203 protein-coding genes, 1 tRNA gene and 1 pseudogene (1 of these 205 running past the window's edge) are annotated in these 226,277 nt (G+C 62.0%); 97 read left to right on the top strand and 108 right to left on the bottom strand.

Annotated features, from left to right (window positions below; genetic code table 11):
- Nucleotides 1-58 precede the first annotated feature (58 nt).
- Complete coding sequence (locus AC4BBN_RS17320; protein ID WP_490593241.1) at nt 59-976, top strand: Tim44 domain-containing protein; 918 nt, start codon at nt 59-61, stop codon at nt 974-976.
- A 192-nt stretch (nt 977-1,168) separates the two neighbouring features.
- The gene (locus AC4BBN_RS17325; protein WP_490593242.1) at nt 1,169-1,660 is read left to right on the top strand and encodes an EVE domain-containing protein; all 492 of its coding nucleotides are present in this window, start codon (nt 1,169-1,171) and stop codon (nt 1,658-1,660) included.
- On the opposite strand, the gene AC4BBN_RS17330 is transcribed toward AC4BBN_RS17325, so the two are convergent.
- The 3 genes from AC4BBN_RS17330 to AC4BBN_RS17340 all read right to left on the bottom strand — a co-directional run bounded on the left by AC4BBN_RS17330 (nt 1,657) and on the right by AC4BBN_RS17340 (nt 4,220).
- Nucleotides 1,657-2,595, bottom strand: coding sequence for a class I SAM-dependent methyltransferase (locus tag AC4BBN_RS17330; protein ID WP_490593243.1), 939 nt, complete (start codon nt 2,593-2,595; stop codon nt 1,657-1,659). The two genes, AC4BBN_RS17325 and AC4BBN_RS17330, sit on opposite strands and share 4 nt — an antisense overlap.
- A 108-nt stretch (nt 2,596-2,703) precedes the next feature.
- Nucleotides 2,704-3,351: a DsbA family protein gene (locus tag AC4BBN_RS17335; RefSeq protein ID WP_490593244.1), complete on the bottom strand. Its 648-nt coding sequence runs from the start codon at nt 3,349-3,351 to the stop codon at nt 2,704-2,706.
- On the bottom strand, nt 3,345-4,220 hold the full coding sequence (locus AC4BBN_RS17340; RefSeq protein WP_490593245.1) for an MBL fold metallo-hydrolase: 876 nt from the start codon (nt 4,218-4,220) through the stop codon (nt 3,345-3,347). The genes AC4BBN_RS17335 and AC4BBN_RS17340 overlap by 7 nt, the downstream gene beginning before the upstream one ends.
- Before the next feature lie 104 nt (nt 4,221-4,324).
- On the opposite strand from AC4BBN_RS17340, the gene AC4BBN_RS17345 reads away from it, so the two are divergent.
- On the top strand, nt 4,325-5,236 hold the full coding sequence (locus AC4BBN_RS17345) for a LysR family transcriptional regulator (protein ID WP_490593246.1): 912 nt from the start codon (nt 4,325-4,327) through the stop codon (nt 5,234-5,236).
- Nucleotides 5,237-5,243: 7 nt separating this feature from the next.
- Here the strand turns inward: AC4BBN_RS17345 and AC4BBN_RS17350 are convergent, their stop codons facing one another.
- From AC4BBN_RS17350 to AC4BBN_RS17375, 6 genes are read right to left on the bottom strand one after another with little or no spacing between them, the layout of a single operon-like run.
- Nucleotides 5,244-6,983: an acetyl/propionyl/methylcrotonyl-CoA carboxylase subunit alpha gene (locus AC4BBN_RS17350; RefSeq protein WP_490593247.1), complete on the bottom strand. Its 1,740-nt coding sequence runs from the start codon at nt 6,981-6,983 to the stop codon at nt 5,244-5,246.
- Nucleotides 6,984-6,994: 11 nt separating this feature from the next.
- Nucleotides 6,995-8,614 (bottom strand): 5-oxoprolinase subunit PxpB, encoded by a 1,620-nt coding sequence (pxpB, locus tag AC4BBN_RS17355; RefSeq protein WP_490593248.1) that lies wholly within the window; start codon nt 8,612-8,614, stop codon nt 6,995-6,997.
- Nucleotides 8,614-9,375, bottom strand: coding sequence for a LamB/YcsF family protein (locus tag AC4BBN_RS17360; RefSeq protein ID WP_490593645.1), 762 nt, complete (start codon nt 9,373-9,375; stop codon nt 8,614-8,616). The genes pxpB and AC4BBN_RS17360 overlap by 1 nt, the downstream gene beginning before the upstream one ends.
- A gap of 22 nt (nt 9,376-9,397) precedes the next feature.
- On the bottom strand, nt 9,398-10,069 hold the full coding sequence (gene pcp, locus AC4BBN_RS17365; RefSeq protein WP_490593249.1) for a pyroglutamyl-peptidase I: 672 nt from the start codon (nt 10,067-10,069) through the stop codon (nt 9,398-9,400).
- The gene (locus tag AC4BBN_RS17370; protein ID WP_490593250.1) at nt 10,069-11,025 is read right to left on the bottom strand and encodes a DUF979 domain-containing protein; all 957 of its coding nucleotides are present in this window, start codon (nt 11,023-11,025) and stop codon (nt 10,069-10,071) included. The genes pcp and AC4BBN_RS17370 overlap by 1 nt, the downstream gene beginning before the upstream one ends.
- Nucleotides 11,026-11,027: 2 nt before the next feature.
- Nucleotides 11,028-11,768: a DUF969 domain-containing protein gene (locus AC4BBN_RS17375; protein ID WP_490593251.1), complete on the bottom strand. Its 741-nt coding sequence runs from the start codon at nt 11,766-11,768 to the stop codon at nt 11,028-11,030.
- Nucleotides 11,769-12,019: 251 nt separating this feature from the next.
- Between AC4BBN_RS17375 and AC4BBN_RS17380 the strand changes: the two genes are divergently transcribed.
- Nucleotides 12,020-12,697 carry a GntR family transcriptional regulator gene (locus AC4BBN_RS17380; RefSeq protein ID WP_490593252.1) on the top strand — a complete coding sequence of 226 codons (678 nt, stop codon included), beginning with the start codon at nt 12,020-12,022 and terminating at the stop codon, nt 12,695-12,697.
- A 5-nt stretch (nt 12,698-12,702) separates the two neighbouring features.
- Here AC4BBN_RS17380 and AC4BBN_RS17385 read toward each other — a convergent pair whose 3' ends face one another.
- Nucleotides 12,703-13,395: a class I SAM-dependent methyltransferase gene (locus AC4BBN_RS17385; RefSeq protein ID WP_490593253.1), complete on the bottom strand. Its 693-nt coding sequence runs from the start codon at nt 13,393-13,395 to the stop codon at nt 12,703-12,705.
- A gap of 538 nt (nt 13,396-13,933) precedes the next feature.
- On the opposite strand from AC4BBN_RS17385, the gene AC4BBN_RS17390 reads away from it, so the two are divergent.
- Nucleotides 13,934-15,274 (top strand): MFS transporter, encoded by a 1,341-nt coding sequence (locus AC4BBN_RS17390; protein WP_490593254.1) that lies wholly within the window; start codon nt 13,934-13,936, stop codon nt 15,272-15,274.
- A 292-nt stretch (nt 15,275-15,566) separates the two neighbouring features.
- Here the strand turns inward: AC4BBN_RS17390 and rsmH are convergent, their stop codons facing one another.
- The 3 genes from rsmH to AC4BBN_RS17405 form a co-directional block, all read right to left on the bottom strand.
- Nucleotides 15,567-16,625, bottom strand: coding sequence for a 16S rRNA (cytosine(1402)-N(4))-methyltransferase RsmH (rsmH, locus tag AC4BBN_RS17395; protein WP_490593255.1), 1,059 nt, complete (start codon nt 16,623-16,625; stop codon nt 15,567-15,569).
- A gap of 95 nt (nt 16,626-16,720) precedes the next feature.
- Nucleotides 16,721-18,142, bottom strand: a complete 1,422-nt coding sequence (locus tag AC4BBN_RS17400) for an aspartate kinase (protein WP_490593256.1) — start codon at nt 18,140-18,142, stop codon at nt 16,721-16,723.
- Nucleotides 18,143-18,315: 173 nt separating this feature from the next.
- Nucleotides 18,316-19,308: a substrate-binding domain-containing protein gene (locus AC4BBN_RS17405; RefSeq protein WP_490593257.1), complete on the bottom strand. Its 993-nt coding sequence runs from the start codon at nt 19,306-19,308 to the stop codon at nt 18,316-18,318.
- A 231-nt stretch (nt 19,309-19,539) separates the two neighbouring features.
- Between AC4BBN_RS17405 and AC4BBN_RS17410 the strand changes: the two genes are divergently transcribed.
- Nucleotides 19,540-19,728 (top strand): hypothetical protein, encoded by a 189-nt coding sequence (locus AC4BBN_RS17410; RefSeq protein WP_490593258.1) that lies wholly within the window; start codon nt 19,540-19,542, stop codon nt 19,726-19,728.
- A gap of 718 nt (nt 19,729-20,446) precedes the next feature.
- Entirely contained in the window at nt 20,447-23,866 is a 3,420-nt protein-coding gene (locus tag AC4BBN_RS17415; RefSeq protein ID WP_490593259.1) for a bifunctional diguanylate cyclase/phosphodiesterase, read from the top strand.
- A 613-nt stretch (nt 23,867-24,479) separates the two neighbouring features.
- Here the strand turns inward: AC4BBN_RS17415 and AC4BBN_RS17420 are convergent.
- A pseudogene (locus AC4BBN_RS17420) lies at nt 24,480-24,904 on the bottom strand (oxidoreductase dimerization domain-containing protein); the annotation flags it as partial.
- A gap of 461 nt (nt 24,905-25,365) precedes the next feature.
- Between AC4BBN_RS17420 and AC4BBN_RS17425 the strand changes: the two are divergent.
- Genes AC4BBN_RS17425 through AC4BBN_RS17440 form a run of 4 tightly spaced genes read left to right on the top strand, consistent with a single transcriptional unit; the run spans nt 25,366 to nt 29,931 of the window.
- Nucleotides 25,366-26,343: a sugar ABC transporter substrate-binding protein gene (locus tag AC4BBN_RS17425; RefSeq protein ID WP_490593260.1), complete on the top strand. Its 978-nt coding sequence runs from the start codon at nt 25,366-25,368 to the stop codon at nt 26,341-26,343.
- Nucleotides 26,343-27,908: a sugar ABC transporter ATP-binding protein gene (locus tag AC4BBN_RS17430; protein ID WP_490593261.1), complete on the top strand. Its 1,566-nt coding sequence runs from the start codon at nt 26,343-26,345 to the stop codon at nt 27,906-27,908. The genes AC4BBN_RS17425 and AC4BBN_RS17430 overlap by 1 nt, the downstream gene beginning before the upstream one ends.
- A complete protein-coding gene (locus tag AC4BBN_RS17435; RefSeq protein WP_490593262.1) occupies nt 27,895-28,926 on the top strand; it encodes an ABC transporter permease in 1,032 nt (343 codons plus the stop codon). Before AC4BBN_RS17430 ends, AC4BBN_RS17435 begins: the two co-directional genes overlap by 14 nt.
- Nucleotides 28,927-28,929: 3 nt before the next feature.
- On the top strand, nt 28,930-29,931 hold the full coding sequence (locus tag AC4BBN_RS17440; RefSeq protein WP_490593263.1) for an ABC transporter permease: 1,002 nt from the start codon (nt 28,930-28,932) through the stop codon (nt 29,929-29,931).
- A gap of 98 nt (nt 29,932-30,029) precedes the next feature.
- On the opposite strand, the gene lpdA is transcribed toward AC4BBN_RS17440, so the two are convergent.
- From lpdA to aceE, 4 genes are read right to left on the bottom strand one after another with little or no spacing between them, the layout of a single operon-like run.
- Nucleotides 30,030-31,874, bottom strand: a complete 1,845-nt coding sequence (gene lpdA, locus AC4BBN_RS17445; RefSeq protein ID WP_490593264.1) for a dihydrolipoyl dehydrogenase — start codon at nt 31,872-31,874, stop codon at nt 30,030-30,032.
- Nucleotides 31,875-31,889: 15 nt separating this feature from the next.
- Complete coding sequence (locus tag AC4BBN_RS17450) at nt 31,890-32,474, bottom strand: MFS transporter (RefSeq protein WP_490593265.1); 585 nt, start codon at nt 32,472-32,474, stop codon at nt 31,890-31,892.
- A gap of 1 nt (nt 32,475) precedes the next feature.
- Complete coding sequence (aceF, locus tag AC4BBN_RS17455) at nt 32,476-34,155, bottom strand: dihydrolipoyllysine-residue acetyltransferase (protein ID WP_490593266.1); 1,680 nt, start codon at nt 34,153-34,155, stop codon at nt 32,476-32,478.
- 58 nt (nt 34,156-34,213) lie between these two features.
- A complete protein-coding gene (gene aceE / locus AC4BBN_RS17460) occupies nt 34,214-36,919 on the bottom strand; it encodes a pyruvate dehydrogenase (acetyl-transferring), homodimeric type (RefSeq protein WP_490593267.1) in 2,706 nt (901 codons plus the stop codon).
- A gap of 209 nt (nt 36,920-37,128) precedes the next feature.
- Here aceE and AC4BBN_RS17465 point away from each other — a divergent pair, with 209 nt between their 5' ends.
- The 5 genes from AC4BBN_RS17465 (at nt 37,129) to AC4BBN_RS17485 (ending at nt 44,151) form a co-directional block, all read left to right on the top strand.
- Nucleotides 37,129-39,684, top strand: a complete 2,556-nt coding sequence (locus AC4BBN_RS17465) for a PAS domain S-box protein (protein WP_490593268.1) — start codon at nt 37,129-37,131, stop codon at nt 39,682-39,684.
- Complete coding sequence (locus tag AC4BBN_RS17470; RefSeq protein ID WP_490593269.1) at nt 39,681-40,307, top strand: response regulator transcription factor; 627 nt, start codon at nt 39,681-39,683, stop codon at nt 40,305-40,307. The genes AC4BBN_RS17465 and AC4BBN_RS17470 overlap by 4 nt, the downstream gene beginning before the upstream one ends.
- Nucleotides 40,308-40,380: 73 nt before the next feature.
- Nucleotides 40,381-41,235, top strand: a complete 855-nt coding sequence (gene folD / locus AC4BBN_RS17475) for a bifunctional methylenetetrahydrofolate dehydrogenase/methenyltetrahydrofolate cyclohydrolase FolD (RefSeq protein ID WP_490593270.1) — start codon at nt 40,381-40,383, stop codon at nt 41,233-41,235.
- Nucleotides 41,236-41,265: 30 nt separating this feature from the next.
- Nucleotides 41,266-43,329: a M3 family metallopeptidase gene (locus tag AC4BBN_RS17480; protein WP_490593271.1), complete on the top strand. Its 2,064-nt coding sequence runs from the start codon at nt 41,266-41,268 to the stop codon at nt 43,327-43,329.
- 186 nt (nt 43,330-43,515) lie between these two features.
- Nucleotides 43,516-44,151, top strand: a complete 636-nt coding sequence (locus AC4BBN_RS17485) for a DUF4124 domain-containing protein (RefSeq protein ID WP_490593272.1) — start codon at nt 43,516-43,518, stop codon at nt 44,149-44,151.
- A gap of 3 nt (nt 44,152-44,154) precedes the next feature.
- Here the strand turns inward: AC4BBN_RS17485 and rpiA are convergent, their stop codons facing one another.
- Nucleotides 44,155-44,826 (bottom strand): ribose-5-phosphate isomerase RpiA, encoded by a 672-nt coding sequence (gene rpiA / locus AC4BBN_RS17490; protein ID WP_490593273.1) that lies wholly within the window; start codon nt 44,824-44,826, stop codon nt 44,155-44,157.
- Nucleotides 44,827-44,868: 42 nt separating this feature from the next.
- On the opposite strand from rpiA, the gene AC4BBN_RS17495 reads away from it, so the two are divergent.
- Nucleotides 44,869-45,921 carry a quinone-dependent dihydroorotate dehydrogenase gene (locus AC4BBN_RS17495; protein ID WP_490593274.1) on the top strand — a complete coding sequence of 351 codons (1,053 nt, stop codon included), beginning with the start codon at nt 44,869-44,871 and terminating at the stop codon, nt 45,919-45,921.
- Between the two features lie 80 nt (nt 45,922-46,001).
- Here the strand turns inward: AC4BBN_RS17495 and AC4BBN_RS17500 are convergent, their stop codons facing one another.
- A complete protein-coding gene (locus AC4BBN_RS17500) occupies nt 46,002-48,011 on the bottom strand; it encodes an alkaline phosphatase (RefSeq protein ID WP_490593275.1) in 2,010 nt (669 codons plus the stop codon).
- Nucleotides 48,012-48,047: 36 nt separating this feature from the next.
- Entirely contained in the window at nt 48,048-48,587 is a 540-nt protein-coding gene (locus AC4BBN_RS17505; protein ID WP_490593276.1) for a hypothetical protein, read from the bottom strand.
- 223 nt (nt 48,588-48,810) lie between these two features.
- On the opposite strand from AC4BBN_RS17505, the gene AC4BBN_RS17510 reads away from it, so the two are divergent.
- From AC4BBN_RS17510 to AC4BBN_RS17520, 3 genes are all read left to right on the top strand, one after another.
- A complete protein-coding gene (locus tag AC4BBN_RS17510; RefSeq protein WP_490593277.1) occupies nt 48,811-50,382 on the top strand; it encodes a methyl-accepting chemotaxis protein in 1,572 nt (523 codons plus the stop codon).
- A complete protein-coding gene (locus AC4BBN_RS17515) occupies nt 50,382-52,505 on the top strand; it encodes a putative bifunctional diguanylate cyclase/phosphodiesterase (RefSeq protein ID WP_490593278.1) in 2,124 nt (707 codons plus the stop codon). Before AC4BBN_RS17510 ends, AC4BBN_RS17515 begins: the two co-directional genes overlap by 1 nt.
- A gap of 245 nt (nt 52,506-52,750) precedes the next feature.
- Nucleotides 52,751-54,739 carry a secretin GspD/PilQ domain-containing protein gene (locus AC4BBN_RS17520; protein ID WP_490593279.1) on the top strand — a complete coding sequence of 663 codons (1,989 nt, stop codon included), beginning with the start codon at nt 52,751-52,753 and terminating at the stop codon, nt 54,737-54,739.
- A gap of 15 nt (nt 54,740-54,754) precedes the next feature.
- Here AC4BBN_RS17520 and AC4BBN_RS17525 read toward each other — a convergent pair whose 3' ends face one another.
- A complete protein-coding gene (locus tag AC4BBN_RS17525) occupies nt 54,755-56,008 on the bottom strand; it encodes a putative Na+/H+ antiporter (RefSeq protein WP_490593280.1) in 1,254 nt (417 codons plus the stop codon).
- A 28-nt stretch (nt 56,009-56,036) separates the two neighbouring features.
- On the bottom strand, nt 56,037-56,525 hold the full coding sequence (locus AC4BBN_RS17530; RefSeq protein WP_490593281.1) for a MarR family winged helix-turn-helix transcriptional regulator: 489 nt from the start codon (nt 56,523-56,525) through the stop codon (nt 56,037-56,039).
- A 57-nt stretch (nt 56,526-56,582) separates the two neighbouring features.
- On the opposite strand from AC4BBN_RS17530, the gene AC4BBN_RS17535 reads away from it, so the two are divergent.
- The 5 genes from AC4BBN_RS17535 to AC4BBN_RS17555 all read left to right on the top strand — a co-directional run bounded on the left by AC4BBN_RS17535 (nt 56,583) and on the right by AC4BBN_RS17555 (nt 60,607).
- On the top strand, nt 56,583-57,950 hold the full coding sequence (locus tag AC4BBN_RS17535; RefSeq protein ID WP_490593282.1) for a chloride channel protein: 1,368 nt from the start codon (nt 56,583-56,585) through the stop codon (nt 57,948-57,950).
- A 121-nt stretch (nt 57,951-58,071) separates the two neighbouring features.
- The gene (locus AC4BBN_RS17540; RefSeq protein ID WP_490593283.1) at nt 58,072-58,455 is read left to right on the top strand and encodes a DUF2306 domain-containing protein; all 384 of its coding nucleotides are present in this window, start codon (nt 58,072-58,074) and stop codon (nt 58,453-58,455) included.
- 33 nt (nt 58,456-58,488) lie between these two features.
- Nucleotides 58,489-58,782 carry a 2TM domain-containing protein gene (locus AC4BBN_RS17545; protein ID WP_490593284.1) on the top strand — a complete coding sequence of 98 codons (294 nt, stop codon included), beginning with the start codon at nt 58,489-58,491 and terminating at the stop codon, nt 58,780-58,782.
- A 4-nt stretch (nt 58,783-58,786) separates the two neighbouring features.
- The gene (locus AC4BBN_RS17550; RefSeq protein WP_490593285.1) at nt 58,787-59,812 is read left to right on the top strand and encodes a sensor histidine kinase; all 1,026 of its coding nucleotides are present in this window, start codon (nt 58,787-58,789) and stop codon (nt 59,810-59,812) included.
- Between the two features lie 3 nt (nt 59,813-59,815).
- Nucleotides 59,816-60,607 (top strand): LytR/AlgR family response regulator transcription factor, encoded by a 792-nt coding sequence (locus tag AC4BBN_RS17555; RefSeq protein ID WP_490593286.1) that lies wholly within the window; start codon nt 59,816-59,818, stop codon nt 60,605-60,607.
- Nucleotides 60,608-60,637: 30 nt separating this feature from the next.
- On the opposite strand, the gene AC4BBN_RS17560 is transcribed toward AC4BBN_RS17555, so the two are convergent.
- The 4 genes from AC4BBN_RS17560 to AC4BBN_RS17575 form a co-directional block, all read right to left on the bottom strand.
- Complete coding sequence (locus AC4BBN_RS17560) at nt 60,638-63,886, bottom strand: EAL domain-containing protein (RefSeq protein WP_490593287.1); 3,249 nt, start codon at nt 63,884-63,886, stop codon at nt 60,638-60,640.
- A gap of 18 nt (nt 63,887-63,904) precedes the next feature.
- On the bottom strand, nt 63,905-64,303 hold the full coding sequence (locus tag AC4BBN_RS17565; protein ID WP_490593288.1) for a response regulator: 399 nt from the start codon (nt 64,301-64,303) through the stop codon (nt 63,905-63,907).
- A gap of 3 nt (nt 64,304-64,306) precedes the next feature.
- The gene (locus tag AC4BBN_RS17570) at nt 64,307-65,788 is read right to left on the bottom strand and encodes a PAS domain-containing sensor histidine kinase (protein WP_490593289.1); all 1,482 of its coding nucleotides are present in this window, start codon (nt 65,786-65,788) and stop codon (nt 64,307-64,309) included.
- Between the two features lie 356 nt (nt 65,789-66,144).
- Complete coding sequence (locus tag AC4BBN_RS17575) at nt 66,145-66,735, bottom strand: cupin domain-containing protein (RefSeq protein WP_490593290.1); 591 nt, start codon at nt 66,733-66,735, stop codon at nt 66,145-66,147.
- 79 nt (nt 66,736-66,814) lie between these two features.
- Here AC4BBN_RS17575 and AC4BBN_RS17580 point away from each other — a divergent pair, with 79 nt between their 5' ends.
- Nucleotides 66,815-68,497, top strand: a complete 1,683-nt coding sequence (locus AC4BBN_RS17580) for a flavin monoamine oxidase family protein (protein ID WP_490593291.1) — start codon at nt 66,815-66,817, stop codon at nt 68,495-68,497.
- Nucleotides 68,494-69,279 (top strand): carbon-nitrogen hydrolase family protein, encoded by a 786-nt coding sequence (locus AC4BBN_RS17585; protein WP_490593292.1) that lies wholly within the window; start codon nt 68,494-68,496, stop codon nt 69,277-69,279. The genes AC4BBN_RS17580 and AC4BBN_RS17585 overlap by 4 nt, the downstream gene beginning before the upstream one ends.
- Before the next feature lie 48 nt (nt 69,280-69,327).
- On the opposite strand, the gene AC4BBN_RS17590 is transcribed toward AC4BBN_RS17585, so the two are convergent.
- From AC4BBN_RS17590 to queC, 5 genes are all read right to left on the bottom strand, one after another.
- A complete protein-coding gene (locus AC4BBN_RS17590; RefSeq protein ID WP_490593293.1) occupies nt 69,328-70,887 on the bottom strand; it encodes a DHA2 family efflux MFS transporter permease subunit in 1,560 nt (519 codons plus the stop codon).
- Between the two features lie 102 nt (nt 70,888-70,989).
- Entirely contained in the window at nt 70,990-71,484 is a 495-nt protein-coding gene (locus AC4BBN_RS17595; protein WP_490593294.1) for a MarR family transcriptional regulator, read from the bottom strand.
- 172 nt (nt 71,485-71,656) lie between these two features.
- Nucleotides 71,657-72,511 carry an exosortase-dependent surface protein XDP1 gene (gene xdp1 / locus AC4BBN_RS17600; RefSeq protein ID WP_490593295.1) on the bottom strand — a complete coding sequence of 285 codons (855 nt, stop codon included), beginning with the start codon at nt 72,509-72,511 and terminating at the stop codon, nt 71,657-71,659.
- Nucleotides 72,512-72,703: 192 nt separating this feature from the next.
- Nucleotides 72,704-75,526, bottom strand: a complete 2,823-nt coding sequence (prsT, locus tag AC4BBN_RS17605; RefSeq protein ID WP_490593296.1) for an XrtA/PEP-CTERM system TPR-repeat protein PrsT — start codon at nt 75,524-75,526, stop codon at nt 72,704-72,706.
- Nucleotides 75,527-75,694: 168 nt separating this feature from the next.
- Complete coding sequence (gene queC / locus AC4BBN_RS17610; protein ID WP_490593297.1) at nt 75,695-76,393, bottom strand: 7-cyano-7-deazaguanine synthase QueC; 699 nt, start codon at nt 76,391-76,393, stop codon at nt 75,695-75,697.
- Between the two features lie 117 nt (nt 76,394-76,510).
- Between queC and AC4BBN_RS17615 the strand changes: the two genes are divergently transcribed.
- The gene (locus AC4BBN_RS17615) at nt 76,511-77,035 is read left to right on the top strand and encodes a hypothetical protein (protein WP_490593298.1); all 525 of its coding nucleotides are present in this window, start codon (nt 76,511-76,513) and stop codon (nt 77,033-77,035) included.
- Between the two features lie 90 nt (nt 77,036-77,125).
- On the opposite strand, the gene AC4BBN_RS17620 is transcribed toward AC4BBN_RS17615, so the two are convergent.
- The 9 genes from AC4BBN_RS17620 to AC4BBN_RS17660 form a co-directional block, all read right to left on the bottom strand.
- Entirely contained in the window at nt 77,126-78,862 is a 1,737-nt protein-coding gene (locus AC4BBN_RS17620) for an IlvD/Edd family dehydratase (protein WP_490593299.1), read from the bottom strand.
- A gap of 33 nt (nt 78,863-78,895) precedes the next feature.
- The gene (gene yjfF / locus AC4BBN_RS17625; protein WP_490593300.1) at nt 78,896-79,915 is read right to left on the bottom strand and encodes a galactofuranose ABC transporter, permease protein YjfF; all 1,020 of its coding nucleotides are present in this window, start codon (nt 79,913-79,915) and stop codon (nt 78,896-78,898) included.
- A complete protein-coding gene (locus AC4BBN_RS17630) occupies nt 79,912-80,943 on the bottom strand; it encodes an ABC transporter permease (protein WP_490593301.1) in 1,032 nt (343 codons plus the stop codon). The genes yjfF and AC4BBN_RS17630 overlap by 4 nt, the downstream gene beginning before the upstream one ends.
- A 28-nt stretch (nt 80,944-80,971) precedes the next feature.
- The gene (locus AC4BBN_RS17635; RefSeq protein WP_490593302.1) at nt 80,972-82,498 is read right to left on the bottom strand and encodes a sugar ABC transporter ATP-binding protein; all 1,527 of its coding nucleotides are present in this window, start codon (nt 82,496-82,498) and stop codon (nt 80,972-80,974) included.
- A complete protein-coding gene (gene mmsB, locus AC4BBN_RS17640) occupies nt 82,498-83,700 on the bottom strand; it encodes a multiple monosaccharide ABC transporter permease (RefSeq protein WP_490593303.1) in 1,203 nt (400 codons plus the stop codon). The genes AC4BBN_RS17635 and mmsB overlap by 1 nt, the downstream gene beginning before the upstream one ends.
- Nucleotides 83,701-83,723: 23 nt before the next feature.
- Nucleotides 83,724-85,229, bottom strand: coding sequence for a multiple monosaccharide ABC transporter ATP-binding protein (gene mmsA, locus AC4BBN_RS17645; protein ID WP_490593646.1), 1,506 nt, complete (start codon nt 85,227-85,229; stop codon nt 83,724-83,726).
- A 174-nt stretch (nt 85,230-85,403) separates the two neighbouring features.
- Nucleotides 85,404-86,474 (bottom strand): multiple monosaccharide ABC transporter substrate-binding protein, encoded by a 1,071-nt coding sequence (chvE, locus tag AC4BBN_RS17650; protein WP_490593304.1) that lies wholly within the window; start codon nt 86,472-86,474, stop codon nt 85,404-85,406.
- A 61-nt stretch (nt 86,475-86,535) separates the two neighbouring features.
- Complete coding sequence (locus tag AC4BBN_RS17655) at nt 86,536-87,501, bottom strand: ABC transporter substrate-binding protein (protein ID WP_490593305.1); 966 nt, start codon at nt 87,499-87,501, stop codon at nt 86,536-86,538.
- Nucleotides 87,502-87,543: 42 nt separating this feature from the next.
- Nucleotides 87,544-88,995 carry an aldehyde dehydrogenase family protein gene (locus AC4BBN_RS17660; protein ID WP_490593306.1) on the bottom strand — a complete coding sequence of 484 codons (1,452 nt, stop codon included), beginning with the start codon at nt 88,993-88,995 and terminating at the stop codon, nt 87,544-87,546.
- Nucleotides 88,996-89,100: 105 nt separating this feature from the next.
- Here AC4BBN_RS17660 and AC4BBN_RS17665 point away from each other — a divergent pair, with 105 nt between their 5' ends.
- Nucleotides 89,101-90,060 carry a LysR family transcriptional regulator gene (locus AC4BBN_RS17665; protein ID WP_490593307.1) on the top strand — a complete coding sequence of 320 codons (960 nt, stop codon included), beginning with the start codon at nt 89,101-89,103 and terminating at the stop codon, nt 90,058-90,060.
- A gap of 14 nt (nt 90,061-90,074) precedes the next feature.
- On the opposite strand, the gene AC4BBN_RS17670 is transcribed toward AC4BBN_RS17665, so the two are convergent.
- Complete coding sequence (locus tag AC4BBN_RS17670) at nt 90,075-90,881, bottom strand: SDR family NAD(P)-dependent oxidoreductase (protein WP_490593308.1); 807 nt, start codon at nt 90,879-90,881, stop codon at nt 90,075-90,077.
- Nucleotides 90,882-91,110: 229 nt separating this feature from the next.
- On the bottom strand, nt 91,111-91,896 hold the full coding sequence (locus tag AC4BBN_RS17675; RefSeq protein ID WP_490593309.1) for a ParA family protein: 786 nt from the start codon (nt 91,894-91,896) through the stop codon (nt 91,111-91,113).
- 168 nt (nt 91,897-92,064) lie between these two features.
- Here AC4BBN_RS17675 and AC4BBN_RS17680 point away from each other — a divergent pair, with 168 nt between their 5' ends.
- Entirely contained in the window at nt 92,065-92,592 is a 528-nt protein-coding gene (locus AC4BBN_RS17680; RefSeq protein WP_490593310.1) for an OB-fold protein, read from the top strand.
- Nucleotides 92,593-92,602: 10 nt separating this feature from the next.
- Here AC4BBN_RS17680 and AC4BBN_RS17685 read toward each other — a convergent pair whose 3' ends face one another.
- Nucleotides 92,603-92,857, bottom strand: a complete 255-nt coding sequence (locus tag AC4BBN_RS17685; protein ID WP_490593311.1) for a 4Fe-4S dicluster domain-containing protein — start codon at nt 92,855-92,857, stop codon at nt 92,603-92,605.
- A gap of 68 nt (nt 92,858-92,925) precedes the next feature.
- Between AC4BBN_RS17685 and AC4BBN_RS17690 the strand changes: the two genes are divergently transcribed.
- Complete coding sequence (locus tag AC4BBN_RS17690; RefSeq protein ID WP_490593312.1) at nt 92,926-94,218, top strand: lytic murein transglycosylase; 1,293 nt, start codon at nt 92,926-92,928, stop codon at nt 94,216-94,218.
- A 44-nt stretch (nt 94,219-94,262) separates the two neighbouring features.
- Here the strand turns inward: AC4BBN_RS17690 and AC4BBN_RS17695 are convergent, their stop codons facing one another.
- Entirely contained in the window at nt 94,263-94,742 is a 480-nt protein-coding gene (locus tag AC4BBN_RS17695; protein ID WP_490593313.1) for a low molecular weight protein-tyrosine-phosphatase, read from the bottom strand.
- Nucleotides 94,743-94,889: 147 nt separating this feature from the next.
- Here AC4BBN_RS17695 and AC4BBN_RS17700 point away from each other — a divergent pair, with 147 nt between their 5' ends.
- Nucleotides 94,890-95,201: a hypothetical protein gene (locus AC4BBN_RS17700; RefSeq protein WP_490593314.1), complete on the top strand. Its 312-nt coding sequence runs from the start codon at nt 94,890-94,892 to the stop codon at nt 95,199-95,201.
- Between the two features lie 669 nt (nt 95,202-95,870).
- Here AC4BBN_RS17700 and AC4BBN_RS17705 read toward each other — a convergent pair.
- The 5 genes from AC4BBN_RS17705 to AC4BBN_RS17725 form a co-directional block, all read right to left on the bottom strand.
- The gene (locus tag AC4BBN_RS17705) at nt 95,871-96,806 is read right to left on the bottom strand and encodes a diguanylate cyclase (protein ID WP_490593315.1); all 936 of its coding nucleotides are present in this window, start codon (nt 96,804-96,806) and stop codon (nt 95,871-95,873) included.
- A 9-nt stretch (nt 96,807-96,815) separates the two neighbouring features.
- Nucleotides 96,816-100,622: a response regulator gene (locus tag AC4BBN_RS17710; RefSeq protein WP_490593316.1), complete on the bottom strand. Its 3,807-nt coding sequence runs from the start codon at nt 100,620-100,622 to the stop codon at nt 96,816-96,818.
- A 6-nt stretch (nt 100,623-100,628) separates the two neighbouring features.
- Nucleotides 100,629-101,606, bottom strand: coding sequence for an ABC transporter substrate-binding protein (locus tag AC4BBN_RS17715; RefSeq protein ID WP_490593317.1), 978 nt, complete (start codon nt 101,604-101,606; stop codon nt 100,629-100,631).
- Between the two features lie 288 nt (nt 101,607-101,894).
- Nucleotides 101,895-102,128 (bottom strand): hypothetical protein, encoded by a 234-nt coding sequence (locus tag AC4BBN_RS17720; RefSeq protein WP_490593318.1) that lies wholly within the window; start codon nt 102,126-102,128, stop codon nt 101,895-101,897.
- Between the two features lie 192 nt (nt 102,129-102,320).
- Complete coding sequence (locus AC4BBN_RS17725) at nt 102,321-103,598, bottom strand: YihY family inner membrane protein (RefSeq protein ID WP_490593319.1); 1,278 nt, start codon at nt 103,596-103,598, stop codon at nt 102,321-102,323.
- 21 nt (nt 103,599-103,619) lie between these two features.
- Between AC4BBN_RS17725 and AC4BBN_RS17730 the strand changes: the two genes are divergently transcribed.
- Genes AC4BBN_RS17730 through AC4BBN_RS17755 form a run of 6 tightly spaced genes read left to right on the top strand, consistent with a single transcriptional unit; the run spans nt 103,620 to nt 107,453 of the window.
- Nucleotides 103,620-104,000: a DUF2069 domain-containing protein gene (locus AC4BBN_RS17730; protein WP_490593320.1), complete on the top strand. Its 381-nt coding sequence runs from the start codon at nt 103,620-103,622 to the stop codon at nt 103,998-104,000.
- A 15-nt stretch (nt 104,001-104,015) separates the two neighbouring features.
- Nucleotides 104,016-105,527 carry an FAD-binding oxidoreductase gene (locus tag AC4BBN_RS17735; protein ID WP_490593321.1) on the top strand — a complete coding sequence of 504 codons (1,512 nt, stop codon included), beginning with the start codon at nt 104,016-104,018 and terminating at the stop codon, nt 105,525-105,527.
- A gap of 42 nt (nt 105,528-105,569) precedes the next feature.
- Complete coding sequence (locus AC4BBN_RS17740) at nt 105,570-105,809, top strand: type II toxin-antitoxin system CcdA family antitoxin (protein WP_490593322.1); 240 nt, start codon at nt 105,570-105,572, stop codon at nt 105,807-105,809.
- A 2-nt stretch (nt 105,810-105,811) separates the two neighbouring features.
- Complete coding sequence (locus tag AC4BBN_RS17745) at nt 105,812-106,126, top strand: CcdB family protein (protein WP_490593323.1); 315 nt, start codon at nt 105,812-105,814, stop codon at nt 106,124-106,126.
- Between the two features lie 2 nt (nt 106,127-106,128).
- Entirely contained in the window at nt 106,129-106,959 is an 831-nt protein-coding gene (locus AC4BBN_RS17750) for a thymidylate synthase (protein ID WP_490593324.1), read from the top strand.
- Nucleotides 106,923-107,453: a dihydrofolate reductase gene (locus tag AC4BBN_RS17755; RefSeq protein WP_490593325.1), complete on the top strand. Its 531-nt coding sequence runs from the start codon at nt 106,923-106,925 to the stop codon at nt 107,451-107,453. The genes AC4BBN_RS17750 and AC4BBN_RS17755 overlap by 37 nt, the downstream gene beginning before the upstream one ends.
- 107 nt (nt 107,454-107,560) lie before the next feature.
- Here AC4BBN_RS17755 and AC4BBN_RS17760 read toward each other — a convergent pair whose 3' ends face one another.
- The 5 genes from AC4BBN_RS17760 to AC4BBN_RS17780 all read right to left on the bottom strand — a co-directional run bounded on the left by AC4BBN_RS17760 (nt 107,561) and on the right by AC4BBN_RS17780 (nt 111,258).
- Nucleotides 107,561-107,974, bottom strand: a complete 414-nt coding sequence (locus tag AC4BBN_RS17760) for an antibiotic biosynthesis monooxygenase (protein WP_490593326.1) — start codon at nt 107,972-107,974, stop codon at nt 107,561-107,563.
- Between the two features lie 208 nt (nt 107,975-108,182).
- On the bottom strand, nt 108,183-109,073 hold the full coding sequence (locus AC4BBN_RS17765) for an OmpA family protein (protein ID WP_490593327.1): 891 nt from the start codon (nt 109,071-109,073) through the stop codon (nt 108,183-108,185).
- An 18-nt stretch (nt 109,074-109,091) separates the two neighbouring features.
- Nucleotides 109,092-109,463: a DUF4398 domain-containing protein gene (locus tag AC4BBN_RS17770; RefSeq protein ID WP_490593328.1), complete on the bottom strand. Its 372-nt coding sequence runs from the start codon at nt 109,461-109,463 to the stop codon at nt 109,092-109,094.
- 27 nt (nt 109,464-109,490) lie between these two features.
- Nucleotides 109,491-110,402 (bottom strand): transglutaminase-like domain-containing protein, encoded by a 912-nt coding sequence (locus AC4BBN_RS17775; RefSeq protein ID WP_490593329.1) that lies wholly within the window; start codon nt 110,400-110,402, stop codon nt 109,491-109,493.
- A gap of 280 nt (nt 110,403-110,682) precedes the next feature.
- Nucleotides 110,683-111,258, bottom strand: coding sequence for a BON domain-containing protein (locus AC4BBN_RS17780; protein ID WP_490593330.1), 576 nt, complete (start codon nt 111,256-111,258; stop codon nt 110,683-110,685).
- A gap of 209 nt (nt 111,259-111,467) precedes the next feature.
- Between AC4BBN_RS17780 and AC4BBN_RS17785 the strand changes: the two genes are divergently transcribed.
- Entirely contained in the window at nt 111,468-112,373 is a 906-nt protein-coding gene (locus tag AC4BBN_RS17785; protein WP_490593331.1) for a YihY/virulence factor BrkB family protein, read from the top strand.
- On the opposite strand, the gene AC4BBN_RS17790 is transcribed toward AC4BBN_RS17785, so the two are convergent.
- From AC4BBN_RS17790 to AC4BBN_RS17810, 5 genes are all read right to left on the bottom strand, one after another.
- Nucleotides 112,359-113,312, bottom strand: coding sequence for an alpha/beta hydrolase (locus tag AC4BBN_RS17790; RefSeq protein ID WP_490593332.1), 954 nt, complete (start codon nt 113,310-113,312; stop codon nt 112,359-112,361). The genes AC4BBN_RS17785 and AC4BBN_RS17790 overlap by 15 nt on opposite strands.
- A gap of 3 nt (nt 113,313-113,315) precedes the next feature.
- A complete protein-coding gene (locus AC4BBN_RS17795; protein WP_490593333.1) occupies nt 113,316-113,723 on the bottom strand; it encodes an SH3 domain-containing protein in 408 nt (135 codons plus the stop codon).
- Nucleotides 113,724-113,921: 198 nt separating this feature from the next.
- Entirely contained in the window at nt 113,922-114,851 is a 930-nt protein-coding gene (locus AC4BBN_RS17800) for an EamA family transporter (RefSeq protein WP_490593334.1), read from the bottom strand.
- A complete protein-coding gene (locus tag AC4BBN_RS17805; protein WP_490593335.1) occupies nt 114,838-116,226 on the bottom strand; it encodes an NAD(P)/FAD-dependent oxidoreductase in 1,389 nt (462 codons plus the stop codon). The genes AC4BBN_RS17800 and AC4BBN_RS17805 overlap by 14 nt, the downstream gene beginning before the upstream one ends.
- On the bottom strand, nt 116,223-116,639 hold the full coding sequence (locus AC4BBN_RS17810; RefSeq protein WP_490593336.1) for a nuclear transport factor 2 family protein: 417 nt from the start codon (nt 116,637-116,639) through the stop codon (nt 116,223-116,225). The genes AC4BBN_RS17805 and AC4BBN_RS17810 overlap by 4 nt, the downstream gene beginning before the upstream one ends.
- 181 nt (nt 116,640-116,820) lie before the next feature.
- Between AC4BBN_RS17810 and pdxR the strand changes: the two genes are divergently transcribed.
- A complete protein-coding gene (gene pdxR / locus AC4BBN_RS17815) occupies nt 116,821-118,365 on the top strand; it encodes a MocR-like pyridoxine biosynthesis transcription factor PdxR (RefSeq protein WP_490593337.1) in 1,545 nt (514 codons plus the stop codon).
- A 10-nt stretch (nt 118,366-118,375) separates the two neighbouring features.
- Here pdxR and speB read toward each other — a convergent pair whose 3' ends face one another.
- The 11 genes from speB to AC4BBN_RS17870 all read right to left on the bottom strand — a co-directional run bounded on the left by speB (nt 118,376) and on the right by AC4BBN_RS17870 (nt 126,155).
- Nucleotides 118,376-119,356, bottom strand: coding sequence for an agmatinase (gene speB / locus AC4BBN_RS17820; protein WP_490593338.1), 981 nt, complete (start codon nt 119,354-119,356; stop codon nt 118,376-118,378).
- Nucleotides 119,357-119,381: 25 nt separating this feature from the next.
- A complete protein-coding gene (locus AC4BBN_RS17825) occupies nt 119,382-120,260 on the bottom strand; it encodes an ABC transporter permease subunit (protein WP_490593339.1) in 879 nt (292 codons plus the stop codon).
- On the bottom strand, nt 120,253-121,041 hold the full coding sequence (locus AC4BBN_RS17830; RefSeq protein ID WP_490593340.1) for a taurine ABC transporter ATP-binding protein: 789 nt from the start codon (nt 121,039-121,041) through the stop codon (nt 120,253-120,255). Before AC4BBN_RS17830 ends, AC4BBN_RS17825 begins: the two co-directional genes overlap by 8 nt.
- Nucleotides 121,042-121,119: 78 nt before the next feature.
- Nucleotides 121,120-122,121 carry a taurine ABC transporter substrate-binding protein gene (gene tauA / locus AC4BBN_RS17835; RefSeq protein WP_490593341.1) on the bottom strand — a complete coding sequence of 334 codons (1,002 nt, stop codon included), beginning with the start codon at nt 122,119-122,121 and terminating at the stop codon, nt 121,120-121,122.
- Between the two features lie 299 nt (nt 122,122-122,420).
- Complete coding sequence (locus AC4BBN_RS17840; protein ID WP_490593342.1) at nt 122,421-122,996, bottom strand: Lcl C-terminal domain-containing protein; 576 nt, start codon at nt 122,994-122,996, stop codon at nt 122,421-122,423.
- Nucleotides 122,997-123,163: 167 nt separating this feature from the next.
- Nucleotides 123,164-123,493: a DUF3658 domain-containing protein gene (locus AC4BBN_RS17845; protein WP_490593343.1), complete on the bottom strand. Its 330-nt coding sequence runs from the start codon at nt 123,491-123,493 to the stop codon at nt 123,164-123,166.
- Nucleotides 123,494-123,635: 142 nt separating this feature from the next.
- A complete protein-coding gene (locus AC4BBN_RS17850; RefSeq protein ID WP_490593344.1) occupies nt 123,636-123,938 on the bottom strand; it encodes a hypothetical protein in 303 nt (100 codons plus the stop codon).
- Nucleotides 123,939-124,043: 105 nt separating this feature from the next.
- Nucleotides 124,044-124,562: a DUF6933 domain-containing protein gene (locus AC4BBN_RS17855; RefSeq protein ID WP_490593345.1), complete on the bottom strand. Its 519-nt coding sequence runs from the start codon at nt 124,560-124,562 to the stop codon at nt 124,044-124,046.
- A 124-nt stretch (nt 124,563-124,686) separates the two neighbouring features.
- On the bottom strand, nt 124,687-125,073 hold the full coding sequence (locus tag AC4BBN_RS17860) for a VOC family protein (RefSeq protein WP_490593346.1): 387 nt from the start codon (nt 125,071-125,073) through the stop codon (nt 124,687-124,689).
- Between the two features lie 119 nt (nt 125,074-125,192).
- Entirely contained in the window at nt 125,193-125,573 is a 381-nt protein-coding gene (locus AC4BBN_RS17865; RefSeq protein WP_490593347.1) for a hypothetical protein, read from the bottom strand.
- A gap of 135 nt (nt 125,574-125,708) precedes the next feature.
- Nucleotides 125,709-126,155 carry a hypothetical protein gene (locus AC4BBN_RS17870; RefSeq protein WP_490593348.1) on the bottom strand — a complete coding sequence of 149 codons (447 nt, stop codon included), beginning with the start codon at nt 126,153-126,155 and terminating at the stop codon, nt 125,709-125,711.
- 181 nt (nt 126,156-126,336) lie between these two features.
- Here AC4BBN_RS17870 and AC4BBN_RS17875 point away from each other — a divergent pair, with 181 nt between their 5' ends.
- The 5 genes from AC4BBN_RS17875 to AC4BBN_RS17895 all read left to right on the top strand — a co-directional run bounded on the left by AC4BBN_RS17875 (nt 126,337) and on the right by AC4BBN_RS17895 (nt 129,470).
- Nucleotides 126,337-126,558: a phage integrase N-terminal SAM-like domain-containing protein gene (locus AC4BBN_RS17875; protein WP_490593349.1), complete on the top strand. Its 222-nt coding sequence runs from the start codon at nt 126,337-126,339 to the stop codon at nt 126,556-126,558.
- A gap of 41 nt (nt 126,559-126,599) precedes the next feature.
- Nucleotides 126,600-126,752: a hypothetical protein gene (locus tag AC4BBN_RS17880; protein WP_490593350.1), complete on the top strand. Its 153-nt coding sequence runs from the start codon at nt 126,600-126,602 to the stop codon at nt 126,750-126,752.
- Entirely contained in the window at nt 126,753-128,009 is a 1,257-nt protein-coding gene (gene dinB / locus AC4BBN_RS17885) for a DNA polymerase IV (protein WP_490593351.1), read from the top strand. It abuts the gene before it with no gap.
- An 86-nt stretch (nt 128,010-128,095) separates the two neighbouring features.
- A complete protein-coding gene (locus AC4BBN_RS17890; RefSeq protein ID WP_490593352.1) occupies nt 128,096-129,028 on the top strand; it encodes a DUF3034 family protein in 933 nt (310 codons plus the stop codon).
- A 10-nt stretch (nt 129,029-129,038) separates the two neighbouring features.
- A complete protein-coding gene (locus tag AC4BBN_RS17895) occupies nt 129,039-129,470 on the top strand; it encodes a group I truncated hemoglobin (RefSeq protein WP_490593353.1) in 432 nt (143 codons plus the stop codon).
- 81 nt (nt 129,471-129,551) lie between these two features.
- Here AC4BBN_RS17895 and AC4BBN_RS17900 read toward each other — a convergent pair whose 3' ends face one another.
- Nucleotides 129,552-131,216 carry an AMP-binding protein gene (locus AC4BBN_RS17900; RefSeq protein ID WP_490593354.1) on the bottom strand — a complete coding sequence of 555 codons (1,665 nt, stop codon included), beginning with the start codon at nt 131,214-131,216 and terminating at the stop codon, nt 129,552-129,554.
- Nucleotides 131,217-131,383: 167 nt separating this feature from the next.
- Nucleotides 131,384-132,721: a dicarboxylate/amino acid:cation symporter gene (locus AC4BBN_RS17905; protein WP_490593355.1), complete on the bottom strand. Its 1,338-nt coding sequence runs from the start codon at nt 132,719-132,721 to the stop codon at nt 131,384-131,386.
- 184 nt (nt 132,722-132,905) lie between these two features.
- Between AC4BBN_RS17905 and AC4BBN_RS17910 the strand changes: the two genes are divergently transcribed.
- A complete protein-coding gene (locus AC4BBN_RS17910) occupies nt 132,906-133,769 on the top strand; it encodes an LOG family protein (protein WP_490593356.1) in 864 nt (287 codons plus the stop codon).
- Nucleotides 133,770-133,776: 7 nt separating this feature from the next.
- Here the strand turns inward: AC4BBN_RS17910 and AC4BBN_RS17915 are convergent, their stop codons facing one another.
- The 5 genes from AC4BBN_RS17915 to AC4BBN_RS17935 form a co-directional block, all read right to left on the bottom strand.
- A complete protein-coding gene (locus tag AC4BBN_RS17915) occupies nt 133,777-134,955 on the bottom strand; it encodes an MFS transporter (protein WP_490593357.1) in 1,179 nt (392 codons plus the stop codon).
- Nucleotides 134,952-136,280, bottom strand: a complete 1,329-nt coding sequence (locus AC4BBN_RS17920) for a DNA recombination protein RmuC (RefSeq protein ID WP_490593358.1) — start codon at nt 136,278-136,280, stop codon at nt 134,952-134,954. The genes AC4BBN_RS17915 and AC4BBN_RS17920 overlap by 4 nt, the downstream gene beginning before the upstream one ends.
- Nucleotides 136,281-136,289: 9 nt before the next feature.
- A complete protein-coding gene (locus AC4BBN_RS17925) occupies nt 136,290-137,276 on the bottom strand; it encodes a 2-hydroxyacid dehydrogenase (protein WP_490593359.1) in 987 nt (328 codons plus the stop codon).
- 182 nt (nt 137,277-137,458) lie between these two features.
- Nucleotides 137,459-138,655, bottom strand: coding sequence for a nicotinate phosphoribosyltransferase (gene pncB / locus AC4BBN_RS17930; protein ID WP_490593360.1), 1,197 nt, complete (start codon nt 138,653-138,655; stop codon nt 137,459-137,461).
- A gap of 127 nt (nt 138,656-138,782) precedes the next feature.
- Complete coding sequence (locus tag AC4BBN_RS17935; RefSeq protein WP_490593361.1) at nt 138,783-140,375, bottom strand: methyl-accepting chemotaxis protein; 1,593 nt, start codon at nt 140,373-140,375, stop codon at nt 138,783-138,785.
- Between the two features lie 30 nt (nt 140,376-140,405).
- Between AC4BBN_RS17935 and AC4BBN_RS17940 the strand changes: the two genes are divergently transcribed.
- The 6 genes from AC4BBN_RS17940 (at nt 140,406) to AC4BBN_RS17965 (ending at nt 145,312) form a co-directional block, all read left to right on the top strand.
- Nucleotides 140,406-140,579, top strand: a complete 174-nt coding sequence (locus AC4BBN_RS17940) for a hypothetical protein (protein ID WP_490593362.1) — start codon at nt 140,406-140,408, stop codon at nt 140,577-140,579.
- A 234-nt stretch (nt 140,580-140,813) separates the two neighbouring features.
- Nucleotides 140,814-141,812, top strand: a complete 999-nt coding sequence (locus AC4BBN_RS17945; RefSeq protein WP_490593363.1) for a sugar ABC transporter substrate-binding protein — start codon at nt 140,814-140,816, stop codon at nt 141,810-141,812.
- A 74-nt stretch (nt 141,813-141,886) separates the two neighbouring features.
- Entirely contained in the window at nt 141,887-142,846 is a 960-nt protein-coding gene (locus AC4BBN_RS17950; RefSeq protein ID WP_490593364.1) for an ABC transporter permease, read from the top strand.
- 2 nt (nt 142,847-142,848) lie between these two features.
- The gene (locus AC4BBN_RS17955; RefSeq protein WP_490593365.1) at nt 142,849-143,643 is read left to right on the top strand and encodes an ATP-binding cassette domain-containing protein; all 795 of its coding nucleotides are present in this window, start codon (nt 142,849-142,851) and stop codon (nt 143,641-143,643) included.
- 11 nt (nt 143,644-143,654) lie between these two features.
- A complete protein-coding gene (locus AC4BBN_RS17960; RefSeq protein WP_490593366.1) occupies nt 143,655-144,107 on the top strand; it encodes an RbsD/FucU family protein in 453 nt (150 codons plus the stop codon).
- Nucleotides 144,104-145,312 (top strand): ROK family transcriptional regulator, encoded by a 1,209-nt coding sequence (locus AC4BBN_RS17965; protein ID WP_490593367.1) that lies wholly within the window; start codon nt 144,104-144,106, stop codon nt 145,310-145,312. The genes AC4BBN_RS17960 and AC4BBN_RS17965 overlap by 4 nt, the downstream gene beginning before the upstream one ends.
- A gap of 1 nt (nt 145,313) precedes the next feature.
- Here the strand turns inward: AC4BBN_RS17965 and AC4BBN_RS17970 are convergent, their stop codons facing one another.
- The gene (locus AC4BBN_RS17970; protein ID WP_490593368.1) at nt 145,314-146,240 is read right to left on the bottom strand and encodes a LysR family transcriptional regulator; all 927 of its coding nucleotides are present in this window, start codon (nt 146,238-146,240) and stop codon (nt 145,314-145,316) included.
- 150 nt (nt 146,241-146,390) lie between these two features.
- Between AC4BBN_RS17970 and AC4BBN_RS17975 the strand changes: the two genes are divergently transcribed.
- Nucleotides 146,391-147,005: an FMN-dependent NADH-azoreductase gene (locus AC4BBN_RS17975; protein WP_490593369.1), complete on the top strand. Its 615-nt coding sequence runs from the start codon at nt 146,391-146,393 to the stop codon at nt 147,003-147,005.
- Between the two features lies 1 nt (nt 147,006).
- Here AC4BBN_RS17975 and AC4BBN_RS17980 read toward each other — a convergent pair whose 3' ends face one another.
- The gene (locus tag AC4BBN_RS17980; RefSeq protein ID WP_490593370.1) at nt 147,007-147,948 is read right to left on the bottom strand and encodes a histone deacetylase family protein; all 942 of its coding nucleotides are present in this window, start codon (nt 147,946-147,948) and stop codon (nt 147,007-147,009) included.
- 213 nt (nt 147,949-148,161) lie between these two features.
- Between AC4BBN_RS17980 and AC4BBN_RS17985 the strand changes: the two genes are divergently transcribed.
- The gene (locus tag AC4BBN_RS17985) at nt 148,162-148,716 is read left to right on the top strand and encodes a phasin family protein (protein ID WP_490593371.1); all 555 of its coding nucleotides are present in this window, start codon (nt 148,162-148,164) and stop codon (nt 148,714-148,716) included.
- 178 nt (nt 148,717-148,894) lie between these two features.
- On the opposite strand, the gene AC4BBN_RS17990 is transcribed toward AC4BBN_RS17985, so the two are convergent.
- The 4 genes from AC4BBN_RS17990 to AC4BBN_RS18005 all read right to left on the bottom strand — a co-directional run bounded on the left by AC4BBN_RS17990 (nt 148,895) and on the right by AC4BBN_RS18005 (nt 152,887).
- Nucleotides 148,895-149,833, bottom strand: coding sequence for a patatin-like phospholipase family protein (locus AC4BBN_RS17990; protein WP_490593372.1), 939 nt, complete (start codon nt 149,831-149,833; stop codon nt 148,895-148,897).
- An 81-nt stretch (nt 149,834-149,914) separates the two neighbouring features.
- Entirely contained in the window at nt 149,915-151,417 is a 1,503-nt protein-coding gene (locus AC4BBN_RS17995) for a tripartite tricarboxylate transporter permease (protein ID WP_490593373.1), read from the bottom strand.
- Nucleotides 151,417-151,923: a tripartite tricarboxylate transporter TctB family protein gene (locus AC4BBN_RS18000; protein ID WP_490593374.1), complete on the bottom strand. Its 507-nt coding sequence runs from the start codon at nt 151,921-151,923 to the stop codon at nt 151,417-151,419. The genes AC4BBN_RS17995 and AC4BBN_RS18000 overlap by 1 nt, the downstream gene beginning before the upstream one ends.
- A 4-nt stretch (nt 151,924-151,927) precedes the next feature.
- A complete protein-coding gene (locus AC4BBN_RS18005) occupies nt 151,928-152,887 on the bottom strand; it encodes a tripartite tricarboxylate transporter substrate binding protein (RefSeq protein WP_490593375.1) in 960 nt (319 codons plus the stop codon).
- Nucleotides 152,888-153,003: 116 nt separating this feature from the next.
- Between AC4BBN_RS18005 and AC4BBN_RS18010 the strand changes: the two genes are divergently transcribed.
- The 6 genes from AC4BBN_RS18010 to AC4BBN_RS18035 all read left to right on the top strand — a co-directional run bounded on the left by AC4BBN_RS18010 (nt 153,004) and on the right by AC4BBN_RS18035 (nt 160,106).
- Nucleotides 153,004-153,696: a response regulator gene (locus AC4BBN_RS18010; protein WP_490593376.1), complete on the top strand. Its 693-nt coding sequence runs from the start codon at nt 153,004-153,006 to the stop codon at nt 153,694-153,696.
- A complete protein-coding gene (locus AC4BBN_RS18015) occupies nt 153,693-155,093 on the top strand; it encodes a sensor histidine kinase (RefSeq protein WP_490593377.1) in 1,401 nt (466 codons plus the stop codon). The genes AC4BBN_RS18010 and AC4BBN_RS18015 overlap by 4 nt, the downstream gene beginning before the upstream one ends.
- A 10-nt stretch (nt 155,094-155,103) precedes the next feature.
- Nucleotides 155,104-155,517 carry an RNA-binding S4 domain-containing protein gene (locus tag AC4BBN_RS18020; RefSeq protein WP_490593378.1) on the top strand — a complete coding sequence of 138 codons (414 nt, stop codon included), beginning with the start codon at nt 155,104-155,106 and terminating at the stop codon, nt 155,515-155,517.
- Between the two features lie 158 nt (nt 155,518-155,675).
- Entirely contained in the window at nt 155,676-158,252 is a 2,577-nt protein-coding gene (gene mutS, locus AC4BBN_RS18025) for a DNA mismatch repair protein MutS (protein WP_490593647.1), read from the top strand.
- A 30-nt stretch (nt 158,253-158,282) separates the two neighbouring features.
- Nucleotides 158,283-159,110, top strand: a complete 828-nt coding sequence (locus AC4BBN_RS18030) for a proteasome-type protease (protein ID WP_490593379.1) — start codon at nt 158,283-158,285, stop codon at nt 159,108-159,110.
- A gap of 189 nt (nt 159,111-159,299) precedes the next feature.
- Entirely contained in the window at nt 159,300-160,106 is an 807-nt protein-coding gene (locus tag AC4BBN_RS18035; protein ID WP_490593380.1) for an alpha/beta hydrolase, read from the top strand.
- Nucleotides 160,107-160,139: 33 nt separating this feature from the next.
- Here the strand turns inward: AC4BBN_RS18035 and AC4BBN_RS18040 are convergent, their stop codons facing one another.
- From AC4BBN_RS18040 to AC4BBN_RS18070, 7 genes are all read right to left on the bottom strand, one after another.
- Nucleotides 160,140-160,802, bottom strand: a complete 663-nt coding sequence (locus AC4BBN_RS18040; protein ID WP_490593381.1) for an HAD family hydrolase — start codon at nt 160,800-160,802, stop codon at nt 160,140-160,142.
- Nucleotides 160,803-160,816: 14 nt separating this feature from the next.
- Nucleotides 160,817-161,641 (bottom strand): undecaprenyl-diphosphate phosphatase, encoded by an 825-nt coding sequence (locus AC4BBN_RS18045; RefSeq protein ID WP_490593382.1) that lies wholly within the window; start codon nt 161,639-161,641, stop codon nt 160,817-160,819.
- A gap of 127 nt (nt 161,642-161,768) precedes the next feature.
- Nucleotides 161,769-163,325 (bottom strand): trypsin-like serine peptidase, encoded by a 1,557-nt coding sequence (locus tag AC4BBN_RS18050; RefSeq protein WP_490593383.1) that lies wholly within the window; start codon nt 163,323-163,325, stop codon nt 161,769-161,771.
- Nucleotides 163,326-163,869: 544 nt separating this feature from the next.
- A complete protein-coding gene (gene queF / locus AC4BBN_RS18055; RefSeq protein WP_490593384.1) occupies nt 163,870-164,718 on the bottom strand; it encodes an NADPH-dependent 7-cyano-7-deazaguanine reductase QueF in 849 nt (282 codons plus the stop codon).
- A gap of 219 nt (nt 164,719-164,937) precedes the next feature.
- Entirely contained in the window at nt 164,938-165,804 is an 867-nt protein-coding gene (locus AC4BBN_RS18060) for a 2OG-Fe(II) oxygenase (RefSeq protein ID WP_490593385.1), read from the bottom strand.
- Nucleotides 165,797-166,579 carry a peroxide stress protein YaaA gene (gene yaaA / locus AC4BBN_RS18065; RefSeq protein WP_490593386.1) on the bottom strand — a complete coding sequence of 261 codons (783 nt, stop codon included), beginning with the start codon at nt 166,577-166,579 and terminating at the stop codon, nt 165,797-165,799. Before yaaA ends, AC4BBN_RS18060 begins: the two co-directional genes overlap by 8 nt.
- 93 nt (nt 166,580-166,672) lie before the next feature.
- Nucleotides 166,673-167,653: a sensor domain-containing diguanylate cyclase gene (locus AC4BBN_RS18070; RefSeq protein ID WP_490593387.1), complete on the bottom strand. Its 981-nt coding sequence runs from the start codon at nt 167,651-167,653 to the stop codon at nt 166,673-166,675.
- A gap of 398 nt (nt 167,654-168,051) precedes the next feature.
- On the opposite strand from AC4BBN_RS18070, the gene AC4BBN_RS18075 reads away from it, so the two are divergent.
- Both AC4BBN_RS18075 and AC4BBN_RS18080 read left to right on the top strand, forming a co-directional pair.
- Nucleotides 168,052-170,985: a valine--tRNA ligase gene (locus AC4BBN_RS18075; RefSeq protein WP_490593388.1), complete on the top strand. Its 2,934-nt coding sequence runs from the start codon at nt 168,052-168,054 to the stop codon at nt 170,983-170,985.
- A 114-nt stretch (nt 170,986-171,099) separates the two neighbouring features.
- Nucleotides 171,100-172,293, top strand: coding sequence for a glycerophosphodiester phosphodiesterase (locus AC4BBN_RS18080; RefSeq protein ID WP_490593389.1), 1,194 nt, complete (start codon nt 171,100-171,102; stop codon nt 172,291-172,293).
- Between the two features lie 54 nt (nt 172,294-172,347).
- Here the strand turns inward: AC4BBN_RS18080 and AC4BBN_RS18085 are convergent, their stop codons facing one another.
- The 3 genes from AC4BBN_RS18085 to cysM form a co-directional block, all read right to left on the bottom strand.
- Entirely contained in the window at nt 172,348-172,575 is a 228-nt protein-coding gene (locus AC4BBN_RS18085; RefSeq protein WP_490593390.1) for a sulfurtransferase TusA family protein, read from the bottom strand.
- A gap of 58 nt (nt 172,576-172,633) precedes the next feature.
- Nucleotides 172,634-173,155, bottom strand: coding sequence for an NUDIX domain-containing protein (locus tag AC4BBN_RS18090; RefSeq protein ID WP_490593391.1), 522 nt, complete (start codon nt 173,153-173,155; stop codon nt 172,634-172,636).
- Between the two features lie 96 nt (nt 173,156-173,251).
- Nucleotides 173,252-174,154: a cysteine synthase CysM gene (gene cysM, locus AC4BBN_RS18095; protein WP_490593392.1), complete on the bottom strand. Its 903-nt coding sequence runs from the start codon at nt 174,152-174,154 to the stop codon at nt 173,252-173,254.
- A 41-nt stretch (nt 174,155-174,195) separates the two neighbouring features.
- On the opposite strand from cysM, the gene AC4BBN_RS18100 reads away from it, so the two are divergent.
- Nucleotides 174,196-174,280 (top strand) — tRNA-Leu (locus AC4BBN_RS18100).
- 112 nt (nt 174,281-174,392) lie between these two features.
- Here AC4BBN_RS18100 and AC4BBN_RS18105 read toward each other — a convergent pair.
- The gene (locus AC4BBN_RS18105; RefSeq protein WP_490593393.1) at nt 174,393-174,545 is read right to left on the bottom strand and encodes a hypothetical protein; all 153 of its coding nucleotides are present in this window, start codon (nt 174,543-174,545) and stop codon (nt 174,393-174,395) included.
- Between the two features lie 353 nt (nt 174,546-174,898).
- On the opposite strand from AC4BBN_RS18105, the gene AC4BBN_RS18110 reads away from it, so the two are divergent.
- Nucleotides 174,899-175,051 (top strand): hypothetical protein, encoded by a 153-nt coding sequence (locus AC4BBN_RS18110; protein ID WP_490593394.1) that lies wholly within the window; start codon nt 174,899-174,901, stop codon nt 175,049-175,051.
- Between the two features lie 215 nt (nt 175,052-175,266).
- On the opposite strand, the gene AC4BBN_RS18115 is transcribed toward AC4BBN_RS18110, so the two are convergent.
- A complete protein-coding gene (locus AC4BBN_RS18115; RefSeq protein WP_490593395.1) occupies nt 175,267-175,419 on the bottom strand; it encodes a hypothetical protein in 153 nt (50 codons plus the stop codon).
- A 248-nt stretch (nt 175,420-175,667) separates the two neighbouring features.
- On the opposite strand from AC4BBN_RS18115, the gene AC4BBN_RS18120 reads away from it, so the two are divergent.
- The 3 genes from AC4BBN_RS18120 to AC4BBN_RS18130 are packed head-to-tail and all read left to right on the top strand — an operon-like array spanning nt 175,668 to nt 178,631.
- The gene (locus tag AC4BBN_RS18120; RefSeq protein WP_490593396.1) at nt 175,668-176,249 is read left to right on the top strand and encodes a GbsR/MarR family transcriptional regulator; all 582 of its coding nucleotides are present in this window, start codon (nt 175,668-175,670) and stop codon (nt 176,247-176,249) included.
- Nucleotides 176,246-177,607, top strand: coding sequence for a cytochrome ubiquinol oxidase subunit I (locus AC4BBN_RS18125; RefSeq protein WP_490593397.1), 1,362 nt, complete (start codon nt 176,246-176,248; stop codon nt 177,605-177,607). Before AC4BBN_RS18120 ends, AC4BBN_RS18125 begins: the two co-directional genes overlap by 4 nt.
- Nucleotides 177,600-178,631: a cytochrome d ubiquinol oxidase subunit II gene (locus AC4BBN_RS18130; protein ID WP_490593398.1), complete on the top strand. Its 1,032-nt coding sequence runs from the start codon at nt 177,600-177,602 to the stop codon at nt 178,629-178,631. Before AC4BBN_RS18125 ends, AC4BBN_RS18130 begins: the two co-directional genes overlap by 8 nt.
- Nucleotides 178,632-178,683: 52 nt before the next feature.
- On the opposite strand, the gene AC4BBN_RS18135 is transcribed toward AC4BBN_RS18130, so the two are convergent.
- Nucleotides 178,684-179,607, bottom strand: coding sequence for an SDR family oxidoreductase (locus tag AC4BBN_RS18135; protein WP_490593399.1), 924 nt, complete (start codon nt 179,605-179,607; stop codon nt 178,684-178,686).
- A 42-nt stretch (nt 179,608-179,649) separates the two neighbouring features.
- Between AC4BBN_RS18135 and AC4BBN_RS18140 the strand changes: the two genes are divergently transcribed.
- The 12 genes from AC4BBN_RS18140 (at nt 179,650) to AC4BBN_RS18195 (ending at nt 191,341) form a co-directional block, all read left to right on the top strand.
- The gene (locus AC4BBN_RS18140; protein ID WP_490593400.1) at nt 179,650-180,705 is read left to right on the top strand and encodes a CDP-6-deoxy-delta-3,4-glucoseen reductase; all 1,056 of its coding nucleotides are present in this window, start codon (nt 179,650-179,652) and stop codon (nt 180,703-180,705) included.
- A gap of 10 nt (nt 180,706-180,715) precedes the next feature.
- Nucleotides 180,716-181,630, top strand: a complete 915-nt coding sequence (locus AC4BBN_RS18145) for a LysR family transcriptional regulator (RefSeq protein WP_490593401.1) — start codon at nt 180,716-180,718, stop codon at nt 181,628-181,630.
- Between the two features lie 184 nt (nt 181,631-181,814).
- Nucleotides 181,815-182,228, top strand: a complete 414-nt coding sequence (madL, locus tag AC4BBN_RS18150) for a malonate transporter subunit MadL (RefSeq protein ID WP_490593402.1) — start codon at nt 181,815-181,817, stop codon at nt 182,226-182,228.
- A gap of 5 nt (nt 182,229-182,233) precedes the next feature.
- Entirely contained in the window at nt 182,234-182,998 is a 765-nt protein-coding gene (gene madM / locus AC4BBN_RS18155) for a malonate transporter subunit MadM (RefSeq protein ID WP_490593403.1), read from the top strand.
- A 33-nt stretch (nt 182,999-183,031) separates the two neighbouring features.
- Nucleotides 183,032-184,711 carry a malonate decarboxylase subunit alpha gene (gene mdcA, locus AC4BBN_RS18160; RefSeq protein WP_490593404.1) on the top strand — a complete coding sequence of 560 codons (1,680 nt, stop codon included), beginning with the start codon at nt 183,032-183,034 and terminating at the stop codon, nt 184,709-184,711.
- Between the two features lie 13 nt (nt 184,712-184,724).
- Nucleotides 184,725-185,066, top strand: a complete 342-nt coding sequence (mdcC, locus tag AC4BBN_RS18165; RefSeq protein WP_490593405.1) for a malonate decarboxylase acyl carrier protein — start codon at nt 184,725-184,727, stop codon at nt 185,064-185,066.
- A complete protein-coding gene (locus tag AC4BBN_RS18170; protein WP_490593406.1) occupies nt 185,063-185,935 on the top strand; it encodes a biotin-independent malonate decarboxylase subunit beta in 873 nt (290 codons plus the stop codon). Before mdcC ends, AC4BBN_RS18170 begins: the two co-directional genes overlap by 4 nt.
- The gene (locus AC4BBN_RS18175) at nt 185,932-186,633 is read left to right on the top strand and encodes a biotin-independent malonate decarboxylase subunit gamma (RefSeq protein WP_490593407.1); all 702 of its coding nucleotides are present in this window, start codon (nt 185,932-185,934) and stop codon (nt 186,631-186,633) included. Before AC4BBN_RS18170 ends, AC4BBN_RS18175 begins: the two co-directional genes overlap by 4 nt.
- Nucleotides 186,630-187,307 (top strand): malonate decarboxylase holo-[acyl-carrier-protein] synthase, encoded by a 678-nt coding sequence (gene mdcG / locus AC4BBN_RS18180; RefSeq protein WP_490593408.1) that lies wholly within the window; start codon nt 186,630-186,632, stop codon nt 187,305-187,307. Before AC4BBN_RS18175 ends, mdcG begins: the two co-directional genes overlap by 4 nt.
- The gene (gene mdcB, locus AC4BBN_RS18185) at nt 187,304-188,185 is read left to right on the top strand and encodes a triphosphoribosyl-dephospho-CoA synthase MdcB (protein ID WP_490593409.1); all 882 of its coding nucleotides are present in this window, start codon (nt 187,304-187,306) and stop codon (nt 188,183-188,185) included. The genes mdcG and mdcB overlap by 4 nt, the downstream gene beginning before the upstream one ends.
- Complete coding sequence (locus AC4BBN_RS18190) at nt 188,182-189,090, top strand: acyltransferase domain-containing protein (RefSeq protein WP_490593410.1); 909 nt, start codon at nt 188,182-188,184, stop codon at nt 189,088-189,090. The genes mdcB and AC4BBN_RS18190 overlap by 4 nt, the downstream gene beginning before the upstream one ends.
- A 526-nt stretch (nt 189,091-189,616) precedes the next feature.
- Complete coding sequence (locus AC4BBN_RS18195) at nt 189,617-191,341, top strand: diguanylate cyclase domain-containing protein (protein WP_490593411.1); 1,725 nt, start codon at nt 189,617-189,619, stop codon at nt 191,339-191,341.
- 34 nt (nt 191,342-191,375) lie between these two features.
- On the opposite strand, the gene AC4BBN_RS18200 is transcribed toward AC4BBN_RS18195, so the two are convergent.
- Complete coding sequence (locus AC4BBN_RS18200; protein WP_490593412.1) at nt 191,376-191,657, bottom strand: hypothetical protein; 282 nt, start codon at nt 191,655-191,657, stop codon at nt 191,376-191,378.
- Nucleotides 191,657-194,257: an ATP-dependent chaperone ClpB gene (gene clpB / locus AC4BBN_RS18205; protein WP_490593413.1), complete on the bottom strand. Its 2,601-nt coding sequence runs from the start codon at nt 194,255-194,257 to the stop codon at nt 191,657-191,659. Before clpB ends, AC4BBN_RS18200 begins: the two co-directional genes overlap by 1 nt.
- 196 nt (nt 194,258-194,453) lie before the next feature.
- Between clpB and AC4BBN_RS18210 the strand changes: the two genes are divergently transcribed.
- Both AC4BBN_RS18210 and AC4BBN_RS18215 read left to right on the top strand, forming a co-directional pair.
- Nucleotides 194,454-195,029, top strand: coding sequence for a hypothetical protein (locus AC4BBN_RS18210; RefSeq protein WP_490593414.1), 576 nt, complete (start codon nt 194,454-194,456; stop codon nt 195,027-195,029).
- A 223-nt stretch (nt 195,030-195,252) separates the two neighbouring features.
- On the top strand, nt 195,253-196,152 hold the full coding sequence (locus AC4BBN_RS18215; protein ID WP_490593415.1) for a dihydrodipicolinate synthase family protein: 900 nt from the start codon (nt 195,253-195,255) through the stop codon (nt 196,150-196,152).
- Between the two features lie 4 nt (nt 196,153-196,156).
- Here AC4BBN_RS18215 and AC4BBN_RS18220 read toward each other — a convergent pair whose 3' ends face one another.
- Nucleotides 196,157-196,639 (bottom strand): molybdenum cofactor biosynthesis protein MoaE, encoded by a 483-nt coding sequence (locus AC4BBN_RS18220; RefSeq protein ID WP_490593416.1) that lies wholly within the window; start codon nt 196,637-196,639, stop codon nt 196,157-196,159.
- Nucleotides 196,640-196,696: 57 nt separating this feature from the next.
- Between AC4BBN_RS18220 and AC4BBN_RS18225 the strand changes: the two genes are divergently transcribed.
- Nucleotides 196,697-197,647, top strand: coding sequence for an isoaspartyl peptidase/L-asparaginase family protein (locus AC4BBN_RS18225; RefSeq protein WP_490593648.1), 951 nt, complete (start codon nt 196,697-196,699; stop codon nt 197,645-197,647).
- A gap of 186 nt (nt 197,648-197,833) precedes the next feature.
- Here AC4BBN_RS18225 and AC4BBN_RS18230 read toward each other — a convergent pair whose 3' ends face one another.
- From AC4BBN_RS18230 to AC4BBN_RS18245, 4 genes are all read right to left on the bottom strand, one after another.
- On the bottom strand, nt 197,834-198,610 hold the full coding sequence (locus AC4BBN_RS18230; RefSeq protein WP_490593417.1) for a ferredoxin--NADP reductase: 777 nt from the start codon (nt 198,608-198,610) through the stop codon (nt 197,834-197,836).
- 172 nt (nt 198,611-198,782) lie between these two features.
- Nucleotides 198,783-200,723, bottom strand: coding sequence for a hypothetical protein (locus AC4BBN_RS18235; RefSeq protein WP_490593418.1), 1,941 nt, complete (start codon nt 200,721-200,723; stop codon nt 198,783-198,785).
- 17 nt (nt 200,724-200,740) lie between these two features.
- A complete protein-coding gene (locus AC4BBN_RS18240; RefSeq protein ID WP_490593419.1) occupies nt 200,741-201,985 on the bottom strand; it encodes a pyridoxal-dependent decarboxylase, exosortase A system-associated in 1,245 nt (414 codons plus the stop codon).
- A gap of 5 nt (nt 201,986-201,990) precedes the next feature.
- Nucleotides 201,991-203,586 carry an acyl-CoA ligase (AMP-forming), exosortase A system-associated gene (locus AC4BBN_RS18245; protein WP_490593420.1) on the bottom strand — a complete coding sequence of 532 codons (1,596 nt, stop codon included), beginning with the start codon at nt 203,584-203,586 and terminating at the stop codon, nt 201,991-201,993.
- A gap of 135 nt (nt 203,587-203,721) precedes the next feature.
- Here AC4BBN_RS18245 and AC4BBN_RS18250 point away from each other — a divergent pair, with 135 nt between their 5' ends.
- From AC4BBN_RS18250 to AC4BBN_RS18280, 7 genes are read left to right on the top strand one after another with little or no spacing between them, the layout of a single operon-like run.
- Nucleotides 203,722-203,973 (top strand): acyl carrier protein, encoded by a 252-nt coding sequence (locus tag AC4BBN_RS18250; protein ID WP_490593421.1) that lies wholly within the window; start codon nt 203,722-203,724, stop codon nt 203,971-203,973.
- Between the two features lie 15 nt (nt 203,974-203,988).
- Entirely contained in the window at nt 203,989-204,798 is an 810-nt protein-coding gene (locus AC4BBN_RS18255; protein ID WP_490593422.1) for a hydrolase 2, exosortase A system-associated, read from the top strand.
- Nucleotides 204,795-205,682 carry a hydrolase 1, exosortase A system-associated gene (locus tag AC4BBN_RS18260; RefSeq protein ID WP_490593423.1) on the top strand — a complete coding sequence of 296 codons (888 nt, stop codon included), beginning with the start codon at nt 204,795-204,797 and terminating at the stop codon, nt 205,680-205,682. The genes AC4BBN_RS18255 and AC4BBN_RS18260 overlap by 4 nt, the downstream gene beginning before the upstream one ends.
- A 20-nt stretch (nt 205,683-205,702) precedes the next feature.
- Nucleotides 205,703-206,401 (top strand): ABC transporter permease, encoded by a 699-nt coding sequence (locus tag AC4BBN_RS18265; RefSeq protein WP_490593424.1) that lies wholly within the window; start codon nt 205,703-205,705, stop codon nt 206,399-206,401.
- A 12-nt stretch (nt 206,402-206,413) separates the two neighbouring features.
- Nucleotides 206,414-207,616 carry a DegT/DnrJ/EryC1/StrS family aminotransferase gene (locus AC4BBN_RS18270; protein ID WP_490593425.1) on the top strand — a complete coding sequence of 401 codons (1,203 nt, stop codon included), beginning with the start codon at nt 206,414-206,416 and terminating at the stop codon, nt 207,614-207,616.
- A 31-nt stretch (nt 207,617-207,647) separates the two neighbouring features.
- Nucleotides 207,648-208,748: a GNAT family N-acetyltransferase gene (locus AC4BBN_RS18275; RefSeq protein ID WP_490593426.1), complete on the top strand. Its 1,101-nt coding sequence runs from the start codon at nt 207,648-207,650 to the stop codon at nt 208,746-208,748.
- Between the two features lie 7 nt (nt 208,749-208,755).
- Nucleotides 208,756-209,724, top strand: a complete 969-nt coding sequence (locus AC4BBN_RS18280; protein WP_490593427.1) for a glycosyltransferase family 2 protein — start codon at nt 208,756-208,758, stop codon at nt 209,722-209,724.
- Here AC4BBN_RS18280 and AC4BBN_RS18285 read toward each other — a convergent pair.
- Complete coding sequence (locus AC4BBN_RS18285) at nt 209,689-210,900, bottom strand: MFS transporter (protein ID WP_490593428.1); 1,212 nt, start codon at nt 210,898-210,900, stop codon at nt 209,689-209,691. The genes AC4BBN_RS18280 and AC4BBN_RS18285 overlap by 36 nt on opposite strands.
- Entirely contained in the window at nt 210,900-211,997 is a 1,098-nt protein-coding gene (gene aroC, locus AC4BBN_RS18290) for a chorismate synthase (RefSeq protein ID WP_490593429.1), read from the bottom strand. The genes AC4BBN_RS18285 and aroC overlap by 1 nt, the downstream gene beginning before the upstream one ends.
- A 98-nt stretch (nt 211,998-212,095) precedes the next feature.
- Here aroC and AC4BBN_RS18295 point away from each other — a divergent pair, with 98 nt between their 5' ends.
- Nucleotides 212,096-212,518, top strand: a complete 423-nt coding sequence (locus AC4BBN_RS18295; RefSeq protein WP_490593430.1) for a cupin domain-containing protein — start codon at nt 212,096-212,098, stop codon at nt 212,516-212,518.
- A 9-nt stretch (nt 212,519-212,527) separates the two neighbouring features.
- Here AC4BBN_RS18295 and AC4BBN_RS18300 read toward each other — a convergent pair whose 3' ends face one another.
- Nucleotides 212,528-213,184, bottom strand: a complete 657-nt coding sequence (locus AC4BBN_RS18300) for a glutathione S-transferase (RefSeq protein WP_490593431.1) — start codon at nt 213,182-213,184, stop codon at nt 212,528-212,530.
- A 146-nt stretch (nt 213,185-213,330) separates the two neighbouring features.
- Between AC4BBN_RS18300 and AC4BBN_RS18305 the strand changes: the two genes are divergently transcribed.
- Nucleotides 213,331-214,551, top strand: a complete 1,221-nt coding sequence (locus AC4BBN_RS18305) for a polyhydroxyalkanoate depolymerase (RefSeq protein ID WP_490593432.1) — start codon at nt 213,331-213,333, stop codon at nt 214,549-214,551.
- A 48-nt stretch (nt 214,552-214,599) separates the two neighbouring features.
- On the opposite strand, the gene AC4BBN_RS18310 is transcribed toward AC4BBN_RS18305, so the two are convergent.
- The gene (locus tag AC4BBN_RS18310; protein WP_490593433.1) at nt 214,600-215,061 is read right to left on the bottom strand and encodes a CBS domain-containing protein; all 462 of its coding nucleotides are present in this window, start codon (nt 215,059-215,061) and stop codon (nt 214,600-214,602) included.
- Nucleotides 215,062-215,330: 269 nt separating this feature from the next.
- On the opposite strand from AC4BBN_RS18310, the gene AC4BBN_RS18315 reads away from it, so the two are divergent.
- From AC4BBN_RS18315 to pbpC, 6 genes are all read left to right on the top strand, one after another.
- The gene (locus AC4BBN_RS18315; protein ID WP_490593434.1) at nt 215,331-215,981 is read left to right on the top strand and encodes a phosphatase PAP2 family protein; all 651 of its coding nucleotides are present in this window, start codon (nt 215,331-215,333) and stop codon (nt 215,979-215,981) included.
- 63 nt (nt 215,982-216,044) lie between these two features.
- Nucleotides 216,045-221,126, top strand: a complete 5,082-nt coding sequence (locus AC4BBN_RS18320) for an alpha-2-macroglobulin family protein (RefSeq protein WP_490593435.1) — start codon at nt 216,045-216,047, stop codon at nt 221,124-221,126.
- A gap of 63 nt (nt 221,127-221,189) precedes the next feature.
- Nucleotides 221,190-221,714: a DinB family protein gene (locus tag AC4BBN_RS18325; RefSeq protein WP_490593436.1), complete on the top strand. Its 525-nt coding sequence runs from the start codon at nt 221,190-221,192 to the stop codon at nt 221,712-221,714.
- A gap of 1,178 nt (nt 221,715-222,892) precedes the next feature.
- Nucleotides 222,893-223,255 (top strand): hypothetical protein, encoded by a 363-nt coding sequence (locus AC4BBN_RS18330; RefSeq protein ID WP_490593437.1) that lies wholly within the window; start codon nt 222,893-222,895, stop codon nt 223,253-223,255.
- A gap of 65 nt (nt 223,256-223,320) precedes the next feature.
- On the top strand, nt 223,321-224,010 hold the full coding sequence (locus AC4BBN_RS18335; RefSeq protein ID WP_490593438.1) for a hypothetical protein: 690 nt from the start codon (nt 223,321-223,323) through the stop codon (nt 224,008-224,010).
- Between the two features lie 343 nt (nt 224,011-224,353).
- Nucleotides 224,354-226,277, top strand: the 5' portion of a protein-coding gene (gene pbpC, locus AC4BBN_RS18340; protein WP_490593439.1) for a penicillin-binding protein 1C. The gene runs 446 nt beyond the window's last position; only the first 1,924 of its 2,370 coding nucleotides appear in the window; its start codon is at nt 224,354-224,356; its stop codon lies off the right edge, out of view.

The raw sequence follows: 226,277 nt of genomic DNA on the forward strand, positions 1-226,277 counted from the left end.
AGCATTTGGCACCCTAGTATGCAAAGCACATCAACTTGATACCCCAGGAGCACAACCCATGAAAAAGATACTCTCCCTAATGGCCGTGGTCATGGCCCTAGGCCTGTCCACCATTGCCGTGGACGCGGAAGCCGCCAAGCGCATGGGCGCGGGAAAATCCCTGGGCATGCAGCGCCAGGCCACACCCGCTAAATCACCCACCGCCACGCCGGCACAAACGCCCGCTGCAACCTCGGCAGCAGCGGCTGCCCCCGGCGCGGCTGCGGCTGCAGCACCCAAGCGCTCCTGGATGGGCCCGCTGGCAGGTCTGGCCGCAGGTCTGGGCCTGGCCGCACTGGCATCGCACCTGAGCTTTGGTAGCGAACTCGCATCCATGCTGATGTTCGGCCTGCTGGCCGCCGCCATCATGGTGGCCGTGGGCTTCTTCATGCGCAAACGTGCGGCTGCACGCCAGCAACCGTCGGCAGCCGGCATTGGCGGCATGCAATACGCCACGGCAGGCGCTCCGGCAGACCTGAGCCCCGCAGCTCCGGCCTACAAGATGTCCATGCCCGGCGGCTCCAGCATTGGCTCCGGCATTGGTGCCAACCTGGCCGCCAAGCCCAGCATTCCGGCAGACTTTGACGTGGTCGGCTTTGTGCGCAACGCCAAGGTCAACTTCATCCGCCTGCAGGCCGCCAACGACGTCGGCAATCTGGAAGACATCCGCCAGTTCACCACGCCGGAAATGTTTGCCGAGTTGAAGATGGACCTGTCCGAACGTGGCGCCGCCAAGCAGCAGACCGATGTGCTGAATGTCGATGGTGACGTGCTGGAAGTTGCCGAAGAAAACGGCCAGTACGTAGTCAGCGTGCGCTTCACCGGCCAGATCCGCGAAGACAGCGGCGCGCCCGAAGCCTTTAACGAAATCTGGCACCTGACCAAGCCCCTGCAAGGCTCTGGCGGCTGGATTCTGTCCGGCATCCAGCAAAGCTAAGCGCTCTGCGCTGCATGTAAAAGCCCCGGTGTGCGAGCACCGGGGCTTTTTGCTTTGTGGCGGCCCATGCAAATGCAAAAGAAATCAGCCTCCCGCGCTTGATTTACCTACGCCAACAGCTATCAAAATAGAAGCAAACACCTGGAAGCCACGGCAGCGGGTGCGCAGCCAAATTTTTGCAAAAATGGCGCTATGACCGCCTCCACCCACTCCCCCCGCGCTCCCCACTATTGGCTGATGAAGTCCGAACCCGAAGAATGCTCCATCGACGACGCCCTGGCAGCCCCCAGCGCCACCGTGCCCTGGACCGGCGTGCGCAACTACCAGGCCCGCAACTTCATGCGCGACGGCATGCAGGTCGGTGACGGCGTGCTGTTCTACCACTCCAGTTGTGCCGAGCCCGGCATCGCCGGCATCGCCCGCGTCGCCTCCGGCACGCGCGTGGACCCGACCCAGTTCAACCCGGCCTCGCCCTACTTCGATGCCAAATCGGCAGCCGACAAACCCCGCTGGCTACTGCTAGATGTGCAGGCCCTGCGCAAGACGCGGGTGCTGGGTTTGACCGAATTGCGCGAGCAGCCAGGCTTGGCAGACATGCGGGTGCTACAGCGGGGAAACCGCCTGTCGATCACGCCGGTGGAGCCTGGCGAGTGGGCGCTGATCACACAGCAGCTGCTTGCCTAGCTATTGCCAACTGCTCTGTCGGGCGCCCGGTACACCAGCACCTTCAAAGCCCGGTCCTCAGACACGTCGGCAAACACCACCGGGTTCGCCACACGCTCCACAAAGCCCAGCTCGGGCGCCAGTTCCGCCATCTGGTCCTGCAGAAATGCGACGCCCAGCTCGGGCGCATTCAGGCACAAGAGCGCGTGGCCGCCGGGCATCAGCAGGTCGGGCAGGCGGCGCATCAGGCGGGCGTAGTCCTTGGTGGCAACGAAGCTGCCTTTTTGGTAGCTGGGCGGGTCCACGATGATCAGGTCGTAGGCCCCGCCACGGTTGATCTTGCCCCAGGTGGTGAAGATGTCGTGCGGCAGAAAACTGGCGCCGGTGCTCAGGCCGTTGAGCTGGTGGTTTTGCTGACCGATGGCAATGGCGCCGTGGCCCATGTCCACATTGAGCACGTGTTTGGCGCCTGCCTGCAGCGCCACCACCGAGAAGGCGCAGGTATAGGCAAACAGGTTCAGCACGCGGAAGTTGGCGCGACCGGCAATGTGCTCACGCACCCAGCGCCGGCCTTCGGCCATGTCGAGGAACAGGCCGTGGTTCTGGCCCTTGAGCACATGCACGCGGTAGCGCGCGCCGGCCTCGATCACCACATGCGGGTCAGGCACCTCGCCGGCCATCAGACGGGTTTCTGTGCGCCCGTCAAACCGGCATTGGTAGACCCAGTTCAAGGGCTGGCCCGGTGCCAGCTGCTGCCAACGGGCCTGCAGCGCGGCGCCGATAACGGCCAGCTCGTCGTCACTGGCGGGCTGGAAGCTGGTCAACAGCAAGACCGGCGGAAAGGCGTCCAGCGCCCAGTGTTCGCAGCCAGGGTACAGGCCACCCCGGCCGTGGAAGATGCGCTGGGCGTCGGTGGGCAGGGCCATCGTGGCGATGGTGTCGAGCAAGGCGTGCATGGCGTGGCGTCTGGAAAATCAAACGCCGATGGTAAGAGAAAAAGTGCTCTGGCGCAGATAGAACCTGCGCAAGCAGCTACTTTTTTGGTAGCACACTGATCGGTTGACTCAGGATGCTTGGAGTTGCGCCAGCAAGCTGTCCAGGCTGCCATACAAGGCATTGCCACGCACCAGGTGCCGGCCTTGGGCATTCACCAGCACCAGGTTGGGCACGCCCTGGGCGCCCAGTTGCTGCATATCGCGCTGGGCATCGGCCATGCGGTCCTGGGTGGCGGCGGCCAATGCCGCATCGGCCTGCAACAGCTGCTCGGCGGCCACATCCAGCTGCAAGCCGCGCAATAGCCCGGCCAAGACCGTCTGGTCCGTGGTGTCCAGGCCGTCCACGTAGCGGGCCTCCTGGATCACCCGCAGCGCGTCGAACTCGCGCTCTGGCACGGTGCGCTGCACGGCGGTCAAGGCCAGGGTGGCGGGGCCGGAATCGAAACGCTGGCCGTGCTTGCCCAGCACCTGGCTGCGGTAGCGCGGGGTGAAACGCTGGCCCGTCAGCCTTTCTATGCGTTCGTCATTGCTCCAGGCGTAGGCGGCAAAGTCGGCGTCCATGGCGCGGCTGCCGGCCCCGGCGAACAAGCCCGTGGGGGCGATCTCCAGCTGCACACCCGGCACGTTACGCAGCTTTTGCAGAGCGGGGGCGGCGCCGTAGCACCAGCCGCACAAGGGGTCCATCAGGTAACGGACCACGTAGCTGGCGCTTACCATTTCATTTCGCCCTTGTTCACCTTCGCGCTGATGTCCAGCACCATGGCGCCGCCTGCGGCAGGGAAGGCCTTGTTCATGGCGTCTACCAGCTCAGCGCTGTTCTTGCTGCTGGCCAGGTTCTTCTCGAAGGTTTGCAAATAGGTCTTGGTGAAACCGATGCTGCTGGCATCGATGGTCGTGCCAGCCTGCATATGGCCGGGCACAACGATGGCTGGCTGCAGCGCGGCCATCTCGTCCAGCTGGGCCACCCAGGCGCCGCGCTCGGCCACGGTTTGGGTGTCTGCCGTCCACACATGCATGTTGCCGAACACAGCGATATTGCCCACTACCGCCTTGATGGACGGAATCCACGCATACGGACGGTGCGCCAGCACGCCCGTGGTGCCACGGATTTCCACCTTCTCGCCGTCCACCGTCAAGCTGTTGCCATCGATGGCATGGGGCAGCACAGGGGTGCGTGGGGCGTTGGCGCCCATCTTGGGGCCCCAGAAGGCCACCTTGCCGGCATGCTTGGCGCTGAGCTTGGCCAGCACAGCCGGCGTGGTGGCAACATCAGCCTGGGGGAACACTTCCTTCAGCGCTTCCACGCCAAAGTAGTAGTCGGGGTCGGCCTGGCTGACGTAGATGGTCTTCAGCTGCTTGCCGCTGTCCAGCACATTGGCGGCGATGCGCAGCGCGTCGGCGCGGGTAAAGCCGGCGTCGATCACCATGGCTTCCTTCTCGCCGTAGACCAGGGTGGAGTTGACGTTGAAGCTATTGCCATCGGCGTTGTACACGCGCAGTTGCAATGGCTGGGCAGCGGAAGCGGCGCCGGTAACTACGGCGATGGTGGCGGCGACGGTTGCAGCAATGAGTGAGGTGCGGAGCATGGTGGCTTCCTGGGTAGGTGTTGCGATGGATGGCAGTTTAGTTTCACCATTCAAACCAATAAACCCCATAAACCACGCATTACTGTTGCACAAATCGAACCAATATGGACCGCATTACCGCCATGCGTGTGTTTGCCGAAGTTGCCACCAGCGGCAGCTTCAGCGCCACCGCCGACAAGCTCGACATGTCCCGCGCCATGGTGACGCGCTACGTCACCGAGATGGAGAACTGGCTGCAGGCGCGGCTGCTGCAGCGCACCACACGCCGCGTAACGCTGACCGACGCTGGCGAGCAGGCCCTGCGCCGCAGCCAGCAAATGCTGGAGCTGGCCAGCGCGGTCGAAGAGGAAACCGCCAGCGGCAGCGACACCCTGCGCGGGCAGCTGCGGCTGACCGCCAGCATGTCCTTCGGCCACGCCCACCTGGCGGCTGCCATCGCCGAGTTCCTGGCCGCGCACCCCCTGCTCTCGGTGGACCTGCAGGTGGGCGACAGCACCGTCAACCTGGTGGAGGCGCGCATCGACCTGGCCATACGCATCAGCAGCGAGCCCGACCCCATGCTGATAGCCCGCCCGCTGGTGGCCTGCGAATCGGTGCTGGTGGCGTCGCCACAGTACGTCCAGGCCCATGGCGTGCCGCAGCACCCCGGTGAGCTGGCGCAACATCGCTGCCTGAGCCATGCCACCGTGGGCAAAAGCCTGTGGAAGCTGTCGCGCAACGGCGAGGTGGTGGAGGTGCGCGTACGCAGCCCGTTCAGCGCCAACGAGGCCACCGTGTTGCTACAGGCCGCGCTGGTGGGCGCGGGCATTGCGCTGCAACCCAGCTACCTGGCCAACAGCTACCTGCGTAGCGGTGCGCTGGTGCAGATGCTGCCCGACTGGCAAGTGCCAGCCATGACGGTGTACGCCCTGTACCCCTCGCGCCGCCATCTGTCGCCCGCCGTGCGGGCCCTGGTGGACCACCTGGTGGCGCACTTCCAGGTGGCGCCGTGGGGACTCTCCACCGCAGACAGTTGAACCAGCTTTAGGCGATACGCGCGATCACCGCGCCCAGCGCCTGTACCGTGCCCGCCTGTGCCGCCAGCGTGATGCGGCCGCTGCGGTGGGCCGTGACCTGCATTTCCATCTTCATGGCTTCCATGACGGCGATCACGTCGCCCTCTTGCACCGCATCGCCCTCGCCCACCTTCCAGGCCTGCAGATTGCCGGCAATGGGCGAGCTGACGGCGCCGGCGTCCATCGCCGCCTCGGGCGCGGCAGCCTGCACGGCGCTGCCGGAGGCATTCGCCAAACCCTGCAGCAGCACCGCAGGCAGACCCAGCAGCACGCGGCGGCCATCGATCTCGATAGCGGTGCGCAACAGGCTGCTGTCGGGCTGAGGCTCGGCGCGGGCCTGGGCCTGGATGGCCTCGGCCAGCGGTGCGGCGAAGTCAGACTCAATCCAGCGGGTATGTACCTTGAAGCCATTAGCGCCGACAAAGTCCGGGTGCGTGATCACCGCGCGGTGGAACGGCAGCACCGAGGCCACGCCCTCGATCTTGAACTCGCGCAGCGCACGGCGGGCGCGGGCCAGCGCCTGTTCGCGTGTGGCGCCGGTGACGATGAGTTTGGCCATCAGCGAATCAAAGGTGCCCGGCACCACCGAGCCGGATTGCACCCCGGTGTCCAGCCGCACGCCGGGGCCAGACGGCGGGTCGAATCGCAGCACCGGGCCGGGCGTGGGCAAGAAGCCCCGGCCCACGTCTTCGGCGTTGATTCGGAACTCGATGGAATGGCCCAGCGGCGCAGGCGTCTGCGTGATGGACAACGGCAGGCCATCGGCCACGCGCAGCTGCTCCACCACCAGGTCCACGCCGGTGGTCTGCTCGGTGACCGGGTGCTCCACCTGCAGGCGGGTGTTTACCTCCAGGAAGGAGATGGCGCCGCTTTGGCTCAGCAAAAACTCCACCGTGCCGGCACTGACATAACCCGCTGCAGCACAGATGTCGCGCGCCGAAGTGTGGATGCGCTCGCGCTGCGCATCTGTCAAAAACGGCGCGGGTGCCTCTTCCACCAGCTTCTGGTTGCGCCGCTGCAGCGAGCAGTCGCGCGTGCCTAGCACCACCACATTGCCGTGGGTGTCGGCCAGCACCTGGGCCTCGATGTGGCGCGGCTTGTCCAGAAACTGCTCGACAAAGCATTCGCCCCGGCCAAAGGCGGTCACGGCCTCGCGCACGGCGGAATCGAACAGCTCGGCCACCTCGTCCATGCGCCAGGCGATCTTCATGCCCCGGCCGCCGCCGCCAAAGGCCGCCTTGATGATGATGGGCAGGCCGTGCTGCTCGGCAAAGGCCAGCACTTCGCTGGCGTTCTTCACTGGGTCGGGCGTGCCGACCACCAGGGGCGCGCCTACCTTGAGTGCGATCTTGCGTGCCTGCACCTTGTCGCCCAGCTGGGCAATGGTGCTGGGCGAGGGGCCGATCCAGGCCAGGCCCGCGTCGATCACCGCCTGGGCAAAGGCCTGGTTTTCGGACAGAAAGCCGTAGCCGGGGTGCACCGCGTCGGCGCCGCTTTTGCGCGCCACTTCCAGCAGCTTAGCCATGTTCAGGTAGGTATCGGCCGGGCGGTCGCCGTCCAGGCCGTAGGCCTCGTCGGCCATGCGGGCGTGCAGCGCGTCGATGTCGGCATTGGCGTACACGGCCACCGACTGCACGCCGTAATCGGCACAGGCGCGGGCAATGCGGACGGCGATTTCGCCTCGGTTCGCAATTAGGACTTTTTTCATGTGGAACTCTTTCAAACGCCAGGCGTTAGCTCTGCAAATGTTCGGATAGGGTTGAAGCGCAGCCAGGCCCCCACAGGGACCTGCCCCGCGCGGTCCAGGTGGTACGGCGCCACACAGGCGATCACCGGGTAGCCGCCGGTGAGAGGGTGGTCGGCCAGGAACAGCACAGGCTGGCCGCTGGGTGGCACCTGCAGCGCCCCCAGGGCCGTGCCCTCGCTGGGCAGCTCGCCGGTGGTGGCGCGGTCCAAGGGGACCTCACCGGCCAGGCGTAGGCCGACGCGGTTGGACTGGGCGGTAACCTGCCAGCGCTGGGCCGCCAGGCGCTCTACGGCTGCGGCGCTAAACCAGTCGGTGCGCGGGCCCATGACCACGTCCAGCACCACCTCTTGTTGTAGCGTGGGCAGGTCTTCGGGCGGTAGTTCAAAGGCGCCCACCACCATGCTGGTCAGGGCTGGGCGCACGCCCAGCAGCTCGCCAGCAGCCAGCGGCGCCGGGCCCACGTTCGCCAACGTATCGGTGGCGCAGCTGCCCATGACCAGCGCTTCGTCAAAACCACCACGCACCGCCACATAACAGCGTGCGCCGGCCTGGGGCTGACCCACGGCCAGGGTGTCGCCATCGGCCAGGGCCACGGCCTGGTAGCGCGGCACGGACCAGCGGCGGCCTGCGGCGGTGGTCACGGTCAGCGGCGCGTCAGCACCAGTCACGGCCACCACGTTCTCGCCCTGGCTTTGCAACTGCAGGCCACCGCCCACGGTCTCCAGCGCAGCAATATTGCTGGCATTGCCGACCAGGCGGTTGGCAGCCTTCAGCGCGGTCGGGTTCATCGCGCCGGAGGCGGACACGCCCTGCCCTGCCTGGCCGTGGCGGCCCAGGTCCTGGAACAAGGTTTGCAAGCCGGTTGCTCGTACTAGTAGCGCAGCCTGGCCCGGGGCCAAGCTGTTACGGACACGTTGAGAAATTTTTAAGTCTTTTAGGCCTGCAGCGCAGGTAATACCTTCGCTAGCAGCTCCTATTTGTGTAGCAATATCCACGAAACGCACACGGTAGCCAGGCTGCAGCAGCGCGGGCTGGGCGCGGGCCAGGTCCCACATGGCCACCGGTGTCACGCCGATGATCTGCCAGCCGCCGGGGCTGGCCTGCGGGTAGACGCCGCTGAAAGCTCCCGCCAGGCCCACGGCCCCGGCGGGAATGCGGGTGCGCGGCGTGCTGCGGCGTGGCACGTTCAGGCTGGGGTGGCCGCCGCTGAGGTAGGCAAAGCCGGGCGCAAAGCCGGTGAAGGCCACGGTGTATTCGCTGCCGGTGTGGCGGCGCACCACTTCTGCTGGCGTGATGCCCAGCATCTGCGCGACCTCGGCCAGGTCTTCGCCGTCGTACTGCACCGGTATCTCGACCAGGGTGCTGCTGCGCTCGGCGCGCTGCGAGATGTCGCGGCCGGCGATGTTCTGCACCAGCTTGGCTGCGCTGGTGGCCGAAGGGCGAAAGCGCACAAAAATAGTCCGGGCTGCGGGCACCAGCTCTTCCACACCGGGCAGGGGCTCGCGCTGCAGCGAGGCCAGCAGGGCCAGGGTCTGGTCCAGGTCGTCCAGCTCGACCAGCAACGCATCCAAATTGACGGGCAGGAAGCGCATCACGGGGCCACAAACGGGGTGATGGTGATGCCGTCCTGCTCGAAGCGCGCACGCAGTTGGCGGGCGATGGCCACGGCATCGGGGCTGTCGCCATGCACGCAAATAGAGTCGGCCTCGATGCGCACCAGACTGCCGTCGATGGCCTCGACCACGCCCTCGCGCACCAGGCGCGCCATGCGCTGGGCGATGACTTCGGGGTCGTGCAGCACGGCACCTTTTTCGCGGCGCGACACCAGCGCGCCGGTGGGCGTGTAGGCACGGTCGGCAAAGGCCTCGGCCACCACGCGCAGGCCGGCGTCGCGCGCCCACTGCACCAGGGGTGCGCCGGCCAGCGCCACCAGCACCAGGCTGGGGTCTATGGCCAGAATGGCGTTGATTACGTCCTGGGCCTGGCGCGCGTCCTGGGCAATGGTGTTGTACAGCGCGCCGTGCGGTTTGACGTAGCGCACCGTGGTGCCAGCAGCCCGGGCCAGGCCTTGCAGCGCGCCGATTTGGTAGACCACATCGGCCACCAGGTCGGCGCTGGCCACGTCCATATTGCGGCGGCCAAAGCCTTGCAGGTCCGGGTAGGCCACATGGGCACCCACCACCACACCGCGCGCGGCGGCAGAATGCAGCGTGGCCAAGATGCCGGCCGGGTCACCGGCGTGGAAGCCGCAGGCCACGTTGGCGCTGCTGACGATCTGCAGCATGGCGGCATCGTCGCCCATGCGCCATGCGCCCAGGCTCTCGCCCAGGTCACTGTTCAGGTCTATTTTCATCATCGTGGTCTCGTAAATAGCTTCAATGCAGCTGGCCGCCGGTTTCGCGCACATCCTCATGCACGGCCAGTGCTGTCTGTATGGCCTGCCGCACGCCGCGCACCTGGGTCTCCAGCGCCATGCTGGGCATGCCGGGATGTAAGGCCGCCAGTGCGGGCAAGCTGGGTACATGCATGAAGCCGCCTCTTGCTGTGCCGCCAGCCTGCGCCAGGCGGTGCATCAGCGCATAAAAAATATGGTTGCAGACAAAGGTGCCCGCCGTGTTGGACACCGCCGCCGGAACACCCTGGGCCAGCATGTCGCGCACCATGGCCTTGATGGGCAGGGTGGAGAAATAAGCCGCCGGGCCGCCCGCCACCACCGGCACATCCACCGGCTGGCGGCCCGCGTTGTCGGCGATGCGGGCGTCGTCCACATTGATGGCCACGCGCTCGGGTGTCAGCGCGGCGCGGCCACCGGCCAGGCCCAGGCAGAGCACCAGCGTGGGCTGCCATTGCTGCAGTGCCTGGTCCAGCCGCGTGATGGCATCGCCAAACACACAGGGCAGCTGCACGGCGCGCACCGTGGCACCCACGCACTGCCAGCCGTCCAGCGCGCGCGCCACTTCCCAGGACGGGTTCAGTGGGTCCTGCTCGAACGGCTCAAAGCCGGTGAGCAGCACGTTCAGCGCGGCAGGGGTCGGTTGGATGGACATCAGCGGAACATCAGAAAGTTAAGCAAAAACACATTCACCACCAGCAGGGTCAGGGCCGTGGGCACCTGGGCGCGGATGACGGCATTTTTGTCCGGCAACTCGAGCAGCGCAGCGGGCACGATGTTGAAGTTGGCCGCCATGGGCGTCAGCAAGGTACCGCAGTAGCCCGACAACATGCCGATAGCCGCCATCACTGCCGGGTCACCGTGGTACACGCCCACCAGCACCGGCACGCCCACGCCGCCGGTCATCACCGGGAAGGCGGCAAAGCCGTTGCCCATGATGACGGTGAACAGCGCCATGCCAACCACGTAGACGGCCACCGCCACAAAGCGCAGGTCCATATTGATGTAGGTGGTGGTCACATAGGCCACGGCCTTGCCCACGCCGGCGTCTGAGAACACCAGGCCTAGCATGCCCAGCATTTGCGGCAGCACCAGGGCCCAGCCGAGGGCATCGGTCAGGCGGCGCGACTCGCGCAGGCCCTGGGCGGGTGTCTCGCGGGTCAGCCAGCAGGCCAGGGCCAGCGACAGCACGCAGCCCACGCCCAGGCTCACCAGGGTGGTGTTCTTTGGGTCCAACAGGGGCACGCCACCCACGGACAAATGCTTGGCCGACAGCGTGCCCACCATGGTCACCAGCGGAATTGCCAGGGCCGGCGCAAACAGCTTGTTGCCCAGGCGCTTGGCACTGGCTACATAGTCGGCCGGGCTGCGGGCCGCATGCTTGCCGGCACCCACGCCGCCAAAGCCGGCTATCAGCGCCATCACCACGGCACCCACGCCCACCCACAGCGGTGGCAGCAAGTCGCCCACCAAGAAGACCAGGGCATACAGCCCCCAGAACAAGCCGCTGCTGTAGCGCTTGGGGTTGCTGGCGTCTGCAAGGGTAGACAGCGCGGTGATCGCCAGCACGGCGCCCACCAGGTAGTACAGGTATTGGATGGAAATAATCATCATCAGGCTCCCTTGGATGCAGTGGCGACTTTGGCGTTCAGAGGGCTGATGCCCTCGGCCTTCAGCTCACGGGCCAGCACGCCATCCAGGCGGTACAGCCGCCAGGCATGGATCACAAAGGCGCAGGCTGCGGTGGGTATGCCCCAGAACGCAATGTGCAGCGGTTCCACGTCGATACCAGCTTCATGCAGAAAGGTGCTCATCAAAACGATGGCGCCAAAGGCCACGAAGATGTCCTCGCCAAAGAACAGGCCCACGTTGTCCGTTGCCGCCGAGAAGGCGCGCAGCTTGTGGCGGATACGCTCGGGCAGCGGGCCGTAGCGGGCCTCGGTCGCACCTTCGGCCATGGGGGCCAGCAGCGGGCGCACCATCTGCGGGTGGCCGCCCAGGCTGGTGAGGCCAATGGCGGCGGTCAACTGGCGCGCGGCCAGGTAGACGATCAGCAAGCGGCCGGCCGTGGCCGACTGGATGCTGCTGATCCAGCTCTGCGCATGCTGGCGCAGGCCATGGCGCTCTAGCAGGCCGATCACCGCCAGCGGCAGCAGGATGATCAGCGGCAGGTTGCGCGTCTTGATGAAACCCGTGCCTATGGTGGCCAGGATTTTGTCGATGGGAAATCCGGCGGCGAGCGCCGTGCCCATGGCCGTGACGATCACCACCAGCATGGGGTTAAACCGCAGGACAAAGCCCGCGATGATGATGGCCACCCCGATGAGCGGCCATAGATTCACAACACTTTGCATATGCATCCTTGATTGAGTTCACCTACACACAGCGCGCTGCAGCCACCTCCGCCACACCACGCCCCCGGAACAACGCAACTTGCATGCCATATGAATGAACAAGTAATGCACTATCGTGCAGCACATACATACAAATTGTTGAACAATTAATTTATTATTGCCCAACAGTAGTGCGTAACGTATCCATGTAAACCCTCAAATGGTGGAACCGTAGCGCGGCCACAGAGCGCCATCACCGCTACCATCGGGCCATGAAATCTGAACCCGCCAGCACCCAGACCTTGAATGACCGCATGGCCGAGCTGATCCGCCAGAAGATCGTGCAAGGCGAGTTTTCACCCGGCCAGCGCCTGTCCGAGGCCGCTTTGAGCGAAAGCCTGGAGATATCGCGCAACACCTTGCGCGAGGTGTTCCGCCTGCTGACCAAGGAGGGACTGCTCAAGCACGAGCCCAACCGGGGCGTTTTCGTGGCCATCCCCAGCATTGCGTCCATCATCGACATCTACCGCGTGCGCCGGCTGATTGAATGCCAGGCCCTGGCCCAGGCCTATCCGCGCCACCCCGCCAAGAAGCACTTGCGCGAAGCCGTGGAAACCGCCCAGCGCCACCGTGACGCCAGCAACTGGCAAGGCGTGGGCACGGCGAATATGGAGTTCCACATGGCCGTCGTCGAGCTGGCCGACAGCGAGCGCCTGAACGTGATGTTCTCGCACGTGCTGGCCGAGCTGCGCCTGGCCTTTGGCCTGCTCAACGACCCCGAGTTCCTGCACATGCCCTATGTGGAGATGAACCTGAACATCCTGCAGCTATTCGAAGCCGGCAAGCTGCAGGAGGCGGCATCTGCGCTGAACGACTACCTGGTGCATTCCGAGCGCATCGTGCTGGCCGTGTATGCGCGTCGCATATCGGATGGCAGCACGCTGAAGTAGGTACGTCAGTGGCGGCGGTAGCGCAGCAGCCGCCCACGGTATTCCGGCACCTGCGCCACGGCTTCGTCACGCAGCAATGTTTCTTCCAGCACATAGCCCAGCTGCTGCAGGCGCCGGGTGAAGGCCGCACGGTTGCCACGCTCCGGGTCCACGATCAACACCTCGCTCACCGGCATGGCGTGGCGCTCGATAAACAGCGGCAAGGCGCCGCCATCGTCACGCTCGTACAGCACATCGCTGCCCATGATCAAGCTAAAGCGCCCCTGCACCGTGGGCGCCAGGTCTTGCCCCGGCAGCTGCTGGGGCACGTGGGACCAGTCGCCATGGCAGTAGCGCATGGGCGCCAGCCCGTTCAGGCGCAGGTTCTCCAGCAAAAATACCCCCGCCAACGGATGGCAGTCGCTGGCCGTCACCAGCGCACCGCGCCGGTGGCAGACCATGCTGGCCAGTGCCAGGCCGCAGCCAATCTCCAGAATGCTGTCACCCGCATACAAGGGGCGCAGTGCCACAGCGGCGGCCAGCTGCAGGCCTGAGGGCCAGACCATGCCAAACAGCGGCCAGTTGCCCGAGGAGATACCCACCGCCAAGGCCTGGCCCTGCGGGTCGCTGAACTGCTGGCGGTCCAGCAGGCTGCGGATCTGCAGAGCTGCAACGCCCAGTACAGGGATGGATTCTTGCTTGAGCGCATAGCCCGGCATATCGACTTTCGTGAGCGAGTTGCCAGGGATGCCAAAGTGGCGGCATCAGGAGCGCGTGCGCGGGTGGTTGGAAACAAGGCTGTAGCGCCACAGGGTGGCATGGCCCCACAGCGCCAGCCAGCCCTGAGTATGCAGCAAATCGGGGTAAAGCCCAGATAAAACAAGCGCGGGCAGCTACTAAATCAGTAGCAAGCCGCCTACTGGCAACCGCCGTGAATGCCCATAAAGCAGACCACAGGCCTAGCAGCCGCCCCGTTGCCGCCCGCTGTGCGAGAGCCTCTATGCCCCCATACACCCCGGGGGCCGCCGCACAGCCGCCGTGGGGCCGCCCTACCAGCAGGCATAATCCGCGACTCCCCAGGTTTATGTATGAATTATGAACAGGGCCTTACAGCGGCTCTGTTCAGCCTGGCATGCCGACTGGTTTATCCCCAGCCTGGCGGGCAGAAAACCACCCACCGATTTCCGCCCCCAGTGCACTGCCCTCACACGGAGGTCCGCAGGCACACATCTAGAAGCATGTTCTGAAAGGTTTTCCATGTCTGCATCTACTGCTGTGCAGGGCAACACGCCCGGCAAAGTAGCCATCGCGTCCCTGGTGGGCACCGCGATCGAGTTTTACGATTACTACATCTACGCCGCTGCTGCGGTGCTGGTGTTCAACAGCCAGTTCTTCCCCAAGGGCGACCCGTCGGCCGCCACCCTGCTGTCTTTGTCTACCTTGGCGCTGGCCTTCCTGGCCCGCCCTATTGGCTCGGCCCTGTTTGGCCACTTTGGCGACCGCATAGGCCGCAAGACCACGCTGGTGGCTTCGCTGCTGACCATGGGCCTGTCTACGGTAGCCATCGGCTTGCTGCCCAATTACGAAAGCATCGGCATTTTGGCGCCGATCCTGCTGTGCGTATGCCGCATCGGCCAGGGTATTGGCCTGGGTGGTGAATGGGGTGGCGCGGCATTGGTCGCCACTGAAAACGCGCCTGAGGGCAAGCGCGGCCTGTTTGGCAGCTTTCCCCAGCTGGGCGCACCGATTGGCTTGTTTGTAGCCAACGGCGTGTTCTTCCTGGTGACCCACTACCTGGGCACGGAAGCCATGGTCGCCTGGGCTTGGCGCATCCCCTTCCTGATGTCCTTCGTGCTGGTAGCCGTGGGTTTGTATGTGCGACTGAATCTGCACGAAAGCGCTGCCTTCCAAAAGGTAGAGCGCGAAGGCCGCAAGCTGCAAGCCCCGGTAAGCGCCGTGTTCAAGCACCATGCAGGCGCCTTGGTGCGCGGCATCTTCTGCATGTCCACCACCTATGTGCTGTTCTACCTGATGACGGCTTTTGTGCAGGTTTATTCCAAGAGCCCGGCGGCGCTGTCGCCCGCAGGCCATGCGATGGGCCTGGGCATTCCGCCCAATACCTTCACCGGCCTGCTGCTGGTGGGCGCGGTGGTGTTTGGTATCTTCACGACGCTGGGCGGCGTGTGGGCTGACAAGCTGGGCCGTCGCAGCTGGCTGCTCAAGGTGACCACGGGCATCGTGGTGTTGGGCCTGCTGATGCCGACCTTCCTGAACCAAGGCAGCGTGCAGTCCGTGGCGGCATTCCTGGTCGTCGGCATGGCGCTGATGGGCATGACCTTTGGCCCCATGGCCGCCCTGCTGCCAGAGCTGTTCCCCACCGAAGTGCGCTACTCGGGCGCTTCGCTGGCGTACAACCTGTCGTCCATCGTGGGTGCCTCCATCCCCACCTTGGTGGCCATGGAGCTGAACAAGAACTATGGCCTGATGGGCGTGGGCCTGTACATGGCCGCCAATGGCGCCATCACCATGTTGGCGCTGTACCTGTCGCGTGAAACCCGCGATATGGACATGAACGAAACCGTCGCCACCACGCCATAAGCGGAACGCGCAAACGGAACACATACCCGGGCCTCACACCCCGGGTATTTTTTTATCAAAAGTGGCTGATTAGTTACTTGCCTCAGACACACCACCAAAACCGTTCGCCCTGAGCTTGTCGAAGGGCTCAGTTTGCAAGCCCTTCGACAAGCTCAGGGCGAACGGGGTCTTTCATGTGTGTGTTGCGATCTGAGACATGTACCTAATCAGGCAAAAGTGGCTGTAGCGCACACGGAATATGCGGATCTAGCTACAAAATCAGTAGCACCGCAGGAAAACACCTTGCTTGTCCTTAGTGCAGCGCCCGCACTGCCCAGCGCAGCTTGGCAGACGTAGAACGTGGGTTGCTGCGCTGCTCCTCATATGAGGCCCGAATCGGATCAGCCGCAACGCTGCTGAAAGTGCCGTTGCGCTCACCGGTTTGAAAGCACTTTTTGACGCGCCGGTCTTCCCCGGAGTGGAAGCTCAGAATCGCTACGCGCCCGCCGGGCTTCAAGCAGGCGGGCAGGTTCAGCAGCATGGTGTCCAGCACGCCAAACTCGTCATTCACCTCGATGCGCAGCGCCTGGAAAGTGCGCTGCAGCACCTTCTTGGTCTCAGCCAGGCGCTCTTCAGCGGGCATGCTGCGCTTGTAGGCCAGCTCCATGGTGGTGCGCACCAGGTCGGCCAGCTGCACCGTGGTTTCCAGAAACTGGCCCTGGAGGGCTGCGGCCAACGGCTGGGCAAAGGGCTCGTCGGAGTTGTCGGTCAACAAATCGCGCAGCCGGTGCCGGGTCACGCACAGCAGCAACTCGCTGGCCGACTGGCCGCTGCTCGGGTCCAGGCGCAAATCCAGCGGCCCATCAGCGCGGAAGCTGAAGCCTCGCGCCGGGTTGTCGATTTGCATGGACGACACGCCCAGGTCGGCCAGCGCAAAGTCGAAGCCGCCACCCGCCTGCGGCAGCAAGGTGGCCAGTTCACTGAAGTTGGCGCGGTGCACGATCAGCGCCTCTTCGCCAAAGCCCGCTGCACGCAGCCGCGCGGTCGTACGGGGCAACTCGATCGGGTCCACATCCATGCCAAACATGCGCCCACCGGGCTGCACCAGCGGCAGCATGGCCAGCATGTGGCCGCCAAAGCCCAGGGTCAGATCCACGCCGGTTTCGCCCGGCACGGGCTTCAAGATGGCAAGGATTTCATCGACGCAAATCGAGCGGTGCATGCCCGCAGGCGTCTGCCCGCGCTGCATGACCTTGTCCACCTCGTCCGCATGGCGCGTGGGGTCCAGCTCTTTGTATTTTTCTTCAAACTGGCGGGGGTGGGTGCCGGCGTAACGTACGCGGCGCTTGTGGGGAGGGGTGGCGTCGGTCATCGGCCATTATGCGCCCCAGGGAAGGCAAAAAAAAGCCGCGCCACCCGTAGGATGTGCGCGGCCAGCTACTGAATTTGTAGCGTTTTAAGCAGCCATCAGACGCGTGGCACCGGCGTGCCGGAGTTGACGCACAGTGCCATGTTCAGCGCCTTGATGGCAGTTTTGTAGTCTTCGCGCTCAATCACAAACTGCATGTTCACCTGGCGCAGGGTTTGCGACACGCAGTTCACGTTGACCTGGGCATCTGCCAGCGCCTGCGCAGCCTTAGCCAGCACACCCGGAATGCCGATGTTGGAGCCGATGGTGCACACAATGGCGCTAGGCTTGACCGTCACCACCTGGTACAGGTCTTCCAGCTCAGCCAAGAGTGCAGCCGAAACCTGGTTGTCCCACACCAAGTGGGCAATGGAGTTGGCGTTGGTCGCCTTGAGGATGTAGCTGATGTCGTGCTTGCAGAACACCTGCATCAGGCTGGCATCAAAGCCCACGGTGCCCACCATGCTGGGGTCGTGGATTTCGATCAGAGTGACCTTGTCCGTGCCGGTCACAATTTCCACGCGGGCACGCTCGCCCACAAAGTCCTTGGTGATCAGCGTGCCGGGGTGGTCCGGCTCAAACGTGTTCTTCAGGCGGATGGGGATGCCCGCCAGCTCCATGGGCTTGGCAGCCTTAGGGTGGATGGCTTCCATGCCCACGTCGGCCAGCTGGTCGGCCACATCGTAGTTGGTAGCGCCCACCACAATGGCGTTTTCCAGGCCCACCAGATTGGGGTCGGCGGACGACAGGTGGAATTCCTTGTGGATCACCGCCTCGGCAGGACGCACTTCCACAGCAATCTTGCTGAAAGTGACCTCGGAGTAGCCACGGTCAAACTCGCGCATGATGCCTTCCGTGCCCTTGGTGTAGCCGGTCGCCACAATCACGTTATTGACCAGGTCCAGGTCTTTGAAGCTGTTGGCAATGCGCTCGTCGATGGTCCAGGCTTCGTTGTCGTCAAAGCCGGCCAGGTCCATCAGCACAGCCTTCACGCCATTGGCCTTGAGGATCTCCACCGAGTTGAACGCGCTGTGGGACTCGCCAATGGAGGCCAGCACTTCGCGGGCGGCCAAGAGCACGTCCTTGCGGCTGAGGTAGCCGCTGGCCAGCACATGCTGCATGGCCCCCAGGTATTCACGGGCCTGGGCAATACGCTGGTCGATAAAGGCGTCGGCCACGGCCAGCGGCAGGCCGATATCGGCGTACCCGGCGTTGATCTTCTTCAGGCTGACGGCCAGGCCTGTCAGCGCATCCTGGTAGCCCTTGCCCTCGGCAAACAGGGCGTAGATACCGCGTTCGCCGGTCTTTTTATGTTCCAGCAGCTGGTTGGTCACGCCCGAATAGGCCGACACCACATAAATGCGGCCGTAGATGCGCTTGGGGTCGTGCAACACGATGTGGCGCAGCACATCGCCAAAAGCGGTCATGGAGGTGCCGCCGATCTTCTCGACAGAGATGTTGGAGGAATTTACGTCGTGCATGGAGAAGCTGAATGGAGCAAAAAGGTCGAAAAACTGGGCGGGTGTTCCTGCCGAGGAAGCCAACGGCAGCAAACCCGCTATTTTCCACCACTTTGGCCAGCCGCCGTTGCAGCGGCTGCCAGCCGTGCGCAAACTTCACCGCAAACCAGAGCTTTCAAGCCCTTTGGCCGGCTCTATTCCAGAACAGCGCTTTTGGCAATCGACTTGTCCGGGAGCGGTTTGCCCTCCACGGCTTGCTTCAGGGCGCGGTAGGCCATGCCACCGATCTCGTAGAAGTCCATCACCACATAGCCCGAGATCAGCTTGCTTTTCAGTACGTCAAGCTGCCCCGGGCTCGGGGAGCCAATGCCGACGATGACAATCTTCCTTTTGCTGATCAAGTCGTCCTTGAAGGGTGCGACGGTCTTGATGTAAGCATCGGTGCTTCCGACCGGCCAGTGGCCAACTGCCATAAACACATCGTTGTCTGCTTCCAAACTGATCGCGAGCTGTTGCAAGGAGCGGGGGTTATTGTCTCCGCTGTACCAAGGGCTGCGGTCATTCTCGAACCAGCCGCCTTCACCGGACAAGCGCTTGTCGCGCGGGTAATTGACGTTGCCACTGAGCTCCATACGTATCCCGTGGATGCGGTCATCCAGGTTGACGTCGCGGGCATCGGCACTCATAAGCCAGACTTTGCCACCCCTGGGCTTGAGCTTATTGGCCAACTCGCCAAAACTGCGGCCAAACTCGACGTTGTTGGGCCCCACATAGCCTTTGCGCAACGGGGTGTAACGGCTTCCCAAGTCTGAATCAAAGGTAACCACAGGAATACCCGCAGCCGAAACCTCTTTTAGAGAATGTTCGACCAAATACTCTGAGAACGTGACGGACAAGGCCAGACCTTTGATGCCCTTCTTCACGGCGGCAGAAATGGCAGCATCCTGCCCCCGGAAGTGCGCCGCCCCTGCAGAACCTATGTGAATGGCGGTGTCGCCGTTCTTCTTGGCCTCGTCGGAAAAACCGTTGAAAGCCACCACGAAATTGTTGTCGTCCACGCTCTTGCCGGCCAGACCATACAGCGATCCCGCGACGGACGGCATGCAGGACACGACAGCAAGCGCAGACGCCAAACCGAGCGCCCAAAAATTTCGTCTTGTATGTTTCATTGGCTGTTTCAAGTCCAAGGCGTGATGCGATCCAGTGTAGAAGTCGGGGCGGGCGTGTTGACAAAACTTGATGTGGGATGTGTAGGGGTTTACCCAGTAAGACTGTCATCGGCCAAGCTGTACTTTCCCCAAGATCACGCATAACGGGCCTGTCCAGGCTTTCATCTTTAGCGCGTGTACAGCCATACTTCACCTGCCGACAAACAACCTGGCCTAGAGTGACACCCCCCCCGACTTTTCGGTGCCGCCATGCCTACAACAACCCAGCCCACCTCACGCTACAGCACACCCAGTGTTGTCATGCACTGGCTGATGCTGCTGGCACTCATTGGCGTATATGCGGCCATGAATCTGAAAGGCTGGGTCCCATCGCGGCAAACGTCAACTCCACGCTGTCATGGCGTAGCCGTGGCGCCCATCGTCTTGGCCATCACCTGATAACAGCGCGGATAGCCGCTTCAAGGGCGATACGTTTTGGTGTCAAGTGACCGGGTGCGAATGAAGAGCAAAAATGCAGCGCGAGTCCGGCGTTTGGGCATTTGAAGATTTAAGGCGACGCTACATAAGTCCCCGTGAGGCTGCGCGCCCTGGATCGGGATGGGATGCAAGGCGCAAACCGCAGACATAGCTTCGGCTATGGCGAGGATTTGCAACGCAGCAGACCGCCCGAGGCCAGGGATGCGCAGACCGCGAGGGACTTGTTCAGCGTCGCCCTAAGCCCGCGCCGCCCAGTCAAGGCAGCGTTGACCGCCCGAGAACGCGAAATGGCCGCCCATTTGCTGAACAGCCTAACCAGCCAGGAAACACGCCGCGCGCTGGCAACCAGTCACCGTACCGTGGGGACGCACCGGCCCCACTTCATGCGCGGGTAAAAAGCCGCCACCACCGTGGACCTGGTGTGCGGCCTGATGGCCGGGTAAGCCCCTAGGGGCTATACACTGGCGCATCAGGAATCAGCCCGGTAGCGCAGTCGGAAACTGCGCCGATAACGTTGCACGCCGAGCAAAACAGACTGGGCAGTGTTCATCTCTGGTCTGATTTTCAGAGTTCAACAGGGAGATGTACTTTAATGGCACCGTCTCAGGCAAAACTGGCAGACCTTTTGGACCCCAACTTGTCCGCACCTCGTTCTGGCCCTGGCTCATTCGAGCGGCGTTTGTACAGAACTACCTCCGCACTCATTCTGGTGTCGGGAGGTGTGGTGATTGCCGTGTTGGCGTATCTCCGTGCGGAGGCCATCGAATCTGCCCAGCGGCTGACCAAATCCTTTGCCCAGGTGATTGAGGAGCAAACCACCCGAACGCTTCAGTCCGTTGACCAAACTTTGAAGCTGGCCTCCAACAACTTGGCGCAAATGCAGGCGCGCGGCAATCTGAGTGCAGCCTCTGCCAGCCAAATACTGGGTAATGAACTGGCCGCCCTGCCGTTCGTATGGGGTCTGGGGGTCACAGATGCCCAAGGACGGGTGTTGTACAACTCTGCCAACCAAGGTCTTGGCATTGACCTTTCAGGCACTGAGTCTTTCAAATACTTAAAGAACCAGCCGCAGGTCGATTTCTATGTGGGCACCGCGATAAAGACCCGCAAGGACAGCAGGTGGGTGATTCCCGCAATTCGCTCAATAAAGGCTGCAGACGGCAGCTTTGGCGGCACGATTGGTGCGCCGATAAATCCGTACTACTTCGACAAACTTTGGAAATCAATCGACTTGGGGCAAGGTGGCTCCGTCGCCTTGTTGCGCCGCGACGGTGTGTTGATGACACGCACTCCTTTTGATGAGTCGGTGATGGGCAAAAAATTCGACCATCGCCGGTTGTTCAAAGATTTGTTGGGGAAAAGCGCGAATGGCAGTTACGTCGATACCAGCCCTATTGACGGGAGCACCCGTATTTATTCCTACCGGGTGCTGGCCGACCACCCCGAATTGCTGGTGGTGGTGGGCCAGGCTTTCGATCAAGTACTCGCCCATTGGCGCAACCTGGTGGCCCTAGCGCTGGCGATATGGGCCCTGGGCAGTGCGGGCGTAATGGCGTTAAGTGTGGTGCTGGCCCGCGCCTGGCAATCCCGGCGGGACACCGAGGCGCAGGTACGGCACAGTGAAGAAAACCTGAAGATTACCCTGCAGTCCATCGGTGATGCCGTCATCGCCACCGACGCCACCGGTCGCGTTACCCGCATGAACGCCACGGCGGAGCGCATGACCGGCTGGCCGCTAAAGGAGGCAACGGGTCTTCCATTGACCGAGGTGTTTCACATCATCAACGCGCAGACCCGCGAAGTGTCGGTCAACCCGGTTGAACTGGTGATGGCCCACGGCCAAGTGGTGGGGCTTGCCAATCACACCGCCCTGATTGCCCGCGACGGGCAGGAGTACCAGATTTTTGACAGCGCTGCGCCCATACGCAACCCGGCGGGCCACATCTTAGGAGTGGTTCTGGTTTTCAGTGACGTGACTGAGGACTACCAACTGCGGCAAGCACTGGCCCAGACCACCGAATTGCTGGAGCGCACCAGCAAGCTGGCCAAAGTAGGCGGCTGGGAGATTGACCTGGGCCTGCAAAAGGTCACGTGGTCGGCAGAGAACTACCGGCTGTTCAGGCGCGACCCCGCGCTGGGCGCGCCTACCCGCGAGGAGTTTTTGGAGTTGGTTCACCCGGATGACCGGCACATCATCCTGGAGTCCCGAACCCAGATTGCCAACGCGCGCCAGCCGCTTCTGCAGGAATACCGCTCCAACCCCGCAGTGGGCCCGATCCGCGTGCTAACCAACACGGTGGACGTGCTTCGGGATGCCACCGGCAAGCCGATGAAGCTGGTGGGAACCTCAATGGACATCACCGAGCGGCGAGCCACAGAGCAGCAGGTGATGGACAACGCGGCCCTGGCGCAGGAGGCCGCCCAACACACCAAGGCTATTCTTGACAACATGGTGGATGGTGTTCTGACCGTGAACGCGCAGGGCGTGATGCAGTCGTTCAACCTGGCGGCCTGTAGCATGTTCGGCTACTCCGCAGAACAGGTCATCGGCCAGCCGATCACGATGTTGCTACCCCCGTCACTTCACGGGGAATTGGCTGGCGACTTTCAGCGCCTGCAAGACTCTGTAGATGCGTCCACAGGCAGCATTCGCCACGAATTTGAAGGCCAGCGGCGTGACGGCAGCAGGTTTCCCATGAGCATTGCGATGTCAGCCATGCGCACGGGCGGGCTGGTCACCTTCATTGGCATCCTTCGTGACATTTCCCAGCATCGCCGCGACATTGAAGAGATCCGCCGCCTGGCCTTCTTTGACCCATTGACGGGCTTGCCCAACCGGCGCCTATTGCTAGACCGCCTGCGCCAGGCGATGGTGGCGGCCGCCCGCACCAGCCAGTATGGCGCCCTCATGTTTCTGGATCTGGATCACTTCAAGCAACTCAACGACACGCTGGGGCACGATGTGGGCGATATGCTTTTGCAGCAGGTAGCCAACCGGCTTCAGGCCTGCCTGCGCGAAGGCGACAGCGTGGCGCGACTGGGTGGCGACGAATTTGTGGTGCTGCTTGAAAACCTGAGCAAGCACGCACCCGAAGCGGCCACGCAGGCCGAGACGGTCGCCAACAAAATACGCGATGCGTTCGTGCATGCATTCGACCCCAAGGGACATACCTATGAAAGCACAGCCAGCATTGGCATCGTCATGTTTTTGGGTGACCAGGAAGTCATGGACGACCTGCTCAAAAAGGCGGACGTGGCCATGTACCAGGCCAAAGCAGCCGGCCGCAACACCGTGCGCTTCTATGACCCCGCCATGCAGGCGGCCGTGGCTGCGCATGATGCGATGGAAAAAGACATGCGGCGCGGCTTGGTGCAAGACGAGTTCGAGTTGCATTACCAGATCCAGGTCGATGGCCTCGGTGTGACCACGGGCGTTGAGGCTTTGGTGCGTTGGCAACACCCGCGCGAAGGCATGATTTCACCAGCCCGGTTTATCCCACTGGCAGAAGAAACCGGGCTGATCCTGCCGCTGGGCCAGTGGGTGCTGGAAACCGCCTGTGCGCAGCTCACCGAGTGGGCCGGCCAGCCGGGTCACGAGAACTGGACGATGGCCGTGAATGTCAGTGCATCGCAATTCGCGCAGGCCGCGTTCGTTGCCAGCGTGGCACAGGCGCTGACCGTGACCGGAGCGAACCCCCGCCTCCTCAAGCTGGAGCTAACGGAAAGCACGCTGGTGAAAGATATCGAAGGCGTCATCTCCAAGATGAACGCCCTCAAAGCGCTTGGCGTGGCATTCTCGCTGGACGACTTTGGAACCGGCTACTCGTCGCTGTCTTACCTCAAACGCCTGCCCCTGGACCAGCTGAAGATTGACCAGTCGTTTGTGCGCGATGTGCTGACCGACCCCAGCGATGCCGTGATTGCCCAAACCATTCTGGCACTGGGCCACAGCCTGGGCTTAACGGTCATTGCAGAAGGCGTCGAGACCTTGGAGCAGCGAGACTTTCTGGCCGCACTTGGCTGCGACGCATTTCAGGGCTATTACTTTGGCCGCCCCGTGCCGGCCACCGCGCTAGCTCACCAAATAGCGCGTCCATGATGTACCAGCATGTGACCGCCAAGTTACTCATTTTTCATAGCAATTTTTTTATATTCCAGCCGAATGCGAATCTGCCGCGCACGCAGCGCATCAAAGTCCACGTTCCAACCTGCCACCGATTGACGCGCTGATCGACCTCGAAATCCGGTGCCGGTTCTGCCGCCAAATCCCAGTCTGGCTTGGCTTGGCCCCTGTCATCCTTCTGCGCATCTAGCCACCACAGGTGCTCCCTGGCTAGTGGACGGCCCCTATTGGATGACCGCGACAAGTACGCGTCCATTGGCGCAAGCGACCTTATGACACTGAAGTTTGTTCAACGTTGCCTTAAACCATGACCTATTCTGACCAGGCTCCAGCCACGTCTAACCTGTCCGATAAATAGATATAAAAAAGCCTGATTAGGTACATGCCTCAGAACGCAACCACGCCCATGAAAAACCCCGTTCGCCCTGAGCTTGTCGAAGGGCTTGCAAACTGAGCCCTTCGACAAGCTCAGGGCGAACGGTTGTGGTGGCCTGTCTGAGGCAAGTAGCTAATCAGGTAAAAAGCCGCGCAGCCCAATTGGAATCTGCACGGCCAGCTACTGAATCAGTAGCAATCTCAGGCTAGCAACTTACTTGCGGGCCGGTGGCACGTCCGTGCAGTTGCCGTGCGCAATCTCCGCTGCCATGCCAATGCTTTCGCCCAGCGTCGGGTGCGGGTGGATGGTCTTGCCGATGTCCACTGCGTCTGCGCCCATCTCGATGGCCAGGGCGATCTCGCCAATCATGTCGCCCGCGTGGGTACCGACCATGCCACCGCCGAGGATCTTGCCGTGGCCGTGGGCTTCGGGGGAGTCGTCAAACAGCAGCTTGGTGACGGCATCAAAGCGGCCATTGGCGATGGCGCGGCCGGAGGCATTCCAGGGGAACAGGCCCTTCTTGACCTTGATGCCTTGGGCACAAGGCCAAAGTCTTCGGTGAGGCCGACCCAGGCGACTTCGGGGTTGGTGCGGGCCACGCAGGGGGTGAGGCGGGCATCGCATGCGGCTACGCTAAGGCCCCAGGTGCTGCGCGGCGATGCAGCGCGCTATCCGTCGAAAACGCCTTTGCACGACCTCTATAACGCTGCCGCAGCACTGCAACACAGATGATTTTGCTACAAATTATGTAGCTAATTGTGCAATAACCACCTGCGCTAGATCAGTGTCAGGCCATGTTTCAGCGCCAGCACCTTATGCAAGCGTACACGCACCTGCAGCGCCACCGCCTTGGCCACTAACCGTTCAATCCCACGAACGTACCTCCCGCCTGCTGCGTATGCAACACCCCGCCAGCAAACTGCTTGGGGACCAACATTCAAACAGACGTGCAGCACTCGCAAGTACTTGATTCTGCTAGACATATCGTGTGGCCCAAAGTTTGCACAAGCATGGTTATGAACATGGCTGGCATCGCCCTGCAAAGCGCCCCGCCTGTTCAATATTGCAGCCAACCATTGTTTCAACCAAAGAACCTTCCATGAACGACATCAACCGTAGACACCTTCTTCAAGCCGCTTTAGCCACTTCGCTGCCATTCGGCGTCGGCCTTGCCGCAGCTGCTGATGAAGTTCCATCGCTCAAGGGCAAACGTATCGCCATCAGCGCGACAGGCACCAGCCATTACTTCGACATCAAGGCCTACCAAGCGCAAATCGACGAAGTCAAGCGTCTGGGTGGTACCCCCATTACGTTGGACGCGGGGCGCAACGACAAAAACCTGGTGACACAGTTGCAAAACGTCATCACCCAGAAGCCCGACGCCGTGATCCAAACACTGGGCACACTGTCGGTGATTGACCCTTGGCTCAAGCGCATCAAAGACGCGGGCATTCCGCTGTTCACCATTGACGCACCGTCAAAGAACAGCATCAACAACACCACATCCGACAACGTTGCCACCGGCCGCGCTTTGGCCGAACAGTTGGTAAAGGACACCGAAGGCAAGGGCAATATCCTGGTGTTCAACGGCTTCTACGGCGTGCCTGTTTGCGCCATCCGCTACGACGAGCTTAAGCGCGTGTTGCAAGGGCAGCCTGGGATAAAAATCTTGCAGCCCGAGCTGCGCGACGTCATCCCTAACACCGTGCAAGACGCACGCTCACAAGTGGCAGCATTGCTCAACAAATACCCCAAAGGCGAAATCGCCGCCATCTGGGCTGCGTGGGACATTCCGCAACTGGGTGCGAGCCAGGCACTTATCGACGCCAAGCGCACAGAGATCAAAACCTACGGTGTGGACGGCACACCCGAGGTGCTGAACCTCATCTCACAAGATAGCTCGCCGATTGGCGCCGTGGTCGCACAGCAGCCCGCTCTCATTGGCCGAACGGCCGTACAAAACGTCGCACGCTATCTGGCGGGCCAGCGTGACCTGCCGAAGGAAACACAGGTTGCCACGCTGCTGACCACCCGCTCCAATCTGGGCGAGGTGCAAAAACTGCGAGGCGACGCCTGATGAGCTCCCTCACCCAAGCCAGCGGCTCTGCCGCGCTAGAGCTGCGCGGCATCTCCAAGCACTTCGGTGTGGTGCGTGCACTTGACGCGGCTGACCTGACAGTGCAATACGGCAGCGTCCATGGCTTGGTGGGGGAAAACGGTGCCGGCAAGTCCACGCTGATCAAGGTACTGGCCGGCATTCACCAACCCGACGCTGGAACGATTCGCGTCGACGGAGTAGCGCACGCTTCCTTTACGCCGCGCCAAATTGAACAAGCCGGTGTACATGTGATCCACCAGGAGCGCATGTTGCCAGGCAGCTTTACCGTGGGTGAAGCACTGTTTCTGGGCCACGAACTGCACAAAGGCCCATTCGTAAACCGGCGCGCACAAGATCGCGAAGCAGCACGTTTGTTGCACACCTACTTCGGCTTGCAACTGCCGCCCCAAGCACTGATCCGCGAGCTGAGCAGCGCACAACAGCAGGTGGTGCAAATCACCCGCGCATTGCTTGCCAAGCCTCGGGTACTTATTTTTGACGAACCCAGCGTGGCGCTGGTGCAGCGCGAGGTAACACAGCTTCTGCAGATAGTGCGCCGCCTGCGCGACGAAGGACTGGCCATCGTCTACATCTCGCACTACCTGCAAGAGATAGAGTCCCTGTGCGACACCGTCACCGTGCTGCGCAATGGCCGCCATGTCGCACAGGTCAACCCACGCACCACACCGCCCTACAAAATTGCCCAGCTCATGGTCAATAGGGATGTTGGCGAGATGTACCCCAAAACCGTGGTGCCGCGCGGAGCGCCCTTGTTGCAGGTCCGCAATCTGCACCTGGGCGGCGCCTACCGCAACATCAACCTGGATGTACACCGAGGCGAGATTGTCGGCCTGACAGGGCTGGTTGGCTCCGGGGTCAAAGAGCTTGTGCGCAGCATCTTTGGCCTGCTACCACCTGATGGCGGCGAAGTGCAACTGGAAGAACAGCCATTGCGCCTGCGCTCCCCCGTGCAGGTTGCGCGCCAAGGCGTTGCGCTGCTGCCCGAAGAGCGTCGCCGCCAAGGCGTTGCACTGGACCTATCGGTACTGGAGAACACCACCATCGCCAGCCTGCCCCGCTGGACTCGCTGGGGCTGGCTGTCACGACAAAAAGAAGTGCGCGAAACCGGCCGCCAAATCGCGCAACTGGATATCAAAACACCAGGGCCGGACGCGACGGTACGAGAACTCAGCGGAGGCAACCAGCAAAAGGTGGCTCTCGCAAAATGGCTGTCACGCCGCTCCACGTTGTACTTGCTGGACGAGCCCAGCGTTGGCATCGACATCGGCGCCAAGGTAGAGATCTACCGTCTGATTGGCCAGTTGGTTAAAGACGGCGCAGGCGTCCTGATACTTTCGTCAGACCTGCCTGAGCTATTGGGCCTAAGCGATCGTATCTTGGTCATGCACCGCGGAGAAATCGTGGGCGACTTTCTGCCCAAAGACATCGACAGCGACAGCATCCTGGCCTGTGCCACAGGCGCATCCTCATCTGCGATTGCAACCACACCACACCATGAGGAGTTGGCCGATGCCCTCCATTGAAGCCACCACCCCTATCCCCAGCATCCCCAGTCACCTGCCAGAGAGCACCGCCCCACCGCATTTGCACCGGCGTCTGGCACTGTTGTTGTTACGGCGTGGCGCCCCCGCCGTGTTTCTAACCATATTGGCAGTGTTCGCGGTGACGGCCCCCAACTTCGTATCCGTTGGCAATATAGCCAATGTATTTGGGCAGTCCGCCATCTTGGGCATATTGGCATTCGGGCTGACCGTCGTCATTGTCGGCGGCGGCTCCAACGTCGTCACCGGCGGGCTGGACTTGTCGTTAGCGGCCAACTTGGGCCTTTCGGCAGCGGTATATGCAAACTTGAACAACGCAGGCCACAGTGCATGGTTTAGCGTTGCCGCCACGTTTGCTTGCGGCGCTGCAATCGGAGCGCTAAACGGCGCAGCCGTGGTGTGGCTGCGCCTGCCGCCTTTGCTGGCCACATTGGCGAGCATGAATCTGCTCAACGGCGTGGAATTGGTTCTGACGGAGAACACCGTCGTGCCCACCAGCTCAACGCTGCTAGACCTGCTCAGCACATCGTCCCTGCTAGGCATTCCCGCATTGGCTTGGACGCTGCTGCTCGCCGCGGCCGCGCTTGCGGTGCTCGTCCAGACCACCCGCTATGGCTTGCGGCTCTATGCCGTGGGCGAGTACCCTGAAGCCGCCAGGGCGGCGGGCATCCCCGTATCCGGCTATGTCTTTAGCAGCTATTTATTGAGCGGACTGTGCGGCGCTGCGGCGGCATTTTGCTCAGCAGCCTGGTTCAGTGGCAGCACCACAGGCTCAGGCGAAATGCTGCTATCGGTCGTAGCCATAGCTTTCTTGGGCGTGGTCTTTTCGCCCCGCCTACTGCCCAGCATTCCAGGCACATTGCTGGCTACGCTGCTGGTGGGCTTTCTCATTAACGGCTTCCAGTTGCTGAACATCTCGAGCTTCTGGGTGAACGGCATCCAGGGGGTGCTGATACTGCTGGTGGTTGCGGCCTCCTGCGTCCTGCGGCCTGCGGAGTAACACATGAGCGAATCGATACTTAGCGGCCTGCAACAGCCAAATGCCAAGCCTGATAACACCGAGGCAAACGCCACGCGCTATGACTTGCTGCGCTTGGCCGTGCCCGGGTTGCTACTGGCAATTGCCGCATTCTTTGCCGTTACGGCACCCGGCTTTTTAAGCGGAGGCAACGTACTGAGCCTGTTGCTGAACAACTTTGTACTACTGGGTATCGTTGCCGTTGGCATGACGCTGGCCGTGTCAGCCGGGGGTATCGACCTCTCAGTGGGCACAGCACTTGATTTTTCTTCATTGGCCTTCGTAGCACTGATTAATACCGGGCATGGCCTCCCGCTGGCGATAGCAGGGGCACTGGCCGCAGGTGCCATAGTCGGCGCATTCAATGCCGGCTTGATCGCAGGTTTGGGTATATCGCCCTTTTTGGCGACGCTAGGCACCCTCTTCATTGGTACCAGCGTGCAGCAACTTTTATCAGAGGGTGGGCAACCGATCTACCTCGACCCACAGCTGCGCCCCGCACTGGCATCCACCAACTGGCTGGGCGTTCCGCTGCCACTGTGGGCAGTGGCAGTGCTGGCACTGGTGTATGGCGCGCTGCTGGCGCGCAGCCGGTTTGGCCGGCAGGTGCTAGCACTAGGGCAACAACCGTTGGTGGCGCGCTACAGCGGGTTGCCTGTGGGCCGCCTGCTTGCGCTGGTGTTCGTTGCTACCGCTGCCGCATCTGCGCTGGCGGGCATATTGCTTTCGACCAGCGTCAACGGCTATGTACCCATGTCAGGAAACGCTTTCCTGATCCAAGCCATCGGCGCAGTGTTCATTGGTACCACGCTCAGCAAGCAAGGCCGCGCCAGCGTGGCCGGCACACTTCTGGGGGTGCTGTTCCTCAACGTCATCGCCAATGGCTTGCTGCTGATCGGCTGGAACTTCTACTGGCAGCAAGTAGCCACGGGCGCCTTGATCTTCTTGGTGCTGGCCGTCAGCTTCTTCAGCCGCCAGCGCAGCTGACGTGCCTAGCCCACACGGCAAACACGCGGCAGCGCACTGAAAGAAAAAAGCCCGAACTGTCACCAGTCCGGGCTTTTTAAATGGCTAGCGCCAAAGACTTACTTGCGCGCAGGCGGCACATCCGTGCAGCTGCCGTGCGCAATCTCCGCAGCCATGCCGATGCTTTCGCCCAGCGTCGGGTGCGGGTGGATGGTCTTGCCGATGTCCACTGCGTCTGCGCCCATCTCGATGGCCAGGGCGATTTCGCCAATCATGTCGCCCGCGTGGGTACCGACCATGCCACCGCCGAGGATCTTGCCGTGGCCGTGGGCTTCGGGGGAGTCATCGAACAGCAGCTTGGTGACGCCTTCGTCGCGGCCATTGGCGATGGCGCGACCAGAGGCGTTCCAGGGGAACAGGCCCTTCTTGACCTTGATGCCTTGGGCCTTGGCCTGGTCTTCGGTGAGGCCAACCCAGGCCACTTCGGGGTCGGTGTAGGCCACGCTGGGGATGACGCGGGCGTTGAATGCCGCGGCGGCCAGCTCGGCATTGCCTTGCAGTTCACCCGCAATCACTTCTGCCGCCACGTGCGCTTCGTGCACCGCCTTGTGGGCCAGCATGGGCTGGCCGACGATGTCGCCGATGGCGAAGATGTGCGGTACGTTGGTGCGCATCTGGATGTCGACGTTGATGAAGCCACGGTCGGTGACGGCCACACCGGCCTTGTCAGCGGCGAGCTTTTTGCCGTTGGGCGTACGGCCCACGGCCTGCAGCACCAGGTCGTACACCTGGGGTGCGGGGGCGGTGCCGCCCTCTTCTGCCGAGGCGAACGTGACTTCAATGCCTTCGGGCAAGGCGCGTGCGGACACGGTCTTGGTCTTGAGCATGATGTTGTCGAAGCGCGGCGCGTTCATCTTTTGCCAGATCTTGACCAGGTCGCGGTCAGCGCCTTGCATCAGGCCGTCCATCATTTCCACCACGTCCAGGCGGGCGCCCAGGGTGCTGTAGACGGTGCCCATCTCTAAACCGATGATGCCGCCGCCCAGAATCAGCATGCGCTTGGGCACTTCCTTGAGCGCCAGGGCGCCGGTGCTGTCCACCACGCGTGGGTCGTTCGGCATGAAGGGCAGGCGCACGGCTTGGCTACCGGCGGCGATGATGGCCTTCTTGAAAGCGATGGTCTGGGTCTTGCCGGTTTGTTCCTGGCCTTCGGCACCGGTGGTTTCAGCCACTTGCAGGTGGTTGGCACCCACGAACTGGCCCAGGCCGCGCACGATGGTGACCTTGCGCATCTTGGCCATGGCGGCCAGGCCGCCGGTCAGCTTGCCGATGACCTTTTCCTTGTGGGTGCGCAGCTTGTTGATGTCCACCGTGGGGGCACCAAAGTCCACGCCCAGGGCGGCCATGTGACTGACTTCGTCCATCACGGCTGCGACGTGCAGCAGCGCCTTGGAGGGGATGCAGCCCACGTTCAGGCAGACGCCGCCCAGGGTGGCGTAGCGCTCGACCAGGATGACCTTCAGGCCCAGATCGGCTGCGCGGAAAGCGGCGGAATAACCGCCGGGGCCGCCGCCGATGACCACTACGTCGCATTCCAGATCAGCCGTGCCGCCGAAGCTGGCTGCGGTAGGCGCCGGTGCGGACGCTACAGAAGCTGTAGCTGCTGGCGCAGTTGCTGCCTGCGCTGGAGCCGGTTTTGGTTCAGATGCCGGGGCTGCAGCCGCGCCAGCGACTTCCAGCTCCAGCACGACCGAACCTTGCTTGACCTTGTCGCCCAGCGCCACTTTGAGCGCGGTGACCACGCCGCCGTGGCTGGACGGGATTTCCATGGAGGCCTTGTCGCTCTCCACGGTGATCAGGGACTGGTCGGCCTTGACGGTGTCGCCCACCTTGACCATCAGTTCGATGACGGTGACTTCGTCGAAATCGCCGATGTCAGGGACTTTGATTTCCAGGGATGCCATTGTTGAGATCTCCACTTATTTTTTCAATTTGAGCGTGTACACGTCGACCGGGCCGCCCGAGTTTTTGTCGAATTCACAAGCCGCCTGCACACCCAGCGCCGCCAGGTCGCGCGCGGATTTGGCGCTGCCCCAGCTGGCATGCAAGGCGCCGAGCGCGAAGCTGCGGCCCGAGCCTATGCCCCAGAATTCCTTGAACTCGAAGACTTCGCGGTAGCTGTACAGGCCGTAGATGCCAGAGTTGTTGGCCACCAGCACGCTGAACTGGCTGGACTCGTAGGGGTCGTTGTCTTCTTCCTTGGTTTGCAGGAAGAAGCCCTCTTTGAGCACCGGGTGCAGCTTGGTGAAGGTGGTGAACACCTCGTCCTTGCTGTGCAGCAGCAGCTGGTCTTGCGGCAGTGCGGCCATGGCCATGCGCAGCGCAGGGAAATGCGCCACGGTGCCGGCCATGCCGATAAAACTCACCCCCGCCGGGGTCTCGACTCGGAAGATCTTGCTGTTGTCTTCAAAGCGTTGGCCCAGGCGGGTGTCGCCGAAGGTCACCAGCGTGTCGGCAGCGATGGCTACCTGGCCGGCTTTCTTGACCACGACGACGGTGGTCATATCAGAGCAGAACGCGGCGGAAGTCGGTCAACACCTGGCCGAAGTACGCGTTGAAGCGGGCTGCGGCAGCGCCGTCGATCACGCGGTGGTCCCACGATAAAGACAGCGGCAGCATCAGCTTGGGTACAAAGGCCTTGCCGTCCCACTTGGGTTCGATCTGGCTCTTGCACACGCCCATGATGGCAACTTCAGGCGCGTTGATGATGGGGGTGAAGTACCGCCCACCAATGCCGCCCAGGCTGGAGATGGTGAAGCAGGCGCCGCTCATGTCGGCCGGGCCCAACTTACCGTCGCGCGCCTTCTTGGCCAGGTCACCCATTTCTTGCGAAATCTGGATCACGCCCTTCTTGTCGGCATCCTTGATCACGGGCACTACCAAGCCATTTGGCGTGTCTGCCGCAAAGCCGATGTTGAAGTACTGCTTCATCACCAGTTGGTCACCGTCCAGCGAGCTGTTGAACTCGGGGAACTTCTTCAGGGCCGCCACGCTGGCCTTGATCATGAAAGCGAGCATGGTCAGCTTGATACCGGCCTTCTCGTTTTCCTTGTTCATGCTGACGCGGAAGGCTTCGAGTTCGGTGATGTCGCAGTCGTCGTGGTTGGTAACGTGCGGAATCAGGACCCAATTGCGGTGCAGGTTGGCGCCGCTGATCTTCTTGATGCGCGACATGTCCTTGCGCTCGACCGGGCCGAACTTGCTGAAGTCCACCTTAGGCCAGGGCAGCAGGCCCAGGGCCTCACCACCACCGCCAGCTGCAGCCTTGGGTGCTGCTGCGGCCTGGGCCTTGGTTTGGGCTGTGCCTGCCATGACGGACTTGGTGAAGCTTTGCACGTCGGCATCGGTGATGCGGCCCTTACGGCCCGTACCCTTGACTTCGTCCAGCGGCACGCCGAGTTCGCGGGCGAACTTGCGCACCGAGGGCGATGCGTGCGGCAGGCTGCCGGTGGGCGCCACGGTGGGGTTGTGCGCTGCGGGTGCGGCCGCGGCAGCCACCACAGGAGCCGCAGCTGCAGCAGCCACGGGAGCGGCGGCGGGCGCTGGTGCGGCCACGGCGGCAGCTACCGGTGCGGCTGCAGCGGGCGCAGCAGCGGCCACGCCTTCCAGCACAGCCAGCAGGTCGCCGATGTTGACGGTATCGCCCAGCTTGACCTTCAGCTCTCTGAGCACGCCGGTAGCGCTGGAGGGGATTTCCATCGAGGCCTTGTCGGACTCTACGGTGATCAGCGATTGCTCTTGCTTGATGGTGTCGCCGACCTTGACCATGACTTCGATGACGGTCACGTCCTTGAAGTCGCCAATATCGGGAACGAAGATTTGGACCGGGCCTGCAGCGGCGGGCGCTGCAGCAGGGGCTGCTACAGGAGTTGTAGCTGCTGGCGCAGGTGCTGCCTGCGCTGCAGCCGCTTTTGGCGCTTCAGCTACAGGAGCGGCGGCAGCGCCACCGGCGACTTCCAGCATCACCACCAGCGAGCCTTGCTTGACCTTGTCGCCCAGGGCGACTTTCAATTCTTTCACCACGCCAGCCGCGCTGGACGGGATTTCCATCGAGGCCTTGTCGCTCTCTACCGTGATCAGCGACTGGTCGGCCTTCACGGTGTCGCCGGGCTTGACCATCAGCTCGATCACCGTCACCTCGTCAAAGTCCCCGATATCGGGGACATGAATTTCAATCAATGCCATGTTTGTGTCTCCAAAGATGCGGACAGGACCGGGGTGGCCGGTCCTGCGAGGTGAGTGTTTAAGCGTAGAGCGGGTTGATCTTGTCGGCCTGGATGCCGTACTTGGCGATCGCCTCTGCCACCTTGGCAGCCGGCACCGTGCCGTCTTCGCTCAGGGCCTTCAGCGTAGCCACCACGATGTAGTAGCGGTTCACTTCAAAGTGCTCGCGCAGCTTGCTGCGGAAGTCGCTGCGGCCAAAGCCGTCGGTGCCCAGCACCTTGTAGGTACGGCCCTTGGGGATGAACGGACGGATCTGCTCGGCGTAGGCCTTCATGTAGTCGGTGGAGGCAATGACCGGGCCGGTTTGGCCTGCCAGCTGCTGACCAACGAAGCTGACGCGTGGGGTTTCCAGCGGGTGCAGCAGGTTGAAGCGCTCGGCGTCCTGGCCGTCACGGGTCAGCTCGTTGAAGCTTGGGCAGCTCCAGACGTTGGCGGACACGCCCCACTCTTTTTCCAGCAGTTCTTGCGCTGCAATCGACTCGCGCAGGATGGTGCCCGAACCCAGCAGCTGGACCACGCCCTTGCCGTCGGTGGCCGGCTTGCACATGTACATGCCCTTGATGATCTGCTCTTCGGTGCCGGCGGTAAGGCCAGGCATGGCGTAGTTTTCGTTCAGCAGGGTCAGGTAGTAATAGACGTTGTCCTGTTTCTCGACCATGCGCTTCAGGCCATGGTGCAGGATGACGGCGACTTCATGCGCAAACGTGGGGTCGTAGCTGATGCAGTTCGGAATCGTGCCGGCCATGATGTGGCTGTGGCCGTCTTCGTGCTGCAGGCCTTCGCCGTTCAGCGTGGTACGACCAGACGTGCCGCCCAACAGGAAGCCGCGTGCTTGCATGTCGCCCGCTGCCCAGGCCAGGTCGCCAATGCGCTGGAAGCCGAACATCGAGTAGTACACATAGAACGGCACCATGATGCGGTTGCTGGTGCTGTAGCTGGTGGCCGCAGCGATCCAGCTGGCCATGCCGCCGGCTTCGTTGATGCCTTCTTGCAGAATCTGGCCGGCCTTGTCTTCCTTGTAGTACATGACCTGGTCTTTATCGACCGGGGTGTACTGCTGGCCTGCGGGGTTGTAGATACCGATCTGGCGGAACAGACCTTCCATACCAAAGGTACGGGCTTCGTCCACCAGGATGGGCACCACGCGGGGACCCAGGGCCTGGTCACGCAGCAGCGTAGTCAGGAAGCGCACATAGGCTTGGGTGGTCGAGATTTCACGGCCTTCGGGCGTAGGTTCGATCACCGACTTGAAGGTTTCCAGCGCGGGCACGGTGAAGCTCTCGTCGGCCTTCACGCGGCGGTGTGGCAGGTAGCCGCCCAGGGCCTTGCGGCGCTCGTGCAGGTACTGCATTTCCGGGGTGTCGTCGGCTGGCTTGTAGAACGGAATCTCAGCCAGTTGGCTGTCGGGAATTGGGATGTTGAAACGGTCGCGGAAGATTTTGATGTCTTCGTCGGTCAGCTTCTTGGTCTGGTGAACGTTGTTCTTGCCTTCGCCGCTCTTGCCCATGCCAAAGCCCTTAACGGTCTTAATCAGCAGCACGGTCGGTTGGCCGGTGTGGTTGACGGCCTTGTCGTAGGCTGCATAAACCTTTTTAGGGTCATGGCCGCCGCGCTTCAGGGCGAAGATTTCGTCATCGCTCATGTGGGCGACCATTTCCAGCGTGCGTGGATCGCGTCCGAAGAAATGCTTGCGCACGTAGGCACCGTCGTTGGCCTTGAAGGCCTGGTAGTCGCCGTCCAGCGTGTCCATCATCAGCTTCTTCAGCGCGCCGTCCTTGTCGCGGGCCAGCAAGCTGTCCCACTCGCTGCCCCACAGCAGCTTGATGACGTTCCAGCCAGCACCACGGAACTCGCCTTCAAGCTCCTGGATGATCTTGCCGTTGCCGCGCACAGGACCGTCCAGGCGCTGCAGGTTGCAGTTGACTACGAAGATCAGGTTGTCCAGGTTTTCACGCGCGGCCAGGCCGATGGCGCCCAGGGATTCGACTTCGTCCATTTCGCCGTCGCCGCAGAACACCCAGACCTTGCGGTTGGCGGTGTCGGCAATGCCACGGGCGTGCAGGTATTTCAGGAAACGGGCCTGGTAGATGGCCATCAGCGGGCCCAGGCCCATGGAGACCGTGGGGAACTGCCAGAACTCGGGCATCAGCTTGGGATGCGGGTAGCTGGACAGGCCCTTGCCATCGACTTCCTGGCGGAAGTGCAGCAGTTGGTCTTCGGTCAGGCGGCCTTCGAGGTAGGCGCGAGCGTACACACCGGGCGACACATGGCCCTGGATGTACAGGCAATCGCCACCGTGGTTTTCGCTCTCGGCGTGCCAGAAGTGGTTGAAGCCGGCGCCAAACATGTGGGCCAGCGAGGCGAAGGAGCCGATATGGCCGCCCAGGTCACCACCGTCTACCGGGTGATGGCGGTTGGCCTTGACCACCATGGCCATGGCGTTCCAGCGCATATAGGCGCGCAGGCGTTCTTCGATCTCGATGTTGCCGGGGCAACGGGCTTCGTGCTCAGGGGCAATGGTGTTCACATAGCCGGTGTTGCCCGAGAAGGGCATGTCTATGCTTTTTTGGCGTGCATGTTCCAGCAACTGCTCCAACAAAAAGTGCGCCCGCTCCGGACCTTCACTCTCAATCACAGCGGACAAGGCGTCCATCCATTCGCGGGTCTCCTGGCTGTCCGCATCCGTCGTGGCGGCTCCAAACAGGCTCTCAGGTACAGCTGACATGCTTTGTCTCCTTTGTTGGGAAGAGGTATTTTGAGGGGTTGACGCAATTTTTTTGAGCGACCTGTCTATTTTTGCATAAAAGTTTTGTATTTTCAATATGTGAACACTGATTTCACAATGTGAATTAAAAGCGCTTAAAATTCAGGATAAGCCCCCATGGTCTTTGTCTTGCTAACCGGTGTAGGCCACGCGTCCCCTACACTTCGAACATGCCTTTGCGCCCCCCTTCCTCTTCTTTTTTGCCCTCGCCTATCGCGCCCCATAAATGGTGGCGGCGCTGGTGGAGCCGGCAATCGCCCCACCGCCAAGACCGCTTTGCCATGATGGCGCCGCTGATTGCGGTGCTGCTGTTCTTCGCCGCTATCGGTTCGTCCTTCATGTATTTGCGGCTGGAGGAAATTGACCGCGAACAGGAGGCCGTGAAACGCGATGTGGAATACACCCAACAGCAAATCCGTCTGCGCCTGCTGGAGCGCCAAGAGCAGCTAATGCGCATAGGCCGCGACATCTCCAATGAAGAGGTGGATGTGGACGAGTTCATCAGCCGCGCCGAGTCGCTGGTGGCCCAGCACCCGGACCTGCAGGCAGTCAGCTGGATCGATGAGCGCCGCCGCGTCAAGGCCAGTTACGCCTCGCCCAGCCTGCCCTCCTCGCAAACCCGCGCGGTGGACACCTTTTTGCGCCCGGGCGGCGACACCGAAAGTACCTTCAGTCTGGCGCGCGACCTGCAGCAGCCGGTGTATGCGCAGCCGGCTGGCGCTGTCGATGCCGTCCCGCTGCTGCAGCTGCATATTCCGTTGGCCGACCGGGGCCGCTTTGCCGGCGTGCTGCTGGCCGAATACTCCAACGACAGCCTGCTGCGCTACGGGGTGCCCGCCGAGGTGCTGGCCAAGTACGCCGTCGCCCTGCTGAACGGCAATAACCAGGTACTGGCCGGCAATGCACTGCCGATTCGCTCGGTCAGCCACCGGCTGCTACCCTGGTCCAGCCAGGCGGAGCCTTATGAAATACCGGTTTCACCTGTAGGCAATGGCCTGATCCTGCGCGCCCAGGCCTACCGCACATCGCAAGGGGTGATCGGCAGCGGCCTGTTCTGGCTGGTCGGCGCCCTGAGCGTACTGACCGCCTGGATGTTGATCGGTAACTGGAAGCACACCCGCCGTCGCCTGCAGGCCCAGCAGGCGTTGCTGTCCGAAACCAACTTCCGCCGCGCCATGGAGAACTCCATGCTGACCGGCATGCGCGCGCTGGACATGCAGGGCCGCATCACTTATGTGAACCTGGCGTTTTGCCGCATGACGGGCTGGAGCGAATCCGCCCTGGTAGGCCATACCGCACCCTTTGCGCACTGGCCCGAGGAAGACCGCGAATATCTGGCTGCCAGGCTGGAAGACGAACTCAACGGCCGCACGCCACCTGGTGGCTTCCAGGTGCGGGTGAAACGCAAAGACGGCACGGTTTTCGACGGCCGCATGTACGTGGCACCGCTGATCGACGCGGTGGGCAAGCAAACCGGCTGGATGACCTCCATGACCGACATCACCGAGCCCAACCGCATTCGCGAGCAGCTATCGGCCTCTTACGAACGCTTCACCAAGGTGCTAGAGGCACTGGACGCCTCGGTGTCGGTGGCACCCATCAACAGCAACGAGCTGCTGTTTGCCAACAAGCTGTACCGGCTATGGTTTGGCGTGCAGACCTTGGGGCATGAAAAGCTGGCCGCCCAGGCCGGCGTGCCCGCCGCCCCGACACAAGATGAAAACGAAGACGACGTAGATGCGTTTGTCGGCCTGCCCACCGACAGCCTGACCGACACCCAGTCCGAGAGTGCAGAAATCTTCGTGGCCGACCTGGGTAAATGGCTGGAAGTGCGCTCGCGCTACCTGAGCTGGGTGGACGGTCGCCTGGTGCAGATGGTGATTGCCACCGACATCACGCCGCGCCGCCGTGCTGAAGAGCAGTCTGCCGCCCAGGCCGAACGCGCGCAATCCTCCAGCCGCCTGATCACCATGGGCGAGATGGCCTCCAGCGTGGCGCATGAGCTGAACCAGCCGCTGGCCGCCATCAGCAACTACTGCAACGGCATGGTCTCGCGCATCAAGGGCAACGGCATTGCGCAAGACGACCTACTAGCCGCACTGGACAAGACCGCGCGCCAGGCACAGCGCGCGGGCCAAATCATCCACCGCATCCAGTCCTTTGTGAAACGCAGCGAACCCAACCGCACACAGTCAGATGTAGCGCATATGGTGTCCGAGGCGGTAGAGCTGGCCGGCATTGAGCTGCGCCGGCGCAATGTGCGCCTCAGCCATTACGTGGCGGCGCGCCTGCCCCGGCTGCTGGTGGACCCGATCCTGATTGAACAGGTGCTGGTGAATCTGCTGCGCAACGCGGCCGAGGCCATCGACCTTGCGCAACGCCCGACCGCCCAGCGCAACATCGAGCTACGCGTGGTACCGAAGATGGAAAACGACAAGGCCGGCATAGAGTTCTCGGTCACCGACACCGGCAAAGGCCTGGCTCCCGAGGTCAAGGAACGCCTGTTCGAAGCCTTCTTCTCCACCAAGGCCGAAGGCATGGGCATCGGCCTGAACCTGTGCCGCAGCATCATCGAGTCCCACCTGGGCCGGATGCAAGCCGAGAACCTCTACAATGGAAACGAAGGCACAGGGTGCCGTTTTTCATTCTGGATCCCGCTGGCGCAACTACCTGTTACCCAGAGTGGCCCCACAAATCCCGCCCCAACCCCCGGAGTGACTGCATGAGTTTGATTCCTAAAAAAGGTACTGTGTACGTAGTGGACGACGATGAAGCCGTCCGTGATTCGTTGCAATGGCTGCTGGAAGGTAAGGATTACCGGGTCCGCTGCTTCGATTCCGCAGAGTCCTTTTTGAGCCGATTTGATGCCCGCGAAGTTGCCTGCCTGATCGTCGATATCCGCATGGGCGGCATGACCGGCCTGGAGCTGCAAGACCGCCTGATCGAACGCAAGTCGCCTCTGCCCATCGTCTTCATCACCGGCCACGGCGATGTGCCTATGGCGGTCGATACCATGAAGAAGGGCGCCATGGACTTCATCCAGAAGCCCTTCAAGGAAGACGAATTGGTCGGCCTGGTCGAGCGCATGCTGGAGCACGCCAAAGAAACCTTCACCGACCACCAGCAAGCCGCCAGCCGTGGTGCCTTGCTGTCCAAACTGACCAGCCGCGAATCTCAGGTGTTGGAGCGCATCGTCGCTGGCCGCCTGAATAAGCAGATCGCCGACGACCTGGGTATCAGCATCAAGACGGTCGAGGCGCACCGCGCCAACATCATGGAAAAGCTCAACGCCAACACCGTAGCCGACCTGCTGAAAATCGCTTTGGGACAAATCGCCCCCAAGACCTGACGCTACATATTACATAGCACCTCACGCCCGTCTGACCTGCGCCAGCGGGCGTTTTTACTTGATTTTTTGAATAATGACCGCTGAACTGATTGACGGCAACGCCCTGTCCCAAAAACTGCGCCTGGATGTCGCTACACGCACCCAAGCCCTGAAAACCCGTGGCACCACACCCGGCCTGGCCGTGGTGCTGGTGGGCGACAACCCGGCCAGCCAGGTCTATGTGCGGAACAAGGTCAAGGCCTGCGCCGATGCCGGCCTGCACTCGGTGCTGGAAAAGTACGAAGCCGACATGACCGAAGCCGATCTGCTGGCCCGCGTGGACGCCCTGAACAACGACCCCAGCATCCACGGCATCCTGGTGCAACTACCCTTGCCCGCGCACATTGACGCGCAAAAGGTCATCGAAGCCATCTCGCCCGCCAAGGATGTGGACGGCTTCCACATCGCCAGTGCAGGTGCACTGATGACCGGCGCGCCCGGCTTCTGGCCCTGCACGCCCTATGGCTGCATGAAGATGCTGGAAAGCATTGGCTACGACCTGCGCGGCAAACACGCCGTGGTCATCGGCCGCAGCAATATCGTCGGCAAACCGATGGCACTGATGCTGCTGCAAAAGAACGCCACGGTCACCATCTGCCACAGTGCGACGGCCGACCTGAAAGCCATGACCCTGCAGGCCGACGTGATCGTCGCCGCCGTGGGCAAGCGCAATGTGCTGACGGCCGATATGGTCAAGCCCGGCGCCGTGGTGCTCGACGTGGGCATGAACCGCGACGACAACGGCAAGCTGTGCGGCGACGTGGACTTTGACGGTGTGCGCCAGGTCGCAAGCCATATCACTCCCGTGCCCGGAGGCGTTGGCCCCATGACCATCACCATGTTGCTGGTCAATACATTGGAAGCTGCGGAACGTTCTGCCGCCTCTTGAATCTATCGCGCTCAACGCCACATCTACACCATGACCAATCCACTGCTCGACTTCTCTGACCTGCCCCTGTTTGACCAGATCCAGCCCGAACACGTGGCGCCCGCACTGGACCAGCTGCTGGCCCATGCAAATGCGGCACTGGACACGGTGACCCAGCCTGACTTCCCGGCCGAGTGGACCGAGATCGCCAAGGCGCTGGATGTGAGCACCGAGCAGCTGGGCCGCGCCTGGGGCGCCGTCAGCCACCTCAATAGCGTGGCCGATACCCCGGCCCTGCGCGCCGCCTACAACGAAGCCCTGCCCCGCGTCACCGAGTTCTGGACCCGCCTGGGCGCCGACGAGCGCCTGTATGCCAAATACAAGGCCGTGGACACGGCAAGCCTGAACGCGGAACAGCAGCAAGCCCACCGCAACGCCATGCGCAACTTCGTGCTCAGCGGTGCCGAGCTGGAAGGTGAAGCCAAGGAGCGCTTTGCCCGCATCCAGGAACGCCAGGCCGAAATCAGCCAAAAGTTCAGCGAAAACGCGCTGGACGCGACCGACGCCTACGCCTACTACGCAGCCGCCGACGAGCTGGACGGCGTGCCCGCCGATGTACAGCACACCGCCCGCAGCGCCGCCCAGGCCGAGGGCAAGGACGGCTACAAGCTCACACTGAAGATGCCGTGCTACCTGCCGGTGATGCAGTTCGCCACCAGCAGCGCTTTGCGCGAGCGCTTGTACCGCGCTTACGTGACCCGCGCCTCGGACCAGGCCGAAGGCGAAGCCGTGCAGTTCGACAACACCGCCCTGATCCGCGAAACCCTGGCCCTGCGCCAGGAAGAAGCCCGCCTGCTGGGCTACCAGAACTTCGGCGAAGTCTCGGTAGTGCCCAAGATGGCCGAATCGCCCGCCGAGGTGATCCATTTCCTGCGCGACCTGGCCGTGCGTGCCCGCCCGTTTGCCGAAAAAGACGTGGCCGATCTGCGCAGCTTTGCCGCGGAGCACCTGGGCCTGGCCGATCCCCAGCCGTGGGACTGGTCCTATGTGGGCGAAAAGCTCAAGGAAGCGCGCTACGCCTTCAGCGAACAAGAGGTGAAGCAGTACTTCACCGCACCCAAGGTTCTGGCCGGCCTGTTCAAGATCATCGAGACCCTGTTCGAAGTCTCCATCCGCCGCGACAGCGCCCCCGTGTGGCACCCCTCGGTAGAGTTCTACCGCATAGAGCGCAGCCTGGGCGGTACATCGGCAGATGCACCACGCCAACTGGTAGGCCAGTTCTACCTGGACCCGTCGGCTCGCACCGGCAAACGCGGCGGCGCCTGGATGGACGACGTGCGCGCCCGCTGGCTGCGCCCCGATACGAACACATTGCAAACCCCGGTGGCACACCTGGTGTGCAACTTTGCTGACGGCGTGGACGGTCAGCCGCCGCTGCTGACGCACGACGACGTGACCACCCTGTTCCACGAATTCGGCCACGGACTGCACCACATGCTGACCCAGGTGAACGAGCGTGATGTGTCTGGCATCAGTGGCGTGGAATGGGACGCGGTGGAGTTACCCAGCCAGTTCATGGAAAACTTCTGCTGGGAATGGGATGTGCTCAAGCACATGACAGCCCATGTCGTGACTGGAGAACCTCTGCCCCGCGTGCTGTTCGACAAGATGACCGCCGCCAAGAACTTCCAGAGCGGCCTGCAAACCCTGCGCCAGATCGAGTTCTCGCTGTTCGACATGCTGCTGCATACCGAGCACGACCCGGCCCAGGACTTCATGCCCCTGCTGCGCAAGGTGCGTGACGAGGTCGCCGTGCTGCAGGCACCGGCCTTCAGCCGTACCGCGCACACCTTCAGCCACATCTTTGCAGGCGGATACGCGGCGGGCTACTACAGCTACAAATGGGCCGAGGTGCTCAGCGCCGACGCGTACGCAGCGTTCGAAGAAACGGCCGGCGCTGACGGCGCAGCCAATATCGAAACCGGCCGCCGCTACCGCCAGTCCATACTGGAAGCCGGCGGCAGCCGCCCGGCCATGGAGTCGTTCAAGGCTTTCCGTGGTCGCGCGCCGACATTGGATGCATTGCTGCGCCACCAAGGCATGGCTGAGGTTTGATGGCTCACCCCCAGGCTACGCTACGCTTCGCCAACCCCCCTCGTATCGGTTTAAAAAGCCGATACGACATGCAGGGGGCGATACCACTGGCCCGGCAAAGCCGGATCCACTGTATCTCTGGGAAACGGCGTTATGACCATAGCTTGGGCTTGTGAAATGATGCCACCATTAATAAAGGAAACCGCGATGCGTCCTACCACGTTCACCACCGCATTGGCCTGCGCCGCATTGGCGCTGGCCGCTGGCAGCGTCTGCGCCCAGACGGTTTATCGCATCGTAGGCCCCGATGGCAAGGTCACGTTCTCTGACCAGCCACCAGCGCCCAGCAGCCCGGCCAAGGTCACCACCACCAACAAAAACGGCAGCAGCGCGGTGAATGCCGCGTCACTGCCGTTCGAGTTGCAAGAAGTGGTGAAGCGCTACCCGGTCACGCTGTACACCGGCACCGGCTGCAGCCCCTGCGAAAGTGCGCGCAATCTGCTGGTGCAGCGCGGCGTGCCGTTTACCGAGCGCAGCGTGAACACCGATGCCGACGCCGAAGCACTGCGCCGCATCAGCGGTGAAACCAGCCTGCCGTTTGGCACCATTGGCGGCCAGCAGCTCAAAGGCTTCTCGGATGTGGAATGGACGCAGTACCTGGACGCTGCGGCCTACCCAAAATCATCGGTACTGCCAGCCAGCTACAAACGTGCGCCGGCCCAGCCCCTGGTGGCCAGCAAGGCACCTCCAGCAGCAGCGCCAGTAGCACCTGCTCCGGCCCCTGCGGAGCCTTCTGCCGAGCCGGTAGATACCAGCCGCAACCCGCGCGGCATCCAGTTTTAGGGCTTAAAACTCCAGGGTTTTCACGCCCTGCGCGGTGCCCAGCAGACAGACATGGGCTTTTTGCAAGGCAAACACGCCCACGGTGACCACGCCAGGCCACTGGCTGACCTGGTTCTCAAACGCCACCGGGTCGCTGATCTGCAGGCCTGTCACGTCCAGGATGTACTGGCCGTTATCGGTCACCAGCGGCTGGCCGTCCTTCAGGCGCAGCTTGGCTTGGCCACCCATGGCGGCAAACTGGCGCACCAGGCGGTTCGACGACATGGGGATGACTTCCACCGGCAGCGGGAACTGGCCCAGGGTCTGGACCAGCTTGCTCTCATCGGCAATACAAACGAACTGGCGCGACTGGGCGGCCACGATCTTCTCGCGCGTTAGCGCCGCACCGCCACCCTTGACCATATGGCCCAGGCCGTCGATCTCGTCCGCGCCGTCGATGTACACCGCCAGCTCGCCCACGTCGTTGGCGTCAAACACGGGGATGCCCAGCGCTTTCAATTTGGCGGTGCTGGCCTCGGAACTGGACACCGCGCCTTTGACCTGGTCCTTGATCGTGGCCAGCGCGTCGATGAACTTGTTGACGGTGGAGCCGGTGCCCACACCCACAATTTCGCCTGGCACCACGTAGCGCAACGCAGCCTGGCCGACCAGGGTTTTCAGTTCATCTTGTGTCATCTGGGAAAATCCGAGGTTAAGTAGAAAAACCCCAATTATCCAATGCCCCTTATCCCCTACGCCCTGGCCCGCCCGTTTCTGTTTGGCATGGACCCCGAAGCCGCACACGACGCCACCCTCAATGCCATCGCCCGCACCCAGGGTACGCCGCTGGAGTGCCTGTACCGCCAGCCTCGGGTAAGCGACCCCGTCACCCTGGCCGGGCTGCAGTTCCCCAACCGCGTGGGCTTGGCAGCTGGCCTGGACAAGAACGCCCGCTGCATCGACGGCCTGGGCGCCATGGGCTTCGGCTTTGTGGAGGTGGGCACGGTCACGCCGCTGGCCCAGCCGGGCAACCCGCAGCCGCGCATGTTCCGCCTGCCCCAGGCGAACGCACTGATCAACCGACTGGGCTTCAACAACGGCGGGCTGGAAGCCTTTGTAGCCAATGTGCAGCGCGCGCGCTTCCGCAGCAAGGCTGGCGGCACACCCATGCTGCTGGGCCTGAACATCGGCAAGAACGCCGCGACTCCGATCGAACGCGCTACTGACGACTACCTGCTGGCACTGGACGGTGTCTACCCGCACGCCGACTACGTCACGGTGAACATCTCCAGCCCCAACACCAAAAACCTGCGCGCACTGCAAAGCGACGAGGCGCTGGACGCCCTACTGGGCGCCATAGCCGAGCGGCGCGGCCAGTTGGCCCAGCAACACGGCAAGCGCGTGCCCATCTTCGTGAAAATTGCGCCCGATCTGGATGAAGCCCAGGTCGCCGTCATTGCAGCAACGCTGCAGCGCCACGCCATGGATGGCGTCGTCGCCACCAACACCACCCTCAGCCGCGAGGCAGTGCAAGGCATGCAGCACGGCGAAGAGGCTGGCGGCCTAAGCGGCGCACCGGTGCTGCAGGCCAGCAACCGCGTGATCCGCCAGCTGCGCACTGCGCTGGGCAAAGCGTTTCCCATCGTGGGCGTGGGCGGCGTCATGGGTGCGGCCGACGCCGTGAGCAAGATACAAGCAGGCGCCGACGTGGTGCAGATCTACACCGGCCTGATCTACCAAGGCCCCTCCCTGGTCCACAAGGCAGCGCTGGCTATCAAGAAATACGGCTAACCCTCCGATTTTGTATTTCAAGTAAAAAGAGCTTCCAGCGCAGATAGAACCTGCGCTGGAAGCTCTCATTTAGATAGCAATTAGCGGCTGCCGGCGGCCTTGGCCAGTTTGAAGAACACGTCGGTGTTGTCCATCACGCCGGTGAAGGCCGAGGCACCCCGGCCATAGGCGGACAAAGGCACGTCCGTGGCGGTATGTACCGCCTGGTCGCCGGGGACCTGGCCCGTCACCAGGAAGCCAGTCTTCTGGTTGCGCACATTGGGGTTTTCGGGATAGCCGCTTTGCGGTGCCTGGCCGACGAAGGGCTGCTGCGAATCCTGCGTGGGTGTGGCGTTGGCCAGCCAGGTTTCATAGCGGTCGGCGTTGGCGCCGTAGCCGATCAGCATCTTGTAGTCCACATCCGTGCTGGTGGGGTAGCCATCGGCAGACGTGGTGTATTTGGGGAACTTGGCAGCTTGGTAGGTACCCACCACGGCATCGCGCTGGGCAGCCACGCCCGGGCTGTTGGTCGCATCGCGCAGTGCCGCGATCGGCTTGGTAGAGGCCCCAATAATCGATGCGCCTGAGCACTCGTGGTCTGCCGTGACGATGACGATGGTGTCCGGGTGCTTGGCGGCAAAGTCCTTGGCCACCTGGATCGCGCGGTCGAACTCAATCACCTCCAGCAACCAGCGGTCGGTGTCCATCAGATGGGACTGCTTGTCAATGGAAGCGCCCTCGATCATGGCGACAAAGCCCTTCTTGCTCTTGGACAGCACCTGCAGCGCGGCTGAGGTCATCTCGTCCAGCATGGGTTGGTCAGGAAAACCATAGTCATCCACGATCGTAGACACGCCACGGCGCTTGTTGATTTTGTCAAAAGCGACGTTCATGTTCGAATACGAGAACAGGCCCAGCAGCTTGTCCGGACCACCGTTGCCGCTCATCAGGGCATCCAGTCCAGCGCGGTCGGGCGCATAGGCATAGCCGGCCTTCTGGAAGTCACCAATCAAATCGCGCGTGGCATCCTTGGCGCCAGGCGCAGCCTTCCAGCCGGCCACCACGTCGGCTGGCAGCACGTAGTCGCTGCGGTTGTCACGCTGCGATCCGTTCAGGGCTTGGCCGACGCGCGAGCCATCGGCCTTCAGTGCATCGCCATTCGGCAGGAACCACTTGCGCCCCCCACCCATCAGCACCGACAAACCTGTCAGGCTGCGGTCGTCCAGGAATTGGTCCACGATGCCCGTGCCATTGCCTCGGTTGCTGGTGTGCACCGCCATCGATGCGGGCGTGGCGTCAAACACGTCGGCCGTGGTCACCACGCCCAATGCCTTGCCCTGGGTGCGATGCAAGTATTCCGACAGGTATTCGATACGCGGGTTGTCAAAGGCATCGGCCGTATCGTCAGGCCATACGCCCTCTTGGTTGTTGGCGGACTTGTTGCCGGTCACATAGTTGGACATGCCCGGCGACGAGTCGGTCACGATGGCGTCCAGCGACGAAGTCATCACCATGCCGGTGTAGGGAAAGGTATCCATCGCAAGCCTGCCCTGGGCCTTGCCCTGTGCGTAGCCGCGGCCGATGATGCGAGCGGCGGTACGGTGGGTAGCGCCCATGCCGTCGCCCAGCATGATGATGATGTTCTTGGCCGGGCGGCCCTCGCGCTCCAGAGCGACGATTTCAAAATTGCCCTGGGCCGACACAGTCTGACCGTCACTTTGTGTGGCCTGCACGGTCAAGCGGTGCACACCTGCTTTGAGCAAGGAAAAAGCACGTTGTGACACAACCGCCGCATTCACGTCCTTAGGCAGACTCAAACCGCTGCTCACCACACTGGTGGTACCTGGCGCAGGCTTGGTAGCAATGCCGTCGACCAAGAACTGAAAGTCCTTGAGCGTAGTGCCTGCATCCAGCCGAACCGTGGCTTGCAAGTCAAACCGTTGACCTGGCAGGAAGCGCGCGATATAGGGTGGGTTGGGGTTGTTGGAGGCGAACAACTCGCTGGGTGGCGTCAAGCGCGACACCGTGGGTGCAGCCAGGGCGGAAACTGCCCCCGTACCTAGCAGGGCAGCCGCCAACATGCGGCGGGAAAGACCAGATTTACGCAACATCAGAATGCTCCAGAAAATGAAAGGGGTTCAATGTGTTCAATGGGTGGACGGGCTTGCGGGAGCGGCCGCCACCGGCAGCGCATCCACGCGCACGGGCTCGCCGTCCAGGAGCAAGCGCACAAAGGAGATGCGGCCATCAACTTCAGCCTGCGCGCCCAACTCCAGCCGGCCGCGCACTGCCAGCAGTCCAGCCATATGCTGCACATAGCCCTGGTGTTCGGCAGCATTCAGGTGCACATACAACACACTTGCCGGCAGGTCGTCGGCAAAGCTCTCGTCCTCATCACCCAGGGTCACAGGCACGGGCGCGAGGATGAACAGACCGGGCACGGCAGTCTCCCCGTCTTGCCGGGCCATGTAGCCCAGCATGCGCACGCTACTGCCATCCAGCGCCAGCAACTTGGCGCTAGGCTCCAGGCCGCGCGGGCCTATGGGCAACTTGAAAAACTCGGCAAACCGCAGATCTGCGCCTACCGCGCTGGCGACCACTGGCGCAGCCGTGTCAGCCCAGGCCTGCTGCGCGGGCAGCATACAAGCCCATAGCAGGGCCAAAGCCCCCGTACCTTTGAAATACATACCCACTCCCACGTAGCGAACGTCTAAACGCGTTCGACCAAGGCGATAGGGTATGACGCCAATATGTCAGTCAAGTTACAAAAAGACGTGCCCGCACAACACTGCACCCGCGATTCTTTTGACCTAGATCAGACGGCCTGGGAATACTCCCTCCAAGCCATACACACCTGCGCCAAGCTATTGCCTAATGTCAAGTACGAGCAACAGCCAAGAATGCAGCAGCATGCGACTCAACCTACCCGTCAGCGCCGAGGAGTACGACTTCCCGAGCGGCAATATGCTTGTGTCCACCACCGACACCAAGGGCCAGATCACCCACTGCAACGATGCATTCGCACTGGTCAGCGGCTACAGCTACGATGAGTTGGTGGGGCAGCCCCATAACTTGATCCGCCACCCGGATATGCCCCCCGAAGCGTACAAGGACATGTGGCAGACCATAGGCCATGGCCGGCCCTGGACTGGCATGGTGAAAAACCGCCGCAAGGACGGCAGCTTTTACTGGGTTGAAGCCAACGTCACCCCCATCTTGCACAACGGCAAGCCGCGCGGCTATATGTCGGTGCGCACAAAGCCCAGCCGGCAAAAAATCCAGGATGCCGAACAGCTGTATGCACGCATCCGTGCCGAACGCGAATCCGGCAAGCACAGCTTCGAGTTGCATGCCGGCTCGGTGCGCCAGCTAGGCTGGCGCAGCCTGCCAGGCCGGCTGGAACGCATCTCCTTCACCCAGCGCTATGTGCTGGTACTGGCGGCCATGGTGGGCGTAGGCCTGCTGCCAGTGCTGCTGGGCATGGAAGGCATGGGCGCCAGGCTGCTGCAGGTGGCACTGCAGCTGGCCGGTGCGTCGGTCATGGTGCTGTGGTTCAAGAACCAAGTGTCCGACGTGATCAGCGAAGCCGAGAAGTTTGCCGCCGACATTTCGGGCTGCAACCTCAGCACCCGCATCGGCGCCGACCGTGGCGGCCCGCTGGGCAGCCTGAGCCGCAGCCTGCGGCAGATCCAGATCAACCTGCGTGCAGTGATTGGCGACGTCAAAACCGAGATCAATGGCTTTAGCCAGACAGCGGCCGAGATCGCTGCGGGTAGCCTGGACCTGTCGGCCCGCACAGAATCGCAGGCCAGCAGCCTGGAGGAAACCGCCGCCAGCATGGAGCAGCTGTCCAGCACCGTGCAACAAACTGCGGACACAGCACGGCAGGTTGCCCAACAGGGAGAAAAGAGCAGCAACGTAGCCACCCGTGGCGGCCAGGCCGTGCACCAGGTGGGCGTCGCAATGGAGAACATCAACGCCTCGTCGAAAAAGGTGCAAGAGATCATTGGCGTGATCGAAAGCATTGCATTTCAAACCAATATCCTGGCGCTGAATGCCGCCGTGGAAGCGGCACGCGCCGGCGAGCAAGGCCGAGGCTTCGCCGTCGTAGCCAGCGAGGTACGGGCCCTGGCACAGCGCAGCGCCACGGCAGCCCGCGAAATCCGCGTACTGATAGCGCAATCGGCCGAGCAAATTGCAGCCGGTAGCAACCAGATGAGCGACGCCGGACGCACTATCGACGAAGTAGTAGCCTCGGTGAAGGAAGTCGGCGCACTCATACGCCAGATCACCAATGCCACGCAAGAGCAGTCGCTAGGCATCTCGCAGGTCAATGAGGCCGTGACCCAGCTGGACACCGTGACGCAGCAAAACGCCGCACTGGTCGAGCAATCGGCTGCCTCGGCCGAAGGCCTGAGCGACAGCAGCCTGAACCTGGCGCGCGCAGTGCAAATCTTTCACCTGCCCTCAGACATGCGCTGATGTATGCGGACCTTCATGCTGGCTGGGGCGGCACGCCCCAGACCGGCAGCCTGTCTGCGTCGGTACTCGACTCGCTGTACAGCCAGATCGCCATCATCGACGGGACAGGCCAAATCCATTACGTGAACCGGGCCTGGCGCGACTTCGGCCACCATGGCTTGCCGCCCGACCATCCCTGGCCTGGCAGCAACTACCTGGACATGTGCCACCTCCACGTCGGCCACAACGAGGCGCCTTCCGGCCCGGTGCGCCCCCAAATCCAGGCCGTGCTGGATGGAGAGGCTGAAGCCTTCGACTACGAATATCCCTGCCACACCGCCCAAGAAAAGCGCTGGTTCATGGTCCGTATATCGGCGATGTCCGACCACCCTGGCCACTTCGTGGTGTCGCACCAGAACACCACCCGGCGCAAGCAGCAGTTGCTGGCAGGCCAGGAGGCCTTGCGGGCGTCGGCCCAGCACAGCCAGGCGATTCTGGACAATATGGTGGACGGCGTCATCACCATCAACGCGCAAGGTCTGATGGAATCCTTCAACAAGGCCGCCGGCAAAATGTTTGGCTACAGCGTGGACGAAGTCCTGGGCCGCAATGTATCCATGTTGATGCCCGCGCCGCACCGCCTGCACCACGACAGCTATCTGCAGCATTTCCAGCACACCGGCGAAGCCCGCATCATCGGTACACCACGGGAAGTCGAAGGCCTGCGCAAAAACGGCCAGATATTCCCGATGAGCCTGTCGGTGTCGCAGGTGGACCGTGCGGGCCAGCCCACCTTTATCGGCATAGTCCGCGACACCACCCAACGCCACCGGCAAGATGAAGAAATCCGCCGCCTGGCCTTCTACGACCCGCTAACGGGTCTGCCCAACCGGCGCATGCTGATGGACCGCCTGAAGCAAGCCATCGCCAGTGCCAACCGCAGCCACCACCACGGGGCGGTCATGTTTCTGGACCTGGACCATTTCAAGCAGCTCAATGACACCCGTGGCCACGACGTGGGCGACCTGCTGCTGCAGCAAGTCGCACTGCGGCTGAACGACTGCATGCGCGAAGTGGACTGCGTGGCCCGCCTGGGCGGCGACGAATTCGTGGTGTTGCTGGAAGACTTGAGCAGCCATGCCCATGAGGCCGCCACCCAGACCGAAGCCGTTGCCAACAAAATACTGTACGCACTGAGCCAGCCCTATACCCTGCGCGAACAGATCCACGAAAGCACACCCAGCATAGGCATCGTGGTGTTTGCGCAAGACCCCACCAGCCAGGAGGAGTTACTGAAAAAAGCCGACGTAGCCATGTACCAGGCCAAATCGGCCGGCCGCAACACGGCCTGCTTTTTCGACCCCTCCATGCAGGCCGCTGTGCTGGCCCGTGCCGAGCTGGAAAAAGACCTACGCCAAGGCCTGGCGCAAAACGAATTCATGCTGCACTACCAGGTACAAGTGAATGAGCGAGGTATGCCAGTCGGCGCCGAGGCCCTGGTGCGCTGGTTCAGCCCACAGCGCGGCACAGTGCCCCCCGGGCAATTCATTGCGCTGGCCGAAGAAAGCGGGCTCATTTTGCCCCTGGGCCAATGGGTGCTGGAAACCGCCTGCGCGCAGCTGCGGGCCTGGGCTGCTCAGCCTGCCACTGCGCACTGGACCATGGCAGTCAACGTCAGCGCCAGCCAGTTCGCCCAGGCCGACTTCGTGGCGACTGTCGTGGCTGCATTGCAGCACACCGGCGCCAACCCACACCTGCTGAAACTGGAACTGACCGAAAGCATGCTGGTCAACGATATGCAGGACGTGATCCTCAAGATGAACCAGTTGAAAGCCCGGGGCGTGTGCTTCTCGCTGGACGACTTCGGCACCGGCTACTCGTCGTTAACACACCTAAAGCGCCTGCCGCTGGACCAGCTGAAAATCGACCAGAGCTTTGTGCGCGACATCCTGACCGACACCAGCGACGCGATGATCGCCCGCACCATCGTCGCCCTAGGCCACAACCTGGGCCTGGCGGTAATCGCTGAGGGTGTGGAAACCGCTGCCCAGCGCGACTTCTTGGCCGGCCTGGGCTGCGACGCCTTCCAGGGCTACCACTTTGGCAGGCCCGAGCCAGCGGGCGTGCTGCAGAAATTTATATAAAAAGAGGCTCTGGCGCATATGAATAAATCGTAAGCCGCTATTAAATTAGAAGCAAAACATCGTTGCAAGCAGCGACTCCTCGGCTGCTTCATAAAGCGATACACAAGGCATATATTCCCTCCACATGGTGCGTGCAGAATGCGCCGGCCCCGGGTTGCAAACACCCCGTGGGCGGTTTACCGCCACAGAGCAGGCCCACGCCGCGCTGCTGGCCCCATCCTGCCCCTCAGCCATATGCGATTCCGATGCCCTCCTTCTCCCGCGTTTCCCTTCTAGGGCTGGTCTTGCTGCTGCAGGGCCTGGCGCTCCCTGCTCTGGCAGCAGCGCCCGGATCGAAAGCCATCACGCTGAATTTCTCCAACGCCGAGATCGAGGCCGTGGCCCGCACACTGGCCGTGATCACCGGCCGAAACCTGGTGGTGGACCCGCGCGTCAAAGGCACACTCTCGCTGAGTACCGATACACCCACCACACCGACCAAGGCCTGGGACCAATTTCTGGCAGCCCTGCGCATGCAGGGCTACACCATGGTGGAGACAGCGGGGCTCTACAAAATCGTGCCCGAGACCGAAGGCAAGCTGCAGTCCGAGTCGGTACGGCTGGACGCTGGCGCGCAGCGCGGTGACCAGATCGTCACCGAGATATTCAAGCTGAACTACGAAAACGCCAACAACCTGGTGCCGGTACTGCGCCCGCTGATCAGCGCCAACAACGTGATCAACGTGAACAGCGGCAACAACTCCCTGGTCATCACCGACTACGCCAACAACCTGGTACGGCTGCGCACCATCATTGCCGCAATGGATACACCCAGCGCCACCGATGTGGAAGTCATGCCGCTGCAGCACGCTCTGGCCGCCGACCTGGCCGCAACCGTGCAGCGCCTGACCGACAACTCTGGCGGCAAGACCGGCAACACCGGCGCCAGCAGCGGCGCCACAACAACGCCCAGCCCTGGTGCAGCCGCCGCGCCTGCAGCGGCCAGCACGGCAACGGCTTCTAGCGGTGGCGCATCGGTGCTTGCCGACACGCAGAGCAACAGCCTGCTGGTGCGTGCGCCCAACCTGGCGCAACTGGCCTTCATCCGCTCCCTGGTGGCAAGGCTGGACCGGCCCCGTGCAAATAGCAATGTGCGGGTGATCTACCTGAAGAACGCCGACGCCACCCGCCTGGCCAAGGTGCTGCGTGCCGCCTTCCCGTCGTCCGACTCGGCGAGTGGCGGTAGCAGCGGTTCTAGCAGCAGCACCCCCAGCGTGACACAAGCCGCCAGCAGCAGTTCGAGTGCAAGCAGCAGCAGCGAAAGCTCCCAGGCCAGCACACCCATCACCGCCACGGCCCAGCCTTCGACTGGCGGCGGCATCCAGGCCGACCCGGCCAGCAATTCCCTGATCATTACCGCGCCCGAGCCGCGCTTTCGCGAGATGTACCCCATCATCGAACAGCTGGACTCGCGCCGCGCACAGCTGTATGTGGAGTCGCTGGTGGTGGAGGTAGATGCCACCAAGACCGTGGACCTGGGCGTGCAATGGGCCTCGCTGTTCGACGTCAGCAGCAGCACCACTTTGACCCTGGGCACGGTGGCCAAGGCACTCGAGGAGATGACCGGCACCAACATCCTGTCCACCGCCAACATCGTGACGCTGGACAACGAAGAGGCCAAGATCGTGGTGGGGCAAAACGTACCCTTCATCACCGGCTCGTACACCACCACCTCCAGCTCTAGCTCCAGCCCGTTCCAGACCATAGAGCGCAAGGACGTGGGCATCACCCTGCGCATACGCCCGCAAATCGGCCAGAACGGCAGCATCCGCATGACCATCTACCAGGAGTCGTCATCGGTCGCATCCACCAGTTCCACCACCGGGCCGACCACCAACAAACGCTCCATCGAGTCCACCGTCATGGTCAACAACGGCAAGACCATTGTGCTGGGAGGCCTGATCGAAGACAGCCACACCGACGACGCGGCGCAGGTACCGGGTATTGCGGATGTGCCCCTTCTCGGCGCGCTGTTCCGCAGCATGAGCCGCACCCGCAAAAAGACCAATCTGCTGGTGTTTCTGCGCCCGGTGGTGATGGCCGATGAGAACGCCAGCAACGCGCTATCGATGGACCGCTACGACTACATCCGCGCCAAGCAGAAGGAGATGCCGATGGACATCCACCAACTGCCACCCGACACCAGCCTGCCCACGTTGCCGCCTCTGTCCGCCGCAGCCGTTCCCGCCACCTGAGAAGCTGCTCAGTATCTACAGCAGAAACATGGCTGCTGCGACCACCGTGGGCGCCAGCGCCCCCGCCAGCAAACCTAGCGCACCGATGGACTCTTCGTTAAAACCGCGCCGCAGCAGCGCCGCACCCGCAGGATTCGGCGCGTTCGCAATCACCGTCAAGCCGCCACCAGCCACGGCACCGGCCACCAGCATGTATTGGGACTGTGCGGAGATGCCTTCGATCAACGACCCCAGATAGGTCAGCGCCGCGTTGTCCGTCACGGCAGTCAGGCCTAGCGCGCCGAAGAACAAGGCCGTGGGAGCCAGGCTGGAGACGATGGGCTGCAGCCACCACTGCTGCATGCCGCCCAGCACCACCAGCCCGGCCAGAAAGAAGCCGACCAGCAGCCCCTCTTTCAGGATCAAAGGGCTCTGGTGTTGCGCATAGGCCTGGGTGTAGCCAATGAAAAACAGGAACAGGCCGATAAACACCACCGGGTGGTGGGCAAACACCACCGCAGCGGCCAGAAAGCCCAGGTGGATCAGGCTAACCAGCAGCGGCACCGGGGCATCGGCCTGCGCGTCGGCAGCAGCAGGCGCGTGCAGATGGCGACGCAATAAAAACACCACCACGGTCGCATTCACCAGCACTGCCACGCAGGCACGCCAGCCAAAGGTGCTGGCCATAAAGGCGCTGTCCCACTGCCAGGCGGCCGCCACCATCAGCACCGGCGGCGCGGCATACGAGGTCAGCGTGCCACCGATGGACACGTTGACAAACAGCACGCCCAAGGCGCCGTACTTCAGCCATTCGGGCGGTCCCTGGCGGAACACCAGCGGCGCCAAAATCAGCGCGGCCAGGGTCATGGCAGCTGGCTCGGTAATCAGCGAACCCAGCAGCGGCACCAGGGCCAGGCCCAGCCAGGCCAACACCACCGGCGTGGGCAAAGGCACCAGGCGCGCCACAGCCATCAGACTGCTTTGCACCAGCGTCAACACCGGGCGTGATGCGGCCACCACCATCACCACGAACACAAACAAGGGCTCGGTGTAGTGGCGCGACTCGGCATAGGCCAGCGCCTCGGCGCCCGTGGTCAGCACCGCCATCGCCACCACCAAAACAAAAGCCCACAGGCCAAACACCACCTCCACCTCGCCCAGGATGTGGAACAGGCCGGCATGGCGCGGATGGCGGTGGGCCAGGCCTTCAAACCATTTGGCGGCAAAGGTGTGCAGCAATGCCAGCGCGAACAAGGCGGCGGCGACGATCTGTATCAGTGAGGCTTGCATGGCATGGGTAGTAAGTAGGTTGGATACATCACAGCTCGGCCAGCGGAATGCTGCCGGCCTCTTCATCAGCCTTCAGCAGCCCTATCAGCTCGGCCAAATCCTGGTCCAGCCTTTGCAGGCTGGCTGCAGGCAGTTTACCCAGAGCCTGGGGCAGCACGCCTTCAAACGGACCAGGCACCTGCTGCAGCACAGCCAGGCCGGCGGGAGTCGCCGTCAGCCGCACATTGCGCCGGTCCTCGGGCGCTTTGTCCAGCTGTACCAGTTCTTTGCGCTGCAGGGTTTTGACCAGGTTGCTGGCGGTGGACTGGTGGATGTCCATGCGCTGGGCCAAAGCCCCCATGCCTATGCCCGGGCTGTCGCGCACCACCCCCAGCGCCCACACCTGGGCGCCCCCCAGTCCCACCTGGTTCTCCACCTGCTGGAAGTGGCTGCGCACGGCGTTGAACACCACACGAAAGCGGCGCAGCACCTGGGCGGTGCTGGCGGGGTCCACAACAGTCTGCTTTTTACGGGTCATATCTTATTATATTTGGGGCAATATAAAATCAAACACCGCCTCTTTACACCCTCCCCCATGGACCCACATCCCCGTATTTTTTCCGCGCTGCAGCGCGAGGTCGCCGACTGGCGCTTGTGGGCTGGCCGAGCCGTCGTGCTGGGCTTTGCCATTCTGGCCGGCTTGACCGTCGTGGGCTTCACCTGGCTGACAGAGCATGCGCTGGCGTATTTCTCCCGGCTCAACAGCTATGCCTGGTGGCTGCCCCTGCTGTGGACGCCTGCCTGCACGGCAGCCATTGTCTGGCTGACGCGGCGCTTTGCCCCCGGTGCGGCGGGCTCGGGCATTCCGCAGGTGATGGCGGCCATGACGCCCGGTGTGCCCACGGCTGCACGGGCCTTGTTTGTGTCCCTGCGCCTGTCAGTAGCCAAGATGTTGCTGACGGCCTGTGGCCTGCTGGCCGGCCTGTCGCTGGGGCGCGAAGGCCCGTCGGTTCAAATTGCGGCGGGCGTGATGCACCATGCACGGCGCTGGCTGCCGCGTGGCGCCCGCGTGTCCGACTACGGCCTGCTACTGGCCGGCGGCGCGGCCGGCATTGCCGCCGCCTTCAACACCCCGCTGGGAGGCGTGATGTTTGCCATCGAAGAGCTTTCGCGCAAGCCCGAGCAGCGCAGCAATGGTCTGGTGCTGGCGGCCATCGTGCTGGGCGGGCTGATGGCCGTGTCGGTCTACGGCAACGCCACCTACTTCGGCGTGATACGGGTGGACAACCTGGGTTGGACTCTGCTGCTGCCGGGCCTGCTGGTGGCGGTGCTGAGTGGTGCCGCGGGCGGGCTGTTTGCGCGGCTGCTGGCGGTATCGCTGGCAGGCAGTTCCAAAGACCGGTTCAGCCGCTGGCGCAAGCAGTCGCCGGTAGGCTTCGCCGCAGGCTGCGGCCTGCTGGTGGCGTTATTGGGCTGCGCCAGCCAGGGCACGGCCTACGGCAGCGGCTACGGCCACACGCGGGCCATGCTGGAAGGCGCGGGCGATGCATCGGCCCTGGCGCCGCTGTATGTCCTACTGAAGTTCTGCGCCACCTGGATCACCAGCTGGGCCGGCGTGCCCGGCGGCATCTTTGCCCCCTCGCTGGCGATTGGCGGTGCGCTGGGCAACGACATTGCGCAGCTGACCCACTATGCCAACGCCCCCACGCTGATCGCCCTGGGCATGGTGGGCTTTCTGGCGGCGGTGACCCAGGCGCCCATGACCTCTTTCATCATCGTCATGGAGATGGTGGACGGCCACGGCCTAGTGCTGAGCCTGATGGCCAGCGCGCTGGTGGCCAGCGGGGTGTCTCGCCTGGTCAGCGCTCCGCTGTATGCGTCGCTGGCAAATCTACAACTGGGGCGCCTGCCCCAGCCGCTACCTGTACCGCCCACACCGCATAGCAGCAACCCGCACCACTGAATCTGCAGTTCGTCGCATACCACTGGCCGCAGCCCACGGCCGCCGGCACAGTGCAGGCATTGCCATTCCACTGCTGCCTGCTATGCCGATTGCAACGCTCACACCCCTGATAGCCGTCCACATGACCGCCGCTCTGCTGGCGCTAGCCACCGGCCCTGTCGCCCTGTGGGCACGCAAGGGCCGCAGCCAGCGCCCGCGCCTGCACCGGGCGTTTGGCTATGCCTGGGTAACGCTGATGCTGGTGACCGCCACGTCCGCGCTGTTCATCCGGGACTTTCAGCTGCCCAACCTGGCGGGCTACACGCCCATCCACCTGCTGATTGCGGCCACCGCGTTCTACCTGTTCCGTGCGTTCCAGGCGCTGTCGCGCGGCGACATTGCCACCCACCGCCTGACCATGCAAAGGCTGTACTTCAGCGCCTGCGTGGTGGCCGGGCTATTCACCCTGCTGCCGCAGCGCTACCTCGGCCAGCTGATTTGGGGCCAGTGGCTGGGCTGGCTATGAGCATGCACAATCCAAACCTACCCGGGAGCCCCCATGTCTGCTGCTGACAACTCTGATGATCTCGAAGCCCTGGCCCGGCGGCGCGCAGGCCGCAAGATGGGCTGGTACATCCACGCCCTGGTGTTTCTGGTGGTCAACACCGGGCTGGCCTTTTTGTCGCTCTACAACGGCCGGCACTTTGTGCTGACCTCGGCCTTTGGCTGGGGCCTGGGCCTGCTCATCCACGGTCTGGTCGTGTTTGCGCTGCCGCCAGGCAGCAGTTGGCGCGAACGCCTGGTGCAGCAGGAGCGCGAACGTCTGCTGCGTGAACGCGAGCGGAAAAGCTAGCCGCATGCGCCTGAGCAACTTGCCCCTGCCACGGGTGTTGGCCGTACTGGTCCCCGTGCTGGCACTGAACACCCTGATCGCCCTGGGCCTGACGCTGGCCGGCCCCTACGACCTGGCCAGCAACCTGGTGTTTTCGCACTGCATAGGCCTGGGCATCTGGGCGGCGATAGAACCCGTGTCGCGCCTCTGGGTCTGCGACATGGACCGCCATTGGTGGCGACTGCTGCTGATCGTGCCAGCCGGCGTGCTGCTGGGCTATCTGGGTGGCAGTGTGCTGGCCCGGCTGCTGCTGGATCTGCCGCTGGACTGGTACAGCCTGGCGCGCCTGCCCTACCTCGTGCTCAGTCTGGTTGCCGGCGCTGCGGGCACCTACTATTTCATCAGCCAGATGCTGCTGCGCCAGGCGCGCGAGCGCAACGCCGCCCAGCAGCTGCACATGGCCGAGGCCCGGCTGCAGCTGCTGCAGGCCCAGCTGGAGCCGCACATGCTGTTCAACACCCTGGCCAATCTGCGCGCACTGATCCCGCTGGACCCGCCCCGCGCCACCGCCATGCTGGACCGCCTAGTGGACTTTCTGCGCGCCACGCTGAGCGCATCGCGCCAGACCATGCACCCGCTCAGCGCCGAGTTCGCCCGGCTGCAGGACTATCTGGAGCTGATGGCCGTGCGCATGGGCCCGCGCCTGCAGTACACACTGGACCTGCCCGCCGCGCTGGCCGACCTGCCCGTGCCCAGCCTGCTGCTGCAGCCCCTGGTAGAGAACGCCATACGCCACGGCCTGGAGCCGCAGGTGGCGGGCGGCAGCATCCGGGTCAGCGCCAGCCGCAGCGGTAACCGTGTGCTGCTGGAGGTGGTAGACAGCGGCGTGGGCTTGCCGCCCTCCTTTGCCGCAGCAACAGCAAGTGGCTTCGGCCTGGCCCTGGTGCGCGAACAGCTGGCGACCGCCTACGGCCCGCAGTCCGCTATCGAGTTGATAGCTTCCAGTGCAGGTGGTACCTGCGCCAGAGCCATATTCTTTATAAATCGCTAAAGCATGCACGCCACCGCCCTGATCGCCGAAGACGAACCCCTGCTAGCCCAGGCACTGCAAGCCGCCCTGGCCCAGGCCTGGCCAGAACTGCGCATCGTCGCCAGCGTGGCCGACGGAGCGTCGGCCGTGGCCCAGGCCCTGCAGCTACGGCCCCAATTGCTGTTCTTCGACATCCGCATGCCCGGCCTGGACGGGCTGGAAGCCGCCGCCGAGCTGGCCGACCAATGGCCCACCGGCACGCCCTTCCCCGCCCTGGTGTTTGTGACCGCCTTCGACGACTACGCCGTGCAGGCCTTCGAGGCCCAGGCGGTGGACTATCTGCTGAAACCAGTACAAACCGCCCGCCTGCAAAAGACGGTGGCCAAACTGCAGCTGGCGCTCGCCAAATATGCGCCAGCAGCTACACATTTGGAAGCAACCCTGGACCAGCTCCGCAGCTTGCTAGGCGCAGCTCCAGGTACCCCGCCGGCGCCGCTGAATATGCTACAGGCCAGCAGCGGCAACAGCATCCGCATGGTGCCGCTGGACGAGGTGGTCTACCTGGAAGCCGCCGACAAATACGTGCGCGTGCTCACCGCCCAGCATGAATACCTGCTGCGCACGCCGCTCAAAGAGCTGCTGCCGCAGCTGGATGCACACCGCTTCTGGCAGGTGCACCGCGGTACCGTGGTGCAAGCCCAGGCCATAGACAGCGTGCTGCGCGACGCCACCGGCAAGCTGCAGATCACGCTGCGCGCCCGGCCCGAAAAGCTGGCCGTGAGCCGGCTGTACGCGCACCTGTTCAAAGCCATGTAGGGTGGCTCCGCCCGCACACGCCGCTGCCGCTCAACCGCTGGCCAGTTGGGCCAGGTAGCGGGACTCGAAGACATCGGCCGGCACCGGCTTGCTGATCAAATAGCCCTGCATTTCATCGCAACCCAGCAGGCGCAGCAGACGCTCCTGCTCGCTGGTTTCCACCCCCTCGGCCACCACCTTGAGGCGGAAGGAATGCGCCAAGGTGACGATGGTGGAGACCAAGGCCAGACCTTGCGGCCCAGCCACCATCTCCAGCACAAAGGAGCGGTCGATTTTCAGGGTGTCTACCGGCAGCCGAGACAAATGGCTGAGCGAGGAGTAACCGGTGCCGAAGTCGTCTATGGCAATACGCACGCCCAATGCGCGTATAGCCCGCAAGCTCTCGCTATTGGTCTGCACGTTGTCCATGATCAGGCTCTCGGTAATTTCCAGCTCCAGCCCGGCCGCCGCATTTTTATCCACGCTGATGGACTGCTGGACCGCAGCCACAAAATTGCGGTGCCGCAGCTGCAAAGGCGATACGTTGACGGCAATGCGCACGGGGGTCAGGCCCTCGGCACGCCAGCGCATATTGTCCTGGATGGCCTGGCGCATAGCCCAGAGGCCCACCTCGTAAATCATGCCGGTTTCTTCCAGCAGGGGAATGAAGTTCGCGGGCGGCACCAGGCCGGTTTTCGGGTCGTTCCAGCGTATCAGCGCCTCGGCTCCGGTGAGCAGGCCATTCACCAGGCTGATCTTGGGTTGGTAGTACAGAACGAACTGGCCCAGCTCCAGCGCCGTGCGCAGCCGGCTCTCCAAATCCAGCGCCTTGGCCACGCGGGTATCCATCTCGGGGGCATAAAACAGCACGGACTCGGCCGAGCCCTTGGCCCGCTTGAGCGCCGCTTCGGCATTGCGCAGCAGCATCTCCGCATCATTGCCGTCTACCGGGTAGAGCGCAATGCCTGCCTTGCCGGCGATACGCAGCTCCGTACCGTCCACCAGATACGGCTTGGCAAAGCAGTCGCGCAGCAGCTGCTCCAGTATCAGTGCCACGGCGCCCTCGTCGCGCTGGTCATGCACCACCACGCCAAAGCAGTTCACCCCCACCCGGGCCAAGGTTTCCAGCCCCACGCTGCTGGCGCGTATGCGCTCGGCCACCTGGCGCAGCAAGGCGTCGCCGGCTTGGCGCCCAATGGTGTCGTTGATGACGCGGAAGCGCTCAATGTCCACCAGTCCAATGGCCAGCGCGTTTTTGCCGCTGTCATGCGGGCGGAAATGTTGGCTCACATGTTCCAGGAACAGACTGCGGTTTGGCAGGCCGGTAATGACGTCGTAGTAGGCCAGATAGTTAAGCCGTTCTTCCTTGTCGAGGTGGTCCATGGCAAAGCCGATGTCACCAGCCAGATCCGTCAGCAGCAGCTTTTCCTCGTCGTCAAAAAAGCCGGTCTCGTCAGCGGACAGCACCAGCACCCCCACGGCCTTGTCGGACACCATCAGCGGCAGATAGGCCAGGGAGCGGATGCTCGGGTCCATGCTCTGGCGAAAGTACCAGCTGCCTGCGTACTCCTGCATATCGTTGATCACAACCGGGCGCCTGCCCTGCACTGCGCGCACAGAGATGGGCGTGGCCATCGGCGCGCGCTCTTCCAGGCTGAAGCGATTTTGCATGGATGCCAAAAAATCCGGCGGCGCCCCGGCGCAGGCCACCGGAATCAGCTCCATGGCATCCCAGTCCGCCACGCCCAGCCACGCCATCTGGAAGTGGCCATGCTCGACCGCAATCTGGCACGCGCCGTTGAACAGCTCGTCGCGTGTGCGCACCCGCACGATGAGCGTATTGATGCCGCTGAGCACGGCGTACACACGGTTCAGTCGCTGGATGCGGCGTTCCGCCTCTTTCTGGTAGCTCACGTCCTGGATGGTGTTGAACCAGCGCACCGGCGCGGACTTAGCTTCTGAGTCCGCCAGTTGCTCTATGACCTGGCGAATATGGACTACCGAGCCATCGCTGTGGCGCATGCGGTAGGTGAAGTCCACCCGCGCGCCGGTTAGATCGGCCTCCAGCATCTTCGCCCTGACCAGGGTGCGGTCATCCGGGTGCACCAGCGCCAGCCAGGCACGGGCAGAGTCCACCATGTGCTCGGACTTGAGCCCCAGCAAGGGCGGCAAGGTGTCCGGCCAGCTTTCCACTACACCCTGCGGCCCAGTGATGACGTGGGACAGCTTGGCCAGTATCTGCGCCCGGTACAGCCGCTCTTCGCTGACCTGCAGCGCTTCTGCGGCCTGCTGGCGCTGTGTAATCTCGATCTGCAACTGCTCTGCATGCTGGCGCACGGTGGCGTACAAACTACCGTTCTCGTAAATGCGACCAACCTGGGCCATCATGGTGGACGCCATGGTTTCGTCTTCTTCACTGAAGCGCAGGGCACCCAGTTTGTCCGCCAGGCAGATCCAGCCATAGCATTGTGAAATCGATGCCACTGGAGCCAGCAGACAGCTGTGCAGCGACGGGTAGTTGCTTGGCAGTCCTATGGCCACGGGATCACCACCCGGGCAGTCCATGCGCACGGACTGGCGCCGGGAATACACCCCCCCCAAAGCGCCGGTGTCTACATGCGGGCGCTCCAGGGTCTGTAGCAGGCTGGGGTCTATACCGCTGGTGAAAAACACGGGTGAGCCACCATTCTTGCCGTTCACACACAGCACAGCGTACTTGGCGCCCATCAAATCACGGGCGCCGCGACATACCTTGTCCAACAGCGTGTAGGGGTCCTGCTCGGACGCCAGGTGCAGGTTGAGCGCGCTCAGGGCCTCCAGGCGGCGGTTGGTGGCACGCAGGTCATCCAGCTTTTCAGACAGCTTGTCTGTCATCACCTGCAGATGCTCACGGTCAAAGGCTGCCACATCCGGCGGAGGGATAGGCTCGGGCACCCGCTGCAGGGACTGCTCTATGACGCGCAAGATTTCTTCGGGTTCGCTGGGCTTGACCAGCACGCGCGTCACGCCGCAGCTTTTGGCCAGGTTGCGTGCCTCGCGCTCTCGGTAGTGCGCGCTGTAGAAGATGACCTCGGTGGCCGCCACCAGCGGGTCGGCACGCAGTTGGCGCACAAACTCGTAGCCGTCCATGGTGGGCATGAGAATGTCCGAAATCACCAGTTCGGGCCGCTGCTCACGCACGATCGCCAAGGCCTCGGCGCCGTCTGACGCCTGCAGGGCCTGGTGTCCGGTGTAACCAATCAGGGTCACCAGTAGTTCGCGGTTCGGAGCTTGGTCATCGACAACCAGTATTTTTGCCATGCGTCAGTTCCAGCGTTTTTAAGTATCTAAGCGCCGCACAGCACGCAAAGTGGGGGGCAGCAATAACTCGATCTGCTGGATGAAGTGTTCCGGGGTTATGGGTTTGGTGACATGGTCGTCGAAACCGGCCGCCAGCGCGGTGTCCCGGTCGCCCGCCATGGAGAAGGCCGTCAGGGCGATGATGGGAACCTGGCGCCAGCGCGGGTCGCTTTTCAGGCGGCTGATCAGATCGTAGCCATTCATCACCGGCATTTGCAAGTCGCAAAGGATAAGGTCGGGATTCCGCTCCAACGCATATTGCAAGCCCACGCCTCCATCCACAGCATCCAGCGTGCCATAGCCTGCAGCATGCAACAGGTAGTGCACCAGATCCCGGCTGAAATCGTCGTCTTCAATGATCAAAATGCGGGCAGGCAAGGCTTATCTCTCCGGTAGTGCAAGGGTAAAAGTACTGCCCTGACCATAGACACTCTGGCAGCTAAGCTCGCCTCCAAGGCCCTCGGCCAGCTTGCGACTCAGGTGCAGGCCCAGGCCACTGCCTTCCAACTTGCGCCTATTGGCCGCCTGGGCGCGGGAAAAGGCATCAAACAGCAGCCCCTGGTCCTCCAGCGGAATGCCAGGGCCTGTGTCTTCCACGCTGATGACCAGCGTGGGCCCATTCGGACCCACGCGCGACTGCAGACGCATGCGCACGCTGCCACGTTCGGTGAACTTGATGGCATTGCCCAGCAGATTCATAACGATCTGCTTCAGCGACCGGCTGTCGGTACACCACAGCAGCGCAGCCGGCGGAAGCTGCAGGCTGAAGTCCAAGCCTTTTTTGTCGGCCTCGGGGCGCAGGGCTGCGCCCACCTCGTCCAGCAAGGCACTGCAGTCCAGGGTTTCCAGTGTCAGCTCCATCTTGTTGGCACCTAGCTTGGCCAGGTCCAACAGATCGTTGATCAACGACAGCAGGTGGCGTGCGCTGGTTTGCACAATCTGCAGCTGCTTGTCCTGCTCCGCATTCAGCGGACCGGGCAGCTTCATGCGCAAGGTGCCGCTAAAGCCGATGATGGCGTTCAAGGGAGTGCGCAACTCATGCGACATGCTGGCAAAAAAACGGTCCTTCGCCAGGGCGGCTTCTTCCAGCTCACGGTTCTTGTCGCGTAGGGTCTGTTCAATCAGCTTACGGTCTGTCACATCACGGATGGCACTAGAGACAAACAGCCCCTCGTCGGTCTCCAGCGGGCTCAGGCTGATCTCCACCGGGAACTCCTCGCCACCCTTGCGCAATCCATACAGCTCCAAACCCGCCCCCATGGTGCGGGTACGCGGCTGCTTGAAGAAATCGCCACGGTGACCCAGGTGGGCACTGCGGAAACGGCTTGGCAACAGCAGCTCCACAGGCTGGCCGAGCAACTCGGCGCGCGTATATCCAAACACCTTCTCGGCTTGGGAGTTGACCAACACAATGCGCCCCGTCACATTCAAAATTAATATCGCGTCGGGGGTGGACTCCAACAGATCCTGGAAGCGCGCCTGCACCAGCTTGGCATCACGCAGTGCCTTCAGTTGGGTGACGTCCTTTTGGTTGGATAAAAAATAGGCCGGCGCACCATCTTTGCTGTAGACCACACGGGTGGACACGCTAACGTGTACCGGGGTGCCGTCCTTGCGGCAGCGCACCGACTCGTAAACCACCAGCCCCTGGCGCAAGACATCGTCCTGACGGTCTTGCTCTTCCTGTACGCGATCATGGGGTACCACCAACTCCAGCAAGGGCTGGCCCACAGCCTCCTCCTGGCGGTGGCCATACAGCAGCTCGGCGGCCGGGTTCCAATGCAGCACGCGGCCATCCGGCGAGATGACCACCAGTGCATCCGGGCTCAAAACCCATAGCGGATCGCTGGTGTTCAGCCTCATGCAGCACACGCCAGACGAACGCTGGACAGCATATTGGTGCAGAACAAAATCTGTTGGCCCATCGCAATCCCTTTCTGACCCCGTGTGGTCTAGGTCCCCGTCCATACGCCCCGACAAGCAAGTCCGCTGGCGCCGCGAAGGTGTGCAATATGCCTTCCCTTTTCACTCTTTGTAACACTATCGCGCGCGATACGTCCAGAGCATGGCTGTGTATCACTCCCTCAAATGGGGGATACCTGCGGCACGGTGCTGTGCCGCCACTGGCGCTATCTTTTTGGGGTAAAAAAATAGAATTGAAATCGGGCACTAGCGCAGTCTCTATCTGCGCGACGCGCTACTTATTCAATAGCAAAATCCTACAAATATGGTGGTGTACAAGCGGATACTATTTCTGCCGGCAGGTCCCCGAGGTTGCGGAAGCGGTGCGGCAGGCTGCTGTCAAACAAATAGGCGTCGCCTGGCTTGAGTACGCGCACCTGCTCGCCCACGGTCAGCTCGATCTCGCCCGACAGCACGATGCCGCCCTCGTGCGAGGCGTGCTCCAGCATGTCCACCCCGGTGTCAGCCCCCGGCTCATAGCGCTCCTGCAGTATCTGCAGGTTGTGCGCGCGCGCATTGCCGACCTGGCGCAGCGTCAAGGTGCGGTCGCCGCTGGCGCCGGGCGCATGCTGGGTCAGGCGGGATGTCAGGTCCACCAGATCCGTCGGACTGTGGAACACGCTGTCAGCCGGGGTCTGGTCGGGCTCAAAGAATTCCGCCATGGTCAGTGGAATGCCGGCCAATATCTTGCGCAGCGAGGCCACCGAGGGGCTGCTTTTATTCTGCTCTACCGTGGATATCTGGCTGGACGGCACACCGGCCCGCTCGGCCAGCTGGCGCTGCGACCAGCCCGCCTGGCTGCGCACTTGCCGCAAGCGGCTTCCGACATCAAACTGGGCATCCACCATAAATAATTCCTGAATTGTTACCCGCGCGCTCAATATTATGAGCAAAATATACGCCCATATCGATCACCAGAGCGTTGCCATGCCACTAGACCCTACCCAAGCCCCAGCGGGCAAGCCACCAGTCACCATCTTTGGCCCCGATTTTCCCTTTCCTTTCGACGACTGGATTCGCCACCCCGCCGGCTTGGGCAGCCTACCGGCCGAGCACCTGGGTGCCGAGGTCGCCATCGTCGGCGCCGGCATGGCCGGCATGGTGGCAGCCTACGAGCTGATGAAGCTGGGGCTGAAGCCCGTGATCTATGAGGCATCCAAGATGGGCGGCCGTCTACGCTCGCAGCCCTTCGAAGGCGGCCAAGGCGTGATTGCCGAACTAGGCGGCATGCGCTTCCCGGTGTCCAGCACCGCGTTTTACCACTATGTGAACCAGCTGGGCCTGGAGTCGCAGCCCTTCCCGAATCCGTTGACCCCCGCCTCCGGCAGCACCGTGGTGGATCTGGAAGGCCAGACCTACTACGCCGAAAAACTGGCTGACCTGCCACCCATGTTCAAGCAAGTCGCCGACGCCTGGAGCCAGGCGCTGGAAGACGGCGCCAGTTTCCAGGCCGTGCAGGATGCCATCCGCAGCCGCGATGTACCCGCACTGAAGGCGCTGTGGAACACGCTGGTGCCGCTGTGGGACGACCGCACCTTCTACGACTTCGTGGCCACCTCCAAGGCCTTCGCCGGCCTATCGTTCCAGCACCGCGAGGTGTTTGGGCAGGTGGGTTTTGGCACCGGCGGCTGGGACTCGGATTTCCCCAATTCGATGCTCGAAATCTTGCGCGTCGTCATGACCAACTGCGACGACGAGCAGCGCCTGATCAAGGGCGGTGCCGACCAGGTGCCGCTGGGTCTGTGGCAGCACGCGCCAGACAAAATGGCGCACTGGCCGGCCGGCACCAGCCTGGCCAGCCTGCATGGCGGCGCCCCTCGTGCTGGCGTAGCGGCCATCCACCGCCAGCCCGATGGCAAGCTGGCCGTGACCGACCGCTGGGGCGACACCCGCAGCTACGCCGCCGTACTCACCACCTGCCAGAGCTGGCTGCTGACCACCCAGATCTCCTGCGAGGAATCGCTGTTCTCGCACAAGATGTGGATGGCGCTGGACCGCACCCGCTACATGCAGTCCAGCAAGACATTCGTCATGGTGGACCGCCCTTTCTGGAAGGACAAAGACCCCGTCACCGGCCGCGACACCATGAGCATGACGCTAACCGACCGGCTCACGCGCGGCACCTATCTGTTCGACAACGGCCCCGACAAACCGGGCGTGATTTGCCTGTCCTACGCCTGGATGGGCGACGCGCTGAAGATGCTGCCCCAGCCACCGGAAAAGCGCGTCAAGCTGGCCCTGGATGCACTGAAGAAGATCTATCCGAACGTGGACATTGCCAGCCACATCATCGGCGACCCGATCACCATTTCCTGGGAGGCCGATCCGCATTTCCTGGGCGCATTCAAAGGCGCGCTGCCCGGCCATTACCGCTACAACCAGCGCATGTTTGCCCACTTCATGCAGGACGATATGCCTGCCGAGCAGCGCGGCATCTTCATTGCAGGCGACGATGTGTCGTGGACGCCGGCGTGGGTGGAAGGCGCGGTGCAGACATCGCTGAATGCGGTGTGGGGCATCCTGCACCACTTCGGCGGCCACACGCATGCCGAGAACCCCGGCCCCGGCGATGTGTTCAAGGACATCGGCCCCATGGAACTCCCCGAATGACCGATCTGAAACTGGCCCTGCTGCAGTGCGTATCCCAGCCCGGCGACGTGCTGGGCAACCTGCTGCGCCTGGACCACGCGGCCGCCGATGCCGCCGCGGCCGGCGCGCAACTACTGGTGACGCCCGAGATGTTCCTGACCGGCTACAACATCGGTGCCACCCAAGCCAGTGTGCTGGCCGAAGCAGCCGGCGGCCCGCGCGCCCAGGCCGTTGCCGCCATCGCCCGGCAGCACCAGATCGCCATCGTTTTTGGCCACCCTGAGCACGATGCTGCGGGCCGCATCTACAACGCCGCCCAGTGCGTAGATGCACAAGGCCACACGCTGGGCACCTACCGCAAGACCCATTTGTTCGGTGCGCTGGACCGCAGCATGTTCAGCCCCGGTACGGGTGACGAGCCGCTGCTTGAATTCCATGGCTGGAAGCTCGGCCTGCTGATTTGCTATGACGTGGAATTCCCCGAAAACACCCGCCGGCTAGCCCTGCATGGCGCCGACCTGATCGTGGTGCCCACGGCGAATATGCAGGGCTTCGACTTTGTGGCCCAGCATCTGGTCGCCACACGCGCCTATGAAAACCAGCTGTACGTGGCCTACGCCAACTTCTGCGGCCAGGAAGGCGAGCTGACTTACGGCGGACTCAGCTGCGTAGCGGCCCCCGATGGCGCAGGCCTGGTGCAGGCGGGGCGTGGCACAGAACTGCTGTTGGCGGAGCTGACGCAAACCGGCTTGGCACGCGCACGGGACTTGAACTGCCACGTGAAATTACTATCAAATCCATAGCTGCCAGCGCAGATAAAGCTTGCGCTGGAGGCATATTTTGCCAACACATCATTCCATCGCGTGCGCGTCCACCGGAGGCGCCGCGCGGCGCTGCTTACGCATCAACAGCAGCAAGGGCATGGACAGCAAGGTGACGACCATCATGATCTTGAAGTCGTTGATATAGGCCAGAAAAGTCGCCTGGCGTGTGACTTCGCTGTTCAAGGCAGCCAAGCCCTGCAGAGTGGCCAGGTTGTACACCGCTGGTAGGCCAGCCTGGACGGCGGGGCTGGCCAAGTTGATGTGCTCCACCATCTGAGAATGGAACAGTGCGGTATTGCGCGTCAGCACCGTCTGCATCACCGAGATACCGATGCTGCTACCGATGTTGCGCGACAAGCTGTAGATAGAGGTGCCATCCGGCCGGTAGATCGGGTTCAGCGTGGAAAACGAAATGGTTGTCAGCGGCACCGACACAAAGCCCAAACCCAGGCCCTGGATGAAACCCGACCAGACCACGGCGGACTCGCCGGTATCGAAACTAAAACCCGACATCTGCCATAGAGAAAACGCGGTCAGGCCAAAACCCAGCCCAATCAAAGCCCGAGGGTCGGTCCGTGTCGCAATGCGCCCCGCCACCATCATCGACAGCATGGTGCCAATGCCGCTGGGGCCTATCACCAGGCCGGCCGTCACCACCGGGTAGCCCATCAGCGACTGCAGCAGCGGCGGCAGCAAGGCGCGGGTGGCGTACAGCAACAGACCGACCATGAAGTACAGCGCCAGGCCGGTCACGAAATTGCGGTCTTTCAACAACTGCACATTGAAGAACGAGGTGCCCCGGGCCGTGGCCGTCAACGCGATGAAGAAGGCAAAGCTGACCAGCGCGCCAGCCGCCTCCAGCACGATTTCTGTAGAGCTGAACCAGTCCAGCAGCTCGCCGCGGTCCAGGAACATCTGCAGCAAGCCAATCGCCAGGCTCAGCGCGACGCAGCCGTAGACGTCAAAGCGCAGCTTGCTCTGGATGGTGGTTTCGCGGATGTAGGCCTTGATACCCAGGAAGGACAGGATGCCCACCGGAATATTGACAAAGAATACCCAGCGCCAGCTGAAGTTGTCAGTCAGCCAGCCGCCTAAGGTAGGCCCGAGGATGGGGCCGATCATCACGCCCATGCCCCAGATCGCCATGGCCTGGGCATGCTTCTCCTTCGGATTGGTATCCAGCATGATGGACTGCGACAAGGGCACCAAAGCCGCGCCAAACAAGCCCTGCAGCAAGCGCGCCAACACAATCTCGGTTAATGAGTTGGAAAGGCCGCACAGCGCAGAGGCCAATGTGAAGCCCACGACAGAAGTCAGGAAAATACGCTTGCGCCCGAAGCGCCCGCTCAGCCAGCCGGTCAGCGGCGTGGCGATCGCGGCCGCCACGATGTAAGAGGTCAGCACCCAAGAAATCTGATCTTGCGAGGCAGACAGATTGCCCGCCATATGCGGCAGCGCCACATTCGCAATGGTGCTGTCCAGCGTCTGCATGATGGTGGCCAGCATGATGGCTACGGTGACCAGCCCGCGATGCCTTGCGGCGTCAGGGGCTGCTGGAATGGCGGTCACAGACTCGGCGGATGGCATGGATGTGTTGCAGGCGATTGAAGGATGAGCGCCGCGAATTGCGAAATGGCGACCCGGGTGATAGTGACATAGGTTACTAATTGGACAAAAAAAGAGAGAGTCTCAGCCGTCCAGAACGCCCAGCAATTTGCGCAACAGCGCATCCATCTGGACCATCTCTTCTTCTGAAAACTCGGCCCAGAGCGCCCGGTACTGCTGGCGGCGCAAAGGCTGCAGCGTCTCCACCAAGGTTTGCCCTTCAGTGGTGAGTTGCATGAACACCTCACGCCGGTCCACATCACTGGCAACGCGCTCCACCCAGGCCTTTTTCACCAGGTCATCTGCGATCCGCGAACAGTGCGTGCGCGAAGCGTGGATCACAGTGGCCAAAGCAGACGGCAGCATGCGCCTGTCTGGCTGGCTGTACAACACCACCAGCGCCGTCCAGGTGGTGTAGTTCAAACCCTGCTCTTTTAGCTTGGAATCAAATGCATCGCCCAGGCGAGTGCCGATATGCAGCAGCAAGCGGGTCAGAATAGCCTCACGCGTCGGCGAACCCGGTAGCTGGGTCGCAATCACATGTATGGCGGATTCGTAGGGAGAAAAGCTGTGACGCATGGAATGAGAAGCCTGAGTGCCAAGGATGAATAATAACCTACGTTATCATTTTCTGTATTGAATCAAGCTCAATCAACCATGAGCCCGCCAGCACGCAAAATACGATGGGCATAAAAAAAGCACCGAACCTCGGTGCTTTTTCATTGCGCCGCAAGCGGCTTGCAAACAGTGCTTAGGCAGCAGCTGCAGCCTTGCGGCGGCGCGATGTACCCAAAATACCCAGCAGGCCTGCGCCCATCAGAGCCAAGGAACCTGGCTCAGGCACCTTGCTGGTCGTGGTTTTCACATTGGCAGCCACAGACAACAGCTTCACGAAGTCGTTGATGGAGTCCATTGCACCAGCGCCGTAGCCGGAGTTGTATGCACTGACCAACCACCAGCTGGAGTACGTAGTGGTGTCTGTCGTGTTGTAAGTGATATCTGCGCCCGTTCCGCCTGTGTTGGTTGCAGAAGCCGAAACGTCACCGTAGTTCTTGATCGAAGTCCAACCACTGGCTGCGTTCAAGGTCGTGGAATTGCTTGTCTGGCCGACGCTGGTACCGGTCAAGGTCTGACCCGTAATCGTTGGGGTGCCCGCACCGGTGTACGCCAATACGGTGATGTCCGCATCGCTGGCCCAGTAACCCAAGGTCAGGCTGGTAATGTTCACGGCCGTACCGAAATTCAGCAGGATCAGGTCGGTACCGTTCTGGTTGTCAGCCGTATGGGTAGGGCTGCTCGCATCTTCATTGACCGACACCACACCCAGGCCATTGCCAGTACCCCAATTACGAACATTTGCTGCAGCAAAGGCGGTGCCGGTGGTCGGAGCCGCAATGGTACCTGTACCTGTGGAATAAGCCTGGGCTTTCAGGGTAGTGCCGCCAGCAGAGCCGCAGGTCAAGGTATTGCCAATGCTCGTGGAGTTATCGCAACCAGAATCCAGAGACCAGGTACCTGCTGCGAAGCTAGGAGCGGACAACAGTGCGAATGCACCGCACAACAACCATTGCTTGACGGAACCGTGGTTTGCAGAATGGGTTTTCATCATTTTTCCTCTTGTACCGAATTAAGCGAAGCGACGATTTTAAAAATCTGTCGGCCATATGTAAAAAACAAAGCAACACTCATGCCATACAAATAAACCCTTTATTATCAGCAACTTACGCAATTCACCGGGTCTATGCGTGTTACACATGTAAAGGATGCCGACACAATATTGAGGCCTATGTAAACTGATTCAACGCAAGCTTTTGAGCAAGCTATCTGCCTCGACCATGGTCTCGAAACGGCGTCCAGACTTCAGCGCTGCCTCGACCTCATCACGCGCCTCCGTTTTGCGTCCGGATTGGGCCAAAACCGCTGCCAAGTGGTAGCGAATGTCTGGGTTGCCGGGCTCACGTAGGCGCGCATCACGCAGTAGTTGCAAGGCTCGATCCGCCTGGCCGTTCTGGAACAAGGCCCAGCCCAGGGTGTCGATTGCATTGGCACTGCTGGGTGCCTTGGCCATGGCCTTCTCGGCTACGGCAACCGCCGAGGGATCTTTCAACCGTAAAAGCACGTTGGCCAGGTTATTCAAGGCATCGGCATCATCGGGCGATAGCGCCAGCAAGGCCTCATAACTGGTGCGCGCCGCACCGTAGTTCCCAATACGCGCATAGCCGTCGGCCAAAGCGCGGCGCACCGAAGCATCCTGCGGCCGGGTTTTCAACCACTGCTCCGCCAACTGCAAAGCAGGTTTACCGCCATCCTGGCCCGACAAAGCTCGGAACAGGCGCAGCAGCGTGTCCGAGCTAGGTTCGATCTGGTGGGCGCGGCGGTAGTTGTCGATTGCTGCAGTAGTTTGGCCACGGACTTGCGCAACGTCACCCAACAGGCTGTAGCCAATGGCCCGCTTTGGCGCCAGCGCTAAAACTTGGCGAGCACGCTGTTCAGCCTTGGCAGGATTTGCCTGCCGCAACTCCACATCGGTCATCAAGGCCAACGCCGGCAGAAAATCAGGCTTGCTGGACAAGGCCTTTTCTAGGCTGTAGGCAGCACCAGCAGGATTGTTCGCGGCCATTTGCAGGGTTGCGATCTCGGTTTGCTGAGGGGCGTTGAAATCCGCAAAGCGAGTTGCGCCAGAGAACGTAGAACGTGCACCGTCTGCATCGCCATTGGCCAGTTGGGCACGGCCATACAGCAACATGACCGGCAAGTTGTCACCCGCCTTGGCCGACAGGCGCTTGGCAGCCTCCAACGCCAATGCCGGTGCGCGGTTACGCAGATGCAACTCCACCAGCGAGGTGCCGGGACGAAACTCACCAGGACCGGAGATATCGTTGGCCTTGTCCAGCCAACGCTGCGTTTCGGCAGTTTGGCCGCGACGATCGGACAAATTGGCCATTTCGTACATGGCATCCACATTTTTGTCGTCGGACTGCAAGATGGCTGCTAAACGGGTTGCTGCCGAGTCATAAGCCTTGTTCAACATGTCCAGCCGAGCCAGATTCAGCTTGGGCTGCAGCAGGCTGCCATCCAGAGCCAGCGCGCGCTCGAAGCTTGCCTTGGCGGCCACTCGGTTGCCGCCTTGGGCCTGGGCCATGCCCAATATGTTCAGGAAAGCGGCATTGCCCGGCTGCTGCTTCACCAGTTTGTCGGCCGCTGCCAAGGCTTTGTCAGAGAGTCCGTCCCGCAGGTACAGAATGACCAGGCCGGTACCCGCCTGCGTCTGCTTGGGGTCTTTGAATGCGGTCTCCAGCTGTGCAATGGCGTCGCCGGTCTGGCCGCCGCCCAGCAAACTCATGCCCAATGCGGTGTGGAATTCAGGCGCATTCTTGGTGGCCAAAGCCTGCTGCATCAAGGCTGTCGCCTTGGCGTTGTGGCCTTGTGCCATATGGACGCCCGCCAACATGGTGATGGCCTGGCCATCACCAGGCTGCGCCTTGACGTACTCCTCCAGCAGGTCAGACGCGCGACCGAAATTTCCCTCGACCATGTTGATTTGCGCCAACAGCTTGGACACGGGGCTATTGCCCTGCACCTTTTGGAAAGAATCCAGATAAGGCTTGGCCTTTTCGGTCTCACCCAGCCCAAAGTGGGCCAGCCCGTTGAGCATCAGCAGCTGTGGGCGGTATTGGATGAAGGGCACCGGCACCGGATCCAGAAAAGCCGTGACCTCGGCCAGGGCCGAGCGCACGGCGACAGGTTTGCCCTCGCGCTCCGCCAGCAGGGCCTTGAGGTAAGCCGCTCGCGGCTCGCCGGGCGACAGGCGCTGCACCTCAGCCACATCCTTGGCCGCATCGGCATATTTTCCTAAATCGATAGCAATACCTGCACGGGCTACGCGCGCCTCCACATGTTTTGCGTCCAGCTGCAAGGCTGCGTCATAGGCCGCCATGGCGCCACGCAAGTCCCCTTGGACGTGTGCCAACGAACCCTTTTGATAGCGCGCTTCCGCCGAATTGGGAGCCAGGGCCGAGGCCCGGTCTATGGCGGAATTGGCTTCACTGAACTGGCGCGAACGAATGCGCACCGGCACCTCGGCTAGCCAGACCTCCGCGCTGCGGCCGTCCACGTTACGGGCTTCGTCAATGGCTTTCAGCGCATCCCGTGGCTCGCCAACATCCGCGCTGGCAGATGCCCGCAGCAGCAAAAGCTGAACTTGCGTGGCAGGCGGCAAACCGGCGGGGTTGAACAGTGCCTGGCTCAGCATCAACTTGTGCTTGCCCTGAGCGATAAACGCTTGGGCCAGGGGCACTACGACTTCGGCCCGGTTCACGCCCAGGCGCAGAGCTTCGTTCAGCGCAACTTCGGAGGACACCGCCTCACCATTTGCCAGCAAAGCCTTGCCCAGCAGCACCTGGACGGGCAGCATGTTTTTGTCGATTTGCAGCGCATTCTTCAGCTGGATGATGGCGCCGGGCATGTCGTGGCGCTCATAGCGACCCAGCGCATCTTCGTAATAGCGCGCAGCCTTGCTGTCTGACACCGCATAGGAGGAAACGCTGGCGGCACACAGCAAAGCCAACAGCGTGGCGCGGCCGGCACAAGCCGCGCTACTGGAAAGGGGAAATAGCTTCATGGAGAGACTCTTCGCAGCGGGCGCACGGCGCAGCCCAATCCAAGAATGTTAGCCCATGTAACAAAACCTTTGCAGGCGGAATCCCCCCATTCAGCAAGGAAACAGCTTATCGGTGAACTGCTTCACATACCGCTACAAAACGCAAGATCTGCGGGAGCCAGACCGGTATCACACCGAGGCGGAAAAGCGCTCGAATCCGCGCGCCCTCAGCACGCAGGCCGGACATTCGCCACAGCCGTAGCCCCATGCTTGGCGGTGGCCACGATCCCCCAGGTAGCAGGTATGGGTGTGCTCCACGATCAGGTCTACCAGCGCCTGGCCACCCAGCTGCCGCGCCAGTTCCCAGGTTTGCGCCTTGTCTATCCACATCAACGGAGTTTCGATCATATAGCGCTTATCCATGCCCAAGGACAAAGCCAGTTGCATCGCCTTCATGGTGTCGTCGCGGCAATCCGGGTAGCCCGAAAAGTCGGTCTCGCACACGCCGGTCACGATGACTTCCAGGTTGCGCCGATACGCCAGGGCCGCAGCCAGGGTCAAGAACAACAGATTACGCCCTGGCACAAAGGTGTTGGGCAAGCCGCTCTCTTCCATCTTGAACGCCATATCGCGCGTCAGCGAGGTCTCGCTCACCTGGCCCAGAACGGACAAATCCAGCAAATGGTCTTCGCCCATCTTGCCGGCCCACTGCGGGAACTTCAGCTTGATCTGCTCGAGTACGCGCAAACGGGCCTGCAGCTCCACGTGGTGGCGCTGGCCATAGTCGAAGGCGACGGTCTCCACATGGTCGTACTTGGACAACGCCTGGGCCAGGCAGGTGGTGGAGTCCTGCCCACCAGAAAACAAAACAAGAGCGCGGGAATGCATGGTCGGATTTCAATAACAGTAACGAAGCTTTATAGGCTATTTTCGTAGAAGACGACAGCCGGGCCCGACTGCGCGCTGGCACGCCTCATTCCAGGCCGGGGCAGTTAGGATGTGGCAATGAAATTCCTCTTGCGCCTGGTCCGCACACTGTTCAGGTACACCCTGACTCCCCTTGTCGCCCTGCTACTGGTGTTCGAAGAATGGGGCTGGGAGCCACTGGCCCGGTGGATGGACAGGCTGGCGCGTTTGCCGATCTGGTCACATTTGGAGCGTCTGGTGCGGCGCCTGCCGCCGTATGCAGCCCTGCTGGTATTTTTTGTGCCCATGCTGACACTGCTGCCCATCAAGCTTCTGGCGTTTTACTGGATCAGCAAGGGCCATGCCTTGCTGGGCCTGCTCGTGGTGCTGGCAGCCAAGCTGCTGGGCACAGCGGTGGTAGCCCGCCTGTTCCATTTGACGCAGCCGGCACTGATGCGGCTGCCCTGGTTCAGCCGCCTGTACCTGCGCTGGAAAGCCTGGAAGGACGAATTGATCGCCCAAGTCAGAAACAGTCGGCCCTGGCGTATCGCCCGGGCGACCTCACGTTCCGTGCGCCAAGTCAGCCGTAAGCTACTGGAAACCCTGCGCCAAGCCTTCCGCTAGCCCTCAGATGTCTTATAAGCCTTTTAGGGCTCTAGCGCAGGTAGTACCTGCGCTAGAAGCTATAAAGACAATAGCAAAACGAAATCGAGTTTAATGGGAATGGCGTGGCACGGTCGAACCGCGGCAGCCCACCAAAAAGTCGAAATCGCAGCCATCGTCGGCCTGCAGCACGTGGTCCACGTACAGGCGGGCATAGCCACCCGACAGCGGCTTGGGCGCGTTACCAGCCAGGGCGGCCAGGCGCTCGGCCAGCTCGGCATCGCTGATGTCCAGGTGCAAGCGGCCTTGTTCGCAGTCCAGCTCGATAAAGTCACCATCGCGCACCGCAGCCAGCGGGCCACCGGCAGCGGCCTCGGGAGCCACGTGCAGCACGACGGTGCCGTAGGCAGTTCCGCTCATGCGGGCGTCGGAGATGCGCACCATGTCCTTCACGCCCTGGCGCAGCAGTTTGGGCGGCAAGCCCATATTGCCAACCTCGGCCATGCCGGGGTATCCCTTGGGGCCGCAGTTCTTCATCACCATCACGCAGCTGGCGTCGATGTCCAGGTTCTCATCGACGATGCGTTCCTTGTAATGCTCCAGGTTCTCGAACACCACGGCACGGCCACGGTGCTTGAGCAAGGCGGGCGTGGCGGCAGAGGGTTTGAGCACCGCACCGCGTGGCGAGAGGTTGCCGCGCAGGATGCAGATGCCACCGTCGGCGATAAGCGGGTTGTTGATGGGGCGGATCACCTCATCGTTGTACTGGGGTGCTTCGCGCACGTTGTCCCACATGGACTTGCCGTTGACCGTCAACGCGTTAGGGTGCGGCAGCAGGCCGTTCTCGCCCAGGCGGCGCAGCACGGCGGGCAGGCCACCCGCGTAGTAGAACTCCTCCATCAGGAAGCGACCCGAGGGCTGCAAGTCCACGATGGTCGGGGTGTTGCGGCCGATGCGGGTCCAGTCTTCCAGGTCCAGCTGCACACCGATACGGCCGGCAATGGCTTTCAGATGGATGACGGCATTGGTCGAGCCGCCAATGGCAGCATTGGTGCGGATGGCGTTTTCAAACGCTTCGCGGGTCAGAATCTTGGACAGGGTCAGGCCTTCACGCGCCATTTCCACTGCACGCGAGCCGGACATATGGGCTAGCACGTAACGGCGCGAATCCACGGCGGGAATCGCCGCGTTGTGCGGCAGTGAGGTACCCAGGGCTTCGGCCATGCAAGCCATGGTGGACGCCGTGCCCATGGTGTTGCAGGTACCGGCCGAACGGGACATGCCGGCTTCGGCGGCAAAGAACTGGTGTTCGTTGATTTCGCCAGCCTTCAGCGATTCATGCAGCTGCCACACAGCCGTGCCCGAGCCGATGTTCTTGCCGTCCAGCTTGCCGTTCAACATGGGGCCGCCGGTCACGACGATGGCGGGGATGTCGCAGCTGGCTGCGCCCATCAGCAGCGCGGGCGTGGTCTTATCGCAGCCGGTGAGCAGCACCACCGCGTCGATGGGGTTGCCACGGATGGCCTCTTCCACGTCCATGCTGGCCAGGTTACGCGTCAGCATGGCTGTGGGACGCAGATTCGACTCTCCGTTGGAGAACACCGGGAACTCGACCGGGAAGCCGCCGGCCTCAAAGATGCCGCGCTTCACATGCTCGGCGATCTTGCGGAAGTGGGCGTTGCACGGCGTCAGCTCAGACCAGGTATTGCAGATGCCGATGATGGGACGGCCGTCGAACTCATGGTCAGGAATGCCCTGGTTCTTCATCCAGCTGCGGTACATGAAGCCGTTCTTGTCGGCAGTGCCAAACCACTCAGCAGAGCGCATTTTTTTCGGGGTATCAGTCATAGTTAATTTTTCAGAGAAGAGCGGCTACGGAAATCAGCCGTGGGGAGATTTGCGGGCGGTAAAAAGGCGCTGCAACAAGCAGAACAGGAAAAGCAGCGCGCCCACCACGATGCGCGTCCACCACGAACTCAAAGACCCGTCGAAGGAAATCAGCGTCTGGATGATGCCCAGCATCAACACACCAAACAGCGTGCCCACCATGTAACCAGAGCCACCGGTGAGCAGCGTGCCACCAATCACCACGGCGGCAATCGCGTCCAGTTCCATGCCCACTGCATGCAGGCCATAACCAGACAACATGTAGAAGGTGAACACGACGCCTGCCAAGGCCGAGCAAAAGCCGGACAGTGTGTAAACACCAATCAGCGTGGAGCGCACCGGCAGCCCCATCAGCATGGCCGAGTGCTCGCTGCCACCGACTGCGTACACATTGCGACCAAATGGCGTGCAGTGCGCCAAGAAAACGGCCACCACTAAAACGACCAGGGCGATCACGGCACCGATGGAAATAGACGCATCACCCCACACCGGCAGGCGCATTTGCGACACCTCGGAGTAAAACTCGTTAGTCATGCTGATCGAATCAATACTGATCAAATAGCACAAACCGCGCGCCAGAAACATACCAGCCAAGGTCACGATAAAGGGCTGCAGACGGAAGCGCTCAATCAAGAAGCCCATGAACGCACCGAACGCCGTGCCCATCAGTAGCACCAGCGGAATCACCAGGGCGGGGCTCCAGCCGTGGTTCTCCACCAGCGAAGCCGACACCATGGTCGTGAAGGCAATCACCGAGCCCGCCGACAGGTCGATACCGCCCGACAAGACCACAAAGGTCATGCCCACCGCCACGATCACCAGGAAAGCGTTGTCGATCAGCAGGTTCAAAAACACCTGCAGTGAGAAGAAACCGTCGTAGAACACCGAGCCCAGCGTGGCCATGGCCATGAACAGGGAGATGGTCGCCACCAGGGGCACGTACTTGGGATTGATACGCACAGCAACACGCGGAGGCGATATAGGCTGCGCAGTTTGGGGGAGAACAGTGCTCATGCGCGAACCCCAGAGGAGCCGGGGCGCACCATCCACACGCCCATGGTGGCACGGAACTCGGGCGACTGCAGCAGCATGACGGCGAACACCACCACGGCTTTTACGACCAGGTTGATCTCAGGCGGAACGCCCAGCGAATAAATGGCGTAGGTCAGCGTCTGGATGATCAAAGCACCAATCACGCTGCCCACCAGGCTGAAGCGACCACCGGTCAACGCCGTGCCGCCCAGGGTCACAGCCAGGATGGCATCTAGCTCCAGCAGCTGTCCGGCGTTGTTGCCGTCTGCACTTTTTACGTTGGAGCTGATCAACAGCCCCGCCACACCGGCGCAGAAACCACAGAATGCGTACACCCACACCGTCAGGCTGCGTGCCTGTATGCCCACGCCGCGTGCGGCTACCGGGTTGATACCCACGGTCTGGATGAAAAGGCCTAATGCAGTACGCGTCATGGCCAAGTGCAGCACACCAAACACCAGGGCGACGATGAACAGCGAGAACGGCAGCCCCAACCAGTAGCCGCTACCCAAAAAGAAAAACGGCGAGTAGTAAATGGTGATGATCTGCCCACCGGTGATGAGTTGGGCAATACCCCGGCCGGCCACCATCAAGATCAGCGTGGCGATGATGGGCTGCATGCCGATGCGCGCCACCAGCAAGCCATTCCACGCACCGCAGAACAAGGCCACAGCCAATGCCGCCAAGATGGCCAAAAGCATAGGGAAACGGCTGGCATGGACGGCCACACCATCCTGTACCACCAGCGCCCCACCAATCATCCAGGCGGCCAAGGCCGCCGATATGGCTACCACGGCACCGACGGAAATATCGATACCGCGCGTGGCGATCACCAGCGTCATGCCCAGAGACACCAACACCAACGGCGCGGCGCGGTTCAAGATGTCGATCAAGCTGCCATACAGATGGCCCTCACGCCACTCGATATGCAGAAAACCGGGGTTGAAAACCACGTTCACCACCAGCAAGAGCAGCAGCGTCACCAGGGGCCACGCCAAGCGATGGCGCATCGACCGGCAAAAGCGGCCCAATACAGAGTCAAGCATTTCCAGCCGCAATCATTTGGTACACCTCGTCCTCGGTACTGCCGCCGGGCAGCTCCCCCACTTTGCTGCGTTCGCGCAGCACCGCAATACGGTCAGACACGCGCACCACTTCGCTCATTTCCGAAGAAATGAACAACACCGCCATGCCGTCGCGTGCCAGGCGTAGGATCTCCTCCATGATTTCCTGCTTGGCCGCCACATCGATGCCACGTGTGGGCTCGTCCAGAATCAGCAGCTTTGGGTCGGTCGCCAGCCAGCGTGCGATCACGGCTTTTTGCTGGTTGCCACCAGACAGCAAACCAATCGGGGTTTCGATGCTGGCCGTCTTGATGCCTAGCTTCTTCACGAAATGCTCGGCCAATGCCGTTTGCTCGGCCATGGACAGGAATTTGCGCAAGCCCAAGCGTGCCTGCAAGGCCAACGCGATGTTTTCACGCACCGACAGTTCGGCCACGATGCCATCGGTCTTGCGTTCCTCGGGGCACAGGGCTATGCCGTGCTTTACCGCATCTGCTGGGTTAGACAGCTGCACCGCCTCACCGCGTATGTGCAAGCTGCCACGGTCAGCCGATTCCAGGCCAAACAGCAAGCGTGCCAACTCGGTACGCCCAGCCCCCAGCAAACCCGCCAAGCCCAGCACTTCGCCCGCATGTAGGCTCACGTCCACCGGAAGCAAGCGCCCTGCCTGGCCTAGGCCCTTTGCCTGCAAGAGCGCACGCTCGTTCTGCGCGCTGTCGCGCTGGGCGCCCGCCACCGCCGTCTGCACCGAGAACTCGCGGCCCAACATGGCGGAAATCAAAGCCTGCGGCTCCAGATCCTTGGCCATCCACTCACCCACCCAGGCGCCGTTTCTCAGCACCGTGATACGGTCAGATACGGCGTACACCTGGTTCAGGAAATGGGTGACGAACACGATCGCCAGTCCTTCGCCGCGCAGACGGCGCAGCACTTCAAACAGCTTCTGGACCTCATCTTCGTCCAGGCTGGATGTAGGCTCGTCCAGTATCAGCACCTTGGATTCCACACCCAGGGCCCGTGCAATCGCGACCAATTGCTGCACTGCCACGGGGTAGGATGACAGCAACTGCGTTACATCAATATCCAAGCCTATACGGGCAAGCAACTCACGGGCCCGGCGATGCACCGACCCCCAGTCGATGCGGTAACCCTGGGACAAGCCATAGCGCGGGTAGCGCCCGGCAAAGACGTTCTCAGCTACCGACAGATTCGGGCACAAATTGACCTCTTGGTAAACCGTGCTGATGCCCAACTTCTGGGCCGCCAGCGGCGAATCGGGGCGTATCCGTTGGCCAGACAGGCGCATCTCGCCACCACTGGACTCCAGCACGCCGGTCAGCACCTTGATCAAGGTGGATTTACCGGCACCGTTCTGCCCCATCAGCGCGTGTATTTCACCCGGGTACAGGTTCAGCTGCACGCCACGCAACACGGGGTTGCCAGCGAACTGCTTGTCAATGCCCGCAAGTTGCAATACAGGCTGAACGCTGGCGCTGCACATTATTTGTTCTTGTTGTAGACGTCAACAAACACGGCTGCGAGCAACACCAGGCCCTTGATGATCTGCTGGTAGTCGATACCGATACCCATGATGGACATCCCGTTGTTCATCACGCCCATGATGAAGGCGCCAATCACGGCCCCCATGACTTTGCCGACGCCGCCGGATGCCGATGCTCCGCCGATGAAGCAGGCGGCAATCACGTCCAGCTCAAAACCCAGCCCGCCCTTGGGCGTCGCGGTGTTCAGCCGGGCGGCAAACACCAGCCCAGCCAGCGCGGCCAGCACGCCCATGTTGATGAAGGTGTAGAAAGCCAGGCGCTCGGTTTTGATGCCCGACAGCTTGGCGGCCTTTTCGTTACCACCCAGGGCGTAGACGCGGCGGCCAATGGTGGTGCGGCTGGTCACGAAGTCAAACAGCGCAATCAGCAGCGCCATGACGATCAGTACATTGGGCAGGCCCTTGTAGGATGCCAGCAGGTAGCTAAAGGTAATCAGCAAGGCCGAGAAAATCACCATCTTGCCCCAAAAGAAGGCCGTGGGCTCGCCGGCAACACCGTGCTTTTGCTGGTTGGCACGAGCGCGTATACCGGCCACCACCAAGGCCAGGGCCACCAATACGCCCAGCAACAAAGAGGTCAGGCGCAGCCCTTCGGAGCTGAACAGATCGCCAATAAAGCCCGAACTGAGCATCTGAAAAGTATCTGGGAATGGACCTACCGACTGCCCTTGCAGCAATGCCAGCGCCAAACCGCGAAACACCAGCATGCCTGCCAGCGTGACGATGAACGACGGAATCCGAAAGAAGGCCACGAAGTAGCCCTGCATGGCCCCGATCAACCCGCCTACCGCGAGACAGAGGATGGCCGTGGGCAGGTAATGCCATTCGTAATTGACCATCAGCACCGCAGCCACTGCGCCGACAAAGCCGACGATGGAGCCGACCGACAGGTCGATGTGGCCGGCCACGATCACCAGCAGCATACCTAAGGCCATGATGACGATGTAGCTGTTTTGCAGTACCAGGTTGGTCAAATTCAACGGCTGCATCAGAGTGCCATTGGTCATGAACTGAAAGAAGGCCATGATGGCCACCAGCGACAGCAGCATGCCGTATTCACGCAGGTTGCTCTTGAAAAAGCTCAGGCCTGAAGGCGCAGCGGGGACAGCAGATACTGCAGGGGTTGTAGTTGTTTTTTCCATGATCTGAGTGTTCTAGTAATGCTTTAGTTGGCGCTGACGATGGCGCGCATGATTTTTTCCTGGCTGGCCTCGGCGGTAGGCATTTCAGCCACAAACCGCCCTTCGTTCATCACGTAAATGCGGTCTGAAAGACCCAGCAGCTCGGGCATTTCAGACGAGATCACGATCACACACTTGCCCTCGGCGGCGAGTTGCGCAATCAGGGTGTAAATCTCGAACTTGGCCCCCACGTCGATGCCGCGCGTAGGCTCGTCAAGGATAAGTACCTCGGGGTTGGTGAACAGCCATTTGCTCAGCACCACTTTTTGCTGGTTTCCGCCCGACAGGTTGACCACTTTCTGGTCCACGCCTGAGCAGCGAGTACGCATTTTTTCGCGGTAACCCTGGGCCACGGCGTACTCACGGCCATCATCGATGACGCCGTTTTTGGACACACCAGGCAGATTCGCCAGCGAGGTATTCCACTGAATGTCTTCGTTCAACACCAAGCCGTTACCCTTGCGGTCTTCAGTGACGTAGGCCAAGCCATGTGCCACGGCTTTTTGCACCGTGGACACGTCGATTTCCTTGCCGTGCAGCAGCGCCTTGCCGCTGATGCGCTGGCCCCAGGATTTGCCAAACACACTCATTGCCAATTCGGTGCGGCCAGCGCCCATCAGCCCGGCAATTCCGACGATCTCGCCGCGCTTGACGGTGAGGTTTATGCCTTTGACCATCTCGCGATCGGCATGCTGCGGGTGGTAGGCACGCCAATCGCGCAACTCAAACACGGTCTCGCCAATATTGGGCGTACGTTTGGGGTAGCGGTCGGCCATTTCGCGGCCCACCATGCCACGGATCACGCGGTCCTCGCTAATGGATTCGGCGCGGCAGTCCAGCGTCTCCACCGTAGTGCCGTCACGCAGGATGGTGATGGAGTCGGCTACCTTGGAGATTTCGTTGAGCTTGTGCGAAATCAGAATACAGGCAATACCCTGGGCTTTGAGCTCCAACAGCAACATCAGAAGCGCATCGCTGTCGGTTTCGTTCAGGCTGGCCGTCGGTTCATCCAGAATCAGTAGCTTAACTTCTTTGGACAACGCCTTTGCAATTTCGACCAATTGCTGCTTGCCCACGCCAATATTGGTGATCAGCGTGTTGGGAGATTCCTTGAGGCCAACCTTCTTCAGCAAGGCCTGGGTTTGGCTATGCGCCGCCATCCAGTCAATCACGCCGTTGTGCGCGGTCTCATTGCCCAAGAAAATGTTTTCGGCAATCGACAGCAGCGGTACCAGGGCTAGCTCCTGGTGGATGATGATGATGCCTTGTTGCTCGCTGTCGTGGATGCCGCTGAAACGACGCTCCTCGCCCATGTAGCGGATTTCTCCGCTGTAGGTGCCGTGGGGATAGACACCCGACAAGACCTTCATCAAGGTTGACTTTCCTGCGCCGTTTTCACCCACTACGGCATGTATCTCACCCGCATGCACACGCAGATTGACCTTGTTCAACGCAACCACTCCAGGGAATGTCTTGCGGATGTCGTGCATCTCCAGAATTGTTTTCAACGCCTATTCCTCTTTTAGACTTACGCAGCGCCCGTGAGTCAGGCGGTAGTCACCTGCTCTCGGGCGCTGCGTAAACCGTGCTTCAGTTGAAAGCAAATTGCATCTCAGGCAAAGCGATCCCGCGCCGCAAGGTGCAGGATCGCTGGCCTTCACGGCTTACTTGACTTGCGATTCCTTGTAGTAACCGCTGTCAATCAGGATTGGCTTCCAGTTGGAAGCATCCACAGCCACTGGCTTAAGCAAGTAGGCAGGCACGACCTTGATGCCGTTGTTATAGGTCTTGGTGTCGTTGATTTCAGGCTTCTTGCCGGACAACTCGGCATCCACCATATTGGCAGTCACCTTGGCCAACTCGCGGGTGTCCTTGAAGATGGTGGAATATTGTTCACCGCGCAGAATGGACTTGACCGAAGGCACTTCCGCGTCCTGGCCGCTCACGATAGGGCAAGGCTGGGTCTTGGTGCAGTAGCCCACGCCCTTGAGGGACGACAGGATACCGATCGAGATGCCGTCATAGGGGGACAGCACGGCATCGACCTTGTCCTTGGTGTAGAAGGCGGACAGCAGGTTGTCCATGCGGGCCTGGGCCACAGCACCATCCCAACGCAGGGTACCGACCTTGTCCATACCCATTTGCTTGCTACGCACCACCAGCTTGCCGCTGTCGATGTAGGGCTTGAACACGCTCATCGCGCCGTCGTAGAAGAAGAAAGCGTTGTTGTCGTCTGGCGAGCCACCGAACAACTCGATGTTGAACGGGCCTTTGCCCTGCTTCAAGCCCAGCTTGTCCACAATGGTGCCGGCTTGCAACACGCCGACCTGGAAGTTGTCAAACGTAGCGTAGTAGTCGACGTTCTTGGAGCCCTTGATCAGGCGGTCATAGGCAATAACCTTGACACCCTTGTCGGCAGCGTTTTGCAGTGCCTTGGACAGCGTGGTGCCGTCAATGGAAGCAATCACCAGAACCTTGGCACCCTTGGTAACCATGTTCTCGATCTGAGCCAACTGGTTAGGGATGTCGTCGTCCGCGTACTGCAGATCGGTCTTGTAGCCGCGCTCCTTGAGCACCTTAACCATGTTGTCGCCGTCAGCGATCCAGCGGGCCGAAGATTTCGTGGGCATGGAAATGCCGATGGTTCCCTTGTCTTGTGCATTGGCTTGGGGCGCAAAACCCATAGCAGCCAGGGCCATGCTGGCCAGCAAGGTTTTAATAAACGTACGTTTCATTGGATTGTCTCCGGTGGTTAAAAAAACGCCCCAGTATCAAGGGCGTTACTGTTTGCGCAGATCAGTATTTACGCTTGGGGAACTCTTTGGCGGCCACTTCCATAGGGAAGATGCCTTCTTCGGTCACGATACGCTTTTGCAAGGTCTTACCGGCTTTCAAATCTTTCACGGCGGACATCAACTGAGGGCCAAGCAATGGGCTGCACTCGACGGACACATTCAACTTACCAGCGATCATGGCTTCGAAGGCACCCTTGACCGCATCGATAGAGATGATGGTGATGTCTTTAGCAGGCTTGAGTCCGGCCTCCTCAATCGCCTGGATTGCACCAATCGCCATGTCGTCATTGTGTGCATACAGCACGTTGATCTTCTTGCCCTCGGCCTTCAGGAAAGCTTCCATGACTTCCTTGCCTTTGGCACGGGTGAAGTCACCGGTTTGAGAGCGGATGATCTTGAACTTGGGATCTGCCTTGATGATCTCTTCAAAGCCCTTCTTGCGGTCGATGGCCGGAGCAGAACCCACGGTTCCTTGTAGCTCGACGATATTCACTTCGCCGCTGGTGCCTTTCATTGCGTCCACCAGCCAACGGCCGGCTTTGCGACCTTCTTCTGTGAAATCCGAGCCCATGAAGGAGACATACAGGGAGTCGTCCTTGACGTTAACCGAGCGGTCCGTCAACACCACGGGGATCTTGGCGGCCTTGGCTTCGCGCAGCACGGTTTCCCAGCCCGACTCCACTACAGGAGAAAACGCAATTACGTCAACCTTTTGGGCGATGAAGGAGCGGATGGCCTTAATCTGGTTTTCCTGCTTTTGCTGGGCGTCGGAGAACTTCAATTCAATACCGGCTTCTGCGGCGGAGGCCTTGATGGAGTCGGTATTGGCCGTACGCCATTCGCTTTCAGCGCCCACCTGACTGAAACCCAACACAATTTTTTTCTGCGCAAAGCTGGTCGTGGGCAACAGACCGAGAAAGGGCGCGGTAGCCAGCGCAGCCGCAAGAGTACGACGATTGATTTTCATGATGTCTCCTAGTTGGTTTCGTTGTTTGCCCTGTCCACAGCATCAAGCCAGCATGTAGCCGGTCTTCACGGTGGTGTAGAACTCTGCTGCATAGCGCCCCTGCTCGCGCGGACCATAGCTAGACCCTTTGCGGCCACCGAAGGGCACGTGGTAATCGACACCCGCCGTGGGCAGATTGACCATGGTCATGCCCACGTCGGCATGGCGCTTGAAATGCATAGCGTTTTTCAGCGATGCAGTGCAAATGCCTGCACATAGACCAAATGGCGTCTCGTTCGCCAAGGCCAGCGCATGCTCATAGCTATCGGCGCGCAGCACGCAGGCCACCGGGCCAAAAATCTCTTCCCGGGCCACGCGGTGTTCCGGTTTGGCCAGAAACAACGCAGGGCTCATGTAATGGCCTGGTGTGGCGGACTCCAGCATGGCGCCACCCCATACATGCTCCGCACCTTCGGCACGGGCAATCTCCATCCAGGCCAGGTTTTGCTCCAGCTGATTGCGGTCCACCACGGGACCTATGGCGGTATCACGCTCCAGCGCATGCCCGATCTTCAGGTTCACCATACGTTGGCGCAGACGGGACACAAAAGCATCATGCACCCCGGCTTCCACAATCAAGCGGCTGGATGCCGTGCAGCGCTGGCCAGTGGAGAAGTACGCACCCTGCACCGCACAGTCCACCGCCTGGTCGAGGTCGGCATCGGCCAGCACCACCAAGGGATTTTTGCCGCCCATCTCCAGCTGCACCTTGGCACGCCGTGCTGCCGCAGTTTGCAAAATGCGCTCACCCGTGGCGGAGGATCCGGTAAAGCTGATTGCATTGACGCGCGGGCTGTCTACCAGCGCCTGCCCCACCTCCCGGCCACTACCCATGACCAGATTGAAAACCCCGGCCGGCAGACCTGAGCGGCTGATAATTTCAGCCAATGCCCAGCCGCAAGTGGGCACCAGCTCGGCAGGCTTGAACACCACGCTGTTGCCATAGGCCAGCGCGGGCGCAATCTTCCAGGCCGGGATCGCGAACGGAAAATTCCACGGGGCGATGATGCCCACCACCCCTACCGGCTCACGCGTTACATCCACCTGCACACCGGGTCGGGTCGAAGCCAAGGTCTCCCCCGGAATACGCAAAGCCTCGCCGGCGAAAAACTTGAATATTTGGCCGGCCCGCGTCACCTCGGCCACAGCCTCCGGCAAGGTCTTGCCTTCTTCCCGGGCGAGCAGGTAGCCCAGCTCCGACTTGCGCGCCAGGATTTCGCCACCAATATGGTCTAGCACGTCGAAGCGGCGCTGGGGAGTACTCAGACTCCAGTGCGGAAGTGCTTCCGCTGCGGCGCGAATAGCCAACTCGGTCTGGTTGCGGTCTGCACGGGCATATTCGGCAACAACGTCCCGGGTATCCGACGGGTTCTCGCTGGTGCCGGTGGTAACACCCGTCTCCCAGCGGCCGTTGATGTATTGCCGGGCGGTTTGCAGTTTTGCGCCGAATGTCATGTATCTGTATTGCCCAATGTGCCGGGAGTCTAAAAACAAAATTCATATCAATCCAATCACTTTTTAGACAAAATACATATCAATGTCTGCATTCTGGAAAACCCCATGACGAATTACACCCACTGGTTCATCCGCGCCCGGCTGAAAACCCGGCAGCTGTTGCTACTGGTCGCCCTGGCCGAGGAGGGCAATATCCACCGCGCAGCCCAGGTGCTCAACATGACCCAGCCCGCCGCCTCCAAGCTGCTCAAAGACCTGGAAGACGTGTTGGAAGTGTCCCTGTTCGACCGCCTGCCGCGCGGCATGCAACCCACCTGGTACGGCGAAACCATGATCCGCCATGCGCGCGTGGCCCTGGCCAGCTTGAACCAGGCGCACGAAGAACTCACCGCGCTGAAGGCAGGACGCTTTGGCCAGGTCAGCGTAGGCGCGATCACCTCGCCAGGACTGACCTTGCTGCCCTCCGCGGTGGCGCTGGTAAAGCAAGAGCAGCCCACGCTGCGCATCGCCCTGGAAATTGACACCAGCCCGGTGCTGATTGAGCGGCTGCAGCAGGGCAAGCTGGATATTCTGGTGGCCCGTCTGTTCGCCGAGCACGACAAGGCCAATCTGCGCTACGAACCGCTGGTGGAAGAGCCGGTTTGTGCGATCGCCCGGCCCGGCCACCCGCTGATCGGCATGACGGGCCTGACATTGCGTGACGTGGTCGGAGCCGGCTGGATCGTGCCGCCAGCCGGCAGCGTGTTACGCCACCGCTTTGAGCTGATGTTCCAGGAAGTGGGACTGGCCACGCCTCTGAATGTGATTGAAAGCGCCGCCCTGCTCTTCATCACCCGCATGCTGCAGCAAAGCGATATGGTGGCCGTGATTGCCGCCGATGTGGCCCAGTATTACGCGGCCCATGGCATTGTCTCCATCGTGCCGCTGGAGATACCCTGCCACATGGACGCATTTGGCATCATCACCCGCACAGACCGCCTGCCCTCCCCAGCAGCCAAGGTGATGATGAAAGCCTTGAAGACCGCCAGCCTGTCGCTGTATGGGCGCAAGCTGGAGATGGAATAGCCCCAGGGCCTTCTTCAGGCCCAGCCCGCATCCACCTTGAACTCCTGGGCGGTGCACATGGCGCCGTCGCTGGAAGCCAGAAACAACACCATACGGGCGATGTCTGCAGGCAAGATTTTGTCGGGCAGGCACTGGGTGCGTTGCAAATTGGCCTCACCCTCTGCGTCCAGCCACAACTGGACCTGGCGTTCAGTCATCACCCAACCTGGCGACACGGTGTTGATGCGGATGCGGTCCTGGCCCAGGCTTTTGGCCAAACCGCGCGTCAGGCCATTCACCGACGACTTGGCGATCGCATAGCAGGGGTAGCCCGTGCCCTTGGTCTGCCAGCCGGTAGACCCCAGGTTGATGATGGAGCCGCCGCCCAGCCGACGCATGCCCGGCACCACCGACTGGATCGCAAAAAACGCCGGCCGCTCGTTGATGGCCATGCGCTGGTCGTAGTACTCGGGGGTGACCGACTCCAGCGTGTGGCGGTCGTCGCTGGCCACATTGTTCACCAGCGCCGAAAAGTCACCCAGCACCGCAGCCGCATCCTGTATGGCCGCTTGCAGCGCAGCCACATCCCGCACATCGCAGGTACGCCACCAGGGCGCGGCATGGCCGGCGTCGTGCAACTGCTGCGCCAGCGCGCGGCTGGCATCTTCGGCCACATCCACGAAGGCGACCCGCGCGCCCTGCTCGACAAATGCCGACACGATAGCGGCGCCAATGCCGCCGCCGCCACCGGTCACGAAGACAGGCAGGTTGCGCAAACTGGGGTAGGTGGAGTCCAATGCGGCGCCGGCATATGTCGCCTGTGGGTTAGTTGTATTTGTCATTGCAAAATATATATCTTTAAATGCAAAAAATAATGCATTTTGATATAACTATGCCTTGCACAGCCTATCCACGTCAAGCACCAGGACTACCCATGCACTGGACAACGCTCAACTTTTCAGTCGCCCCCTTGCGCCCTCTGCCACAGCAGAATTTATAAGAAATAGGGCTCTAGCGTAGATATTTACTGCGCCAGCAGCTACTAAATAAATAGCATCTACCCATGCGCCATTAAGCGCCTGCGACCCGGTTGCCGTCCAACACTGCGTGCAAGGCCACCAAAGCCTGGGTCAGCTTGTGCTGCGGGTCCAGATAGACCATCGGCAGAGATTGTTCGTGTGACTCACGGATCTTGACCGAGGAAGACAGATACGGCTGCAACACAGGCAAGCCCTCTGCCACCAACTCGTTCACCATGCGCTGCGGCAAATTGGCGCGCGGCTGGAACTGGTTGACCACAATGCCGTCCACCACCAGGCCGGGGTTGTGGTCCACGCGGATTTCCTGCACGTTCTCCAGCAATGTGTACAGAGCCTTGCGCGCAAACTCGTCGCAATCGAACGGAATCAGGCAAGCACGCGCACCAATCAAGGCCGAACGGGTATAGAAATTCAGCGCTGGCGGAGTATCAAGGTAGATACGGTCGTAGTCGCCTCCCAATTGCTGCAAGGCCTCACGCAGCTTGTATAGCTTGTGGCGTGACTCCAGCTTGCCCTCCAGCTCCCCCAGCATGGGGCTGGAAGGCATCACATGCAGGTTCTCGTGCGGCGTAGGCACGATGAAATCCGTAGGTGGCACAGTGCGCAGGCTGTAGCTCAAGCAATGCTCAAAGAATCCGGCCACGGTGGGCTGGTCTTCGCGCGCCAGCGCTCCCAGCAGGTAGCTGGTGGAATTTCCCTGCGGGTCCAGATCGATCACCAGGGTGCGCAAACCCTGGCTTGCACTGATGGCGGCCAGGTTGCAGGTAATGGTGGACTTGCCCACCCCACCCTTCTGGTTGAAAACGACAAGCGGCATGGCACGGTTCCTTGTACAAAGAGGCAGGGAATGAAACTCGGGCTATTGTCCACGCTCCATGCCCGGTGCAGGCCAGCAGCAAATCGCATGCCCGCCGAGGCCGAAATAAGTCGTTGGCCGGCACAGATAGCAGCCGATCCAGCGGCAGTGATTTGGTAGCATGAAGACATGTTCCACCGCGCCCGCATTCGGCCCGCACTCATTGCCGGCAGCCTCAGTCTTTTTGCATTCAGCAGCGCCTTGGCAGGCAGCACCCCTACATATGAAACGCCAGACGCGGAAAAATTCGTACGGCGCATGTTGGCTGAAGCCGATGCAGGCAAGACCCTACGCGTCAGCAGCAAGACCCTGATGCAAGCCTACAAGTCCAGCGAAGCTGGCGCCAACCAAAAATACAAAGGCAAACCGCTGCTGGTAGAAACCACGGTAGACCTAGTCTCGCGCGACATGGTCGGCGCCCTGGTGGTGTACCTGAAATCGGGCTCCTTCATGCCGGTTGCAGCCCGCTTTGACACCAAGGTCACCCTGGTCGAAGGCCTGGAAAGTGGCGCCGGCACAGTCAAAATCAGACAACTTCCAGCGGAAGAAGCCGTTACCTTTCTAAAACGCGGCCAGACTATCCATATGCTCTGCAAAGGCGACGGCTACAGCCTGGGCTCCCCGGGGCTGGAGCTTTGCAATATCGTCAGCTTATAAAGGGCGGCATTTAAGCCACTGGCTCAGCCCCCTGCGCGGCCTTGTGCATCGTAATCACATCAAACGGGCAGCGTAGCGCGCATTTGCTGCAGCCGGTACAGGCGTCTATATCGCTGAGAACAGAGAACTTCTTCCAGCCCTGCCTTTCCAAGGACAGCAAATGCAGATCGCAAGTAGGCACGCACCAGCCGCAGCCAGTGCAGCGAGTGGTGTCTATGAGCGGTTTCGGCACTTGGCGAGAGGTTCCCATTTCAAGACACATCATAGGACTGCATGGCGATGGCTCGCCTTTGAACACGTTCTCAGTCCCAACACATTAACGAAAATCCGAACATGCAAGAACCTTTGTCCCCCTCCATTCGTCGCACCTGGCTGTACCCCCTGGCCTTGGCCACAGCCATCGCGGGTTGCGCTTCCGCGCCGCCCACGGCGCCTATGGAAGCAGCAAAACCCCAAGCCACCACTAGCGCACCCGAGGAGACGCCAACCGACGCGCAAAACCTGCAGCAGGATTTCGCCCGCTGGATAAATAGCGTCCGCGCGCCGGCGCTAGCGGCTGGCATCAGTGATGCCACCCTGCACACCGCTTTCGACAATGTGCGCTACCTGCCGCGTGTGGTCCAGCTGGACCAGGCACAGCCCGAATTCACCCGCACGGTATGGGACTATCTGGACTCCGCCGTGTCCCCGCAACGCGTACGGCGCGGCCAAGACAAGCTCCTGCAAGTCCGGGCTGAAGCCGATGTAGCAGCAGCGCACTACGGCGTACCGGCCAGCACCCTGGCCGCCATCTGGGGCATGGAAAGCAACTACGGCAGCAACTACGGCGACATCCCCACCATCGATGCGCTGGCCACGCTGGGCTTCGAAGGGCGGCGCGAAGACTGGGCCCGTAGCCAATTGCTGGCAGCGCTGAAGATTCTGCAAAACGGCGACATCGACCGCGCCCACATGATCGGCTCCTGGGCTGGCGCCATGGGCCAGACCCAGTTCCTGCCGTCGAACTTTCTGGCCTATGCCGTAGATGCCGATGGCGACGGCCGCCGCGACATCTGGGGCAGCATGGCCGACGTGCTGGCCTCGACAGCCAACTTCCTGGCCCGCTCAGGCTGGCAAGCCGGTCAGCCCTGGGGCACCGAAGTGCAGTTGCCCCAAGGATTCGACCTCAGCCGCGCCGACGCCCAAATACGACAGACCACCGAGCAGTGGGCGCACGAGGGAGTACGCAGCATGGACGGCGCAGCGCTGCCTACGCTGGACGCGGCAGAAATCCTGCTGCCCGCAGGCGTACGCGGCCCCGCGTTTCTGGTGGGCCCCAACTTTCGCGCCATCCTGCGCTACAACAACTCCACCAGCTATGCGCTCGCGGTCAGTCTGCTAGCCCAGCGCCTGGACAATGGCCCCGGTGTACAGGCCGCGTGGCCGCGTGATCTGCAAGCCCTCACGCGCAGCCAAATACGGGAGCTACAAACAGCACTGAACCAGCGGGGATTTGCCAGCGGCAGCGCCGACGGCCTGATGGGCCCCGCCACACGCGACGGCCTGAGAAAGTACCAACGCAGCCTGGGCCTGCCTGCCGACGGCTATCCAGACCTGGATGTGTTGCAGCGCCTGCAAGCGCCATAGCATTACGGATTCAGGACATCCGCAATGCACCGGTAACCCGAGCGTCAGGCCAGCTGGCGTTGTACATGCTTGAGCAAGCCTTCACAGGCATCTTCGACCAGGTCCAGTACGGCCTCAAACCCTTGCTCCCCACCGTAATAGGGGTCCGGGACCACCGGGCTTTCATGGTGTTCACAGAACTCGGTCAAGCGTCGGATCTTGGGATGGTGGCGGGACGGGCTTTCGCTCTGAGTCAAAGCCAGGTTGTCCCAGTCCATCACCAGAATCAGGTCGTATGCGTCAAAGTCCGCCTCCTGGATCTGCCGCGCCCGTAAACGAGACAGGTCGTAGCCACGCCGGGATGCATGCGCCTGCGATCGGGTGTCAGGCGGACTGTTGGGATGGTAGTTGTGGGTGCCGGCGGAATCCACGTGGACTCGATCGTCCAAGCCCATTGCGGTCACCTTGTGCAGGAATACACCATGGGCAGTCGGACTGCGACAGATATTGCCCATACAGACAAATAAAACAGAGAAGTTTTTCATCATCGTCTTCGTGTGGAATGCGGAATCCTGGTCAAGCTGGAATCAACAGTACCAGAGTCCCCAGTCGGGCCATGCTTTAACACCAAGCTGGCAAATATACTGTATATTAAAACAGTATTTAGCCAAACTATAGATGTGAGAAACCGTATGGAAACCATGATCGAAGCCCTGTACACCGTCACTCTTAGCGACTATCCCGATCTACCCGCAAAGGAACGCATGGCTGCAGAAGCGCGCTACTGCAAAGCGTTGGAGCGGCGTATAGGCCCACCGGAAGACGTAGCGCATGTGCTCAAAGCAATAGAGCGTCTGACAGACGACAGTGAGGTGTCAGAACCCAGCGATGAAACGCGTAAGCTGGTAAGCCATTGGCATCTTGCGTGCAACGTAGCACGCACTGCGGGCTTACAAGGATTGGGGGATCTACCAGAAGCCTGGTTTAATGTTCGTGTCTTGTAGACCTCACCCATCTCAAACCTTGAAAAAGCTTTGGCTGTTGAGATACAGAGTCCCGCTGACTCCGCAATATTTCGCCCCGAAACCCATGCTGAACCTTCTCCTTACAACCGCTGCTGGAACCCTTGCGGCCGCAGTAGCATTCGCTATGGCTCCAAGCTTGTTGGGTAGGAGCCTCAGCGTCTGGGAAGTCGTGCTGTGCGGCGGTTTGGCGTTAGCCTCCGCAGGCTGCGTACTACGGTACCGAAAACGCCTGGAGCGCAAGCGGCTGATTGGCATGCGCGACTCAGCCTTGTGGTGATGCAGCAGTCACAGGGCCAATCCTTGACGCCTCGCGCCGGCCCGGCACAAGAGGCAACAACCCGCCCCAAAGCGAGCATCCGCCACTCTGCAGAGAGCCCCAAATTATTGGGATCCCCGCTGAAAACCAAAGCTCCTTACTCAAGGCAACGCTGAACAAGTCCCTCGCGGTCTGCGCATCCCTGGCCTCGGGGTATCCCGGATCGGACTACCCGCAGGGGCGTTGAGCGCTATGACCGGCTCGGGCGTCATTGGTGGGTGGTCGATTGCACCTAATAGGATCACCGTGTGCTTACAAACGATCACAGATCCGCAATTGAAGTTTGCAGTGGGGCTGGGCGATTCCACCCTAGAAGCTATCCGTAGAATCAGTTAGTTCACTGAGCCGACGACTTGGTTGCGGCCAAGCTTTTTTGCTTGGTACAGATTGTCATCTACCAGCTGCAACAATTGATAGCTTGCAAGCGGGCTGTCAGGGGACATCGTTCCAACACCCAGGCTGAGGGTTAGCCACTCGCTCACGGTCGAGTCAGTATGTGGAATCTGGCAGGCCAATACGGCCATGCGTATGGACTCGGCAAATTCAAGCGCTTTGGGAAAGGGTGTTTCGGGAAGCACACAAACGAACTCTTCTCCACCATAGCGGGCTACAAAATCGGCTGGGCGCTTGATGCTGGTTTGAAACAGGCGGCCCAAGCGCCTCAGGCAATCATCACCGCCTTGGTGCCCGTAACAATCGTTGAATCGCTTAAAGAAATCAACGTCTATCAGGATGAGGCTCAGTGGCAACTTGCTGCGTTGTGCCCGCGCAACCTCAATTCCGAGCTGTTCATCAAAGTAACGCCGATTTCGCACACCAGTCAAGCCATCCATGAATGCAAAATTTCGCAACATGTCCGACTGACATTTGAGGGCAATGTGCGCTCTCACTCTCGCCCGCACAATCTTCAAGTTGATGGGTTTGGAAATGAAATCTACGGCGCCAACTTCCAAACCATGTTCCTCTGAGACCTCATCTCTATGGGCGGTCACAAAAATGACAGGAATATCTGCAGTGACCGGATTAGCTTTTAGCCGCGTGCAGACCTCATAACCGTCCATCTCGGGCATCATGACATCGAGCAACACCAAATCGATCGCGTCCTTCTCGCAGATCGACAACGCCTTGGCGCCGCTGGTTGCCATGAAGACCTGAAACTCAGTAGCGAACGCATGGTAGAGGACCTGGATGTTGATAGTCTGATCGTCCACGATCAACAGCTTTGGTTTTGACTCGGGCTTTAACGATTGCGATTGGAGGGAACTCATACTGGGAAATTAGTGTGTGGCAGTCAGAAAGGCAATCAATTCATTCGCGTGCTTTTGGGCGGCCTCCAGATCCAGGCTTTGAATGGCGTGCTCCAAAGTTTCAACCCTGCCATACATCGAATCAGGGAACTCACTGCGGATTTCTGCAAACATCTCCACCGCCGAAAGATCATCGTTTGACAGTAGCCCATTCAGCGCCTGCAAGCGAGACACAAGGGTGCCGGCAGCCTCATTTGACATCGCGCTATCGTCCGATGGCGCCACATCGACTCCTGCACGTATCTTTTCTGGCGATATAACGCCGGTTTCCAGCTCTGAAATTGCCCTTAATAAAAGCCTTTTTGCTGACTGGCATAGCTCCCCAAGGTCATCCAGGCTAGCGGCGCATTCCTCAAATCCTGATGGACTCTGACATACCTTCTCCAACAAACCGGCCTTCAAGGCAAGTTCATTTGTGCCCAGCGTGACCGCATTGCCCTTGAGGGTATGCAGTCGCATCTTGACCATTTGGGTGTTGCCAGCTTCAATATCCCTGCGTATCTCCGAAACTTCAGTATCTAGCGCCTTTGCAAAAGACTCAGCGGTGCGGATGTACAAAAAACGCATCCCCGACATGCGCCGCACCGCCGCATCCAGTGCAAGCCCCGGTATGACTGGCAACTCTGTAGGTTCCGTCGAAATGAGGGCGCTTGCGGGTGTCTCTAGCATCTGGGGTTGAAGCCCGGTCATGCGAATTAAAAGCGACACCAGCTTGGCCATATCAAATGGCTTGCCAATGTGTTCATTCATCCCCGCTGCCAGACACGCATCACGATCGCTGGCCATGACATTCGCAGTCATGGCAACAATCGGCAGATATTGCAGCTGCAAGTCTTCTCTAATAGCTCGTGTTGCACCATAGCCGTCCAACACTGGCATCTGCACATCCATCAGCACCACGTCAAACTGCGGTGCAGCCGCTGCAACGGCATCCACACCCAATTGGCCGTTAGCGGCCAATGACACAGTGGCTCCCTCTGAGTTGAGCAGTTCTTCGGCCACTTGCTGGTTAATTAGGTTGTCCTCTACCACCAGGATACGCATTCCTTGGAGTTGCCTGGTGCTACTGCGTCCTTTGGAGGGTTTGCGAATGCCAGCTTTGCCAGCCTGGGCATCCATCCACGCGTCGTAGAGCATAGAGGCCGTAGCGGGTTTGACCAAATAGCCATTGATGAGCTCCTGCTCCGCTTCACTGCGGTGGGTCAGTGTTTCCAGTCCATGCGCGGTGAGCATGATGACGGTAGGGTGGGGAAGACCACTGCGCTCGCTCAATTGTCGAATCTGGCGAGTGGTTTCCCAGCCGTCCATGCCGGGCATCTTCCAGTCCATGTAGATCACGGGGTAGGGAAACTCTGCAATTGCTGTCGCACATTGGGCAGACAGGTGTTCAATGGCCTCTTTACCGGATTTGGCAAGGTCTGCCGTCCACCCCCAGGAGCGCACCATGCGCAGGGTCAACTCAGCAGCAATTGGGTTGTCATCGACCACCAATACGCGCTGGGGCGTACCGTTTGGGTCACTGGGGGATGGCGCCTGTATTTCAGCGGCATTGACCGTAGGCATGTCCAGGGTGCACGTGAAAGTGCTGCCCACGCCTAGCTCTGAAGTAACCTTGATCGTCCCGCCCATGAGTTCCACAAATCGTTTGCTGATGGCCAGTCCCAAGCCTGTGCCGCCAAAGCGGCGTGTGGTGGAGCCTTCAGCCTGGGAGAACCCGTCAAATATATGGGCTTGGTGCTCAGGTGCGATGCCAATGCCGGTGTCACGCACTGCAAATTCGACAGTAGCTGTGTGCTCTGTCTGCGCCAGTTTGCGCAACGACAGTACTACTTGCCCCTCGGAGGTGAATTTGACGGCATTCCCGCCCAGATTAATCAGTACTTGCTGCAGGCGCATGGCGTCGCCACGCAGTACCAGGGGCAGCGTTGGGTCTATGTCAAAAAGTACTTCAATGTCTTTGGTGCCGACATTGGCCGACAGCACCACAGAGAGATTGCGCATCAGCTTGTCGATGTGAAACGGCTCATTCTCCATCGCCATCTTGCCCGCTTCAACTTTGGAAAAGTCCAGGATGTCGTTGAGCAGGCCCAGCAAGGACTGCGCTGCGCCTTCTGTCTTACTGGCGTAGTCGCGCTGGCGCGAGGTGAGTTCTGTGCTTTGCAGGAGGTTGAGCAGCCCCAGAATGGCATTCATGGGCGTGCGGATTTCGTGGCTCATGTTGGCCAGAAATTGCCCTTTGCTCAATGCAGCCTGCTGCGCACTGTCACGCGCCACCTTGAGCTCGCGCTCATATTGCTTGCGCTGCGTCATGTCCTGGAATATGCCGCTGAGACGAATAACTTTCCCATCGACAACCCAGGGTGTGCATGTGGTGCGTACATCAATGCGATTGCCCTTGGAGGTGTAAGTTTCCAGCTCCAGGTCATAGGGCTTGCCCTGGTCTATCGCCAGTTTCAGGGCCTGTTCAAGGCGCTCACGGGACTCTGGCAGGAAATTCTGCACACCCGCGTCCACAGTCGGGTCAAACTCGTCTGGGGAGGTCTCGAGGATCCGGTAGGTTTCGGCAGTCCAATACAGAACATTTGTTTCAAGGCTGAGTTCCCAGCCGCCGACTTTGGCCACTTTCTGCGACTCTTCCAGGAGCGAATTGCTGACCTGCAGTGCGGCTTGCGATTCCTTGCGCGCGGTGATGTCGTTGCGGATGGATATGTATTTTTCAATGTTGCCGGCCTCATCCCGCATGGGCATGACCATGCTGTCTACCCAGTACAACGATCCATCTTTAGCCCGATTGCAAATTTCGCCGTGCCAGGCAGTACCACTTTTGATGGTGCTCCAAAAATTCACCCAGAAGTCGGCAGACAGAACGCCTGAATTGATGATTCGGTGGTTTTGGCCTACCAACTCTTCGCGGCTGTATCCGCTAATGCGGCAGAACGCATCATTCACCGTGATGATGCTGCCATTGCGATCCGCCGTCGAAACAATCGAGTGGTCGTCGATCGCTTTATAAAGACTTGCTGTTTCACGCTGCGACTCAACCAATTTTTGCTGGCGCTCTTGCAACGCCAGGGTCATGTCATTAAAGGCACGACCTAGCAGCCCCATCTCATTGCGGCTGGTGAATGCATTGCGGACCGACATGTTTCCGCGCTGCACTTCCAGCGCTGCTGCTGTAAGGCCAGTCAATGGCGCAAGAATGCGGCGAAAGGTAAACCAAACACCAAAACTAATGAACAGCAAGAATATCGCCATGAAGCCGCTTTGCACTTGGAGTCGCTCCGCGCGGACAGCAGCGCGCTGTTCAGCAAACATCTCTGTCAAATCAAATGCACCTTCGCTTATGCGACGTGTCTCTATGGTCAGATGGTCAACAAGCGTTTCACGCCGCTCAAGGTCTAGAGCAGAATCACTATTGGAATTCGTAAAAATTGCATCGAATTGATCGGGCAGTGCCTCGGCCACTGAAATGATCGACTTCGCCAAACCCATCGCTTTGTTTTGAGGGCTCAGGTGGTCAACCAATGTGTGCATAGACTGCAGAAGTTCTGCGTGAATGGCGTGCCACTGACGCGAAGCGCGGGGACTTGCATGAAGCACGGCATCCTGCTCCATCGCCAACAAGCCCGCAACATTGCGAGAGGCAACGCGGGCTTGGCGCGCCACTTTTTCCAGCACTTCAATTTGAGACTGATACCGGACCGTGATTGCAATACTGCTGACGGCCATCAGCATTGCCACTGCGAGCCCAACAATCAAGGCGCTGCGAATTTTCATAAGCAGCTATTTGAAAATAGAAACGGCCTTGGAATCTATCGCCCGCAGCGGGGCCACATCAACATAATCCAGGTAGTCGGGCATTTTCCCGCCGGGCACAAGAGACTCACGCAATGCCCAACGCGTTTGCGCCTCCAGTGCAGAAATCAATTGCTGGGAAAGTGACAAGTTGAAGTCATAGTCACTCCACATAGCGTCGATGTCCCCCTTTGCTAATTTCAAACGGGTGGCAACAATAGATCGCGCCTTGGCTGGCTCATCGTCAATGAGCTTGTCTGCTCGCTTCAAAGCTCGCAGTAATTTGATAGCGTCGGCCTCTTTGCCACCTGCGGCAGCGCTTATACCCACCACGACAGTGGTCACCGAAAAAACATTGGGGTTGGGAATAGTTACCAACTGCCCGCCTATGGCTGCCTGCGCCTTTTGCCAGACCGGGTTGTAAAGGCCCGCAGCATCCACCTCGCCACGAATCAACGGGCCTGCGGCATCGGTGCTATCCAGCGGCACCAGCGTCACTTGGGAGGGCCCCACGCCATTAAACAACAGCAAGGTATCGGCGAAATAGTGGGCGGATGTGCCCCTCAGAATTCCGATGCGCTTACCCTTGAGATCCGCTGCGACGCGGATGCCACGGTCCGAGCGCGCCAGGAAGTGGTTCTCCCGTGATGTAGTGCCAAGCTGCGTAAGGATCTCGAATTTGCCCCCACCCATCGCGGACAGAACGACCGGCGTGTCGGCCACGGTCGCGTAATGGGCCTCTCCGTCGGTCAGGTGTTTGAGACACCGTTTACCGTTCACGCAGTGGATGGTCTTCAGGTCAAGCCCCTCGGCAGCGAAGTACCCCTGGTCTTCGGCAATCAATGCCGTGGAAAACGCAGGCAAATCCGCTATCGCCAGCGTAAGCGGTGCTGACTGCGCGAAACGGCTGAAGCATAGCAATCCAGCCAAGGCGCAGAGGCCCATGAAAGTGGTGGAAATTCTCATTCTTTGGCCCCAGACGTTGTTGGTGACTACAACCACTTGCATCTCTATCGCAGAAGTGTGCAAAGCTACGCGCACATCCCGTTATAAACATTCTAGACACGTACAGTCAGCCTGCACATCAGGCATGCAGCTGCGAATTTTGCGGAAACCACCGTAGGGCGACGCTGAATAAGTCTGCGCGAGACTGCGTGCCCTCGATCGGAATGGAATGCAAGGTGCAGACCGCGAGGGACTTGTTCGGCCTTGCCTTGGGCGCAACTCACCAAATCGGCCGACCACTCTTTGGCGTCATGGGTAGGTCAAGTCCAAACCGAGCATTTTGGCCAGGGCGAAGGTGACGAGCACCAGGCCCACGAGCAACAACACGAAGACTGCGGCCACCTTGACAACTGAACGTAGTACCGCGCGCTTCTCATCCGCCTTCTTCCCTTGATCGTAGTGCCACTTGATGGCGAAGAACATGCCCACGCCGAGCACGAGCGCCTTGAACGTTACCAAGACTATCGGAATCCAATCCATCATTTTGAGTATTTCCTGGCTATGACTTGACTCTATCTAAGCACACCGATGACGTTTGCCTTCTATTCCAATCGTAAAACGAGGCAAGTCCGTGCGCTGTGAATCAGCTGGGTCCTTAAATTTCAATGGTTCCCGGCAACACCCTGGGCGGCTCGAGAGCCGGAGGTGCCATTAAGACCTTCACTGCTATTGAATTCAGAGCACGTCGCGCAGACACATGCTGCGCCGGTCGCTCTTTTTCCATAAATTTTCCAGGGCGGGCGCGGGCGTTAGCAGCAGCTGCTCCACCAAGGGCAGCAGCGCCGTGGTGTCGGGGTTGACCAAGAGCAGCAGGCGCGGCTCGCGCAGTGGTGCGCCCTCTTCAACCACCTCGTCCAGCCGGCCCACCCAGTCCAGGCTGCTCAAGGTGTTCAGCACGGGCTCCAGGTGCAGCGCATCGACCTGCAAGGCCTGGCCCAGCTGGGCCATGGTCAAGCCTTTTTCCCCCCTGCTCTGGGCACGGTACAGCTGCTGCAGCACCTCTATCGCCAGCAAGAAATGCCAGCCGTGGGTGGTGGCCCGGCGGGCCACACCCTGCAGCAGGCTGGGCAGGTAGGCCGTAGTCACCGCGCCCAGCAGCACAATCACCCAGGCCAGGTAGATCCACACCAGCATGATGGGCAAGGTGGCAAACGCGCCGTACACCACCGAGTAGGTGGGTACAAAAGCCAGGTACAGGGTCAACAAGCGCTTGGCCACCTCAATACCCAGCGACACAAAGATGCCGCCCACCCAGGCATGGCTCCATTTGACGCGGGTATTCGGCACAAAGCGGTACAGCGCGGCCATGCCGGCGGCCAGCAGGCCCATCTGCAGCAGGCTGAACAAAAAGCGTACGCCGCCGGGCAGGTTGTCGGCCAGGTCACGCGAGGCCGACAGCACATACGAGGTCAGCGCCAGGCTCGCGCCCAGCAACAGCGGCCCCAGGGTGATGGCGGCCCAGTAAATCAGCACCCGCTGGCCCAGCGGCCGGGCACGGCGCACGCGCCAGATGGCGTTCAGCGTGCGGTCTATGGTCAAAATCAAAGCCAGGGCGGTGAACAGCACCGCCGCCAGGCCCACACTACCCAGCTTGCTTGCCTTGCTGGCGAACTGGGTCATATAGCCCAGCACCTGGCGCGCAATGCTGTCCGGGATCAGGCTTTGCACCAGCCAGCGCTGCAGCACGCTCTGCACCGTGCCGAACATCGGAAAAGCGGTAAAGATAGCCAGCGCCACGGTAAAAAATGGCACCAGGGCCAGCGACGTAGTGAAGGTAAGGCTGCTGGCGGTCAGGCCCAGGCGGTCCTCACGGAAGCGCTCGCGCAAGGTGTGGGCAGTGATTCTCCAGGGGAATTGCGACAGGTCTTTAAGAAACTGGTCAAAACGCTGAGATAGGCGAACAAGGCGGGGTATCAAACGGGAAGTTAAGCGAGAAATATGGCGGGTAGGCATGGCCGCTATGATGCCATCGCTATGTTTACAAACACCCAATCTGTGCAATGGAGCCGCGCCGTCGCGGTAGGCAGCCTGCTGGGGCTGATTGTGCTCAGCCTGGCCTGGGAATTGGTGCTGGCGCCGCTGCGCCCGGGCAGCGTGGTGCTGGCCCTGAAAGCCCTGCCCCTGTGCGTGCCGCTGATAGGCCTGCTGAAGAACCGTATGTACACCTACCGCTGGGTCAGCCTGATGGTATGGCTGTACTTCACCGAGGGCGTGGTGCGCGCCTATAGCGACGCAGCACCCAGCCGCTGGTACGCCCTGGCCGAAGCACTGCTGTGCGTCAGCCTGTTCGCGGCCTGCGCGTTGCATGTGCGCCTGCGCTTCAAACATGCCAAGGCCGCGGTCCCGGCAACTTAATCTCTCCCCCTTCTTATGCAAAACCTGATTGATAGCCTGCGCCTGGCCGTAGGCCCACACAACGTGCTGACCGAGGGCGACCTCAGCGCCTACGAGAACGACTGGCGCAAACGCAGCCGTGGCAAGTCCCTGGCCGTGGTGCGCCCCGGCAGCACCTCCGAAGTGGCGGCGGTGGTCAAGGCCTGCGCGGCCGCCGGCGTCAGCATCGTGCCCCAGGGCGGCAATACCGGCCTGGTGGTGGGCAGCACGCCGGACACCTCGGGCACGCAAGTGGTACTGAGCCTGCAGCGCATGCATGCCGTGCGCGCCATCGACGGCGCCAACCTGACCATGACGGTAGAGGCCGGCTGCATTCTGCAAAGCCTGCAAGAGGCGGCGGACAAAGCCGGCTTCCTGTTCCCTCTGAGCCTGGCCGCCGAGGGCAGCTGCACCATCGGCGGCAACCTTTCCACTAACGCAGGCGGCACCCAGGTGCTGCGCTACGGCAATGCGCGCGAGCTATGCCTGGGCCTGGAAGTGGTCACCGCCCAGGGCGACGTATGGGACGGCCTAAGCGGCCTGCGCAAGGACAACACCGGCTACGACCTGCGCAACCTGTTTGTGGGCAGCGAAGGCACGCTGGGCATCATCACCGCTGCCACCATGAAGCTGTATCCGCAGCCGGCCGCCCAGCTCACCGCCTGGGCCGCAGTGCCCAGCCTGGACGCAGCCGTCACGCTGCTGGGCCTGGCGCACCAACACCTGGGCGCGGGCCTGACCGGCTTCGAGGTGATGGGCCAGTTCGCCCTCAGCCTGGTAGCCAAGCACTTCCCGCAGCAGCGCGTACCGTTGTACCTGGATACGCCCGCCGCCGCGCCGGGCCGCCCCAAGCCAGGCGCAGCCCCCTCGGGGGGCAGCGAACCACACGAAGTGGGGAGCGTGGGGGTACCCTACTGCGTGCTGCTGGAAAATTCGGACAACGAGTCCGAAGCCCATGCGCGCACCCAGTTCGAAAACCTGCTGGAACTGGCCTTAGAGCAAGGGTGCGTGACCGATGCCGTGGTGGCCGAGAACCTGGCCCAGGCCCACGCCCTGTGGCATGTGCGCGAAAGCATCTCCATGGCCCAGGCCGAAGAGGGGCTGAACATCAAGCACGACATCTCCATCCCGGTGTCCCGTATCCCAGAATTCGTGCGCAGCACCGACCTGCTGCTGCAAGAGCGCATACCGGGCGTGCGCCTGGTCAACTTCGGCCACCTGGGCGACGGCAATCTGCATTACAACGTGCAGGCCCCGGCCGAAGGTGACCCGGCCCAGTTCCTGCGGGACAAGGAAGCCGAGGTCAACTCCATCGTGTTCGACGCGGTAGTGGCGCACAGCGGCTCGATCTCTGCCGAGCACGGCGTGGGCAGCCTGAAGGTCGGCCACCTGGAGCACTACAAATCGCCGGTGGCACTACAGCTGATGCGCGGCATCAAACAGGCGCTGGACCCGCAGAACCTGATGAACCCGGGCCGGGTGGTACAGGCGGCGGCAACAAACACCTAGAATCATGCGCATATACTATGCGCATTATTTTTGGAGTTCTCCATGCTGGATTTCGCCACAGCCCCCAAAAAAGCCACCAACCTCACGCTGAACACCAAGACGCTGGAATTGGCCCGCACGCTGGGGATCAATGTGTCGCAAACCGTGGATGCGCTGCTGGCCGCCGAGGTCAAGCGCATCTACTGGGAGCGCTGGAACGCAGAGAACAAAGACGCCATTGACCACTACAACGCCCGCATCGCCGCCGAAGGCCTGCCGCTGGCCCAGTACCGCACTTTTTGATCATGGCCCGATTTGATGTGTACCCGCACCCCGAAGAGGCGATGCGGGCTACCACCCCGTTTCTGCTCGATGTACAAAACAACTTTATCGACAGGGTCAACACCCGCATCGTGGTGCCATTGCGCGCTGCCGCTGTTTTCGGCCCGCCCATGCGCGACCTGAACCCCCAGTTCGAAATCGCCGGTGTGGCGGTGGTGCTGGACAGTACTGCACTTGCGGCCTTTCCCGTCTCTGGACTGAAGAAGTCCGTGGGCAGCCTGATTGACCACCAGACCGACATCCTTGCGGCGCTGGATTTGCTATTTGGATCGTTTTGACCATGACACTAGATTCCCGCCCCATCCGCTCCCAATACGAAGATTTCATGCGCCTGGTGCACACCACCGGCGTGGCCAAGACCGACCGCACCGGCACCGGCACACGCAGCCTGTTCGGCCACCAGATGCGCTTTGACCTGAACGAAGGCTTCCCCCTGGTCACCACCAAGAAGGTGCACCTGCGCTCCATCATCCAGGAGCTGCTGTGGTTTCTGCAGGGCAGCAGCGACAACAACTGGCTGAAAGAGCGCGGCGTGAGCATCTGGGACGAGTGGGCCCGGCCTGACGGTAGCCTGGGCCCGGTGTATGGCGTGCAATGGCGCAGCTGGCCCAAGCCTACCCCTGAAAATCCGGGTGGCCACATCGACCAGATCGCCGAGGTCATCAAGACCCTGAAGACCAACCCCGACAGCCGCCGCATCATCGTCAGCGCCTGGAACGTTGCCGACCTGGACCAGATGGCGCTGATGCCCTGCCACGCGTTCTTCCAGTTCTACGTAGCGGACGGGAAACTGAGCTGCCAGCTGTACCAACGCAGTGCCGACATCTTCCTGGGCGTGCCCTTCAACATCGCCAGCTACGCGCTGCTCACGCACATGGTGGCGCAGCAGTGCGACTTGGCGGTGGGCGACTTCATCTGGACCGGGGGCGACTGCCACATCTACAGCAACCATGTGGACCAGGTGAACGAGCAACTCAGCCGCGCACCCTACGCCTACCCCACGCTGCACATCAAACGCAAGCCGGCCGACATCTTCAGCTACGAATTCGAAGACTTCGAAGTGCTGGACTACCAATGCCACCCGGCGATCAAAGCGCCGGTGGCGGTGTAAGCATGGCCCAGCTGCATGTGATTTTTGCCCGCGCGGCCAATGGCGTGATTGGCGTAAACGGCGCCCTGCCATGGCACCTGCCCGAAGACCTGGCGCACTTCAAGCGCACCACGCTGGGCTGCCCGGTCATCATGGGCCGCAAGACCTGGGATTCATTGCCGCCGCGCTTCCGCCCTTTACCTGGCCGCCTGAACATCGTGGTGACGCGGCAAACTGACTGGCATGCCGAAGGCTCCGTGCGCGCTGGGTCGATTGCCGAAGCAGCAGCGCTGTGCCCGGCCGATGCCGATGCCTGGGTCATCGGTGGCGCCGAGATCTATGCGCAGGCCCTGCCTCTGGCGCACACCGCTGTGGTCACCGAGATCGGCCAAGACTTTGAGGGCGATGCCTACGCACCCCGCTTCGGCCCCGAATGGACCGAAACCAACCGCGAAGCACACACCAGCAGCACAGGCCTGCCGTTCAGCTTTGTGCGCCTGCAGCGCGTGGCCTAAATACTACATTTTTGATAGCTGCTTCCGCACAGAATACTTGCGTTAGCGGCCTATTTGATCCAAAGAATCTAGATGGTTAGCCAAGAGGGTTACTTGGCGGCCACGTACTAAGCCGAACCGCCTACCACCGGCCTGTCGATTTCAAACCGCAGATGCGCATCCGAGGGGTATTTGACCTTGGATTTACGGCCCTGCTGGACCATGCGGTCGTAGGCCTGGGGCCACGAAGGCGGCTCGGCTGTGTCTTGCGTCCAGTGCACCACAGAGGCTTCGTCACACCAAAGTAGCAGCTTGCGCATGGCCTTGCCGTGGGCGCCCGAGGACATGTACTGGCGCATGGAGGCTTCGTCGGCCCAGACGGTACGCGTCCAGTAAGTGTGTTTGGCGTCTGGCAACACGGCCATAGACAGGTTGCCGCTGGCTTGTCTGGCCTGCTTGCCGGTTCGCAGGGCGTCCCAAAAGAACAACGGCAAATAGCGCCAAGCGCGGATGCGCAGGCGGGTAATAGAGACGAAATACATGTTTTGCAGCCTCGGGGATCGGGTGAAAGCACCTTTCCCGGGCGATCGTAACCGTGGGTGTCGATCTGGCAAAAACGAGGGCTTTTCCGCGCGCAACGGTTCAAGCCCGATTGACCTGTAGCACAGGAAGAATCTGCGCAACCAGCTATCAATTTAAGAGCGATCGCCGTTCAACCCTGTGTGCAAGGCCGAACGGACTTGCCGTGGGTTAACGCTGCTGCGTTCTACCGGTATCGTCCGACAGCACGATTTCCACGCGGCGGTTCATCTGGCGGTTCAGCGCCGTGTCATTCGCCGCCACCGGATAGGCTTCGCCGTAGCCACGGATGCTCACGCGATCAACCGCCACGCCCATGCCTTGCAAGGCACCGCGTACTGCGTTGGCCCGGCGTTCTGACAGCTCCTGGTTGTGCGCTGTGCTGCCAGTGCTGTCGGCAAAGCCTTCGACCAGAACCTTGCGCTGCGGGTTTTGCTGTAGCACGTCGGCCAGCTTCTGTGCGGTGCGCATGCCGTCTGGCGTCAGGCGCGCCTGGTCGGTGCCGAACAGCACGTCGCCCAGGGTGATGACCATGCCACGCTCGGTCTTCTTGGCGGACAGGTCGGCCAGTTGGGCTTCGAGCTGGGCGTTTCGAGCACGGGCTTCTTCGGTCTTGCGCTGGGCGTCGGCTGCGTCACCCTGGGCGACCATGGCATTTTGCTGGGCTGCCAGCGCATTGGCCTTGGCCTGGTCGACTTCGTTCGAGCGTTGCTGCAGGCGCAGCGCATCGCTTTCCTTGCCGGCCTTCACGATGTCGGTTTCGGCCGCCTTCTGGGCTGCGGCTTCACGCGCCAGCGCTATCTTCTGCTTGGCCAGGTAGGCCAGCTGGTCCACCTTTTCCGGCTTGTCCTTGTGGTCGGCCGAGGCATTGGCCTGCGCCAGCGCATCGCCGGCCTGCTTGAGTTCAACCGGGGCAAACCGGTTGACATCCGGATTCGCCTGGACCACTTGGTAATCACTACGGGTTTGCTCCAGCAAGCTGGTGCTGGTGGGCATGGAGCTGCAGGCGCCGAGCAGTACAGCCAGGGCCAGTGCGACGGGGGTGGCGTAGAGTTTCTTCATGGTGTTCTTTCTTTGGATTTACTTGCTGGCGCGGTCGAGTTCTTCGCGCAGGACGCGCACGCTGTCTTGCATCGCATCGGCAGCGGCCTGCGACTTGGCGGAGTTGGCCTTGCCCTGGGCCAGCTTGGCGTCGGCCTGGGCCTGGTTCGCCAGCGCTGCGGCCAGCTTGTAGTCCTTGCTGGCCATGGCCCTCTGGGCGGCGGTCAATTTCTCGCGGGCCGAGGCCATCTCCAGTGGCGCGAACTCTGCCCCGCCGGCTCCGGCCGCGTTGTCTACTGCGGCTTTGGATACAGCGACATCGGCGGTAGCCGGGGTTTTCATGCTGCTGCAACCAACCAGCAGTGCCAGGGCGGCAGCGCTCATGGCCAAGGGCCAAGTCATTTTTGTCATAGATATCTCCGGTGGAAAAAAAGGAATTCAGAAAGCCTGCGCCTGGCCGTCGGTAGACAGGCCATGCGTTACGTGCCTTGGCAAGACCAGCTTGCCTAGCGCATTGGGGATGGCCTCGATATGCACCACCGGGGCACTGCCGGTGACGGCGCCAAACAGGGTGGCAAAGGCCGAGTCAGCGGCGTCGCGGCCTATGCCCAGGCGCACAAAGCCCATGGGTACGGCTACGCCGGACGCGTCAAAGATGTACCAGCGGTCGCCTAGAAAGACCTCCACATAGGCGTGGAAATCGGTCGGGCCCAGGGTGGGGTCGGCACCGTAGTCGATACCGGTGGTAAAGCGCGCCGGTATGCTGACGGCGCGGCACAGGGCGATCATCAGATGCGCGAAGTCGCGGCACACTCCCACGCGGTCCACCAGGGTGTCGATAGCCGTGGTGTTGCCATAGGACGAATTGGAGGCAAAGTTCACTCGGCTGATCACCCAGTTATGGATAGCCAGTACCCGGCTATAGCCAGGCGGCAGCCCACCAAACTCATTGATGGCCAACCGATGCAGCCGGTCGGATGGACAGTAGCGGCTAGGGTGCAGGTACGGCAGCACTTCGCCCGGGATGTCTGCCACGCCCACCTCGTGGATGTCCTCTGGCAGCGCGGCGAAATGGGCCAGCTCCACCGTCGCCTCGTAGTGCACGTTCAACGATCCGGTGGCGGCCGTCAGCCGCAGATAGCGGTTTTGCGTTACGGGGTCGGTGTACAGCGTATGGGGTACGGGCTGGCTAACCGTGAGGGCCTCGGCCACCACGGTCTGGTGGGCAGTCTGGGCCGCATGGATGTTGAAGATAAAGTCACATGCGGGCGCAGAGATGGCGTAGTCCAAGCCAATCGAAAACTGGAGTCGCACCGGGGGAGGCTTGGAAGGGAACTGGGTGGTGGTCATGGCGATGCGTTGGTCTACAGCCAGTCTAGGCAGAAGCCCCCAGGCCCAGAAGCGGACACCAACGCGCCCCACGGTAGGACAAGCACAGCAACCAGACAGGGCCATGCACCTACAAGGCCCACCACTTACGCTCTATTTTTTATAGCACTACACGCTTGTTTTATATGCACCGCGGGCTTATAACACGCTAAAAAACCAAAAAAAACCACCCGCTGGCGGTACCAGGGGGTGGCGGGTAACGCAGCGCGGTCAGATGGTCCTATCCGCGCGCGGGAACGCGCTACTTCTTCAGGGTCATCTGGTTGCTGACGCTGTGCACGTCTTCCACGGCACGTGCCACCTGTATTGCGCGGTCGATTTGGCCCTGGTTTTCCACAAAGCCGCTGAGCTGCACCTCGCCCTTGCGGGTCACCACGGCGATGTCGAAACTTTTCACGCTCTCGTCGGCCAGCAGTGCGGCCTTGACGCGGGTGGTGACGATGGCGTCGTCCACCTTGTTACCGACCGTGGTGTCGGCGGTCTTCATGGCCATTTTGTTGTCTATGGTCTTGACGCCCTGAACCCCCTTGACGATGGCGCTGATGCGCTCAGCCTGGGCCAGGTTGTCCACAAAGCCGCTGAGTTGAACTTCGCCCTTGCGGGTCTCCACCTTGACGTCCAGGCTCTTCACATCGGGGTCGGCCAGCAGGGCGGACCGTACGCTGGCCGTCACCACGGTGTCGTCGATCTCGGTACCCACTGTCGTACTGGGCATGCTGGCAGCCGTGTCCACCGGCTTGCTGCAGGCCATGAGGGACATGGAGATGGCGGTGGTCAACAGGACTTTGGCGGCGTAACGTTCTAGTTGGGTGTGCATAAAGGTCTCTTTCTAATATCGTATGAATGCCGTTGTGAGCACGGCGAGCTATGGAAGGATTGTTGGCCGGCTGCCTGTAAATTTCTATCGGCCCAGCGGCAGCTTGCCTGTAAGCCCAGTCCTACGCCCTGCCTGTAGGCAACGTCTGACAGCGCCTAGCGCCTATGGCTGGTAGGCTACGGCGACCAATTGCGCGACGATGCAGCCAGATGAATACCGCTCCACCTGCCACCACTCCCATAACTGCCCGCAACAGCTGGAAGCTGATCACCCAGGTAGCGCAATCCTGGGTGAATGATTACGCGTCCAGCATGGGCGCGGCACTGGCCTACTACACGCTGTTTTCGCTAGCGCCCATGTTGCTGATCGCCATTTCGGTGGCCGGCCTGGTGTTTGGCGAAACCGCCGCGCGCGGCGAGATCGCGGCGCAGCTGCAGTCCTTTATGGGCGAGCAGGGTGCGGATGCCGTGCAGAGCCTGTTGGTCAGCGTGCACAAGCCGGCCGAGGGCACGCTGGCCACGCTGCTGGGCCTGGCCCTGCTGTTCATAGGCGCCACCTCGGTGTTCGGCGAGTTGCAAAACGCGCTGAACCGTATCTGGCGTGTGCCCGCGCAAGACAGCGAGCGCGGCTGGATCGCACTGGTGCGGGCGCGCCTCCTGTCGTTCGGCATGATCCTGGCCATAGGCTTCTTGCTGATGGTGTCCCTGGTGGTCAGCGCCGGGCTTACCGCCACCGAGCGCTGGCTGGAGCCGGTGTTTGGCGGCTGGTTCCTGGTGGCCGCCGTGGCCAATGCCGTGGGCGGCTTTGCCCTGGTGGCCGCCATGTTTGCCCTAATCTACAAGCTCATGCCCAACGCCCGCGTGGAATGGAAGGACGTATGGATTGGCGCCATCTTCACGGCCTTGCTGTTCACCGTGGGCAAGTCGCTGATTGGCCTGTACGTGGGCCGCAGCGGTGTCACATCGGCCTACGGCGCGGCCGGCTCGCTGGTAGTGATCTTGCTGTGGGTGTACTACTCGGCGCAGATCTTTCTCATAGGCGCTGAATTCACCTGGGGGTACGCCAACACCTTCGGGTCCCGGGCAGGCTCGGCACAGGCATCAGTGCGGGGCTAGCAAGCGCTGCACGGTAGCATCCAACCCGCCCATGAAAGACTCCACCGCGCGGGTGTAGCCGCTCTCCAGCCCCTGTTGCTGGTTGATGTCGCGGTGCGACAGGTCTTGCTCCAGCACGGTGGCGTGTACCCCCAGTGCCGTGGCCCGGTCCACAAACTGCCGCGCCTGCGCGCAGGAGTCGCTACGGCGGGTGGAGCATACGGCCAGCAGCGGTGCTGCAGAGGCTTGCAGCACATGTGCCGGCGAGACCTGGCGCCAAAAAGCGGGGTCACTGCCAAACGCCGTGTCGTATAGGCGCAAATGCCGTGCCTGCATGATCTGCGGCACGTCTAGCGCCGCGCTGTCCAAAGCTACCGTGCCCAGCCAGGGGCGCACGCCCGGCGCAAGGCTTGGCGCAGCATCCAGCAAGGCCACCAAATGCGCCCCGGCCGAATGCCCCATGAGGATGAACTTGCCCGCATCGCCGCCCCAGCCCGCCGCCTGCTGCTGGGCCGCCGCCAAAGCTCGCGCCACGTCCTGTGCCTGCACCAGCACATCGGCCTGCGGCAACATGCGGTAGTTCACCGACACGAAGATGAAGCCCTGGCCCACCCATCGCGCCAGCTTGTTCTGCACTACCGCCGCAGCAGCCTTGTCCCCCACCCGCCAAGCACCGCCGTGCACCATGAACAGCACCGGCGCACCCACAGGCTGGGCCGGCAGGTAGACATCCAGCCGCTGCAGCGCATCCGGGCCAAAGACCACATCACGCAGCACGCGGGCTCCGGCAGGCAGCGTCAACGTGCCCTCCGGGCCATCGTCCTCCAGGCCTTGCTCCTGCTGGGCTGCGCGCCGCTCCAGCAGGCGGTCGCGCAGCGGGCCGGCCTGGGCAGCCGTGCATAAGAAAGCCGCCCCGACACAGGCACAGAACACTTGGCGCACAAAAAAGGAAAGAAACATTGATCAGTCCGACTTCAGTTGAATCCGCGAAACATGCACATAGCCTATCCGCCCTTCCGGGGTCTTGACCTGCCACCAGTTGCCATCCTGGCGGAAGGTACGAAAGATCTCCCCCGCCTGCAGCTTCACCACAACCTGGCCGGTGGCAGCCGGCGTACTGCGCACATTGGTAAAGCCGTCAGGATCGGAAATCACCGCCGACAAAATGAACGGATCATGGAGCACAGGGACAGCAGGGGCCACGACGGCCACCTGCGACAACGGAACCGGTTGCGCCGCCGCGGGCTCCTTGGCTGCCGGTGCATCTTTGGCCCATAGTGCATAGAGCCCCGTTAATGCTGAGATCACGGCTGCCAAACCCGTCAACATGCCCGGAATGCTGGCCCAAAAGCCTTTGGATTCATCCGCCATCGTGGCCTCCAGTTGTGCCCGCACCGGCGCGCGGCATGCTCAGTATTTGAACGCCAAGCGCTTATGGACGCAAGCCAGCCAAGACGGTACACGGTACACCCCACCCATGAAAGCAGAGCGATTGCCCCCGGGCACCCTTCCAAGCAGGCATAAAAGACGTTGCTGCAGCCGCACACCCAGGCCAGAGGCATCAAAAACCTATTTCAGCAGACGCATCCACTGCGCCACCCGCCCTCCAAATTGATTTACCACCAGGCCGAGCAGCACGGCTAGTGTGCCCAGCCACTGCAGGGGCAGCATCTGCTCGCCCAGCACCGCGTACGCAGCCGCTAGACCCACGACGGGAACCAGCAGTGAATACGGAGCCACCCGCGCCACCGGGTGCCGTTTAAGCAAACCTGTCCACAGCGTATACGCCAGCAATGTCGCCAATAGCGCCAGAAACGCCACCGCCAGAGCTTGGCGCCGCCCCAAGCCGATCAAGGTATGTACGGTTGCAGCGAAACCATCGGCTGCCACGGCAAGCGCCAGGAATGGAAGCACCGGCACCAGGCTGGTCCAGACGATGAAGGCCAGAGGGTCATAACTGGGCGCCACCCGGCCCATCCAGCGCACCACCAGATTGGAACTCGCCCACATGAGCGCCGCACCGAGGGTCAGCAAAAAGCCAACCAGAGTCATCTGCCCGGGCCTGTCGCCGTGCGCGGCCGCCAACAGGCCCAGGCCCACAGCCGACAGCAACAGCCCGGCCCACTGGTAACCACGTGCCCGCTCGCCCAACAAAGGCACTGCCAGCAGTAAGGTAAAAAACGCCTGCGCCTGCATGACGACAGAAGCCATACCGGCCGTCATGCCCATCTGGATGCCCGTGAAGAGCAGTCCAAACTGGCCGACACCCTGCACCAGCCCATACCCCACCAGGTAGCGCCAGGGCACCTGGGGTCGGCGCACCCAGAAGATGAACGGCAGCGACGCTGCCGCAAAGCGCAACGCACCCAACAGCATAGGCCCCAGCCCGGGCAGTCCGATCTTCATGACCACGAAGTTCAGCCCCCAGATGACCACCACGGCCAGCGCTTGCAGGTAGTCGCGCTGCGTAAATCCTGCGGGGGGGCTAGAGGACTTCATCACGCAAGGCGTACCAACGGTAGAGCAAACTTTGGCCTATGCGGCGAAAGGGGGCAAACAGGTGACCAGGCAGCGGGCTGTTGTAAATGGGCAGGTCGAACGCCGGGTCCGACAAGCCAGCGATACGCTCGGCCATACGCCGCCCGGCGTGTGCCGAAAACGATACGCCGTTGCCACCGTAGCCCAGCGCGTAGAACACGCTGTGCAGTGGGTCTGGCTGCACGATGCGGGGCATCATGTCGTGGCTCACGTCCACCCAGCCCCACCATGAATAGTCGATCTGGATACCCCGAAGCGGTGGGAACTTTCGGTATAGGCCCTCCAGCAACAGGCGGTAGTGCGCCTCGCGGCTGGCATCGGCCCCGGTAATAGCACTACGGCTACCGATCTGAACCCGGTTGTCGGGCAACAAGCGGTAGTAGTGGCGCAGGGTACGGGTGTCGGTGATGGCCTCATGGGTCAAAAAGTTCGTGGCTTCCAGCTCTGCTGTTGTGAGCGGACGGGTGACGATGCTGTTGGAAAGCACCGGCATGTAGCGATTGCGCAATCCAGGGTGCAGGTCCGGCGCGGTATACGCCCCAGTGGCAATGCCTACGGCGCGGGCTCGCACCACACCGCCCGGGGTGCGCAGGTGGTGCGTCTGGCCGTGCGTCGCCCAGCCGGTGACAGGGCTTGCGGTATGCACTTTGGCGCCCAGTGCGCGCGCCATGCGGTGGTAGCCGTAGGCCAACTTCAAGGGGTGCACGCACACGCCCTCTGGCTCATGCAGGGCACCGGCGGCCTCCTGGTCGTTGCAGTACAGGCGGCGCACCTCATCACCGGTCAGCATGTGGGTGTCGTAGCCAAATTTCTGGCGCATCACTGAGGCTTCATTGCGTAGAAATGCCATCTTCTTTTCGCGGTGCGCCACATACAAATGGCCGCCAGGCTGGGGGTCACAGTCGATCTCGGCGACCAGCGACTTGAAGGTGTCGAAGCCGTAGCGCACTTCGGCATCCAGGCGGCGCGCTGTGTCCAGCCCCCATCGGCCAATCCACTGCGAGCGGTACAGGCGACCGGTGGCATTCTGCCCCTGGCCGCCATTGCGGCTGGTACAGCCCCAGGCAACCTGGTTGGCCTCCAGCACCACCGCCTTGATGCCGTGGTGGCGCGCTAAAAACAAGGCTGTCGCGAGGCCGGTAAAGCCAGAACCGATGATGGCTACGTCGACGTCGATATCGCCCTGCACCGGACCATCATCCTGCGGCACAGGTCCTGCGGTGGAAGCCCAATACGTGGGCGCATACGCTTGGTTGTGCCCGGGATTCGACGACACCAGCGGGTCATATCCGGGCTGGTAGGCAGTGTGGCCCAGCGTCGGTACGCGGGCGTTCATGGCGTGGCTCCTGCGGCAATGGCGGGTAGCCGTGGGCGGTCTTTGCGGAAGGCGTTTTTCACCAGGATCAGCCCATCACGGAAAGTGAACACGTCAACCCCGTCGGCCTCTATCCGACTGCCATCGGCAGCGGTGCCGCAGAAGGTCCATTGCGATACACCCCGCTCGCCCGCCACGAAATGCTGGCCGTGCAGCCATCGGGCATCGGGGAAGGCTTGCCACGCTGCGGCAAAGGCCTGGGCCACGGCTTGTAAGCCGGTGTGGCGGGTGCCAAACACCTCGGCACCACCAACCGTTTCAAACACGCAGTCAGGGTGCATGTAGGCCATTAACGCAGGCAAATCATGCCGGTTCCAGGCGGCACTGAATGCCTCCAGGGTGGCAACGGTAACAACAGAAACTGAAGGGTTCAAGGGGGGACTCCATTGGCTCGATAGTTGCGGTGACACTGCGTACCGCCTTGACACCAAGGTTAGAGATCCACCACCTGGAACCAAAGAGCCAGATGCCCACTATCGAGAACGCCAGACCCTCTGCGCAATGCACCACAGCGGAAGCAATGCACCGCGAAAGTGCAGCCACCTCCACCACGACATGAGCCGCAAACCCGCCACCAGCACCCCACAATGGGAGCAGCTCTTTCAGCTTCCTGTGCAACCCGGCATGCCACTGCAAGCGCGGCTACGTTTAGCCGTGGTGCAAGCCATTCTGGACCACCGTCTCTCGCCCGGCACCGCCCTGCCCTCGTCGCGTGACCTGGCGACACTGCTGGGCATGAGCCGCAATACGGTCACCGCCGCCTACCAGCAGCTAGTAGACGATGGCTACCTCGATTCCCGATTGCGCAAGGGTGTTTTTGTATCGAACAATGCACGCCCGGTGTCGGTCGACGCAGTCGCCACACTGGATGACCCATTCCGCACCCACCCAGCGGAGACCGGGCACCAGCCCAACTGGTCGCAACGGGTACTGCGCTCATTGGGCGGACGGCCTACACTGGCCAAACCCGCACGCTGGCGTGACTACCCCTACCCCTTTGTCTATGGCGCCTGCGACCCCAAGCTCTTTCCTGTAGAGGACTTCCGGGAATGCTGCACCCTGAGCCTGAGCCGGGTGCAGGTACCGCAGTGGACACCTGACCTGGAAACCGATGATGTTGCCAGCCTGATCGAGCAGATCCGCCTGCGCCTGCTTCCACAGCGCGGCGTGTTCGCCCGGGCCGAAGAAATCCTCATCACAGTAGGAGCACAACATGCTTACTACCTACTAGCCGAGGCCTTGTTCGACCCGCAAACCCGAGTAGGCTTGGAAGAGCCCGGGCACCCGCATGCACGCAACAGCTTTTCGGTGCGCGGGCCGCAGCTAGTCAACCTGCCGGTGGACACCGACGGCCTGGTCGTCGATGGCATGCCCGAGGTAGATTATGTGTTTGTGACGCCTTCGCACCAGAGCCCCACCACGCACGTGATGGCACTGGAGCGCCGTCAATGGCTGCTGCGCAAGGCCGAGCTGCACGACTTTGTGGTGATTGAAGACGACTACGAGGCCGACACCCTGTACGAGGGCAACCCCATGCCCGCGCTCAAAAGCCTAGACAAGGCCGGGCGCGTGGTCTACATCGGCTCGTTGTCCAAAAGCCTGTCGCCCGCACTGCGCCTTGGCTATATCGTGGCCGAACCGAACTTCATCCAGGAGCTACGGCTGTTGCGCCACGCCATGCTGCGCCACCCCAGCGCGCTGCTGCAGCACACCTACGCCATGTTCCTGTCGCTAGGTCACCATGAGTCGCATGCGCGCCGCGTTAACCAGGAAATGCTGCAACGTTTGTCCCTGGTGGGCGCCTCGCTGCAACAGCATTTGCCGGACTTTCGCTTCACGCTGCCGCGTGGCGGCGCATCGTTGTGGGTGGAGGCCCCTGAGGGCATGGACTCGGACACGCTGGCGGCCATGGCGCGCCAGCACGGCGTGCTGATAGAAGCCGGGGCGGTGTTTTTTGCCCAGCCTCCTGTGCCTTGCCCGTACTTCCGATTGAGGCTCTCGTCGATCCCCATGCAGCAAATCGAAGCGGGAGTGGCCGCCCTGGCGCGGGCCGTGCGCCAGCTGCGGGCCCAGACGTCAGCGATCCGCCTGGTGGCCTAGCAACGCGCGATCAGGCTGCCTGCGGCTTGTGGCGGTGCACGCTGTCAGCCAGCACACACAAGATTTCAAACATCAGCGTCGCCCCGACCAGCGCCGTTGAACCACTGGGGTCGAACGGTGGCGACACCTCCACCACGTCCCCCCCCACCAAATGGAGACCTTGCAGGCCACGCACCAGGTGCTGGGCTTCTAGCGTCGTCATACCGCCAATCTCGGGCGTGCCCGTGCCAGGCGCATACACAGGATCCAGCGCATCTACATCAAAGCTGACGTAGGTGGCGCCATCGCCCACCACGCGGCGCGCTTCTGCCACCACCGCCTCCACACCCATGCGGTGGAACTCGTCAATGTCAATGACGCGGATGCCCTGCTCTTGGCCCCAGGTGTCTTCAGCGTCACTGTACAAGGCGCCACGGATGCCGATCTGTACAACCCTCTTGGGGTCCAGCAACCCCTCCTCGATGGCGCGGCGAAATGGCGTGCCGTGGGTGTATTTAAAGTCGCCAAAGTAGCGGTCCCAGGTATCGGTGTGGGCATCAAAATGCACCATGCCAATCGGCCCTTTTTTGGCCAAAGCACGCAAGATGGGCAAGCTGACCAGATGGTCCCCGCCCACCGATAGCGGTGCAATGTTGGCAGCGCACAGCTGGCCATAAAACGCCTCGATGCGCGCCAGCGAATCCATCAGGTCCACCGGGTTTACTGGCGTGTCGCCCATGTCGGCGCAATTGCACAACGCAAAAGGTGCGAGGCCGCTGGCGCGGTTGACGTTGCGCACCATGGTCGAAATATCGCGCACCTGGCGCGGGCCGTGGCGGGCACCCGGCCGGTTGGTGGTACCGCCATCCCAGGGCACGCCGACCAGGCCAATGTCCACCTGGTGCAGATCTGGGTCATCCAGGCCGATCCAGGGCAGGCGCATCAGCGTGGCAACCCCCGCGTAGCGCGGCATCACCGAGCCGGTGATGGGCAAAAACTTATTCACAGTCATGGCGCTCTTTCAATCTCGGCAAAGTTCAGACCCGGCCCTTCCAGGGTACCAGGCGGTGTTCGGCCCAGCGCATCAGCAGGTCGAACAGATAGGCCACGGTACCGATCACCACGATGCCCATGACCACAATGTCCGTGCGCAGAAAGTTGGATGCATTCAGCACCATCTGCCCCAGACCGACATTGGCCGCCACCATCTCGGCCGCCACCAGGGTTCCCCAACCAAATCCTACGGCAATGCGCATGCCCACCAGGGTCTCGGGCAAAGCGCTGGGCAACACCACATGGCGCACCACCTGCAGGTAGCTGGCGCCCATGGAATAGGCGGCGTTGATTTGCTCGCTAGATGCGCTGCGCATGCCAGAGCGGGCCGCCATGGCCAGCGGCGCAAAACAGCTAAGGTAGATCAGAAGCACCTTGGGTAGTTCTCCAATGCCAAACCAAATGATGACCAATGGCAGGTAGGACAGCGGCGGTAGCGGGCGGTACAACTCGATCAGCGGGTCAAAAATGCCCCGCACCACCCGCGACATGCCCATAGCAATACCCAGCGGAATGGCGGTAAGACAGGCCAGCACAAAAGCAGCAAACACCCGGCCCAAACTGGCCAGCAAATGCTCCCACAGCGGCCGGTCGTTGGCCTGGCCAGACAGGTACTGGTAAAACTGTGCCAGAACCGCCTGGGGCGAAGGCAAAAACATCGGCTTGATCCAGCCCATGTTGGTGACTACAAACCACAGTAGCAGCAGTACCAGCATGGCCACCATGCTGATGGCAGCACTTGTGCCGTCGCCTGGCCGGCGGAAAGAACTGGTCTTGGGCGTGGGCGCGGGTTTGGCCGCTCCGACCATGGTTGCAGTGGGGGTTGCAGCCAGGGGCGGCGCACTGAGAGTGGCATCAGGCATGGGCAAGCTCGCGTTGGTGGATGATGGACAAAACTTCTTCACGCATGCGGATGAACTCCGGCTCAGACTTGACCCGGCGCGAATTGCCATGGGCCAGGAACTGGCGTGAAAACGGCACGTCGTCGTAGACATGTGAAATGCGGCCAGGGCTGGGGCTCATTACGATCAGACGGGTGGCCAGAAACAGCGCCTCTTCTACCGAGTGGGTGATGAAAAACACCATCTTGTTGGATGCATTCCAGGCTTGCAGCAGCGTCTCTTGCACTGTCTCACGGGTGAAGGCGTCCAACGCACCCATGGGTTCGTCCATCAGCAGCACGGCCGGGTCGCAGGCCAACGCGCGGGCAATACCCACCCGCTGCTGCATACCGCCTGACAGTTCATACACTGCGCGGTCGGCATACTTCTGCAGGCCCACCAGGGCAAGTTTCTCGTCAGCCACGCGGTGGCGTTCGGCCTTGCCGACGCCACGCAGGCGTAAGCCCAGGGCTACGTTGTCGCGCACCGACAGCCAGGGCATCAAGGTGTGCTTTTGGAACACAACGCCACGGTCGGCCCCTGGACCGGTCACGGGCTGACCATCCAGCAGTATCCTGCCGGAGGACGGTGCTAAAAATCCGGCAATACAGTTAAGCAAGGTGGTCTTGCCGCAGCCTGATGCACCCAGCGCGACAACGAAGTCGCCTCCCTGCATGCGCAGGTTGACAGGCGCCAACGCTTGCAAAGATCCGCCTTGCACGGCGTAGTGAACGGTAAGGTCTTGGATATCCAGTGTGGGCATGGCTCGCCTTGGGAAATAGGGACCGAAAAGAGAGGCCGAGCCCTCTCGCAAGGGCCGCGCCTGCTATCGGCAATGCGTTTACTTCTTCAGCGCTTCGACCAGGTAGCTGGTGTCAACGAAGGCGTTGTAGTCGGGCTTGACCTCTTGCAGGCGGCCTTGCTCTTTGAGGAACATCGAGGTGTTGGCCAATGTCTTGGCAGCGCCGCCACCCAGCCAAGTGCTGGACAACTGGGCAGTGGTGTCAGGGTACACAAAGGCGGCCATGGCGTCCGGCACGTCTTTTTCATCGGCCTTGGTCCACTTGGCAATCGCCTTCACTTGTGGAGAGGTGGCCGTCCACTTGGCGGCGTTGGCACGGTATTCCGCGTCGGCCCTGGAGATCGCCTTCACCAGCGCCACGACAAAGCCCTTGTTCTCGGCCGCCCATTTGGCGTTGACAACCAGTCCATCAAACGTGGGGAAGCCCTGCTTTCCTACGTCGCCGGAAGTGGCAATCGTGGTACCGCTGCGGCGAATCTTGGACAGCACGGGGTCCCAGATGAAGCTGGCGTCAATGTCGCCGCGCTCCCATGCGGCAGCAATTTCAGGTGGCCGCATGTTCATCACGCTCACGCTCTTGGCATCCACGCCGGCCAGCTTCATGCCGACCATCAGCGAATAGTGAGCGGTGGAAACGAACGGCACAGCCACTTTCTTGCCCTTCAAATCCTTCCAGCTGCTGATGCCCGCGCCATTGCGGGCCACCAGCACGTCAGAGCTGGCGATATCGTCCAGAATCCAGACCAGTTTGATGTCTTGCCCCTGGCTGGTGGCAGCGGCCAGCGGGCTCGATCCCACCTCGCCAATTTGCACATCGCCAGATGCCATGGCCTTGATCACATCGCCACCGCCGCCAAACATGCGCCAGTTGATCTTGTAGCCGGTAGCCTTTTCCAACTCGCCCGACTCCATGACCGTACGGTATGGGAACACCATATCCTGGTGGGCGAAAGTCACCTCCTTGGTCTGGGCCTGGGCAATACCCGAAACGGCAAGGGCGCACGCGGCCATCCAGCGTGGCAAGGGGCGGTAAGACATCATTCAATACTCCGGTAGGTTGGGGTCACAGAACATAGGGCGACGAAGGTCTTCGTCTGCCGTGAACTATGCCGCCCACCCCTGGCCCTTGAAAGTGCCAGCCCAGCGCCGAATATGGGGCCAAGGCCCAGGGGGCCGCATCATCGCGGTGCGCCCCCCCTAGGCACATGCACCGGTTTGCGCAATCACGGCCATGTTTCGGTGCGAGTCAGGCACCTGCTGGAGATCAACTACTGGCCACCCGCATGCAGCTAGAAGATGTCAGGCCGCTCCACACCTGCGGGTGGTCTGTCCGGCGCAGGTCAACCCGCAGCGCACACCAAACGCACAGGCAGTTTGGAGGTTTTTGCGGCATCGCCCCGCGTCTCCCCTGTTTGCACATTCACCGCCCAGCCGTGCAAAAAAGCCAGGCGGTTGGCGTTCTGCCCCGTCACGCCGCGTTGGATGTTCTTGTAGTCGTAAGGGTTGACAGAGGAGTTATCCACGCTTGCGGACGCGGTCCAGTACCAATCGGGCGGAGCCGATGGAAACAGTGTTTTGACGTTCGCCGCCACTTCATCCTTGGCCACCAGATGCTGCAATTCCTTGGTGCTCGGCACACGCCAGCATGCATCGTCCGACTTGGCACGCTTGCCAGCCAGCGCCAGCGCCTGGCCGTGGGTGACCAGTGCGGCCTCGCCCACACAGGTTTGTCCGCTCCACTGCATGCCCTCTACACAGCGCGACCAGGCCAGCTTGCTTTGCATGTCCAACACAAAGCTGCCGTCCTTGGAGACGATCAGGCCGGGAGACTCCGCCGGCGTGGCAGCCAGGGCGGAATGCAAGGTGGCAAGGCACAGCAAAGAGGCCGCGACGCAGAAGTATTGGTATTTACGCATTTTCTTGCCCACGCAGATCATCACCCCCCCCCTAAACGCCCACCCGCGTCACACCACAAGAAGCCACCCCGCGCTGGAGCACCAAATAGCGGCATTCTTACGCAGAATACCCTCCCTCATTTGCTCTCATTTTCGCAGCTACCCACGCCGGTATTCTTTGCGCTGGATCACACTTTTGCCACAAGGCGAACCTCTGAAAACCGCATGACCAGAGGATCACCATCTACCTCCAGCGCACCGCTGGCTGCCAAAGCAGCTATTCGGACCGGCATGTAGACATACGGAAGATGGGGAAATCTCGTGTCGAATTCTGTCAACGCGGTGCCCACGACCATCGCCACCTTACGCCAACTATCTGCGCAGTTTTGCAGAATCAGGGCATCCACCGCTGCAGCATCTGCAGGCGTGGCGCGCCGCATCTGGGCCAGCTCCTCCGGCGTTGGATCGTCGTCATTCTCTTCGTCGTCTGTGTCAAAAGGATCTAGGTGGTCTGGCATGGTTCTATCGCGCGGGGTGAAAGTGAGGTTTAAGTTTGAGCGCGCACGGCCTGCGCGCACAGTGCCGTTGGACGACAGGTTCAGCCGAAGGCAAACAAAGGATTAACCCGTCGCCATACAGACCGCACCGAACTGCGGAATGCTAAGCGCCCAACACAAAGCATACCGGCGGCAAAAGAAATATCAGCGCAACGGCAACATACGCAAGCTTATGGACATTGAAGCTTTGCAGGACGACCGAAGCAGCAATGGCGGCCAAAAGGAAAAAGATGAAAGCCATCAGCAAGCCGCCTACCCCGCCGACGAATGTCGTTTCCTTCGAATACTTGTGGCTTGAATAAAAGCCGCCTTGAAGCAAAACGAACCATGCTGCGGCGCCCCAAAAGGCACTCAGCACCGCAAAGGCAACTCGCGCAAATGGTGATCGGAATTGGGTAGGTGGCACGATAGTCTCAGCACGCAGTGCACAGGGCAAAAATACCGGCCATCACAGCGGCGACGATATGGCGCATGTTGGTGTCCGCTTTAAAGCGCCAGCTAGGCGGCACTGTTAGGTTGGAAAACATAGCTTGCTCTGAACTGCATCCCAAGACGTCAGCCAACCAATGCGTCTTTGCGGCATGCTATTGACATCCATGATGATGCCAGTCAGGTCGCAGTGGGACAAGCCGCCACTGTGCTCAACACGCCATTGGTAATGCCTGACGAGATCATTCAGTGATCCCAGGTCAGACCTGCTATCCGTCTTGGCGTAAAGCCCTACGTCGTAGTGCTCAAACGCCTTGTCGATTGCCGATGCGGGCAAGCCCTTCATTTGCAGCAGTTGCTCCAGCCCGGCTAGCAGCATGCTTGGCAGTGACTCGATGGTGGTTGGCTTCTTGCCTTGAAACAAAATGAACGACAGCAGAGTCGTTTCACTCATGAAGATATATGCGCTGCGCCGACCAAGATCGAAGCGATTGACATACCAATTGCCCAAAGGCGCGCCGGAAGGCGTGGGCAAAGCGAGATTTTCTTTGCGCATGCCAATGATTTTCTGGATTTCTTGGGTGCACTTGAGATACAGCATGGCCGAATTGTGTGGCTTAACGTTTGACTTACGCTGCCTGCCGTAGCTAGGTCGGCTTAACGTCAAAGCTCAAAGGCACGCCGCTTGCGGCGCGTCCCTTGGAGCACAAGGTTAGACCGTGCATTTATTGCATTGAATGAAGGCCAATCGTATTGCCTTCGGTATCAACAACCATCGCAATAAAGCCGTACTCGCCAATAGACATCTTGCCCTTGAATATCTCTCCTCCGTGTGCTGCCGCTCGTTCAGCCTCAACTGAACAATCCTCACAGGAGAAATAGACCAAAGTACTACCACCAGAAGGACATCCGGCCATTCTCACCAGCGCGCCTGCTGCTCCAGAGCCTTCCATTGACATCGGAAATGCCCACATCTCCATTTCAGGGAAGCCCTTGGGGTCAGGATTCTTCAACTCTTCTAATGTGCCTTGAAACACAGCTTCGTAAAACGCCTTCGCACGGGGCATGTCCTGAACGTAGATTTCAAACCAACCGACCGGATTGCTTTTCATGGTGTTTCTCCTTTTGTGAACAAATTGTGAAGAGGTCTAACGTGGAAGTGACCGGCGACCGCAAGGCGGGCGCTAGCCCGTCGTGAGGTCGTCCGTGTCGACTGATCTGTTAGAGCGCATTAGACGACCACGATTCCGGGCTCGCCGGGGAGAGCGAATGAAAACGATTCGAAGCCAGACGAACTGACGGTCGCAAGAAACGTCGATTCGTCAGACCACTTCAACTGGAGCCCCACGTTTTTGATCCACGCCGCGCTCAAAATGGTGAGACCCACTAGGTCAGAAAGCGCCTTTGCGCCCTCGCGCAGGTTCCCGTCTTGCGCGGCGACACTGCTGCCCTCGCGCGTGGAAATTTCATAGCCACTTTCAACGGTCAACCGGGTGCCATCGAACACCAGCTCAATGTGATTCTTCCCCAGGACGACCGAAAGAAGCTCCCGCCCTGACATGGCCGCAAGGGAGATGTCTTCCGGGACTATGCCGTTGATGCGAGCAGGCATTTGCGCTCTAACGTTCGAGCTAAGCGGGCGACAACGGCAGGACGCCAGGCCCGGGCTGGCGAAAATGTACCGCGTACCGCCAGACCGGGCCTGGTGGCCTGCCGTTGGAGCTCCGCTTGAGCGAGGGGTTAGGCATCACCCCGCGAGGTAGTGCATGAAGTCAGCGCCAAATGCCTCCACTGCTGTGCCAATAATGACAATGTAGCCTTCAACAAATTTGCTCCTTGTCTTTGACGAATGAAGCGTCTCATTCAAGTGCTTGTCAAAGTCCTTATTGACTTTCGCTCTGAGGCTCCGTCTCTCGTCGCTAGACAGTACCTTCTTGTGTGCTTCCTCTTTGGCGTCGACGGCGGACACAAAGGCAAATTCTCGCTGTAAAGGTGCCATCTTGGTCATTCTGGAGGCAACAAGCTCGGAGAAGTCCTTTGACGCGAACACAAGGCCCAGGATAATTATCAAAGCGCCTACCTTATGCAACCCGTGAAAGTCATGAACACGAATTCCGTAGGCAACACCAAGGGCGAGCACTGCAAAAGCGCTTGCGAGGTAGAGAAGTTCGGTCTTTGTATACGGTGTCTTCATGTTTCAGGCTTTGATGAGGTGGGGAGGTGTATTTGGTGATGCCTAACGCAATGTAGACCGCAAACCCCGGTCGATACATCCGGCGCTTGACGATACATCTTGTGGAAAAAAACGCTGCAAGCCGCTTGTACATTGGGCCAGCGGCACATATACTGTATATAACATCAGGTATAAATTTTCCATGAAACCCGGCACTCCTCCATTGCAATCCACCCGCTTGCTCGATGAGGTGCGCGAGCGAATTCGGTACTTGCACTATAGCCTCAAGACCGAAAAGGCTTACCTTTACTGGGTACGTTTTTTCATCCGTTGGAGTGCTACGCAGCCCGGCGGCATGCAGCATCCACAGGACATGTGCTGGCGGAAGCAGAAGCGGTTTTACCATTCTGGCCAGCGAACGTAGGTGTTGGCGTCTGCACACAAGTAGGCGCTTGGTGCAATGATGTGTTTTACCGATCTGTGCTGGGCATTGGTTTTCCATGGCAGAGCAACGTAGGGCGTCCGCAGCAGAACATGCACATTCCATCCACATTGACCAAAGACGAAGTGGCGGGCGGCGCGGCCAATCCGCTGGACCAGCTGGAGCTGACAAGGTAAATGCCACCCGAACAAGCCGCCTCCTCCACCCGCCGCATAGCCCACCTCGACATGGACGCGTTCTACGCGTCCGTGGAGCTGCTGCGCTACCCGCAGCTTAAGGGCTTGCCGGTGGTGATTGGCGGCGGGCGGCGGCGGGATGACGATGCGTTGCGGCAGCGCTTTGGCGACGCCCTGGCGGATATTCCGGTGGCAGCGTTCCCGGTGCTGAAGGACTACGTGGGGCGCGGCGTGATCACCACCGCCACCTATGCGGCGCGGCAGTTTGGTGTGGGCTCGGCCATGGGGTTGATGAAGGCGGCCAAGCTGTGTCCGCAGGCGATTTTGCTGCCGGTGGACTTTGAGGAAATACGCCGCTACTCGCGCCAGTTCAAAGCCATTGCCACCAGCATCGTGCCGCTGATGGAAGACCGGGGGGTGGACGAAATCTACCTGGACTTCACCGATGTGCCCGGTGGCCAGCGCGAGGGCGGGCGGGTGCTGGCGCGGCTGATACAGAAGGCCATACACGACACCACGGGCCTGACCTGCTCGGTGGGCGTGGCGCCCAACAAGCTGATCGCCAAGATGGCCAGCGAATTCAACAAGCCCAACGGCATTTCTGTAGTCCATGAAGGTGACTTGCAAACGCTGATCTGGCCACTGAGTTGCCGCAAGATCAACGGCATAGGCCCCAAGGCTGGCGAAAAGCTGGCGGGCCTGGGCATACAGACGATTGGCGAATTGGCTGCGGCAGAACCGCAGTGGCTGGTGGCCCACTTTGGCAAGGCCTACGGCGCCTGGATGTATGAAGCCGCGCATGGCCGCGACACGCGCCCGGTGGTGACCGAGAGCGAACCCGTGTCCATGAGCCGCGAAACCACCTTTGACCGCGACTTGCACGCCGTCAAAGACCGGGCCGAGCTGGGCGCGGTGTTTACCCGGCTGTGCGAGCAGGTGGCGGCCGACTTGCAGCGCAAGGGCTACGTGGGCAAGACGATTGGCATCAAGCTGCGCTACGACGACTTCAAGATCGCCACGCGCGACCACTCGCTGAGCCTGCCCACCGACGATGCCGTGCGCATACGCCAGGCCGCCGGGCAGAGCCTGAAGCGCGCTCCGCTGGACAAGCGGCTGCGCCTGTTGGGCGTGCGGGTGGGCGCACTGAGCAAGCGTGATGCGGCCACGGATAGTTCAGATAAAAAAACACCTCTAGCGCAGACAGCACCTGCGCAAGCAGCTATACATTTTGAAGCGCAAACAGGCTGGCTTTTTTAGTTGATTTTTGCGGGCTTATCGGGTCGATAGTTGTATCGGGATGTAGCTTTACGTTAAGCTGCAAGCCCGAACATACGGAGCTCTTTATGCGACAACACTACCCTACGCTAGCCGTCGCGGCACTTGCCTTCATCAGTCCCTGGGCACAGGCCGACACGGGCAAGCTGTTGTTGACGGGCGGCGTCAGCAGCATTGACGGCGCAGCCGGCGGCGGCCTGGGCCCTTGGGCCGTCATCGGCAGCAATGCCACCGAGCGCGAAATCGGCGCCAGCGCTGCCATCACCCGTCTACACAGCCAGGACTACGGCCTGACCGTCGCCAGCGCGGCCGTGGGCATCCACGACCGGGTGGAGTTGTCGATTGCGCAGCAGGACTTTGACGCATCGCCCGCCTTGGCGCTGAACGGCATTGCTGCCTTCGGCGTCACGCCGGGCCAGCACATCACGATGGACATCCTGGGCGCCAAGGTCCGCGTGGCCGGCGACGCAGTGCTGGAAAGCGACAGCTGGATGCCGCAGATCGCCGTGGGCCTGGAGCACAAGACCGTACACCCCGGCTCGCTGGGTTCGGTGCTGGATTTTCTGGGCACCAAGCGCAGCGGCACCGACCTGTATGTCAGCGCCACCAAGCTGTTCCTGGCGCAGGGCCTGCTGGTCAACACCACGCTGCGCAGCACCAATGCCAACCAGAACGGCCTGCTGGGCTTTGGCTCGGCATCGCCAGGCAAGAACCAGCGCAGCCTGCAGCCTGAAGTGTCGGTGGCCTATCTGCTGAGCAAAAACCTGGCCCTGGGTGCCGAGTACCGCTTCAAGCCGAACAACCTGGAAGCGCTGGGCGCGGCCGCCGGCCTGGGCTCGGCATTGCGCGAGGACAACTGGGCCGATGTATTTGTTGCCTGGGCGCCGACCAAAAACCTGTCGCTGACCCTGGCCTATGTGGACCTGGGCCGCATCGTGCCGGGCGTCACGTCCGACCGCAAGCAGACCGGCGCCTATCTGTCGGCGCAAATCGCATTCTGAGGAAGACACCATGCATTCCATCCGCCTATGGACCGCCGCCGCCGCGCTGTGCATTGCCTGCAGCACTCAGGCCCAAACCAGCACCGCCCCGCTGTACCAGTCGCTGGGCGAAAAGCCCGGCATCACCCTTCTGATGGACGACTTTGTGAACCAGCTCAAGGCCGACCCGCGTATCGGCAAGATGTTTGACGACATCAAGCCCGCCTACCTGAAGGAACAGCTGACAGACCAGGTCTGCGAGCTCAGCGGTGGCCCTTGCAAGTACGAGGGCGAAGAGATGAAAAAGTCGCACGAGAAGCTGGGCATCGACAAAGCGCAGTTCAACTTGCTGGTGGAAATACTGCAGCGCGCCATGGACGCGCGTGGCATTCCGTTCACCGCGCAAAACCAGCTGCTGGCGAAGCTGGCCCCGATGCACCGCGAAATCATCACGGTGCACTAAGCCCCCAGGCGCTTTAAACAAAAGAAGCTGCCAACGCAGATAGAAACTGCACTGGCAGCTCTTTATTTAATAGCAGTCCAGTTAAGGCACAGTCCGAAGCTCGCGCCGCAGCATCTTGCCTACAGTGGACTTGGGCAGGGCCTCGCGGAACTCCACGCTGCGCGGGCGCTTGTATCCGGTGAGCTGCTGGGCGCAGAAGTCCAGCAGCGCGGCTTCGCTCAGGCTGGCGTCTTTCTTCACCACAAACAGCTTCACCGCCTCGCCCGTCGCCGCATCGGGCACGCCCACCGCAGCGCATTCCAGCACATGGGGGTGGAAGGCGGCCACGGCTTCGATCTCGTTGGGGTAGACGTTAAAGCCGTTGACCAGGATCATGTCCTTCTTGCGGTCCACGATGCGCACATGGCCCTGCGGGTCCATCACGCCCACGTCGCCGGTGCGGAAGTAGCCGTCGGCCGTCATGGCGGTGGCGGTGTCCTCGGGGCGCTGCCAGTAGCCGGCCATCAGTTGCGGCCCCTTGATGGCGATCTCGCCGGGCACACCGGGGGCCACTTCCAGGCCCGCATCGTCCACGATGCGCAGGTCCACGCCCGGCAGGGGCAGGCCGATGTGGCCGGTGAAAGCCTGCAGGTCAGCATGGTTGGAGGTGACGGCAGAGGCGGTTTCCGACAGGCCGTAACCTTCAACGATAGGACAGCCCGTAGCCGCCAGCCACTGGCTGGCCACAGTGGGCTGCACAGCGCTGCCGCCACCGTTGGAAATGCACAGCTCGCTGAAGTCGAGCTGGCCAAAGTCGGGGTGCTGCAACAGCGCGTTGTACAGGGTGTTTACCGCCGGGAACATATGCAGCTTGTAGGGCTTGAGCTGCTGCAGCATGGCGGACTGGTCGCGCGGGTTGGCGATCAGGATGTTGCGCCCGCCGGCCCGCATTCCCAGCAGACTGCACACCACAAAAGAAAACACGTGGTACAGCGGCAGCGCACAGACGATGGTGAACTGTGTGCTGCGCGGGCGGCGCGCCAGGCCCGGGCGCATCCAGGCTTCGCAGGCCAGCAGGCTGGCGGCCAGGGTGCTGTGCAGCAGGGTGGCGCCCTTGCTCACGCCCGTGGTGCCGCCGGTGTACTGCAACACAGCCGGGTCGCTGGGCTGGATCTGCGGCCGCTGGAACGGCAGGCCACAGCCCTGTCGTATCGCATCGACCAAACGGCTGCGGCCGTCTTCACGCGGGGCTGCGGCAGGTGCTGCCACCAGGGAGGGCAAGGCCTGGCCAGCCGGCAGACCCAGCAGGTCCGCACCGCCGACCACCAGCACCGTCGTGACACCGGTTTGGGCCAGCACGGCATCCAGCGTGGGCAGAAACGGCTCCAGCACGATGATGGCCTTGGCGCCCGAGTCCTGCAGCTGGTGCAGCAGCTCGCGCGGGGTGTACAGCGGGTTCACGTTGACGGTGATGCAGCCGGCGCGCAGCACGGCCGCCATCGCCACCGGGAAGCTCAACAGGTTGGGCAACATGGTGGCCACCCGGTCTCCCGGCTGCAGCCCCTGGGCTTGCAGCCAGGCGGCCAGGGCCAAAGACAAGGCATCCACATCGCCATAGCGCAGCGCATGGCCCATGGACACATAGGCTTCGCTGTCAACGTGCAGGGCAAAGCTCTGCTCCAGCATGGCCACCACGTCCGGGGTGGACGAGGTGTCGAGGGTGGTGGGCATGCCAGGCGGGTAATGGGCGTGCCAGGTGCGTTGCATGGTGTTTCTCCGTAGATGGGGCTAGTCGTATTACGTATTAATGTAGCGCCCTCCTCCCTGGATGGCGCCGCATAGTGGCTGCTTTGCAGCGCAATATTTAGCCCATGAAAAAGGCCATTACCGCAAGCGCGGCAATGGCCTAAAGCTACAGGAAAGATAGCAGAGAATCAGACGGCCATCTTGGCGGTCTTTTCGTCCAGCAACACCTCGGGGGCATTCGCTTCGACCCAGGTTTCATTGTTCAGCGCGGCATTCAGGCGCTGGGTGTCCAGGTCGCCGGTCCATTTCGCCACCACGATGGTGGCAACGCCGTTGCCCACCAGGTTGGTCAGCGCACGGGCTTCGGACATAAAGCGGTCAATGCCCAAGATCAGTGCCAGGCCGGCCACCGGCACATGGCCCACGGCAGACAGGGTGGCAGCCAGCACGATGAAGCCGCTGCCGGTCACGCCGGCCGCGCCCTTGGAGGTCAGCAGCAGCACGAGCAGCAGGGTGATCTGCTGGCCGATGTCCATCGGGGTGTCGGTGGCCTGGGCGATGAACACCGCGGCCATGGTCAGGTAGATGGAGGTGCCGTCCAGGTTGAAGGAGTATCCGGTAGGGATCACCAGGCCGACCACGGACTTCTTGGCGCCCAGGTTTTCCATCTTCTCCATCATGCGGGGCAGCACCGATTCGCTGGACGAGGTGCCCAGAACGATCAGCAGCTCTTCCTTGATGTACTTGATGAACTTGATGATGCTGAAGCCGTGCAAACGGGAAACGATGCCCAGCACCACCAACACAAAGATCAGGCAGGTCAGGTAGAAGGTGCCCATCAGCTTGCCCAGCGAGAACAGCGAAACGATGCCGTACTTGCCGATGGTGAAGGCCATGGCGCCGAAGGCACCAATAGGGGCCAGCTTCATGATCACGCCGACGATGCTGAACAGAACGTGGGATATCTTCTCGATGAAGTCAAACACCTGGGTGCCACGGCCGCCGAACTTGTGCAGCGAGAAGCCGAACAACACGGCAAACAGCAGCACCTGCAGGATCTCACCCTTGGCGAATGCGTCCACCACCGAGGTGGGGATGACGTTCAGCAGAAAGTCCACCGTACTGGCCATCTTGCCGGGGCCGGTGTAGGCGGCGATGCCCTTAGTGTCCAGCGTGGACGCGTCCACATGCATGCCGTTGCCGGGCTGTATCAGGTTCACCGTGACCAGCCCCACGATCAGCGCCAATGTGCTCATGATCTCGAAGTACAGCAGAGCCAGGCCGCCGGTCTTGCCGACCTTCTTCATGTCTTCCATGCCGGCAATACCCACCACCACGGTACAGAAAATGATGGGGGCAATGATCATCTTGATCAGCTTGATGAAGCCGTCGCCCAGGGGCTTCATTTCGGCGCCCAGCTCGGGGCGGAAATGCCCGAGGGCAATGCCGATCGCCACGGCGAACAGCACTTGCACATACAGCGAAGCGTAAAACGGCTTCTTGGGGACGGAGGGGTTCGCTTGCATAGGGCGGCCTTTTCGGGAGTAAGAGAAAAATACGCGGCCACATCGCCGCACATATTGCAAACAACTTTAGGGCCGAAAAACGGCCCGGACAGTGTGGAAAATACAGCCCCAAGACCTAGGGTTTACCCCGGTATTTCTTCTGATCCACGGGCAAACTGACACTATTTACGCTCACAATGTATTTATGGAAAACACTGACAAACTCAACGACCGCAACGTTGCCCTGGCCTGGGCTGAACTGCAAGCCCACGCCAGCGCGGGCCAGCCTCTGGAGGCCGATGCTTACCGCCTAGCCTTTGCCGACCCGGAGTTTTTGCTGCGCCGCGAAACCCGGGGCATACGCTTTCAACTGGAAATGCTCAAACCCGATCTGGAGCAGCAAGAGCAAGGCATAGAGAACACGGTGGTAGTGTTTGGCAGCGCCCGTTTCCCAGCACCCGAGGATGCCCAACGTGAACTGGCCGCAGCACAGGCCGGCGGAGACGCTGCCGCACTGAAGGTGGCCGAGCGCCGCATGCGCAATGCCCATTACTACGACCAGGCCCGGCTGTTTGCGCGCCTGGTAGCCCAGTACAGCGCCGACCAACCTGCGCCCGAGCGCCTCTACATCTGCACCGGCGGCGGCCCCGGCATCATGGAAGCAGCCAACCGTGGCGCGCATGAAATGGGTGCCTTGAATGTGGGCCTGAGCATTGCCCTGCCGCACGAGCAAAGCGGCAACCGCTTTGTGTCGCCCAGCCTGAACTTCAAGTTCCATTACTTTGCGCTGCGCAAGATGCATTTCATGATGCGCGCCAAAGCCCTGGTGGCCTTTCCTGGCGGCTTTGGCACGCTGGACGAGCTGTTTGAAGTGGTCACCCTGGTGCAGACTGGCAAAGCCAAGGCCGTGCCTATCATCCTGTTTGGCACCGACTACTGGAAGGGCCTGCTGAACTTCGATGTACTGATTGAAGAAGGCGCCATCTCCCCAGCCGACCTGAAACTGTTCACCTACGTGGACACGCCAGAGCAAGCCTGGAGCGCCATGCAGGCGTTCTACAAGCTGTAGAGCGACTTCAAGACGCGCCGAAATCGGCGGTCTTGAGCTGCCAGGCGGTGCGGGTGCCGCTGCCCACCACCGCCCCCACCACCCAGAACAGGCCGGCCACGCCGATATAGGCGCTGGCCAGGCCAAACAGCATGGGCATCATCACGCTGGAGGCGTTGATGGTCATCAGCCGCAGGCCCAATGCCTCGCCATGTCGATGCTCGGGCGTAATCTGGTGCAGGGTGCTCATCACCATGGGCTGCACCGAGCCCAGCGCCAGCCCCAGCAAGACTGAGCACGCGCCCATGGCCACCGCGCCATGCAGCAACGGGTAGGCCGCAAACAGCAAGGCCGTGGCGCCCATGGCGCTGGTAATCACAGCCCATTCACGCAAATGCTGGGCCACCAGCGGCATCACCATGCGCACCACCGCTGCCGCGATGGCGAACACGCCGAGAATGGTGCCTATGGTGGAGGCACTCAGGCCCCGTTCATGGCCCAGGATGGGCACCACAAAGGTATGCACATCCCAGCTGGACGACAGAAACCAGTTCACCAGCAGCAGGCGGCGCAGCATGGGGTCGTGTAGCAAATCCCACACCCGCGCCTTGGCCGCGTTGGCGGGTGGGTGGATGGGCGGCAGCTCCTGCACACCACGCACCAGCGCCCAGGTCAGCAGGGGTAAAACCGCCAGCATGGCAAACGCGGCACGGTAACCGAAGATGTCGCCCGGCGCGGCGCCCGCATAGTCAATCAACAGCCCGGCACCAAACGGCCCGATGAAGTTGGACACCGCCGGCCCCATGGCCAGCCAGCTGAACACCTGTTTGAGCTGGGTCGGGCCCTCCACCGCCCGGCCCACATGGCGCTGCAGCGCAATCAGGGCAATGCCAGTAGCACCGCCTGACAACAAGGCACTGAGACACAGCACCGGGTAAACCGGAAACACAGCCGCCAGGCCGGCCCCCAGTACCGCCATGGCCACGCTGCCAGTGACCGGCAGGCGCAGGCCGTTGCGGTCCGCAAAACGCCCGGCGGGCAAAGCCAGGAACACCTGGGTTAGAGCAAACAAGGCCAGCAGAAATCCCACTGGAAAAGTGCTGTAGCCAGCTTTCAGGGCCAGCAAAGGCGAGGCCAGGCGCAGCCCCGTCATGCAGGCGTGCAGGCAGATCTGGGCCAATATCAAACGGGCCAAAGCCAGGGTCATGGAGCCCCGTCATCCAGCTCGGCTTGCGCGGGCAGCAGGGCCTGCGCCTCGGCGTCCGGCAGGGCCTCGACCACCTTCAACGCCCGGCGCATCTGGCGGGTGCGGGTATCGGCCTTGTCCAAAGTGTCGGAGGCTTTTTGCACCTGCTCACGGATGCGTGCCACCCATTCCCCGTAGCGCTCGAACTCGGTCTTTACCGCGCCCAGCACCTTCCAGACCTCAGACGCCTGCTGCTCTAGCGCCAGCGTGCGGAAACCCATGTGCAGGCTGTTCAGCATGGCCAGCAAGGTCGTCGGGCCGGCCAGGGTCACGCGGTAGTCGCGCTGCAGGCTGTCCATCAGGCCAGGACGGCGCAGCACCTCGGCGTACAGGCTCTCGATCGGCAAGAAGAGGATGGCAAAGTCGGTGGTGTGCGGCGGCGCCAGATAGCTCTCAGCAATGGATTTGGCCTCGGTGCGGATGCGTGCCTCCAGCGCCTTGGCGGCTGCCTCGGCCGCAGCGGCGTCAGCGCGCTCGTGTGCGTCCAGCAGGCGCTCGTAGTCGTCGCGCGGGAACTTGGCGTCTATCGGCAGCCAGACGGGGGCCCCGTCCGCACTGCGGCCCGGGAAGCGCACCGCAAAGTCCACGCGCTGGTTGCTGCGCGGCTTGGTCTCGATCTGCTTGCCGTACTGCTCGGACGTCAGCACCTGCTCCAGCAAATTCTCTAGCTGCACCTCGCCAAACATGCCACGGGTTTTGACGTTGGTGAGCACGCGCTGCAGGTCGCCCACGCCCTGGGCCAGGGACTGCATTTCACCCAGGCCCTTGTGCACCTGCTCCAGCCGGTCGGCTACTTGCTTGAAACTTTCGCCCAGACGGGTTTCCAGGGTGTTTTGCAGCTTCTCGTCCACGGTCTGGCGCATCTCGTCCAGCTTGGCGGCGTTGCTTTGCTGCAGCTGCTGCAGCTGGCTTTCCAGCGTGGCACGCACCTCGCCGATGCGCCGGGCGTTCGACTCGCCCAGGGCCTGCAGCTGGGTACTGAGCGTATCCGACAAGGTTTTCTGCAACAGTGCCAGCTGCTGGGCAAAGGCGTCGATCTGCGTGTTCTGCGTGCGGGTGGCCTCGGCGCTTTGCTGTACCAGGCTGCGCTGGAAGGTGGCGAAGCTGGTGGCCAGCTCCTGCCGGTCGGTGCGGGCGGAATCGGCGATCTCGCGACGCAGCTCCTGGGCCAGCCGATCCATCGCCGTGTGGTCGGGTGCGGCGGGCTTGCGCAGCAGCAGCAAGGCCAGCAACAACAGGTTCAGCACGCCCAGGCCAGACAACAGGCCCCATTCGATTCCAGTCATGTATGCTATTTATTTCGTAGCTAGCTGCGCAAGGTTTATGGGCGTGAGCGGCTTGTTTTTTATAAGAAACCCAACAAGATTGTCGGTGGCCAGTTGGGCCATGGCGGTGCGCGTGGCGACGGTGGCGCTGGCGATGTGCGGGGTCAGCACCACGTTCGGCACTGTCAGCAGGTCGGGGTGGACTTTGGGCTCGCCCTCGAACACATCCAGCCCGGCGGCGGCGATGCGGCCCTCACGCAGGGCCACGGCCAGGGCCGCGTCGTCCACGATCCCGCCACGGGCGATATTGACCAGGGTGGCCGTGGGCTGCATCAGCGCCAGCTCGGCAGCACCTATGGTGTGGTGCGAGGCAGCCGAATACGGTACCACCAGCACCACGTGGTCGGCTGTCTTCAACAACTCTTCCTTGGACACATAGCGGGCCTTGCATGCGGCCTCAGTCGCTGCGTCCAGGCGGGAGCGGTTGTGGTAGACCACGTTCATACCAAAGCCGTGGGCGCCGCGCCTGGCAATGCCCTGCCCGATGCGGCCCATGCCGATGATGCCCAGCGTGCTGCCGTGGATCTCGGCGCCGGCAAACATGTCGTAGCTCCACTTCTTCCACAGGCCAGCGCGCAGAAAGTGCTCGCTCTCGCAAACGCGGCGGGCGGTGGCCATCAACAGCGCAAAACCGTAGTCGGCCGTGGTTTCGGTCAGTACGTCGGGTGCGTTGGTGGCCAGCACGCCGGCCGCACTCATCGCGTCGATGTCGAAGTTGTTGTAGCCCACGGCCATATTGGCGCAAATGCGCAGCTGCGGGCAGGCGGCCAGCACCTCGGCGTCGATGCGTTCACTGCCGGTGGTGAATGCCCCGACCTTGCCCTGCAAATGGGCGATGAGGTCGGCCTTGGTCCAGCTGGCGTCGTCCTGGTTGGACTCCACCTCAAAGTGTTGCTCCAGCTGGGCAATGGTGGACGGGAAGATCTTACGGGCGACGAGGATGGCAGGTTTTGTCATGGGTCGGTATGGGCTAGCGGTGGCAAATAGATAAAAGACAAGGTAGCGACTCACCACTCCCAGGATTGCGCCAACGGTATTCCCGCCAGAAACCCGTGGAACCGGCTTCGCCGGGCCACTGGGTTTGCCCCCTGCAAGGGGGTTGACGGAAACGCGAAGTGTGTAGCCTGGGGGTGAGCACGTTAGGCCGGGGTCTCAATTTCAAAAACCTGGCGCAGGTAGGCGATGTACTTCTCGTCGTCGCACATGGTCTTGCCCGGCGAGTCGGACAGCTTGGCCACCGGCTGGCCGTTGCAGCGGGTGAGCTTGATGACGATTTGCAGCGGTATGTGGTTGGGCGGGTCGCCCATGTCGTTGGTCAGGTTGGTGCCGATACCAAAGGCCAGCAGGCAGCGGCCGCGAAACTGCTGGTACAGCTCGATAGTGCGCGGCACCGTCAGGCCGTCGCTGAAGATCAGGGTCTTGGTCAGCGGGTCCACGCGGTTCTGCTTGTAATGCGCCAGCAGGCGCTCACCCCAGCGGAAGGGGTCGCCACTGTCGTGGCGCGCGCCGTCGAACAGCTTACAAAAGTACATGTCGAAGTCGCGCAAAAACGCGTCCATACCGTAGACATCGCTGAGCGCAATGCCCAGGTCACCCCGGTATTCCTTGGCCCACATTTCAAAGCCAAACACCTGGCTGTCCCGCAAGCGCGGGCCCAGGGCCTGGCAGGCCTGCAGGTACTCATGCGCCATGGTGCCCAGCGGTGTCAATCCTAATTTCATAGCATAAAACACATTACTGGTGCCCGCGAACTGGCCTTTTGCTCCCGCACCCAGGCGAGCCACCAGCACCCGAAGCACTTCCTCGTGCCAGGCTTTGCTGAAGCGGCGGCGGGTGCCGTAGTCGGCAATCTTCAGCTCCTGCAGACCGTCGGCGCGCAGTTGCTGGATCTTGGCGTCCAGGCGACGGCGGCCCTCGATGAAGTCGGGCACCGGCTGGGTGTTGCGGAAATAGACCTCGTTGATGATGGCCAGCACCGGGATCTCGAAGGGGATCACGTGCAACCAGGGGCCCTGGATGGAAATCTCGATCTCGCCGCTGGGCAGGGGCGTGACCTGGATGTATTTCTCGTTCAGCCGGAACAGACCGAGAAAGTCCACAAAATCGCTCTTGATGAAGCGCATGGAGCGCAGGTAGGCCAGCTCAGCCTCCTGGAAACGCAAGCTGCACAGCGAGCGGATTTCGTCGCGTATCTCATCTACAAACGGGGCCAGCTGGACGCCGGGGTTGCGGCATTTGAACTTGTACTGCACCTGCGCCGCAGGGAACTGGTGCAGCACCACCTGCATCATCGTGAACTTATAAAGGTCGGTATCAAGCAGGCTGGTGATGATCATAGAAAGTGTGGTCGCCAAGACCCCACAACGCGGTAGCTAAAGAAGTGCCGCAAAGTGTAGGGGATTCACGCCAACGCGGCCTGGTGGGGAACCATAGGCCTCCCGCCAGGCTGGCTATAAGAGCCTGCTAAGCCCCCAGACGCAGCGCCCCGGCTACCGGCGCGGCCTTGGCATGGCCATGTCCATCGCGCAGCTTGAATACCGCCACCACCTGCACCAGCTCGTTGGACTGGGCACGCAAGCTGTTGGCGGCGGCGGCCATCTCTTCCACCAGGGCGGCGTTTTGCTGTGTTACCTGGTCCATCTGGGTCACGGCCTCGCCCACCTGGGCCACGCCCATGGACTGCTCGTTGCTGGCGGTGCTGATCTCACCCATGATGTCGGTCACCTGCTTGATGGAGTTGACCACCTCGGCCATGGTCGCACCCGCTTGGTCCACCTGGGCCGTGCCCTGGGCCACGCGCTCTACGCTGGCGCTGATGAGGTGCTTGATTTCTTTGGCCGCGTCGGCACTGCGCCCGGCCAGGCTGCGCACCTCGCTGGCGACCACGGCAAAGCCGCGACCTTGTTCGCCGGCCCGTGCGGCCTCCACGGCGGCGTTCAGCGCCAGGATATTGGTCTGGAAGGCGATGCCGTCGATGACTCCGATGATGTCGGCAATCTTCTGCGAGCTGTCGTTGATGCCCTTCATCGTCTCGACCACCTGGCCCACAGCCGCTCCACCCTTGGCCGCGACCAAGGATGCCTTCATCGCCAATTCGTTTGCCAGACGGGAGCTATCGGCGTTTTGCCGCACGTTGGAGCTCAGCTCCTCCATGGAGGCAGCAGTCTGTTCCAGCGCGCTGGCCTGGCTCTCGGTACGGGCGCTCAGGTCATCGTTGCCCTGGGCTATTTCGGCGCTGGCGGTGGCCACGTTTTCAGAGCCGGAACGCACATTGGTCACCACCCGCTCCAGGCTGGACTGCATCTCGCCCAGGCTGCTCAGCAGCTGGCCCACTTCGTCAGTGCGCTGACCGTTGATGCGGGCAGTCAGGTCTCCGGCGGCCACGCGGCGCGCCAAACCGATCGCATCGTGCAGCGGCAAAACAATGCCCCGCGCCAGGTGCCAGGCAGCGGCTGCCGCCAGCACAAAGGTCAGCACAAACGCCACCGCCGCAACGCGCACTAAGTTTCGGTGCTGTGCCTCATTGCTAGACAGCGCAGCCGCGACATTGCCGTCCTGTATCGCCACCAGATGGCTGATCACCTCGATCCATTGGTCCTGCAGAGGGCTGACCTTGGTAACCAAGATCGTCGCCGCCGTGTCAGGGCGGAAATTGCTGGCGAACTCCTCGGCCTTTTGCAAGGGCTCCACCGTGTCCTGCTCCAACTTGGCCGCTTTGGCCAGGTCCGCAGCCTCTTCCACCGTGGGTTCCAACTGGGTGAAGCGGGCAAGGTTCTTCTTATAGACGTCTTTCAAGGCACGAAGACCGTCCACTTCTTTTTTCATTTCGTCCACGTCAGAGCGCAAACCAATATTGCGTGCCTGCAGGCCCTGCCGGAACACCGTGTCGCGCATGGCACCGGCCACCTCTCTGCGCTCTTTGGCTTTGGCCAGCGCACTGTCAAACTGGGCTCGGCCCTGTGCATCCAGCACAAAAGTAGCCACCAGGACCAGGGCTGGCAGCACCAATGCCATGCCTACCGCCAGATACAGGCGCTGAGATATCTTGAGGTTCATGGCTGTACTCCCCGCAAATGGAAGGCCCCTATGGCGCGCAAACCCGTTTCAGTAGTTTCAAACATGCAGCTTGTCTCTCTCGTGTTCATACCGGTTGGCATCTGCGGTACCCGCGCGTCCGCACAACTGGCCGCTGCACGCAGGGAATATCGCCTAGAAGCGGCAGCGCATCTGTACTGGTTTACCATTAATCAATTGGATTGATTTATTGAAACACCTCTTACCGCAGCACCCATACCGATTCGCGGGAAACAGATACGCAAACCACCAAGAGTCGCCAACTATCCGGCAATCGCATGCGGATGGCACTAGGGTTTTCGATAAGTAAAACAAATTGATTTAGTAACTATAGTTCACTGCCAGCCTGAAATTCAGCTTGTATTTCAACGGCACCTGCCCCCAACCGAACCCTGTGTTCATTCCTCTCCTGGAGACAATATGAAGAAGTCCACCGCGACCCTGGTACTTTCCGCCATTGCTTTCGCTGCCACCAGCGCATGCGCTGCAGAACCCGTGATCGGTCTGATCACCAAGACCGAAACCAATCCCTTCTTCGTGAAAATGAAAGAGGGCGCGCAAGCCGAGGCCAAGAAACTGGGTGCCAAGCTGCTCAGCGCAGCCGGCAAGGCAGACGGTGACAACGCCGGGCAGGTAACGGCCATTGAAAACATGATCGCAGCTGGCGCCAAGACCATCATGATCACCCCCAATGACTCCAAGGCCATCGTCCCCAGCATCAAAAAGGCCCAGGCCCAAGGTGTGATGTTCATCGCCCTGGACAGCCCGACCGACCCTGTGGAAGGTACCGATGCCCTGTTCGCCACCGACAACTACAAGGCCGGTATCCTGATTGGCCAATACGCCAAGAGCGCCATGGCTGGCAAGCCCGCCAAGATCGTGACCCTGGACTTGTTCCCCGGCCACCCCGTGGGCGCACAACGCCACAACGGCTTCATGTCGGGCTTTGGCTTGGCAGCAGCTGACGCCAAGAGCAACGAGCTGTCCAAGACCGCTGAAATCGTTTGTATGGCAGACAGCTTCGGCGACCAGGCCAAGGGCCAGACCGCCATGGAAAACTGCCTGCAAAAGAATCCGGACGTGAACGTGGTCTACACCATCAACGAACCCGCAGCTGCCGGTGCCTACCAGGCGCTGAAGGCCGCTGGCAAGGAAAAAGATGTGCTGATCGTTTCCGTGGACGGTGGCTGCGCAGGTGTGAAGAACGTCAAGGCCGGCATGATCGCCGCCACCTCGCAACAGTACCCGCTGAAGATGGCCAGCATGGGCGTGGCCGCTGGCGTGGCATTCGCCAAGGACGGCAAAAAGGCCTCCGGCTACACCGACACCGGTGTGACTCTGATCACCGACAAGCCGCAAAAAGGCGTTGACAGCAAGGACACCAAAGTCGGTATGGACCTGTGCTGGGGCAACAAGTAATCTGACTTCGGTCTGAACCGTGGGGCGCCTGTTCGTGCAGGTGCCCCGTATCTTCCATCCACCCCCCAAACAACATGGCTAGCCTCAAAGAAAAACTACCTCCCATAGGCACGCTGGGACCCATCATTGCCCTCTTCATTGCGTGCATCTTTTTCGCAACGCAAAACCCCCGCTTTTTATCAGCGACCAATTTTTCATTGATCCTGCAACAGGTCATGGTCGTAGGCGTCATCGCCATCGGTCAAACGCTGATCATTCTGACTGCCGGCATCGACCTGTCCTGCGGCATGGTGATGGCACTGGGCGGCATTGTGATGACCAAATTTGCCGCCGACTTTGGCCTGCCCGCACCTATCGCCATACTTTGCGGCATCGCAGTCACCGGCGCATTCGGCTTGGTCAACGGCCTGCTGGTGACGCGGATCAAACTGCCACCTTTCATTGTCACGCTGGGCACACTGAACATCGCGTTTGCGATCACCCAGCTCTACTCCAACTCTCAAACCATGACGGACGTGCCTCCGCTGATGACGGCGCTGGGCGGCACATTCCACATTGGTGGTACTGCCGTAGCCTATGGCTCTGTAGTCATGCTGCTGTTGTACGCGGGAATATGGTTCTACCTGCGTGAAACCGCCGCCGGACGCCATGTCTATGCGGTGGGCAACAACCCTGAAGCCACCCGCCTGACAGGTATTCCAACCGAACGCGTTTTGCTGGGCGTCTATGTGCTGGCTGGCGTTTTCTACGGCATTGCGTCTTTGCTTTCTGTGGCACGCACGGGCGTCGGTGATCCGAATGCAGGCCAAACTGAAAACCTGGACGCCATTACGGCGGTGGTACTGGGCGGCACCAGTCTGTTCGGTGGTCGCGGCATGATTCTGGGCTCGCTGGTGGGGGCCATCATCGTCGGCGTATTGCGCAACGGGCTGACATTGATGGGCGTGCAGTCCGTCTACCAAGTCTTGATTACTGGCATATTGGTCATCCTGGCCGTGGCCATTGACCAACTTTCACGCAAGGGAGGCCGTTGATCATGGCTAACGACGCAAAAATTGTGATGCGCGCCACGGGCCTGGTAAAGCGCTATGGTCAGGTTACGGCATTGGATGGAGCCGACTTCGAGTTGCGCGCCGGTGAAATTCTGGCGGTAATTGGCGATAACGGCGCGGGCAAATCGTCCCTTATCAAATGCCTGTCCGGTGCCACGATTCCCGATTCCGGTGAAATCCAGCTGGATGGCGAAAGCATCCACTTCAAGAGCCCCATGGATGCCCGCAAGGCTGGCATCGAAACGGTGTACCAGGATTTGGCCGTGGCAGCTGCCATGTCGATTTCGGAAAACCTGTTCCTGGGCCGTGAAATCCGCCGTGAAGGCTTTGCGGGCAATGTGCTGCGCATGCTCGACAAGAAGAAAATGCTGGAGCAAAGCATCTCTCGCATGAACGACCTGAAAGTGGGCATCCGCTCCATGACCCAGGCTGTGGAAACCCTGTCCGGTGGACAGCGCCAGTGTGTGGCAGTGGCCCGCGCTGCCGCTTTTGCCCAGCACGTCGTGATCATGGACGAGCCCACCGCCGCCCTGGGTGTCAAGGAAGGCAATATGGTGCTGGAGCTGATCCGCCGGGTGCGCGACAAAGGCCTGTCGGTGGTGCTGATCTCGCACAACATGCCGCACGTATTTGAAATTGCCGACCGCATCCACGTAGCCCGTTTGGGCAAACGCGGCTGCGTGCTGAACCCCAAGGCCATCAGCATGGCCGACACCGTTGCGGTCATGACAGGGGCTATCCGCCCTGACGAACTGCCCGCCGGCTGCCTGGCGAATTGAAAGACTGACGCATGCTCAAAGGAATTGATCCACTGCTCACGCCCGAACTGTTAAAGGTTTTGGCGGAGATGGGACACGACGACGCTGTGTTGTTGGCCGATGCCAACTTCACAGCAGAACGCCTGGCCGCTGGTAAACCGGTGCTGCGTTTACCCGGCGTCAGCATGCTGCGGGCGGTGCAGGCAGTCAACTCGGTGCTGCCACTGGCAACCGATGTGGAGTCGCCGGTAGCGTTCATGCAGGTCTCGGATACCACTGTGCCCTATCGCTCGGGCCTGCAGCGCGAGGTGCTGGAATTCCTGCAGCCCAGCCTGCAGCCGGGCCAGCACCCCGAGCCCATCGAACGCTTTGCGTTTTATGAACGTGTGCGCAACATCTACGCCATCGTGTTGACTGGCGAATTGCAGCCGTTCGGCAATTTCATTCTGCGCAAAGGGGTGATAGGCGAAAATCTACGCCCATGACGCCCCCTCTAGCCTCGCCCCTGCTGCGCCCGCGCGGCTCCAACCATGTGGGCATGCGCCAGTTCAACGAACGTGTGGTGCTACAGGCCATCCGCCAGCACGGCAGCCTACCCAAGGCCGAGCTGGCGCGCATTACCAGTCTCACGGCGCAAACCATAGGACTGATCACCTCCCGCCTAGAAGAAGACGACCTGTTGCTGCGCCATGAGCCCGTGCGTGGGCGCATCGGTCAGCCGTCCGTTCCCCTGGCGCTGAATCCAGACGGCGCGTTTTCCATAGGCATCAAGGTCGGGCGACGCGGTACCGATTGGCTGCTGGTGGATTTCACCGGCAAGGTACGCCAGCGCCTGACACTTCCCTACGCCTTCCCCGATGCAGCCACGCTGTTGCCGGCCTTGGGCCAGCACCTGGCCACGCTATGCGATGCACTGGGTCCGCTGAGCCCTCGCCTGGTTGGCATCTGCGTGGCCGCGCCCTTCCAGCTCGGCGGCTGGCACAAGATGCTGGGTCTTTCCGAAGCCCAGTCCAGTGCCTGGAACCAGATCGACCTGGGTGCTGAGGTGCAGGCCATGACTGAACTGCCGGTCAGCTTTGCCAAGGACGCCACCGCCGCCTGCGTAGCCGAGCTGGTGGCCGGCCAGGGCCGCAACCTGAAGACTTTTCTTTACCTGTTTGTCGACACCTTCGTGGGCGGCAGCCTGGTCATCAATTCGCACCTGCACGCGGGCATGCGCGGCAATGCCGGTGCCGTGGCCTCGCTGCCCATGTACCTGGCGCAGGCGCCTGGCGCCCCCCCCGAACAATTGCTGGTCAATGCCTCGCTATGGGAGCTGGAGCAACGCCTGCAGGCCCACGGCCTGGACCCCAGCGCAGCCTACGATGAACGGGCCATGCAAGCCCCGTTTGCCACAGAAACCCAGAAATGGGTGACCCGCGCCGCTAACTCGCTCGCGCACTGCGTGGTCAGTGGAACAGCGTTTCTGGCTCCGGAGGCCGTGGTGATCGATGGCTCCATGTGCCGACCGCTGCTGCAGCAACTGCTCGCCAGCACCCAGCAGGCGCTGAAGGATTACAACTGGGAGGGTCTGTGGCCCACACCCATCGTGGCCGGCAGCATAGGATCGGACGCGCATGCCCTGGGTGGAGCCTTGCTGCCCCTGCATTCCAACTTTGCGCCCGACCGGGACTTGTTCCTCAAAGCGTGACTCAAAGCATGGGTATCGCCTCATAGAACGGCGAGTCACTGTTGAACTTCTCCTCCAGGAAGTCCAGAAACCGCCGTACGGCAGGCACCATACCCCGACGGGACGGAAACACCGCATGGAATATGCCTGGGTGTGGCGCCCACCCCGGCAACACCGGGACCAGCCTGCCAACAATGATGTCATCAGTACACATGTAGGCGGGCAAAACGCATATTCCCGAGCCGGCCAGGGCTGCCAGTTTCAAGGTCAATAAATCATCGGCCACCAAGCGTGGCTGGTGCCGCACCGTTTGGGCCATGCCGTTCGGACCTAATAGGTGCCATGTGGCCCGCCCGTCGACGGCGGACATGCTGACGGAATCCAACCCCGCCAGCTCCCCCGGTGAACCCGGACACCCCTGGCGCGCCAATTGCTGCGGACTGCCCACCAGCATGGAGCGGGTCACACCCAGCTGTTTGACCACCAGGCTTCCGCTGTCTTCTACCGATAAGCGCACCCGCAAAGCCACGTCTATCCCCTCCTCTACCAAATCTACGACGCGGTTACTCACACGCATATCCACTTTCACATGGGGATAGCGTGCCAGGAACTGGGGCAGTACATCGCCCAGTGCGGTCTGTGCCAGGGTTACCGGACAGGCCACCCGGATGGTGCCGCGCGGCTCGGTTTGTGCCTGGGCCACAGCCTCTTCGGCGGCATCGGCCTGGTCACGCATCGCCATGCAATGGCGGTGGTAGATCTCGCCCATCTCGGTCAGTGACAGCTTACGGGTTGTGCGCTGCAGCAGGCGCACCCCCAAACGGGCTTCCAGCTCGGCCACTCGGCGCGATAGCCTGGACTTGGGCAACCCCAAAGCACGCCCAGCGGCCGCAAAGCCTCCACGCTCCACAACTTCGGCGAAGTACGCCATATCGTTCAAGTCTTGCATCTCGGTATTTGGTAATAGCAGACACATTGTCCTATCTGCAGAACAATCCATCGCATTTTCAGCGGCTTATCAAAGCATTGTGAAGCTGAAACAATGCTTTCACCCGCTCTTATCGCGGCCGGCCCCTTCTACTGCATACACCTAGCAACCATGAAACTACTGCACATCGACTCCAGCATCCTGGGTACGCACTCAATCACCCGCCAACTGACTGCACGCACCGTGGCCCAGTGGCAGAGCAGCCATCCCGGCACCACCGTAGAACATCTGGACCTGGCCGTTGCCACGCCCAGCCACCTTTCCGCAGAGTCGCTGGGCTTTCGCCTGGGAGCAGATGCGGAAGGATTGACGCCCGAACAACGCGCCGAAAACGAAGTCTCCGAACGCCTGGTACAGCAATTCCTGGCGGCCGACGTGCTGGTGATTGGCGCGCCGCTGTACAACTTCAGCATCCCGACCCAGCTCAAGTCCTGGATTGACCGCATCGCCCAGCCTGGGCGCACTTTCTCGTACACCGACAAAGGCCCGGTCGGCCTGGCGGCAGGCAAAACCGTCATCGTCGTATCGGGCCGAGGCGGCGTGTACTCCACGTCTGAGAGCATGCGCGCCCTGGAACACCAGGAAAGCTATCTGGTTGCCGTACTGGGCTTTCTGGGCATCACCGATGTGCGTTTTGTACGCGCCGAGGGCGTTGCCATGGGTGACACCGCAAAGGCAGCTGCCCTGGCCAGCGCAGAGCGCGAAATCGAAGCCCTGGCAGCCTGAGCTAAAGCCCCAAGGCCTGCCAACGCCGCCAGTACTCCAGCGCCACGGTGTAGGTGTTGACCTGCACCTGCACTGTCTGCTCCAGCTGCGTGCCGTAGCCGCCCGCCATGGCAAATGCCAAGGGCAGACGGCGCTGCCAGGCCCAATCAAAGACACGACGATCGCGCGCCTGCAGGCCGTCAAAGCTGAGCTTCAGGCGCCCCAGGCGGTCGCCCTCAAATGGGTCTGCCCCTGCCAGGTAGATCAACAGATCGGGTTCAAACCGCTGACTCAGCTGCTCCAGCGCGTTTTCCAGCGCTTCCAGGTAGGCCACGTCGCCGCAGCCATCGGGCAAGCCCACATCCAGGTCGCTGGCCTGTTTAAGAAACGGGAAGTTCTTCTCTCCATGCAATGACAGCGTGAAGACACTGGCATCCCCTTGGAAGATGCCCGCCGTGCCGTCGCCCTGGTGCACGTCCAGGTCCACCACCGCCACCTGCAAAGGCCTGCGGTGCGTACGCCCCCACTCCATCTGCGCTACGCGAGCGGCGATGGCCGCATCGTTAAACACGCAGAAGCCCGCACCTTTGTCGGCGCCAGCGTGGTGTGTGCCCCCGGCCATATTCGCCGCGATGCCTTGCCCGGCCATGGCATCACGCACCGCAGCCACCGTAGCGCCGGCTGAGCGACGTGAGCGCTCCACCATGGCCTGGCTCCAGGGAAAACCAATGTCCCGCATCACCTGCGGCTGCAATTGCATGATCGACCCATCCACCAGCGACTGGATATAGGCCGGATGGTGAGCCAGAGCCAGCTCACCATCACTGGCACGTGGCGCCTCCCGCTGGACAACTTGCGCCAGCTCCGCAGCCACGCGGTCGCGCAGCATGCGGTACTTGGCCATAGGGAAACGGTGGCCCGCTGGCAAGGGCAATACGAAGTGGTCGGAGTAGTACGCGTGCATGGGAATCGCCGTCTCAATATGTCGATAGTGCAGGCCCCACCTGGGGATAGAGTCGAATGTCTAATGTGCTGCAGCGCAGCATAAAAGCCTTGCACGCCAGAACAGGCGGCCTATAATTTAATCCATGCTGCACTGCAACATAAACCGGCGGATAGCCAGTCACAGCGCAGATGTTGGATCTTTTACCGTTTCTTATTAACTGGAGATTTTTATATGTTGACCGCTGAACAAGTTCTGGCCTCCCACAAAGCTACCATCGAAACCCTGTTTGGTCTGACGACCAAGGCTTTCGAAGGCGTTGAAAAGCTGGTGGAACTGAACCTGACCGCTTCCAAGGCCGCCCTGTCCGAAGCCGCTACCCACTCCCAAGCTGTTCTGAGCGTAAAAGACGCCCAAGAACTGCTGGCCCTGCAAGCTGGCCTGCTGCAGCCCCTGGCTGAAAAGACCGCCGCTTACAGCCGCCACCTGTACGACATCGCCCAAGGCACCAGCGCCGAATTCGGCAAGGCCATCGAAGGTCAAACCGCTGAAGCCCAAAAGAAGGTCGCTGGCCTGATCGAAAGCGCCACCAAGAACGCGCCCGCCGGCTCCGAGTCCGCTGTGGCCGTGCTGAAAAGCGCTGTGTCCGCAGCCAACAACGCTTTTGAATCCGTTCAAAAGGCTGTGAAGCAAGCTTCCGACGCCGCTGAAGCCAACTTCAAGGCTGTGGCTGCTTCCGCAGTGAGCGCTGCTGGCACCACCGCCGCTGCCGCTACCAAAAAGCGTTAATTCGCTAAGGGCTTTCCTGGCTGCATGCCAGGGCCCGAACGGACAGTCCTGATTTGAAACCTCGGTTTCCACCAGTTGTCTCCTCGGGTCCTTTCGACGCCATCAGGCTCAGGGATCCCTTACAGGCCTCGTCGCAAGACGGGGCCTTTTTTTATGCCCGTTCGATTTCACGCAAGCGTCAATGGCTCTTGGCCAGCAAGGCTGCCTTGAGTTGTGGCAGAGCTTGCAGCATGGCAGCACGCCCGGCCTCGATGGAGCGGCGACGCGCGCCGAAGTCGGCACTTTTTACGCCCAGGAGCGCTGGCCGCACCAGCACATCGGCATCACGCAGCTCGTACACGCTAATGCTCTTGCCCATGATGGCAAAGGTTTGCAGCAGGATCTGCATGGTGTCGTTGGCCTGGTTGCCCTCGGGCGCACTCGATATATCCACCGCCACCACCAGCTCAGCCCCCATCTGGCGTGCATAGCGCACCGGCACGGGCGACACCAAACCGCCGTCCACATATTCGCGTCCAGATATTTTGACCGGCTGGAACACCGCTGGCACTGCGCTGGATGCGCGCACGGCAGTGCCGGTATCGCCACGCTGGAACAGTACCGCGTCGCCGCTGTTCAGGTCCGTGGCCACCACACCCAGGGGCATGGGCATGCTTTCAATCGGCCGGCTGCCCACCTGGGCATTCACATAGCGGGCCAGCGCATCACCGCGCAGCATGCCACGGCTGAAGATGGGCAGGGTCCAGTCGGTGAAGGCGGCTTCCTCCATGGTCTCTGCCACCTGCTGCAGCTGCGCGCCGCTCTTGCCGCTGGCATACAGCGAAGCCACCAGACTGCCGGCCGAGGTGCCCACCACCAGGTCGGGGCGTATGCCCGCCTCTTCCAGCACTTGGATCACGCCCACATGGGCGAAACCGCGCGCAGCGCCGCCGCCCAGGGCCAGACCGATGCGCGGCGGCCGCTTCACGGCGGGCGGATTTGGCGCCGGCGGGGCCACCTCCACCGGTGCCGTCACACAGCCCGCCAAGCCCAGGGCTGCCCCCAGCAGCGTGCCCAATACCAAACCACGGCGCCCATTCGGCCCCCACTGCTGCGCTTGTGCGTCTTGTCTGCCCATCGTGTTCCTGCTTCTATCAAAAAAATAGCGGCTGGCGCACAGAATACGTGCGCCAGCCGCTATTTTGATGCCCAAACCAGGCTAGCCAGGTAAAGCCTGTTTTTTGGCAGCAAACGCCTTCACGATACGCGGCAGCAGCAATACCGACAGCACCACCACCAGCAAGGTCACGGACATGGGCCGCTCCAGGAAAACCGTCCATTTGCCTTCGCCAATCGACAGCGCATTGCGCATCTGCGCTTCAGCCAGAGGGCCCAGGATCATGCCCACCACCACCGGTGCGGTCGGAAAGTCAAAGCGCCGCATCACCACACCCAGCAGGCCTATGCCGTACAACAGCACCAGGTCGAACGCGCTTTGGCGCATGCCGTAAACGCCCACCGTAGCGAAGATCAAAATGCCAGCGTACAGCTGCGGCTTGGGGATCTTCAGCAGCTTGACCCACAGGCCCACCATGGGCAGGTTCAGCACCAGCAGCATCACATTGCCGATGTAGAGCGAGGCAATCAACGCCCATACCAGGGTGGCGTTGGTGTCAAACAGCTGCGGACCCGGCTGTATGCCGTAGTTCTGGAAGGCACCCAGCAGAATAGCCGCCGTGTTCGACGTCGGAATGCCCAGCGTCAGGAGCGGGATCAGCGTGGCGGTGATGGCCGCGTTGTTCGCTGCCTCCGGTCCGGCCACGCCCTCGATGGCGCCGGTAGTGCCAAACTCCTCCTTGTGCTTGGAGATCTTTTTCTCCACCGCGTAGCTCAGAAAGGTAGGTATCTCGCTGCCGCCCGCGGGAATGGTGCCGAACGGAAAGCCGATGAAGGTGGCGCGCAGCCAGGCTGGCCAGGAGCGCTTCCACTCCGATGCGGTCATATGCACCTTGCTCATCGGGTTGCGCGACTCGGCCACACGCCCTTCGAACATCACGTTGTACAAGGCCTCGCTGACCGCGAACAGGCCTACGGCGATCAGCACCACTTCCAGCCCGTCCATCAGCTCGGGCACACCGCCGGTGTAACGGGCCGCGCCGGTCAGCTGGTCCAGCCCCACCAAGCCCATGGCCAGGCCAATGAACAGCGATGTCAGCCCACGCAACGTGCTCTTGCCCAGCACGGCGCTCACGGTGGTGAACGCCAGCAGCATCAGCAAAAAGTACTCGGGTGGCCCCAACCGCACCGCATAGGTGGCCACCAGGGGTGCAAACAGCGTCACCAGCACCGTGGCGATGGTGCCCGCCACGAACGAGCCTATGGCCGCCGTGGCCAGCGCCGCGCCGGCCCGGCCATTCTTGGCCATCTTGTTGCCCTCCATGGCCGTGACCATGGAGCCCGTCTCCCCCGGCGTATTCAGCAGGATGGAGGTGGTGGAGCCACCGTACATCGCACCGTAGTAGATGCCGGCAAAGAAGATCATTGAAGCCGTGGCCTCGACCTTCACCGTGATGGGCAGCAGCATCGCCACCGCAGTCGCGGGGCCAATGCCCGGCAGCACGCCAATCGCCGTACCCAGGGTGCAGCCCAGCAGGGCCCACAGCAGGTTGATGGGCGTGCCTGCAGTGATGAAACCCTGCAGCAAGTTGTTCCAGATATCCATTACAGCCACCCCGTCTGCGTCAGGCCAGGCAAGTTGATGGCCAATAGTTTGGTAAACATCCAGTACACCGGGGCGGAAATCAAAAAGCCCACCAGAACGTCTCGCGCGGTGGCACGCAAGCCCCGTCCACCCTGCCCCTCTGCCGAGATAAAACCACGCACCGCCAGCGCAAAGCACAGGGTGCAGCTCAGGATGAACCCCAGGCTGGTAATCAACGCTGCATTCGCCAGAATGCCCACCGACACCCAGGCAAACGCCGCCCAGTCGGCCCACTCTGCGCCCGAGGCCTCGTCCATGGCGCGGAAGCCGCCAGTGCTGGCCTCCCACACCATCCAGGCGCCCAGCACGCACAGCACCAGCGCCACCACCCAGGGTAGAAAGTTGGGGCCCACGCCCGCATAGCCGGCCTCGGAGGTGATGGCCAGCGCGCCCAGCGCCATGGCGGCGCCCAAGCCCACCGTACCCAAACCGATCCAGGTCTGGGGAGATCGCACAGCCAACGCCATGGCCTTACACCATGCCCGACTTGACCATGGTGGCGCGCAAGCTGGCAAAGTCGTCGTCCACGAACTTCTCGAACTCGGCCCCGGTCAGCAGCGCGGGCGTCCAGTTGTTCTTTTCCACCGCCTCGGCCCAGGCCTTGGACTTGGTGGCTTTGACCAGCACATCAATCAGCTGCTTGCGCTGCTCGGTCGTGATGCCGGCCGCGCCGTACACACCGCGCCAGTTGCCGATCTCCACATTAATGCCCATCTCCTTCAGAGTGGGAATGTCCACACCCTTCAGGCGCGTGCCCGAGGTCATGGCCAGCGCCTTCATCTTGCCGGTCTTGATGTATTCGGAGAACTCGCTCAGGCCGCTACCGCCCACCGTGACGTTGCCGCCCAGGATGGCCGCAGTCGCCTCACCGCCGCCCCGGAAGGCAACGTAGTTAATCTTGGACGGATCCACACCCACGTCGCGGGCAATCATCGCGGCTGCAATGTGCTCGGTAGAGCCGCGCGAGCCACCGCCCCATTTGATGCTGCCCGGGTCCTTCTTCAGCTGCTCCACCACTTCCTTCATGGACTTGTAGGGCGAATTGGCTGGCAGCACGAACACGTTGTATTCGGTGGTCAGCCGGGCCAGCGGCGTGGCTTGCGACAGGCTGACCGGCGGCTTGCCGGTGATGATGCCGCCCAGCATCACGGCGCCCATCACCATCACGGCGTTCGGATCACCCTTGTTGCCGTTGACGAACTGCGCCAGGCCCAAGGCGCCCGCAGCGCCGCCCTTGTTGTCAAAGCTCACGGTATCGGCCACCTGGGCATCCGTCATGGCCTTGCCCAGGGCGCGGCCCGTGGTGTCCCAGCCGCCACCCGGGTTGGCGGGGATCATCATCTTGATATTGGGTGCGGCACGGGCCGACAGGGGCAGGGCTCCGGCTGCGGCCAGTGCCGCCAGGGACTTCAGAAAAGCATCACGACGCATCGCGGTCTCCTTGTGGATTGTGGGAATCGGTCGATGATGCAAAGCCAGCCTGTCAATTGGCTGTCGAAAAGCACTAGGGAAAATGCTAGGCCCCACGGGCGCTTACAGTCTCGCCTATGCGATTACTTCTGGTGGAAGACGACCCGGCAATGCAAACCACACTGCTGCGCGCACTGGGCAGGCAAGGTATGCGGGTACAAGCCTGTGGCGACGGCCGCGCCGCGCTAGACCTGTGGCAGGCTGCGCCGCCCGACGTGGTGTTGCTGGACCTGTCCTTGCCCAGCATGGACGGCCTGCAGGTACTGGCCGCGGCCCGCAAGCAGGGCCTGCGCACGCCGGTGCTGATACTCACCGCACGCGGCACCGTGGGCGACAAGATCCTGGGCCTGAATACCGGCGCCGACGACTATCTACCCAAGCCCTTCGACCTGGAAGAGCTCGAAGCCCGGCTGCGCGCCCTGGCCCGGCGCAGCAGCGACTCCGCATTTGGCTTTGAAGAAAAATCGGCCTCCAGCGCAATCAATCTGGGCGCATTACGCTATGAAAAAGAGAGCAGCGTACTCTACCACCTGGACCAGCCGCTGGAGCTCAGTCCACGCGAGCTGGCCATGCTGCGCCCATTGATGGCCCAGCCCGGCCATGCGGTCAGCAAAGAACGCCTGTTTGAACTCGTCTTCCCTGGCGCACAAGAGGTGCAGTACGAAGCCATCGAGGTCGTGGCCTACCGCTTGCGCAAAAAGCTCAGCGCCACCGGTGTGCACCTGATGACTTTGCGCGGCCTGGGCTACCTGCTCAAGGAAAGCGCTTGAAACCCAGCCGCTCCCTGCGCCGTACCCTGCTGCTGGGCATTTTGCTGCCGGTGCTGCTGGTGGTGGGCATCAACACCTACAGCCTGTACGAGCAGGCGCTGGAAGCCGTCACCACGGCCTACGACCGCAGCCTGCTGGCCTCGGCCAAGTCGATCGGCGAAGAGCTGGAGGTAGACGGCTACGACGACAAAGCCGTGCTGCGCGCCACCGTGCCCTACGCCGCACTGGAGGCCTTCGAGGCGGACAACAAAAGCAAGATGTTCTACCGGGTCTCCAGCTTGGACGGGCAGCTGGTATCGGGCTACACCGTGCTGCCCTTCTGGCACGGCAGCATCCCCCAGCGCCCGCCCTATGCCGCGCTGGTGGATTTCTACAACGACAGCGTAGGCGAAGAGCCCGTGCGCGTGGCCGTACTGCTGCAGCCCGTGGCCACCCAGACCGGGCGCGCCATGGCTGTGATCCAGGTCGGCGAAACCCTGGAGCTGCGCCACACCCTGGCGCGCCAGATCCTGATCGACACCCTGTGGCGCCAGGCTGCGCTGATCCTGGTCATCGCCGTGCTGGTGGTCGCCGTGGTGCAGCACGCCACCGGCCCGGTGCGCCAGCTCAGCCGCACCCTGCAAGACCGCCCCGAGGGTGACCTAACCCGCCTGTCCGCGCCCGACGCACCGCGCGAGCTGCGCCCGCTGCTGGACGCGACCAACCAGGTCATGGACCGCCTGCAGCACCTGCTGGACCACCAGAAACGCTTTGTGCGCGACGCCGCCCACCAGCTGCGCACCCCGTTGGCGGTGCTGAAAACCCAGGTCCAGTCCGCCCTGCGCAGCGACGTAGAGCCGCTGCAAGCCTTGCATGAAATCAACGCCACGGTAGACCGCGCCACCACGCTAGCCAACCAGATGCTGGCCCTAGCCAAGGTAGAGCAGCTGCGCCAGCAGGACGATGCCCAGCCGCTGGACTGGGCCGAAGCCGTGCGCGCCGTGGCCCTGGACCTGTCGCCCCTGGTGGCCGACAAAGACCTGGACTTTGCGCTGGATACACAGCCAGCCCTGGTGCGGGCCCATGACTGGATGCTGCGCGAGTTAACCCGCAACCTGCTACACAACGCCATCAAATACAGCCCCCATGGCGGCACGCTCGAAGTCCAGCTCAGCCTGGAGGGACGTCATGCCCAGCTGCGCATTGCCGACAGCGGCCCAGGCATCTCGCCCGAGTTGGCGCGCCGCCTGTACCAGCCTTTCTCCGCCGGTGACGTGCACCATGGCTCTGGCATGGGTTTGTCCATCTGCCAGGAGATCGTGCATGCCCTGGGCGGTACCATCAGCCTGCAAAACCGCAGCCGGCAGGGCCAGCACGACGGGCTGGACGCCTGTGTGCGACTGCCCCTGACAACCTGAACCAAGGACGATGGACAAACTACGTATCGACAAATGGCTGTGGGCCGCCCGCTTCTACAAAACCCGCAGCCTGGCCACCGAAGAAGTCAACAAGGGCCGGGTGCAGGTAGCCGGCCAAGATGTAAAACCCGCGCGTGAAATCAAGGCCGGCGACCACATCACCCTGCGACAGGGGCCCGTGATTCGTACCGTGGTGGTGGTCGGCATCAGCCAGGCGCGCGGCCCGGCGCCAGTAGCGCAAGCCCTGTACGCCGAAACACCGGAAAGCCTGCAAACCCGCACCGCCGCCGCAGAGCAGCGCCGCCTGGCCCCCGAGCCCGCCCACAGCCTGGACCACGGCCGCCCCACCAAGCGCCAGCGCCGCGACCTGGACCAGGCAGGCCAGGCTTGGGGCGACCGCTGGAGCGCATCTATAGACGACTAAGCGGCCCACGCCATCCCTGATAATCAAGACACTTTTCCCCCGCTTGCCCAGCCGGGCCGCTGCGCCTGTTCAGCCCGCGCCGTGCACTGCCCGCCCCCCTTGGAACCACGATCTTGATCGAAAAAACCCCGTCGCCCAACGCGCCTGGCCACACGCCCATGATGGCCCAGTACCTGGCCATCAAACACGAGTACCCCGAGACCCTGGTGTTCTACCGCATGGGCGATTTCTATGAGCTGTTCTTTGGCGACGCCGAGAAGGCCACAGCCCTGCTGGACATCACGCTGACCAAGCGCGGCCAGACCGCTGGCCAGCCCATCCCCATGTGCGGCGTGCCCTTCCACTCCATGGAAGGCTACCTGGCCAAGCTGATCAAGCTGGGCGAGTCGGTAGCGATTTGCGAACAGGTGGGCGAAGTCACGGGCAAGGGCCCGGTGGAACGCAAGGTGGTGCGCGTGGTCACGCCCGGCACGCTGACCGACGCCGAGCTGCTGGCCGACAAAACCGAATCCGTGCTGCTGGCCGTGCACCAGGGTCCGCGCAATAGCTGTGGCCTGGCCTGGCTGAGCGTGACACGCGCCGAAATCCACCTGGCCGAATGCCCCAGCGACGAGCTGGAGGCCTGGGTGACACGCATCGCCCCCAGCGAGCTGCTGCACAGCGCCGACGCCAGCGCCAGCTTCAGCCAACGCATCCAGGCACTGAAGCGCGCGTCCGCCACGGCCCTGTCCAGCACCGCGCGCCCGGCCTGGCAGTTTGACGCTGCACTGGGCCAGCGCAAGCTGCTGGAGCAGTTGCACGCCGCCAGCCTGGAAGCCTGGCAGGCAGAAGACCTGCCCCAGGCCCACGCCGCCGCCGCCGCGCTGCTGACATTTGCCGAACATACCCAGGGCCGCGCGCTATCCCACGTGCAAACCATCCGCGTGCAGAAAAGCGATGCCAGCATCAGCCTGCCGCTGAGCACCCGGCGCAACCTGGAGCTGACGCAAACCCTGCGCGGCGAGGACAAACCCACGCTGTTTTCCCTGCTCGACACCTGCAGCACCAGCATGGGCAGCCGGGCCCTCAAGCGCTGGTTGCTGGAACCCCAGCGCGACCGCAGCGAAGCCGCGCTGCGCCTGCAAGCGATTGGCGTGCTGCGCGAGGCCGGCATGGGCCAGCGCCTGCGCGAACAGCTCAAGGGCAGCGGCGACGTGGAACGCATCAGCGCCCGCATCGCCCTGCGCCAGGTGCGCCCGCGCGAGCTGGTAGCCCTGCAGTACACGCTACAAAAAACAGAGCTACTGCTGCAGGCAATACCTGCGCAAACGCCGTATTTGGCTCAAATCGCTGGTGCACTGCAACCACCCGAAGGCTGTGCCGCCCTGCTGCAGCGCGCCATCCTGGACGAGCCCTCGGCCCTGGTGCGCGATGGCGGCGTGATCAACCACGGTTTTGACGCCGAACTGGACGAGCTGCGCGCCATCCAGACCAATTGCGACACCTTTCTGCTGGACCTGGAAACCCGCGAAAAAGCCCGTACCGGCATTGCCAACCTGCGCGTGCAGTTCAACAAGGTCCACGGCTTCTACATTGAGGTCACCCAGGGCCAGGTAGACAAGGTGCCCGACGACTACCGGCGCCGCCAAACGCTGAAGAACGCCGAGCGCTTCATCACCCCCGAACTCAAGGCCTTCGAAGACAAGGCCCTGAGCGCCCAGGAACGCGCGCTGTCGCGCGAGAAATGGCTGTTTGAACAACTGCTGGACCAGCTGCAGGCCTTTGTGCCGCGCCTGGGACAGTTGGCCTACGCATTGGCCGCGCTGGACGTGCTGTGCACCCTGGCCGAGCGGTCCCTGACGCTGAACTGGTGTGCGCCGGTGTTCGTCAAGGAACCCTGCATCGCCATCGAACGCGGCCGCCATCCGGTGGTGGAGGCGCGCCTGGCCGAAAACTCCAGCGCCAGCTTCATCGCCAACGACACGGCCATGGGCCACCGCCAGCGCATGCAGATCATCACCGGCCCCAACATGGGCGGTAAATCGACCTATATGCGCCAGGTGGCCATCATCGTGCTGCTGGCCAGCATGGGTAGCTATGTGCCGGCCGACAGTTGCCGCCTTGGGCCGATAGACGCCATCCACACCCGCATTGGCGCGGCGGATGACCTGGCCAACGCGCAATCCACCTTCATGGTGGAAATGACCGAGGCCGCGCAAATCCTGCACAGCGCCACCGCCCACAGCCTGGTGCTGATGGACGAGATCGGCCGGGGCACCTCGACCTTTGACGGCCTGGCCCTGGCCAGCGGCATTGCCGCGCACTTGCACGACAAGACCCAGGCCTTCTGCCTGTTCGCCACGCATTACTTCGAGCTGACCGAGTTCCCCGCCTCGCACCATGGCGCGGTGAACATGCATGTGAGTGCGGCCGAATCGGGCCGCGACATCGTCTTCCTGCACGAGCTGCAGCCCGGCCCGGCCAGCCGCAGCTACGGTATCCAGGTGGCGCGCCTGGCCGGCATGCCGGCCGCCGTGTTGAACCACGCCCGCCACACCCTGGCCGCGCTGGAAGACCACGCCCAGGGCAGCCAGGCGCAGGTAGACCTGTTCGCCGCCCCGCCCGAGCCGGTGCAATTGGGGCCTGGCCCCGTAGAATCGGCGCTGGCGGCCATCCATCCGGACACGCTGTCTCCCCGCGACGCCCTGGAGGCCCTGTACAGCCTCAAGAAACTAGCCCAACGCGAGCAGGGCTGACCTGCTGCTCCACCACGAATCTACTGCGCCATGACCTACTGCGTCGCCATCAAACTCAATGCCGGACTGGTTTTCCTGTCCGACTCCCGTACCAATGCCGGCCTGGACCAGATCAGCACCTTCCGCAAGATGATCGTCTATGAAAAGCCGGACGACCGCTTCATGGTGCTGCTGTCGGCCGGCAACCTGAGCATCTCGCAGTCCATCCGCGAGATTCTGCAGGTCGAGCAGCTGAAGGAGCACGAAGACAGCGAGCCCATCACCATCTGGAACGCCAAGAGCATGTTCGAAGCGGCCCGCGTACTGGGCGCCGCCGTGCGCCATGTGTACGAGCGCGACGCCGCATCGCTGCGCCAAGCCGGGGTGGAGTTCAATGCCTCGATGATCTTCGGCGGCCAGATCAAGGGCGAGGGCATGCGCCTGTTCCAGGTCTATTCGGCCGGTAACTTCATCGAAGCCACGCACGAAACGCAGTACTTCCAGATCGGCGAATCCAAATACGGCAAGCCGGTGCTGGACCGCGTCATCTCCCCCGAAACCCCTCTGGACGAGGCCGCCAAATGCGCGCTGGTGTCCATGGACTCCACGCTCAAGTCCAACCTGTCCGTCGGCCTACCGCTGGACCTGGTGGTCTACGAGGCCGACAAATTCCAGACCGACAAAGTGGTCTGCATGGACGAAAACAACCCCTACTTCCGCATGCTGCACAGTAGCTGGGGCAAGAAGCTGCGCGAGGTGTTCGACAGCATCGAAGACCCAATGTGGAACGGCGAAGCCACCGATGTGCCGCTGATGGTGGAATCCAGCCGTGGCAAGCCGCTGCGCAAAATCACCACGCCCAACGAGCGGCTGATTTAATAAGCACACCCCCAGGCTGCGCGCACTTTGTGTCGCTGCTCCAACCCCCTTGCAGGGGGCAACACCAGCGGCCTGGCAAAGCCAGTTCCGCGGTGTTCCTGGAAGGAGTGGCGCATTGCTTACCTAACATACGCATGTGCTAAACATACGTGACTGCCCCTTGCCGTCAAATTGCCCACAATGGCAGCCATGCAATCCATCATCTTCGCGCACGCCAACAGCTTTCCCGCATCCACCTACCGCCTCCTGTTCGACAATCTGCGCGCCCGTGGCTACACGGTAGACGCACTGGAAAAAGTTGGCCACGACCCGCGCTACCCGGTCAGCAATAACTGGCCGCAGCTGGTGCAGCAGTTAGCCGACTTTGCGGCAGACGTGGTGGCCCAGCAGGGCGAGCCGGCGTTTCTGGTGGGGCATTCGCTGGGCGGATTTCTGAGCCTGATGACCGCCGCACGGCACCCAGAGCTGGCGCGTGGCGTGCTGCTGCTGGACTCGCCCCTGGTAGGCGGCTGGCGTGCCACCACGCTGAGCGCCTTCAAGCGCACCAATATGGTGGAGACCGTGTCGCCCGGCAAAATCAGCAAAGGACGCCGCCAGCACTGGCCCAGCCAGCAGGCGGCGCTGGAGCATTTCCAAAGCAAAAAAGCCTTCGCCCGCTGGGACCCGCAGGTGCTGCAGGACTACGTGGCGCATGGCATGCAAGACCTGGATGGCAAACGCGTGCTGGGCTTTGACCGGGCGGTAGAAACCGCCATCTATAACACCCTGCCACACAACCTGGAAAGCCTGCTGCGCCGCCACCCACTGAAATGCCCAGCGGCCTTTATAGGAGGCACACAGTCGGCCGAGATACGCCAGGTCGGCATGGCGCTGACCCATAAAGTAACCCATGGCCGCACCATGATGCTGGACGGCAGCCACCTGTTTCCCATGGAAAAGCCACTGGCCACCGCAGCCGCTATTGAAGCAGCGCTGCGCAACATGGGCGGTGGCTAAGCCTCAGCTTGGCCTCACTTAGCTTGGCCTCACTCAGCGCGGCGCAAAGAAGGGCTGCAGCGCAGCCAGTCCATCGATAAAAACAACCCGCTCGGCCATCTCCGCTGGCATGCCCTCGCGCGGGTGCAGACAGAACACCTGCATGTCGGCAGCCAACCCGGCCTGTACACCGGGCAGGCTGTCTTCCACCACCGCGCAATGGCGGGGCTGCGCGCCCAGGGCCTGGGCCGCATGCAGGAAGAGCCCGGGGTCGGGCTTGAAAGAGCCCACTTCGTAAGCACAAAAAATACGCTCGCCCAACAATGGCAGCAGCCCCGTCAGACCCAGCGTCAGCTCCACCTTGGCACGTGGGCCGTTGGTGGCCACGCAAAACGGCAGTTGCAAGCTTTGCAGCAGCGCCAGCGCCCCGGGCAAAGCCTCTAGGCCCTGGCGAAAGCGCACTTCCATCTGTTGGCGTACCCGCAGCGTGAAGTCGGCCTGAAATGCCAGTGAAGAGGCCGGTGACGTAGACGGCAGCTGCGCCGCAATCCAGGCCACGCAATCCGCCATACGCGAGCCGCGGAACTGCTGGAAGGCCTGCGCGCGCGTCAGCTCCACGCCATGGGCGCGGGCCATGTCGAACATCACCTCCATGCCCGGCTCCTCGCTGTCCACAAGGGTGCCGTCGGCATCAAAAATGACGGCGTCTATGCGCATGGCCTCCATCCGGTTTACGCCGCCCAGTTCACCGTGCCGGTCCACCAGGTGGCCAACACCACCAGACCGAAGGCGATGCGGTACCAGGCAAACACTTCAAAGCTGTGGTTGGCGATGTAGCGCAACAGCCAGCGTATGCACAGCCAGGCCGCCAGAAAGCTGACGATGAAGCCCACGGCGAACAACGGGAAGTCGGCCATGGACAAAGAGGCACGCTCTTTCCACAAGCTGTAGCCGCCCGCAGAGATCAGGGTCGGGATGGCCAGGAAGAAGCTGAAGTCGGTCGCCGTCTTGCGCGACAGGCCCAATAGCATGCCGCCGATGATGGTCGAGCCCGAACGGCTGGTGCCGGGGATCATGCCCAGGCATTGCACGAAGCCCACCTTGACGGCGTCCAAGGCAGTCATGTCGTCAATGTCGTTCACACGCGCCTTAGGTTTGGCGTAGCGCTCCACCCACAGAATGATCAGGCCACCGACGATAAAGGCCGCTGCTACCACCGGGGCGTTGAAGAGATAGTCCTTGATCTTCTTGTAGACGAAGAAGCCGATCAGACCAGCAGGCAAAAAGCCCAGCGCCACGTTGAAGACGAAACTGCGTGCCTTGGCGCTGGTGGCAAACTCGCTCACGGAACCCGAAATACGCTTCCAGTAGACGATGATGACGGCCAGGATGGCGCCGGTCTGGATAGCGATATCGAACACCTTGGACTTGTCATCTGTCATGCCCAGCAAGGTGCCGGTCAGGATCAGGTGGCCGGTACTGGAGATGGGCAAGAACTCGGTCAGCCCCTCCACAATGCCCATGATGGTCGCTTTGATCAGCAAAATAATATCCACGTACGCTCCCTAAAGACTGTTGTGCCGCGATTATCACAGCGCGACAAGACACTACAAACGGGACTCAGACGCGTTGCTTATCTTTACACCCGGCGTGCATGCAAGGCCCGGGCCTGCCCAGCGTTGATCAACTGCCGCAGGTGCTGCCCGTGCTGGAGGTGGTGCCACCCAGCCACTGGCTCAGCGCTGCGCTGTAGGCCTGGTCGAAACGGCCGTAGATATTGCTACCTGCTTGATTGGTGCAGCTGGAATTGCCTCCATAGAGCTGCCCCACCAGATAGTGGCCGCCACTGGACGAGGTCTGGAACAGCGGCGAGCCGCTGCTGCCCTCTTCCGTGACGCCGCTGCTGAACACCGCATTCAGGAAATTACCACTGCCCGAGGTGGAGGTTGAACAAGTTCGGTTTTGAGATGTGGAACTTGTTTGGCTGCACAGCTGGAAGGAGGCCACGGTACCGGTGCTGATCTTCTGCAAATCACCCTGGGGAAAATGCAGGCCAGCCACAGTGGAGCCTATGGTGGCTGGGTCCACCACCCAGCCTGCATACATAGCACCGGCAGGCGGCGTATCGACCAGGCGCATGAACGAGGTGTCGGTCGTGTTGCTGGCATACAGCAAGGTGGCGCCGTTAATGCGCGTTGTATAGGACGCATTCAACGTACCGCTATTGCAGCTGGCAGAGCGGTAAAACCAGTAGGTCTGAAGGCTGCTGGCCTCGGTCTGGGTAGAGATGCAGTGGTTGGCCGACAAAAAGTACGGCTTGCCGTCGGAGCTGGTGTCGTTCAGCAACGTGCCCGAGCACTGGTACAGCGTGCCGCTGGACGCAAACACCATGCGGGCCACGGCGTTGCTCTCCTTGCTGCTGTAGCTGCTGTTGCAGTTCACATCCACCTCGCAACTGCCTGAACTACCAATGGCACGGGCGGTGACCGTGCTGGAATCCAGCGGTGACACCACCAGATGCGACAGGCGGGGCACCGCAATCTGCACCGCGCTGGTGGCGACCTGGGCGGGCAACTCGATCTCCAGCGTGGCCTCCTGGCCGTCCACCAGAGGGGTCCAATAAGTGCGCGCGTTGTCGCTGCTGTCGCCGCTGCCCAGATTGCGCTGGACGGCATCCAGCACAGCCTGGCCAGACACCACATAGGCCGTGCTTGCGTCCTGCGCATAGACCCGCAACGTGGCATCTGCCGGCAGGCTTTTCACCAGCATGCCCAGGCGCAAACCCTTGGCGTCCTCGGAGCTGAAACTGATGGCCGCGCGCTTGCCGCCACTGGCCGTGCTTTGCCAGTCCAGCACGGCAGCCGTGCTGTCTACGCTGGCGGTCAGCACCACATCGCGCGCCAGCCCGATACGGCGTGGCACGCCGATGCTGCTGCTCTGTGACACCTCGGCCAGGCGGGCCTGGCTCAGCGTGCCCAGGCTGACCGACCACGCGTTGATGGCCGAGCCGCTGCGCGCCTGGATGGGCGAAACATCGGAACCCTGGCTCAGCATGGACTCGACCTGCACCACAGAATCCAGCGCCGCCGACCTGGCCACGCCGCTCACGCCGTCCAGAGCGGACGAAGTGCAGATCGTAGTCGTGTTACTCGTGGAGGCCGAACCTCCGTCACTGCCGCCGCCGCACCCAGCCAGCAAAGCCGCTGCAGCCCAGGCTCCCAGTTTCAAAACATCTGCCATGCACCATCTCCGTAAAGCAATGGCGCCAATCATACGTACTGCAGACACATGTTCAGCGCCTAGCCCAGCCACAGACACCCGCTCTTTACACAGCCTTGAGTATCCAGAGATCCCCTTTGATTAGCTACCTGCCTCAGGGTATCGAAGCACAGCCATTGGAAGTGCTTTGGTCGCCACAGCTGCGCGGATCAGGGCCCGCCATTGTTTGAGGTCGCAGACAGAGTTCGAGCGGGGCCCCGAGCAGACCAAGCAAGGCAACAGACCCCGCAGCGCAGCGAAGACGGCCACAACTTCGGCACGCCCTCTGCTCGCCCTCCTTTGGGTGAAATTCATTCATTTGGCGCAGCAAAAGAGTCGTTACTGCGCCGCAGGGCGCACTTACCGGCCGGGGATGCAAAGGACGAAAAACCCAACGCGAAGGTCTCAACCAAATCGCCCCCCAGCGCAGTAAACACCTGCACAAGCAGCTATGCATTCAAGAGCAAAAATCTACCGGGCCACCACCATCACGTGTTGCGCCAAGAAGGACCGACCAGTGCCCCCCCTACTGCCGCGCCGTGCGGATATTCCCTGGCAGCGTGCCCGGGTGGCTGGTGCGGTAAGGGTTGATGTCCAGCCCGCCGCGCCGCGTGTAGCGCGCGTAGACGCTGAGTTTGATGGGCTTGCAGCGGGTCCACAGCTCCATGAAGATGCGCTCCACGCATTGCTCGTGGAATTCGTTGTGGTTGCGGAAGCTCACCAGGTATTTCAGCAAGCCGGCCTGGTCGATCTGCGGGCCGCTGTAGCTGATCTGCACGCTGCCCCAGTCGGGTTGGCCGGTGACCAGGCAATTGCTTTTCAGCAAGTTGCTGGTCAATACCTCGGACACCGGGGCCTCGTCCAGCGCGGCGCTCAGCAGCTCGGGGGCGGGGCTGTAGTTGTCAAAGTCCATGTCCAGCCGGTCCAGGCTCAGGCCGTCGAGCTCGTGCACCGGCTCCTGGTCGAACAGTTCGGGCAGCAGGATGCGCACGCCCACCGTTGAGGGCGTATCGCTGCCGCGCCAGGCGGCTTCGCTGATGTCGGTGCGGATGCGCGCCTGCACCATGGCGGCATCGGCAAAGCGGGTGTTATTGAAGCTGTTCAGGTAGAGCTTGAAAGACTTGCTCTCGATGATGTTGGGCGTCTCGCAGGGCACGGTGATGTGCGCCAGCGCCACCTGGGGTTTGCCGCGCAGGTTCAGCCAGCTCAATTCAAACGCGGTCCACAGGTCGGCGCCGAAGAAAGGCGCAGCCCGGTCGGCCAGGCCGATCTCGGCCCGCTTGACGGCGCGCGGAATGGGGAACAGCAGCGACGCGTCGTACTGGTCGATATAGGCCGAGCTTTTGCCCAGCTGGGATTGTTCAGGAGTATTCATGATTGCTATACCTTTAGTAGCACCTTGCGCAGAAGATACCTGCGCTAGCAGCCTATTTTCTTTGTAATTCGTGACACCACAACGTAGACGCGCCTGCATTCTTGCGGGGAACCCATGGAACCGGTTTAGCCGGGCCACCGGGTTCGCCCCCTGCAAGGCCTGTCCTGAGCTTGCCGAAGGAGGGTTGGCGTAAGCGCGCAGCGTGGAGCCTGGGGGGGACTAATTAAATTCGCGCTCGCGCAGCCACTTGGTGGCGATCCACTTCTCACCCGCCAGCACGGGTGCGCCGCCGTGCAGGGTCTTGGTGGCCGGGTGCGGGCGGTCGTAGCTGAAGAACACCGCGTTGCCGCGCTGTGGGGCCACCTCCAGCTGCACATCGGGGAAGATGGTGGCGCCGCCTTTTTCTGGTTCGCGCAGGTAGATGATCAGGGTGCCCACGCGCTGGCCACCACGTTTGACGATGGTGGGCGTGCCCGGCTCCTGCGGGTCAAAGTAGTCGTAATGCGGCTTGTACTGGGCGCCGGGCTGGTAGTGCAGCACCTGCAGGCCTTCGCCGTTTTCCACGGGCCACTGCAGCAGACGGGCAATGCGTTCTTCGATGCGCTGGATCAGCGGGCTTTCGCCCCGGCTGAAGAACATGCCGTCGCTGGTGCGGTCCACGTGCACCTCTTCGCCACCGGTCTGGGTGGCTACCGTCAGCGAGCGGCTCAGGCGCGGTCGGGCGGCCTCGACCAGGGCGTCGCACTCCTCGTCGCTGAGCAGGTTGCCAAACACCACCACCCGTGGGTTCTGCATCACGGACAGCACGCGCACCTGGCGGTCGCCCACGTCCAGCTGCAGCGGGGCTTGCGACAGGTCGGGCGCGGGCACGGCCACCGGTGCGGGCAAGCTCTGTTTGCGCGCCTGCAAATGGGCGGTGAGCGTGCTCTCCATTGCCTCCACGGCCACCTCCTCGCTCCAGCCCGAATCCCGCATGGCCTTCAGCACCACATCGGGCGTGAAGCCGGCCTCGGCCTGGGCAATGATCCATTGCCGCAGCGCGGGGGTGATGGACTGCTGCGCGGTGTTGGCGTAGGACTTAGGCATGCGGGGTTCCTTGGCGGCGGAAAACCAGGCGGTCGGGCTCGGACACCTGGGGCGCGTAAGCATAGCCTTCCAGGTTGAAGCCCTGCAACTGTTGGGGCAGGCTGAGATGGTGCAGGGTGGCGTAACGCGCCATCAGCCCACGGGCACGCTTGGCCATGAAGCTGATGATCTTGTACTGGCCGTTCTTCTGCTCTTCAAACACGCATTCCACCACCCGCGCGCGCAAGACCTTGCGGTCCACCGCCTTGAAATACTCTTGCGAAGCTAGATTGACCACCACCGGCGTGGCATCGGCCTGCAGGCGCTGGTTCAGGTAGTCGGCAATTTGCGCACCCCAGAACTTGTAGAGCGTGGCGCCCTGCGGGTTGGGCAAACGGGTGCCCATCTCCAGCCGGTACGGTTGCATCCAGTCCAGCGGGCGCAGCACGCCGTACAGACCGCTGAGTATGCAGACATGGTCTTGCGCCCAGGCCAGGGCATCGGGTGCCAGCGTGGCGGCATCCAGCCCGCCGTAGACATCACCGTTGAAGGCCAGCGCGGCCTGCTTGGAATTCTTGGCGGTAAATTGGGGGCTCCACGCCTGGTAGCGGGCCACATTCAGCCCGGCCAGCGCGTCGCTGAGGTGCATCAGCTCGGAAATCTGCTGCGGCGAATAGGCCCGCAGCAATGCGATCAGCTCGGTGGACTGCTGAATGAACAGGGGTTGGGTATGGGGCGTGCCTTTGGCGGGCGTTTCAAAATCCAGGGCCTTTGCGGGCGACAACACAAACAACATGGGCAAACATCCTTTGGCCGGGATTATCGGGTGCCGTCCCCCACAACCCGGTTGCAGCTCCGTATAGTCCTTGAAGACGTTCTTGGAATCGGTCTACACGGCCGCAGCCAAGGCTTTTTTACTGCGCTTGTTTTCGTACATCAACCCATCCGCGCGCGAAAGCAGGGTCTCCACCGACTCGCGCGCCTCCAGGGACACCCGCACAATGCCGTGGCTACAGTCAATCGCGTAACCGCTATGGGAGAACTGGTTGCGCCGCTCCAGCGCTGCCAGCAAACGCTCCACAATGGTCTGCGCCAGAGCATGCGGGCAGTCAAACATCAGCACCACGAATTCGTCGCCGCCCAGCCGGGCCAGGATGTCGGCACTGCGAAAACTGCGCCGCATCAGGTCGGCAAAGGCTTGCAAGGCCTTGTCGCCCTCGGCGTGGCCAAAGTTGTCGTTGATGGCCTTGAACTTGTCCAGGTCAAAAAACACCAGGCAACAGGGAATGGATTTGCGTACCGCCAAGCCCAGACAATGCTCAGCCAGCGCCAGAAAGCCGCGCCGGTTCTGCAGCCGCGTCAGCTCGTCCACCGTAGCCATCTGGTAAGCGGATATCTCCTGCTCCACGATGGCCGCCAGGTCCGCCAAAAGCTGCAGGTCTTCGGCGCTGAGCGTGTGCGGCTGCGTATCCAGCAGGCATAGCGTACCGATTTTGCTGCCGTTGGGCGCCTTCAGCGACCAGCCCGCGTAGAAGCGCACGTGCGGTGCGTTCACCACCAGCGGGTTGTCAAAAAAACGCTCGTCCTGCAGTGCATCGGGCACCAGCAACACAGGCAAGTCGCTCAAGATGGCGTGGCCACAAAAGGAAATATCGCGCGGGGTCTCGGTCACGCCCAAACCCTGGGCCGATTTGAACCACTGGCGGTTTTCGTCCACCAGACTCACCAGCGCTATGGGCACGCCAAACATCCGCTTGGCCATGCGGGTCAGCCGGTCAAAACGTTCCTCGGGTGGCGTATCCAGCAGATTGAGCGAGCGCAGCGTGCTGAGCCGGAACGGTTCATCGGGCGGGATGGCAGGCTTGATCATGGACGCTCCTTGGAAAAGAGGCACACCATTCTAGGGACAGATAACGCCAGCAGGCGAATACGTTACACCACCGTAGGCGCCGAAGCCCCGTCCACCCTGATGTGGGCACCCGCCAGGTAGCGGCCACGCTCGGAGGTGGGTCCAGCAGATCGGCAGCCACGGCCTGCTAGCGCGAAACCAACACCACCCGCACAAACCCAGGTCCGTCGCCCTACTCCGATGTGAAAAAGGTGCCAGCCCGCTCCATTGCCATCGCCTTGGCAGGCCCCAGGTATTTATATGAAATAGGGCTCTGGCGCATATAAAAACTTCGCAAGCAGCTACAAAAAGCGTAGCAAAACAGAATCCCTGTACCCGCCCGGTAAAATCGCGCCCTCCCTGAAAGAACCTGCTAGACCATGACCGACAACGCTTCCACCGCTCCCGCCCAGCCCGGCTTGCAATCCCTGTCCAAATCCTTCGAACCCGCCGCGCTGGAAGCGCACTGGGGCCCGGAATGGGAACGGCGCGGTTATGGCGTGGCCGGCCACCGGGGCACGGGCGTAGCCCAAGCCGGTGCGGAGTCGTTCGCCATCCAGCTGCCACCACCGAACGTGACCGGCACGCTGCACATGGGCCACGCCTTCAACCAGACCATCATGGACAGCCTGACCCGCTACCACCGCATGGCAGGCTGCAACACCGCCTGGATTCCAGGCACCGACCACGCAGGCATTGCCACCCAGATCGTGGTGGAGCGCCAGCTGCAAGAACAAAAAATTAGCCGCCACGACCTGGGCCGCGAAGCCTTCACCGCCAAGGTGTGGGAGTGGAAAGAGAAGTCCGGCAACATCATCACCGGCCAGATGCGCCGCATGGGCGACAGCGTGGACTGGAGCCGTGAATACTTCACCATGGACCCCAAGTTGTCCAAAACGGTGACCGAAACCTTTGTGCAGCTGTATGAACAAGGCCTGATCTACCGTGGCAAGCGCCTGGTGAACTGGGACCCGATCCTGCAAAGCGCGGTGTCCGACCTGGAAGTGGAGAGCGAAGAGGAAGACGGCTTCCTGTGGCACATCCAGTACCCACTGGCCGATGGCTCGGGTTCGCTGACGGTGGCCACCACCCGCCCGGAAACCATGCTGGGCGACGTGGCCGTGATGGTCCACCCCGAAGACGAGCGCTACACGCACCTGATCGGCAAGATGGTGAAGCTGCCGCTGTGCGACCGCGAGATCCCGGTGATTGCCGACGACTATGTGGACAAGGCCTTCGGCACCGGCGTGGTGAAGGTCACGCCCGCGCACGACCAGAACGACTACGCCGTCGGCCAGCGCCACAAGCTGCCGATGATCTGCGTGCTGACCCTGGACGCCAAGATCAACGAAAACGCCCCCGCCGCCTACCAGGGCCTGGACCGCTTCGTCGCGCGCAAGAAGGTCGTTGCCGACCTGACCGAACTCGGCCTGCTGGTCGAAACCAAGAAGCACAAGCTGCAGGTGCCACGCTGCGCCCGCACCGGCCAGGTGATCGAGCCCATGCTGACCGACCAATGGTTCGTCGCCATGAACCAGGTCGGCAAGGGTGACGCCACCGGCAAGTCCATCGCGCAAAAAGCCATCGACGCCGTCAGCAGCGGCCAGGTGCAGTTCGTGCCCGAGAACTGGGTCAACACCTATAACCAGTGGATGAACAACATCCAGGACTGGTGCATTTCCCGCCAACTCTGGTGGGGCCACCAAATTCCGGCCTGGTACGACGAAGACGGTCAGGTCTATGTGGCGCGCGATGAGGCCGAAGCGCATGAGAAATGGAGAGAAGCCTTAAAGCAAAAGCATGCCGGTGACACCCCGGAAGCAATAGCCGAGTTGCTGAAGAAATCACCGCCCAAATTGACGCGCGATGAAGACGTGCTCGACACTTGGTACTCCTCGGCGCTGGTGCCGTTCAGCACCATGGGCTGGCCGGAGAAGACGCAAGATTTTGATTTGTACCTGCCCTCCTCCGTGCTGGTCACCGGCTACGACATCATCTTCTTCTGGGTGGCCCGGATGATCATGATGACCACGCACTTCACCGGCCAGGTGCCGTTCAAGCATGTCTACATCCACGGCCTGGTGCGCGACGCACAGGGCAAGAAGATGAGCAAGTCCGAAGGCAATGTGCTGGACCCGGTGGATTTGATCGACGGCATTGCGCTGGCCCCCTTGCTGGACAAGCGCACCACCGGCCTGCGCAAGCCCGAGACCGCGCCTGCGGTGCGCAAGAACACCGAGAAAGAATTCCCCGAAGGCATCCCCGCCTTCGGCGCCGACGCGCTGCGCTTCACCTTCGCATCGCTGGCCAGCCTGGGCCGCAGCATCAACTTCGACAGCAAGCGCTGCGAGGGCTATCGCAACTTCTGCAACAAGCTGTGGAACGCCACACGCTTCGTGCTGATGCAGTGCGAAGGCCAGGACTGCGGCGTGCGTGACCACACACCCGAAGAATGCGGCCCCGGCGGCTATCTGGACTTCAGCCAGGCCGACCGCTGGATCAGCTCGGCCCTGCAACTGGCCGAAGCCGAAGTGGCCAAGGGCTTTGCCGACTACCGCCTGGACAATGTAGCCAACGCCATCTACGACTTCACCTGGAACGAGTTCTGCGACTGGTACCTGGAAATCGCCAAGGTGCAGATCAACAACGGCACAGACGCCCAAAAGCGCGCTACCCGCCGCACCCTGATCCGCACGCTGGAAGCCATCTTGCGCCTGGCCCACCCCATCATTCCGTTCATCACCGAAGAGCTGTGGCAAAAAGTGTCGCCAGTGGCGGGCATTCCGGGTGACTCGGTGAGCATCGCGCCGTATCCGCAAAGCCAACCTTCCAAGATCGACCCAGCCGCCATCGCTCACGTCACTAAGCTCAAGGGCCTGGTGGACGCCTGCCGCAACCTGCGTGGCGAGATGAATGTGTCGCCCGCGACCCGCATGCCGCTGTACTGCGTGGGCGACGCCGAGTTCATGCAATCGGTGGCGCCAGTACTGCAGTCCCTGGCCAAGCTCAGCGAAGTCAAGCTGTTCGATGATGAAGCCGCCTGGCAAGCCGCCGCGCAGGCCGCCCCCACCGTGGTAGCCGGCGATGCGCGCCTGTGCCTGCACATGGAGATAGACGTAGCCGCCGAAAAAGCCCGCCTGGGCAAGGAAGCCGCACGCCTGGAAGGCGAAATCGCCAAGGCGACCAACAAACTGGCCAACGAAGCCTTTGTGGCCAAGGCGCCACCGGCAGTGATCGCGCTGGAGCGCGGCCGCATCAGCGACTTCGGCGCCACCCTGGAGCGCCTGAAAGAGCAGCTGGCTCGCCTGGGTTAAGCAACCCAACTCCGATCAAGCCCCAGGCCGCACGCGCGGCGCTGGGGCTTTTTTTCAACACAACTGTCACATACCCGCCCTAGCATCGGCCGCTACTTAACCTAGGAGTAGTGCATGCCCCCGATTTCCTTTCCCCTGCGTACCACCTCGGCCCTGTTGGTCGCGGCAGGCCTGAGCGCTTGCAGCAGCATGCCTGGCCAAACCATGGGCGCTGGGTCTACGCTGAACGGCCAGCCGCCGCTGGTGATTGCACACCGTGGCGCATCCGGCTACCTGCCGGAAGAAACCCGCGAAGCCTATATCCGCGCCATCGAGCTGGGCGCCGACGTGATCGAGATGGACATCATCGTCACCAAGGACCGCCAGCTGATCGCCCGCCACGACCCGAACCTGGCCATCAGCACCGATGTGGCCAAGCACCCTGAATTTGCAGCGCGCAAGAAGACCATCCAGGTCGATGGCGAAACCCAGACCGGCTGGTTCAGCGACGACTTCACGTTGGCCGAAATCAAGACCCTGGGCGCCATCTCCACCGATGCCGAGCGTCCGCAGCAGTTCAACGGCCAGTTCAAGGTCATTACCTTCCAGGAAGTCATCGACCTGGCCAAGGCCCAGTCGCAGGCCACTGGCCGCACGATTGCCATCTACCCCGAGACCAAGAACCCCAGCTACTTCGCGTCGCTCGGCCTGCCGATGGAAGACATATTTGTCGACACCATCGTCAAAGCCGGCTGGAACAGCAAGTCGGCGCCCATCTTCGTGCAGTCGTTCGAACCCGGCAGCCTGAAGTACATGAAGAGCAAGGGCCTGCAGACCAAGATGGTCCAGCTGATCGACGGCGACAGCGTAGACCTGGCCACCGGCAAGGTCACCTTCAAGCTGCCCAGCGACCGCCCCTATGACTGGACGCTGATGGGTGACAAGCGCAACTTCGATGCCATGGTCACGCCCGAAGGCCTGGCCGAAATCAAAACCTATGCCGACGGCATCGGCCCCTGGAAGCGCTACATCATCAGCATCAAGGGCACCATCGGCGCCGATGGCAAGCCCGTGGATGTGAATGGCGACGGCAAGATCAACGACGCCGACGCCACCTCCATGGCGCCCACCAGCCTGGTGGCAGATGCCCACAAAGCCGGCCTGTTCGTGCACCCCTTCACCTTCCGCAACGAGTCGCGCCGCCTGGCAATCGACTATGCGAAGGATGGAGCGAACGAATACACCGCCATCTACAAGACCGGTGTGGACGGCGTGTTCACCGACTTCACCGACACGGCGCTGGCAGCACGCAAGGCACTGCTGAAATAGAACAGGAATCGCCGCGCCGCGGACCCCGTTGCGGGGCGCGGCGCGTGCCAAGAATTAACGACGGCGCAGCACGTGGATGAAATCCGCACCTTCGGTGGTCTGCTCCATCAGCTCGTTGCCGGTTTGCTTGGAAAAAGCCTGGAAGTCACGCACAGAGCCGGCATCGGTAGACACCACCTTGAGCAGTTGGCCGCTTTGCATATCGGTCAGCGCCTTTTTGGCCTTGAGGATGGGCAGCGGGCAATTCAGGCCGCGCGTGTCGATTTCTTTGTCTGTCTGCATGGGGCGGTGGTCCTTGGGTGGTGGCTGATTTTAGTGCGGAAGATGCCCGCGAACGGCGTCAGCCCAGCTCGCGAAACTGCGGCTCGTAGCCCCGGCGCTTCAGGAACTCGGCCAGCCCGTAGCCCGTGCCAGCGGGCCAACATTTCACGTCTTCAAAGTTGTACAACCGGTAGTCCACCAGCTCGGGCGACAAGCGCACTTCGCCGTGCGCGACCGCGTGGTAGACGATCAGCACCTGGTTCATGCGCTGAAAGTCATACACGCCGATCAGCTCTAGCGCAGAAGCCGTCAGATTAGTTTCTTCCAGAATCTCGCGGGCAATGCCTTCCTCGGGTGTTTCGCCGGCTTCCATGAAGCCGGTGATCAGCGCGTAGATCTCAGAAGTCCAGGCGGCATTGCGCGCCAGCAGTATCTGCCCGCCGTACTCGACGATGGCGGCCAGCACCGGCGTGGGGTTGTTCCAGTGCGTGAAGTCGCAAGCCGGGCAACGCAGGCGCTGCTTCGGGCCGCCGTCTTCTTCCTGGCTGATCCAGGCCAGCGCAGTGGCGCACTGCGGGCAAAATTTGAACTCAGCGGCCATGGCCACAGATACCCCTAAAAACTATAGAAAATATAGCAGCTTGTGCAGGAGTAATAAGCACTAGAGGCCAATTTCCCATAAATCCAGCAGACCCCATCAAGCCGGAAACACACCGGTCGAAAGGTAACGATCACCCCGGTCACACACGATGAACACGACCGTGGCGTTCTCTTCACGCTGTGCGATCTGCTGCGCAACCCAGCAGGCGCCCGCTGCAGAGATACCGGCAAAGATACCTTCCTCCCGTGCCAGGCGGCGGCACATTTCTTCGGCATCGTCCTGGCCCACATAGACCAGCTCGTCCACATGGCTGGGGTCGTAAATCTTGGGTAGATATTCCTGCGGCCATTTGCGGATGCCGGGAATGCGCGAGCCCTCGCTGGGCTGCGCGCCGATGATCTTGATGGCGGGATTCTTCTCTTTCAAGAAACGTGACACACCGGTGATGGTGCCGGTCGTGCCCATGGCGCTGACGAAGTGCGTGATCTTGCCCTGGGTGTCGGCCCAGATTTCCGGACCGGTGTTTTCATAATGGGCGCGCGGGTTGTCGGCATTGGCAAACTGGTCCAGCACCTTACCCTTGCCCTCGCGCTGCATCTGGTCGGCCAGGTCGCGGGCGTATTCCATGCCGCCGCTCTTGGGCGTGAGGATCAGCTCGGCACCAAAAGCCTTCATGGTCTGGGCCCGCTCTATGGACAAGTCCTCCGGCATGATCAACACCATGCGGTAGCCCTTGACCGCCGCCGCCATAGCCAATGCGATACCGGTGTTGCCCGAAGTCGCCTCAATCAGGCTATCGCCCGGCTTGATTTCGCCGCGCTCCTGGGCACGCTGGATCATGGACAAGGCCGGCCTGTCCTTCACCGAACCGGCAGGGTTATTGCCCTCCAGCTTGCCCAAAACCACGTTGCCACGGGCCGAATTGTCCGCAGCACCAATGCGCTGCAATGCCACAAGCGGAGTTTTTCCGATGACGTCTTCAATTGTTTGGTATTTCATGCCCCACACTGTGCCATAATATTGGTCTTGCTTCTGCACATGCCCGGGTGGTGAAATTGGTAGACGCAGGGGACTCAAAATCCCCCGCCGCAAGGCGTGCCGGTTCGATTCCGGCCCCGGGCACCATGTGTTAGTTTGTAGAGGATCGCAAAGATCCAATGTTAGGCCCCTTCCCTGTAGGACGGGGCTTTTTCATTTCTGCAAAGCTTTTACACAACGCCTAAGCCGCGCCAGAAATTCAGCCAAAGAAAACGCGACCGATGCCTCGCACAAGTTGGTACGCAAACATGGCAATAAAGGTGCCGGCCAAGGCAACACCCGTTACGCTTCCGATCGCCAAGCCCCAAAAGCCCAAACCATCGTAGCGCTCGTCTACATCTTGTTGAACCATATAAATTGCTCCATCTGTGGGTTGAAGAAATCAACGCCACCAATGTAGAGCGGAGCCCGCAGCTCGTCGCGTGACAAACGCACAGAAACCCCCATTTGATGCGACTGCAAGCGCAAGCATGCGACCAGGCCGACCCGTTAAATCAAAGGCGCAATCGCACCCAAGCTGCACAGAATGCAGTGGGCAATCTCCCTTTGTCGGGCGCGACTTTCTTGGTGCCTTGGCGGAAGCAGGCGTTGTATGGCGATAACATCCACCGCACACTGCGCAAAACTGTCGAATAGTTCCGAAAATTGCATTTTGGAAACTCAACTGTCATTCACGTGACGCGGGATGCGCATTAAATTCAAGGCATGAACACACAAAACCAACCCGAATCCACTGCAGCCAAAGCGGTTCCAGCCGAACCGATGAATGGTGCTGCATTTGTTCACACACTGCTGATCCTGGGCGCCCTGGGTATGGCGGTTTACAAGGTGCTCGACGCAGCCCTTCACCTACTTTGACCTTCGCACCACACAAACCCAATAACTGGAAAAAACTGAAGCTAGTGCTGGCCATCGTCGCCTTGGGCGCTGTGGCTGTCATATTCATTAGCGGTACAGCCATCTTCGTATACCAGATGCTGCGCGCCGGATAGCATCGGTCAGATTGGATCAAGCCCGCTACACGCGGGCTTTTTTACGTCTGCGTTGCATGGAGCAACGCAAAACACGGCAGTTCAATGCACGGTGGCGCTACTGGGGGCTGTGAGTTTGAAGTGCTGGACGGCCTGCTGCGGGCTGCACTGCAATTGGCGCTGGAACAAACGCTGTTCCAGGCAGAGTCTTGGCGCGCGGCGCGGGGTGGTTTTGCTGGGCTGGCGTCTCGGCATTCAATGCTCCTGGTGAAGGTTCAGTTGCTGCGGTATCGATAGCGTCTTGCGCCACCAGTGTAGGGCCTGAGATAGACGCTCCCCATTCTTTTTACACCTGTGTTGTGCGCACAACAACACGGTCAAACGGGCAGCCAGCAAGCGACTTCAACCCAACGATGGGCCCTGCCTACTAAAGGTCTTTGCGCTTATAAATTGCTTGAATTCCTGAATTTTCAGAAAATACTGAAAATTCAGGAACTACGAACATGAACCTCGCACCCCTCACCCAGCGTTTTGTTTTGCACTTTGGCGAAATGGGCAGCCGCTGGGGCATCAACCGGACTGTGGGACAAATCTACGCCCTGCTGTTTGTGTCCGCCAAGCCGCTGAACGCCGACGAGATCGCCGAAGGGCTGGGCTTCTCGCGCTCCAACGTCAGCATGGGGCTGAAAGAGCTGTCGTCCTGGAACCTGGTGCGGCTGCACCATTTGCCAAACGACCGCCGCGAATACTTCGAGACGCCCGAGGACGTGTGGGCCATCTTCCGCACCTTGGCCGCCGAGCGGCGCAAGCGCGAGATTGACCCCACCTTGTCCATGCTGCGTGACGCGCTGATGGAACGCCCGGCTCTGGCCGAAGACATCCACGCCCAGTCGCGCATGAAGGAAATGCACGACCTGATCGAGCTGGGCACATCCTGGCTCGACGAGGTGCAGAGCATGGACTCGGCCTCGCTGGCCAGCATGATGAAGATGGGTACGCAGATGAAAAAGCTGCTGCAGGTGAAAGACCGGGTGAAGCTGGCCCTCAAGCCCGGCAAGGCCGCAGCTAGCAAGGGAGATGCATGATGGACGCAATGGACCCGGTGGCACTGGCCCGCATCCAGTTTGCGGCCAATATGACGTTCCACATTTTGTTCCCCACCATCAGCATCGCCATGGGCTGGGTGCTGTTTTATTTCAAGACCCGCTACACCGCCACGCGGGCCGAACACTGGATGGACGCCTACCAGTTCTGGGTGAAGATCTTCGCGTTGACCTTTGCACTGGGCGTGGTGAGTGGCATCACCATGAGCTTCCAGTTCGGCACCAACTGGCCGGGCTTCATGATGAAGGTCGGCAATATCGCCGGGCCGCTGCTGGCCTACGAGGTGCTGACCGCCTTCTTCCTGGAGGCCACCATGCTGGGCATCATGCTGTTTGGCCGGCACAGGGTGAGCGAGCGCCTGCACACCATCGCCACCTTCCTGGTGGCAGCCGGCACCACGCTGTCGGCCTTCTGGATACTGGCGCTGAACTCGTGGATGCACACGCCCGCCGGCTTTGTGATGATCGACGGTCAGGCCCATGTGACAAGCTGGCTGGAGGTGATCTTTAACCCATCCTTCCCCTACCGGCTGGCCCATATGCTGCTCGCCTCGGGCCTGACGGTGGCGTTTCTGCTGGCCGGTATCAGCGCCTTCCGCTGGCTGAAGAACGACCATGGCCCCGAGGTCATGGCCAGCCTGCGCACCGGACTGACCGTAGCCGCCCTGCTGATCCCGGTGCAGATCGTGGTTGGCGACATGCATGGCGTGAACACGCTGGAGCACCAGCCCGCCAAGATCGCTGCCATGGAAGGCATCTGGAAAACCGAGCGCGGCGCCTCGGCCGTGCTGTTCGGCCTGCCCGATGCGGCCACGCAAAGCAACCGGTTTGAAGTGGCGATTCCTAAGTTGGCATCGCTGTACCTCACGCACAGCTGGGATGGCGAAGTCCAGGGCATAGAGGCTTTTGGCGACAAGCACCCGCCCGTGGCGCCGGTGTTCTTTGCCTTTCGCATCATGGTTGGCGTGGGGCTGCTGATGCTGGCGGCGAGCTGGGCCGGCGTGTGGCAGTTGCGCCGCCAAGGTGCACCCAAGCCCTGGCTGGCGCGTCTGCTGGTGGCCATGACCTTCATCGGCTGGGTGGGCTTGATTGCGGGCTGGTATGTGACGGAAATTGGTCGCCAGCCCTGGCTGGTGTACGGCGTGATGACCACCGCCGAAGCCGCGTCCAGCGTACCGCCCACGGCGATTGCAACCACGCTGCTGATGTACCTGCTGCTGTACGCGGTGCTGATCACCGCCTATGTGTCTGTGGTGTTCTATATGGCCCGCAAAGCCAGTGGATTGGTCAAACCCCTGTTTCCCACCATCGACCGCCGCCGGGAGACCCAGCATGCCTGATCTGATCAACAACCTGGGCCAGCCGCAAGTCTGGCTGCCCATCGTCTTCGCGCTGGTGATGGCGCTGGCCATGCTGGCCTACGTGATCATGGACGGCTACGACCTGGGCGTGGGCATTCTGATGCGCAAGCCCGACAACGCACAGCAAGACGCGATGATTGCCAGCATAGGCCCGTTCTGGGACGCCAACGAAACCTGGCTGGTGCTGGGCGTGGGCGTGCTGCTGGTCGGGTTCCCGATGGCGCATGGCGTGATCCTGGGCGCGCTCTACCTGCCCGTGGCCTTGATGCTGATGGGGCTGATGCTGCGCGGCGTGGCCTTCGACTTCCGCGTGAAGGCCAAGGACGACCACAAGCGGCTGTGGAACATGGCCTTTCACATCGGCTCGCTGCTGGCAGGCTGGGCCCAGGGCTTCATGCTGGGCTCGATGATCACCGGCTTCCGCCACGACCTGGCCGGCATTCTGTTCAGCAGCCTGATCGGCCTGTGCCTGCTGGCCGCCTATGCGCTGCTGGGCGCGGGCTGGCTCATCATCAAGACCGAGGGCGCACTGCAGCTGATGGCGGTAGCCTGGGCACGGCGCAGCCTGTGGCTGACCGGGCTGGGCGTGCTGGCCATCTCCGTCGCCACGCCCATGGTCAGCCATAGCATCTTCCTGAAATGGTTCAGCTTTCCGAACCTCATCTTGCTGCTGCCGATACCGCTAGGCACGCTGGTGCTGTTCGGCACCATCTGGCGCAGCCTGGGCCGGCTGCCGGTGCGGCTGGAGCAAGGCAACGAATACGGCATAGGCGTGCCCTTCGGCGCGACGGTGGGCATCTTTCTGCTGGCGTTTTACGGCCTGGGCTACAGCATCTTCCCGTGGCTGGTGATCGACAAGATCACCATCTGGGACGCGGCCAGCGCCCCGGAGGCGCTGATGGTGATCTTCTACGGCGTGGCCGTGGTGCTGCCGGTGATCATTGGCTACACGGTGTTTGCCTACCGGGTGTTCTGGGGCAAATCCACCGCCTTGAAGTACTGAGTAGGATTTATAAGAAATAGGCCTCTAGCGCATATATTACCTGCGCAAGCAGCTATTTATTCGATAGCAAACCGGTTGCAACCGTGGGGTAGCGCAGCCGCAGACGCAGCTCGGTCTTCATGCGGGTGTTGTCCAGCCGGCGCGACTCGGACATGAAGCTCAGCAACATCAGCGACAGCTGCCCCTGCGCGGCGCTGCGCGGCACGCGCGGCGGACGCGGCAGGCCGTACAGGTCAGCGGCAAGGTCAAAGTAGTCGCCCATGCGCATATCGGTGTCGTCGTTCACGTTGTAGATGCGCTGCGGGCGGCCACGCCACAGCGCCTGGACGCAGGCGCGGGCCAGGTCGTTGGCATGGATGTGGTTGGTGAACACATCGTCTGCTGCATCCAGCACCGGCGTGCCTTTGCGCAAGCGCGTCTCGGGCGTGCCGCCCTCGCGGTCGGGGGCATAGATGCCGGGGATGCGCAGAATGCTGCTGCGCACCCGGCTGGCACGCCGGCCCAGCAGGCGCACTGCGGCTTCGGCATCGACCCGGCGCTGGGCCCGGGGCGTGGTGGCGGCCAAGGCGCGGGTCTCGCGCACCAGCTCGCCCTGGCAGTCACCGTACACACCACTGGTTGAGCCGTACACCAGCGCACGGGGCGCGCCGCGCAGCTGCAGCACGCGCAGCAAATTGCGGGTGCGCGGATCGTCGCGGCCCTCGCCCGGCGGTGGAGCCAGGTGCAGCACGCGGGTCGCCAGCCCGGCCAGCCGGTACAGCGATGCGCGCGCGTCCAAGTTGCCGCACAGCGCGGTGATGCCCCGGGCTCGCAAGGCCGGCACACGCTCGGGGCTGGAAGTCAGCGCCAGCAGGCGCACAGAACGCGGCAAGCAGGCCGCAGCACGCTGGCCGACATCGCCGCAGCCGACGATCAGCACACGCTCACGGCGGAAGCGCGCAGGCAGCGCGCCAAGTGGAAATTGGTTTGAGGGCAAAATCAGAGGCTAAAGATAGAACTGACCGAGCATACCGAACCCATGACCCATCCCGTCCCTACCCCGCAAGCTTTCAGCATCACCGTACAGCCCAGCGGCCGCAGTTTTGCCGCCACGGCCGACGAATCCATCCTGGCGGCCGGCATCCGCCAGGGCATAGGCCTGCCCTACGGCTGCAAGGACGGCGCCTGCGGCTCCTGCAAATGCAAGAAGCTCGAAGGCATGGTGTTCCACGGCCCGCACCAAAGCAAGGCGCTGAGCGACGAGGAAGAAGCCGCTGGCCTGGTGCTGACCTGCTGCGCGATGCCGCTGACCGACGTGGTGCTGGAGTCGCGCCAGGTGACGGACGAAAGCGCCTTCCCCATCAAGAAGATGCCTTCGCGCGTGACCACGCTGGAGAAGGTGTCAGACGACGTGATGGTCATCAAGCTGCAGCTGCCGGCCAACGACACCCTGCGCTACCACCCCGGCCAGTACATTGAATTCATACTGCGCGACGGCGCACGCCGCTCTTACAGCATGGCCAATGCGCCGCACACCGGCCCTGCGGTGGAGCTGCACATCCGCCATATGCCCGGTGGCAAGTTCACCGACCACGTGTTCGGCGCGATGAAAGAAAAAGAAATCCAACGCATTGAAGGCCCGTACGGCAGCTTCTACCTGCGCGAAGACTCGGACAAACCCATCGTGCTGCTGGCCTCGGGCACCGGCTTTGCGCCCATCAAGGCCATCCTGGAGCACATGCAGCACAAGGGCATCACCCGCCCGGCCACGCTGTACTGGGGCGGCCGACGTCCTGGCGATCTGTACCTGAACGATTGGGTGCAGGCCCAGTTGGTGAATATGCCGAACCTGACTTATGTGCCGGTGGTCTCCAACGCCCTGCCAGAAGACGGCTGGACTGGCCGCACCGGCTTCGTGCACCAGGCTGTGCTGCAAGACCTGCCGGATTTGTCCGGCCATGAAGTCTATGCCTGCGGTGCGCCCATCGTGGTGGAGTCGGCCCAGGCCGACTACATCGCACAGGCCGGCCTGCCGAGCGACGCATTTTTTGCCGACTCTTTCACCAGCGAAGCCGATAAAGCCAAGGCTGCATAAGCGCACGGCCATGGCATTCCGCGTCGGCGACGAAATCACCTTCCGCAGGCTGGAGATCTTTCTGGCCTTCATGCAGGAAGGCAATCTGACGCGTACCGCCGAAGTGCAGGACACCAGCACCGTCAGCGTGCACCGGGCCTTGCATGCGCTGGAGGAAGGGCTGCGCTGCCCGCTGTTCCGCCACGAAGGCCGCAACCTGATACCGACGCATGCGGCACAGGTGCTGGCCGAGGCTGCCAAGGACGTTCTCCAGTTGATGGCCGAGGGTGTGCGCGCTACACGCCAAGCCGCAGGCTATGCATCTGACCAGATACGCATCGGCTCGCTGTATTCGCTGACCATCAAGACGGTGCCGACCCTGCTGATCGACCTGAAGGTGCGCAAGCCCGAGCTGCAGCCCGAGTTGGTGCTGGGCTCGAACGCAGCGCTATTGCAGAAACTGGCCCAGGGCGCCATTGATGCCGCACTGATGTCGGTGCCCGACGACGCGCCAGAAGTCGAATCGCTGCCGCTGTTTGAAGACGACATCTACTTTGCCGCGCCGGTCGGCTCACGCTATGCCGACATGGCAGCAGTCGATTTGAGCGGCTGTGCCGACGAACGCTTCGTCAGCCTGACCGAAGGCTTTGCCACCTACAAGGGCTTCCAAGAGGCCTTTCGTATCGCCGAATTCACGCCGAACGTGGTGATGCAAACCGGCGATATCTTTTCGCTGATGAACCTGGTCAGCGGCGGCCTGGGCTGCACGCTGCTGCCTGGCCGGGTGCGCGATGTGTTTCCGCACAAGGTGCAGCTGATTCCGCTGCAGCCCAAGTACCTGATGCGCCAGACCATAGGCCTGAGCTTTTTGCGCAGCCGCGAGCGCGACCCAAACCTGCTGACGCTGCTGTCGGTCTGCCGCCTGTCGCAGACCCGCCTGGCCTGACAAGTGACTGCGCCCGGGTAAACCCCCGATCGTTTCACCTGCCGTAAATATCCCCTCTTCCGCTTAATTGTTCTGTCGTGGCTGGCTCGGTACATTCCACTCCGAGAAGCCCCGCCGTGCCCCAACCGCTTGGCAAGGCTTCCAAAAAAATAGCGCTGACATGCGCCATAACCAGGAGACAGACATGATTATTTACGGCACCGCGCTACTGGCAGCATGCCATTTGCTGGGGATTTTTTTAGGTGACTTACTCGGGCAAGCCATGGGCGTCAAGACCAATGTTGGTGGCGTCGGCATTGCCATGCTGTTGCTGATTTTTGCGCGCCTGGCCATGCAGAAAAGAAACATCCTGCCCAAGCTGACCGAGGCAGGTGTGGAGTATTGGGGCGCCATGTACATCCCGGTGGTGGTGGCGATGGCGGCGCAACAGGACGTGGTATCGGCCCTGCGGGGCGGCCACCTGGCGCTGCTGTCGGCAATCGGTGCGGTAGCCGTCTGCGCCGTCGTCATCTCGCTGATCAATCGCATGGAAGAGCCCTTGCCGGATGCGGATGCCGCAACACTGCCTACCGTCCTGCCCGCAACCCACCTGAAATAAACACCATGCTTGAAATTCTGCAAAAAGCTGCGGCCGGCAACGGCCTGGTCACCGCCTTCGCCATTGTGGGTTTGATCGTGCTGCTATCTGGTGTCATTTCACGCAAGCTGACTTTTGGGCGGGTGCATGGCTCGGCCATCGCCATCGTCATCGGCCTGGTATTGGCCTACTGGGGTGGCACACAAACCGGCGGGCACAAAGGCCTGGCCGATATGTCGCTGTTCGGTGGCATCGGCCTGATGGGTGGTGCCATGCTGCGCGACTTTGCCATCGTGGCAACGGCCTTCGAGGTACAGGCCACCGAGGCGCGCAAGGCCGGGCTGATCGGCGTCGTGGCCTTGCTGCTGGGCACCCTGCTGCCGTTTATGGTGGGCGCCAGCGTGGCCTGGAGTTTTGGCTACCGGGACGCTGTGAGCATGACGACGATTGGAGCCGGTGCCGTAACCTACATCGTCGGCCCTGTCACCGGTGCCGCGATAGGCGCCAGCTCGGACGTGATGGCGCTGAGCATTGCCACCGGCCTGATCAAGGCGATTTTGGTGATGGTTGGCACGCCGGTGGCAGCGCGCTTTCTACGCCTCAAAACACCCCGCTCTGCCATGGTTTTTGGCGGCTTGGCAGGCACCGTGAGCGGTGTTTCCGCCGGCCTGGCTGCGACCGACCGCAAGCTCGTGCCCTATGGCGCGCTGGTGGCGACTTTCCACACCGGCCTGGGCTGCCTGATGGGCCCGTCGGTACTGTTTTTTGCCACCAAAGCCCTGGTGGCTTGAGGATCTGAAGATGTGGTTATTGAGGATATGACTATGGACCGTGTGAACTGGAACACCAAGGCAGACAACCGCTCCGCCCGAATGGCCCGGGCTGCCCAGGCCTTGGGGCCGCAGCTGCGCGGAAAACATGTGGCGACCGAGGCCATCGGCGTGCTGTTGGAAGCGGTGATCGAACCTGGCGACCGGGTCTGCCTGGAAGGCAATAACCAGAAGCAAGCCGACTTCCTGGCGCAGGCCCTGGTGCAGGTCGATCCACACAAAATCCATGGACTGCACATGGTGCAATCCGTGCTGGCACTGCCGGAGCACCTGGACATTTTCGAGAACGGCGTGGCCAGCAAGCTGGACTTCAGCTTCTCCGGCCCGCAAGGCGCGCGGCTGGCACGGCTGGTGTCTAACGGCCGCATCCAGATCGGTGCCATCCATACCTATCTGGAGCTTTTTGCCCGCTACTTTGTCGACCTGACGCCCAAGGTGGCATTGGTGGCGGCGCACGCGGCCGATGCCGAGGGCAATCTGTACACCGGCCCAAACACCGAGGACACGCCGGCCATCGTCGAGGCCACGGCCTTTTCGGGCGGCATCGTCATCGCCCAGGTCAACGAACTGGTGGACGGCAACACCAACCTGCCGCGTATCGACATACCAGCGGGCTGGATCAGCTTTGTGGTGAAAGCGCCGCGCCCGAACCTGATCGAGCCGCTGTTCACCCGCGACCCGGCGCAGATCAGCGAGATACAGGTGCTGATGGCCATGATGGCGATCAAGGGCATCTATGCCGAATACGGCGTCGAGCGGCTGAACCACGGCATTGGCTTCGACACCGCCGCCATCGAGCTGCTGCTGCCCACCTACGCTGAATCACTGGGGCTGAAGGGCAAGATTGCCAAGCACTGGGCGCTGAACCCGCACCCGGCCTTGATACCGGCCATCGAGGCGGGCTGGGTCGAGTCCATCCACTCCTTCGGCTCCGAGCTGGGCATGGAGGACTACATCCGTGCCCGCTCCGACGTTTTCTTCACCGGCCCGGACGGTAGCCTGCGCAGCAACCGCGCCTTCAGCCAGGCGGCGGGCCACTATGCCTGCGACCTGTTCATAGGCTCAACGTTGCAGATCGATCTGGACGGCAACAGCTCCACCGCCACACTGGGCCGCATTGCCGGCTTTGGCGGCGCACCCAATATGGGCGCCGATGCCCGTGGCCGCCGCCACGCCAGCCCGGCCTGGCTGAAAGCAGGGCGTGAGGCACGTGACGGCCGCAGCGGCGCCGCCGGCACGCCGCGTGGGCAAAAGCTGGTGGTGCAGATGGTGGAAACCTTCCGCGAACACATGCAGCCCGCCTTTGTGGAGCGGCTGGACGCCTGGACGCTGCAAGAGCAAGCCCATATGGCCCTGCCACCGATCATGGTCTACGGCGACGACGTAACACACATCCTGACCGAAGAAGGCATTGCCAATCTGCTGCTGTGCCGCAACGACGCCGAGCGCGAGCAGGCCATTCGCGGCGTGGCCGGTTACACAGCAGTGGGCCTGGCGCGCGACAAGCGTGCGGTAGAAAATCTGCGCGACCGCGGCATCATCCGGCGCCCGCAAGACTTAGGCGTCGACCCGCGCGACGCCACCCGCAACCTGCTGGCCGCACGCAGCATGCGCGACCTGGTGCGCGCCTCCGGTGGGCTGTACCAGCCACCCAAACGTTTCAGAAACTGGTAGGAGCACAAGCAGCATGAGCGACATTACCGCAGGGCTGGAAACCCTGGATTTTTCTTACAGTACAGGTCGGCCCGCCGGCAGCTTCGCGCCCATCCTGGTCGGCGTAGTTGGCTCGGGCAACCTGGAAGTGCTGCTGGAGGCTGTAGCCGGCGCCGGCTGCGCGGTGCGGGTCAAAACCTCCGCACGCGGCTTTGGCCCGATCTGGCAGGCCGTGGTGGACGATTTCCACGCCCGGCACCCGCTGGCCGGGGTACGTATTTCCATCAACGACATGGGCGCCACGCCCGCTGTAGTCAGCCTGCGCCTAGACCAGGCCGTGGCCGAACTCCCAAAAACTCCAAGGGCCACCACATGATCAGCTATGTCGAATGCACAGCACGCGAGCGCCTGGCCCAGGTGCTGGACCCCGGCACCTTCCATGAGTGGCTGCCACCCTCCGCACGTGTCACCAGCCCGCACCTGGCGCAGCTGGGCGTGCCGTCCGCCTTTGACGACGGCGTGGCGATTGGCCGCGCCACCCTGGACGGCCACCCCATTTTTGTAGCTGCGCAAGAAGGCGAATTCATGGGCGGCGGCGTGGGCGAAGTCCACGGCGCCAAGCTGGTAGGCCTGCTGCAGCGCGCTTTGCGCGAGCGGCCGAAAGCCGTGCTGCTACTGGCCGAATCCGGCGGCGTACGCCTGCATGAAGCCAATGCCGGGCTGATTGCGGTGTCGGAAGTGATGCGCGCCGTGTTGGATGTGCGCGCCGCAGGCATCCAGGTGATTGTGCTGATCGGCGGCGCCAACGGTTGCTTTGGCGGCATGGGCATCGTGGCACGCTGCGCCGACCATATCGTGATGAGCGACGTGGGCCGCCTGGCGATGTCCGGTCCGGAGGTGATCGAAGCCAGCCACGGCGTGGACGAGTTCGACTCGCGCGACCGCGCGCTGGTCTGGCGCACCTCGGGCGGCAAGCACCGCTGGCTCACCGGCGATTGCGATGCGCTGGTGGAAGACGATGTATCGGCCTTCCGCCGCGCCGCCATCGCAGCACTCCAAGCCGCCCGGGCTGTGACCTTGCAGTCACTGGAAACCGAACACGCGCTACTTACCGAACGCCTGCGCCCACTGGACGACAACGGCGACCAAGCCATCGCCCTCTGGCGGCGCCTGGGCGTTGCCGACGCCGCCCGCGTGCCAGAGATGGACGTGGCAGAAATAAGGACTCTGGGAGTCAACGCATGAACTGGAACACCCTCGCCACCCAACTCTTTGGCCCAGAACATGGCATTAGCGCCGACGGTGACTTTTTGCAAGGTACGGTCACGTTTGACGGCCAGCCGCTGGCAGTGTTGGGCACCACCCACCACGCTCCCATAGGCGTCCAGCTGGCTTTGGTCCAGGCCCGGGTGGTACTTGACACCATCGCCCACCACCCCGGCCGCCCCATCCTGCTACTGATCGACACCCAAGGCCAGCAATTGCGCCGACGTGACGAGCTGCTGGGCATCAACCGTGCGATGGCGCATCTGGGTATGGCCATAGACCTGGCGCGGCGCCAGGGGCATAGGGTCATCGGCCTGGTGTACGACCAAGCGCTGTCGGGCGGCTTCATCACCTCGGGCCTGATTGCCGACGCCTGCTACGCGTTGCCGGAGGCCGAAATCCGCGTGATGCGCATCCCCGCCATGGCCCGCGTTACCAAGCTGCCGGAGGATATGCTGACCGCGCTGTCGCAGTCCAACCCCGTATTCGCCCCTGGCGTGGGTAACTATGTGGCCATGGGCGGAGTGCAGGCTTTGTGGCAAGGCGATTTGCCGGCAGCTTTGCGTGATGCATTGACGCACGCGCCAACACAAGACCTGCGCGCCATCCTTGGTGCTGAACGCGGCGGCCGCAAGATGTCGGCCGCCGTGGTGCAGCGGGTACTGGATGCAGCATGACACCGCTGCACCGCCACCAGATCGCCTGGCTGACGGACGCCGGCTGGCAGCAGGTTTTGGGACTGCCATGGGATGCGCAAGCAGAGGACTGCCTCCGCCACTGGGCGTCCCAACGCCTGCCGCTGGTGGTCACGCGCCAGACCGCTAGTGAACTTGCGCACACCGTAGCCCTCGGTCTGCCGGCGCCGGCCCGCTGGGACAAGCGGCGCATCACACTGGCGGTGCCACGCAGTGCCATCCTCTACTTCGACGCATTTCCACGCGCCACAGAGGTGCTGGGCTTGCTGGCCGTCCCCGCGCGGGCGCCATGGCGGCAGCTGTGCGAGCAACTCAACAGCTGCCAGGCCAGCGCCCGGGTGTACGGCAGCTATGGCTGGCAGCTGCTCACCGGGCTGGACCATGTGCACGCAGAGTCCGACATCGATCTGTGCATCACCGTATCCGACGCACTCCAGGCCGACGCCGTGGTCATGCTGCTGCAAAGCTTTGCGGTAGCCCGTCTGCGCCTGGATGGCGAGCTGGTATTTGACGCCGGTGCGGCCGTCGCCTGGCGCGAATGGGCCGCCTGGCGGTCCGGCAAGAGCACGGCCGTGCTGGTGAAGCGTCTACACGGCGCCACGCTGGAATACGCGCCGTTCTGGCGCCGCGCAAGCACAGAGGAGCTAATGCAATGACCCGCGCGCAACCATTGCATTGGACCGCGCTCACGCCGTCAAACACGCTGTCACCCACGCCTTCCACCATTGGCCGGGCAGCAACACGAGCGCTGTACCACGAGCTAGCCTTGTGCCCCAAGCCCGGCCTGGTCACCCTCCTAGATAGCGGCAGCCACCGCGACATGGACGCGCACACCTTTATGCGCAGTCTGTTTACGCTGCGCAGCTACTTCGTAGCGATTGCTGAGCTCGGGCTCCAGGGGGCAGATTTCCCTGCGCTAGAACGCTGCGGCATCCAGGCCGAAGCCCGCATGCTGGCAGCTACTTGCGGCATCAACACCCACCGCGGCGCCATCTTCATGCTGGGCTTGTTGTGCGCCGCAGCGGGGGCACTCACACGGACGAATACCCGCCCCAGCCCAGAGCAGCTGCGTGAAGCCCTACGCCATGGCTGGGGGCATGCGCTGGACGCGCGCGCCCTGCGCATGCCCAGCCTGCCTGGGGGTATCGCGGCCCGCAAACATGGCCTGCGCAGCGCCTCGACAGAAGCGGCGCTGGCGTTCCCCGTATTATTTGAAACGGCAGTTCCAGCTTTGACTGCCGGACTGGCTCGGGGTTTGACCACCCAGCAAGCCCGGCTAGACACCCTGTTTCATGTGATGGCTGTGCTGGACGACAGCAACCTCGCCCACCGCGGCGGCCTGCAGGGCTTGCGCCACGCCCAACAGTCGGCACGCCATTTCCTGGCGGCCGGCGGTGCGGCCCGCGCCGATGGACTGGAGGCAGCGCATGCCATAGGGAACGATTTCGTGGCCCGCAATCTCTCCCCTGGCGGGGCCGCCGACACCTTGGCTGCCGCGTGCTGGGTAGTACAGCTCTGCACACCCTGTCCATGAGTTTCGCGCTGGTGTTCTCGGGTCAGGGCATGCAGCATCCGGGGATGCTGCCCTGGCTGGCTACGGATGCCTTGGTGCAGCGCACCTGCGCCCAGCTAGGGGTGCTCGACTGGCGCCACCAACTGCAAGATCTGGATTGGGCCGCACAGAACACAGCAGCCCAATGCCTGCTTACAGGCCTGGGCTTGGCCGCCTGGCAACAGCTTGCGCCGGAGCTCCCCCCGCCTGCAGCGGTGGCTGGCTATAGCGTGGGTGAGTTGGCCGCCTTCAGCGCCGCCGGGGTTTTCAGTGCCGAGACGGCATTGGACCTGGCCCGCGACAGGGCCGCGGCAATGGACCACTGCGCCCTGCAAACGCCGGGCGGCCTGCTGGCAGTCAGCGGCTTGTCATCAGCCGCAATAGACAAGCTGTGCAAGGGCACCGGCATTGCCATCGCCATCCGCAATGGGCAGGACAGTGTGGTGCTTGGCGGCCCGCATGCCCTACTGGCGCGGGCAGAAGAAGCCGCTATTCAGCAGGGCGCGTACTGCACCCGGCTACACGTCAGCATCCCATCCCACACACCCTGGATGCGCGCAGCGGCCGATAGCTTTGCCCACACCCTGGCCAAGCTGCCACTGCAACGGCCGCGCATCGTGCTGTTCAGCAATGCCGAAGACCGCGTACTGGATGCCGCACAGGCGCAGCGGGCGCTGGCCAGGCAAATTGCGCAAACCGTGCGCTGGGATGAGTGCATGGACAACCTGTATGCGCGTGGGGTGCGCTGCGTACTGGAGGTCGGCCCAGGGCAGGCCTTGGCGCGCATCTGGAACCAACGCTACCCCGACGTTCCAGCACGCGCGTGCGATGACTTCCGCACGGCGCTGGCAGTCATTCAATGGATACAAAGCCACATCAACGCTTAGTACGCTTCTACGATTTCTGTGGAGTTGCCATGAGATCGTATACAGGCTTTTAGCAAGCCATCTGAAGCATACTTTTAAGCAGTAGAAGTCCGTCCAGAACCGTCGGCGCACAGGTTTAAAACTCAGAAAATTCAGCCACGAATGCGCGACTTTTGCTATTTTTCGCTGGAAATGTATACAAAATAAAAGCTGAAGCGCAATTTTGAAGTAACAGAGTTTTGCAGCACCATATGGCAGGCAGAATCGCTGCAGTCCGGTATTTCACATACCTATATTTGTGCAAACTTTTACCCGCCCAGCACTTCTGCCAAGCCACAATAGATGGAGGCATTTGAGCCCTGTTTCCGCACACCCAACGTTCTTCTATCGCAGGCTGCCCATTCGGATGTTTCCAACCATGCGATTTCCATCCCCCTTGGCGCTATTGCTCGCTTTGCTAGCATGCTGCGCTTTGCGCTTAGGGTATGCCGCTACGCCACTCGTCGCTGAGCAGGACTTCACCGACACGTATTCCAACCTCACCCCCATGACTTCCGTGCTGGCCGATCCCAGCCGCGAGCTCACCCTGGCGCAGATCCAGCAGCAGGACAACCAGCAACGCTTCAGCCCACTGGCCAACCAGGGCAGCACCAGCAATTTCGGACTGACCCGCTCCGCCATCTGGCTACGCATCCAGTTGCCGCTGCAAGCCAACGCGCCCAGCCACTGGATGCTGGAAGTGGCAGCCCCCATGCTGGACCAGATAGACCTTTTCTATACAAGCCAAGAAAAAGGCGCTGAACATCTCCGATCCGGTGATCAGATGCCGTTTGCACAACGGCCGCTGCCGCACCACAACCATGTCTTTCCGCTGCAACTGACCCCGGGCCACAGCCAGACTCTGTACCTGCGGGTGACATCCGAGGGTAGCCTGTCGATACCGCTACAGCTTTGGCGCCCTGCAGCCCTGGCCCAGGCGGACCACGCGAGCTACGGCGCATTCAGCCTGTACTTCGGCTTGCTGCTGGGCTTGGTGATGTACAACCTGCTGCTCTACGTATCGCTACGCGACAACATTTATCTGAGCTATGTAGGCTTTGCCACCGCCATGGTCTTCGGCCAGCTGGGGCTGACGGGCTTTGGCGAAGAATTTATATGGCCCAACCTGCCCTGGTGGGGCAATATTGCAGCCCAGTTCAGCATGTCGGTATCTGGTTTTTTTGCCGCCCTGTTTGCGCGCCAGTTTCTTTGTACGGCCGTTCGCGCACCCGTGGCGGACAAGGTGCTGCAAGGCTTGGCCGGGTTGATGGCCGTGACAGCCGCATGCGTTCTCGTCCTGCCCTACCACCTGTGTGCCTGGTTGATCAATATCGACGGCATCCTCTTCACCTGTGTGCTGGTCGGTGTCAGCATCCACTGCCTGCTGCAAAAACACATCGGAGCCCGTCACTTCAGCTTTGCCTGGGGCACCCTGCTGCTGGGCGTATTGGTCACCGCCTTGCACAACCTGGGCTTGCTGCCCTCCCACCCCCTCATCACCCATGCCATGCTGATAGGTTCGGCGGTGGAAATGCTGGCGCTGTCCTTTTCGCTAGCCGACCGCATCCAAACCAGCCGCCGCGAGGCATCGGAAGCCCAGGCGCGCGCCTACCAAAGCGAGCTGGCTGTGCTGAACAGCCTGCGCGAAAGCGAGCGCAAGATCGAAGGCCGGGTGCAGGAACGCACCCGCGAATTAGAGAAGGCCAACCACGAGTTGCGCCTGAACGAAGAACAACTGGCCTTGCAGGCCCACCACGACCCGTTAACGGGCCTGGCCAACCGCAAGCTACTGGGTGACCGGCTGAATGTGGCCATGCAGCACGCCAAACGCAACCAGCAAGGCTTCGCCGTGCTGATGCTGGACCTGGATGGCTTCAAACCGGTGAACGACCGCTACGGCCATGCTGCTGGCGATACCGTGCTGCAGTCCGTCGCCCTGCGGCTGACGTCCACCGTACGGGGTGTAGACACGGTGGCGCGCGTGGGCGGCGATGAATTTGTGCTGATACTCGATGCCGTGAGCGATGGCAACACCATGATGTCCATCGCGCGCAAGGTCCGTGACGCCTTGAACACTCCCATCACGCTGGACACCGGCGAGATGGTGCAGATCGGTACCAGCATAGGCCTGGCGATTTACCCGGTGGACGGAAGCAATGTCGAAGAATTGCTAACCGCCGCCGACAACGCCATGTACGCCACCAAGAACTCGCGCTACGCCAGCCTGCAGTAAGCGCAGGTATTTGACGCGGCTGTGGCCACGCCACTCAGGGTGGCGAAACCTTTTTTACTTCGACGTCTGTGACATCAGCCACTTCGACCGTGCTGCTGGTGGCGCGCGGACGCTGCGAAAAACGGTCCACCGTGCGCGCCACATCTTTCCATCCGGTGGCGTACATGCGCATAGGCGCCACAGGCTGCCCCGTGAGGCGCGCCCACAGGCTACGCAGCAACCACAACAACGCAATGCCTGACAGCACCAGCAAAGCGCTGGCGATGAAAACCAGCGCCAGCATCCACACAAAGAGCCGCCAGACAAACTGCCCCATCAAGCGGCCACCTTGCCGAAGCTGAACTGACCCGGCGCCTGGATCGGGTCCACGTCCACAGGGATCACATCCTTGGGCGCAAAACGGCCCTCCAGCAGCAACTTGGACAGCGGGTTCTCAATCCGCTGCTGTATCGCACGCTTCAGCGGCCGTGCGCCAAACACCGGGTCGAAGCCCACCTTGGCCAGCTCGGCAATTGCGGCAGGCGATACCTGCAGCGTCAGGTCCATCTTGGCCAAGCGGGCTTCCAGCACCTTGATCTGGATTGCGGCAATGGCTTCGATATTCTTCGCGTCCAGCGCATGGAACACCACGGTTTCGTCGATGCGGTTCAGGAACTCGGGGCGGAAGTAGTTCTTCAGCTCGTCCTGCACTGCGTCCTTGATCTCGTCGTAGTCCTTGCCCACCATGGTCTGGATGATGGGCGAACCAATATTGCTGGTCATCACAATCACCGTGTTCTTGAAGTCCACGGTGCGGCCCTGACCATCCGTCAGGCGACCATCGTCCAGGACCTGCAACAGCACGTTGAACACATCCGGGTGCGCCTTCTCGACCTCGTCCAGCAGCAGCACGCTGTAAGGCTTGCGGCGCACGGCCTCGGTCAGGTAGCCGCCCTCCTCGTAGCCCACATAGCCGGGCGGCGCGCCGATCAGGCGGGCCACCGAATGCTTCTCCATGAACTCGCTCATGTCGATGCGGATCAGGTGGTCTTCCGAGTCGAACATAAAGCCCGCCAGTGCCTTGCACAGCTCGGTCTTGCCCACGCCCGTGGGGCCGAGGAACAGGAAGGAGCCAGTAGGCCGGTTCGGGTCGCTCAAGCCGGCGCGCGAGCGGCGGATGGCATTCGCCACGGCGGTGATGGCCTCGTCCTGGCCCACCACACGGTCGTGCAGCTTGACCTCCATTTGCAGCAGCTTGTCGCGCTCGCCCTGCATCAGCTTGCTGACCGGGATGCCGGTGGCGCGCGCCACCACTTCGGCGATTTCTTCTGCGCCGACCTGGGTGCGCAGCAGGCGAGGCGCACTGGCTACGCCCTTGTTGGACTCCTTGTCCTGCGCTTCCTTGAGCTGCTTTTCCAGCTCGGGCAGCTTGCCGTATTGCAGCTCGGCCACTTTGTTGAAATCGCCCTTGCGGGTCAGCTCTTCGATCTGGAACTTCAGCTTGTCGATGGCTTCGCGCACATGGGCGCTGCCCTGGGCCTGGGCTTTTTCAGACTGCCAGATTTCGTCGTAATCGGCGATTTCCTTTTGCAGCTTGACGATCTCTTCCTCAATCAGGCCGAAGCGCTTGATCGAAGATTCATCCTTCTCGCGGCGCACGGCTTCGCGCTCAATCTGCAGCTGGATCAGCCGGCGGTCCAGCTTGTCCATCACCTCGGGCTTGGAGTCCATTTCGATCTTGATCTTGGCCGCAGCCTCGTCGATCAAATCAATGGCTTTGTCGGGCAAAAAGCGGTCGGTGATGTAGCGGTGGCTCAACTCGGCCGCAGCCACGATGGCCGGGTCGGTAATGTCCACGCCATGGTGGACTTCGTACTTTTCTTGCAGGCCCCGCAGGATGGCGATGGTGGCCTCTACCGTCGGCTCGCCCACCAGAATCTTCTGGAAGCGACGCTCCAGCGCAGCATCTTTTTCGATGTATTTACGGTACTCATCCAGGGTGGTGGCACCCACGCAGTGCAGCTCGCCACGCGCCAACGCGGGCTTCAACATATTGCCGGCATCCATCGCGCCCTCGGCCTTGCCGGCGCCCACCATGGTGTGCAGTTCGTCGATGAAGACGATGGTCTGGCCTTCGTCCTTGGCCAGCTCTTTCAGCACGGTCTTCAGGCGCTCTTCGAATTCACCCCGGAACTTGGCGCCAGCCAACAAGGAAGCCATGTCCAGCGACAACACCCGCTTGCCTTTGAGCGAATCAGGCACCTCGCCAGCGACGATGCGCTGGGCCAGGCCTTCGACGATCGCGGTCTTACCCACGCCGGGCTCGCCGATCAGCACCGGGTTGTTCTTGGTACGGCGCTGCAGCACCTGGATGGCGCGGCGGATTTCGTCGTCGCGGCCAATCACCGGGTCCAGCTTGCCCATGCGGGCACGCTCGGTCAGATCTAGGCAGTATTTCTTCAAGGATTCACGCTGGCCTTCGGCATCGGCACTGTCAACCTTGTCACCGCCACGCACGGCGTCCACCGCAGCTTCCAGCGATTTGCGGGTCAGGCCGTTGGCGCGCACCAGTTGGCCAAAGTCAGACTTGCTGTCGGTCAGCGCCAGCAAAAACAACTCGCTGGACACAAACTGGTCACCGCGCTTGATGGCCTCCTTCTCAGCCCCCTGCAGCAGGCTCACGAACTCGCGGCTGGGCTGCACCTGGTCTTGGCCGTGCACCGTGGGCAGCTTCTTCAGCGCACCCTCTGCTGCGGCCAGCAGGTTGGGCACATTCACGCCCGCACGCTGCAGCAAAGCCTGCGGGCCGTCGTCCTGGCGCAGCATGGCAGCCAGCACATGGGCCGGTTCGATGTAGCCGTGGTCAGCGCCCAGCGCGAGACTTTGTGCGTCGCCCAGGGCTTCCTGGAATTTGGTGGTGAGTTTGTCTTGTCGCATCTTGATCTCCAATTGCGTGGTAATTGAGGAGAATATGGCCGATTTCAAGACCAACCGTCTGTGCGGCAGCGTCGTAAACTCACTGGCATTTGATAAAAATCAAGCTCTGGCGCACGATTTATTTACGCCAGCAGCTATCAAATAGATAGCACAGCCAAAAAGCCAAGGCCGCGCCCCCCGACTTAAAATTGACGCCATGAACATCCACCAGCTGTCGGTCCGCTACCTGGAAGCGCAGGACAGGATACTGGTGCGCGTGAATACCCGCGAAGGCACGGAAATGCGCCTGTGGCTGACGCGCCGCCTGACCCTGGTGCTATGGCCCACCTTGAACCGCGCCGTTGTAGAGCACACAGCCCGCCAGGACGACCTGGGCGGCATGCAGCGTGACGAGGTCAGCAAAAAAGTTCTGGCCGACTTCCAGCGCGAAGCCGTGCTGCAAGAGGCCGACTTCGCCACCCCCTACCAGGACGCCGCCCTGCCCACCAGTTGGCCACTGGGCACAGAACCTTTGCTAGTCACCGAAGTACACATCACCCCCGAGGCGAATGGCCCGCTCAAAATCGCCTTCAACGAGCAGCTGCCGGACCAGGACAATGCACGCGGCTTTCAGGTCGAGTTGGCGCCGCCGCTGGTGCATGGCCTGGTGCAGCTGCTGGAAAGCGCGTTGCACCTGTCCGCCTGGGGCCAGGGCCATGAGCTGGCAGGCAGCGCACATGCCCAGGCCAGCGACATGCCAGACCCGGAAGAGCGGCCCAAGTACCTGAACTGAATACAATAGCTGCATGCTTTCCCGCGCACCACTCCGCTCCACACTGCTGCCCCGCAGCCGTGGCGGCGTGTCTGCCGGTGCCGCTAAAAAACCCCAGCTCGTCTGACCGGAGCTGCGGTTCCGTCCTCAGATGAGCGATGGAACCGATACCTCCCTCCCCTTCGGCCCCGCGCTCCTTTGACGATGGTTACCCCATCGGTCTGTTGTCAACAAAGGATGCAGTGTGCGCGCTTCGAACAATTTCTCTGGCGATTTTTCCGGTCTGTGGATTCCCCTGGTCACCCCGTTCCACCACGGAGCGGTAGACCACCCTGCGCTAACCTGCCTGGTGAAAAGCCTGTGCGGCAGCGGCATTGCCGGCTTCGTCGCCTGCGGCTCCACCGGTGAGGCGGCGGCGCTGGATGCCAACGAACAGCAAGCCGTACTGGACACGGTGCTGATGGCCGCCCAGGGCCTGCCGGTGGTGATGGGCCTGTCGGGCTACCACCTGCCCAAAATGCGGGACAACGTGGCCGCCACCAGCCGCCAGGGCATCGCCGGCCTGCTGCTGGCCGCACCCTGCTACATCCGCCCCTCGCAGGCCGGACTGCTGCAGTGGTTCACCGCCTTGGCCGATGCATCCGAAGTGCCGGTCATCGTCTACGACATTCCCTACCGCACCGGGGCCACGCTGGAGCTGGCCACCCTGCTGCAGCTGGCCCAGCACCCGCGCATCGCGGCTATCAAGGACTGCGGCGGCGATGCAGCCAAGACAGCAACCCTGATCGCCAGCGGCGCGCTGCAGGTGCTGGCCGGTGAAGACGCGCAGATCTTCAGCACCCTGGCCCAGGGCGGGGCGGGCGCGATTGCCGCCAGCGCCCACGGGCATACGCAGCGCTTTGTAGAGGTGATGCGCCTCATCGCGCAAGGTGACCTGGCGCGTGCCCGCGCACTGTGGCAGCCGCTGTTGCCCTGGATTGCCGGCCAGTTTGCCGAGCCCAACCCCGGCCCCATCAAGGGCTGGCTGGCCCACCACGGTCAGATGCAGGCCGAGCTACGCGCGCCGATGACGCCCGCATCCAGCGCCCTGGTGGACCGGTTGATTGCAGTGGAACAGGGCTTTCCCGCGCTGCGTACGCTCTGAAAACTCAGGCGTTCTGCGCCTGTATGCCCCAGCGGGCCAGCGCCGCATCGTCGCTGACCCTGGCATCCACCCAGCGCGCACCGCTGGGCGTTTGCTCCTTCTTCCAGAAAGGTGCCTGGGTTTTCAGATAGTCCATCAGAAATTCACACGCCTGGAAGGCCTCGCCCCGGTGGGCCGAGCTGACGGCCACCCAGACGATCTGGTCCAGCGGCAGCAGCAGGCCCACACGGTGGATCACCTGGGCGGCGTAGATATTGAAGCGGGCCAGAGCCTGGTCCACCATGGCCTCGATGGCGCGCTCGGTCATGCCGGGGTAGTGCTCCAGCTCCAGGCTCAGCACCTCGCCAGCGTTGTCCGGGTGAAAGTCGCGCACCACGCCCACAAAGCTGCACACCGCGCCCACGCGCCGGTCGTGCTGGCGCAGCGCGGCGATTTCGCGGCTGGGGTCGAAGTCCTGGGTCTGTATGCGTACACGGGGCGGGTTCATCGCCGCATTTTGCCAGCCACCATGGGATACAGTTTCTACCCTACCGACCTTGAGGAGATGCGTTTGACTAGCCCCCGCTACACCCTGGCAATCCACGGCGGCGCCGGCACCATGGCCCGTGGCGCCACAGACGAAGCGCCCTACCATGCCGGCCTACGCGCCGCACTGGCGGCCGGCGAGACCATCCTGGCCCAAGGCGGCAGCGCGCTGGATGCCGTGGTGGCAGCCGTAACTGCGCTGGAAGACGAGCCCCTGTTCAACGCCGGGCGCGGCTCGGTCTACACCTCCACCGCCGAGCACGAAATGGACGCCGCCGTGATGGACGGCCGCAACCTGGCTGCAGGTGCCGTGGCCACGGTGCGCACACCGCGCAACCCGGTGGAGCTGGCGCGGGCGGTGATGGATTCGCGCTTTGTGCTGCTCAGTGGCGACGGAGCCGAAGCCTTCGCCCGCGAACACGGCTTTGAGGCCATGCCGCCAGAGTACTTCCATACCGCCCACCGGCTGGAGCAACTGCAGCGCCTGCAGGCCCAGGAAGGCGGCCAGCGCATGCAAATGGACCATGCACCCAGCGCGCCGCTCGACGAAACCCGCAAATTCGGCACCGTGGGCGCCGTGGCGCTGGACAGCGCGGGCCACCTGGCCAGCGCCGTATCCACCGGCGGCATGACCAACAAGCACCCGGGCCGCATTGGCGATTCACCCCTGGTGGGCGCCGGCATTTACGCCAACGACCAAAGCTGCGCCGTCTGCGCCACGGGTTCGGGCGAATACTTCATCCGCGCCTGCGTGGGCCACGACATCCATGCGCGCATGGCCTATGCCGGCGCCACGCTCAGCGAAGCCAGTCAGGCTGCGCTGCAGCAAGTAGGAGAGTTGGGGGGAGAAGGCGGCGTGATCGCGGTGGACCGGCAAGGCAACATTGCCCTGCCCTTCATCAGCGCCGGCATGTACCGGGGCTGGGTGCGCGCCGGGGAGGCAGCGCAAACCCGGATTTTTGAAGACTGAAACCGCTACGCTACGAAAAGCATAGCTACCAGCGCAGGTTTTATCTGCGCTAGCAGCCAAAAACACCCAAATCAGTCAGAGACACGCCTTCCAGAGATTCCGCGGAACTGGCTTTGCCAGGCCGCAGGAATCGCCCCCTGCAAGGGGGTTGGCGGAAACGCGAAGCGTGTAGCCTGGGGGTGTGTGCTACTTCTCTGCGAAAGCGCGTTCGACCACGAAATGGCCGGGCGTGGAGGTATTGCCCTCCACAAAGCCACGCTCTTCCAGCATGTGCTTCAGGTCCACCAGCATGCCGGGGCTGCCGCACAGCATCACACGGTCAATGGCGGGGTCGAACTCGGGCAGGTCCAGGTCTTTGAACAACTTGCCGTTTTGCAGCAGCTCAGTGATACGGCCCATATTGCGGTAGGACTCGCGGGTCACCGTGGGGTAGTAGCGCAGCTTGTCGGTCACCATCTCGCCCAGGAACTCGTGCGCGGGCAAATGCTCGGTCAGCATGTCGTGGTAGGCCAGCTCTTCGACCTGGCGCACGCCGTGCACCACGATCACCTGGTCGAAACGCTCATAGGTTTCGGGGTCGCGCACGATGCTCAAGAATGGCGCCAGCCCGGTGCCGGTGGACAGCAGGTACAGGTGCTTGCCGGGCAGCAGGTAGTCGGTCACCAGGGTGCCTGTGGGCTTCTTGCCGACGATGATGGTGTCGCCGACCTTGATGTTTTGCAGGCGCGAGGTCAGTGGGCCGTCTGGCACCTTGATGCTCAGAAACTCCAGGTGCTCTTCGTAGTTGGCGCTGGCGATGCTGTAGGCGCGCAGCAGCGGCTTGCCGTCTTCCTTGCGCAAACCGATCATGGTGAAGTGGCCGTTGCTGAAGCGCAGCGATGGATCGCGGGTGGTGGTGAAGGAGAACAGACGGTCGGTCCAGTGGTGCACGCTCAGGACGGTTTCTTCGTTAAAAGCACTCATAAGGGGTCGCTTGGCTAGGTGGTGAAATTAGCCCCTATTTTCCTACACTGTGGCGGCATCCCAAGTCCAGAGCAATTCCCCCCGCAGCACCCAAGGTAAAACCAAAAGAAATATAGATATGGCGCAGATGGAATCTGCGTAAGCAGCTATGTTTTCAATAGCAAAATAATTTTCAGGCCTTGGGCGGGTCGGTATTCCTGGCCATGCACAGCGCGAAAAACGCCAGCAGATAGGGCAGAAAAGCCACGCGCGGCACGTCCATCACGCTGCTCACCAGGCCCACCAACGACACACCGATCAAGGACGCCGCCAGGTACGGCGCCAGCGGCTGTTGCCGCGCCCGCCCCAGCAGCAAATGCCACACGGCCCAGCCCACCAGCAGCAACCACAGCAGCAAGCCCAGCGCCCCGCGCTCGATCAACAGCTCCAGGTACAGGTTGTCGATATGCCAGGGCAGAAAGTAGAAACGCTCGGCCGGAAACCAGCGCGCCAAGCCCTGGGCGAAGTCGCCGTTGGCCAGCAGTTCATGGCCATTGCGCCCGGTCAAGCCAATCGACTGAAAGTCGGCATGCGTGCCACCACCCAAAACCGACACCGACAACATGCCCAGGCGCGGCGCATACCAGGGCGTGCGTTTGAACTGCGGCCCCCGCAGCGGCACATCGATCTGCTGCCAGGGCGACTCGGTGGGCGCCAGCTGCAAAAAGGCCTCCTGGCAACGTGCCGGGTAGAGCAGATGCCGCTCGCACAGCTGCAGGCTGACCTCTACCGGCGCGTCCACACGCAGCTGCAGCCTGGCCCGGTACGACTCGGTCGGCTCCAGGTGCACCCGTTGGGTCAGGGCAAAAAAGGCGTCCAGCTCCGGATCGGTGTCCGGGCCGTGCAAACGCATGAAGGGCCGCTGCCCGCCCGCTTCAGTCTGTAGCGCGACGTGCCCGGGCCATTCCCCCTCGGGGTAGTTGTGCGCATAGTGGCTGGGCAGGCGGCCCAAGCCGATGCCCAGCCATGGGTCCACCGGACCGTCGCGCAAATCCAGGCCGCGCTGCCAATGCTCCAGGCGGCTGCCAAAGTCGCGCTCGGTGTGCGCCAGGCGCTCAGACATGAAGCTGCCGCCCTGCAGCACGGCAACAATCTCGCCCACCAAAGCCAGCGCCAGCAAGCAGGCTGCCGGCATGCGCCAGCCAGGACGGCGGCGCTGCCACAGAGCGTCCAGCCAGGTGCGCAGGTCCAGCCCGGCACGCTGCAGCCAGAACCATGCGCCCAGCAGCAGCACCGGCGCCGCCATGGACAGATACACGCCGCGCGCAAACGTGGTCAAGCCGGCATAGGCCACAGCCAGGGCCAGCACAGCGCCCAGGGCCCATTGCCAGGGCCGGCGGGCCGAGCGCAAGGCCCACACCACCAGCGGTGTGCTCAGCGCCAGGTAGGCGTCTATGGCTGCGCCGCCCACATGCATCTCCCAAAACAAGGCCGTGGTGCGGTACTTACTGGTGAAGTTGAAAAGTCCAGGAAACGCCACGCGCTCCCACAGCACGGCCAAGGTCACAATTACCAGCCCGGTCAGCATGCCTCTGGCCACTTGCCGGCCAGCCTCAGCGGGCGAACGGTGTAAAGCCTCGCGCAGCAAAGGCAGACAGAGCAGCGCCCACAACAGGCTTTTGGCCACCCGCAGGCTGTTCAACGGGTCGGCATAGCCCTGGAACCAGCCCCAGGTCCAGCCACCCGCATCCCAGCCGCCACGCAGCAAGGCCAGCAGGCCGGCGGCGGCCAGCAGAGCTGGCAACACCGTTGCCGACGAGCGCCATTGCAGCTCGGGTCTGGTGTGTGCAGAAGAAAAGGCCCAGCGGCCATAACTGCCAGCCAGCACCGCCAGCAGCAGCAGATCGAATTCTTCAAAAACCAGCCAACCAGTCCAGGGTGCAAAGTTCAGCCAGGGCAGGCAGGCTGGCACCAGGAACAACCAGGCACCCGGCAGCCAGACCATGGCCACGCACACGGTGTAAAAACCCGCCAAGGCCAACATGGGAGATACCGGGTGTGCCAGGGCCAGGCCGCAGCCTGCCCCAAAACACGCAAGCGCCAGCAGCGCTAGGACGGCGCGGCGCAGTGCCACCCGTTAAACCAGCAGCGTCAAACCAGCACTTCCACACAGGCCGGATGGCCCAGGAAGCCCTGCGGGCTGGCGCTGGCGCCGTACGCGCCCGACTGGAACACCACCACCAGGTCGCCTTCTTGCGCAACCGGCAGAACCATGCGGTCGCCCAACAGGTCCAGGGGGGTGCACAAGGGGCCGACCACGGACGCGGGCTCGGTATCCGTCGCATCCATGCGGTTACCAATGGCCACCGGATAGTTCTTTCGGATCACCTGGCCGAAGTTGCCCGAGGCCGACAGATGGTGGTGCAGGCCGCCATCGGTCACCAGAAAGACCTGGCCGCGCGAGATCTTGCGGTCCAGCACACGCGCCACATACACACCGGCTTCGCCGACCAGATAACGGCCGAGTTCGATAACAAAAGCAGCTTGCGGCAGCTCGGTCTTGGCGCGCTCGGCCAGGGCGGCCAGGTTGTCACCGATGGGATGCAGGTCGATACGCTGCTCGCCAGGGAAGTACGGAATGCCAAAGCCCCCGCCCAGGTTCAAAAAGCGCACCGGCATGGGCGCACTGTCGGCCAGGCGTACGGCCAGGGCATAGGATTTTTGCTGGGCTTCGCAAATCGACTCGGGCTTGAGGTTCTGCGAGCCGGCGAACAGATGAAAGCCCTCGAACGCCAAACCAGTCTGGCCTATGGCAGCCAGCAGCTCGGGCATTTGCTCTACATCCACGCCAAACTGTTTGGGGCCGCCGCCCATCTTCATGCCCGAGCCCTTGAGCTCAAAATCGGGGTTGACGCGCACGGCCACGCGGGCAGGCAGGCCTAGGTCTTGTGAAATTTGCGCCAACAGGTGCACTTCGCGCATGGATTCCAGGTTCACCAGCACGCCCGAGGCCACGGCCTGGCGCAGCTCGGACTCGCGCTTGCCCGGGCCGGCAAAGCTGATCTCCTGCGGGTCGGCGCCGGCATCCAGCGCCACCTTGAGCTCGCCGGCAGAGGCCACGTCAATGCCGTCCACCAAACCCGCCATCAGGCCCACAACAGCCGGCATGGGGTTGGCCTTCATGGCGTAGTGCAGCTTGACGCTGGCCGGCAAGGCCGCGCGCAGCTCGGCCACGCGCTGGCGTAGCTGCGACCTGTCGTAGGCATAGAACGGCGTTTGTCCCACCCGCGCGGCCAGTTGCGACAAAGGTATGCCACCCAGCACCAGCTCGCCGTTCTGAACGGGAAACTGCGACAAGGGAGCGTGGACGGGGATGGTGCGTTCGGTAGCGGTCATAAGGCTCAAAGGTTGGACTGGCGCTCGGCCCAGCCGGTAGACAGTAATTTGCGGTCAATCTTGCCATTCGGGTTGCGCGGCAAGGGGCCAGCCACCACCTCGACGCCCGACGGCACCATATAGGCCGGCATGCGCACCTTGCAGGCCGTCAAAAGGGCAGCGGTGTCCAGCGCCGCCCCTTCGGGCGCGGTGGCAATCACCTGGATCGCCTGGCCCCAGGCCGGATGCTCCACACCAAAGGCCACGCATTCGCCCACCAGCTTGGTGGCGTACAGCACCTCCTCCACTTCGGTCGGGCTGACGCGGTAGCCGGAAGACTTGATCATCTCGTCGCGCCGACCAATGAAGTAGAGAAAGCCTTCAGCATCCATGCGCACGGTATCGCCGGAAAACACAGCGTACTCGGGCAGCTGCAGGCCGGGCTGGCGGCCTGGTGCGTCGGCAGCCAGCAGCTTGTAGCGTTCTGCGGTTTTCTCCGCATCGTTCCAGTAACCCATGCCGACCAACGCGCCACGGTGCACCAGCTCGCCGGGCTCATCCGGCGCGCAAGGGCTGCCGTCTTCCCGCAGCACCAAGATTTCGGCGTTCGGAATAGCCTTGCCGATAGAGTCCGGGCGGCGGTCCACCTCGGCGGGTGGCAGATAGGTGGAGCGGAAGGCCTCGGTCAGGCCGTACATCAGAAACGGTAGGCTTTGCGGCACGCGCTGGCGCAGCAGGTCCAGGGTTTCGCGCGGCATCCGGCCGCCGGTATTAGCAAAGTAGCGCAGCTTGGCGCCAATCTCGGCAGGCCACTCCAGCTGGGTCAGCTGGATGTACAGCGGGGGCACGGCGGTCAGGCCGGTCACGCCTTCGCGGGCCATGGCTTTCAGCACATCGCGCGGCATCAGGTAGTTCAACAGCACCACGCGGGCGCCCACATGGAAGGCCGTGGTCAACTGGCTGAAGCCCGCGTCAAACGACAAAGGCAAGGCAGCTAATAAGGTGTCAGCGTTTGTATTCTCTAGGTAGCTTGCTACACTTTTTGCACCAGCCACCATATTCCGGTGCGATAGGACCACGCCCTTGGGTTTGCCGGTGCTACCCGAGGTGTAGAGGATGGCCGCCATGTCGGTGTCTATCACCCGGTGACCTGCGCGGGGCTCAGCCGCCAAAAAGTCCGCCCAGGCCGTATGCGGCAGTGCCGGCGCAAGTTGCGGCACGGCATCGGTCTCCACGATATGGCGCAGATCCGGGCAGTCGCCCAGCACACCAGCCAGCAAGGCCAGCCGCTCTGGCGAAGTCACCAGCACCCGCACATTGCAGTCTTGCAAGATGAAAGCCACCTGCTCAGGCTTGAGCAGCGGGTTCAGTGGCACGAATACCGCGCCCGCCGCCGGCGCACCAAAGCTGGCGACCACGGTTTCAAAACGCTTCTCCAGATAGATCGCCACCCGCTCGCCCCGGCCAATGTCCAGCGCCATCAAACCGGCCGCAAACTGGGACACGGCAGTCTGCAGCTCGCCATAGGCCATGGACACGGCGCCATAGGTCAGCGCCTTATCCAGCGGAGCCCGCTGTGCCGCACAGGCTATGAGTTCATGCAAAAGTGTGGATTCACGCATAGGAATGGGGCTGGAGCCGTGGAAACAGGGAGTCGCAAAAGTATCTCACAGCACCTGGGCCATACGCGGCGGCCATCTGCAATTGGCGCCGCCTAAAATGCGCCCTACTTTTAGCCAAACACAACAGGGGTTCCCATGGATGTCACACAGGAGGTCAAGCTGGTTCTGGACGAGATTCTGAGCCTGAATGGCCGCAGCGCTGCCTTTACCCGCGAAACCCATTTGCTCGGAGCGATTCCCGAACTGGACTCCATGGCCGTGGTGTCCTTGATCACCCGCCTGGAAGAACATTTTGGCCTGACGGTGGACGACGACGACATGGATGGATCCACCTTTGCCACCGTAGGCAGCCTGGCCGACTTCGTCAGCGAAAAACTCGCGGCCTAAGACCGGCCTGGCCCGATGGACGCTTTTTTCCTGCCTGGCACACCCGGCCAGCGGTTTTGTATTTTTTACCCGGCCCAGGGCGGCGTCACACGGGGCCTGGTGGCCTATGTGCATCCTTTTGCCGAGGAGATGAACAAATCCCGGCGCATGGCAGCTTTGCAGGCGCAGGCCCTGGCCGCCGAAGGCTACGCCGTGCTGCAACTGGATTTGCGTGGCTGTGGAGATAGCTCCGACGATTTTGGCGATGTCAGCTGGCAGGACTGGGTGGACGACGTGGCCCTGGCATGCCAATGGCTGCGCCGCCAGGCCGATGCACCTTTGTGGCTGTGGGGCCTGCGTGCGGGCTGCCTGCTGGCCGCCCAAGCCGCACAGCAACTGGACGGCCCCTGCAACTTTCTATTCTGGGCGCCTACGCCTGCAGGCAAGCCGCTGCTGCAACAGTTCATGCGCCTGAAAGCCGCTGGCGACATGGCCGATGGCAATGCCAAAGCCGCCATGGAGGCCCTGCGCCAACAACTGGCAGCTGGCTCGGCGGTGGAAATTGCCGGCTACGCGCTGTCCGCTGCACTGGCCTCGGGCCTGGAGCAAGCCAGCCTGGCACCGCCGCACCATCCAGGCCGGCTGGAATGGCTGGACCTATCCACCAAGCCGGACGCTACGCTTCCGCCTGCTGCTGCCAAGCCCTTGCAGGCCTGGCAGGCCGCAGGCTTTGCGGTCCGTAGCCAGGTCGCCATGGGCCCGGCTTTCTGGCAAACCAGCGAAATCGAAGAGGCGCCGGCTCTGCTCAGCGCCACCCTGGCAGCCCTGTCTGCGCCCGCACCATGAAGCCAACCGAACAGGCTTTGCTGATTCCCCGCCCGGACAGCACCCTGGTGGGCGTTCTGAGCCTACCTGCCCAACCAGCATCAACCGCCGTAGTCGTGGTGGTGGGCGGCCCCCAGTACCGCGTAGGCAGTCATCGCCAGTTCGTGCTGTTGGCCCGACGGCTGGCGGCCGCAGGATATGCCGTGCTGCGCTTTGATTACCAGGGCATGGGTGACAGCAGCGGGTCTGCGGTAGATTTTCTGGCGGCCACGCCGGATATTGCAGCAGCCGTCCAGGCGCTACAGGACCGTGTGCCCCAGGCAAAAAATATTGTTCTGTGGGGATTGTGTGACGCAGCTTCGGCTGCGCTCTTGTATGTGCAGCAAACCCAAGATCGACGCGTGACCGGCCTTTGCCTGCTGAACCCGTGGGTGCGGTCCGAAACCAGCCTGGCACGAACCCAGGTCAAACACTATTACCTTCAGCGCGTGATGCAGCCCGCGTTCTGGAGCAAACTTCTCAGCGGCAAGGTTGCCCTGGGCGCCGTCAACGGCCTTGTACAAAACATACGCACCGCCTTTTCAGCAGCGAGTCCGGCGCAGACCGCCAACGCCCCGTTTCAGCAACGCATGGCCAGTGCCTGGAAGGGCTTCTCCGGCCCCATACTTTTAGTCTTAAGCGGAAACGATTTCACGGCCAAGGAGTTCCTAGAATATGCTGCCGCAGATACGGCTTGGTCTGGCGCATTCGAATACACCCAGTTGGTGCGCCACGACCTACCGGACGCAGACCACACTTTTTCCAATGCGGTGGCGCAAACCCAGGTAGAAAACATGACGCTCGACTGGCTTTCCACACACACAGACAGTCAAAAGCAGTCCCCATCGGACAGGAGCAAGGCGTGACGCAATCGGTAAAGAGAACCATGCCACTGCTGCTGGCACTACTATGCGCATGGGGTGCCGGCACGGCCTTGGCGCAGCAAGCCGGCGGTGAAGACTGCGGGTCACTCACCAACGCCTTTGGGCCTTACGACTACCGGGTGGAGCGGGGCAACAACCTGAGCCTGGTAGAGGGCGCCCACTTCACGCCGCCCGTGGAAGCTCTCATTAAGGGCAACGCCGGCTACATCGGCGGCGATCTGGATTACACGCTGCGTGCATTCCCCAACCACCATCGAGCGCTGATGTCCGTCATGCGTTACGGGGAGAAGCTGAAAAAGCCGCACCCCTCGGACCTGCGGTATTCCGTGGAGTGCTATTTCGAACGCGCCGTCCGCTTCCGCCCGGATGACGGCATCGCGCGTATGCTGTATTCCATGTTTCTGGCCAAAGGCAACCGTGCTCCAGAGGCGATCAAACAACTGGACATTGCAGCAGGCAATGCCGAGAAGCAGGACAACCCCTTCACCCACTACAACCTAGGTCTGAATTACATGGACCTGAAGGAATATGCCAAAGCCGAAGAGCAAGCCCACAAAGCGTATGCAATGGGATTTTTGCAGCCTGAGCTGAAAGATCGCCTCAAAGCCCTGGGGAAGTGGACCGATATGGCTGCCGACAATCCCGACAGCAGCGCCTCCGCACCGGCAGAAGCAGCCAGTGCAGCTACTACGCAACCCTAGAAAGCGCATTTCTTGCATTCCGCCTCCCAACCCGTAACCCCCCTTCGGCCTGCATTGCCGCGTGGCCCGGTACTGGACTGGTCCAGTTTCCAACGCGTGGATGCGCCTGGCGTACCCAGCATTGAAAGCCTGCCCCACACCGCATTCACGACCAGCGGGCGGGCTGCCATTTACCAAGCGCTGCTCCAACTCGACCTGCCCGCTGGCAGCACGGTGCTGGTACCCACCTACCACTGCCCCACCATGGTGGCGCCGGTGCTGCTGGCCCACCTGGAAGTCGCGTATTTCGGCCTGCTGCCGAATGGACTGCCCGACCTTGCCAACATCCCTGCCGAGCAGGCAAAAAGAAGCCAGGCCATGCTGGTATCCCATTACTTCGGCCTGGCCCAATCCTTGGCCGATGTGCGCAACTGGTGCGACGCCAATGGCATTGCACTGATAGAAGATTGCGCACATTGCTACTTCGGTGAAGCCGGGGAAAGAACCGTAGGTGCCTGGGGCGACTTTTCCACGGCAAGCCTATCCAAATTCTTACCCGTGCCCGAAGCCGGGCTGCTGGCATCAACGCTGCACCCCATCAAGCCCATGGCCTTGGCCAAACCGAGTTTGAAGTCCCAAATCAAAGGCTGGGTTGACGTCATCGAGCTGGCAACACGCTACCAACGCCTGGCGGGAATACGCCCAGTGCTGGCATCGTTGTTCAAACTCAAGAACTCGCGCAGCCCACAGGCCCAGGCGCTCACGGAAGTGCCTGCCCCCGCTAGGGCGGCCAATATGATGCGCGACTGCGATATGAATCGCATTAGCCAGACACCCTTGTGGGCCTCCATGGCCCTTAAATCCATGCTGCCACGAGGTCGCATCATTGCGCGGCGTCAGCGTAACTTCAACCGCTACGCCCCCTATTTTGCAAATACACCGGGTGCACGCCCACTATTTGCCGATCTTCCTGCCGCCGCAGAGCGTGCTGCGCCCTATGTGTTTCCGCTTTGGGTGGATAAACCTGAAGCGGTCTACCAGGCCCTGCGCCAAATGGAATTGCCGGTATTCCGCTGGGACCGTATCTGGCCTGGGACTCCAACCATTGCAGGCGATGTAGGTCTGCAATGGAGCCACCACGTGCTGCAGTTGCTGTGCCACCAGGATCTGGACGATGCAGACATCGACCGCACAGCGCAGGCCATTCTGCAGCTGCTGCGAAACAGCAGCGACTGAACACGCCCGCTTACCTATTACCCCCTACTCCATGCAATCCTCTCCCCTCCAATGGCAAAACCTGCCCGCTAGCGACCTGCAAAAAACCGTCAGCCTGCGCACCGAGTGGGACCGCTTGAACCAGGAGCGCAGCAACCTGCCGTTCATGACGGCCGACTCCATCCAGTTGGCCATCCAGATATTCGGCGCTGGCAACGAACGGTTATTGGTCGCCCGGCAGTCCAACAGCCTGGTCGCCATGCTGATCGTGGTGCCCGCAGGGCGTTTCCAATGGCGAACCTTCCAGCCGTCCCAGCTACCGCTGGGCGCCTGGGTGGCCTCCAGCAGTCTCACTGCTTCGGAGCTGGCGAGCAGCGTGTGCCATGGCCCGCTGGGCCTGTGCCTGGGCTTTTCGCTGACGCAGGTCGATCCATTGCTGGCACCACGCGAGGCCGAGCTGTCCGACACCAAACCCATGGACTACATCGATACCGGCTGGATCGATATTGCCGGCAGCTATGACGACTACTGGGCTGCACGCGGCAAAAACCTGCGGCAGAACATGCGCAAGCAACGTAACAAGCTGGCGGCCGAAGGTGTGGTCACCGAAATGCGCAGCTTTACCGCACCGGAGGACATGCCAGACGCCATAGCCCGCTATGGCGTATTGGAAAGCGCTGGCTGGAAGGCCGGCAAGGGCACGGCCATCCACCCCGAGAACGACCAAGGACGTTTCTACATACAGTTGTTGCAAACCGCCGCGCGCCAAGGCGGCGCCATAGTGTTCGAATACCTCTTCAATGGAAAAACCGTGGCCTTGAACCTGTGCCTGCAACGCGCAGGCATGCTGGTGATCCTGAAAACCACCTACGACGAAAGCATACAAGCCTACTCCCCGGCCTTTTTACTGAGCCAGGACGTGCTGGAGAAGTTGTTCGCCGAGGGCCAGATCCACCGGCTGGAATACTACGGCCGCATGATGGAGTGGCATACCCGCTGGACCGAAAACCAGCGCGGCCTGTACCACTTGACCAGCTACCGCTGGCCCTGGTTAAAGAGTCTGGCGGAGCGCCGACGCCAAATGCAGGCTAGCGCTGCAGCGCCGGCGCCTGCCACTGAGCCCCCCGCCAAGGCGGCCGCAACTGCCGAGTAGGAGCGCCATGATCACGGTCATCATCCCTTACTACCAGCGAGAGGCTGGCATTCTGGCCAAGGCCCTGGCCAGCGTCGCCGCGCAGCAGCCTGCAGGCATGCCCATCCAGGTACTGGTGGTAGATGACGCGTCGCCGGTACCGGCAGAACCCGAGGTCGAAGCCGTCGGAGCATTCAGCAGCCAGGTGCGGATCATCAAGCAACCCAACGGTGGCCCCGGTGCGGCGCGCAACACTGGCATAGACCACGCCCCTGCCGGCACCCGCTACATCGCATTTCTGGATTCGGACGACATCTGGTCCAACGACCATCTGGCGCGCGCTGCGGCTGCGCTAGGCTCGGGTTACAGCTTTTATTTCGCCGACCACTTCCAGCTGGGGGCCACCGTAGGCGCATTTGCCCGCGCAGGCCGCATCCAGCCAGACAAGCACCCGCAGCTAGCCGATACCTTCCCTGGCCTGCACGCCTACCAGGGCGATTTGCTGGACCAGATCATCCGAGGCAATGTGATCGGCACCTCCACCGTCGCGTACGACCTGCAAAAGTTTCCAGACAAGCGCTTCAAGGTCGAATTCACCAACGCCGGTGAAGACTATCTTTTCTGGATGGACATCGCCCATAGCGGCGCCAAAGTGGCTTTCTCCAGCACCTGCGAGGCGCACTACGGGCGCGGCGTCAACATCTTTGCCGGCACCGGCTGGGGCACCGAAAAACACCTGCTGCGCCTGCACAACGAAATCAAGTACCAAAAGCTGACCTGCGAGCTGTTCCCGGTCACAGCACTCCAGCGCGCCCACATCAACGCCTGCCTGGCCAGGCTGCGCAAGGCTTTTGCCAGCGATCTGCTGCACAGGGTGGCGCACCGCAAAAAGATCCCCATAGGACTGTTGTGGCGGCATATGAAGCTAGACCCGCTGAGCTTCTTGCTCATGCCGTTCTCGCTAGCGAGCGGGCTGCTCCAGCGCGGCAAGAGCTGAGTGCGACTGGAACTTGAGCGCGCACCCCGCTGCTATCAAACTCGTAGCTAGTCCCGCCCAATATACCTGCGCCAAACCGTATTTTGAGCTGATAAATCCGCCCAACAAAGCACCCAGCACACCAGGGCAACCATAGCCCAGCACGGTGTACAGCGCCTGGCCACGGCCACGCAAGCGGCCCGGAAAATAGTGCGAAAGCAGTGCAATGCAGGCACCGTGGTGGGCTGCGAACGTCAGGGCATGCAGGGTCTGGGCCAGCACCAATACCCATACCACATGGGCGCTGCTGGCCGTCAAAACCATGCGCAGAGCCATCGCAAGCCCCGCAAACATCAGCCAGCGCGGCAGGCTGAAGTGGGGCAACCACCGGCTCTGGGTGAAAAACCAGGTCACCTCGGCCACCACAGACACCGCCCACAACAAGCCTATGGTTGTCTTGCTGTAGCCCAGCGCATCCAGGTACAGCGAGAAAAACACATTGATGCCGGTATGCGACAGCACCTGGAAAAAGCAACTGACGAACATCCAGCGCACCGCCCGCTGGCGCAGGATTGGCCAGATCGGCGGACGTGGCTGCTGGGTGTGCACGGCCTCCTTGGTGTTCGGCATCCAGGCGCTGCTGGCCAGCAGCACCAGCAAGCTCAGCCAGGTCACGCCCGGAAACCCCTGCATGCCAAACCTGTCAAACCACATGCCACACAGCAGAACCGACAGCATGAAACCCAGCGAACCCCACAGGCGCACACGCCCATAGCGTTGGGCATTGAAGCCGCCGTCGCGGCTGACTAGCTCCGCCATGGCGGCTTCGCTCATCGGCGTCATGGAGCTGGTGTGGGTGTACAGCAGCAGCAACACAGCACCCAGCCAGACCAGGCCCCAGTTCAGCGCCAGCCCCAAAGACACCACCAGTGCCGCCAGGGCGCAGTAGCGCAACAATGCCACCCGTTCACCCGTATGGTCACTCAAAGCGCCCCAGCCGTACGGTGCAAACAAGCGCGTCGCGGCCTGGATGGAGGTCAGCATCGAAATGGTGACCAAACCCAGGCCCTGGCTCTTGAGCCACAGCGGCAGGTAAGAGGTAAAAAACCCGGCATGCGCAAAATAACAGGCCGAAAACACGGCAAACGGCGCTAGCTGGCGGCGACCCACCAGCCCTGCGGCTGCCGTGACGGACATTAGCCGGCCATCGACGCTATCGGGCCTACCGCCTGCACCACGTCAGCGTTCTGGGCCCGCTGGCGCAAGGCATGCTCCATCACCACCAAGGCCAGCAATGCCTCCACGATAGGTGTGGCACGGATGCCTACGCAGGGGTCGTGGCGTCCTTTGGTGACCACCTCGGTAGACACCCCTTGCGTGTCGATGGACTCGCGCGGCGTGATGATGGAACTGGTGGGCTTGATGGCAATCGACACTTCCAGGTCCTGCCCGGTGCTGATACCACCCAGAATGCCGCCTGCGTTATTGCTGCGGAAACCCTGGGGCGACAAGGAATCGCCATGCATGCTGCCACGCTGGGCCACACTCGCAAAACCGGCACCAATTTCCACACCCTTGACAGCATTCAGGCCCATCATGGCGAAGGCGATATCGGCGTCCAGCTTGTCGTACAGCGGTTCGCCCAGGCCGACTGGCACGCCAGAGGCAGTGACACGGATGCGTGCGCCGCAGGAGTCGCCGGCCTTGCGCAGCGCGTCCATATAGTCTTCCAGCGCCGATACATCGGCCACCGGGGCAAAAAACGGGTTGTTCGGCACATGCTCCCAGCTCTCGAAAGGGATGGCCAGATCGCCCACCTGCGTCATGCAGCCGCGAAACACCACGCCGTACTTTTCGGCAAGCCATTTTTTGGCGACCGCACCCGCAGCCACCGTGGGTGCCGTCAGGCGGGCCGACGAGCGGCCGCCCCCACGCGGATCGCGGATGCCGAACTTGTGCCAGTAGGTGTAGTCGGCGTGGCCGGGGCGAAAGCTCTGCGCGATGTTTTGATAGTCTTTGCTGCGCTGGTCGGCATTGCGGATCAACAGCGCAATCGGCGTACCGGTGGTCTTGCCCTCAAAGACGCCGCTGAGGATTTCCACCGCGTCCGGCTCGTTGCGCTGGGTCACGTGGCGACTGGTGCCTGGGCGTCGGCGGTCCAGATCGGTCTGGATGTCCGCCTCGGTCAAGGCCATGCCCGGGGGGCAGCCGTCGATCACGCAGCCAATGGCTGGGCCGTGGGATTCACCAAAATTGGTGACTGCGAATAAGTTTCCAAAAGTATTGCCGCTCATAGCGCGGGATTATCCCCGACTACGGAGGTGGGAACGGTTCATGCTTAGTCGGCCACACACCAATGCAGGTGTCCGTGCATATTTTCAAGGAGAGGCCCATGCTGCAAGCAACCACTACCAATTTCTCACATGTCAAACCCGGTGACACCGATTACGTGCAAGGCGGCTTGCGCGATTTCTTCTTGTACCGCGATCTGGGCATCGCCGAGGCTACGCACGGAAAAGTGATTGCGCACCTGGTCAAGGCGAATATGGCTCCAGAAAAGGGCACGGGCTGGCACCGACATGAAGCGGATTTTCAAATCGTCATCATGCTCAAGGGCTGGGCCCGCTTCATGTATGAAGACAAGGAAACCCTAGTGCAGGCCGGCGACTGCGTGCACCAACGCCCCGGCATACGGCACTACCTGTTCGACTATTCGCCGGATATGGAATACCTGGAAATCGTCTCGCCCGCCGACTTCAAGTCGATTGACGTCGAGCCGGTGTGCGCCATTCCCGACCCGACGCCCTGGAACTAGAACACCTTTTTAAAACTCTGCATCCAGCTCGTCGATATCGTCGGGCTCCTGCAGCGCAGCGGTTATCCACTCCTGCATCGCGGGCAAGGCCATGATGCGCTGGCAGTAGGCACTGCACACGGGGTCCAGTGCCACGCTATAGGTGAGGAAACGCGTCACCACCGGCGCGTACATGGCGTCCGCCAGGGTCACCTGGGCACCAAAGAGGTAGGGGCCACCATAGTTGGCCAAGCACTCTTTCCAGATCTCCACGATGCGGTCTATATCGCTCTGGGCACGCGACCATATCTTGAAGTCCGCGAAATGGGCTTTCAAATTCATGGGCAAAGCCGTCCGCAAGGATGCAAAGCCCGAATGCATTTCTCCGCAAATTGCCCGGCAATGCGCTCTGGCCGCAGCATCCGCAGGCAATAGACCGGCTTTAGGCTTGATCTCGTTCAGGTATTCACCTATCGCCAGCGTGTCCCACACCTTGATCTTGTTATGCACCAGCGATGGCACCAGCATGGAGGAGGACATCAGCAGCATCTCTGCCTTCATGGCTGGATCGTCGGGCGACACCACCTGCTCCTCAAAATCCAGGCCCGCAAATTTGGCCATCAACCAACCGCGCAAAGCCCAGGCACCGTAGTTTTTACTGCTGATGGTCAACTCGGCTTTGCGCATAGATGCTCCTTATGTGTTGGGTTGTTTGAGCAAGGGCTGTGCCAGAGACCGGCGCCGATATTTACCGAACGTAACAAGCACATGAACTACATATGGCCCATAACTTGCCTGCGTAACTTTGTCCCTCTGACCCCCACACAAAAAACATGCTGTACCAGGCCTACCAACTCCAGTCCGATTGGATGTCGCCGCTGCGGCTCATGGCCCAAAGCGCCGCCGCAGCACTATGGTTCAACGATACCGAGGGCAGTCCGGTGCGCCGTATTGCGGCCGCATGCGACGTGTTTTCACGCATACGGCTGACCCACACCCGCCCCAACTACGACATCCACACGGTGCAGGTGGCAGGGCGCGACGTGACCGTCGCCGAAGAAACCGTGCTCAGCCTGCCGTTTGGCAGCCTCTTGCATTTCAAAAAAATCGATGCCGATCTGCAGACCCCACAGCCCCCCGTGCTGCTGGTAGCGCCTCTGTCCGGCCACTTTGCCACGCTGCTGCGTGAAACCCTGCGCACCCTGCTGCAGGACCACGACGTCTACATCACAGACTGGCACAACGCCCGCGATGTCGCACTGAGCCACGGTGCCTTCACGCTGGACGACTACGCCGCGCATATGATCCGGTTCATTGAAACCATAGGCCCGGGTTCGCACGTCATTGCCGTCTGCCAACCCTGTGTGGCCGCCCTGGCCGCTACCGCAGTAATGGCGGAGGACGACAACCCCTGCCAGCCTCGCAGCCTGACCTTGATGGCCGGGCCTGTGGACTGCCGCATCAACCCCACGGGCGTCAACACGCTGGCCACCAGCAAGCCGATTGAGTGGTTCGAGCAAAACCTGATCACCCACGTCCCGCTGCCACACAAGGGCTTTATGCGCCGGGTCTACCCCGGCTTCATACAGCTCAGCGCGTTTTTGAGCATGAACCTGGACCGCCATAAGCAGCAGTACAAAGACATGTACAAATACCTGTTGGATGGCGAACTGGACAAGGCCGAAACCATACGCAAGTTCTACGACGAATACCTGGCGGTGAACGACCTGCCCGCAGAGTTCTATCTGGAAACCGTGGAGAAAGTATTCCAGACCTATGACCTACCGCGCGGCGTGCTGACCTACCAAGGACGCACCGTCAAGCCAGAGGCCATCCGTCGCACCGCCCTGATGACCGTGGAAGGCGAGCGCGATGACATTTGCTCTGTCGGCCAGACCATGGCCGCACAAGATCTGTGCACCAGCATCCGCCCCAGCAAGCGGGTTCACCACATCCAGACGGGTGTGGGCCACTATGGCGTGTTCAGCGGCAAGAAATGGAACCAGCAAATCTATCCGCGCGTGCGCGACATGATCTACGCAAACCAACTCTGAACGCAAAAAAGCCCGGCTAGCCGGGCTTTTTTAATGGGGTAGCCGCGCTTATTTGGCGTCTGTCTCTTCGTCATCGCCTGCGGGCCAATCACGGATGTAGGCTTTTAGCATCTTGTTCTCAAAATTCTGACTGTCCACCACGGCCTTGGCCACGTCGTAGAAGCTGATAACCCCCATCAGCATCTTCTGGTTCATGACCGGCATATAGCGGGCATGGCGGTCCAGCATCATGCGGCGTACTTCGTCCAGTTCGGTCTCTGGCGTGCAGGTCAGGGGGTGATCGTCCATGGCGGTGCGCACCAGCGTGCTGCCAATGGAGCCGCCGTTTTTCACCAGTTGCTGAATGACTTCACGGAAGGTCAGCATGCCGACCAGATCGCCATGGGACATCACCACCAGCGAGCCCATATCCTTCTCGGCCATTACGCTCAGGGCACCAGACAAAAGCTCATCAGGATTGGCGGTGTAGAGCGTATTGCCTTTCACACGCAGGATATCGCTAACTTTCATGGTGTTCTCCTCGTAACTCGGTGGGGTTGGATAGCTGCAATATAGCCCACAATGGCCCAGCAGAATGTATGGATTACGTTTAAAAAACGTGCCCGCAGCACGTATTTTCTGCACGCGGCATAGCGCAACCGCCTGCCACGGACCAAGCAGGAAATCCCAAAACTTCGTACAGCTTCTTACACTTTATGAAGCAAAGGCGGCCAACCCCAAGCCGGGGCTGTAGCGCAACACCAAATGCTGCAGCGCAGCACGACCGTTAAAATCGCGGCATGCCCTATTACCTCGCCAAAGCCCCCTACTGGATCACCCGTTTTGGTGAAATGGGCATCGTGCTGCCCATGGCTGCGGTGTTGGCGGTATGGATGGTGGCATCTACCCGCTCGCTGCGCCCGGTATTGGGCTGGCTGGTGCCGCTGGGCCTGGCCATCGCGGTCACCACAGCTTCAAAGATCGCCTTCATAGGCTGGGGCCTGGGCATTGCGGCACTGGACTTCACCGGCTTCTCGGGCCACGCCATGTTCTCCGCCGCCATTTACCCGGTGCTGGCCTATACCCTGACAGCACATGCGCGCAACGCACGCACCGTGCACCTGGCCGTCATCGGTGGCTACGCACTGGCCCTGCTGATCGCCTGGAGCCGGGTCCACATCCAGGTGCATTCGTGGTCCGAAGTGGTGGCCGGTTTTGTGTTGGGCGCCAGCGCCAGCGCCTGGACCATCTGGCGCAGCCAGTACACCCACCACGGCATGCCGGGGCGCTGGGCACTACTGGGCGCGGTCGCCTGGCTCAGCATCATGCCCCTGCAGGCAGCACCATCCCGCTCTCACGATATGGTGACCCGGCTGGCGCTGGAACTGGCCTCGCACGACAGCCCTTTCCGCCGTGCAGACATGCACAAAGCGGGGGACAAAGCCCCCTAAGCACGTCACTTAGCGCAGCTAAACTGGCCGTCCCTTTTGTCGTCACATGACGGGACAGCCTCCATGAAAACTCGTTCCTGGCGCCTCTTCGCCGCCCTGCTTGCCATCGTTGCCGCCGTGGCTGCTGGCGTTGCTTGGTATCTGTCACAACCGTCCACGCCCAGCCGCGTGGATGTGGGCAGCGCAGAACCCTTTGCCTGGGTGGACTGCAAGGCCCGGCTGCTGGACGGCTCCCCGGCCCTGGCCGTGATGTTCACCCAGCCCCTGGCGCGCTCGCAGGACTGGGCCAAGCTGATCAAAGCCACCGAAGGCGACAAACCCGAAAGCGCCCGCCCGATCGACGCACGCTGGGTGCTGGGCGACAACCCGCGCGTGCTCTACCTGCCATTTGCCACACCCGACCGCACCTACAACATCGCGCTCAGCGAGGGCCTGACAGCCGCTGCCGGCGGCACCCTGGGCGCGGCGCACAGCTGCAGCGTGAAGAGCGAGGCCATGCCCGAATCCTTCTACTTCGCCAGCAAAGGCATCGTGCTGCCCGCAGGGCAGAACGGCGGCCTGCCAGTGGTCACCATCAACACCCCCGAGGTGGACGTGCAGTTCCTGCGCGTCAATGCCGATGCACTCCCCGCCTTCCTGGAGCAAGTCGGTGGCCGCCCAGACCGCCGCAACCACAGCGACGAAGAAGAAGGTGACTACGACTACGGCTACCAAGACCCCGGCAGCAAACTCAAGGGCACGGTAGGCGGCTACCAGTTGGACAAGCTGCGAGAGATGTCCAGCAGCGTCTATGTGTCGCGCTTCACCACCGATGCACGGCCGAATCGGCGCAACGTCAGCTTTCTGCCGGTCGAAAAGATCAAGGAACTGCAGGAGCCCGGCGTCTACGTGGCGGTGATGAACACCCCCGGCCGCTTTGGCTGGGACTTCCAGGTCACCTACTTCTACGTGACCGACATCGGCCTGCATGTGCGCCGCCATGCCGAGCAGACCGACGTGTTCACCACCTCGCTGAAAAGCGGCGAAGCCCTACGCGGTATCGAGCTCACCCTGATCGATGAAAACGGCAAGAACCTGGCCCAGGTCAACACCGATGGTGACGGCCACGCCGTGCTGGACGGCCGCACCGACAAAGGCCGCGCCATCGTCGCCCGCAAAGGCAAGGAAATGTCGGTCATCGCGCTGCGCGACCCGGCGCTGGACCTGTCGGAATACGACGTAGGCGGCTACCCCTCGCGCAACCAAAAGCTCTTCGTCTACGCCGGGCGCGACCTGTACCGCCCGGGCGAGCAATTCACCGTGTCAGTGCTGGCCCGTGATGCCGATGGCAAACCCCTGCCCGCCCCCCTCCCCGCTTCTCAGGCCGGCGGCGCCCTACCCATCACCCTGGTGCTAAAACGGCCAGACGGCGAAAGCGTGTCCACCCAGATAGTGCGCCCGTCCACCAGCGGCACGGCCTACTACCAACAAGCGCTGAACCTGCCAGCCGACGCGCCCACTGGCCGCTGGCTGCTGGAGGCCCGCGTAGACCCCGGCGCCAAGCGGCCCGACGCCGCCTGGAGCTTCCAGGTCGAAGAGTTCCTGCCCGAGCGCATGAAGCTGGACCTGAAAGCCCCCGACGCCGTGCTGCAAGACAAGGCCGCACTCACGGTGCAGGTCGAGGGCAACTACCTCTACGGCGCCCCTGCTGCCGGCAACCGCCTGCTGGCCAGCCTGGCGGTGGAGCGCCTGCGCGTGGCCCTGCCGCAAACCTGGCCTGGCTTCATCTTTGGCGACATCGCAGACGACAGCGCCAGGAAGCGCCAAGACCTGGGCGAAAACGCCCTGGACGAGGCCGGCAAGGCCGAGGTCGATGTGCCGCTGGAGTTGAGCGAACGCAGCTCGCCCATGCAGGTGCGCGCCAGCTTCAGCCTGCTGGAATCGGGCGGCCGCCCGGTGGTGCGCTCCATCGAGCGCGCCTGGTGGCCCGCCGCCGAACTGGTCGGCATACGCCCCCTGTTTGACCGCGACATCGCGGCCGAGGGCGGCCTGGCCGAATTTGAACTCGCCCGCGTCAACACCCAGGGCAAGTTCGTGCCCGCCAAGGGCCTGCAGATCCGCCTGCTGCGCGAGGAACGCCAGTGGTACTGGCGCTACGACGACAACCGGGGCTGGAACAGCGGCTACCACGAGGAAGAAGAACTCATCGAGGCCCGCAGTATCAACCTGGCCGCCCGCAGCAAGATCGCCCTGCCCGTCAAATACGGCCGCTACCGCCTGGAGATCAACGACCCGACCACCGGCCAGACAGCGCGCTACCGCTTCTACGCCGGCTGGGGCGCCCAAGACGCCGACGACATGGGCAACCGCCCCGACCGCGTGGGCCTGAAGCTGGAAGGCGCACCGTTCAAGGCCGGTGACCGCGCCAAGCTGACCATCACCCCGCCGCACGACGGCGAAGCCCTGGTCACCGTGGAAGGCGACCGCGTGCTGTACCAAAAGCGCGTCAGCGTCAGCGCCAGCGGTACTTCCATCGAGATCCCGGTAGACCCGGCCTGGAACCGGCACGACCTGTACATAGGCGTAGTGGCCTTCCGCCCTGGCAGCCAGGGCGACCGGATCACCCCGGCGCGTGCCCTGGGCCTGGTGCACCTGCCGCTGAACCGCGATGCACGCAAGCTCAAACTCGCCATCACCGCACCGGCCAAAACCGTGCCCGAGCAGAAAGTACCCGTGAAGCTGAAGCTGACCGACGCCGCCGGCAAGCCCCTCAAGGCCGGCCAGGCCATGGTCACCTTGTCCGCCGTGGACGTGGGCATTCTCAACATCACCCGCTACGCCACGCCCAACCCGGTGGACTTCTTCTTCGGCAAGCACCGCTATGACGCCGACCTGCTGGACATCTACGGCAAGCTGATCGAGAAGATGGACGGCAACCAGGCCAAGCAACGCTTCGGCGGCGACGCCAGCAAGCGTGACACCCAAAGCATGCCGCGCAAGGTGCGCCTGGTGGACCTGTTCAGCGGCCCGGTGCAACTGGACGCCAATGGCGAGGCCACCATCCCGCTGGACCTGCCCGACTTCAACGGCACGCTGCGCCTGATGGCCGTGGCCAGCACGCCCGACAGCTACGCCAGCGCCGATGCAGAAATGGTGGTCGCCGCCCCGCTGGTGGCCGAGCTGTCCATGCCGCGCTTCATCGCGCCGGGCGACGTGGCCACCATCGCGCTGGACGTGACCAACCTGTCCGGCAGCCCGCAAGAGGTCAAGGTGCAGATCGAAGCCAGCAGCCCCCTGAAGATCACCGGCGTGAACGCCCAGATAGCCCCCGTGAAGCTGGCCGACAAGCAGCGCAGCATTCTGCGCTACACGGCCGAGGCCACCGACGCCTACGGCTTGGCGCCGATCAAGCTCACCGTCACCGCCGGCAAACTGAAGGTGGTGCGCGAAGCCGCGCTGCAGGTGCAGCCCGCCACCCCGCTGGTGCGTGAGTTGCGCCGCGTGCGCGTGGAGCCGGATGGCAGCTACAAAGTGGACCCCGCGCTGACTGACGCCTTCTGGGCCGGTTCGGCCCGCGTCAGCCTCAGCCTGTCGAACAAGCCGCCCATCGACGTGCGCGCCGCCGTGCAAGGCCTTCTGATGTACCCCTACGGCTGCCTGGAGCAGACCACCAGCAGCGCCTACCCCCTGGTCTTTATCGAAGAAGCGGGCGCCACCGCCTTCGGCATGAAGCCGCTGTCGCGCGAAGAGCGCGCCAAGCGCCTGGACGTGGCCTTTGGCCGCCTGGCCGGCATGCAGCAGCCGCAAGGTGGCTTCGGCCTGTGGGCCGCCAACAGCCCCTACGAGGCCTGGCTCAGCGCTTATGTCACCGGCTTCCTGCAGGACGCGCACGACGCCGGCTTTGCCGTGCCCGAGAGCATGCAGACCCGCGCCTTGAACTCGCTGCTGGAGCAGTTCCAGAAAGCCCCCGGCCTGCAGACCAAGCTGCCGAAAGAGCTGCACCGCGACGCCCAGGGCCGCCTCAACGACTACCGCGAGGTGGACCTCCTGCGCATGGCGCACGAGCGCCTGTCTGAAGCCGCCCACGCCGGCTACATCCTGGCGCGTGCGCAAAAAGCCCCGCTGGCCACGCTGCGCACCCTGTTCGACGACTACCGCAGCAACGCCCGCTCGCCACTGGTGCTGGTGCACCTGGGCCTGGCCCTGCAGCTGATGGGGGATGAGGCCCGCGCCAAAACCGCCTTCGGCGAAGCCCTGAAGCTGGACTACGGCATCAACCCCGCCACCGACGGCTACTACTGGGGCGAATGGCTTGGCGACTACGGCTCGCGCGTGCGCGACAAGGCCATGGCCTACGCCCTGCTGCTGCGCCACAAGGTCGCCCACCCGCAGCGTGAGAACCTGCTGCTGGACCTGGCCGCTGACTTTGACAAGCGCCAGTACTACTCCACCCAGGAAAAGCTGGCCCTGTTCCTGGCAGCCCGCGCTGCAGGTGCCTCCAGTGGTGCGGGCGACCAGGCCTGGACCGCCAGCCTGCAAACCGGCGCCACCAGCGAAAACCTCAGCAGCAAGACCACCGAGCTGCGCAGCTTCGACGTGGCCGCACTCAAACGCGGCATCAGCCTGACCAGCAAGAACAGCGAACCGCTGTTCGTCGAAGTCGCCGCCGAGGGCTACCCCGTCAAGCCCCTGCCACCGCAAGACGACCGCATCAGCCTGGAGCGCACTTGGTGGTCCACCGCCGGCACCAAGCTCGACACCCGCCAGTTCAAGACCGGTGACATGGTGGTGGTGCGCCTGCGCGTACAGGCCAAGCAACGCGTCAAGGACGCGATGGTGATAGACCGCATCCCCGCCGGCATGGAGGTAGAAAACCTCAACCTCAGCCAGGGCGTGCAGGCCAGCGAGTTCACCGTAGAAGGCGTGAACGTGGGCCAGGCCCTGCAGAACGAGCGCATTAAGCACAGCGAGTACCGCGACGACCGCTTCGTGGTGGCCGCCGAGCTGAACGGCAGCAAGCTCGACCTGTTCTACCTGCTACGCGTGGTCACCCCCGGCAAGTTCGTGGTGCCAGCTCCATTCGCCGAGGACATGTACCGCCCCGACGTCCGTGGTGTGGGCAAGCCCGAGGCCGACGTGGTGGTGACGGACCCGCGCGCCAAGTAAGCAGGTCTGCTATCAAAGGAGTAGCTGCTAGCGCAGGTAATATATGCGCTAGCAGCCAATTTCATGGATAACTTTCAGTCCACAGCCCACCCCATGCTGAACAACGCCCTGCGCTACAAACAATGGGCCGACCGCCGCACTCTGGACGCCGTGGCCCAGATTGACGCACAGCGCTTCCCATCGTCCCTGGCCTTCGCCCGCCAGCAGCTGAACCACATGGTGCGGGTGGAAGAACTCTTCCGCGCCCGCCTGCTTGGCCAGCCAGAGCCCCATACCAGCACCAACACGGAGGCAGTACCCACCCTGGCGGAACTGGACCGCAGGCTGTCCGCATCCAACGCCTGGCTGCTGCCCTATGCCGCCGCCCTGTCGCCCGAGCAGCTTGCTGAACCCATCCACTTCCAGTTTGTAGACGGCCAGGCCGGCCGCCTGAGCCGGGAGGAAGCGCTGTTTCACTTCGTCAACCACGGCACCTATCACCGCGGCGCCATAGGCCATGCGCTGGATTTGGCCCAAGCCCCGCGCCCGGCGGACACCTACACCGTCTTCATCCACGCCGCAGAGCCGCAGCGGCGCGAACCGGCCTAGAGGCACCTCGGCGCTAGGCCATGGGGTCAGATCCGAATTGCGCGCACCCTGCCCTTTAGAGCCCAGCACGCCCACCCGCATTTCGGCTCTGACCCCAGGGCCGGATAACCGTTAACTCTCAAATTGATAGCTGCTCACGCTGGTATCTTCTGCGCTAGCGGTCGATTTGGCTTGTAGGTTCTTTGGGCGCTGATAGCGCCATTGGCATCCCCGGCCGGGAAGTGCGCCCGGCGGCGCAGTCACTATTTTTGCGTGGCCAAAAATAGTAACCACAAAAAGGCCAGCCGAAGTCGTCGCCCCTGCGCTGCGCTCCGGGTACGCTGCGTTGCTCGGTCTGTGCGGGGTCCCGCTCGAACTCGGCCTACGGCCTCAAACAATCGCGGGCCCTGATCCGCCCAGCCCTGCGCTACTCGCCGACGCCACACGGCGTGGGAGCGGACAGCCAAACATCCAGCCCGGCTGCGCCGGGCATCGCGTCGCACGCGAGACCCTCACCCCAACCCTCTCCCCGCTGGGGCGAGGGAGTAAAGCGGAGACACGCGCGATTTTGGCGCCGGTATAGCCCCCTCTCCCCGCCGGGGAGAGGGTTGGGGTGAGGGCAAATTCGCGCCCTAGGCGCGATGTGGCGCTGCGCGCCACCGATCCCGATCCCGATCCCCGGGGTCCCCCTCTGTATGCGCCGAGGAGCACAGCTTTGGGCGGATCAGGGCTGGCGTTGTCTGAGCCGCAGGCGAGTTTAGCCAGACCCCGACCAAAGCGAGCACCGCAGGTTCCCGTAGCGCCAGCGGAGGGCGCAGACAGTGGGGGCGCCTTTCTTTTGGTGACTTTTCTTTTGCGCAAAAGAACAAGTTACTCGCCCGCCGGGGCGAACTCCCGGCCAGGGATCGCATAGACGCCAGGCACCATCCGCACCACCCCAAACCACATGTAAATCTTCAAATGAACCAAGCTCCAGCACAAATTCCATATGCGCGAGCAGCTACGAAAAATAGAGCAACTAGTAGCTCCACATTTTGAGGGAAAGATGGCTGCAGATCGGGGCCTCAATAGCTACGCCGGGCTATAGTGGTTCATCGCTTTCAACGACATTTTTATTCTGCAGATTTCGCGGTCTAGCCAGAGCGGGCCTGGGCGCCAGCCCTCTATCATCGATAAAAACATTTCACAGGGAACGACCAATGAGCGATTACAACGACAGGCTCAACGCCACAAAAACTGGCTACCCGTTTAACCTCTGGAAGGAAAGCGAGCTTGAGCAGTACACCACGGAAGCGTGCTCCGCATTCGCTGACGTTTTTGATCAACTGATCGTTGACCTCATCCAAGCCGGGGCTGACGCAATCGAGCCGGTCAAGCTGGCAGCGATTGAAAAGGCTGTCGTCGCACTAAACACGCTCAATGAGGCAGATGAGAGTCTTATCGAAACAGGTGAACGTGAGGACTTGTGCGAATTGATCAATACGATAGCCGTTGCGGCCGGACTTGACCCATCAAAGTACGGCGGTGGTGAAGGTCCAGCAAGCGAATGGCGCGACTGGTAAGAGATTTACTCGCATCACCCTGGCATGTCTTCAAACAGCAATTTCAACGCTATGAGCAACTCCACATGAGCGCATTGGATAGGTTCGATGACCAGCTGATTGACGGCCTGCAATTCTGCTCGCTCGCGTACGAACTCTTTGAGAAAATTAGAGCCGGAACCGATGGTGTCTCACGACTGAGAATGCGAGCTTCAGACGTCGAGAAGAAGCTTTTGGAGGAAATTCTCCCCATTTGCAAGTACGTCCAAGCGAAGTACCGTACAGGTAGGTACATCTCTGTACGGTGGAAGTCCGGCAATCAGCAGCACGATGCAGAACTTAGTCAGGTAGGCGCATATATCGACGAAGGCTACTATCCAAGTAAAGCCTACCTCGAAGTCACATGCGCAACCCATCCGAATGATTACTTGAGCCGCGAGCTACTAAACGAGCAAGGCTTTGCATTTGGCGCAGACGGTCTCAAGCGGCTTAAAGACCGATCTATCGAATCGGCACCCGTAGTTCACACCAACCAGGACTTCGTTGAGCGATTCTCGGAGCGCTTGCTAGACCGGATACGTGACAAAGCCCAAAAGCCATATCCAGAGGATACTTCACTGATAGTAAGCTGCAGCCTTGACACTCTCTACACTCCTGACGACTGGGACTACCTACGCAAGTTCATAGAGCAATCTAGTCCGGCACATCAGTTCAAAGAGGTCTATGTCTATGACATCACCTGCGAATACTGCTTTAGTCTCTGGAAGCCCAGGTAATGCGCAAATATCCGTCGCCTAGCTGGTCGGGCCAACACTGGCCATGCATTCGGCGTCCTCATGGCCTGTGTCGGTACCCTCCGCGCTTCGCGCTCCGGCGCCGGTTAACTAGGGCGTTGAGGCTGTAAAAGTACCTCGGCGCAACATTTCCGATCCATCCGATCAAGGGCGTGCCTGCACCGATCTGACCACTAAAGCCAGGGCACAGCCTGCCCCCATTCGCCGACGTAGCGCCCACTATCCACACTTCAGCACACCATAGCAGCCCAGCCAACCGCTCCCAAAAACATAGCAACCCGCGCAGATATCATCTGCGCCAACAAGCTATTCCCCCCACAAGCCCGTGCCCCCGCTCTCAGCCCTTCGCCGCCTCCAGCCCTGGCGCCGCCCGCTCATCGGGCTGGCCCTGCTGCTGGCTACGCTCTGGACGCTAGACCGGCTCTTCCCCCTCCCCGAGGCCGCCCGCACCGGCCTGGCGCCACCCGGCACGCTGGTGGTATTGGCGCAAGACGGCACGCCGCTGCGCAGCTGGGCCAGTACTGACGGCGCGCTGCGCCAGCCAACTACCGTGGAGGCCGTGTCGCCGCGCTATCTGCAAGCCCTGCTGCAGTACGAGGACAGCTGGTTCGACTGGCACCCGGGCGTGAACCCCATCGCCCTTGCGCGCGCGCTGTGGCAGTGGGGGCGGTATGGGCGCATCGTCTCTGGCGGCTCCACACTGACCATGCAGGTGGCGCGCATTCTGGAGCTGAACGACCCCGACGGCGGGCCGGCACCGCGCAGCCTGCGCACCAAGCTGCGCCAGATCGCCCGCGCGCTGCAGCTGGAATGGCACCTCAGCAAGCGCGACATCCTGGCCCTGTACCTGAACCACGCGCCCATGGGCGGCCAGGTACAGGGGGTGGAAATGGCCAGCCGCGCGTACCTGGGCAAGTCGGCCCGCGACCTGAGCCCGGCCGAAGCCGCGCTGCTGGTGGCCCTGCCGCAAAGCCCGTCGCGCCTGCGGCCCGACCGCGCCCCGGGCCGCGCCCAGGCCGCGCGCGACAAGGTGCTGCAGCGCATGCAGACCCTGGGCCTGTGGGACGCCGCGCTGGTCAAAGACGCTCTGCTGGAGCGCGTGTTCGCCCCGCCACTCAAAGCCCGCTGGCTAGCCCCGCTGGCCGCCGAGCGCCTGCGCCGCCAGCCCCACCCGAACGGCATAGTGCAAAGCACGCTGGACGCCGGCCTGCAGATCCGCCTGGAGCAGGTGCTGCTGGACCGCCTGAGCAGCCTGCCCGATGCCGTCTCCATCGCCGCGCTGGTGGTGGACAACGACAGCCTGGCGATACGCGGCTATGCCGGGTCGGCCGACTTCAGCGACAACGCGCGCGCCGCACACGTAGACATGGTGCGCGCCGTGCGCTCGCCGGGCTCCACGCTGAAACCCTTTCTGTACGCCATGGCGCTGGACGAGGGCTTGATCCATTCCGAGAGCCTGCTGATCGACGCGCCGCAGAACTTTGGTGGCTACGCGCCGGGTAACTTCCAGGCCACCTTCACCGGGCCGGTGAGCGTGAGCGAGGCGCTGCAGCGCTCGCTCAACGTGCCAGCGGTAGACCTGCTGGACCGCATAGGCCCGGCGCGCTTTGCAGGCCAGCTGCGCAATGCCGGGCTCAAGCTGCGCATGCAGCAAGGCGCCACGCCCAACCTCAGCCTGATACTGGGCGGCGCGGGCACCACGCTGGAAGAACTGGTGGGCGCCTACACCGCGCTGGCGCGCAACGGCGTGGCCGGCCTGCCCCGGCTGACGCCCAACGCACCGCACACCGACACGAGGCTGATGAGCCCCGGCGCAGCCTTCATCGTGCGCGAGATTCTGGAAAACGGTGGCCGACCCGATGCGCCGTTTCGCGAGACCAGCGCCCGCGTGGCCTGGAAGACCGGCACCAGCTTTGGCTTTCGCGATGCCTGGGCCATCGGCGTGACCGACCGCTACACCCTGGGCGTGTGGGTGGGCCGGCCCGACGGCACGCCCAACCCCGGCCACTTCGGTGCCAACACCGCCGCCCCGCTGGTGAAAGACCTGCTGGCAGCACTTGGCCCCATTTCCGCCCAGAGCCGGCCCGTGCCCGCCAATGTGCACGCGCAAGACATCTGCTGGCCGCTGGGTCTGGCCGCCAGCGCCACCGACCCGGCCCACTGCGCCGTGCGCCGCAGTGCCTGGACGCTGGACGACACCGCCCCCCCCACCCTGCCCGACCGCGTCAACCCGCACAGCCTGCTGGATA

The organism is Rhodoferax sp. SPJ21, from assembly GCF_058216335.1.

What these genes read in the sequence shown, in the direction of transcription:
- AC4BBN_RS17320 (WP_490593241.1), top strand. Translation starts at nt 59, where the DNA reads ATGAAAAAGATACTCTCCCTAATGGCCGTGGTCATGGCCCTAGGCCTG.
- AC4BBN_RS17325 (WP_490593242.1), top strand. Translation starts at nt 1,169, where the DNA reads ATGACCGCCTCCACCCACTCCCCCCGCGCTCCCCACTATTGGCTGATG.
- AC4BBN_RS17330 (WP_490593243.1), bottom strand. Translation starts at nt 2,595, where the DNA reads ATGCACGCCTTGCTCGACACCATCGCCACGATGGCCCTGCCCACCGAC.
- AC4BBN_RS17335 (WP_490593244.1), bottom strand. Translation starts at nt 3,351, where the DNA reads ATGGTAAGCGCCAGCTACGTGGTCCGTTACCTGATGGACCCCTTGTGC.
- AC4BBN_RS17340 (WP_490593245.1), bottom strand. Translation starts at nt 4,220, where the DNA reads ATGCTCCGCACCTCACTCATTGCTGCAACCGTCGCCGCCACCATCGCC.
- AC4BBN_RS17345 (WP_490593246.1), top strand. Translation starts at nt 4,325, where the DNA reads ATGGACCGCATTACCGCCATGCGTGTGTTTGCCGAAGTTGCCACCAGC.
- AC4BBN_RS17350 (WP_490593247.1), bottom strand. Translation starts at nt 6,983, where the DNA reads ATGAAAAAAGTCCTAATTGCGAACCGAGGCGAAATCGCCGTCCGCATT.
- pxpB (WP_490593248.1), bottom strand. Translation starts at nt 8,614, where the DNA reads ATGCGCTTCCTGCCCGTCAATTTGGATGCGTTGCTGGTCGAGCTGGAC.
- AC4BBN_RS17360 (WP_490593645.1), bottom strand. Translation starts at nt 9,375, where the DNA reads ATGAAAATAGACCTGAACAGTGACCTGGGCGAGAGCCTGGGCGCATGG.
- pcp (WP_490593249.1), bottom strand. Translation starts at nt 10,069, where the DNA reads ATGTCCATCCAACCGACCCCTGCCGCGCTGAACGTGCTGCTCACCGGC.
- AC4BBN_RS17370 (WP_490593250.1), bottom strand. Translation starts at nt 11,025, where the DNA reads ATGATTATTTCCATCCAATACCTGTACTACCTGGTGGGCGCCGTGCTG.
- AC4BBN_RS17375 (WP_490593251.1), bottom strand. Translation starts at nt 11,768, where the DNA reads ATGCAAAGTGTTGTGAATCTATGGCCGCTCATCGGGGTGGCCATCATC.
- AC4BBN_RS17380 (WP_490593252.1), top strand. Translation starts at nt 12,020, where the DNA reads ATGAAATCTGAACCCGCCAGCACCCAGACCTTGAATGACCGCATGGCC.
- AC4BBN_RS17385 (WP_490593253.1), bottom strand. Translation starts at nt 13,395, where the DNA reads ATGCCGGGCTATGCGCTCAAGCAAGAATCCATCCCTGTACTGGGCGTT.
- AC4BBN_RS17390 (WP_490593254.1), top strand. Translation starts at nt 13,934, where the DNA reads ATGTCTGCATCTACTGCTGTGCAGGGCAACACGCCCGGCAAAGTAGCC.
- rsmH (WP_490593255.1), bottom strand. Translation starts at nt 16,625, where the DNA reads ATGACCGACGCCACCCCTCCCCACAAGCGCCGCGTACGTTACGCCGGC.
- AC4BBN_RS17400 (WP_490593256.1), bottom strand. Translation starts at nt 18,142, where the DNA reads ATGCACGACGTAAATTCCTCCAACATCTCTGTCGAGAAGATCGGCGGC.
- AC4BBN_RS17410 (WP_490593258.1), top strand. Translation starts at nt 19,540, where the DNA reads ATGCCTACAACAACCCAGCCCACCTCACGCTACAGCACACCCAGTGTT.
- AC4BBN_RS17425 (WP_490593260.1), top strand. Translation starts at nt 25,366, where the DNA reads ATGAACGACATCAACCGTAGACACCTTCTTCAAGCCGCTTTAGCCACT.
- AC4BBN_RS17430 (WP_490593261.1), top strand. Translation starts at nt 26,343, where the DNA reads ATGAGCTCCCTCACCCAAGCCAGCGGCTCTGCCGCGCTAGAGCTGCGC.
- AC4BBN_RS17435 (WP_490593262.1), top strand. Translation starts at nt 27,895, where the DNA reads ATGCCCTCCATTGAAGCCACCACCCCTATCCCCAGCATCCCCAGTCAC.
- AC4BBN_RS17440 (WP_490593263.1), top strand. Translation starts at nt 28,930, where the DNA reads ATGAGCGAATCGATACTTAGCGGCCTGCAACAGCCAAATGCCAAGCCT.
- lpdA (WP_490593264.1), bottom strand. Translation starts at nt 31,874, where the DNA reads ATGGCATCCCTGGAAATCAAAGTCCCTGACATCGGCGATTTCGACGAA.
- AC4BBN_RS17450 (WP_490593265.1), bottom strand. Translation starts at nt 32,474, where the DNA reads ATGACCACCGTCGTCGTGGTCAAGAAAGCCGGCCAGGTAGCCATCGCT.
- aceF (WP_490593266.1), bottom strand. Translation starts at nt 34,155, where the DNA reads ATGGCATTGATTGAAATTCATGTCCCCGATATCGGGGACTTTGACGAG.
- aceE (WP_490593267.1), bottom strand. Translation starts at nt 36,919, where the DNA reads ATGTCAGCTGTACCTGAGAGCCTGTTTGGAGCCGCCACGACGGATGCG.
- AC4BBN_RS17465 (WP_490593268.1), top strand. Translation starts at nt 37,129, where the DNA reads ATGCCTTTGCGCCCCCCTTCCTCTTCTTTTTTGCCCTCGCCTATCGCG.
- AC4BBN_RS17470 (WP_490593269.1), top strand. Translation starts at nt 39,681, where the DNA reads ATGAGTTTGATTCCTAAAAAAGGTACTGTGTACGTAGTGGACGACGAT.
- folD (WP_490593270.1), top strand. Translation starts at nt 40,381, where the DNA reads ATGACCGCTGAACTGATTGACGGCAACGCCCTGTCCCAAAAACTGCGC.
- AC4BBN_RS17480 (WP_490593271.1), top strand. Translation starts at nt 41,266, where the DNA reads ATGACCAATCCACTGCTCGACTTCTCTGACCTGCCCCTGTTTGACCAG.
- AC4BBN_RS17485 (WP_490593272.1), top strand. Translation starts at nt 43,516, where the DNA reads ATGCGTCCTACCACGTTCACCACCGCATTGGCCTGCGCCGCATTGGCG.
- rpiA (WP_490593273.1), bottom strand. Translation starts at nt 44,826, where the DNA reads ATGACACAAGATGAACTGAAAACCCTGGTCGGCCAGGCTGCGTTGCGC.
- AC4BBN_RS17495 (WP_490593274.1), top strand. Translation starts at nt 44,869, where the DNA reads ATGCCCCTTATCCCCTACGCCCTGGCCCGCCCGTTTCTGTTTGGCATG.
- AC4BBN_RS17500 (WP_490593275.1), bottom strand. Translation starts at nt 48,011, where the DNA reads ATGTTGCGTAAATCTGGTCTTTCCCGCCGCATGTTGGCGGCTGCCCTG.
- AC4BBN_RS17505 (WP_490593276.1), bottom strand. Translation starts at nt 48,587, where the DNA reads ATGTATTTCAAAGGTACGGGGGCTTTGGCCCTGCTATGGGCTTGTATG.
- AC4BBN_RS17510 (WP_490593277.1), top strand. Translation starts at nt 48,811, where the DNA reads ATGCGACTCAACCTACCCGTCAGCGCCGAGGAGTACGACTTCCCGAGC.
- AC4BBN_RS17515 (WP_490593278.1), top strand. Translation starts at nt 50,382, where the DNA reads ATGTATGCGGACCTTCATGCTGGCTGGGGCGGCACGCCCCAGACCGGC.
- AC4BBN_RS17520 (WP_490593279.1), top strand. Translation starts at nt 52,751, where the DNA reads ATGCCCTCCTTCTCCCGCGTTTCCCTTCTAGGGCTGGTCTTGCTGCTG.
- AC4BBN_RS17525 (WP_490593280.1), bottom strand. Translation starts at nt 56,008, where the DNA reads ATGCAAGCCTCACTGATACAGATCGTCGCCGCCGCCTTGTTCGCGCTG.
- AC4BBN_RS17530 (WP_490593281.1), bottom strand. Translation starts at nt 56,525, where the DNA reads ATGACCCGTAAAAAGCAGACTGTTGTGGACCCCGCCAGCACCGCCCAG.
- AC4BBN_RS17535 (WP_490593282.1), top strand. Translation starts at nt 56,583, where the DNA reads ATGGACCCACATCCCCGTATTTTTTCCGCGCTGCAGCGCGAGGTCGCC.
- AC4BBN_RS17540 (WP_490593283.1), top strand. Translation starts at nt 58,072, where the DNA reads ATGACCGCCGCTCTGCTGGCGCTAGCCACCGGCCCTGTCGCCCTGTGG.
- AC4BBN_RS17545 (WP_490593284.1), top strand. Translation starts at nt 58,489, where the DNA reads ATGTCTGCTGCTGACAACTCTGATGATCTCGAAGCCCTGGCCCGGCGG.
- AC4BBN_RS17550 (WP_490593285.1), top strand. Translation starts at nt 58,787, where the DNA reads ATGCGCCTGAGCAACTTGCCCCTGCCACGGGTGTTGGCCGTACTGGTC.
- AC4BBN_RS17555 (WP_490593286.1), top strand. Translation starts at nt 59,816, where the DNA reads ATGCACGCCACCGCCCTGATCGCCGAAGACGAACCCCTGCTAGCCCAG.
- AC4BBN_RS17560 (WP_490593287.1), bottom strand. Translation starts at nt 63,886, where the DNA reads ATGGCAAAAATACTGGTTGTCGATGACCAAGCTCCGAACCGCGAACTA.
- AC4BBN_RS17570 (WP_490593289.1), bottom strand. Translation starts at nt 65,788, where the DNA reads ATGAGGCTGAACACCAGCGATCCGCTATGGGTTTTGAGCCCGGATGCA.
- AC4BBN_RS17575 (WP_490593290.1), bottom strand. Translation starts at nt 66,735, where the DNA reads ATGGTGGATGCCCAGTTTGATGTCGGAAGCCGCTTGCGGCAAGTGCGC.
- AC4BBN_RS17580 (WP_490593291.1), top strand. Translation starts at nt 66,815, where the DNA reads ATGCCACTAGACCCTACCCAAGCCCCAGCGGGCAAGCCACCAGTCACC.
- AC4BBN_RS17585 (WP_490593292.1), top strand. Translation starts at nt 68,494, where the DNA reads ATGACCGATCTGAAACTGGCCCTGCTGCAGTGCGTATCCCAGCCCGGC.
- AC4BBN_RS17590 (WP_490593293.1), bottom strand. Translation starts at nt 70,887, where the DNA reads ATGCCATCCGCCGAGTCTGTGACCGCCATTCCAGCAGCCCCTGACGCC.
- AC4BBN_RS17595 (WP_490593294.1), bottom strand. Translation starts at nt 71,484, where the DNA reads ATGCGTCACAGCTTTTCTCCCTACGAATCCGCCATACATGTGATTGCG.
- xdp1 (WP_490593295.1), bottom strand. Translation starts at nt 72,511, where the DNA reads ATGAAAACCCATTCTGCAAACCACGGTTCCGTCAAGCAATGGTTGTTG.
- prsT (WP_490593296.1), bottom strand. Translation starts at nt 75,526, where the DNA reads ATGAAGCTATTTCCCCTTTCCAGTAGCGCGGCTTGTGCCGGCCGCGCC.
- queC (WP_490593297.1), bottom strand. Translation starts at nt 76,393, where the DNA reads ATGCATTCCCGCGCTCTTGTTTTGTTTTCTGGTGGGCAGGACTCCACC.
- AC4BBN_RS17615 (WP_490593298.1), top strand. Translation starts at nt 76,511, where the DNA reads ATGAAATTCCTCTTGCGCCTGGTCCGCACACTGTTCAGGTACACCCTG.
- AC4BBN_RS17620 (WP_490593299.1), bottom strand. Translation starts at nt 78,862, where the DNA reads ATGACTGATACCCCGAAAAAAATGCGCTCTGCTGAGTGGTTTGGCACT.
- yjfF (WP_490593300.1), bottom strand. Translation starts at nt 79,915, where the DNA reads ATGAGCACTGTTCTCCCCCAAACTGCGCAGCCTATATCGCCTCCGCGT.
- AC4BBN_RS17630 (WP_490593301.1), bottom strand. Translation starts at nt 80,943, where the DNA reads ATGCGCCATCGCTTGGCGTGGCCCCTGGTGACGCTGCTGCTCTTGCTG.
- AC4BBN_RS17635 (WP_490593302.1), bottom strand. Translation starts at nt 82,498, where the DNA reads ATGTGCAGCGCCAGCGTTCAGCCTGTATTGCAACTTGCGGGCATTGAC.
- mmsB (WP_490593303.1), bottom strand. Translation starts at nt 83,700, where the DNA reads ATGGAAAAAACAACTACAACCCCTGCAGTATCTGCTGTCCCCGCTGCG.
- mmsA (WP_490593646.1), bottom strand. Translation starts at nt 85,229, where the DNA reads ATGCACGACATCCGCAAGACATTCCCTGGAGTGGTTGCGTTGAACAAG.
- chvE (WP_490593304.1), bottom strand. Translation starts at nt 86,474, where the DNA reads ATGAAACGTACGTTTATTAAAACCTTGCTGGCCAGCATGGCCCTGGCT.
- AC4BBN_RS17655 (WP_490593305.1), bottom strand. Translation starts at nt 87,501, where the DNA reads ATGAAAATCAATCGTCGTACTCTTGCGGCTGCGCTGGCTACCGCGCCC.
- AC4BBN_RS17660 (WP_490593306.1), bottom strand. Translation starts at nt 88,995, where the DNA reads ATGACATTCGGCGCAAAACTGCAAACCGCCCGGCAATACATCAACGGC.
- AC4BBN_RS17665 (WP_490593307.1), top strand. Translation starts at nt 89,101, where the DNA reads ATGACGAATTACACCCACTGGTTCATCCGCGCCCGGCTGAAAACCCGG.
- AC4BBN_RS17670 (WP_490593308.1), bottom strand. Translation starts at nt 90,881, where the DNA reads ATGACAAATACAACTAACCCACAGGCGACATATGCCGGCGCCGCATTG.
- AC4BBN_RS17675 (WP_490593309.1), bottom strand. Translation starts at nt 91,896, where the DNA reads ATGCCGCTTGTCGTTTTCAACCAGAAGGGTGGGGTGGGCAAGTCCACC.
- AC4BBN_RS17680 (WP_490593310.1), top strand. Translation starts at nt 92,065, where the DNA reads ATGTTCCACCGCGCCCGCATTCGGCCCGCACTCATTGCCGGCAGCCTC.
- AC4BBN_RS17685 (WP_490593311.1), bottom strand. Translation starts at nt 92,857, where the DNA reads ATGATGTGTCTTGAAATGGGAACCTCTCGCCAAGTGCCGAAACCGCTC.
- AC4BBN_RS17690 (WP_490593312.1), top strand. Translation starts at nt 92,926, where the DNA reads ATGCAAGAACCTTTGTCCCCCTCCATTCGTCGCACCTGGCTGTACCCC.
- AC4BBN_RS17695 (WP_490593313.1), bottom strand. Translation starts at nt 94,742, where the DNA reads ATGAAAAACTTCTCTGTTTTATTTGTCTGTATGGGCAATATCTGTCGC.
- AC4BBN_RS17700 (WP_490593314.1), top strand. Translation starts at nt 94,890, where the DNA reads ATGGAAACCATGATCGAAGCCCTGTACACCGTCACTCTTAGCGACTAT.
- AC4BBN_RS17705 (WP_490593315.1), bottom strand. Translation starts at nt 96,806, where the DNA reads ATGAGTTCCCTCCAATCGCAATCGTTAAAGCCCGAGTCAAAACCAAAG.
- AC4BBN_RS17710 (WP_490593316.1), bottom strand. Translation starts at nt 100,622, where the DNA reads ATGAAAATTCGCAGCGCCTTGATTGTTGGGCTCGCAGTGGCAATGCTG.
- AC4BBN_RS17715 (WP_490593317.1), bottom strand. Translation starts at nt 101,606, where the DNA reads ATGAGAATTTCCACCACTTTCATGGGCCTCTGCGCCTTGGCTGGATTG.
- AC4BBN_RS17720 (WP_490593318.1), bottom strand. Translation starts at nt 102,128, where the DNA reads ATGATGGATTGGATTCCGATAGTCTTGGTAACGTTCAAGGCGCTCGTG.
- AC4BBN_RS17725 (WP_490593319.1), bottom strand. Translation starts at nt 103,598, where the DNA reads ATGCCTACCCGCCATATTTCTCGCTTAACTTCCCGTTTGATACCCCGC.
- AC4BBN_RS17730 (WP_490593320.1), top strand. Translation starts at nt 103,620, where the DNA reads ATGTTTACAAACACCCAATCTGTGCAATGGAGCCGCGCCGTCGCGGTA.
- AC4BBN_RS17735 (WP_490593321.1), top strand. Translation starts at nt 104,016, where the DNA reads ATGCAAAACCTGATTGATAGCCTGCGCCTGGCCGTAGGCCCACACAAC.
- AC4BBN_RS17740 (WP_490593322.1), top strand. Translation starts at nt 105,570, where the DNA reads ATGCTGGATTTCGCCACAGCCCCCAAAAAAGCCACCAACCTCACGCTG.
- AC4BBN_RS17745 (WP_490593323.1), top strand. Translation starts at nt 105,812, where the DNA reads ATGGCCCGATTTGATGTGTACCCGCACCCCGAAGAGGCGATGCGGGCT.
- AC4BBN_RS17750 (WP_490593324.1), top strand. Translation starts at nt 106,129, where the DNA reads ATGACACTAGATTCCCGCCCCATCCGCTCCCAATACGAAGATTTCATG.
- AC4BBN_RS17755 (WP_490593325.1), top strand. Translation starts at nt 106,923, where the DNA reads ATGCCACCCGGCGATCAAAGCGCCGGTGGCGGTGTAAGCATGGCCCAG.
- AC4BBN_RS17760 (WP_490593326.1), bottom strand. Translation starts at nt 107,974, where the DNA reads ATGTATTTCGTCTCTATTACCCGCCTGCGCATCCGCGCTTGGCGCTAT.
- AC4BBN_RS17765 (WP_490593327.1), bottom strand. Translation starts at nt 109,073, where the DNA reads ATGAAGAAACTCTACGCCACCCCCGTCGCACTGGCCCTGGCTGTACTG.
- AC4BBN_RS17770 (WP_490593328.1), bottom strand. Translation starts at nt 109,463, where the DNA reads ATGACAAAAATGACTTGGCCCTTGGCCATGAGCGCTGCCGCCCTGGCA.
- AC4BBN_RS17775 (WP_490593329.1), bottom strand. Translation starts at nt 110,402, where the DNA reads ATGACCACCACCCAGTTCCCTTCCAAGCCTCCCCCGGTGCGACTCCAG.
- AC4BBN_RS17780 (WP_490593330.1), bottom strand. Translation starts at nt 111,258, where the DNA reads ATGCACACCCAACTAGAACGTTACGCCGCCAAAGTCCTGTTGACCACC.
- AC4BBN_RS17785 (WP_490593331.1), top strand. Translation starts at nt 111,468, where the DNA reads ATGAATACCGCTCCACCTGCCACCACTCCCATAACTGCCCGCAACAGC.
- AC4BBN_RS17790 (WP_490593332.1), bottom strand. Translation starts at nt 113,312, where the DNA reads ATGTTTCTTTCCTTTTTTGTGCGCCAAGTGTTCTGTGCCTGTGTCGGG.
- AC4BBN_RS17795 (WP_490593333.1), bottom strand. Translation starts at nt 113,723, where the DNA reads ATGGCGGATGAATCCAAAGGCTTTTGGGCCAGCATTCCGGGCATGTTG.
- AC4BBN_RS17800 (WP_490593334.1), bottom strand. Translation starts at nt 114,851, where the DNA reads ATGAAGTCCTCTAGCCCCCCCGCAGGATTTACGCAGCGCGACTACCTG.
- AC4BBN_RS17805 (WP_490593335.1), bottom strand. Translation starts at nt 116,226, where the DNA reads ATGAACGCCCGCGTACCGACGCTGGGCCACACTGCCTACCAGCCCGGA.
- pdxR (WP_490593337.1), top strand. Translation starts at nt 116,821, where the DNA reads ATGAGCCGCAAACCCGCCACCAGCACCCCACAATGGGAGCAGCTCTTT.
- speB (WP_490593338.1), bottom strand. Translation starts at nt 119,356, where the DNA reads ATGACTGTGAATAAGTTTTTGCCCATCACCGGCTCGGTGATGCCGCGC.
- AC4BBN_RS17825 (WP_490593339.1), bottom strand. Translation starts at nt 120,260, where the DNA reads ATGCCTGATGCCACTCTCAGTGCGCCGCCCCTGGCTGCAACCCCCACT.
- AC4BBN_RS17830 (WP_490593340.1), bottom strand. Translation starts at nt 121,041, where the DNA reads ATGCCCACACTGGATATCCAAGACCTTACCGTTCACTACGCCGTGCAA.
- tauA (WP_490593341.1), bottom strand. Translation starts at nt 122,121, where the DNA reads ATGATGTCTTACCGCCCCTTGCCACGCTGGATGGCCGCGTGCGCCCTT.
- AC4BBN_RS17840 (WP_490593342.1), bottom strand. Translation starts at nt 122,996, where the DNA reads ATGCGTAAATACCAATACTTCTGCGTCGCGGCCTCTTTGCTGTGCCTT.
- AC4BBN_RS17845 (WP_490593343.1), bottom strand. Translation starts at nt 123,493, where the DNA reads ATGCCAGACCACCTAGATCCTTTTGACACAGACGACGAAGAGAATGAC.
- AC4BBN_RS17855 (WP_490593345.1), bottom strand. Translation starts at nt 124,562, where the DNA reads ATGCTGTATCTCAAGTGCACCCAAGAAATCCAGAAAATCATTGGCATG.
- AC4BBN_RS17860 (WP_490593346.1), bottom strand. Translation starts at nt 125,073, where the DNA reads ATGAAAAGCAATCCGGTCGGTTGGTTTGAAATCTACGTTCAGGACATG.
- AC4BBN_RS17865 (WP_490593347.1), bottom strand. Translation starts at nt 125,573, where the DNA reads ATGCCTGCTCGCATCAACGGCATAGTCCCGGAAGACATCTCCCTTGCG.
- AC4BBN_RS17870 (WP_490593348.1), bottom strand. Translation starts at nt 126,155, where the DNA reads ATGAAGACACCGTATACAAAGACCGAACTTCTCTACCTCGCAAGCGCT.
- AC4BBN_RS17875 (WP_490593349.1), top strand. Translation starts at nt 126,337, where the DNA reads ATGAAACCCGGCACTCCTCCATTGCAATCCACCCGCTTGCTCGATGAG.
- dinB (WP_490593351.1), top strand. Translation starts at nt 126,753, where the DNA reads ATGCCACCCGAACAAGCCGCCTCCTCCACCCGCCGCATAGCCCACCTC.
- AC4BBN_RS17890 (WP_490593352.1), top strand. Translation starts at nt 128,096, where the DNA reads ATGCGACAACACTACCCTACGCTAGCCGTCGCGGCACTTGCCTTCATC.
- AC4BBN_RS17895 (WP_490593353.1), top strand. Translation starts at nt 129,039, where the DNA reads ATGCATTCCATCCGCCTATGGACCGCCGCCGCCGCGCTGTGCATTGCC.
- AC4BBN_RS17900 (WP_490593354.1), bottom strand. Translation starts at nt 131,216, where the DNA reads ATGCAACGCACCTGGCACGCCCATTACCCGCCTGGCATGCCCACCACC.
- AC4BBN_RS17905 (WP_490593355.1), bottom strand. Translation starts at nt 132,721, where the DNA reads ATGCAAGCGAACCCCTCCGTCCCCAAGAAGCCGTTTTACGCTTCGCTG.
- AC4BBN_RS17910 (WP_490593356.1), top strand. Translation starts at nt 132,906, where the DNA reads ATGGAAAACACTGACAAACTCAACGACCGCAACGTTGCCCTGGCCTGG.
- AC4BBN_RS17915 (WP_490593357.1), bottom strand. Translation starts at nt 134,955, where the DNA reads ATGACCCTGGCTTTGGCCCGTTTGATATTGGCCCAGATCTGCCTGCAC.
- AC4BBN_RS17920 (WP_490593358.1), bottom strand. Translation starts at nt 136,280, where the DNA reads ATGACTGGAATCGAATGGGGCCTGTTGTCTGGCCTGGGCGTGCTGAAC.
- AC4BBN_RS17925 (WP_490593359.1), bottom strand. Translation starts at nt 137,276, where the DNA reads ATGACAAAACCTGCCATCCTCGTCGCCCGTAAGATCTTCCCGTCCACC.
- pncB (WP_490593360.1), bottom strand. Translation starts at nt 138,655, where the DNA reads ATGATCATCACCAGCCTGCTTGATACCGACCTTTATAAGTTCACGATG.
- AC4BBN_RS17935 (WP_490593361.1), bottom strand. Translation starts at nt 140,375, where the DNA reads ATGAACCTCAAGATATCTCAGCGCCTGTATCTGGCGGTAGGCATGGCA.
- AC4BBN_RS17940 (WP_490593362.1), top strand. Translation starts at nt 140,406, where the DNA reads ATGGCGCGCAAACCCGTTTCAGTAGTTTCAAACATGCAGCTTGTCTCT.
- AC4BBN_RS17945 (WP_490593363.1), top strand. Translation starts at nt 140,814, where the DNA reads ATGAAGAAGTCCACCGCGACCCTGGTACTTTCCGCCATTGCTTTCGCT.
- AC4BBN_RS17950 (WP_490593364.1), top strand. Translation starts at nt 141,887, where the DNA reads ATGGCTAGCCTCAAAGAAAAACTACCTCCCATAGGCACGCTGGGACCC.
- AC4BBN_RS17955 (WP_490593365.1), top strand. Translation starts at nt 142,849, where the DNA reads ATGGCTAACGACGCAAAAATTGTGATGCGCGCCACGGGCCTGGTAAAG.
- AC4BBN_RS17960 (WP_490593366.1), top strand. Translation starts at nt 143,655, where the DNA reads ATGCTCAAAGGAATTGATCCACTGCTCACGCCCGAACTGTTAAAGGTT.
- AC4BBN_RS17965 (WP_490593367.1), top strand. Translation starts at nt 144,104, where the DNA reads ATGACGCCCCCTCTAGCCTCGCCCCTGCTGCGCCCGCGCGGCTCCAAC.
- AC4BBN_RS17970 (WP_490593368.1), bottom strand. Translation starts at nt 146,240, where the DNA reads ATGCAAGACTTGAACGATATGGCGTACTTCGCCGAAGTTGTGGAGCGT.
- AC4BBN_RS17975 (WP_490593369.1), top strand. Translation starts at nt 146,391, where the DNA reads ATGAAACTACTGCACATCGACTCCAGCATCCTGGGTACGCACTCAATC.
- AC4BBN_RS17980 (WP_490593370.1), bottom strand. Translation starts at nt 147,948, where the DNA reads ATGCACGCGTACTACTCCGACCACTTCGTATTGCCCTTGCCAGCGGGC.
- AC4BBN_RS17985 (WP_490593371.1), top strand. Translation starts at nt 148,162, where the DNA reads ATGTTGACCGCTGAACAAGTTCTGGCCTCCCACAAAGCTACCATCGAA.
- AC4BBN_RS17990 (WP_490593372.1), bottom strand. Translation starts at nt 149,833, where the DNA reads ATGGGCAGACAAGACGCACAAGCGCAGCAGTGGGGGCCGAATGGGCGC.
- AC4BBN_RS17995 (WP_490593373.1), bottom strand. Translation starts at nt 151,417, where the DNA reads ATGGATATCTGGAACAACTTGCTGCAGGGTTTCATCACTGCAGGCACG.
- AC4BBN_RS18000 (WP_490593374.1), bottom strand. Translation starts at nt 151,923, where the DNA reads ATGGCGTTGGCTGTGCGATCTCCCCAGACCTGGATCGGTTTGGGTACG.
- AC4BBN_RS18005 (WP_490593375.1), bottom strand. Translation starts at nt 152,887, where the DNA reads ATGCGTCGTGATGCTTTTCTGAAGTCCCTGGCGGCACTGGCCGCAGCC.
- AC4BBN_RS18010 (WP_490593376.1), top strand. Translation starts at nt 153,004, where the DNA reads ATGCGATTACTTCTGGTGGAAGACGACCCGGCAATGCAAACCACACTG.
- AC4BBN_RS18020 (WP_490593378.1), top strand. Translation starts at nt 155,104, where the DNA reads ATGGACAAACTACGTATCGACAAATGGCTGTGGGCCGCCCGCTTCTAC.
- mutS (WP_490593647.1), top strand. Translation starts at nt 155,676, where the DNA reads ATGATGGCCCAGTACCTGGCCATCAAACACGAGTACCCCGAGACCCTG.
- AC4BBN_RS18030 (WP_490593379.1), top strand. Translation starts at nt 158,283, where the DNA reads ATGACCTACTGCGTCGCCATCAAACTCAATGCCGGACTGGTTTTCCTG.
- AC4BBN_RS18035 (WP_490593380.1), top strand. Translation starts at nt 159,300, where the DNA reads ATGCAATCCATCATCTTCGCGCACGCCAACAGCTTTCCCGCATCCACC.
- AC4BBN_RS18040 (WP_490593381.1), bottom strand. Translation starts at nt 160,802, where the DNA reads ATGCGCATAGACGCCGTCATTTTTGATGCCGACGGCACCCTTGTGGAC.
- AC4BBN_RS18050 (WP_490593383.1), bottom strand. Translation starts at nt 163,325, where the DNA reads ATGGCAGATGTTTTGAAACTGGGAGCCTGGGCTGCAGCGGCTTTGCTG.
- queF (WP_490593384.1), bottom strand. Translation starts at nt 164,718, where the DNA reads ATGAATACTCCTGAACAATCCCAGCTGGGCAAAAGCTCGGCCTATATC.
- AC4BBN_RS18060 (WP_490593385.1), bottom strand. Translation starts at nt 165,804, where the DNA reads ATGCCTAAGTCCTACGCCAACACCGCGCAGCAGTCCATCACCCCCGCG.
- yaaA (WP_490593386.1), bottom strand. Translation starts at nt 166,579, where the DNA reads ATGTTGTTTGTGTTGTCGCCCGCAAAGGCCCTGGATTTTGAAACGCCC.
- AC4BBN_RS18070 (WP_490593387.1), bottom strand. Translation starts at nt 167,653, where the DNA reads ATGATCAAGCCTGCCATCCCGCCCGATGAACCGTTCCGGCTCAGCACG.
- AC4BBN_RS18075 (WP_490593388.1), top strand. Translation starts at nt 168,052, where the DNA reads ATGACCGACAACGCTTCCACCGCTCCCGCCCAGCCCGGCTTGCAATCC.
- AC4BBN_RS18080 (WP_490593389.1), top strand. Translation starts at nt 171,100, where the DNA reads ATGCCCCCGATTTCCTTTCCCCTGCGTACCACCTCGGCCCTGTTGGTC.
- AC4BBN_RS18085 (WP_490593390.1), bottom strand. Translation starts at nt 172,575, where the DNA reads ATGCAGACAGACAAAGAAATCGACACGCGCGGCCTGAATTGCCCGCTG.
- AC4BBN_RS18090 (WP_490593391.1), bottom strand. Translation starts at nt 173,155, where the DNA reads ATGGCCGCTGAGTTCAAATTTTGCCCGCAGTGCGCCACTGCGCTGGCC.
- cysM (WP_490593392.1), bottom strand. Translation starts at nt 174,154, where the DNA reads ATGAAATACCAAACAATTGAAGACGTCATCGGAAAAACTCCGCTTGTG.
- AC4BBN_RS18105 (WP_490593393.1), bottom strand. Translation starts at nt 174,545, where the DNA reads ATGGTTCAACAAGATGTAGACGAGCGCTACGATGGTTTGGGCTTTTGG.
- AC4BBN_RS18110 (WP_490593394.1), top strand. Translation starts at nt 174,899, where the DNA reads ATGAACACACAAAACCAACCCGAATCCACTGCAGCCAAAGCGGTTCCA.
- AC4BBN_RS18115 (WP_490593395.1), bottom strand. Translation starts at nt 175,419, where the DNA reads ATGCCGAGACGCCAGCCCAGCAAAACCACCCCGCGCCGCGCGCCAAGA.
- AC4BBN_RS18120 (WP_490593396.1), top strand. Translation starts at nt 175,668, where the DNA reads ATGAACCTCGCACCCCTCACCCAGCGTTTTGTTTTGCACTTTGGCGAA.
- AC4BBN_RS18125 (WP_490593397.1), top strand. Translation starts at nt 176,246, where the DNA reads ATGATGGACGCAATGGACCCGGTGGCACTGGCCCGCATCCAGTTTGCG.
- AC4BBN_RS18130 (WP_490593398.1), top strand. Translation starts at nt 177,600, where the DNA reads ATGCCTGATCTGATCAACAACCTGGGCCAGCCGCAAGTCTGGCTGCCC.
- AC4BBN_RS18140 (WP_490593400.1), top strand. Translation starts at nt 179,650, where the DNA reads ATGACCCATCCCGTCCCTACCCCGCAAGCTTTCAGCATCACCGTACAG.
- AC4BBN_RS18145 (WP_490593401.1), top strand. Translation starts at nt 180,716, where the DNA reads ATGGCATTCCGCGTCGGCGACGAAATCACCTTCCGCAGGCTGGAGATC.
- madL (WP_490593402.1), top strand. Translation starts at nt 181,815, where the DNA reads ATGATTATTTACGGCACCGCGCTACTGGCAGCATGCCATTTGCTGGGG.
- madM (WP_490593403.1), top strand. Translation starts at nt 182,234, where the DNA reads ATGCTTGAAATTCTGCAAAAAGCTGCGGCCGGCAACGGCCTGGTCACC.
- mdcA (WP_490593404.1), top strand. Translation starts at nt 183,032, where the DNA reads ATGGACCGTGTGAACTGGAACACCAAGGCAGACAACCGCTCCGCCCGA.
- mdcC (WP_490593405.1), top strand. Translation starts at nt 184,725, where the DNA reads ATGAGCGACATTACCGCAGGGCTGGAAACCCTGGATTTTTCTTACAGT.
- AC4BBN_RS18170 (WP_490593406.1), top strand. Translation starts at nt 185,063, where the DNA reads ATGATCAGCTATGTCGAATGCACAGCACGCGAGCGCCTGGCCCAGGTG.
- AC4BBN_RS18175 (WP_490593407.1), top strand. Translation starts at nt 185,932, where the DNA reads ATGAACTGGAACACCCTCGCCACCCAACTCTTTGGCCCAGAACATGGC.
- mdcG (WP_490593408.1), top strand. Translation starts at nt 186,630, where the DNA reads ATGACACCGCTGCACCGCCACCAGATCGCCTGGCTGACGGACGCCGGC.
- mdcB (WP_490593409.1), top strand. Translation starts at nt 187,304, where the DNA reads ATGACCCGCGCGCAACCATTGCATTGGACCGCGCTCACGCCGTCAAAC.
- AC4BBN_RS18190 (WP_490593410.1), top strand. Translation starts at nt 188,182, where the DNA reads ATGAGTTTCGCGCTGGTGTTCTCGGGTCAGGGCATGCAGCATCCGGGG.
- AC4BBN_RS18195 (WP_490593411.1), top strand. Translation starts at nt 189,617, where the DNA reads ATGACTTCCGTGCTGGCCGATCCCAGCCGCGAGCTCACCCTGGCGCAG.
- AC4BBN_RS18200 (WP_490593412.1), bottom strand. Translation starts at nt 191,657, where the DNA reads ATGGGGCAGTTTGTCTGGCGGCTCTTTGTGTGGATGCTGGCGCTGGTT.
- clpB (WP_490593413.1), bottom strand. Translation starts at nt 194,257, where the DNA reads ATGCGACAAGACAAACTCACCACCAAATTCCAGGAAGCCCTGGGCGAC.
- AC4BBN_RS18210 (WP_490593414.1), top strand. Translation starts at nt 194,454, where the DNA reads ATGAACATCCACCAGCTGTCGGTCCGCTACCTGGAAGCGCAGGACAGG.
- AC4BBN_RS18220 (WP_490593416.1), bottom strand. Translation starts at nt 196,639, where the DNA reads ATGAACCCGCCCCGTGTACGCATACAGACCCAGGACTTCGACCCCAGC.
- AC4BBN_RS18225 (WP_490593648.1), top strand. Translation starts at nt 196,697, where the DNA reads ATGCGTTTGACTAGCCCCCGCTACACCCTGGCAATCCACGGCGGCGCC.
- AC4BBN_RS18230 (WP_490593417.1), bottom strand. Translation starts at nt 198,610, where the DNA reads ATGAGTGCTTTTAACGAAGAAACCGTCCTGAGCGTGCACCACTGGACC.
- AC4BBN_RS18240 (WP_490593419.1), bottom strand. Translation starts at nt 201,985, where the DNA reads ATGACCGCTACCGAACGCACCATCCCCGTCCACGCTCCCTTGTCGCAG.
- AC4BBN_RS18245 (WP_490593420.1), bottom strand. Translation starts at nt 203,586, where the DNA reads ATGCGTGAATCCACACTTTTGCATGAACTCATAGCCTGTGCGGCACAG.
- AC4BBN_RS18250 (WP_490593421.1), top strand. Translation starts at nt 203,722, where the DNA reads ATGGATGTCACACAGGAGGTCAAGCTGGTTCTGGACGAGATTCTGAGC.
- AC4BBN_RS18255 (WP_490593422.1), top strand. Translation starts at nt 203,989, where the DNA reads ATGGACGCTTTTTTCCTGCCTGGCACACCCGGCCAGCGGTTTTGTATT.
- AC4BBN_RS18260 (WP_490593423.1), top strand. Translation starts at nt 204,795, where the DNA reads ATGAAGCCAACCGAACAGGCTTTGCTGATTCCCCGCCCGGACAGCACC.
- AC4BBN_RS18265 (WP_490593424.1), top strand. Translation starts at nt 205,703, where the DNA reads ATGCCACTGCTGCTGGCACTACTATGCGCATGGGGTGCCGGCACGGCC.
- AC4BBN_RS18275 (WP_490593426.1), top strand. Translation starts at nt 207,648, where the DNA reads ATGCAATCCTCTCCCCTCCAATGGCAAAACCTGCCCGCTAGCGACCTG.
- AC4BBN_RS18280 (WP_490593427.1), top strand. Translation starts at nt 208,756, where the DNA reads ATGATCACGGTCATCATCCCTTACTACCAGCGAGAGGCTGGCATTCTG.
- AC4BBN_RS18285 (WP_490593428.1), bottom strand. Translation starts at nt 210,900, where the DNA reads ATGTCCGTCACGGCAGCCGCAGGGCTGGTGGGTCGCCGCCAGCTAGCG.
- aroC (WP_490593429.1), bottom strand. Translation starts at nt 211,997, where the DNA reads ATGAGCGGCAATACTTTTGGAAACTTATTCGCAGTCACCAATTTTGGT.
- AC4BBN_RS18295 (WP_490593430.1), top strand. Translation starts at nt 212,096, where the DNA reads ATGCTGCAAGCAACCACTACCAATTTCTCACATGTCAAACCCGGTGAC.
- AC4BBN_RS18300 (WP_490593431.1), bottom strand. Translation starts at nt 213,184, where the DNA reads ATGCGCAAAGCCGAGTTGACCATCAGCAGTAAAAACTACGGTGCCTGG.
- AC4BBN_RS18305 (WP_490593432.1), top strand. Translation starts at nt 213,331, where the DNA reads ATGCTGTACCAGGCCTACCAACTCCAGTCCGATTGGATGTCGCCGCTG.
- AC4BBN_RS18310 (WP_490593433.1), bottom strand. Translation starts at nt 215,061, where the DNA reads ATGAAAGTTAGCGATATCCTGCGTGTGAAAGGCAATACGCTCTACACC.
- AC4BBN_RS18315 (WP_490593434.1), top strand. Translation starts at nt 215,331, where the DNA reads ATGCCCTATTACCTCGCCAAAGCCCCCTACTGGATCACCCGTTTTGGT.
- AC4BBN_RS18320 (WP_490593435.1), top strand. Translation starts at nt 216,045, where the DNA reads ATGAAAACTCGTTCCTGGCGCCTCTTCGCCGCCCTGCTTGCCATCGTT.
- AC4BBN_RS18325 (WP_490593436.1), top strand. Translation starts at nt 221,190, where the DNA reads ATGGATAACTTTCAGTCCACAGCCCACCCCATGCTGAACAACGCCCTG.
- AC4BBN_RS18330 (WP_490593437.1), top strand. Translation starts at nt 222,893, where the DNA reads ATGAGCGATTACAACGACAGGCTCAACGCCACAAAAACTGGCTACCCG.
- AC4BBN_RS18335 (WP_490593438.1), top strand. Translation starts at nt 223,321, where the DNA reads ATGAGCGCATTGGATAGGTTCGATGACCAGCTGATTGACGGCCTGCAA.